Origin of the sequence: Aminobacter sp. AP02, assembly GCF_003148805.1 — a bacterium.
In the GTDB taxonomy this organism is placed as follows: domain Bacteria; phylum Pseudomonadota; class Alphaproteobacteria; order Rhizobiales; family Rhizobiaceae; genus Aminobacter.
In genome coordinates, this window is record NZ_QGGX01000004.1 from 1 (window position 1) to 230,686 (window position 230,686).

Annotated in this window: 199 protein-coding genes, 3 pseudogenes and 1 riboswitch (1 of these 203 cut by a window edge); of the genes and pseudogenes, 130 read left to right on the forward strand and 72 right to left on the reverse strand. The window is 62.0% G+C overall.

The window, feature by feature from the left end; genetic code table 11:
* Positions 1 to 231: 231 nt before the first annotated feature.
* The 7 genes from C8K44_RS05790 to C8K44_RS05820 all read right to left on the reverse strand — a co-directional run bounded on the left by C8K44_RS05790 (position 232) and on the right by C8K44_RS05820 (position 8,324).
* Positions 232 to 1,122: a LysR family transcriptional regulator gene (locus C8K44_RS05790; RefSeq protein WP_109574829.1), complete on the reverse strand. Its 891-nt coding sequence runs from the start codon at positions 1,120 to 1,122 to the stop codon at positions 232 to 234.
* A 169-nt stretch (positions 1,123 to 1,291) separates the two neighbouring features.
* Positions 1,292 to 2,278: an ATP-binding cassette domain-containing protein gene (locus C8K44_RS05795; protein ID WP_109574830.1), complete on the reverse strand. Its 987-nt coding sequence runs from the start codon at positions 2,276 to 2,278 to the stop codon at positions 1,292 to 1,294.
* A gap of 2 nt (positions 2,279 to 2,280) precedes the next feature.
* Complete coding sequence (locus tag C8K44_RS05800; protein WP_109574831.1) at positions 2,281 to 3,210, reverse strand: ABC transporter ATP-binding protein; 930 nt, start codon at positions 3,208 to 3,210, stop codon at positions 2,281 to 2,283.
* Positions 3,207 to 4,028, reverse strand: coding sequence for an ABC transporter permease (locus C8K44_RS05805; RefSeq protein WP_109574832.1), 822 nt, complete (start codon positions 4,026 to 4,028; stop codon positions 3,207 to 3,209). Before C8K44_RS05805 ends, C8K44_RS05800 begins: the two co-directional genes overlap by 4 nt.
* A gap of 3 nt (positions 4,029 to 4,031) precedes the next feature.
* Positions 4,032 to 4,967, reverse strand: coding sequence for an ABC transporter permease (locus C8K44_RS05810; RefSeq protein WP_109574833.1), 936 nt, complete (start codon positions 4,965 to 4,967; stop codon positions 4,032 to 4,034).
* Between the two features lie 69 nt (positions 4,968 to 5,036).
* The gene (locus C8K44_RS05815) at positions 5,037 to 6,623 is read right to left on the reverse strand and encodes an ABC transporter substrate-binding protein (RefSeq protein WP_109574834.1); all 1,587 of its coding nucleotides are present in this window, start codon (positions 6,621 to 6,623) and stop codon (positions 5,037 to 5,039) included.
* 66 nt (positions 6,624 to 6,689) lie between these two features.
* On the reverse strand, positions 6,690 to 8,324 hold the full coding sequence (locus tag C8K44_RS05820; RefSeq protein WP_109574835.1) for an amidohydrolase: 1,635 nt from the start codon (positions 8,322 to 8,324) through the stop codon (positions 6,690 to 6,692).
* A gap of 307 nt (positions 8,325 to 8,631) precedes the next feature.
* Between C8K44_RS05820 and C8K44_RS05825 the strand changes: the two genes are divergently transcribed.
* The 8 genes from C8K44_RS05825 (at position 8,632) to C8K44_RS05860 (ending at position 14,730) form a co-directional block, all read left to right on the forward strand.
* Entirely contained in the window at positions 8,632 to 9,501 is an 870-nt protein-coding gene (locus tag C8K44_RS05825) for a D-amino-acid transaminase (protein ID WP_109574836.1), read from the forward strand.
* A 294-nt stretch (positions 9,502 to 9,795) separates the two neighbouring features.
* Positions 9,796 to 9,987 (forward strand): periplasmic nitrate reductase, NapE protein, encoded by a 192-nt coding sequence (napE, locus tag C8K44_RS05830; RefSeq protein WP_109575083.1) that lies wholly within the window; start codon positions 9,796 to 9,798, stop codon positions 9,985 to 9,987.
* A gap of 4 nt (positions 9,988 to 9,991) precedes the next feature.
* Positions 9,992 to 10,495: a ferredoxin-type protein NapF gene (locus tag C8K44_RS05835; protein WP_109574837.1), complete on the forward strand. Its 504-nt coding sequence runs from the start codon at positions 9,992 to 9,994 to the stop codon at positions 10,493 to 10,495.
* Positions 10,488 to 10,751 carry a chaperone NapD gene (locus C8K44_RS05840; protein WP_109574838.1) on the forward strand — a complete coding sequence of 88 codons (264 nt, stop codon included), beginning with the start codon at positions 10,488 to 10,490 and terminating at the stop codon, positions 10,749 to 10,751. The genes C8K44_RS05835 and C8K44_RS05840 overlap by 8 nt, the downstream gene beginning before the upstream one ends.
* On the forward strand, positions 10,751 to 13,255 hold the full coding sequence (gene napA, locus C8K44_RS05845) for a periplasmic nitrate reductase subunit alpha (protein WP_109574839.1): 2,505 nt from the start codon (positions 10,751 to 10,753) through the stop codon (positions 13,253 to 13,255). The genes C8K44_RS05840 and napA overlap by 1 nt, the downstream gene beginning before the upstream one ends.
* Positions 13,225 to 13,722 (forward strand): nitrate reductase cytochrome c-type subunit, encoded by a 498-nt coding sequence (locus C8K44_RS05850; protein WP_109574840.1) that lies wholly within the window; start codon positions 13,225 to 13,227, stop codon positions 13,720 to 13,722. Before napA ends, C8K44_RS05850 begins: the two co-directional genes overlap by 31 nt.
* On the forward strand, positions 13,722 to 14,438 hold the full coding sequence (locus tag C8K44_RS05855) for a NapC/NirT family cytochrome c (protein WP_109575084.1): 717 nt from the start codon (positions 13,722 to 13,724) through the stop codon (positions 14,436 to 14,438). Before C8K44_RS05850 ends, C8K44_RS05855 begins: the two co-directional genes overlap by 1 nt.
* A gap of 91 nt (positions 14,439 to 14,529) precedes the next feature.
* Positions 14,530 to 14,730, forward strand: a complete 201-nt coding sequence (locus tag C8K44_RS05860; protein ID WP_109574841.1) for a DUF1858 domain-containing protein — start codon at positions 14,530 to 14,532, stop codon at positions 14,728 to 14,730.
* A 14-nt stretch (positions 14,731 to 14,744) separates the two neighbouring features.
* On the opposite strand, the gene C8K44_RS05865 is transcribed toward C8K44_RS05860, so the two are convergent.
* Positions 14,745 to 15,449 carry a Crp/Fnr family transcriptional regulator gene (locus C8K44_RS05865; RefSeq protein ID WP_109574842.1) on the reverse strand — a complete coding sequence of 235 codons (705 nt, stop codon included), beginning with the start codon at positions 15,447 to 15,449 and terminating at the stop codon, positions 14,745 to 14,747.
* A gap of 148 nt (positions 15,450 to 15,597) precedes the next feature.
* On the opposite strand from C8K44_RS05865, the gene C8K44_RS05870 reads away from it, so the two are divergent.
* Both C8K44_RS05870 and C8K44_RS05875 read left to right on the forward strand, forming a co-directional pair.
* A complete protein-coding gene (locus C8K44_RS05870) occupies positions 15,598 to 16,041 on the forward strand; it encodes a pseudoazurin (protein WP_109574843.1) in 444 nt (147 codons plus the stop codon).
* 83 nt (positions 16,042 to 16,124) lie between these two features.
* The gene (locus tag C8K44_RS05875; protein ID WP_109574844.1) at positions 16,125 to 17,330 is read left to right on the forward strand and encodes an NnrS family protein; all 1,206 of its coding nucleotides are present in this window, start codon (positions 16,125 to 16,127) and stop codon (positions 17,328 to 17,330) included.
* Positions 17,331 to 17,423: 93 nt separating this feature from the next.
* Here the strand turns inward: C8K44_RS05875 and C8K44_RS05880 are convergent, their stop codons facing one another.
* The 4 genes from C8K44_RS05880 to C8K44_RS05895 form a co-directional block, all read right to left on the reverse strand.
* Entirely contained in the window at positions 17,424 to 18,302 is an 879-nt protein-coding gene (locus C8K44_RS05880; RefSeq protein WP_109574845.1) for an SUMF1/EgtB/PvdO family nonheme iron enzyme, read from the reverse strand.
* Between the two features lie 78 nt (positions 18,303 to 18,380).
* On the reverse strand, positions 18,381 to 19,499 hold the full coding sequence (gene nirK, locus C8K44_RS05885) for a copper-containing nitrite reductase (RefSeq protein WP_109574846.1): 1,119 nt from the start codon (positions 19,497 to 19,499) through the stop codon (positions 18,381 to 18,383).
* Between the two features lie 207 nt (positions 19,500 to 19,706).
* Positions 19,707 to 20,150 carry a hemerythrin domain-containing protein gene (locus tag C8K44_RS05890; protein ID WP_109574847.1) on the reverse strand — a complete coding sequence of 148 codons (444 nt, stop codon included), beginning with the start codon at positions 20,148 to 20,150 and terminating at the stop codon, positions 19,707 to 19,709.
* Between the two features lie 20 nt (positions 20,151 to 20,170).
* The gene (locus C8K44_RS05895) at positions 20,171 to 20,326 is read right to left on the reverse strand and encodes a hypothetical protein (RefSeq protein WP_109575085.1); all 156 of its coding nucleotides are present in this window, start codon (positions 20,324 to 20,326) and stop codon (positions 20,171 to 20,173) included.
* A gap of 108 nt (positions 20,327 to 20,434) precedes the next feature.
* Between C8K44_RS05895 and C8K44_RS05900 the strand changes: the two genes are divergently transcribed.
* From C8K44_RS05900 to C8K44_RS05925, 6 genes are all read left to right on the forward strand, one after another.
* Positions 20,435 to 20,992 carry a cytochrome c oxidase subunit 3 gene (locus tag C8K44_RS05900; RefSeq protein ID WP_245417377.1) on the forward strand — a complete coding sequence of 186 codons (558 nt, stop codon included), beginning with the start codon at positions 20,435 to 20,437 and terminating at the stop codon, positions 20,990 to 20,992.
* Between the two features lie 4 nt (positions 20,993 to 20,996).
* Positions 20,997 to 21,269, forward strand: a complete 273-nt coding sequence (locus C8K44_RS05905) for a cytochrome C oxidase subunit IV family protein (protein ID WP_109574849.1) — start codon at positions 20,997 to 20,999, stop codon at positions 21,267 to 21,269.
* Between the two features lie 159 nt (positions 21,270 to 21,428).
* Positions 21,429 to 21,881 carry a cytochrome c gene (locus C8K44_RS05910; protein WP_109574850.1) on the forward strand — a complete coding sequence of 151 codons (453 nt, stop codon included), beginning with the start codon at positions 21,429 to 21,431 and terminating at the stop codon, positions 21,879 to 21,881.
* 18 nt (positions 21,882 to 21,899) lie between these two features.
* Positions 21,900 to 23,246: a cbb3-type cytochrome c oxidase subunit I gene (locus tag C8K44_RS05915; RefSeq protein WP_109574851.1), complete on the forward strand. Its 1,347-nt coding sequence runs from the start codon at positions 21,900 to 21,902 to the stop codon at positions 23,244 to 23,246.
* A gap of 76 nt (positions 23,247 to 23,322) precedes the next feature.
* On the forward strand, positions 23,323 to 24,135 hold the full coding sequence (locus C8K44_RS05920) for a CbbQ/NirQ/NorQ/GpvN family protein (RefSeq protein WP_109574852.1): 813 nt from the start codon (positions 23,323 to 23,325) through the stop codon (positions 24,133 to 24,135).
* 10 nt (positions 24,136 to 24,145) lie between these two features.
* Positions 24,146 to 26,047 (forward strand): nitric oxide reductase activation protein NorD, encoded by a 1,902-nt coding sequence (locus C8K44_RS05925; RefSeq protein ID WP_109574853.1) that lies wholly within the window; start codon positions 24,146 to 24,148, stop codon positions 26,045 to 26,047.
* A gap of 74 nt (positions 26,048 to 26,121) precedes the next feature.
* Here C8K44_RS05925 and hemN read toward each other — a convergent pair whose 3' ends face one another.
* Together hemN and C8K44_RS05935 are read right to left on the reverse strand one after the other, a co-directional pair.
* A complete protein-coding gene (gene hemN / locus C8K44_RS05930; RefSeq protein ID WP_109575086.1) occupies positions 26,122 to 27,474 on the reverse strand; it encodes an oxygen-independent coproporphyrinogen III oxidase in 1,353 nt (450 codons plus the stop codon).
* Positions 27,475 to 27,691: 217 nt separating this feature from the next.
* A complete protein-coding gene (locus tag C8K44_RS05935; RefSeq protein ID WP_146203909.1) occupies positions 27,692 to 28,003 on the reverse strand; it encodes a hypothetical protein in 312 nt (103 codons plus the stop codon).
* A 435-nt stretch (positions 28,004 to 28,438) separates the two neighbouring features.
* Here C8K44_RS05935 and C8K44_RS05940 point away from each other — a divergent pair, with 435 nt between their 5' ends.
* The 4 genes from C8K44_RS05940 (at position 28,439) to C8K44_RS05955 (ending at position 33,191) form a co-directional block, all read left to right on the forward strand.
* Positions 28,439 to 29,632, forward strand: coding sequence for a YcaO-like family protein (locus C8K44_RS05940; RefSeq protein WP_199227024.1), 1,194 nt, complete (start codon positions 28,439 to 28,441; stop codon positions 29,630 to 29,632).
* An 83-nt stretch (positions 29,633 to 29,715) separates the two neighbouring features.
* A complete protein-coding gene (locus tag C8K44_RS05945) occupies positions 29,716 to 30,972 on the forward strand; it encodes a TfuA domain-containing protein (RefSeq protein ID WP_281062984.1) in 1,257 nt (418 codons plus the stop codon).
* Positions 30,973 to 31,024: 52 nt separating this feature from the next.
* Positions 31,025 to 32,380 carry a hypothetical protein gene (locus C8K44_RS05950; RefSeq protein WP_199227025.1) on the forward strand — a complete coding sequence of 452 codons (1,356 nt, stop codon included), beginning with the start codon at positions 31,025 to 31,027 and terminating at the stop codon, positions 32,378 to 32,380.
* Between the two features lie 181 nt (positions 32,381 to 32,561).
* Positions 32,562 to 33,191, forward strand: coding sequence for a hypothetical protein (locus C8K44_RS05955; protein ID WP_146203910.1), 630 nt, complete (start codon positions 32,562 to 32,564; stop codon positions 33,189 to 33,191).
* A gap of 43 nt (positions 33,192 to 33,234) precedes the next feature.
* On the opposite strand, the gene C8K44_RS05960 is transcribed toward C8K44_RS05955, so the two are convergent.
* The 3 genes from C8K44_RS05960 to C8K44_RS27260 form a co-directional block, all read right to left on the reverse strand.
* Positions 33,235 to 33,711, reverse strand: a complete 477-nt coding sequence (locus tag C8K44_RS05960) for a GNAT family N-acetyltransferase (protein ID WP_109574858.1) — start codon at positions 33,709 to 33,711, stop codon at positions 33,235 to 33,237.
* The gene (locus C8K44_RS05965; RefSeq protein ID WP_109574859.1) at positions 33,708 to 35,555 is read right to left on the reverse strand and encodes a tetratricopeptide repeat protein; all 1,848 of its coding nucleotides are present in this window, start codon (positions 35,553 to 35,555) and stop codon (positions 33,708 to 33,710) included. Before C8K44_RS05965 ends, C8K44_RS05960 begins: the two co-directional genes overlap by 4 nt.
* Before the next feature lie 278 nt (positions 35,556 to 35,833).
* The gene (locus tag C8K44_RS27260) at positions 35,834 to 36,145 is read right to left on the reverse strand and encodes a hypothetical protein (RefSeq protein WP_146203911.1); all 312 of its coding nucleotides are present in this window, start codon (positions 36,143 to 36,145) and stop codon (positions 35,834 to 35,836) included.
* A 666-nt stretch (positions 36,146 to 36,811) separates the two neighbouring features.
* Here C8K44_RS27260 and C8K44_RS05975 point away from each other — a divergent pair.
* On the forward strand, positions 36,812 to 37,957 hold the full coding sequence (locus tag C8K44_RS05975) for an efflux RND transporter periplasmic adaptor subunit (RefSeq protein ID WP_109574861.1): 1,146 nt from the start codon (positions 36,812 to 36,814) through the stop codon (positions 37,955 to 37,957).
* Positions 37,958 to 37,960: 3 nt separating this feature from the next.
* Positions 37,961 to 41,119, forward strand: coding sequence for a multidrug efflux RND transporter permease subunit (locus tag C8K44_RS05980; protein WP_109574862.1), 3,159 nt, complete (start codon positions 37,961 to 37,963; stop codon positions 41,117 to 41,119).
* 47 nt (positions 41,120 to 41,166) lie between these two features.
* Here the strand turns inward: C8K44_RS05980 and C8K44_RS05985 are convergent, their stop codons facing one another.
* Positions 41,167 to 41,844 carry a GAP family protein gene (locus tag C8K44_RS05985; protein ID WP_109574863.1) on the reverse strand — a complete coding sequence of 226 codons (678 nt, stop codon included), beginning with the start codon at positions 41,842 to 41,844 and terminating at the stop codon, positions 41,167 to 41,169.
* A 266-nt stretch (positions 41,845 to 42,110) separates the two neighbouring features.
* Here C8K44_RS05985 and C8K44_RS05990 point away from each other — a divergent pair, with 266 nt between their 5' ends.
* The 12 genes from C8K44_RS05990 to C8K44_RS06045 all read left to right on the forward strand — a co-directional run bounded on the left by C8K44_RS05990 (position 42,111) and on the right by C8K44_RS06045 (position 56,663).
* A complete protein-coding gene (locus tag C8K44_RS05990) occupies positions 42,111 to 43,349 on the forward strand; it encodes an MHYT domain-containing protein (protein ID WP_109575087.1) in 1,239 nt (412 codons plus the stop codon).
* 186 nt (positions 43,350 to 43,535) lie between these two features.
* Positions 43,536 to 44,399 carry a xanthine dehydrogenase family protein subunit M gene (locus C8K44_RS05995; protein WP_109575088.1) on the forward strand — a complete coding sequence of 288 codons (864 nt, stop codon included), beginning with the start codon at positions 43,536 to 43,538 and terminating at the stop codon, positions 44,397 to 44,399.
* Between the two features lie 12 nt (positions 44,400 to 44,411).
* Positions 44,412 to 44,912, forward strand: coding sequence for a (2Fe-2S)-binding protein (locus C8K44_RS06000; protein WP_109575089.1), 501 nt, complete (start codon positions 44,412 to 44,414; stop codon positions 44,910 to 44,912).
* Positions 44,909 to 47,326, forward strand: coding sequence for an aerobic carbon-monoxide dehydrogenase large subunit (locus tag C8K44_RS06005; protein ID WP_109574864.1), 2,418 nt, complete (start codon positions 44,909 to 44,911; stop codon positions 47,324 to 47,326). The genes C8K44_RS06000 and C8K44_RS06005 overlap by 4 nt, the downstream gene beginning before the upstream one ends.
* Before the next feature lie 184 nt (positions 47,327 to 47,510).
* Positions 47,511 to 48,407 carry a MoxR family ATPase gene (locus C8K44_RS06010; RefSeq protein ID WP_109574865.1) on the forward strand — a complete coding sequence of 299 codons (897 nt, stop codon included), beginning with the start codon at positions 47,511 to 47,513 and terminating at the stop codon, positions 48,405 to 48,407.
* Positions 48,404 to 49,609 carry a VWA domain-containing protein gene (locus C8K44_RS06015; protein WP_109574866.1) on the forward strand — a complete coding sequence of 402 codons (1,206 nt, stop codon included), beginning with the start codon at positions 48,404 to 48,406 and terminating at the stop codon, positions 49,607 to 49,609. Before C8K44_RS06010 ends, C8K44_RS06015 begins: the two co-directional genes overlap by 4 nt.
* 16 nt (positions 49,610 to 49,625) lie before the next feature.
* On the forward strand, positions 49,626 to 50,450 hold the full coding sequence (locus tag C8K44_RS06020; RefSeq protein WP_109574867.1) for an XdhC/CoxI family protein: 825 nt from the start codon (positions 49,626 to 49,628) through the stop codon (positions 50,448 to 50,450).
* Between the two features lie 267 nt (positions 50,451 to 50,717).
* A riboswitch (cobalamin riboswitch) is annotated at positions 50,718 to 50,919 on the forward strand.
* A 270-nt stretch (positions 50,920 to 51,189) separates the two neighbouring features.
* The gene (locus C8K44_RS06025; protein WP_245417399.1) at positions 51,190 to 52,959 is read left to right on the forward strand and encodes a TonB-dependent receptor; all 1,770 of its coding nucleotides are present in this window, start codon (positions 51,190 to 51,192) and stop codon (positions 52,957 to 52,959) included.
* Positions 52,960 to 52,970: 11 nt separating this feature from the next.
* A complete protein-coding gene (locus C8K44_RS06030; RefSeq protein WP_245417379.1) occupies positions 52,971 to 53,852 on the forward strand; it encodes an ABC transporter substrate-binding protein in 882 nt (293 codons plus the stop codon).
* The gene (locus C8K44_RS06035; RefSeq protein WP_109574870.1) at positions 53,849 to 54,850 is read left to right on the forward strand and encodes an iron ABC transporter permease; all 1,002 of its coding nucleotides are present in this window, start codon (positions 53,849 to 53,851) and stop codon (positions 54,848 to 54,850) included. The genes C8K44_RS06030 and C8K44_RS06035 overlap by 4 nt, the downstream gene beginning before the upstream one ends.
* A complete protein-coding gene (locus tag C8K44_RS06040) occupies positions 54,847 to 55,641 on the forward strand; it encodes an ABC transporter ATP-binding protein (protein ID WP_199227039.1) in 795 nt (264 codons plus the stop codon). The genes C8K44_RS06035 and C8K44_RS06040 overlap by 4 nt, the downstream gene beginning before the upstream one ends.
* Positions 55,638 to 56,663, forward strand: a complete 1,026-nt coding sequence (locus C8K44_RS06045; RefSeq protein ID WP_109574872.1) for a hypothetical protein — start codon at positions 55,638 to 55,640, stop codon at positions 56,661 to 56,663. The genes C8K44_RS06040 and C8K44_RS06045 overlap by 4 nt, the downstream gene beginning before the upstream one ends.
* A 97-nt stretch (positions 56,664 to 56,760) precedes the next feature.
* Here C8K44_RS06045 and araD read toward each other — a convergent pair whose 3' ends face one another.
* The 6 genes from araD to ytfQ all read right to left on the reverse strand — a co-directional run bounded on the left by araD (position 56,761) and on the right by ytfQ (position 63,847).
* Positions 56,761 to 58,530 (reverse strand): L-arabinonate dehydratase, encoded by a 1,770-nt coding sequence (gene araD, locus C8K44_RS06050; RefSeq protein ID WP_109574873.1) that lies wholly within the window; start codon positions 58,528 to 58,530, stop codon positions 56,761 to 56,763.
* Positions 58,527 to 59,288, reverse strand: coding sequence for a FadR/GntR family transcriptional regulator (locus C8K44_RS06055; RefSeq protein ID WP_109574874.1), 762 nt, complete (start codon positions 59,286 to 59,288; stop codon positions 58,527 to 58,529). The genes araD and C8K44_RS06055 overlap by 4 nt, the downstream gene beginning before the upstream one ends.
* Positions 59,285 to 60,265: a galactofuranose ABC transporter, permease protein YjfF gene (gene yjfF, locus C8K44_RS06060; protein ID WP_109574875.1), complete on the reverse strand. Its 981-nt coding sequence runs from the start codon at positions 60,263 to 60,265 to the stop codon at positions 59,285 to 59,287. The genes C8K44_RS06055 and yjfF overlap by 4 nt, the downstream gene beginning before the upstream one ends.
* Positions 60,265 to 61,278, reverse strand: coding sequence for an ABC transporter permease (locus C8K44_RS06065; protein WP_109574876.1), 1,014 nt, complete (start codon positions 61,276 to 61,278; stop codon positions 60,265 to 60,267). Before C8K44_RS06065 ends, yjfF begins: the two co-directional genes overlap by 1 nt.
* Positions 61,275 to 62,786, reverse strand: coding sequence for a sugar ABC transporter ATP-binding protein (locus C8K44_RS06070; protein WP_109575090.1), 1,512 nt, complete (start codon positions 62,784 to 62,786; stop codon positions 61,275 to 61,277). Before C8K44_RS06070 ends, C8K44_RS06065 begins: the two co-directional genes overlap by 4 nt.
* Before the next feature lie 95 nt (positions 62,787 to 62,881).
* The gene (gene ytfQ, locus C8K44_RS06075) at positions 62,882 to 63,847 is read right to left on the reverse strand and encodes a galactofuranose ABC transporter, galactofuranose-binding protein YtfQ (RefSeq protein ID WP_109574877.1); all 966 of its coding nucleotides are present in this window, start codon (positions 63,845 to 63,847) and stop codon (positions 62,882 to 62,884) included.
* 326 nt (positions 63,848 to 64,173) lie between these two features.
* Here ytfQ and C8K44_RS06080 point away from each other — a divergent pair, with 326 nt between their 5' ends.
* The 13 genes from C8K44_RS06080 to C8K44_RS06140 all read left to right on the forward strand — a co-directional run bounded on the left by C8K44_RS06080 (position 64,174) and on the right by C8K44_RS06140 (position 77,710).
* Positions 64,174 to 65,016 (forward strand): sugar phosphate isomerase/epimerase, encoded by an 843-nt coding sequence (locus C8K44_RS06080; protein ID WP_281062983.1) that lies wholly within the window; start codon positions 64,174 to 64,176, stop codon positions 65,014 to 65,016.
* A 196-nt stretch (positions 65,017 to 65,212) separates the two neighbouring features.
* Positions 65,213 to 66,091 (forward strand): branched-chain amino acid ABC transporter permease, encoded by an 879-nt coding sequence (locus C8K44_RS06085; protein WP_109574879.1) that lies wholly within the window; start codon positions 65,213 to 65,215, stop codon positions 66,089 to 66,091.
* Positions 66,092 to 66,132: 41 nt separating this feature from the next.
* Positions 66,133 to 67,896: an ATP-binding cassette domain-containing protein gene (locus C8K44_RS06090; RefSeq protein ID WP_109575091.1), complete on the forward strand. Its 1,764-nt coding sequence runs from the start codon at positions 66,133 to 66,135 to the stop codon at positions 67,894 to 67,896.
* Complete coding sequence (locus C8K44_RS06095) at positions 67,889 to 68,593, forward strand: ABC transporter ATP-binding protein (protein ID WP_109574880.1); 705 nt, start codon at positions 67,889 to 67,891, stop codon at positions 68,591 to 68,593. Before C8K44_RS06090 ends, C8K44_RS06095 begins: the two co-directional genes overlap by 8 nt.
* A gap of 6 nt (positions 68,594 to 68,599) precedes the next feature.
* The gene (locus C8K44_RS06100) at positions 68,600 to 69,136 is read left to right on the forward strand and encodes a thioesterase family protein (RefSeq protein ID WP_109574881.1); all 537 of its coding nucleotides are present in this window, start codon (positions 68,600 to 68,602) and stop codon (positions 69,134 to 69,136) included.
* A gap of 2 nt (positions 69,137 to 69,138) precedes the next feature.
* Positions 69,139 to 70,755 (forward strand): GMC family oxidoreductase N-terminal domain-containing protein, encoded by a 1,617-nt coding sequence (locus tag C8K44_RS06105; RefSeq protein ID WP_109574882.1) that lies wholly within the window; start codon positions 69,139 to 69,141, stop codon positions 70,753 to 70,755.
* 55 nt (positions 70,756 to 70,810) lie between these two features.
* Entirely contained in the window at positions 70,811 to 71,755 is a 945-nt protein-coding gene (locus tag C8K44_RS06110; RefSeq protein WP_109574883.1) for an aldo/keto reductase, read from the forward strand.
* Between the two features lie 116 nt (positions 71,756 to 71,871).
* On the forward strand, positions 71,872 to 72,768 hold the full coding sequence (locus C8K44_RS06115; RefSeq protein WP_109574884.1) for an enoyl-CoA hydratase: 897 nt from the start codon (positions 71,872 to 71,874) through the stop codon (positions 72,766 to 72,768).
* A 34-nt stretch (positions 72,769 to 72,802) separates the two neighbouring features.
* Positions 72,803 to 73,966 (forward strand): acyl-CoA dehydrogenase family protein, encoded by a 1,164-nt coding sequence (locus tag C8K44_RS06120; RefSeq protein WP_109574885.1) that lies wholly within the window; start codon positions 72,803 to 72,805, stop codon positions 73,964 to 73,966.
* 13 nt (positions 73,967 to 73,979) lie between these two features.
* Positions 73,980 to 75,044: an acyl-CoA dehydrogenase family protein gene (locus C8K44_RS06125; protein WP_109574886.1), complete on the forward strand. Its 1,065-nt coding sequence runs from the start codon at positions 73,980 to 73,982 to the stop codon at positions 75,042 to 75,044.
* Complete coding sequence (locus C8K44_RS06130) at positions 75,037 to 76,188, forward strand: acetyl-CoA C-acetyltransferase (protein WP_109574887.1); 1,152 nt, start codon at positions 75,037 to 75,039, stop codon at positions 76,186 to 76,188. Before C8K44_RS06125 ends, C8K44_RS06130 begins: the two co-directional genes overlap by 8 nt.
* Before the next feature lie 2 nt (positions 76,189 to 76,190).
* The gene (locus C8K44_RS06135) at positions 76,191 to 76,793 is read left to right on the forward strand and encodes a transferase hexapeptide repeat family protein (protein ID WP_109574888.1); all 603 of its coding nucleotides are present in this window, start codon (positions 76,191 to 76,193) and stop codon (positions 76,791 to 76,793) included.
* 11 nt (positions 76,794 to 76,804) lie between these two features.
* Positions 76,805 to 77,710, forward strand: coding sequence for an SDR family oxidoreductase (locus C8K44_RS06140; protein WP_109574889.1), 906 nt, complete (start codon positions 76,805 to 76,807; stop codon positions 77,708 to 77,710).
* Positions 77,711 to 77,913: 203 nt separating this feature from the next.
* On the opposite strand, the gene C8K44_RS06145 is transcribed toward C8K44_RS06140, so the two are convergent.
* Positions 77,914 to 79,506, reverse strand: a complete 1,593-nt coding sequence (locus C8K44_RS06145) for a FadD3 family acyl-CoA ligase (protein WP_109574890.1) — start codon at positions 79,504 to 79,506, stop codon at positions 77,914 to 77,916.
* Positions 79,507 to 79,707: 201 nt separating this feature from the next.
* Between C8K44_RS06145 and C8K44_RS06150 the strand changes: the two genes are divergently transcribed.
* Both C8K44_RS06150 and C8K44_RS06155 read left to right on the forward strand, forming a co-directional pair.
* Positions 79,708 to 80,508: an SDR family oxidoreductase gene (locus C8K44_RS06150; RefSeq protein ID WP_109575092.1), complete on the forward strand. Its 801-nt coding sequence runs from the start codon at positions 79,708 to 79,710 to the stop codon at positions 80,506 to 80,508.
* A gap of 131 nt (positions 80,509 to 80,639) precedes the next feature.
* Positions 80,640 to 81,845, forward strand: coding sequence for an ABC transporter substrate-binding protein (locus C8K44_RS06155; RefSeq protein ID WP_109574891.1), 1,206 nt, complete (start codon positions 80,640 to 80,642; stop codon positions 81,843 to 81,845).
* Positions 81,846 to 81,945: 100 nt separating this feature from the next.
* Here the strand turns inward: C8K44_RS06155 and C8K44_RS06160 are convergent, their stop codons facing one another.
* Positions 81,946 to 82,545 (reverse strand): NAD(P)H-dependent oxidoreductase, encoded by a 600-nt coding sequence (locus C8K44_RS06160; protein ID WP_109575093.1) that lies wholly within the window; start codon positions 82,543 to 82,545, stop codon positions 81,946 to 81,948.
* A gap of 220 nt (positions 82,546 to 82,765) precedes the next feature.
* Positions 82,766 to 84,376, reverse strand: coding sequence for a GMC family oxidoreductase N-terminal domain-containing protein (locus C8K44_RS06165; protein ID WP_109574892.1), 1,611 nt, complete (start codon positions 84,374 to 84,376; stop codon positions 82,766 to 82,768).
* A gap of 241 nt (positions 84,377 to 84,617) precedes the next feature.
* On the opposite strand from C8K44_RS06165, the gene C8K44_RS06170 reads away from it, so the two are divergent.
* The 8 genes and pseudogenes from C8K44_RS06170 to C8K44_RS06200 all read left to right on the forward strand — a co-directional run bounded on the left by C8K44_RS06170 (position 84,618) and on the right by C8K44_RS06200 (position 91,167).
* Positions 84,618 to 85,817 carry an ABC transporter substrate-binding protein gene (locus C8K44_RS06170; RefSeq protein ID WP_109574893.1) on the forward strand — a complete coding sequence of 400 codons (1,200 nt, stop codon included), beginning with the start codon at positions 84,618 to 84,620 and terminating at the stop codon, positions 85,815 to 85,817.
* A 57-nt stretch (positions 85,818 to 85,874) separates the two neighbouring features.
* Positions 85,875 to 86,159 carry a DUF1330 domain-containing protein gene (locus C8K44_RS06175; protein WP_109574894.1) on the forward strand — a complete coding sequence of 95 codons (285 nt, stop codon included), beginning with the start codon at positions 85,875 to 85,877 and terminating at the stop codon, positions 86,157 to 86,159.
* A 51-nt stretch (positions 86,160 to 86,210) separates the two neighbouring features.
* Complete coding sequence (locus tag C8K44_RS06180) at positions 86,211 to 86,978, forward strand: ABC transporter ATP-binding protein (protein ID WP_109574895.1); 768 nt, start codon at positions 86,211 to 86,213, stop codon at positions 86,976 to 86,978.
* Positions 86,971 to 87,687 (forward strand): ABC transporter ATP-binding protein, encoded by a 717-nt coding sequence (locus tag C8K44_RS06185; RefSeq protein WP_109574896.1) that lies wholly within the window; start codon positions 86,971 to 86,973, stop codon positions 87,685 to 87,687. Before C8K44_RS06180 ends, C8K44_RS06185 begins: the two co-directional genes overlap by 8 nt.
* 5 nt (positions 87,688 to 87,692) lie before the next feature.
* Positions 87,693 to 88,601, forward strand: a pseudogene (locus C8K44_RS27875) (branched-chain amino acid ABC transporter permease); the annotation flags it as partial.
* A 132-nt stretch (positions 88,602 to 88,733) separates the two neighbouring features.
* Positions 88,734 to 89,636, forward strand: coding sequence for a branched-chain amino acid ABC transporter permease (locus C8K44_RS27880; protein WP_245417400.1), 903 nt, complete (start codon positions 88,734 to 88,736; stop codon positions 89,634 to 89,636).
* A complete protein-coding gene (locus C8K44_RS06195; protein ID WP_245417380.1) occupies positions 89,633 to 90,388 on the forward strand; it encodes an SDR family NAD(P)-dependent oxidoreductase in 756 nt (251 codons plus the stop codon). The genes C8K44_RS27880 and C8K44_RS06195 overlap by 4 nt, the downstream gene beginning before the upstream one ends.
* A complete protein-coding gene (locus C8K44_RS06200; RefSeq protein WP_109574897.1) occupies positions 90,385 to 91,167 on the forward strand; it encodes an SDR family oxidoreductase in 783 nt (260 codons plus the stop codon). Before C8K44_RS06195 ends, C8K44_RS06200 begins: the two co-directional genes overlap by 4 nt.
* Before the next feature lie 101 nt (positions 91,168 to 91,268).
* Here C8K44_RS06200 and C8K44_RS06205 read toward each other — a convergent pair whose 3' ends face one another.
* Together C8K44_RS06205 and C8K44_RS06210 are read right to left on the reverse strand one after the other, a co-directional pair.
* The gene (locus tag C8K44_RS06205; protein ID WP_109574898.1) at positions 91,269 to 92,807 is read right to left on the reverse strand and encodes an AMP-binding protein; all 1,539 of its coding nucleotides are present in this window, start codon (positions 92,805 to 92,807) and stop codon (positions 91,269 to 91,271) included.
* Between the two features lie 103 nt (positions 92,808 to 92,910).
* On the reverse strand, positions 92,911 to 93,666 hold the full coding sequence (locus C8K44_RS06210; protein WP_109574899.1) for an SDR family NAD(P)-dependent oxidoreductase: 756 nt from the start codon (positions 93,664 to 93,666) through the stop codon (positions 92,911 to 92,913).
* Between the two features lie 227 nt (positions 93,667 to 93,893).
* On the opposite strand from C8K44_RS06210, the gene C8K44_RS06215 reads away from it, so the two are divergent.
* From C8K44_RS06215 to C8K44_RS06255, 9 genes are all read left to right on the forward strand, one after another.
* Positions 93,894 to 94,904 (forward strand): NADPH:quinone oxidoreductase family protein, encoded by a 1,011-nt coding sequence (locus C8K44_RS06215; RefSeq protein ID WP_109574900.1) that lies wholly within the window; start codon positions 93,894 to 93,896, stop codon positions 94,902 to 94,904.
* A complete protein-coding gene (locus C8K44_RS06220; protein ID WP_109574901.1) occupies positions 94,901 to 96,994 on the forward strand; it encodes a 3-hydroxyacyl-CoA dehydrogenase NAD-binding domain-containing protein in 2,094 nt (697 codons plus the stop codon). Before C8K44_RS06215 ends, C8K44_RS06220 begins: the two co-directional genes overlap by 4 nt.
* A 48-nt stretch (positions 96,995 to 97,042) precedes the next feature.
* Positions 97,043 to 97,921 carry a CoA-transferase gene (locus tag C8K44_RS06225; protein WP_109574902.1) on the forward strand — a complete coding sequence of 293 codons (879 nt, stop codon included), beginning with the start codon at positions 97,043 to 97,045 and terminating at the stop codon, positions 97,919 to 97,921.
* Positions 97,922 to 97,932: 11 nt separating this feature from the next.
* Positions 97,933 to 98,733 (forward strand): ketoacid CoA transferase, encoded by an 801-nt coding sequence (locus tag C8K44_RS06230; RefSeq protein WP_109574903.1) that lies wholly within the window; start codon positions 97,933 to 97,935, stop codon positions 98,731 to 98,733.
* Between the two features lie 68 nt (positions 98,734 to 98,801).
* On the forward strand, positions 98,802 to 100,004 hold the full coding sequence (locus C8K44_RS06235; RefSeq protein ID WP_109574904.1) for an acyl-CoA dehydrogenase family protein: 1,203 nt from the start codon (positions 98,802 to 98,804) through the stop codon (positions 100,002 to 100,004).
* Between the two features lie 16 nt (positions 100,005 to 100,020).
* Positions 100,021 to 101,091, forward strand: coding sequence for a phosphotransferase family protein (locus C8K44_RS06240; RefSeq protein ID WP_109574905.1), 1,071 nt, complete (start codon positions 100,021 to 100,023; stop codon positions 101,089 to 101,091).
* Positions 101,092 to 101,102: 11 nt separating this feature from the next.
* Entirely contained in the window at positions 101,103 to 101,873 is a 771-nt protein-coding gene (locus C8K44_RS06245) for an SDR family oxidoreductase (RefSeq protein ID WP_109574906.1), read from the forward strand.
* 183 nt (positions 101,874 to 102,056) lie between these two features.
* Positions 102,057 to 103,262, forward strand: coding sequence for an acetyl-CoA C-acyltransferase (locus C8K44_RS06250; RefSeq protein WP_109574907.1), 1,206 nt, complete (start codon positions 102,057 to 102,059; stop codon positions 103,260 to 103,262).
* A gap of 23 nt (positions 103,263 to 103,285) precedes the next feature.
* Positions 103,286 to 103,891, forward strand: coding sequence for a VOC family protein (locus C8K44_RS06255; protein ID WP_109574908.1), 606 nt, complete (start codon positions 103,286 to 103,288; stop codon positions 103,889 to 103,891).
* Positions 103,892 to 103,943: 52 nt separating this feature from the next.
* On the opposite strand, the gene C8K44_RS06260 is transcribed toward C8K44_RS06255, so the two are convergent.
* The 3 genes from C8K44_RS06260 to C8K44_RS06270 all read right to left on the reverse strand — a co-directional run bounded on the left by C8K44_RS06260 (position 103,944) and on the right by C8K44_RS06270 (position 106,619).
* Positions 103,944 to 104,681, reverse strand: coding sequence for a TetR/AcrR family transcriptional regulator (locus C8K44_RS06260; RefSeq protein WP_245417381.1), 738 nt, complete (start codon positions 104,679 to 104,681; stop codon positions 103,944 to 103,946).
* A gap of 172 nt (positions 104,682 to 104,853) precedes the next feature.
* Positions 104,854 to 105,744: an SDR family NAD(P)-dependent oxidoreductase gene (locus tag C8K44_RS06265; protein WP_109574910.1), complete on the reverse strand. Its 891-nt coding sequence runs from the start codon at positions 105,742 to 105,744 to the stop codon at positions 104,854 to 104,856.
* On the reverse strand, positions 105,741 to 106,619 hold the full coding sequence (locus C8K44_RS06270; protein ID WP_109574911.1) for an SDR family NAD(P)-dependent oxidoreductase: 879 nt from the start codon (positions 106,617 to 106,619) through the stop codon (positions 105,741 to 105,743). Before C8K44_RS06270 ends, C8K44_RS06265 begins: the two co-directional genes overlap by 4 nt.
* Positions 106,620 to 106,963: 344 nt before the next feature.
* Between C8K44_RS06270 and C8K44_RS06275 the strand changes: the two genes are divergently transcribed.
* The 7 genes from C8K44_RS06275 (at position 106,964) to C8K44_RS06310 (ending at position 114,443) form a co-directional block, all read left to right on the forward strand.
* Positions 106,964 to 107,992 (forward strand): LacI family DNA-binding transcriptional regulator, encoded by a 1,029-nt coding sequence (locus C8K44_RS06275; RefSeq protein ID WP_109575096.1) that lies wholly within the window; start codon positions 106,964 to 106,966, stop codon positions 107,990 to 107,992.
* A 234-nt stretch (positions 107,993 to 108,226) separates the two neighbouring features.
* Positions 108,227 to 109,354: a sugar ABC transporter substrate-binding protein gene (locus tag C8K44_RS06285; RefSeq protein WP_109574913.1), complete on the forward strand. Its 1,128-nt coding sequence runs from the start codon at positions 108,227 to 108,229 to the stop codon at positions 109,352 to 109,354.
* 78 nt (positions 109,355 to 109,432) lie between these two features.
* Entirely contained in the window at positions 109,433 to 110,980 is a 1,548-nt protein-coding gene (locus C8K44_RS06290) for a sugar ABC transporter ATP-binding protein (protein WP_109574914.1), read from the forward strand.
* The gene (locus C8K44_RS06295) at positions 110,977 to 111,957 is read left to right on the forward strand and encodes an ABC transporter permease (RefSeq protein ID WP_109574915.1); all 981 of its coding nucleotides are present in this window, start codon (positions 110,977 to 110,979) and stop codon (positions 111,955 to 111,957) included. Before C8K44_RS06290 ends, C8K44_RS06295 begins: the two co-directional genes overlap by 4 nt.
* Positions 111,954 to 112,940 carry an ABC transporter permease gene (locus C8K44_RS06300; protein WP_109574916.1) on the forward strand — a complete coding sequence of 329 codons (987 nt, stop codon included), beginning with the start codon at positions 111,954 to 111,956 and terminating at the stop codon, positions 112,938 to 112,940. Before C8K44_RS06295 ends, C8K44_RS06300 begins: the two co-directional genes overlap by 4 nt.
* A gap of 4 nt (positions 112,941 to 112,944) precedes the next feature.
* A complete protein-coding gene (locus tag C8K44_RS06305) occupies positions 112,945 to 113,487 on the forward strand; it encodes a gluconokinase (protein WP_348626318.1) in 543 nt (180 codons plus the stop codon).
* 41 nt (positions 113,488 to 113,528) lie between these two features.
* Positions 113,529 to 114,443 carry an SMP-30/gluconolactonase/LRE family protein gene (locus C8K44_RS06310; protein WP_109574917.1) on the forward strand — a complete coding sequence of 305 codons (915 nt, stop codon included), beginning with the start codon at positions 113,529 to 113,531 and terminating at the stop codon, positions 114,441 to 114,443.
* Between the two features lie 106 nt (positions 114,444 to 114,549).
* Here the strand turns inward: C8K44_RS06310 and C8K44_RS06315 are convergent, their stop codons facing one another.
* Complete coding sequence (locus C8K44_RS06315) at positions 114,550 to 115,035, reverse strand: nuclear transport factor 2 family protein (RefSeq protein WP_109574918.1); 486 nt, start codon at positions 115,033 to 115,035, stop codon at positions 114,550 to 114,552.
* Between the two features lie 32 nt (positions 115,036 to 115,067).
* On the reverse strand, positions 115,068 to 115,838 hold the full coding sequence (locus tag C8K44_RS06320; protein ID WP_109574919.1) for an SDR family NAD(P)-dependent oxidoreductase: 771 nt from the start codon (positions 115,836 to 115,838) through the stop codon (positions 115,068 to 115,070).
* 211 nt (positions 115,839 to 116,049) lie between these two features.
* On the opposite strand from C8K44_RS06320, the gene C8K44_RS06325 reads away from it, so the two are divergent.
* The 10 genes from C8K44_RS06325 (at position 116,050) to C8K44_RS06370 (ending at position 124,795) form a co-directional block, all read left to right on the forward strand.
* Positions 116,050 to 117,192, forward strand: a complete 1,143-nt coding sequence (locus tag C8K44_RS06325; protein WP_109574920.1) for an acyl-CoA dehydrogenase family protein — start codon at positions 116,050 to 116,052, stop codon at positions 117,190 to 117,192.
* A complete protein-coding gene (locus C8K44_RS06330) occupies positions 117,189 to 118,364 on the forward strand; it encodes an acyl-CoA dehydrogenase family protein (RefSeq protein WP_109574921.1) in 1,176 nt (391 codons plus the stop codon). The genes C8K44_RS06325 and C8K44_RS06330 overlap by 4 nt, the downstream gene beginning before the upstream one ends.
* A gap of 52 nt (positions 118,365 to 118,416) precedes the next feature.
* Positions 118,417 to 118,953: a nuclear transport factor 2 family protein gene (locus C8K44_RS06335; RefSeq protein ID WP_109574922.1), complete on the forward strand. Its 537-nt coding sequence runs from the start codon at positions 118,417 to 118,419 to the stop codon at positions 118,951 to 118,953.
* A gap of 39 nt (positions 118,954 to 118,992) precedes the next feature.
* Positions 118,993 to 119,757, forward strand: coding sequence for a glucose 1-dehydrogenase (locus tag C8K44_RS06340; protein ID WP_109574923.1), 765 nt, complete (start codon positions 118,993 to 118,995; stop codon positions 119,755 to 119,757).
* A 124-nt stretch (positions 119,758 to 119,881) separates the two neighbouring features.
* On the forward strand, positions 119,882 to 120,949 hold the full coding sequence (locus C8K44_RS06345) for a nitronate monooxygenase (RefSeq protein WP_109574924.1): 1,068 nt from the start codon (positions 119,882 to 119,884) through the stop codon (positions 120,947 to 120,949).
* A gap of 12 nt (positions 120,950 to 120,961) precedes the next feature.
* Positions 120,962 to 121,720 carry an enoyl-CoA hydratase family protein gene (locus tag C8K44_RS06350; protein WP_109574925.1) on the forward strand — a complete coding sequence of 253 codons (759 nt, stop codon included), beginning with the start codon at positions 120,962 to 120,964 and terminating at the stop codon, positions 121,718 to 121,720.
* A gap of 18 nt (positions 121,721 to 121,738) precedes the next feature.
* On the forward strand, positions 121,739 to 122,536 hold the full coding sequence (locus C8K44_RS06355) for an SDR family oxidoreductase (RefSeq protein ID WP_109574926.1): 798 nt from the start codon (positions 121,739 to 121,741) through the stop codon (positions 122,534 to 122,536).
* Positions 122,537 to 122,538: 2 nt separating this feature from the next.
* The gene (locus tag C8K44_RS06360; protein ID WP_109574927.1) at positions 122,539 to 122,997 is read left to right on the forward strand and encodes a MaoC family dehydratase; all 459 of its coding nucleotides are present in this window, start codon (positions 122,539 to 122,541) and stop codon (positions 122,995 to 122,997) included.
* Positions 122,998 to 123,030: 33 nt separating this feature from the next.
* Positions 123,031 to 123,666 carry a nuclear transport factor 2 family protein gene (locus C8K44_RS06365; protein WP_109574928.1) on the forward strand — a complete coding sequence of 212 codons (636 nt, stop codon included), beginning with the start codon at positions 123,031 to 123,033 and terminating at the stop codon, positions 123,664 to 123,666.
* Positions 123,647 to 124,795, forward strand: a complete 1,149-nt coding sequence (locus C8K44_RS06370) for an NADH:flavin oxidoreductase (protein WP_245417401.1) — start codon at positions 123,647 to 123,649, stop codon at positions 124,793 to 124,795. Before C8K44_RS06365 ends, C8K44_RS06370 begins: the two co-directional genes overlap by 20 nt.
* Positions 124,796 to 124,945: 150 nt before the next feature.
* Here C8K44_RS06370 and C8K44_RS06375 read toward each other — a convergent pair whose 3' ends face one another.
* Together C8K44_RS06375 and C8K44_RS06380 are read right to left on the reverse strand one after the other, a co-directional pair.
* Entirely contained in the window at positions 124,946 to 126,013 is a 1,068-nt protein-coding gene (locus C8K44_RS06375) for a helix-turn-helix transcriptional regulator (RefSeq protein WP_109574929.1), read from the reverse strand.
* Between the two features lie 405 nt (positions 126,014 to 126,418).
* Positions 126,419 to 127,636 carry an ABC transporter substrate-binding protein gene (locus C8K44_RS06380; RefSeq protein ID WP_245417382.1) on the reverse strand — a complete coding sequence of 406 codons (1,218 nt, stop codon included), beginning with the start codon at positions 127,634 to 127,636 and terminating at the stop codon, positions 126,419 to 126,421.
* 705 nt (positions 127,637 to 128,341) lie between these two features.
* On the opposite strand from C8K44_RS06380, the gene C8K44_RS06385 reads away from it, so the two are divergent.
* From C8K44_RS06385 to C8K44_RS06425, 8 genes are all read left to right on the forward strand, one after another.
* On the forward strand, positions 128,342 to 129,562 hold the full coding sequence (locus C8K44_RS06385) for a PLP-dependent aminotransferase family protein (RefSeq protein ID WP_109574931.1): 1,221 nt from the start codon (positions 128,342 to 128,344) through the stop codon (positions 129,560 to 129,562).
* Positions 129,559 to 130,410 carry an SMP-30/gluconolactonase/LRE family protein gene (locus tag C8K44_RS06390; protein ID WP_109574932.1) on the forward strand — a complete coding sequence of 284 codons (852 nt, stop codon included), beginning with the start codon at positions 129,559 to 129,561 and terminating at the stop codon, positions 130,408 to 130,410. Before C8K44_RS06385 ends, C8K44_RS06390 begins: the two co-directional genes overlap by 4 nt.
* A complete protein-coding gene (locus C8K44_RS06395) occupies positions 130,407 to 130,820 on the forward strand; it encodes a RidA family protein (protein ID WP_109574933.1) in 414 nt (137 codons plus the stop codon). The genes C8K44_RS06390 and C8K44_RS06395 overlap by 4 nt, the downstream gene beginning before the upstream one ends.
* 368 nt (positions 130,821 to 131,188) lie before the next feature.
* A complete protein-coding gene (locus C8K44_RS06400) occupies positions 131,189 to 131,923 on the forward strand; it encodes a DUF2384 domain-containing protein (protein ID WP_109574934.1) in 735 nt (244 codons plus the stop codon).
* Positions 131,924 to 132,517: 594 nt separating this feature from the next.
* A complete protein-coding gene (locus C8K44_RS06405; protein WP_109574935.1) occupies positions 132,518 to 133,618 on the forward strand; it encodes a porin in 1,101 nt (366 codons plus the stop codon).
* A 307-nt stretch (positions 133,619 to 133,925) separates the two neighbouring features.
* On the forward strand, positions 133,926 to 134,831 hold the full coding sequence (locus C8K44_RS06415) for an NAD-dependent epimerase/dehydratase family protein (protein ID WP_109574937.1): 906 nt from the start codon (positions 133,926 to 133,928) through the stop codon (positions 134,829 to 134,831).
* Between the two features lie 20 nt (positions 134,832 to 134,851).
* The gene (locus C8K44_RS06420; RefSeq protein WP_109574938.1) at positions 134,852 to 135,295 is read left to right on the forward strand and encodes a nuclear transport factor 2 family protein; all 444 of its coding nucleotides are present in this window, start codon (positions 134,852 to 134,854) and stop codon (positions 135,293 to 135,295) included.
* 68 nt (positions 135,296 to 135,363) lie between these two features.
* A complete protein-coding gene (locus C8K44_RS06425; RefSeq protein WP_199227027.1) occupies positions 135,364 to 136,230 on the forward strand; it encodes an SDR family NAD(P)-dependent oxidoreductase in 867 nt (288 codons plus the stop codon).
* Between the two features lie 74 nt (positions 136,231 to 136,304).
* Here the strand turns inward: C8K44_RS06425 and C8K44_RS06430 are convergent, their stop codons facing one another.
* The 6 genes from C8K44_RS06430 to C8K44_RS06455 all read right to left on the reverse strand — a co-directional run bounded on the left by C8K44_RS06430 (position 136,305) and on the right by C8K44_RS06455 (position 141,914).
* Complete coding sequence (locus tag C8K44_RS06430; RefSeq protein ID WP_109574939.1) at positions 136,305 to 136,811, reverse strand: hypothetical protein; 507 nt, start codon at positions 136,809 to 136,811, stop codon at positions 136,305 to 136,307.
* Positions 136,804 to 138,108 carry a hypothetical protein gene (locus tag C8K44_RS06435; protein WP_109574940.1) on the reverse strand — a complete coding sequence of 435 codons (1,305 nt, stop codon included), beginning with the start codon at positions 138,106 to 138,108 and terminating at the stop codon, positions 136,804 to 136,806. Before C8K44_RS06435 ends, C8K44_RS06430 begins: the two co-directional genes overlap by 8 nt.
* Positions 138,105 to 138,863, reverse strand: coding sequence for an ABC transporter ATP-binding protein (locus tag C8K44_RS06440; protein ID WP_109574941.1), 759 nt, complete (start codon positions 138,861 to 138,863; stop codon positions 138,105 to 138,107). Before C8K44_RS06440 ends, C8K44_RS06435 begins: the two co-directional genes overlap by 4 nt.
* Positions 138,860 to 139,912, reverse strand: coding sequence for an iron ABC transporter permease (locus C8K44_RS06445; protein WP_109574942.1), 1,053 nt, complete (start codon positions 139,910 to 139,912; stop codon positions 138,860 to 138,862). The genes C8K44_RS06440 and C8K44_RS06445 overlap by 4 nt, the downstream gene beginning before the upstream one ends.
* Positions 139,912 to 141,000, reverse strand: a complete 1,089-nt coding sequence (locus C8K44_RS06450) for an ABC transporter substrate-binding protein (RefSeq protein WP_109575100.1) — start codon at positions 140,998 to 141,000, stop codon at positions 139,912 to 139,914. Before C8K44_RS06450 ends, C8K44_RS06445 begins: the two co-directional genes overlap by 1 nt.
* Positions 141,001 to 141,212: 212 nt before the next feature.
* Entirely contained in the window at positions 141,213 to 141,914 is a 702-nt protein-coding gene (locus C8K44_RS06455; RefSeq protein ID WP_245417402.1) for a LuxR family transcriptional regulator, read from the reverse strand.
* Positions 141,915 to 142,523: 609 nt separating this feature from the next.
* On the opposite strand from C8K44_RS06455, the gene C8K44_RS06460 reads away from it, so the two are divergent.
* Together C8K44_RS06460 and C8K44_RS06465 are read left to right on the forward strand one after the other, a co-directional pair.
* Complete coding sequence (locus C8K44_RS06460) at positions 142,524 to 150,707, forward strand: SdrD B-like domain-containing protein (protein WP_109574944.1); 8,184 nt, start codon at positions 142,524 to 142,526, stop codon at positions 150,705 to 150,707.
* A complete protein-coding gene (locus tag C8K44_RS06465) occupies positions 150,704 to 154,468 on the forward strand; it encodes a TonB-dependent receptor (protein ID WP_199227028.1) in 3,765 nt (1,254 codons plus the stop codon). Before C8K44_RS06460 ends, C8K44_RS06465 begins: the two co-directional genes overlap by 4 nt.
* Before the next feature lie 403 nt (positions 154,469 to 154,871).
* Here the strand turns inward: C8K44_RS06465 and C8K44_RS06470 are convergent, their stop codons facing one another.
* The 8 genes from C8K44_RS06470 to C8K44_RS06505 all read right to left on the reverse strand — a co-directional run bounded on the left by C8K44_RS06470 (position 154,872) and on the right by C8K44_RS06505 (position 166,313).
* Positions 154,872 to 155,690 carry an ATP-binding cassette domain-containing protein gene (locus tag C8K44_RS06470; protein ID WP_109574945.1) on the reverse strand — a complete coding sequence of 273 codons (819 nt, stop codon included), beginning with the start codon at positions 155,688 to 155,690 and terminating at the stop codon, positions 154,872 to 154,874.
* Entirely contained in the window at positions 155,683 to 156,720 is a 1,038-nt protein-coding gene (locus C8K44_RS06475) for an ABC transporter ATP-binding protein (protein ID WP_109574946.1), read from the reverse strand. Before C8K44_RS06475 ends, C8K44_RS06470 begins: the two co-directional genes overlap by 8 nt.
* Positions 156,720 to 157,616: an ABC transporter permease gene (locus C8K44_RS06480; protein WP_109574947.1), complete on the reverse strand. Its 897-nt coding sequence runs from the start codon at positions 157,614 to 157,616 to the stop codon at positions 156,720 to 156,722. Before C8K44_RS06480 ends, C8K44_RS06475 begins: the two co-directional genes overlap by 1 nt.
* Positions 157,613 to 158,620, reverse strand: coding sequence for an ABC transporter permease (locus tag C8K44_RS06485; RefSeq protein ID WP_109574948.1), 1,008 nt, complete (start codon positions 158,618 to 158,620; stop codon positions 157,613 to 157,615). Before C8K44_RS06485 ends, C8K44_RS06480 begins: the two co-directional genes overlap by 4 nt.
* A 55-nt stretch (positions 158,621 to 158,675) precedes the next feature.
* Positions 158,676 to 160,250 carry an ABC transporter substrate-binding protein gene (locus C8K44_RS06490; RefSeq protein WP_109574949.1) on the reverse strand — a complete coding sequence of 525 codons (1,575 nt, stop codon included), beginning with the start codon at positions 160,248 to 160,250 and terminating at the stop codon, positions 158,676 to 158,678.
* 78 nt (positions 160,251 to 160,328) lie between these two features.
* Complete coding sequence (locus C8K44_RS06495) at positions 160,329 to 164,180, reverse strand: hydantoinase B/oxoprolinase family protein (protein ID WP_109574950.1); 3,852 nt, start codon at positions 164,178 to 164,180, stop codon at positions 160,329 to 160,331.
* A 17-nt stretch (positions 164,181 to 164,197) separates the two neighbouring features.
* Positions 164,198 to 164,956: an IclR family transcriptional regulator gene (locus C8K44_RS06500; RefSeq protein ID WP_348626320.1), complete on the reverse strand. Its 759-nt coding sequence runs from the start codon at positions 164,954 to 164,956 to the stop codon at positions 164,198 to 164,200.
* Positions 164,957 to 165,158: 202 nt separating this feature from the next.
* Positions 165,159 to 166,313: a M20 aminoacylase family protein gene (locus C8K44_RS06505; protein ID WP_109574952.1), complete on the reverse strand. Its 1,155-nt coding sequence runs from the start codon at positions 166,311 to 166,313 to the stop codon at positions 165,159 to 165,161.
* Between the two features lie 166 nt (positions 166,314 to 166,479).
* Between C8K44_RS06505 and C8K44_RS06510 the strand changes: the two genes are divergently transcribed.
* Positions 166,480 to 167,682 carry a M20 aminoacylase family protein gene (locus C8K44_RS06510; protein WP_109574953.1) on the forward strand — a complete coding sequence of 401 codons (1,203 nt, stop codon included), beginning with the start codon at positions 166,480 to 166,482 and terminating at the stop codon, positions 167,680 to 167,682.
* 239 nt (positions 167,683 to 167,921) lie between these two features.
* Here C8K44_RS06510 and C8K44_RS06515 read toward each other — a convergent pair whose 3' ends face one another.
* Complete coding sequence (locus C8K44_RS06515; RefSeq protein ID WP_158282712.1) at positions 167,922 to 168,515, reverse strand: cupin domain-containing protein; 594 nt, start codon at positions 168,513 to 168,515, stop codon at positions 167,922 to 167,924.
* A gap of 223 nt (positions 168,516 to 168,738) precedes the next feature.
* Between C8K44_RS06515 and C8K44_RS06520 the strand changes: the two genes are divergently transcribed.
* The 6 genes from C8K44_RS06520 to C8K44_RS06545 all read left to right on the forward strand — a co-directional run bounded on the left by C8K44_RS06520 (position 168,739) and on the right by C8K44_RS06545 (position 177,366).
* Positions 168,739 to 170,430, forward strand: coding sequence for an ABC transporter substrate-binding protein (locus C8K44_RS06520; protein WP_109574955.1), 1,692 nt, complete (start codon positions 168,739 to 168,741; stop codon positions 170,428 to 170,430).
* 73 nt (positions 170,431 to 170,503) lie between these two features.
* Positions 170,504 to 172,348, forward strand: a complete 1,845-nt coding sequence (locus C8K44_RS06525) for an ABC transporter ATP-binding protein (RefSeq protein ID WP_245417383.1) — start codon at positions 170,504 to 170,506, stop codon at positions 172,346 to 172,348.
* Positions 172,345 to 173,301, forward strand: a complete 957-nt coding sequence (locus C8K44_RS06530) for an ABC transporter permease (protein ID WP_109574957.1) — start codon at positions 172,345 to 172,347, stop codon at positions 173,299 to 173,301. Before C8K44_RS06525 ends, C8K44_RS06530 begins: the two co-directional genes overlap by 4 nt.
* A complete protein-coding gene (locus C8K44_RS06535) occupies positions 173,298 to 174,251 on the forward strand; it encodes an ABC transporter permease (protein WP_109574958.1) in 954 nt (317 codons plus the stop codon). Before C8K44_RS06530 ends, C8K44_RS06535 begins: the two co-directional genes overlap by 4 nt.
* Before the next feature lie 4 nt (positions 174,252 to 174,255).
* On the forward strand, positions 174,256 to 175,548 hold the full coding sequence (locus C8K44_RS06540) for an alpha/beta fold hydrolase (protein ID WP_109574959.1): 1,293 nt from the start codon (positions 174,256 to 174,258) through the stop codon (positions 175,546 to 175,548).
* Positions 175,549 to 175,569: 21 nt separating this feature from the next.
* Entirely contained in the window at positions 175,570 to 177,366 is a 1,797-nt protein-coding gene (locus C8K44_RS06545; RefSeq protein ID WP_109574960.1) for an aminopeptidase P family protein, read from the forward strand.
* 44 nt (positions 177,367 to 177,410) lie between these two features.
* Here the strand turns inward: C8K44_RS06545 and C8K44_RS06550 are convergent, their stop codons facing one another.
* Positions 177,411 to 178,118, reverse strand: a complete 708-nt coding sequence (locus C8K44_RS06550; protein WP_109574961.1) for a Crp/Fnr family transcriptional regulator — start codon at positions 178,116 to 178,118, stop codon at positions 177,411 to 177,413.
* 448 nt (positions 178,119 to 178,566) lie between these two features.
* Between C8K44_RS06550 and C8K44_RS27660 the strand changes: the two genes are divergently transcribed.
* From C8K44_RS27660 to C8K44_RS27670, 3 genes are read left to right on the forward strand one after another with little or no spacing between them, the layout of a single operon-like run.
* Entirely contained in the window at positions 178,567 to 179,304 is a 738-nt protein-coding gene (locus C8K44_RS27660) for a sulfatase-like hydrolase/transferase (RefSeq protein WP_199227029.1), read from the forward strand.
* 18 nt (positions 179,305 to 179,322) lie between these two features.
* Entirely contained in the window at positions 179,323 to 179,901 is a 579-nt protein-coding gene (locus C8K44_RS27665; RefSeq protein WP_199227030.1) for a sulfatase-like hydrolase/transferase, read from the forward strand.
* A gap of 11 nt (positions 179,902 to 179,912) precedes the next feature.
* Positions 179,913 to 180,167, forward strand: coding sequence for a hypothetical protein (locus tag C8K44_RS27670; RefSeq protein ID WP_245417384.1), 255 nt, complete (start codon positions 179,913 to 179,915; stop codon positions 180,165 to 180,167).
* 403 nt (positions 180,168 to 180,570) lie between these two features.
* Here the strand turns inward: C8K44_RS27670 and C8K44_RS06560 are convergent, their stop codons facing one another.
* Positions 180,571 to 180,909 carry a hypothetical protein gene (locus C8K44_RS06560; RefSeq protein WP_109574962.1) on the reverse strand — a complete coding sequence of 113 codons (339 nt, stop codon included), beginning with the start codon at positions 180,907 to 180,909 and terminating at the stop codon, positions 180,571 to 180,573.
* Between the two features lie 288 nt (positions 180,910 to 181,197).
* Complete coding sequence (locus tag C8K44_RS06565; RefSeq protein ID WP_109574963.1) at positions 181,198 to 182,061, reverse strand: MurR/RpiR family transcriptional regulator; 864 nt, start codon at positions 182,059 to 182,061, stop codon at positions 181,198 to 181,200.
* A gap of 136 nt (positions 182,062 to 182,197) precedes the next feature.
* Here C8K44_RS06565 and murA point away from each other — a divergent pair, with 136 nt between their 5' ends.
* The 9 genes from murA to C8K44_RS06610 all read left to right on the forward strand — a co-directional run bounded on the left by murA (position 182,198) and on the right by C8K44_RS06610 (position 192,829).
* Positions 182,198 to 183,454 (forward strand): UDP-N-acetylglucosamine 1-carboxyvinyltransferase, encoded by a 1,257-nt coding sequence (gene murA / locus C8K44_RS06570; RefSeq protein ID WP_109574964.1) that lies wholly within the window; start codon positions 182,198 to 182,200, stop codon positions 183,452 to 183,454.
* Positions 183,451 to 184,359 carry an N-acetylglucosamine kinase gene (locus tag C8K44_RS06575; RefSeq protein WP_109574965.1) on the forward strand — a complete coding sequence of 303 codons (909 nt, stop codon included), beginning with the start codon at positions 183,451 to 183,453 and terminating at the stop codon, positions 184,357 to 184,359. The genes murA and C8K44_RS06575 overlap by 4 nt, the downstream gene beginning before the upstream one ends.
* A 115-nt stretch (positions 184,360 to 184,474) precedes the next feature.
* Entirely contained in the window at positions 184,475 to 185,407 is a 933-nt protein-coding gene (gene murQ, locus C8K44_RS06580) for an N-acetylmuramic acid 6-phosphate etherase (RefSeq protein ID WP_109575101.1), read from the forward strand.
* A 49-nt stretch (positions 185,408 to 185,456) separates the two neighbouring features.
* Positions 185,457 to 186,971, forward strand: coding sequence for an ABC transporter substrate-binding protein (locus tag C8K44_RS06585; protein WP_109574966.1), 1,515 nt, complete (start codon positions 185,457 to 185,459; stop codon positions 186,969 to 186,971).
* 155 nt (positions 186,972 to 187,126) lie between these two features.
* A complete protein-coding gene (locus C8K44_RS06590) occupies positions 187,127 to 188,086 on the forward strand; it encodes an ABC transporter permease (RefSeq protein ID WP_109574967.1) in 960 nt (319 codons plus the stop codon).
* Positions 188,086 to 188,919: an ABC transporter permease gene (locus tag C8K44_RS06595; protein ID WP_109574968.1), complete on the forward strand. Its 834-nt coding sequence runs from the start codon at positions 188,086 to 188,088 to the stop codon at positions 188,917 to 188,919. Before C8K44_RS06590 ends, C8K44_RS06595 begins: the two co-directional genes overlap by 1 nt.
* Positions 188,920 to 188,933: 14 nt before the next feature.
* Positions 188,934 to 190,685 carry an ABC transporter ATP-binding protein gene (locus tag C8K44_RS06600; RefSeq protein WP_109575102.1) on the forward strand — a complete coding sequence of 584 codons (1,752 nt, stop codon included), beginning with the start codon at positions 188,934 to 188,936 and terminating at the stop codon, positions 190,683 to 190,685.
* 9 nt (positions 190,686 to 190,694) lie between these two features.
* Positions 190,695 to 191,708, forward strand: a complete 1,014-nt coding sequence (locus C8K44_RS06605) for a serine hydrolase (RefSeq protein WP_109574969.1) — start codon at positions 190,695 to 190,697, stop codon at positions 191,706 to 191,708.
* Positions 191,709 to 191,710: 2 nt separating this feature from the next.
* On the forward strand, positions 191,711 to 192,829 hold the full coding sequence (locus C8K44_RS06610; protein WP_109574970.1) for an anhydro-N-acetylmuramic acid kinase: 1,119 nt from the start codon (positions 191,711 to 191,713) through the stop codon (positions 192,827 to 192,829).
* A 29-nt stretch (positions 192,830 to 192,858) separates the two neighbouring features.
* Here the strand turns inward: C8K44_RS06610 and C8K44_RS06615 are convergent, their stop codons facing one another.
* The 4 genes and pseudogenes from C8K44_RS06615 to C8K44_RS06630 form a co-directional block, all read right to left on the reverse strand.
* Positions 192,859 to 193,272 (reverse strand): GNAT family N-acetyltransferase, encoded by a 414-nt coding sequence (locus tag C8K44_RS06615; RefSeq protein WP_109574971.1) that lies wholly within the window; start codon positions 193,270 to 193,272, stop codon positions 192,859 to 192,861.
* A gap of 283 nt (positions 193,273 to 193,555) precedes the next feature.
* Positions 193,556 to 193,861, reverse strand: coding sequence for a hypothetical protein (locus tag C8K44_RS06620; protein WP_245417385.1), 306 nt, complete (start codon positions 193,859 to 193,861; stop codon positions 193,556 to 193,558).
* Entirely contained in the window at positions 193,845 to 194,330 is a 486-nt protein-coding gene (locus tag C8K44_RS06625) for an ABC transporter ATP-binding protein (RefSeq protein WP_109574973.1), read from the reverse strand. Before C8K44_RS06625 ends, C8K44_RS06620 begins: the two co-directional genes overlap by 17 nt.
* Positions 194,327 to 194,647: pseudogene (locus C8K44_RS06630) on the reverse strand (iron chelate uptake ABC transporter family permease subunit); the annotation flags it as partial. The gene C8K44_RS06625 and the pseudogene C8K44_RS06630, both read right to left, overlap by 4 nt.
* A gap of 414 nt (positions 194,648 to 195,061) precedes the next feature.
* On the opposite strand from C8K44_RS06630, the gene msuE reads away from it, so the two are divergent.
* The 7 genes from msuE (at position 195,062) to C8K44_RS06665 (ending at position 201,907) form a co-directional block, all read left to right on the forward strand.
* Entirely contained in the window at positions 195,062 to 195,619 is a 558-nt protein-coding gene (gene msuE / locus C8K44_RS06635) for an FMN reductase (protein WP_109574974.1), read from the forward strand.
* Between the two features lie 87 nt (positions 195,620 to 195,706).
* The gene (locus C8K44_RS06640) at positions 195,707 to 197,071 is read left to right on the forward strand and encodes an LLM class flavin-dependent oxidoreductase (RefSeq protein ID WP_109574975.1); all 1,365 of its coding nucleotides are present in this window, start codon (positions 195,707 to 195,709) and stop codon (positions 197,069 to 197,071) included.
* A gap of 25 nt (positions 197,072 to 197,096) precedes the next feature.
* Positions 197,097 to 197,945 (forward strand): ABC transporter permease, encoded by an 849-nt coding sequence (locus C8K44_RS06645; RefSeq protein WP_109574976.1) that lies wholly within the window; start codon positions 197,097 to 197,099, stop codon positions 197,943 to 197,945.
* Positions 197,946 to 198,007: 62 nt separating this feature from the next.
* A complete protein-coding gene (locus tag C8K44_RS06650) occupies positions 198,008 to 199,006 on the forward strand; it encodes an ABC transporter substrate-binding protein (RefSeq protein WP_109574977.1) in 999 nt (332 codons plus the stop codon).
* Positions 199,007 to 199,013: 7 nt separating this feature from the next.
* Positions 199,014 to 199,784: an ABC transporter ATP-binding protein gene (locus C8K44_RS06655; protein ID WP_109574978.1), complete on the forward strand. Its 771-nt coding sequence runs from the start codon at positions 199,014 to 199,016 to the stop codon at positions 199,782 to 199,784.
* Between the two features lie 294 nt (positions 199,785 to 200,078).
* Positions 200,079 to 200,675, forward strand: coding sequence for an ANTAR domain-containing response regulator (locus C8K44_RS06660; protein ID WP_109574979.1), 597 nt, complete (start codon positions 200,079 to 200,081; stop codon positions 200,673 to 200,675).
* Positions 200,672 to 201,907: a CmpA/NrtA family ABC transporter substrate-binding protein gene (locus tag C8K44_RS06665; RefSeq protein ID WP_109574980.1), complete on the forward strand. Its 1,236-nt coding sequence runs from the start codon at positions 200,672 to 200,674 to the stop codon at positions 201,905 to 201,907. Before C8K44_RS06660 ends, C8K44_RS06665 begins: the two co-directional genes overlap by 4 nt.
* On the opposite strand, the gene C8K44_RS27265 is transcribed toward C8K44_RS06665, so the two are convergent.
* Positions 201,874 to 202,254 carry a hypothetical protein gene (locus C8K44_RS27265; protein ID WP_146203912.1) on the reverse strand — a complete coding sequence of 127 codons (381 nt, stop codon included), beginning with the start codon at positions 202,252 to 202,254 and terminating at the stop codon, positions 201,874 to 201,876. The genes C8K44_RS06665 and C8K44_RS27265 overlap by 34 nt on opposite strands.
* Between C8K44_RS27265 and C8K44_RS06670 the strand changes: the two genes are divergently transcribed.
* The 8 genes from C8K44_RS06670 (at position 202,254) to C8K44_RS06705 (ending at position 214,113) form a co-directional block, all read left to right on the forward strand.
* Positions 202,254 to 203,546, forward strand: a complete 1,293-nt coding sequence (locus C8K44_RS06670) for a nitrate/nitrite transporter (protein ID WP_109574981.1) — start codon at positions 202,254 to 202,256, stop codon at positions 203,544 to 203,546. The two genes, C8K44_RS27265 and C8K44_RS06670, sit on opposite strands and share 1 nt — an antisense overlap.
* Before the next feature lie 20 nt (positions 203,547 to 203,566).
* Positions 203,567 to 206,017 carry a nitrite reductase large subunit NirB gene (nirB, locus tag C8K44_RS06675; RefSeq protein WP_109574982.1) on the forward strand — a complete coding sequence of 817 codons (2,451 nt, stop codon included), beginning with the start codon at positions 203,567 to 203,569 and terminating at the stop codon, positions 206,015 to 206,017.
* A 5-nt stretch (positions 206,018 to 206,022) separates the two neighbouring features.
* Positions 206,023 to 206,352: a nitrite reductase small subunit NirD gene (gene nirD / locus C8K44_RS06680; RefSeq protein WP_109575104.1), complete on the forward strand. Its 330-nt coding sequence runs from the start codon at positions 206,023 to 206,025 to the stop codon at positions 206,350 to 206,352.
* Positions 206,353 to 206,354: 2 nt separating this feature from the next.
* Positions 206,355 to 209,027: a nitrate reductase gene (locus C8K44_RS06685; protein WP_109574983.1), complete on the forward strand. Its 2,673-nt coding sequence runs from the start codon at positions 206,355 to 206,357 to the stop codon at positions 209,025 to 209,027.
* Positions 209,028 to 209,313: 286 nt separating this feature from the next.
* Complete coding sequence (locus tag C8K44_RS06690) at positions 209,314 to 210,345, forward strand: amino acid ABC transporter substrate-binding protein (RefSeq protein ID WP_109574984.1); 1,032 nt, start codon at positions 209,314 to 209,316, stop codon at positions 210,343 to 210,345.
* Between the two features lie 111 nt (positions 210,346 to 210,456).
* Complete coding sequence (locus tag C8K44_RS06695; protein ID WP_245417386.1) at positions 210,457 to 211,587, forward strand: ABC transporter permease subunit; 1,131 nt, start codon at positions 210,457 to 210,459, stop codon at positions 211,585 to 211,587.
* On the forward strand, positions 211,584 to 212,678 hold the full coding sequence (locus C8K44_RS06700; protein WP_109574985.1) for an amino acid ABC transporter permease: 1,095 nt from the start codon (positions 211,584 to 211,586) through the stop codon (positions 212,676 to 212,678). The genes C8K44_RS06695 and C8K44_RS06700 overlap by 4 nt, the downstream gene beginning before the upstream one ends.
* Complete coding sequence (locus tag C8K44_RS06705; protein ID WP_109574986.1) at positions 212,671 to 214,113, forward strand: amidohydrolase family protein; 1,443 nt, start codon at positions 212,671 to 212,673, stop codon at positions 214,111 to 214,113. The genes C8K44_RS06700 and C8K44_RS06705 overlap by 8 nt, the downstream gene beginning before the upstream one ends.
* Before the next feature lie 20 nt (positions 214,114 to 214,133).
* Here the strand turns inward: C8K44_RS06705 and C8K44_RS06710 are convergent, their stop codons facing one another.
* Together C8K44_RS06710 and C8K44_RS06715 are read right to left on the reverse strand one after the other, a co-directional pair.
* Positions 214,134 to 215,612 carry an amidohydrolase family protein gene (locus C8K44_RS06710; RefSeq protein ID WP_109574987.1) on the reverse strand — a complete coding sequence of 493 codons (1,479 nt, stop codon included), beginning with the start codon at positions 215,610 to 215,612 and terminating at the stop codon, positions 214,134 to 214,136.
* Positions 215,613 to 215,728: 116 nt separating this feature from the next.
* On the reverse strand, positions 215,729 to 217,297 hold the full coding sequence (locus C8K44_RS06715; RefSeq protein ID WP_109575106.1) for an ABC transporter substrate-binding protein: 1,569 nt from the start codon (positions 217,295 to 217,297) through the stop codon (positions 215,729 to 215,731).
* 192 nt (positions 217,298 to 217,489) lie between these two features.
* On the opposite strand from C8K44_RS06715, the gene C8K44_RS06720 reads away from it, so the two are divergent.
* Positions 217,490 to 218,965, forward strand: a complete 1,476-nt coding sequence (locus C8K44_RS06720; RefSeq protein ID WP_109574988.1) for an amidohydrolase family protein — start codon at positions 217,490 to 217,492, stop codon at positions 218,963 to 218,965.
* 104 nt (positions 218,966 to 219,069) lie between these two features.
* Here C8K44_RS06720 and C8K44_RS06725 read toward each other — a convergent pair whose 3' ends face one another.
* Together C8K44_RS06725 and C8K44_RS06730 are read right to left on the reverse strand one after the other, a co-directional pair.
* Positions 219,070 to 219,819, reverse strand: coding sequence for an aspartate/glutamate racemase family protein (locus C8K44_RS06725; protein WP_109574989.1), 750 nt, complete (start codon positions 219,817 to 219,819; stop codon positions 219,070 to 219,072).
* Positions 219,820 to 219,830: 11 nt separating this feature from the next.
* Positions 219,831 to 220,466 (reverse strand): flavin reductase family protein, encoded by a 636-nt coding sequence (locus tag C8K44_RS06730; protein WP_109574990.1) that lies wholly within the window; start codon positions 220,464 to 220,466, stop codon positions 219,831 to 219,833.
* Positions 220,467 to 220,601: 135 nt separating this feature from the next.
* Here C8K44_RS06730 and C8K44_RS06735 point away from each other — a divergent pair, with 135 nt between their 5' ends.
* On the forward strand, positions 220,602 to 221,279 hold the full coding sequence (locus C8K44_RS06735) for a GntR family transcriptional regulator (RefSeq protein ID WP_109574991.1): 678 nt from the start codon (positions 220,602 to 220,604) through the stop codon (positions 221,277 to 221,279).
* A 17-nt stretch (positions 221,280 to 221,296) separates the two neighbouring features.
* Here C8K44_RS06735 and C8K44_RS06740 read toward each other — a convergent pair whose 3' ends face one another.
* The 9 genes and pseudogenes from C8K44_RS06740 to torT form a co-directional block, all read right to left on the reverse strand.
* Complete coding sequence (locus C8K44_RS06740) at positions 221,297 to 222,277, reverse strand: ABC transporter ATP-binding protein (RefSeq protein WP_199227031.1); 981 nt, start codon at positions 222,275 to 222,277, stop codon at positions 221,297 to 221,299.
* Positions 222,274 to 223,257, reverse strand: coding sequence for an ABC transporter ATP-binding protein (locus C8K44_RS06745; RefSeq protein ID WP_109574992.1), 984 nt, complete (start codon positions 223,255 to 223,257; stop codon positions 222,274 to 222,276). The genes C8K44_RS06740 and C8K44_RS06745 overlap by 4 nt, the downstream gene beginning before the upstream one ends.
* Complete coding sequence (locus tag C8K44_RS06750; RefSeq protein ID WP_109574993.1) at positions 223,250 to 224,746, reverse strand: amidohydrolase family protein; 1,497 nt, start codon at positions 224,744 to 224,746, stop codon at positions 223,250 to 223,252. The genes C8K44_RS06745 and C8K44_RS06750 overlap by 8 nt, the downstream gene beginning before the upstream one ends.
* Entirely contained in the window at positions 224,743 to 225,936 is a 1,194-nt protein-coding gene (locus C8K44_RS06755; RefSeq protein WP_109574994.1) for an amidohydrolase family protein, read from the reverse strand. Before C8K44_RS06755 ends, C8K44_RS06750 begins: the two co-directional genes overlap by 4 nt.
* Before the next feature lie 4 nt (positions 225,937 to 225,940).
* Positions 225,941 to 226,891, reverse strand: a complete 951-nt coding sequence (locus C8K44_RS06760; protein ID WP_109574995.1) for an ABC transporter permease — start codon at positions 226,889 to 226,891, stop codon at positions 225,941 to 225,943.
* Between the two features lie 17 nt (positions 226,892 to 226,908).
* Positions 226,909 to 227,877 carry an ABC transporter permease gene (locus C8K44_RS06765; protein ID WP_109574996.1) on the reverse strand — a complete coding sequence of 323 codons (969 nt, stop codon included), beginning with the start codon at positions 227,875 to 227,877 and terminating at the stop codon, positions 226,909 to 226,911.
* A gap of 695 nt (positions 227,878 to 228,572) precedes the next feature.
* A pseudogene (locus C8K44_RS06770) lies at positions 228,573 to 228,953 on the reverse strand (type II toxin-antitoxin system VapC family toxin).
* On the reverse strand, positions 228,953 to 229,207 hold the full coding sequence (locus C8K44_RS06775; RefSeq protein WP_109575108.1) for a type II toxin-antitoxin system VapB family antitoxin: 255 nt from the start codon (positions 229,205 to 229,207) through the stop codon (positions 228,953 to 228,955). The pseudogene C8K44_RS06770 and the gene C8K44_RS06775 overlap by 1 nt, the downstream one beginning before the upstream one ends.
* A gap of 182 nt (positions 229,208 to 229,389) precedes the next feature.
* Positions 229,390 to 230,478, reverse strand: coding sequence for a TMAO reductase system periplasmic protein TorT (gene torT, locus C8K44_RS06780; protein ID WP_348626319.1), 1,089 nt, complete (start codon positions 230,476 to 230,478; stop codon positions 229,390 to 229,392).
* A 47-nt stretch (positions 230,479 to 230,525) separates the two neighbouring features.
* On the opposite strand from torT, the gene torS reads away from it, so the two are divergent.
* On the forward strand, positions 230,526 to 230,686 hold the beginning of the coding sequence (gene torS / locus C8K44_RS06785; protein WP_109574997.1) for a TMAO reductase system sensor histidine kinase/response regulator TorS. It continues 2,767 nt past the right edge of the window; only the first 161 of its 2,928 coding nucleotides appear in the window; it begins with the start codon at positions 230,526 to 230,528; the stop codon falls past the right edge of the window.

Consider the following 230,686-nt stretch of genomic DNA (forward strand, 5'->3'; position numbering starts at 1 on the left):
GACCGAAGAAATCGTCAAGGCCATGGACCACTGAGCCAGGCCAGACACAGCCTGATTCCAAAAAAGCCCGGCCACAGCGCCGGGCTTTTTCTTTGGGTGCCAGATGCGTGCCCGACAGCGTCAAGACCGGCCAGGCATTGAACAGCACGGCCCGTGGATTATCGCCGATGCGGACGGTGGGCCATGATCACTACGCGCGGTTGGCATAGGCTGTCAGCGGTACCGTTCACATCAGCCGCCGGCGCTGGCCCAGGCACGATTGACGATGGGACGGCGGTTCTGGCGGGAACGGTAGAGGCGGATATCGACCCGGATGTCCCAGGACGCATCGCCTGTTCGAACGAGCGTGCCCTTGTCCAGTTCAGCCCGGACCAGGCTCTCGGGAACCCAGGCGACGCCCCAGCCGGCAAGCGCCATGCCCTTGAGCCCTACCGACATCGAGCCGGTGTGGGCGCGCTTGTGCGCGGCAAGCCTTTCGGACAGAACTTCGCCAAACAGCAGGCCGAAGAACGAGCCTTTCTCATAGCCGACATAGCTTGCCGGGCAGTCCCGGTCGGGATCATGAAGCGGCTTGCCGTCGCTGGACGGAGCAGAGATCGGAATGATCGTCTCCTGGTCGAGGATGCGGTACTCGAACAGCTCGGGATCGAGCACGAGGGATACCGCAGGGTGCGCATAGGTCAGCAGGAAATCGCAGTCGCCATCGACCAGCGAGCTGACATTTTCTTCCATGCTGCCCAGGTCGGGCTTGATGCGCGACAGGAGCGGGCCGACCCTGTCGCTGACAGTGCGCAGCCAGCCGGGGAAATAGGTAAACGACAGCGTGTGCAGTGCGGTGACGGTGATCGTCTGGGCCTCGGCCCCTTCCTGCTCGCGCAGGCTTCGCCTCGCCTGCGTCAGGCTGCGCACGGCCTCGCGCGCGACGGGCACGAACTTTTCGCCAGCAGCGGTGAGGCGCGAGGGATAGGTGGCGCGATCGATCAGGCTTGAGCCGAGCCATATCTCGAGTTGCTTGATGCGACGGCTGAAGGCGGACTGGGTGATGTTCCTTTCTTCCGCAGCCTTGGAGAAACTATTGGTTTCCGCCAAGGCGAGGAAGTCTTCCAGCCACTTGAGTTCCAAGACGCCGCCCCCTGGGCATCGCCGTGCGGCCCAGTGGGCGCGCAAGCGATGCGTAACACTTCGAATTAGTGACCATGGGATGCCGTCGAAGTCGACGTCATGTCAAGGCATGCGGCATCCGGCACGATCAGTGGCCAGATCCGAGCCCTTTGCCTGCCGGGCGACCGGTTCAGGCGGATAGGCGCTGGCAACGCACCTGATGATCCTCGCTGATCGAAATCAGCTCGCTCGGCGCCGGGGCGGCGTAGACGTCGGGATTGGTGATATCTTGCGGATAAAACCGATATCCTTGAGGCGGCGGTGGCGCATTCCGCAAGACTGCCTTGACGCCGGTTTGCAAGATGGCGTCCGGGTCGGGAATGGTGCTGATCAGCTTGCGTGTATAGGGGTGCGTCGGGCTCGAGAAGATCGCGTCCCAATGACCGATCTCGACGATCTGGCCGAAATACATCACCGCAACGCGGTCGCTCATATGCTCGACCACGCCGAGATCATGACTGATCATGATGTAGGACAAAGACAGCTGTTCCTTGAGATCGAGCAACAGGTTGATGATCTGCGCCCTGATCGACACGTCCAGCGCCGATACCGGTTCGTCCAGCATGATGATGTGCGGGTCGAGGATCAGCGCGCGGGCGATGCCGATGCGCTGGCGCTGGCCGCCGGAAAATTCATGTGGGAAGCGGGTTGCCTGTTCCGGCGTCAGGCCGACGCGACGCAGCATCTCCGCGACCCGGTCGTCGATTTCGCTGCGGGACTTGGTGCCATGCAGGCGCAACGGCTCGGCCAGCGAACGATGCACCGTCTGGCGCGGGTTGAGGGAGGCATAGGGATCCTGGAAAACCATCTGTGCGATCCGCGCGCGTTCCATGCGGGGTGGCGCGTTGGCGCCAATGATCGATTTGCCTTCGAAAAGAATATCTCCTGAGGTCGGAGCCTGGAGCCCGATCACCGACAGGGCGGTTGTCGACTTGCCGCAGCCGGATTCACCGACGATGCTCAGGCATTCGCCCTTGTTGAGATGGAGGCTGACCCCGTTGACGGCCCGCAATGCTTGCTTGCGCCGGGAAAAAAGCGCGCCGCTCACCGGGAAATGGACGTGCAGGTCGTTGATTTCGAGCAAGGGAGGTTCGGTCGCCATAGTTTGACCAGACATGCTCAGCGAGCCTCGCTATCGGCACGCGCTGCCATTTGCGGCTTGCGTGGCTCGAAGTAGAATTCTTCGGTCAGCCTGCTCTTGTCGGTGACGATGCTGTCGATGTCGACGAGGCGCTGGCGACCATGGCGTTGTCGCGAACCGAGCCTGGGCAAGGCGCCGAGCAGGCCCTTGGTGTAGGTATGCCGTGGATCGGCAAACAGGTCGTAGGTATCGCGCTCTTCGATGAGCTTGCCGGCATACATCACGCCAACGCGCTGGCACATGTTGGCGATGACGCCAAGATCGTGGCTGATCATCAAGACGGCGGTGTTGCGGGCCGAACAAAGCTCGTGGATGAGCTTCAACACCTCGGCCTGCACAGTCACGTCGAGTGCTGTCGTCGGCTCGTCGGCGATCAGAAGCTCCGGGTCACAGGCGAGTGCGATGGCGATCATGACGCGCTGGCGCATGCCTCCTGACATCTGGTGCGGGTAGTTGTGCACGCGCTGCTCGGGCGCCGGCACCTTGACGCTGGCGAGTGCCTCGACCGCGCGCTGTTCGGCGTCCTTCCAGCTCATGCCGTTGTGCAGGACGAACATCTCCGCAATCTGCCGCCCGACCGTCGCCAGCGGGTTGAGCGCGGTCATCGGCTCCTGGAAGATCATCGCGATGCGATTGCCGCGCAGATCGCGCATATCGCGGGACGACAGGCCGCGCAGATCGGTGCCGTCAAACTGGATCTGGCCGCCGGTCACCGCAAGCGGCTTTTTCATCAGGCCGATGATCGAAAGCGAGGTGATCGTCTTGCCGCAACCTGATTCACCGACTAGGCCGAAGGCCTCGCCACGCATGATGTCGAAGGAGACGTCCTTGACGATGTTCTGCTCGTGCCCGCCGATCTTCAGGCCGATATCGAGGTTTTTGATTTCGAGAAGCGGGATATCCCTCATGCGCGGCGGATCCTCATATGTGGGTCGAGCATGTCGCGCAGGCCATCGCCCAGCAGGTTGAAGCCGAGCACCGACAAGAAGATGGCGAGGCCGGGGAAGATCGCCGCCCAAGGCGCGATGACGATGAGCTCACGGGCATCGGTCAGCATGCTGCCCCAGCTGGGGAAGGGCGGGCGGATGCCAAGCCCGAGGAACGACAGCGCGGCTTCCGACAGCACAGCACCGCCCATGCCCAAGGTTCCGATCACCAGGATCGGGCCCATCATGTTGGGCAAAAGCTGGGTGATCATGATGCGGATATTGCCGTAGCCAAGCGTCTTCGCCGCCTGGACATAGCCGAGACCCTTGAGCGACAGAGTGGAGCTGCGGGCGATACGGCAGGTCCACGACCAGTTGGTGAGACCGAGCGCGATCAGCAGGCTCGGCAATCCCGGCCCGAGGATCGCGATGATGGCAATGGCAAAGATCAGCGAAGGAATGGCCAGCATGACGTTGGTAAGCCCATTGACCAGATCGTCCCACCAGCCGCCGAAATAGCCGGCCGAGATACCCAGCGCGAGACCAATCACCGTGTTGATGAGCTGGGACACGATGCCCACGGTCAGCGAGATCCGGGCCCCATAGAGCACCCGTGTGTAGATATCGCGGCCTTGCGCGTCGGTGCCGAACCAGAAGGTCCAGTCCGGCGGCAATTCGGCGTTCATCAGATCGGCGTCGAGAACCGGGTCAAGATGTGAGAGCCATGGCGCGAACAGCCCCGCCAGGATGACCAAAGCTGTCAGGAAGCCGCCGACGATCAGGTTGAACTGGATACGCATGGCTCAGTCCTGCTTGATGCGTGGATCGATCGCGGCATAGACAACGTCGACGATCGTGTTGATGAGCAAAAACCACAGGACGATGACGAGGATGCTGCCTTGCACGACGGGGATGTCGCGCAGGGCGACACTGTCGACCAGCAATGAACCGAGGCCCGGCCAGGAAAACAGCTTTTCGATCACCACGGCCTGTCCCATCAGCGAACCGAACTGCAGGCCGATGGTCGTGACGATCAGCACCAGCGCGTTGCGCGTCACATGCCAGCGCACGACGCGGCCACTGCTCATGCCTTTGGAATATGCCGTGCGGATGAAGTCGGCATTCATCACTTCGAGCACGCCGGCGCGAGTGGTGCGAGCCAGCAGCGCCAGAGGTGTCAACCCAAGCGTGATCGCCGGCAGGATCAGATAGCGCAGCCCGCCATCGCCGTAACCAAAGCTGGGCAGCCAGCCGAGCTGGAGCGCGAAGAGATACATCAACAACAGGCCGAGCCAGAACTGCGGCAGAGACAAGCCCGAAACCGCGCCGATCATCGTTACGGTATCGAGGATGCTGCCTGGCTTGAGTGCCGCGAGAAACCCGAGCGGCACGCCGAACGCGACCGCAAAGACCATTGCGGCCATTGCCAGTTTCAACGACGGCCAGAGCCGCGCGCCGATCACGTCCGTCACCGGTTCGCGCGTTCGAAACGAGGTGCCGAGATCGAAACGAGCCAGATCGTAGACGTAGGCGGTGAAGCGTTCGGGCAGCGACTTGTCGAGGCCGAATTCCTTGTTCAGCCGCTCGACAAGCATAGGGTCGGAGCCCGATCGTCCGTCGGCGATCAGACTGGACGTGAAGCTTCCCGGAACCACCGAGAAGATCACGAAGATCAATAGCGCGACCGCAATTACGGTCGGGATCGCCTGCAAAATCCGGCGAATGATGAAGCGAAGCATCCGGGCAGGCCCCTCCGGTTATCCCGACCCGCGGGCGGCGGGTCGGGTAACTCTTAATTATGACGGAGGTTACTTCCGCGAAGCGGGCGCGGTCTCGTCGATCCAGATGTCTTCATAGTCCTGAAGCGCAAGCTCGGTGGCGTTCGGCTTCAGGCCGTGCAGCCAGGGCTGATAGGCCATGACCGCCTTGTTGTAGTTGAAGAACCAGACCGGTGCTTCTTCCTGCAGGAAGTTGTTGGCCTTCTTCAGAAGTTCGGTCTTGGCCGCCTCATCGCGCTCAACCTGGGCAGCTTCGAACAGCTTGTCGAATTCCGGGTTCTTGTAGTTGGCGTAGTTGCAGGCGCTTTGCGCGGTCTTCGAATAGAAGCACTGCAGAGCTGCGAGCGCGTCGGGGCCGCTGTTGTTGGACCACATATAGGCCTGGAAATCGCCTGCCGGCACGACTTCGGATAGGACCGATGCTTCGACAGGCTTGGCCTTCACCGTGACGCCGACCTTGGCGAGCATAGGAATGATCGCTTCGACGATCGGAATGCCCCAGCTCTCATTCTGCGTTGCCGTGAGTTCGAACTCGAAACCCTTGTCGAAGCCCGCCTCGGCCAGCAGCGCCTTGGCCTTTTCCGGATCGTAGGCATAAGGCTGGGCCGTGGTGTCGTAAGCTGGGGACGACAATGGCAGCCAGCTTACCGCGCGATAGGCCTTGTTCTTGGCCAGCCGCTCGACGATCAGCTTGGTGTCGATGGCGTAGTTGATCGCCTGGCGCACGCGCTTGTCGGCAAACGGCGCGAAATTGGGGTTGAAGCCGACATTGCGGGTGTAGCCTTCGGCCACTTCCAGGATGTTCTTGGATAGTGCTGCATCGCCCTGATAGGCGACATACTGGGTCGGGCCCAGCACCGTCACGTCGATTTCCTGGTTGCGGAAGGCCACGTCGCGCGCTGCCGAGTCCTCCATGATCACGATGTTGACCTTGTCGAGGTAGGGTTTGCCCTGCTCGTAGAACTTGTCGAACTTCTCGACCACGATGCGCGATCCCGGCACGTGCTCGACGAATTTGAAAGGCCCAAGACCGATCGGATTGGTCGCCGCCTTGTCGCCGATATCGGCCGGATAGATGGCCGCGTTGGTGCGCATCAGGTTGAAGCCGGGATTGATCGGCGCGGTGAAGGTGATTTCGAGCGTAAGATCGTCGATCTTCTTCAGGCCCGAAATCTCGGTCGCCTTGCCGCTGGCGAAGGCATCGGCGCCTGCGATGTCGGCGATGTAGCGGGCGCCGGGGAAGGCGTTGCTCGGCGTCGCAAGGCGCTTGTAGGACCAGATGATGTCATCTGCGCTCAGCTTGCGGCCGTTGTGGAAGAAGGCATTGTCGCGCAGCTTGTAGGTATAGACCTTGCCGTCGTCGGACACCGAGACGCTGGTCGCCAGCTCGAGCGCCGGCTCGTTCTTCAGCGAATCCCAGCTGTAGAGGCTGCGATGGATCGCCATGCCATAGAATTCGTCCTGGGTCTGGGGCGTGGCGTGGATGTCGAGCGTGGCGAAGCTGGCACCGTAAGGTGCTACGAAATTGAGTACGCCGCCCGAGCGCGGTTCTTGCGCAAATGTTGCCGTGGAGACGCCGAGCATCAGCATCGCGGTCAAGGACAAGGTTTTGAACATGCGAGATTCCTCCTATTGGTTGTATATATCTTATTGTTTTTATTATTTTATTTGTAGTTCCCCGCACTAGGCGGCGGTCGAACGGTCATAGACGACTTCGCCTGCAACGATCGTCAGGATGCATTGCGTGTCATGCAGGATTTCTTCGGGTGATGCGTCCAGCAGGTTGCGTGAGAAGACCGCGATGTCAGCCAATTGGCCAGCAACGATGCGGCCCTTGATCGTTTCGGCCTTCTGCGAAAACGCGCCATGTTCGGTGTAGGCCTGAAGCGCTTTGTCCATCGGCACACGCTGGCCTGCGTCCATGACCGTTCCCTTCCATGTCTTGCGGGTCACCATGGAGTAGAGATTGGGGAACGGGTTGGGCAGGCAGACAGGCGAGTCGCTGCCCGTGCCCGGCTTGAAACCGAGATCGACCCAGGTCTTCAGCGGATAGCTGGACAGGGCACGTTCCTCGCCCAGCACCGAAATGTAGCTGTCGCCGAAATCATAAATGAATGCCTGCTGCGGGCAGGGGTAGATGCCGGCTGCGAGCATGCGCTTATGCTGGGCTTCGGTTGAAAAGCCGCAATGCTCGATCCGGTGGCGGCGGTCGGCATCCGGAACGGCTGCCAGCGCCTTTTCATAGGCGGTGATCAGCTGCCCGATGGCGCGGTCGCCGATGGCATGGCAAGCGAGCTGGTAGCCCTGAGCATGATGCTCCGCGACCAGCTTCTCAAGCTTGTCATCGGACAGGATCTGCACCCCGGTGTTGTCTTCGCCGAGATAGGGTTGCGACATCCAGGCGGTGCGCCCGCCGGCCGAGCCGTCAAGGAAGATCTTGACTGCGCCGACGCGCAACCAGTCGTCGCCGGCACCCGAGACCAGCCCGGCGGCATAGGCTTCGTCGACGACCGAATTGCCGGGATCGCCAAGCAATGTCAGCCAGACCCTCACCGGCAGCCGGCCCTCTTTCTTTGCCTTGTTGTAGGCGTGGATTTCGGCGAAGCCGTCGACCTGTCCGACGGCTGCGTCCATGCAGCTGGTGATGCCGTAGGACAAAAGGTACTTGCCGGCCCGTTCAATGGCATCGATCAGGTCGTTTTGGCTTGGGACAGGGATCGCCGCGCGCAGTACGGATTGCGCGTTTTCCGCCACCATGCCGGTCAGGGTTCCGTTGACCGTTTCGATGACGCCGCCGGCTGGTGCCGGTGTCGAGGCGTTGACGTTCGCAAGTTCGAAGGCGCGCGAGTTGAAGATGCTGATATGGCCGCAGGCGCGCACGAGCATCAGCGGATGGCATGAGGTCACCTGGTCGAGTTCGCTCTTGTGCGGATGACGGCCGACATCGAGCTTGACCTGGTCATAGCCGCGCGCCAGCACCCACCCGCCCTTAGGCGTTTCCTGGGCCCGCTTGCGCAGCTTGTCGAGCAGGATGGCAAGCGTCGGCGCCGATTCCGGGCTGGCGTCGACCCATTGCATGGAAAGGCCGGTGGAAATTAGATGCAAATGGTCGTCGTTGAGGCCGGGTGTCGCGAACTGCCCGTTGAGGTCGATGAGATCGGTTTCAGCGCCTTTCAGCGCGAGAATCTCTTCGTCGGATCCGGTTGCCAGCACCGTGCCTTGGCCTATCGCGACAGCCTGCCGGATGCCCTCCGCATAGCCGCACCAGACGATGCCGTTATGCAGGATCATATCCGGGCTACCGGCACTTTTAATCATCGACTTTCCCCACCCTAAAATTCTTTTCCGCGAGTATCCGGATATGAGCCGACAAATGCAAATTCGCAAAAGGGCATGGGTCATGCAGTTCCGGAATAGTGACCGCCAACCTAGCTGCGCGGCTTGCGGCAACGGCATCAAACTATTCCACCTTTGCAATGTATCCGGCCAGCAAACGACATTAAGGATGTCGCATGAAGCATGGCCCTACAGACATTAGCGAGGCGCACGCGGGCCAAAGGCCTCATGGCTACAGCACCTTTCGTGACAAGACGCGCTAGCATTTTCTTGGATCTGGAGACTCTCAATGACGAATGGCGGACAAGACCGAATTGTCTGGCTGAACGGCAGCTTTGTTGCGGCCACTGAAGCGAAGCTGTCGATTTTCGATCGCGGTTTCCTGTTTGCTGACGGCGTCTATGAAGTTACGGCGGTCCTTGGCGGCAAGCTGGTCGACAGTGCGTTGCATATGGCACGGTTGGAACGTTCAGCGCGTGAGCTTGGTCTGCGGCTGCCTGTCACCACGGCCATGATCGAGCAGACCGAGCGAACTTTGATCGAAAGCAATGGGCTTGAAGAAGGTGTCGTCTACCTCCAGCTGACGCGTGGTGCCGAAGAGCGGAACTTCCTGTTTGGCGACCAGTTGGAACCAACGCTTCTGCTGTTCACGCAGCCCAAGGTGCTGGTCGACGTTGCCGCTGCCAAAACCGGCATTGCCGTCAAGACGGTGGCCGACCAGCGCTGGGCCCGGCGCGACATCAAGAGCGTGTCTCTCCTGCCGCAGGTTCTGGCCAAGCGGGACGCACGCGCCGCAGGCTGCGACGAGGCATGGATGGTCGAGGACGGGCATGTCACCGAAGGCGCTTCGTCCACTGCCTACATCATCACTCGTGACGGCAGGATCGTATCACCGGCAAACAGCAGTCGAACGCTGCCCGGCTGCACGCGCCAGGCGATTGTTCAGTTGATGCAAGAGAGCGGTCTGACCCTTGAAGAGCGCCGCTTCACCATCGCCGAAGCCCTGAATGCGGGTGAAGCCTTCATGACCAGCGCCTCGAGCCTGGTTATGCCAGTAACCTGGATTGATGGCGAGCCGGTTGGCGACGGCAGGCCCGGACCGATCGTCACAAGGCTGCGTGAGCTCTACATCGAGCACGCCCGCGCAAACGCCGGTTGATTGACGCAGTGGGCCACGCTCCATGAGCAAGCGCGGTCGACCGACAGCTGAGGATGATCAAACAAGCATATCATTATATTTGTTTAGATATAACGACATCTCGGGCTCCGTAAGTGATGATCGGAACGCGATTGTCGGCGGGAATGTTGAGGATTTTCTTCAGAAAGTATCCCCATTCTGAAATTCTTCCGCAGTGTCAAAGAAGATTTGCAAAGGCAGCCTATTTAGGTAACCTGATCGGAGAAATGAACGCGACTGATTGTTCCGTTCACGTCCAAGGCACATGAGGTGATCATGACCCAGGACCAGGCAGGACCCGCCTCGGTAAAGTCGCCGGTTTCCACGCGCCGCAAAGAACTCCTTACATTCCTTGTTCTTGCATTCGGGATTTGGCCCATCGTCGCGGTTGGCGTGGTCGGCGGCTACGGCTTTTTGGTCTGGATGTGGCAGATCATATTCGGGCCGCCCGGACCTCCCGGGGGCTGAGCCGATGACAAATCCGGCCTCCATCAGCCGCAGGACATTTCTTACAGGCGGCAACGAACAGCCGGTTCAAAGAATTGTGCCGCCCGGGGTGATGGAAGATGGACTTGGCTCCTGCACCGGCTGCGGTGCTTGTGTCGAAGCCTGCCCGACGGCGATCATCGCCATGGTCGCGGGCAAGCCGTCGCTGGATTTCATGGCAGGCGAATGCCTGCTTTGCGGCGACTGCGCCACGGCCTGCCCGGAGCTGGTCTTCGATCGCGCCTCAACGCCGGTTTTTTCACATGTGGTGGCCATTTCCGACGATTGTCTGGCGCGCAATGGTATCTCGTGCATGACCTGCCGCGACGCTTGTCCGCAAGCGGCGATCAGTTTTCGGCCGCGCATCGGCGGACCATTTCTTCCAGAACTGAGGGAGGCGGCCTGCACAGGCTGCGGTGCATGCATTGCGCCATGCCCTGCACGGGCGATTGCCATTGCGCGACAGCTAGCGGAGGCAGCCCATGCCTGACGCACGGCGATATCACCACATTTCAAGCGCTGTCGTCACGGTCATGCCCGGTCGCATGGCGGACGTGTTGGCGGCGATCGCGCGACTGGATGGCCCCGAAATCCGCGCCCACGACGGCAATCGCATCGTTATCGTCATCGAAGGCACGAGCGCCGGCGAACTCGGCGGATTGCTGACCGCGATCGGTGCGCTTTCAGGCGTCGTTGCGGCAAACATGGTGTTCGAGCATATCGAAGAGCTGGAGGGCAGTGAGTGATGACAGCTGAACTGAACCGACGCGAGCTGCTTAAGGCTCAGGCTACGGCGATCGCAGCTGCGACCGCTGGCATCGCGCTACCTGCTTCTGCTCAGCCGATCACCGGTGGCGTAAGCGCACTCGAGATAAAGTGGTCGAAGGCGCCTTGCCGTTTTTGCGGTACGGGCTGCGGCGTGATGGTCGGCGTCAAGGACGGCCAGGTGGTTGCCACCCATGGCGACACGCAGGCCGAAGTCAATCGCGGCCTCAACTGCGTCAAGGGTTATTTCCTGTCCAAGATCATGTATGGCGCCGACCGGCTGAATACCCCTCTGGTGCGCAAGAAAAATGGAGTCTTCGACAAGGAAGGCGAGTTCGAGCCAGTGTCCTGGGACGAGGCCTTCGACCTCATGGCGGAGAAGGCCAAGCAGGTGCTTCGCGACAAGGGCCCCACCGCGCTCGGCATGTTCGGCTCCGGTCAATGGACGATCTTTGAAGGTTACGCCGCGACCAAGCTGATGCGGGCCGGCTTCCGTTCGAACAATCTCGACCCCAATGCCCGCCACTGCATGGCGTCGGCCGCCTACGCCTTCATGCGCACCTTCGGCATGGACGAGCCGATGGGCGTGTATGACGACTTCGAGCATGCCGACGCCTTTGTGCTGTGGGGCTCGAACATGGCCGAAATGCATCCGATCCTGTGGACCCGGATCGCTGACCGCCGGCTTGGCCATCAGCATGTGCGCTGCGCCGTGCTGTCGACCTTCACGCACCGGTCGATGGACCTCGCCGATATCCCCATCGTATTCAAGCCGGGAACAGATCTCGCGATCCTGAATTACATCGCCAACCACATCATCCAGTCCGGCCGCGTCAATGAAGCCTTCGTGCGCGACCATACGACCTTCATGACGGGGCAGACCGACATTGGATACGGTCTGCGACCGGAACATCCGCTCGAGGTGGCGGCGAGCGGGACGGCCGACGCCGCCAAGATGACCCCGAGCAATTTCGAAGCCTTCAAGACGCTCGTCTCCGAATACACGCTGGACAAGGTGTCGAAGCTCACAGGCGTCGAGGCGGGCTTCCTCGAGGAACTGGCGGAGCTTTACGCCGATCCGGCAGTCAAGGTGACATCGCTTTGGACCATGGGCTTCAACCAGCATGTCCGTGGCGTCTGGGCCAACCAGATGGTCTACAACATCCATTTGCTGACAGGGAAAATCTCCGAACCCGGCAACAGCCCGTTCTCGCTGACGGGCCAGCCTTCGGCCTGCGGCACGGCGCGCGAAGTGGGCACTTTCGCACATCGCCTGCCTGCCGACATGGTCGTCACCAATCCAGAACACCGCAAGCATGTCGAGGAGGTTTGGAAGGTGCCAGCTGGGCTGTTGCCCGAAAAGCCCGGGTTCCATGCCGTCGAGCAGGACCGCATGCTGAGGGATGGCAAGCTCAACTGGTACTGGATCCAGGTCAACAATAATCTCCAGGCCGCGCCCAACTCCAGCCAGGAAACGTATCCCGGTTACCGGAATCCGGACAATTTCATTGTCGTCTCGGACGCCTACCCGACGGTCACCGCGCTTGCTGCCGACGTCATCTTGCCGGCCGCAATGTGGGTGGAAAAGGAAGGCGCCTATGGCAATGCCGAACGACGAACCCATGTCTGGCGCCAGTTGGTCAACGCGCCCGGGGAAAGCCGTTCGGACGTCTGGCAACTGGTGGAGTTTTCGAAGCGCTTCACCACCGACGAGGTCTGGCCCAAGGAACTGCTCGACGCGAACCCCGACTTTCGGGGCAAAACCTTGTTCGAGGTCCTATACAAGAACGGCAATGTCGACCGTTTCCCGCTTTCAGACCTCGATCCCGAGTATGAGAACCAGGAAGCGAAGGATTTCGGCTTCTACCTGCAGAAGGGCCTGTTCGAGGAGTACGCAACATTCGGTCGCGGCCATGGCCACGACCTCGCGCCGTTCGACGAATACCACAGGGTGCGTGGTCTGCGCTGGCCCGTGGTCGACGGCAAGGAAACCCTCTGGCGCTACAGGGAGGGGAGCGACCCCTATGTGAAACCGGGAGAGGGTGTGAAGTTCTACGGGCGGCCCGACGGCCGGGCGGTGATCCTCGGAGTGCCCTATGAGCCGCCGGCCGAATCTCCCGACGAGGAATTCGACCTCTGGCTGGTGACCGGACGCGTTTTGGAGCACTGGCATTCCGGGTCGATGACGATGCGGGTTCCCGAGCTTTTCCGGGCATTTCCGGGTGCGCGCTGCTTCATGAACGCCGACGACGCGCGCAAGCGCGGCATCAACCAGGGGGCGGAAGTGCGCATCGTGTCGAGGCGCGGCGAGATCCGCTCACGCATCGACACGCGCGGCCGAAATCGTATGCCGCATGGCGTGATCTTCGTCCCGTGGTTCGACGCGAGCCAGTTGATCAACATGGTCACGCTCGACGCCACCGATCCCATCTCCAAGCAGACGGATTTCAAGAAATGCGCGGTCAAGGTTATTACAGCCGCCTGACGCGGCACAAGACACTCACAGCCGCTGCCATTGCAGCATTTCTGGTGGGAACGGCGGCGCTGGCGCAGATTGCCTCGCAGCCGCCGCAGCTCATCGGGGCGCAGCCGCCGATGCAGGCAATCCCTGCCGCGCCTTTGCCCAAATGGGTCGTCGACGACGTCCGCCAAATGCGCGCGTTTCCCGACCAGCCGCCGCTGATCCCGCATTCGATCGAGGGTTATCAGTTGTCGGTCAACGCGAACCGTTGCCTGACCTGCCACAAGCGCGAGTTCACCCTGGGCTCGGGAGCGCCCATGATCAGTGTCACCCACTACATGACACGCGACGGCCAGATGCTGGCCGACGTGTCTCCGAGACGCTACTTCTGCACCGCATGCCACGTGCCCCAGGCCGACATTCGCCCGCTTGTCGAAAATCGCTTCATCGACATGAGCGAGATGGGCGTCAATCACGTTGGTGACCAATGATGGGCTGGATCAAGCGGATGTTCGCGTGGGGCTGGGACATCCTGACCAAGCCCGCCGTCACGCTCGGTCTGGGCTTCCTGACGCTCGGCGGGTTCGTCGGCGGCGTCATTTTCTGGGGCGCGTTCAATACCGCCCTGGAGGTGACCAACACCGAGGCGTTTTGCACCTCCTGCCATGAGATGAAGGACAACGTTTACGAGGAGCTGACCCGCACCATCCATTTCACCAACCGCTCAGGCGTGCGGGCGTCCTGCCCGGACTGTCACGTACCGCACCAATGGACCGACAAGATCGCCCGCAAGATGCAGGCCTCGAAGGAAGTATGGGGCAAGATCTTCGGTACGATCGACACCCGGCGGAAGTTCCTGGACAAGCGTCTGGAACTTGCCCAGCACGAGTGGGCGCGGCTTAAGGCCAATGACAGCCTCGAGTGCCGCAATTGCCATTCGTCGGTAGCCATGGATCTGACGAGGCAGACCCAGCGAGCCGCCGAGATCCACACGCGCTATCTGCTTTCGGGGAAAGCGACGTGCATCGACTGCCACAAGGGCATCGCTCACGAACTGCCAAACATGAAGGGAGTAGCACCTGGCTGGCAGGTCCCCCCGGAACTGCAGGGCAACCAGTTGCCGCAGTCCTCGGCCGTCGATCAGCTCGATCGCTTTGTCAGGTCGCAACATGCCGGTATTCCGCTCGATGTCATGGCGTTTGACTGACACCCGCATCATTGCCGTTCTGTTTGTCGCCGCGCAATGACCGCGCTGCCGCTTGGGTCCATCATGTTGGCTTCTAAAGCGGACAGCGACGATGAAGCCACGTTTTGACGACGACATGACAATGGACACGATCATGCGCCAATGGCCCGGAACCATACGGGTCATTCTCGGGCATGGCCTGATTTGCGTCGGCTGTCCGATCGCTTCGTTCCATACCGTTTCAGATGCGGCACGTGAACATCGCCTGGATGAGGACGTGCTGGTCCGCGACTTGATGATGGCTATGAAATGAAAGTGCCGGCGCGGTCAGCTCTTGTCAGCACGTCCTTCGGCCAGGACGAAAAGACGGTGCGGCTCGACCACCGTCACCTTTTGACGGCCGCTTTTGACCAAGCCCTTTTCCTCCCATGCGGTGAGCAACCGGCTGACCGTGTGCAACGTCGTCCCCGTCATCTCGGCTATGTCCTGGCGTGAGATCGGGAAGTCGATCAGGATACCCTCATCGGTCTTCTTTCCCGTCTGCTTGACAAGCCGCAGCAGCGCGTGCGCGACACGTTGCTCGACCTGTTCGGTGGCCAATTCGACCACGCGGGCTTGGGTTTCCTGCAGCCTGGCTCCAACTGTCTTGTAGGTGCTGGTGCCGAAGCTCGGAAAGGACTCCGCCAACTCTGGCCAGAGATGTCCGGGCCAGGCGAGCACGACGCAATCGACGGCAGCGACGGCACTGGCGGGATAGGTGGAGCGCCCTAGCGCATGGGCTATGCCCATCAGTTCTCCGGGGCTGATGTAGCGCACGATAACCTGTTGGCCATCTGGGGTGGTCTTGACGACGCGGGCGTGGCCGTCGAGCAAAAGGAAAAACGAGTGCGCCTCTCCTTCCTGTTCGAAGACCGCCTGGTCCTTGGCGATGCGCAGCGAACGTGCCTGCTGGAGCACACGGTCAAGATCCTCCGGGGCCATGCCCTGGAAGACGGGCAAGCCGGCGATTAGCGAGCGGTCAAGACGGCTCATTTCTTTAGCTCCTGCGTATCCCCAATCCTGCACTCCGAAACCACAGTTCATCTCGCTCGGGTTTGCGCTGGATCAAAGTGTCGATGGCAAAAACGCCATAGGCAAGAGCCCAACGGCTGGAGCCGTCGTAAAAGGAAAGAAAAAGATCATGAAATACGCCATCGCTACTGCAGCCGCATTCGCAGCCGTCTTGCTGGCCGGCACCGCTCAGGCTGCCGAGATCGAGATCCAGATGCTCAACAAGGGCGAAAAGGGCTCCATGGTGTTTCAGCCCGACTACGTCGTCGCGGCACCCGGCGATACCATCACCTTCGTTCCGACCGACAAGTCCCACGATGCCGAAAGCATCAAGGACATGATCCCGGAAGGAGCGACGCCCTTCAAGGGCAAGATGAATGAGAAGATTTCCGTCACCCTCGATAAGGAAGGCGTCTACGGCGTCAAGTGCACTCCACACTACGGTATGGGCATGGTTGCGCTGATCGTGGTCGGCAAGCCGACCAATCTCGAACAGGCCAAGGCCGTCAAGCAGGTCGGCAAGGCCAAGAAGACGTTTGAAGCGCTTCTGGCGCAGGTTCCCGCGGGCAACTGAGTGCCGGCGCGAATTACTCAATTCATCTCTAGATCAGCCGGGTGGACAGGCTCCACCCGGCCTTTTCCGTTGAAAGGGATGTCATGGCTATTCCACGCGTTCGGCCGGGCAACTATCCTGCGGTACTCTCCTACGGTTTCCGGCCATTTTTCCTGCTCGGCTCACTATACGCCGGCATCACCATCCTGTTTTGGTTGCCCATGCTCTACGGCCGGCTTGAGACCGCGAGCGCGCTGGTGCCAGTAGATTGGCATATCCACGAGATGCTCTTTGGCTATCTTGCGGCAATCGTCACCGGATTTCTGCTGACGGCAATTCCCAATTGGACCGGCAGGCTGACTGTCCAGGGGCTGCCACTGCTCGCACTGGTCCTGCTGTGGCTGGCTGGGCGCCTGGCCGTGTTCTTTTCGGCCGACATCGGCTGGCTTGCCGCTGCCATGATCGACAGCGCGTTCCTGCTGGCGGTTGCGGTTGCGGCAGCGATCGAAATCATCGCGGGGCGCAATTGGAGGAACTTGAAAGTACTCGCGCCAGTGGCCGTGCTTTTCGCCGCCAACGTCGTGTTCCATCTTGAGGCGCACTATCAGGGCGTAGCCGATGTCGGCCGCAGGCTTGGCATCGGGGCGGGTATCGTGCTCATCATGATCATCGGCGGGCGCATTATCCCGAGCTTTACCCGCAACTGGCTTGTGCGCGAGAACCCGGGGCGATTGCCCATTCCCTTCAGCCGCTTCGATGTGGCGACGATCGGTCTCTCCGGCCTCGCGCTGTTGGCCTGGGTCTGCTTACCCGAGCACCTCATTGCGGCCACGATGCTGCTGGTGGCAGCGCTTTTCAACACCGTGCGGCTTGTGCGGTGGGCGGGCGACCGCACGCTGCGAGACCCGCTGGTGCTCATCTTGCACGTCGCCTACACCTTCGTCCCGCTGGGGCTTGCCCTCGCTGGCCTGGCTGCCTTGCTGCCACAGGCAGTTCCACCGGCGGCCGGGCTTCACGCATTCGGCATCGGCGCAATCGGGGCGATGACGCTTGCCGTCATGGCGCGGGCGACGCTCGGGCATACAGGGCGCGAATTGCATGCCGGTGCTGGGTCTTGCCTGGTCTTTGCCGCGATCGTCGTTTCGGGGCTGATGCGTATTGCGGCGGCCTTTCTTCCCGGCGTGCCCGCGCTGTTGCATGGATCTGCGGCGGCGTGGACAGTCGCATTTGGCGGCTATGCATTGCTGTATGGCGGCATGTTGCTACGTCCGAGGCTTCGGGTACGCCAGCCCAACGCCGCGCCGAGCTGAACTCGCCGCAAAGCAAACCATTGCTAGATGAAAAATGGCCCGGATCGCTTGAACGAGGTCCGGGCCTTTTAGTTGTTGCTTGCCACCGCGGCTTTAGCCGGCGGCGCTGCGCCAGAAGGCTTTGAGCGCTGCGAACAACGAGGGGCGTTCTTTCACCAGCCGGATGCCGAGATTGTCGGGCGCCATGCCGGCGGCGCAGCCGCCGCTTTTGCCGTCGCGAATGAAGAATGACATGTAGCCGCGGTGCTGGCCGCCGGTGACCCTGACACCGCAATTGTCGGTGCTGCTTTCGACGTCGCCTTGATGGTTCACAGAGGCGCGGCGATAGCAGGTCGACGTCCATTCCCAGACATTACCCGCAAGATCATAGACACCTTTTGAATTCGCCCCAAAATGGCCGTGGGGCTTGGGTTCGGGGTCGCGTCCTTTCGCGGCTTCCGCCTCGCTGCGATAGCGCGCGAGCCAGCGTGCGGCGGGGTTGTTGGTCTCTTCGATCCCGAGCGTGTCATCGGTGAACCGTTCGGCTGCTGCGAACGCCCATTCCTCGTCGGTGGGCAGCCGCCATGTTTCGCCGGTGCGACCCGACAGCCAGCTCGCATAGGCAGTCGCGTCGCGGAAACTTACGCCCGTCGCGGGAAGCGCGCCTTTGTTGTCGCTCGCGCCCTCGGCTGCTTCACAGGCGCCGTCGGCAACGCATTGCCCATAGTCGCTGATGCTGACTTGATAGGCCATGATCTCGAACGGGCGACGAAAGCGCACGTCCTCTTTCGGCGCGTCGACCGGGCGCTCGGACTTCAGGAATTCTCCGGGCATCCGATAGGCCAATGTTCCGGGTGTTATGGTGACTGTTCTAGGCGACGCGAACCCCGAAGGAGGAGGTGCAGCAGCGGGCCAGCCGGTCTGGGAGATTACCGCCAGCGCGATGGCTGGGACAGCGATGGCGCTGGTTACGAGAAGGCTGCCGAACTTCATGGAGTTGGTCCTTTTGCAAAGAAAAAACGGCCCGCCGTGGATGCGGCGGGCCGAAAGAAGCAGCGCTGAGGCCCGCCGTCAGTTGGTCGGGATCGGGCCTGGGGCCTGAACCTGCTTCATCAGGTCGTCATTCCACTCGCCCTCGACCATCACATGCGCGGTTGCGCCAAGTTCGGCCGCTTCGATCAGGTTGTGGTTGACGTAGGCATAGACCCCCGGCTGGAGGAAGGTGTAGAGCGCCGCCCCTGCCGAACCGCCACGGATGAACCAGGTCTCGAGGTCCTTGGCAGGTGGGTTGATGAACTTACCCTCTTCCCAGACATGATCGCCATGCCCACCGATCAGGTGGGGCCTGGTGTCCCGGTTTGCCTGGGCATGGACGAACAGGACAGTTTCCCCGACCTTGGCCTTCAGCGCGTTGTCACCTGTCAGCGCTCCAACCTTGCCGTTGAAGACGACGTGGGTCGGGATCAGACCGCGCATCACCTTCAGCGTCTCGTCGTAGCTGTCCCCGAGGCTCTCGTACTTCTTGTACTTGCCATTCTCGTCGCGCGGCACATAGAGATCGTGTTCGCCGACGTAGAAGATGCGGTCGTACTTGAGCGGCTTGCCGGCCTCATCCTTCAGACCGTCGCGGGGCAGCACCATTACAGCGCCGCTCATGCCAGAGACAACGTGCCAGGGGATCATCCCCGTCGGGGCGCAGTGGTAGACGAAGGTGCCGGTGCGCGTGGCCTTCCAGCGCAGCACTGCCTGCTCGCCCGGGTTTACATGGGTCAGCGCACCGCCGCCCAATGCGCCCGTGGCGGCATGGAAGTCAATATTGTGCGGCATCTCGTTGGTCTCGGGATTGACCAGCGTTAGCTCGACATAGTCGCCTTCATGCACGATCATCAATGGCCCGGGCATGGAGCCTTCATAGGTCATGGCCCGCAGCGTGGTGCCCTCGCCATCGATGACCATCGGCTGTTCCTTGATGGTCATCCTGTATTCGATGATCTTCGGACCGCCCTTGGCAACCTGGTCATGGGCATGAGCAAAGGGCGGGGCGACAAGATCGACCTTGACCCGGGGAAGACCGGCGATGTCGGCTACCTTGGCCTGCGCCAGCGCCGGGGTAGCGAGTACCGAGCCCAGGAGCGCGGCCGCTGCCGCACCTGTGGCTGTACCCAAGAGTGCTTCGCGTCGCGTCAACATTTCTAAATCTCCTTCTGGCGTGACGTTGCCTGTTGTTACGATCCGGAGAATAGGAGCCCTGCGACTACCGATCTTTGATGCAGCGCAAACAATTGCTGCGGTGCGCAAATTTATGATCGTCTTGCAGGAAATTGTCGCCTTGACCGATGCGTTGGCTTCGAATGCTTCGCCAAGCAGTACAAAACACGGTCGCGACCGACTGGCGGCTCAGCGTGGATTGGCGGTTATCGAAGCGAGCAAGCTTTGCTCGGATGCCACATGGCGGCGAACGGCCAGAAAATAGGCGCGCAACATGTAGCCGATGGTATTCCAGGAGCGTCGTCCACCACCGCGCGACAGGGTGGCAAGGATGCGCTCGATTTCGTCGGCTGCCGCGCCGTCTTGGACATGTTCTTCGCGGAGACGGTCAATTGTCGTTTGAATGCCTTCGGCATGAAGGCGCTTGAGGGCTTCCGGAAAGAGAACTTTTTCTTCCAGCCTGTTTGCCGCTTCGATAGCCGGCTTGAGCGTGGTGGAAATCTGCCTGCAGCGCTTCCGGTCGGGACGAGGAAGAGAATCTGCGATTTCTTCGAGGCTGTCGCAGATCTGCAGCGTCGCGCGATAGAGGCTGGTCAGTTCGACGAAACCAGCCGTCTGGTCGGGTTCAATCATCGCCGCCGGCCCTGCGACGCCTACTGATTGAAGAACAGCACTGCAGCGATAGCGACAGACGCAAGCACTGCTGATGCCGCCCCGGCGCGCTGGAGCACACCCATCTTGTAAAGAAGCAGCGCAAAGCCGACGATGATCGGCGTGGCGACCGAAAGTCCGATCTGGGCGTTGGTCATGGCGCGGGCTCCATTGGTCGATGCTGATGCCGCGATGTCGCAGATTTTCGCGCCCGCCACCTTGCGCAAACGCAAAGAAGCTCTGCCGCCCCCTGCCGAAGAAGCAGCATGGAGATGACCGTTGCGACGCATGTGCAGGAAGACGAAGCGCCGGATGCCGGCGATTTCCTGCTCTGGATCCTGGTGTGGAGCGAGCTTGCCGCCTTCGGCATCTTGCTTGTCGCCTTCATGGTTGCCGGCGTCGTGCAGGCGGACCAGTTCGCCGCCGGGCGCGTGCATCTCAACACGCCGCTCGCTGCGTTGAACACCGCCGTGCTGCTCACCAGCGGCTGGCAGGCCGCGCGCGCAGCGCGGCCAGGGGCGGTGCGCGGCCAGGCCAGGGGCGCGCTCATCTTAGCCGCACTTTTCGGCCTGCTGTTCGTCGCCATCAAGCTGTTCGAATTCAGCGGCGAGATCGGACATGCCGGAGATGAAGCCTACGGCGTGTTCTTCGAGCTGTATTTCCTGCTGACGGGCTTCCACCTGCTCCACGTCGCCTTCGGCGCGCTGGTGCTGCTGCTGGTCAGCTGGCGGATCAGCCGTGCCAACGTCATCCTCATCACCACGCTGTGGCATATCTTCGATCTGGTCTGGATCGTCATGTTCCCGCTTGTCTATCTGGCGTGAGCGCATGGCAGACGGCACCCCCCGGCGGCTCGCCCGCTCCTGGTTCTTCCTTCTCGCCCTGACCGGGGCGAGCGTGCTGGCCGTGCGCTTTGGCGGCGCGGCGGCAGGTACCGCGCTCGTTCTCGGCCTTGCAATGCTCAAGGCCCGCCTCGTAATTCTGGATTTCATGGGCCTGCGCGGCCAGGCGGCGATGTCGCGTGCGTTGCTGGGCTGGTGCCTGACGATCGTGCTGGGCAGCGCGGCAAAGGCGATCGCTGTGGCGATGGCGATCGGCTGAGCCGTAGGCGACTTGTTTGCCAAAACGCAAAGAAGCTCCTCCCCAAACTCATAGAAGGGTTCCGGTTCGGGTAACCGGAGACCGCCGGGCTGTGCCTGTCGGGAGGGAAAACGATCGGGCCGAACCGCTGGCGCGGCCTCTGTCTGGAAAGGTGTCGTGATGGCAGAACGCCTCACAAAAACGGGGGCTCGAAACGTCTTTTACGGCGGCTCGATCTTCTTCTTCGCAATCTTCGTCGGGCTGACGGCCCACAGCCATTTTTACATTCGCACCACGTCTACGGACGAAAAGACGCTGACGGACTCCGTCGCGCGCGGCAAGCACGTCTGGGAAAAGAACTCCTGCATCAACTGCCACACGATCCTGGGCGAGGGGGCTTATTTCGCTCCCGAACTCGGCAATGTGTGGAAGCGTTACGGCGGCGAAAGCGACCCTGACGGGGCGCGTGAAACGCTCAAGGCCTGGATGGCAGCACAACCCTCGGGGATAGAGGGCCGCCGCCAGATGCCGCAGTTCCACCTCACTGACGGGGAGCTGAACGATCTCGCCGATTTTCTCGAATGGACGAGCCGCATCAACACCCAGAAGTGGCCCCCGAACGAGGCTGGCTGAGGCGCCAAGGAGAGAGATATGAAATACCAAACCCAGAAGGTCGCAATGACCTACTTCTATGGCGCGCTGGTCCTGTTTTTTGCACAGGTCGCCTTCGGCGTGCTTGCCGGCCTCGTCTATGTCGTACCCAACACGCTGTCAGAGCTCCTGCCTTTCAACATCATCCGCATGATCCACACCAATGCGCTGGTGGTCTGGCTGTTGATGGGTTTCATGGGCGCAACCTATTATCTTTTGCCCGAGGAGACCGAGACCGAGCTCTACAGCCCGAAGCTGGCGATCCTCCAGTTCTGGATGTTCTTCGTCGCCGCCGGCATCGCCGTGGTCGGCTACCTGTTCCGCATCCATGAGGGGCGCGAGTTTCTCGAGCAGCCCTTCATCATCAAGGTCGGCATCGTCGTCGTGGTTTTGATGTTCCTGTTCAACATCACCATGACAGCCCTCAAGGGGCGCAAGACGACCATCACCAACATCCTGCTGTTCGGCCTGTGGGCGCTGGCGATCTTCTTCCTGTTTTCGTTCTACAATCCGTCAAACCTCGCACTCGACAAGATGTACTGGTGGTACGTCATTCACCTTTGGGTCGAAGGCGTGTGGGAACTGATCATGGCGTCGGCGCTGGCGTTCCTGATGATCAAGCTCAATGGCGTCGATCGCGAGGTCGTAGAAAAATGGCTCTACATCATCGTTGGCCTGGCGCTGTTTTCCGGCATTCTCGGCACGGGCCACCACTACTACTGGATCGGCGCGCCCGGCTACTGGCAGTGGATCGGCTCGCTGTTTTCAACGCTTGAAGTGGCGCCGTTCTTCTCCATGGTGCTGTTCACCTTCCACATGACCTGGAAGGCAGGCCGCAATCATCCGAACAAGGCAGCGCTGCTTTGGTCCATCGGCTGCTCCGTCATGGCCTTCTTCGGCGCCGGCGTCTGGGGCTTCCTGCACACGCTGTCGTCGGTGAACTACTACACCCACGGCACGCAGATGACGGCGGCGCACGGGCATCTCGCCTTCTTCGGGGCCTATGTGATGCTCAACCTCGCAATGATGGCCTATGCCATTCCCGAGATCAAAGGCCGCGCGCCCTATCGGCAGTGGCTGAACATGGTGAGCTTCTGGATGATGGTCACGGCGATGTCGGTGATGACCTTCGCGCTCACTTTCGCCGGTGTCGTCCAGGTGCATCTCCAGCGCGTTCTGGGCGAAAGTTACATGGACGTCCAGGATCAGCTGGCGCTGTTTTACTGGGTCCGCCTCGGTTCCGGCGTCGTCGTGGTCATCTCAGCGCTGATGTTCATGTGGGCCGTGCTCGTGCCGGGACGCGAGCGTAGCGAGAAGCCGGCGCGCGCCCTGCAGCCCGCCGAATGACACCGTCCCTCCGGCCCCGGTTCGTCCGGGGCCGGACATCCGCACCTGCGACCGCTTCCCCACGGAGTTCCTCCTCATGACAATTGCCCTGCCGAACGTTCGCCCTGTCACCGACCTCCCGGCCTATTACAGCCCCTCGGGCAACGAATGCAGCTTGTTTGAACGCGCTTGGGCGCGCCGTCTGCCGCTGCTTCTCAAGGGGCCGACCGGATGCGGCAAGACCCGGTTCGTCAGCCATATGGCGGCCAAGCTCGGCTTGCCGCTTTCGACCGTCTCCTGCCATGACGATCTGGCGGCGGCCGATCTCACCGGACGCTACCTCCTGAGAGGTGGCGATACTGTCTGGGTCGACGGGCCGCTCACCCGCGCCGTGCGCGAGGGCGGCATCTGCTATCTCGACGAGATCGTCGAGGCCCGCAAGGACGTAGCCGTCGTCCTGCATCCGTTGACCGACGACCGCCGCATCCTGCCGCTGGAACGCACAGGCGAGCAATTGGCTGCGCCGGCGAGCTTCATGCTCGTGGTGTCCTACAATCCTGGCTACCAGAACCTGCTGAAGAGCCTGAAGCCCAGCACCCGCCAGCGTTTCATCGCCATCGAATTCGATTTCTTGCCCAAGGCAGAGGAAATCGCCGTGGTGTCGGCGGAAAGCGGCCTGGCCGAGGCGCAGGTGGCGCCGCTTGTCGAACTCGCCCGGCGCGTCCGCGCCCTCAAGGGCCACGACCTGGAAGAGGGCGCATCGACACGCCTGCTCGTCTACTGCGCAAACCTCATCGATGCCGGCGTGCCGGTGCGCGAAGCAGTGCTTGCCGCAATGATCGAACCGCTGACTGACGAGCCGGATGTGAAGTCGGCATTGCTCGAACTTGTCGATTCCTTGATCCGCTGAGGCGCCTGTCATGTTGGATTTTCTTGAGCTGGAGGAGACGGTCGGCCGTGCCTGGCACCGGCTCATCGGACATGTACAGACCTGGCCGCGCCACCCAGAACATGCGGTGCGCCTTGCCGAGGTGCAGCCGGTTCTGGCTGTCTGTTTCCGCGGATTTGGCGGGGAGGGAGCGGTGCAGATTGCCACTGCGCGCGGCAAAACCTCGGGTCACAGGCTCGGTTGGCGGCAGCGCATGGGGCTCGGCGAGGAAAAGCTGACCCAGCCCGGACGCGACATGTCTTCCCTGATTTTGCCCGGCGTGATCGACCTTTTCCCGGACAAGGATCTCAATCGCGATCTCTACGTCTGGCTGGTCGCCTACATGGCAGTGATGCCGCTCGAGCCTGTGGCCGAGGCTGATCTGCTGCAGCGCGATCTGGCAATGCTTGCGCGCGCGGAAGAGACGGTAGCTCGCTTGCTTGCAAGCTTTCCCGGCTTCGAACGCCGCTACCGGCGTCTTGCTGCGGCAACGCTTGAAGCGCGCCGGCGCGGGCCATTGCCCGCGGTCGAACTTCAGGTCGAAGGCCGGATATCGAGCCTTTTGCGGAAGGGCGCTCACCAGGCCGACGATGCGCTGCCGGTCATCTTCCCGCACCGCGCGCCGCCGGGTTATCTGCCCATGCTTCCCGTACCACTCTGGCCGGATGCGTTGCTGCGCATGGAGACTGCGCCGCGCCGCGGCGAAGACGAGCCGCTTGCTGGCGGCCGTGAGGCGGATGGTGTTGAGACCGAACGTCAGGTCGCCGTCCGCGAAAACGCGGACGCGCGCAAGGACGAGCGCAGCCCGTTCATCCTCAACCGCTTCGAAAAGATCCTCGCCATGGCCGAGATGGTCAATGTTGACCGTCCGTCCGACGACAGCGACGACCAGGATGCCAAGGCTGCGGAAGACCTCGACGACATGACGCTGGGCGAGCGCAAAGGCCGCCCTGCCACGCGCTTTCGCTTCGACCTCGACCTGCCCCCGGAAGCGCTGGACAGGACGCCTTTGACAGCGGAGCGAACCTACCCGGAATGGGATTTCCGCTCCGGCACCTATCTTCCCGATCATTGCCGGGTCCTTGCCGCGCCTGCTTCGGCCCTTGGCGATTGCGCGGTAACGGATGCCGAGACCACACGCCTCATCCGGCGGGTTCGGCGCCAATTCGAGGTGCTGCGTCCGCGCCACGAGGTACTGCGCGCCCAACTCGACGGCGCCGATCTCGACCTCGACGCGGTGGTGCGTGCCCGCACAGACCTGGCAGCAGGCGGACAGGGCAGCGACCGGATCCACCTGATGAGCCGACCGCAGGTGCACGACCTCGCCGTTACCATACTCGTCGACGTGTCGTTGTCGACGGACGCCTGGTTCGACAATCGCCGGGTGCTCGACGTCGAAAAGGAGGCCTTGCTCATCCTGGCCAACGGGCTTTCAGCCTGCGGCGACAATCACTCGATCCTGACATTCACATCGAGAAGGCGCGACTGGGTGCGCATCGAGGCGGTCAAGGCTTTCGACGAACCCATGAGCGCGACGGTCGAGGCGCGCATCGGCGCCCTCAAGCCGGGTTACTATACCCGCATAGGGACGGCTATCCGGCATGCCACGGCCGAACTGGCAAAGCAGCCCAACCGCAAGAAGCTGCTTTTGGTGCTGACCGACGGAAAGCCCAATGACATTGACCACTATGAAGGTCGCTTCGCGCTTGAAGACAGTCGCCGTGCGGTGATCGAGGCGCGACGCATGGGGCTCGGCGTCTTCGGCGTGACAGTCGACCGCGAGGCAAAATCCTACATTCCGGCGCTGTTCGGCCAGAATGGCTACGCGCTGGTTGGCGAAATCAACCGGCTTCCCGCTGCACTTCCCGCAATCTATCGCAGCCTTGCGGGCTAGGGGGACAAGGCTGCGATAGCGAAAGGCCCGGCGCGCCACAGCCGGGCCTTTTTGCTTTCAGTGCTTCCGTCCGTTCACGCCGCCTTGCTGTGCGTACGGTTCGACTGGTCGAGATAGGCGTCGAAGGCAGCCGCGACCGCCCGTATTACAAAACGATGATCCTGGCCGACGCGGATGATGCCGTCTTTCACGTCGAGCACGCCGTCCGCCTCGAGTTCCGCCAGTCTGTCGTTGCCATCGAGAAGCAGTGACGGGTCAAAGTCATGGGCGCCGCAAACTGTGGGAAGGTCGACGGCGAAATCGCACATGAGGCGCTCGATGATTTCAGCCCGCAGCCGGTCCTCTGCCGTCAGGCGATAGCCCTTGGCTGTCGCCAGTTGTCCCGAGGCGATGTGCTGGGCATAAAGCCCGGGCGCAACTTCGTTTTGGACATAGCCGCGGTTCATGCGGCCTATGGCGGATGCGCCGAAGCCAATAAGCGTCTGGCAATTGTCGGTCGTATAACCTTGGAAGTTACGCCGAAGCTTCCCTGCCTCCTGGACCCCAACGAGATCATCGCCCGGCAGCGCGAAATGGTCGAGGCCTATCTGCCGGTAGCCGGCGGCAACCAGCGTCTCGGCAATCGCCTCGGCTTGCGCGTTTCGCGCGGCGCCATCGGGCAGGGCAGCCTCGTCGATCATGCGCTGGTGCTTCTTGAACGAGGGGATGTGCGCATATCCAAACACGGCAAAGCGGTCGGGCAGCATGGCAATAGCCGCATTGGCCGTGTCGATGCAGGATTGCACCGTCTGGTGCGGCAGGCCGTAGATCAGGTCGAAATTGATGCCACGTACGCCGGCGCGGCGGAGATTGTCCGAGGCTTCCGCTGTCTGCTGCTGGGTCTGGATCCGGTTGATCGCCTTCTGCACCACCGGATCGAAACTCTGGACGCCGAGGCTGGCCCTGTTGACGCCTGCCGCGCCAAGCGCCTGCGCCATCTCCGCGGTCAGACGGCGTGGGTCAATCTCCACGGCGATGCCTGATGTGTCTGAGAAATCGTAGTGCTCGCGCAGCAGTGCCGTCAGAGCGAGGAACTCGGCCGGCGAGATGATGGTCGGCGTGCCGCCCCCGAAATGCACTTCGCCAACGGGCAGCCGATGCGGCACGCGTTCTGCAACCATGCGGATCTCGTCGCGCAGAACGCCGAGATAGTCGAGGATCGGTCGGTCTTGCCGCGTGATCGTGGTGTGGCAGCCGCAGTACCAGCACATCGACCGGCAAAACGGGATGTGGAGATAAAGCGAAACGGGATCATTCGCAGGCAATTGTTCCAGCCAGTCGCCATAGGCGCCGGTGCCGATCGAGGGCGAAAAGCGGGGCGCTGTCGGATAGCTGGTGTAGCGAGGCAATCGGGCCTCGCCATATTTCTGCAGGATGGATGCGGGCATGGCTTTTCCAATTCTGTCGCTCTGGCTCGCGCTTTCTAGCCCTTCATCCAGCCCGCCTCTTTGCGAAATGCCAAGCAAGGCGGCCGTGAAGTGGTCTGGCAAATCGATCTGGAGGTGACGAGACTTCTGACGCCGCTCCACGTCTCCTCGATGGTCCGCCTTCAAGCTGCCCGCCTCGACGAAGCTGTCCATTTGTGCGCAACTGGAGCTTCAGCTCTCAATGACAGGTATGCTGGCTGTTTTCGAGGAATCGCGTCAGCCAAACACATATGCTCTTGAGCCGACGTGTTGACGGCGGCCGAAGCATCGGCAGTGGTCGGTGCTGGTTCGATACGCCAAGAATAGGGATGACCAGGAAGGCCGCAAATCGGCTTCGCCCAGCTGTTGTCACAACAAATCTGAGGTCCGGGAAGCGGGATTCGAGTGCTTGGCGCATTTCCTGTTGCTTCCTGGGGTCGTCAAACAAGCTGCCTTGCGGCGGCACCACGAGAAACTCACTGCACTCACCGCTGTAGTATTGCTCAGGCATGATGTCCTCCATGCGTTCGTCAACTTCGCTGGCGATATGGATGTGAGGCATGCGATCGGCGCACCGAGACCGCCTTACAACCGGCAGATTGCCGTTTACGCGTGATCCCAGCGCTTGCCGGGCGTGAAGGCTGTGCCGGTCACGGCGATACATGCATGGTTGTTGTCACGGTCCGGCCTCCCACTCGAAGACATGCCGCAATCACGTCCGAAAACGGGTCGCACGAGAGCAGGGGAAACAAGGGCGCGCCCTGCATCTGCGGCGGCGCCGTTGGTTGCAGTAGCTGTTCGAGAGCCAGTTTCCGTTTGCCAGTCCAATGCTATAGTCGCAACGTGAAGCTGGTTCTCGCGTGCAGACATTCCGAACGCACTGATCGCGCAATTCCTACCGTGGATCCGCATGGTTTCAGATTGTACGTCTCCCGATGCGCCAAAATTGTACCGCCAAGGTACCCATCGCACGGTATCTCCCGCCGAAACCCTTGCGCGGGTTCGCCCCTTTCTCGATGCGATGGGGATAACGCGGGTTGCCAACGTCACCGGCCTCGACCGCATCGGAATTCCGGTGGTGACCGTAGTCCGGCCGAACTCGCGTTCTGTGGCAGTGTCGCAAGGAAAAGGCGCCACACTCGATGCCGCCAAAGCCTCCGGCGTCATGGAGGCCATTGAAGGTTTCCATGCCGAGCGTATTGAAAAGCCGCTCAGGCTTGGCAGCCGAAACGAACTTGCGGCGAGCCTTGATCTGGCCGATCTGGATGGGCTAGCCCGGCTTCACGGCAGTCGCGTTGACGGCGACCTGCCACTTTTGTGGATCGAGGGATTCGACTGGATAGCCAAGCGATCGGTCTGGTTGCCCTATGAGGTGGTTCACAGCAACTACACGCTGCCTTCGGTCGCCCGCAGCGGATGCTTCGTTGAAAGCACCAATGGGCTGGCGTCCGGCAACCATATGCTGGAAGCCGTCGCCCACGGCATTGCCGAAGTCGTGGAGCGTGACGCGACCACCTTGTGGAACAGGCTGCCGGACGCGACGCGACGCAAGACCCGGCTCGATCTCGATTCCGTCGATGACTTGACCTGCTCGAGCTTGATCGGACAGTTGCGCAATGCTGGCATGTCCGTCGGCGTCTGGAACATCACCAGCGATGTCGGGGTGCCTTCCTTTTTCTGCTTGATTGTCGACGATCGGCTCAAGCTGGGCCATTCCGGCGCCGGCGCAGGCTGTCACCCGGCCCGCGAGATCGCATTGTTGCGCGCCTTGACGGAAGCCGTTCAGGTGCGAACCAACTACATCACCGGGGCCCGCGACGACCTTCGGCGCGACGAGTATGAAGCGTCGGGACTTGCTGCGAAACTGGCATGGGCGAGGCGTCTTATGGACGGGCAGACAAGCGTCGATTTCCGCCAAATAGCCTCGACGGATTTTGTTTCGCTTGGCGAAGATATCGACTGGATGTTGGAACGGCTCCAGGGCGTAGGCATTGGCCAGGTGATTTCGGTCGACCTCACGAGGCCGGAATTCGGCGTGCCGGTGGCGCGGGTCGTCATTCCCGGCCTGGAAGGACCCGACGATCACGACCACTATAGCCCGGGGCTGCGGGCGCTTGCACTTGGTGGCAGGCGGCCATGACATTTGTCGTCTTTGCGGGCCCGACGATTTCGGCAGCCGACATCACCTCGGTCATGGACACGGTAGTCCTGCCGCCTGTTTCCATGGGCGATGTCTATCGCTGCGGACGAACCCGCCCGCGCGCGATCGGCATCGTCGACGGCTATTTCGACGGTGTGCCGTCAGTTTGGCACAAGGAGATATTGTGGGCGATCGAGCAAGGCATCGCCGTCTTCGGCGCCGCCAGCATGGGCGCGCTTCGGGCGGCGGAGTTGCGTGCGTTCGGCATGCGCGGGGTCGGCCGCATTTTCGAGGCCTTTCGTGACGGTGTGCTGGAAGATGACGATGAAGTTGCCATCCAGCATGGCCCAGCCGAGATAGGCTATCTCCCCTTGTCGGAACCCATGGTCAATATCCGCGCAACCCTCGACCAAGCAGTGCGGGAAGGCGCGATCGGGCGGCAAGTCGCGGAGCAGCTGTCAGCAATGGCAAAGGCGAGTTTTTATCCCGAACGCCGGTGGCGGCCGCTGCTGGAACGAGCATTGGCCGATGGCCTGGACAAGGAAGCTTTTAAAGTGTTCGAAGCCTGGCTGCCGCAAGGCAAGGTCGATCAGAAGCGGCTGGACGCACTGGCCATGTTCGAGGCCATGAAGGCCTTCCGGCGTGAAGAGACCGGCCCAAGGACAGCCGGGTATCGGCTGGAATGGACGACGATGTGGGCGCAAGCCTTGCGCGACATCGAGGCCACAGAAATGGATCTGGGCTATGGATCGGCGATCATCGATGAACTCAGGCATGATCCGCAACGGTTTCGGGTGGTAAGGCGCAATGCCACCGCAAGACTTCTTGCCGGGCGCGCCGGAAATCAGGGATCGGACACAGCACGCGATGTCGCCCGCGCCTCGACCCGGTTTCGCACCGAACGAAGGCTGTTCACCCAGGCCGCATTCGATGGCTGGCTCATCGACAACGACTTGGACAAGAGTGGTTTCGAACAGATGATTGAAGGTGAGGCTCGGCTGGCGGCGACTGAGGCCGATACCGATCTCCGCCACCACATGCTGGACGAGCTTCGCCTTGGCGACACGTATGGCGAACTGGCAAAAGGCGCGCGGCGAAAGCGCGACCTCCTGCAAGGCCTGGGCATGCCAGACCCTGCGCCTTCCCACACCGGCCTGACTGTCCTAGAACTACGACGGTGGTTTTTCGAGACGCGGCTCAACCGCCGGATGCCGGCTGACCTGACCGATTTCTTTGAGGACGCTGGCTATCCGGACAACGAAACATTCGATCGCGCGATAGCTCGCGAATACATATTCTGGAGCAGGGCCGGCACTGAAAACAATTCGCCGGAGGAATGACTTGGCAGGGAGAGAACCGGCGCAGTAATTTGCCGGGGAGGGATTTTCGGTCATGTTCCGTGTTCCGCATGCAGTCGATCTTCCACAAGGGACGCGCTTCCGCTTGTTTCCGCAACTTCCGACGCGCGAAGAACAAGGAGAGCCCGAAACAGTCTGGGTTTCGCCGCCAGCAGGAACCGTCTTTGCAGGACCGGCCGATGCCCGCATTTACGTCATCCAGCCCATCGGCAAGGAAAAGCCTTATGGCTATTACGAGGAAGCGGGAGGACAAGTTATCCACTACGGGCCGCCATGGATCGGACCGATCGTTCCGCGGGCCGAGCCCGACAGGGAAGGCCATTTCGATCATATCGAATTTGGCACGCCGCAGTTCCTCCAGGCGCATGCATATGGTGCCATACGGTTCACATTGGACATATGGCAGGAGTATTTCGGTCGCGGCATCGGCTGGCATTTCGATGACAGCCGAGAAAAGCTGGAGGTCGTGTTCCTGCCAGGGCTAGACAATGCCTATGCCGGCTACGGCTCGATCGAAATCGGCTCGTTTTTCACACCGGCTGGCAACTGGGTCGAATTTGGATTGAGCTTCGATGTCATCTCGCACGAGACGGGCCACCTGATCATCTATGGCGAAGTGGGCCTTCCAGACTCCGACAACATTCCCGGCGAACATTTCGGGTTCCATGAATCTTCCGCCGACATGGTGTCTTTGATCTCGCTCATGCATTTCGAAACCGCCCTGATCGGGGTGCTAGATGCGAGCCATGGTAATCTTTACAGCTACAACCGGCTCAACCGATTTGCAGAGGTGTCCGACCTCGACCAGCTGCGCCTCGCGTCCAATCCTCTGACGCTCTATGATTTCGTGGACGGATGGGTGAAAGAACATGATCTGGCCCAGCCGCTGACAGGCGCCCTGTTTGACATCTGGGTCGACGTTTTCCACGAAGATCTGCTGAGGCGGGGGCTGATCCCGGCGCAACTTGAAGACCTGTCGGATCAGCTCGAGGGTGATCCGTCTTATCACAACGTCGTCCAGCCCCTGTTCGACGAAGCCTATGGTAAGAACCCGGAAGGCTTTGCGGCATGTCTAGCCGACGCGCGGGACTATATGGGCCGCGCGTTGGCGCAATGCTGGTCAAGTTTGCAGCCGCTTCAACTGGACTATGCCGAAGTTGCGCGGGCATTCCTTGCCGCCGACGACCAACTGAATGACGGACGGTTCCATAGGATCATCACCGGCAATATGGAGCGGCGCGGGATCGGTCTGGTGCGCGCCGGACCAAGATTGCCGTCGTCGGCGAAGGACAGCCACAGTTTTTCGAAGCGCGCCCCCGAACCGGGGATGCAGCAGCACTACCGACATCTTCCTTACCGGACGCGGATCGCGCTCCAGCAACGTGTGTAGAGGGGCTGAGACGCTGTCCGAGGTAACGCTCGCCTATTGCGCGCCGGCACAAGCCGAGGTTGCCTCTATTGAGGCCTAGCGATAACGGCGTCGATCATTTGAATAACGATGAATTCATGTTAGCTTTCGCACAAAGCTGGGTGCGGACGATTTTTTTGTTTATTGGTCAAGGAGAGGTAACGTGGCAGAAACCCTTCTCAGTACCTCCACGATGCTGTTGTTTGGCAGGGTCATGGACGACATGAAGTACAGTCCAGTCGATCCTCGGACACCTGCCGGCCCTCCGGCAGCAGCCGATGCTGGCGACCCGCCGCGATTCGGCGACAATAACGACTTGATCGAACAGTTACTTGCAGACAAGGACAATGATAACAAGAGTGTCAGATTTGCAAGAATATACGGTTTTGCTTTCGAAGGCCAGTATTATGACTTTGCCAGGCCGCAGATATTTCTCGTTCATGGAAGTGGAACCAAGGCTGAGAGCCCTGTTCCCGGAGGTGCCGCCAAGATCCGGGGCAAACGTAGTGCCGACAGGGCCGGCGTAGCTTCAAGCGACGAGTCTTTCGCCGAGGACATCATGGTGTGGTCTTACGACAAGGGCGATTATCTCGTACGTCTGGATCCCTCGGCAGGGCCGCTAGAGCAGATTGTCCTCGATGCAGAGCTGGATGCTGGCGCCACCTACAGCGGTGGAAAAGCCTATAGTGGTGGCAAGGCCTACAGCGGCGGAAAAGCCTATAGTGGTGGCAAGGCCTATAGTGGTGGCAAAGCCTATAGTGGCGGCAAGGCTTACGGCGGCAACAGCGACTAGCGCGGATCGTCTCGAAGCGATGGCGCGCCCGTGGGTTCCTGGCCTACTGGTCGCTCCACCGCATATGCAGTTTGGTGTGGTCGCTGCCATTCAGCTCGAAGCCCAATCTGCGATAGAGGCTGATGGCGCGGTTGCCCCGCAACAGTGACAGCAGCAACGGCTTGCCCATGCTGCGTGCCTCGGCCATCGTCTCACGGATCAGTTTCGTGCCAATGCCTCGCCCCCGGATCTCTTCGTTGAGGTGGATCTGGTCGAGATGGACCTCGCTCGCAGTATGCGAGACCTGTATCCAACCAGCTTTCACCCCGTCGACCAGGACAATCCTGATCTCTTCGGACTTGAAATACTCCTTGAAGGCGTTCTTCACCTTCTTTTCGTCCCAGATGCCGAGCGCCTTTTGCAGTGGGTGCATGGATGAGAGGTAAAGGGCGCGGCAGAAGCCAAAATCGCCTGCAGCGGCAGGGCGCATCGTGAAGGGCGCCAGCGCATCGCGCGCCGCTCCGGGTTCTTGCAGGCTCATTTGATGCCGGCCTCTCTCAAGCCGTCGATCAGCCGTTCCCGTGGTTCCGGGTTGCGATCCGGTGGCACGTTCGTCCAGTGCGCGAGCGTGAATTCGGGATGGGTAAGCAGAAGTTGCCTGGCGTATTGCCGGGCTTCGCTCAGACGCCCGAGCAAGGCATTGCTGGCGGTCAGCATACGATAAGCCTCGGTCTTGTCATGCATCTGGTTGAGCGTACGGATCGCCTGCTCATAGTCTTGCATGTCGAAATAGGCTTCGCCCAGGTGCCAGAGATACCAGTCGGGATAATAAGGATTTAGGCGCATGGCTCGTTTGATCAAGGAAACGGCCCGCTCCGTATCGCCATAGACTGAGACGGAATGCCCCATTTCGGCCAGCACGTCTGCATCGTTGGGATTGGCGCCGAGGGCACGCTCGTAGGCGGCCAGTGAGGCTTCGTGGTCGCGTTTATAGAGGTAGGCGCTGCCCAAGGCGGCATAGCCACGCGCGTCACCCGGATCGAGGCGGATGGCAATCTCGGCTTGCCTGACCGCTTCGTCCAGCGACGGTTCAGGTGGGTCGACCCAGTTGAAGCGCCACGCATCGTTGAGCGTGCGTGATATCCCTACGTAGGATCGGGCATAATTGGGATCGACCTCGGCTGCCTGCTCGAAAAGGCGACGGGCATGCTGGTTGGTTTCGCGCAGCAGCCGCTGGTAGACGTATTTGCCGTGCAAAATGAGGCCGTAGGCCTGCAAGTCTGACGGCGCGCTGAGCGCCATGCGGTGCATTTCCGATGCGCTCACCTCGATCGACAGGCGCGATGCGACTACATTGGTGACTTCGTCCTGAAAGGCGAAAATGTCGTTCATGTCGCCGTCGTAGCGGTCCGACCAGATGGAGCGCTCCGACATCGCATCTATGAGTTGAAACTGGATGCGAACCTTGTTTGCGATCCGCTGGTAGCCGCCATCGACAAGATAGCGAACCCCAAGCCGGGCACCAATCTCGCGAGGCGACAGGTTCATTCCATGGAACACCAAGGACGATCGCTGTGCGATGACGTGAAGGTCATGGAAACGGGTCAGGTTTGAAATGATATCGCCTGTCACGCCGTGACAGATATGAGGCGGCTCCCCAGAGAGATTCTCCAGCTGCATAACCGCGATCGAGCTTACAGGCATCGAATGGAACGCAGCTTCGGACAAGCCGTTCGTTTCGCCGTATTCCGCGCCATTGCCAGAAACGAGAAACAGCCCACTTGCTTCCTTGCGGCCATTGAGCGGTGATGATTCCATCACGGCTTCCACGCGCGCGGTGTCGCTTGGGCTCTCCGCAACATCGATTTGAGGTTTTGCCTTGTTCGTCTGAAGCAGGTGTTGCCGGGCCTGCCACCAATAGTTTCTTTCGGTGGTCAGCCAGTCCTCAAACTCCGGGTCGCGAATATCGATGCCTTCCAGGAAATCGGCATCGATGGAGTCCCGCAGGAGTGCGGCACCTTCCAACTGGGAAGAGCGTCCCTCGGTAAGAGCAAGGAGATCGAGTTCAATCAGATCCAGCCGAATACGGACCGAAGTTCGGTCTGTCTCGATCACGTCGGCGTGGGGTCCCAGGCACTTTCGGATATGGGTCAGTGCCTGTCGCAGGCTCGACGAAGCCTGTTCGGCTTCGCGGTCGCTCCAGAGCTTGTCGCACAGCCAGACCCGGCTTCGCACCCCGTGCTCGGAGGTCGCAACCAAAGCCAGGAGCGCCTGCGCTTTCTGCGCTTTCGGTGTTATGTATTTTCCGTCAGGTCCGATCAGCGCGAATGCTCCAAGCAGGCACATTTGTACGCGCCGCATGGCTACATCTTCACCATTCTTCATCGGGTCCCGCTCTCAATTACGCTACGGCAGGTAACAACAGTTTCCTGTGGAACGCAATGCGATTGCGGCTGGATCTGCCCTAGCTACCTGCGCGGCTAGGGTCAGGATCGGCCGGCGGAAACCGTCAGCATGTTGTCAGCCAGCTTCCGCGTGGCGAAATGCTGGGGTGAAGTGCAGCCCGTTGGCGGTCATGTGGTTTCGAATTAGGTCGGGCGCAGTTCTTCAGCGCGCCGGATACTGTGTTCACTTTCGATCTGGTCAAGCGCATGGCGGCTTGCTCAATGAAGGCTTCGTTTGTTCTCTTCGAGAAATTGGGTCAAAAAAGTGCCGATTCTCTCGAGCAGAGCCAAAGATGGCAGTGGACGTTTAGGTGGCTGCCGGCCCTTGCCAGCGACGCCGCCAATCGGGACAATCAGGAAGGCCGCGAACCGGCGCCGCCCCTCCGTCGTGACCACAAATCTGAGGCTGGGGAAACTGGATTCCAGCGCTTCGCGGATCTCCTGTTGCTTCCAAGGGGCGTCGAATTGGCAGCCATTGGGTGGCACCACGAGAAACTTATTGCACTCGCGATTTTCGAAATCACCGCGCATCAAATCCTCCACACGTCGATCCTGCGCAGGACTGATTGCATGCCCGGCGTGATGCCATCGTATATGGAACGTGAAAAGCTGCATGCGCCGACCTGCGCCGTACAGAATGTGGCTCGGCGCTGGCTATGTCAGGGTGTGTAGGTACAACAAAGGCCTGCTTGGAAGTTTTTCCAAGCAGGCCATTTGCATCGCGCACGGCATTTTGTGCTTGGGGGGCGGGGGGCACCGACGCAATGCTCGGTTAAAGGATGTAAGGCGCCACGCCGGCACTCTGCCCACCAACCCATACCAATCCTGCCCTGCAACCCCGCAGCAAGCAACTACATCAATGGATTGATACGATCGATCTGCTTCGAGCCTGCGGCGATCAGACATGCCAAAAAACGATTGGCCTTCAATCACGACGTGAAGCAGGTTTTGCGAGCGACCAAACCGACTGCGCCGGCAAGAGGGACAAGCGAGGGATCAATTCCGATAACGCTGGCCTAGGTCATCCATGTTCGGCGTTTAAGGGCGCCCGGCCGTCACTCCAAGCAGGTTAACTTACTGCGTCAAACAACTGATAAGTATACTAAATAGATTGATCGAGCAGACGTCGAGCACGGATTGACACCTGCAACGATACAAGGGAGACTTGAACGACTCGGGGTCTGGTGAGGAGGGTCTATGAGAAGGTATTTCCGTCGATCGGTTGCCCTCACTTTGCTCCTTGCCGTGCAGGCTGCCGCAGGTCTTGAAGCGCAGAGCCAAGAAGCCAACAATCCGGCGGGCGCACCGCTACCAGTGACAGTTACAAAAGTCGTATCCAAAGACCTTCGCCCCACCATTTCCTTTACAGGACGCGTCGAGGCAATCGACAAAGTCGGCCTGCGTGCACGCGTCGATGGCTTTCTGGAAAAGAAGCTCTTCACCGAAGGACAGCAGGTCAAGGTTGGCGACCTGCTTTTCGTTCTAGAAAAGGGGCAATATGAAGCCGCGGTGAGCCAGGCGCAGGGCGCACTCGAGTCAGGGCAAGCGGCGCTGGCGCTTGCCAACATCGAGGTGGAACGCCAAAGCATTCTCGTCGCGAAGAACACCGCATCCAAGGCAGCACTGGATTTGGCAAATGCCAAGCAGCAGGAAGCGACCGGGAGCGTGGTTCAGTGTCAGGCATCGCTTGACAAGGCAAAGCTGGACCTTGGGTACACGGAGATCCGCGCCCCAATAACGGGGCGCGTCGGGCGCTCCCAATATTCCGTTGGGACTTTCGTCGGTCCCTCAAGCGATGCGCTGGCTATCATAGTTAGCCAGGACCCCATTTATGTGACGTTCTCGGTATCCCAACGCGAGCTGCTCGCTGTGCGCGAAAAGCTCGGCAATGCGGGGCAACTCGGTGCCGAGGTCGAAGAAGCGATCATCCGCGTCCAGCTTGCCGACGGCAGCACGTATGCCCATTCCGGCAAGGTCAATTTTGTCGACGTAACCGTGGACCAAGGCACTGATACCGTGCCCGTCAGGGCGACATTTCCCAACCCCGAACTGATCTTGATCGACGGCCAACTCGTCAATGTAACTGTCGAGGGCGGCACACCTGAGGCCAGGCTTGTCGTGCCCCAGTCCGCGATCCAGCTAGACCAATCCGGTGCATTCGCACTCGTTGTCAACAAGGATCACAAGATCGAAGTCCGGCGGATTCAGGCCGACCAAACAGCAGGGAGCGACCTTTCCGTGACTAGTGGTCTCAATGTCGGGGACATGGTTGTGACTGAAGGAATACAGAGAGTTCGTCCAGGCCAGGTTGTCGAGCCGGTCGAAGCCAAGTCGGGCTCCTGAACCATGCTGTCGCGGATCTTCATCGACCGGCCACGGCTTGCGGTCGTCATATCGCTCGTCATCACAATCGCCGGTCTCGTTGCCCTCAGCGTGATACCCGTCGCGCAATTTCCGGACATCGTACCGCCGCAGGTATCCGTAACTGTCAGTTACCCCGGTGCGAGTGCTGAAGTCGTCCAACAGTCGGTTGCTCAGCCCATTGAATCGCGTGTCGTGGGCGTCGACAACATGATCTACATGAAGTCGACCAGCGGCAACGACGGAAGCTACACGCTGACCGTGAGTTTTGCCGTAGGCACGGACCCCGACATCAATGCGGTCAACGTCCAAAACCGCGTCAGCCTTGCCGAGGCCCAACTGCCCCAGGAGGCACGCACTCAGGGCATCAGCGTAAAAAAGAAGTCTTCAGCGTTGATGCAACTGATCGCGCTGACGTCGCCAGATGGAAGCCGCGACCAGCTTTTCCTGTCAAACTACGCGACCATCAACATCCTTGACGGCCTGAAGCGCATCCCTGGCGTCGGCGACGTCTCGCTCCTGACACCGTCCGATTACAGCATGCGCGTATGGGTCACGCCGGAACGGCTGACAAGCTACGGCATGACGCCAGACGATATCGTCAATGCGCTGAAGAACCAGAACATTCAGGCCGCGATCGGTCGCATCGGCGCCCAACCGGCGCTGCCCGACCAGCAGTTCCAGCTCACCATTCAAACCAAGGGGCGTCTCACCACCGTAGAAGAATTCGGCAGCGTCGTTCTCCGGGCAGAGGCCAATGGCTCGTTTGTCAGGATCCGCGACGTTGCGCGCGTCGAATTGACGTCGAAGTCGGCGGAGCAAATCGGACGGCAAGACGGCACGGCCGCCGCCGTCATCGGTATCTATCAATCGCCTGGCGGCAATGCGATCGCAACGGCTGAGGCCATCGGGAATCTCCTGGAGAAGCTCAAGGTGTTGTTTCCAGAGGGGGTCGAATACAAGGTCACCTACGACACGACGAAGTTTGTCGCCGAAAGCATCCACGAAGTCGTAAAGACGTTGATCGAGGCCTTCATCCTTGTCGTCATCGTCGTTTACCTGTTTTTGGGAAGCGTGCGCGCGACGCTCATTCCGTTGATCGCCGTTCCGGTTTCGCTCATCGGAACCTTCGCGGTGATGATGGCGTTGGGTTTTTCGGCCAATACCGTTTCGCTGCTTGCGCTGGTGCTTGCGATTGGCATCGTCGTCGATGATGCGATCGTCGTCGTCGAAGCCGTCGAAGCCCACCTCGAGAAGGATCCGAGCATCACAGCAGCCGAGGCGGCCCGGCGCGCAATGCGAGAAATCACCGCTCCGATCGTGGCCATCACGCTCGTTTTGCTCTCCGTATTCGTTCCGGTGGCCTTCATCCCCGGCATATCGGGCGAGCTGTTTCGCCAGTTCGCCGTCGCAGTGTCGGTGTCCATGGTGATTTCGGCCATCAACGCGCTTACTCTGTCACCCGCACTTTGCGGCGTTCTCCTCAAGGCGCATCACGGCCCCAAGCGTGGGCCTATTCGCCATGTACTCAGGGGAATCGACCTGGCCCGCGACGGGTATGCTTCCATCGTCACGCGGCTGGTCCGCTTCGCCGCGATCGGGCTTGTCGTGCTGGCGGCGCTGTTCGTCGGCACCGGGTGGCTGTTCAAGGCAACGCCGACCGGATTCCTGCCTTCCGAGGACCAAGGTGCCATCTTCGGCGAAATCGTCCTGCCAGATGGTGCCTCTGTCAACCGGACCGATGCCGTAACCAAGCAGGTCGAAGACATGATCCGCAAAACGGCGGGCGTTGATGGCGTCATGTCGGTTGTCGGCTACAGTCTGCTCGATGGACAGGTCAAGTCCAACTCCGCATTACTTGCGATTACCCTTAGCCCCTTTGCGGATCGAACCGACCCCGCACTTTCCGCGAACGGACTTATCGCCAAGCTTACTGCTGAGCTGCAGTCGATCCGGGAAGCAAATGTGATCGTCTACAACCTGCCGCCGATCATCGGTTTGGGAACGGGCAGCGGCTTTGAATATCAGCTTCTTAGCCTATCCGGTTCAAGTTCCGCCGAAATAGCACAGGCGGCGCGTGGCCTCGTTTTCGCGGCAAACCAAAACCCTGTTCTGAACCGGGTCTACACGACCTACACGGCCAACACGCCGCAGCTTTACCTCGATATCGATCGCGAGAAGGTCCAGACTCTCGGCATCAACGTCGCGGATGTCTTCAACGTGCTTCAGTCGGTACTTGGGAGCGCTTATGCCAACGACTTCAACCTTTTCGGCCGCACTTGGCAGGTGACGGTGCAGGGCGAGGCGTCCGAGCGGTCCAAGATCGATGACATCTACCGGATCAACGTCAGGAACAACCAGGGTCAGATGGTGCCGATAAGGGCATTCGCCGAGGCACGGCTGATCCTCGGGCCGCAGCTCATCGTGCGCTACAACAACTATGCTAGCGCCACGATCAACGGCGGGCCAGCACCTGGCCGCAGTTCCGGCGAGGCGATTGCCGCGATGGAACAGGTCTCGGCCACCACGCTGCCACAGGGTTACAGCTACGAATGGACTGGGACGGCGCTTCAGGAGATTGAGGCGAGCGGCAAGACAGCGATGATATTGGGTCTTGCCGTGCTGTTTGCGTACCTGTTTCTCGTCGGGCTCTATGAAAGCTGGACCATTCCGATCGCCGTCTTGCTTTCGGTCACGGCCGGCATCGCCGGTTCGATGCTTGCCCTCAAGATCGCCGGGCTCGACAACAACCTCTATGCCCAGATCGGCTTGGTCGTTTTGATCGCGCTGGCCGCGAAGAACGGCATCCTCATCGTCGAATTTGCCATGGAGCGTCGAGCGCAAGGGCTCGGCATTTCGGAAGCTGCAGTGGAAGGTGCGCGCGAACGGTTCCGCGCCGTCATGATGACGAGCTTTGCTTTCATCGCGGGCTTGATTCCGCTTGTGATTGCCGAGGGTGCGGGCATGCTTAGCCGCCGCGGAGTCGGAACAGCCGTGTTCGGCGGCATGTTGGGGGCTGCGGCGGTCGGCATCTTCCTGATCCCGGTGCTGTATGTGAACTTCCAGTGGCTTCGAGAAAAAGCGAAGTCCCTCCGGCGACCCCCAAATGCTCCCGAAGCGGCGCCAGCGGAACTGGAAAACTGACACTGTTCAAACTGATCGTCGGCATAGGGTGGGCCGCGCCGTTTACATCATTGATCTGCTGCCAAACCCGAAATCCCTGTCCCAAGCACGCTCATTCCGATCAGTGTGAATACCACCATCAAGATGACACTGTTGTTCCTAATCATGAATTCCTTGACTGCATCCAGGCCGCCGGCCGCCTTGTCGCCGCCCAAGGCATGACCAGCAACGATCGCGGCCACAGTGGACGAACCGATGGCGACAAGAATTGCGATTTCCAACACCACCAGCTTTGCGCTGATTGGCTCATGCGCAAGTGACGACATTGCCGCCAAGACCAGGCCTATGTTCTTGGGATTTGCTCCACCCAACAAACCGCCCATGCGAAAGGCGCCGGCCGGGTTCATCTCAGAAAAAGCGTCCAGCCACGTCGGCCGCTCCGGCGCCTCGCCAACCCTGGGGCGGCTGCGCCATTTTTGATATGCGGCCCAAAACAATAACAAGGCTACGGTTATCCGCAGCCAATCAAGCAACAAGCGACCGCTCGAACCGGCTTCCGCGACACTGCTGACCAGCAGCGCCGAAGCTGCGGACAGCACCACCAGGCCCACGGCCCAGCCCAAGAGAAACAGCGGACCGGCAACGCGGCCTTTGGGCGAACCAACGACCAGTGTAGCTGCAACGATAGGGAACGGACTCAACGCAATCGCTGCTGCGATTGGGAACGCATTACCGACAGCATCCATTGGCCTGCTCCTGATGGCCGCCCCGAAATCATCAAAAGCTATGGCTGGTTTGTGCGTCCCCTACAACCTGCCGATTGACCGCCGGTCGCCAAGAGGATCGACAAGCAGCCGCTTGATGCTGGGCTTTGCCGATGGCCCTGGTTTTCAGATTCCCGGCAGACCGGCTGAGGCCTGCCCCCACATTGTCAAGGTCGCCCTTGCCCATATAGACTTCCGCGTCAGGGAGGTGGCCCGCTTGCTTGGCGCGTGGCGGTGCCGGTACCAAGATGTTCGCTGGGCACAATCCATATCTGGTCGCGCTCTCGATAGTAGTTGCCGTTTTGGGCGGCTATACCGGCTTTGGCCTGGCGGCTCGGGTGCGAAGTGCTTCCGGCGCCAGTCGCCGCCTGCTGCTGGCGGGGGCGGCCGGCTTTCTGGCCGTGGGCATCTGGACCATGCACTTCATCGGAATGATGGCTGCGCCTATCCACGCGGACGTGGACTATCTCGTCCTGCCGACGATCGTCTCCTTCCTGATCTGCGCGCTTGTTGTTGGCGTGTCACTATTTTTTATCAGTTTCGGCAAACCCTCCAACGCGCGTGTCATGGCGTCGGCCCTTCTTTTGGGCGGCGGCATCGTGTCGATGCACTATGTCGGCATCCACGGGTTGGCCGGTGCGTTCACCATGCATCACGACCATGCGATGGTCGTGCTCGCCATACTTATCTCAGTCGGAGCAGCTTACGGCGGGTTGAGAATATTCCTGGCGCGGCATGGTGGCTTGAGGCTGGCACTTAGTGCCGCAGCCTTCGGTCTGGCCGTCTCGGGGATGCATTACACGGCGATGTACGGGATGCATTTCCAGTCCATGCATGCACCCACCCATGTGGTCGACGGGCTGGCGGCATCGCCCCAGGTGCTCGCATTGGTGGTATCGTTGCTGTGCTTCATTCTTGCTGGCGGTTTTCTGTTGTTTCTTGTTCCGGAGCCGCGACGGCGCAGGCTGCCACGCGATAGCGCTACAGCGGATGAAGAGATGCTTGAGCCGGTGTCGGCCACCGATCTCCTTGTCGACGGCGCCTTCGCATCGTGGACCGATAACATTGTGCACCAGCGACAGAACTTTAGCGCCGCCCCACTCGGTGGCGTAGGCCAGCCGCGCGCGATGCTTGTGTCGCACATCCCGGTCGAAGGCGCGGACGGCACTTACTTCATCGATGTCAGTGTTGTGCGCGGTGTCCGCGCCTACGCGCACTACACCCTCGCGCACGACGGTGCCCGAGAGCACATGTCCGCCTGGTCCATTTCTGAGGCCGAGGCGCGGCTTGATCCCTCCCGGTTCATGCGCGTCCATCGCAGCCACATTATCGCGATTCAACATATCAGCGTTGTCCGGAAAGCAGGCGATGGCGCTATTGTAGAGCTTGCCGGTCCAATGCCACACAAAGTGCCGGTAAGCCGCGCCAAGACTGCCGAACTCAGGTCACGTCTCGGCCTTGGCAGGCACAAGCCGCAACCCTACTGAACGGCGGATGCGTCAGGGGAACTGACGCTGTTGGTGCGCGAAATCGGGTTGTTCGTGTGAATTCCCGTTGCTCATGACATCCCCGCAAACACCGCCTTGCCCGGGCTCGCGACCCGGAACAGGTTTTCTTCAACGTCTGCATTCATGGCCAGATCAACTTGGCCAAGACGACGAATGGAGGAGACCATGATCCCAGGCCCGTTCGGCTATCACAGGCCAGAAACTGTTGCCGATGCCGTCAAGCTCCTCGCTTCTCTCGGCGACGAGGCGCGGCCGCTGGCTGGTGGCCACAGCCTGATACCGATGATGAAACTGCGCCTTGCCACGCCGGGCCATCTGGTCGATCTGCACCGTATTCCCAATCTAAAAGGCATCCGGAACGACGGTGGCAAGGTCACCATTGGCGCTATGACCACGCAGCACGAACTGCTGGCCTCGGACGTGGTCGCAAAGGCTCTGCCCATCCTGATGGAGGCAGCGCTGTTGATTGCCGACCCGCAGGTTCGCTATCGTGGCACGATCGGCGGCAACGTCGCCAACGGTGATCCGGGCAACGACATGCCCGCAATGATGATGACCCTAGGCGCGAGCTATGTGCTGGAAGGTTCTGCTGGCGCCCGCACGGTCGCTGCCACCGACTTCTACCAGGGCGCCTACTTCACCGCGCTCGATCCCGGCGAGATACTGACCGAGATCTCGATCCCCACGCCTGCCACCGGTCACGGCTATGCATATGAGAAGCTGAAGCGGAAGGTTGGCGACTATGCCACTGCTGCCGCGGCCGTGGTCCTGACCATGACGGGCGGCAAGGTCGCAACGTGCTCGATCGGGCTCACCAACCTGTCCGAAACCCCGCTGCTCGCAACTGACGCGGCCAAAGCCGTCATTGGAACCAGCCTCGACGACGGCTCTCTCAAAGCGGCAGCAGCGGCCGCGGAGCAGATCATGTCGCCGGCCGCAGACGCGCGCGGACCGGTCGAATACCGGAAACATGTCGGCGGGATCATGGTGATGCGCGCACTGAAGCGCGCTGCACAGCGCGCGGTTTGAGGAGGCATGAAGATGGCGAAGACCCATGTGACGATGAAGGTCAACGGCAACGAGGTCGAGGGTCTCGTGGAGCCGCGCCTGCTGCTGGTGCATTTTATCCGCGACAACCTGCAACTCACCGGCACCCACATAGGTTGCGAGACGACGCATTGCGGCGCCTGCACCATCGATATCGATGGTATGTCGGTGAAGAGTTGCACCATGTTCGCTGTTCAGGCTGACGGGGCCGATATCCTTACCATAGAAGGTGTTGCCAACGCCGACGGCACGCTGTCGGCCGTTCAGGAGGGGTTCCGCGCAATGCACGGGCTGCAATGCGGCTTCTGCACGCCCGGCATGATCGTGCGTGCGCACCGGCTTCTCCAGGAAAATCCGAGCCCAAGCGAAGAAGACATCCGCATGGGCATTTCCGGCAACCTTTGCCGATGCACCGGCTATCAGAACATCGTCAAAGCCATCCAGTACGCAGCCGCCAAGATCAATGGCACCGAATTCAAGGAGGCTGCGGAATGAACGACATGGCTCCCACGCGCGAACAGCGCGAAGCGAAACTGGAAGGCATGGGTTGCAAGAGAAAACGCGTCGAGGACGCGCGTTTCACCCAAGGCAAGGGCAATTATGTCGACGACCTGAAGCTGCCCGGAATGCTGCACGGCGATTTCGTCCGCTCGCCCTATGCTCACGCGCGGGTCAAGTCGATCAACACGGAGGCGGCGCTGAAGGTGCCAGGCGTGCTGGCGGTGATAACGGCCGAAACATTGAAGACCGTCAATCTCGCCTGGATGCCGACGCTGGCTGGTGATGTGCAGATGGTGCTGGCCGACGGCAAGGTTCTCTTCCAGAATCAGGAAGTGGCTTTCGTTGTGGCGACGGACCGTTACGCGGCCGACGACGGCATCAACGCCGTCGACGTGGAGTATGAGGCACTGCCGGTCGTCATCGATCCGTTCCACGCCATGGACGCGGACGCACCAGTGCTGCGTGAAGATATTGCCGGCAAGATGACTGGCGCGCACGGTCCACGTAAGCATGCCAACCACATCTTTGAATGGAGTGTCGGCGACAAGGACCTGACTGACGTGGCGTTCCGCAAGGCGGACGTGTCGATCAAGGAAATGCTCTCCTACCAGCGCGTCCATCCATGCCCGCTAGAAACATGCCAGTGCGTCGCTTCCTTTGACAAGGTCAGTGGCGATCTGACCATCTGGGGCACTTTCCAGGCACCACATGTCATCCGAACGGTCGTGGCGCTTATCGCCAGCCTACCCGAGCAGAAGATCCACGTCATATCGCCAGATGTCGGCGGCGGCTTTGGCAACAAGGTCGGAGCCTACCCCGGCTACATCTGCGCCGCCGTTGCATCCATCGTCACCGGAAAACCGGTGAAATGGGTCGAGGACCGGATCGAGAACCTGACGTCGACTTCGTTTGCTCGCGACTATCACATGACAACCGAGATCGCCGCGACCAAGGAAGGCAAGGTCACAGGTCTGCGCGTCCATGTGCTTGCGGACCATGGCGCCTTCGACGCCTGCGCTGACCCCTCGAAATGGCCGGCGGGCTTCTTCAATATCGTCACCGGCTCCTACGATTTTCCTACAGCGCATGTGTGCGTCGACGGCATCTATTCCAACAAGGCCCCAGGCGGCGTTGCCTATCGCTGTTCGTTCCGGGTCACTGAGGCGTCTTACTGCATCGAGCGCGGCATGGACATCCTGGCCCAAAAGCTTGGCATGGACCCCGCCGAATTGCGGCTCAAAAATTTCATCAGGCCGGAGCAGTTTCCCTACCAGTCGGCGCTCGGCTGGGAATACGATTCAGGCGACTACGCCACCGCCATGAAGAAGATGATGGAGAGCGTCCAATATGCAGAACTGCGTAAGGAACAGGCGATAAAGCGCGAGGCCTTCAAACTTGGCGAAACGCGCGAGGTCATGGGCATCGGTGTTTCCTTCTTCACCGAGATCGTTGGCGCCGGCCCGTCGAAGAATTGCGACATCCTCGGCATCGCCATGTTCGACAGTTGCGAGATCAGGTTGCACCCGACCGGCGCGGGCATTGCGCGCGTCGGCACCAAAAGCACCGGCCAGGGCCACGAGACGACCTGGGCGCAGATCATAGCAACCGAGATCGGTATTCCGGCCGACAGGATCATGGTTGAGGAGGGCAATACCGATACCGCACCTTATGGTCTTGGTACCTATGGCTCGCGCTCGACGCCGGTTGCAGGTGCTGCGATCGCCACGGCCGCACGAAAGATCAAGGCCAAGGCGCAGATGATCGCCGCCTACAGGCTCGAGGTTCACGAGGACGACCTGGAATGGGACATAGACGGCTTCCGCGTGAAAGGCCTGCCTGAAAAGACTATGTCGATGAAGGACATCTGCTGGGCGGCATATAATTCTGTGCCCCCGGGTATGGAGCCGGGGCTGGAGGCGGTCAGCTACTATGATCCGCCCAACATGACCTATCCGTTCGGCGCCTACATCTGCGTGATGGATATCGACGTCGATACCGGGGTCTACAAGGTGCGTCGCTTCTATGCGCTCGACGATTGCGGCACGCGCATCAACCCGATGATCATCGAGGGGCAGGTGCATGGCGGCCTGACTGAAGCCTTCGCAATCGCGATGGGTCAGGAAATCCGCTACGACGAGACAGGCAATGTCGTGACTGGGTCGTTCATGGATTTCTTCATGCCGACCGCGGTCGAGACGCCGCACTGGGAAACTGACTTCACTGTGACACCCTCGCCGCATCATCCCATCGGCGCGAAGGGCGTCGGCGAAAGCCCCAATGTCGGAGGCGTGCCGGCTTTCTCCAACGCCGTCAACGATGCCTTCGCCTTCCTCGGATCGACGCATATCCAGATGCCGCATGACTACTGGCGGAACTGGCAAGCGGCAAAAACGCTGGGGGTCGTGTAGCGGCTATCTTCATGTCTCGACACGACAATCCGTCTCCCGACAGAAACCGCCTCCGGGTGAACGGTGGCAGTAACGATGCTGGCGCCAACGCCAGTGATCTCCTTGTCTTCTTTGCCGGTCGAAACTGGACTGAAAAAGTGGAGGAACAACGCAAGGTCAAGCCAACTATTGCGGGGGTGGGGCCATGACGCTCTCGCGCGACCAGATCGCCTCTCGCCTCGCCGAAGCAGGCTACATCGCCGATACTGAACTGGCGACCGCCGTCTCGCTTATGCAGTTGCTAAAACGCCCGTTGCTGCTTGAGGGCGAAGCGGGGGTCGGCAAAACGGAGGTCGCAAAGGCACTGGCCTTAGTCCATGGGACGGAGTTGATCCGGTTGCAATGTTACGAAGGCCTGGACCAGTCGGCGGCGCTCTATGAATGGAACTATCAGCGGCAGCTTCTGGCGATCGAGGCGCATAAAACTCGTATTGAGGCCGAAAGAGAACCTAGCGCTTCGGAAATCGAAGACCAGATATTCTCTGAAAAATACCTGATGGAACGGCCGCTGCTTGCCGCAATCCGTCGCGAGACACCTCCTGTGCTGCTGATTGACGAGGTCGACCGCGCCGACGAGGAGTTTGAAGCCTTCCTGTTTGAACTGCTGTCCGACTGGCAAGTCTCGATCCCCGAGCTCGGGACGATCGAGGCGGTGACAGTTCCCCATGTCGTGCTGACATCAAATGGCACACGTGAGCTCTCCGACGCGCTGCGCCGCCGCTGCCTCTACCACTATGTCGATTATCCCGACGTCGACCGTGAGGCGCGCATCATCTCCGCGCACATTCCCGATGCTGGTGCTGGCCTGTCGCTGCAGATCGCCAGGATGGTCGAAAAAATCCGCAAGGAAGATCTACGGAAGGTTCCAGGCGTCGCCGAGACATTGGATTGGGCGGCGGCGTTGGTCGGGCTCGACGTGCGCGATCTCCATGACCAGCCCGAGATGGTCCACGATACGCTGATGTGCCTTCTCAAGACCCGCCAAGACAAGGCACGGTTCAAGCGGGAAGTTACCCAACGCTTGTTGGGGAGGGTGGCATGATCGGCTGTGCTCCTTCCCTGACACCTGAGGAGATGGACGAGGTTGCGCAATTCGTTTCGCATAAACTTGCGGCCTTCCTCACAATCCTGCGCGATAACGCTTTCGCGGTAGGCCTGCGGGAGGGCCAGGACGCGGCAGCCCTGATGGCTTCAAGCTATGCGCAAACCCCCGGGCTCTTGCGATCGGCGTTCAAACACCTGTTTGCGGCGCGGAAGTCCGATTGGGAAAAGTTCGACGGCCTGTTCGATGCGTTCTGGCTGGGCAAACGCATCCGCTCGCGCTCGTTGACCAGCGGTTCAGCAGCGCAGCAGCGCAATCCATTAGTCAAGGCCCTCCAGGACCAGACGGCAAATGCCAACACGCAACTGCCGGACCAGGCTGTTGGTGGCGACGAGCCCGGCGCCGACGACCGCAGTGGCGAGGGCCGCAGGGAAGGGGCTTCGCATGCGGAAAATCTCGCTGAGACGGATTTCCGGAAAATCGCTGACCCGGCTCAGATGGCTGCGGCGCATGACATCGCAGCACGGCTTGCGCGGGCAATGCGCTCCAGGCTTAGCCGCCGCGACCTTGCTCGCCGCCGAGGAACTCGGCTGGATTTGCGCCGCACCATCCACAAGAACATCACTCATGGTGGCGTTCCGGTCAGCTTGGTGAAGCGCTGGCGCAAGGACAAGCCGCTCAGATTGGTGGTCCTGCTCGACGCGTCGGGCTCCATGAGCATGTATACCGCTGTCTTCCTGCGCTTCATTCACGGCGTGCTCGACGAGTTTCGCGAGGCCGAGGCGTTTTTGTTTCACACGCGGCTCGTCCATGTCTCCGATGCGATGAAGGAGCGCGACGCCCAGCGGGCGCTCGATCGGCTGTCCATGATGGCTCAAGGCGCCGGTGGCGGCACAAGGATTGGCGAGAGCCTTGCGAGCTTCAACCGTTGGCATGCAGCACGCACGATCCATTCGCGCACATGCGTGATGATTGTCTCCGATGGCTACGAGACGGGTGACGCTGCCCTGCTCGGCCGCGAGATGGCGCAACTGGGCAGGCGCTGTCGCCGCATCGTCTGGCTCAATCCGATGATGGGGTGGGATGGTTACGCACCCGAGGCTGCGGGCATAAAGGCCGCGCTCCCGCATATCGAACTCTATGCGCCGGCGCATACGCTGCAAAGCCTCGCCGCGCTCGAACCGTATCTCGCAAGGCTCTGACGGAGACGTTTTGGCCATGACCGCTCATGTCGATGTAATGGACCTCGTATCCCGGCTTAAAGCTGCCGAGCAGGCTTTTGTCTTGGCCACCGTCGTGCGGACCGTTTCGGTAACGGCTGCGAAAGCAGGTGCCAAGGCGGTTATCCGGCCGGACGGTGTCATGGTCGCCGGCTGGATCGGCGGCGGTTGTGCAAAAGGGGCTGTGCTGAAGGCCGCGCGCGAGGCGCTGGCCGACGGCAAGTCGCGACTGGTGTCGGTCCAGCCCGAGGACCTTTTGGCCGAACTCGGGGTCAAGCCGGGTGAAAACCGGCAGGGCGTGAACTTCGCCAGGAACATGTGCCCAAGCCAGGGCACGATGGACATTTTCGTCGAGCCAATGCTGCCGCACCCTTCGTTGGTCATATTGGGTGCCAGCCCGGTGGCGCTGGCGCTTGCCGAACAGGCCCGGCCGCTCGGCTACCACGTCACCGTAGCAGTGCCTGCCGCCGATATGTCGACCACGCCCGATGCAGACGTTGTGATCGACGGCTTCGCGCTCGACGAACTTCACGAGGCGCAGCGCTTCGTAGTCGTTTCCACGCAAGGCAAGGGCGACGAAGCCGCGCTCAAGTCCGCGCTGCATGTTCAGGCAGGGTATCGGGCTTTTGTCGGCAGCCGCCGCAAGATGGGGTCGTTGCGCGAAAAACTTCTGCAAGAGGGCATTGAAGCCGCCGCTCTCGACGCCGTCAAAGCCCCAGCCGGTCTCGATCTCGGTGCCATCACTCCCGAAGAAATCGCACTTTCTATCCTCGCAGAAGTGACGGCCGCGCGCCGCCGTGGCCAACGCGGCAACCTGAGCTAAGGAGTATCCATTCGGCACGAGCCCGTTGGCAGGTGCCAAGTATCCAAGTCCTGCCAGGGACTAGTCTTGTTGCCGCTCAATGATGTTAGATGCTTCGGCTAGAAAGGAGTCGGAGAATCTCAAAGCTGACTGTAGCAAGAAATGATGTCTTGTTGGGGGTGAGCGCGCTCATTTGGCAAATGGCGCGCAGGTTTGGAATTCCATTGCGGACAGTCGATTTTCATTTGCTGAATGATGTTCGATTGACAGACCTTCCTCAAACTATCTAGTTTCATACATGGAATCGGTTCCGCCGCGAGGCGGATGAAAAGGGAACGCGGTGAGGGCCTCGGCCAAATCCGCGACTGCCCCCGCAACTGTAACCGTTGAGCCTCTTCCACTATGCCACTGACCGCACAGCGCGGTCGGGAAGGCGGAAAAAGGCTGTGACACGGAAGTCAGGAGACCTGCCCGTTCCAGTCACCCATGCTTGTCCACGGGGTGTGGTCAAGCGCGGTCGCTCGTGGCGGTGACATCGAAAAGTGTTGCCGCATGCGGAAGGCCGCCGGGTCAATCTTGTCCCAAAGTCTGCCTGCCGACCTGTCTTGCCTGCGGTTTGGAAACCGGGTGCGATCCTTGTCGCGCCCACCGAACCATTTTGGGGGCAGAATTGCAGAAACTGATATTTGCCGCCGGCGCTCTCGCGCTGGCCATTCCGACGCAGGCCGAGGCGCAGCAGGCGCCTTCGTCCGACACGACCGTGCTCGACCGTTTGGTTGTTACCACTCCGCTCCGCCGCGAGGCGTCGCTGCTGCGCTCGACCTCCTCGGTTACCGTCATCAACGAGGACGACATCGCCGGCTCTGCCGCGCCCGACCTGCCTTCGCTGCTCAAGCGGTACACTGGCGTGTCGATCATCGGCTATGGCGGCCAAGGTGCTGCTTCCAACGTCTATCTTCGCGGCATGTCGGCAGGCCAGACGCTGGTGCTGGTCAACGGTGTCCGCACAGCTTCGGCAACCAGCGGCACAAGTTCGATCTTTAACATTCCGCTGTCTTCGATCGAGCTGGTCGAGATCGCCAAGGGCCCACATTCGGCCCAGTATGGTGCCGATGCCATAGGCGGCGTCATCAACATCATCACCAGGCAAGGCGGACAGTGCGCGGACGGCCGCAACCGCTGCGCGAACGTCACCACAGGCGTTACCCACCCCTGGGGAGGCTACGTCTCGGGCGATTTGCGCGGACGCACCGCCGATGGCGTGGACTATGCCGTCGGCGGCAGCCTTCTTGGCACGCGCGGCTACGATTTCACCACGCCGCTGGCCTGGGGCCATGAGCCCGACGACGACGGCTTCCTTCAGGGGGCGCTCAATTTCGCCCTGGCAAAAGACTATGGCTGGGGCAGGTTCTATGCCGACGGCCTTTTCGCCCGCGGCCGCACCCAATACGACGCCTCGTTCCCAGGTGCCAACGAAGTCGACACCGACACCTTTGCCGGCAAGATTGGCGGGCTGATCAGACACAGCGACAGCTGGTCATCTACCCTGGAGCTGACGAGCAGCCTCGACAATTCGACCAATTTCCGCAGTGGTGTTGCAGGAGATAGCGAGTTCGATACCAAACGCCACGGTATCTTCGCCTCGACCGAAAAAAACTTCGATACGGGTGATGTCACGCACGTTGTCGTTGGCGGCGCCGAAGCCTACCGCGAAAACGTCGATTCAACGGTCAATTTCGACGTCACATCGCGCAATCTCGCGGCTGTTTTCGGTCAATACTCGGTCGAATATGGCACGCTTACTGTCGATAGCGGCTTGCGCTACGATCACAACGAACAGTTTGGCGATGCGACCACCTATAACATCGGTGCCAGCTACGAGATCGTGCCGGATTTGGTCGCGCGGGTCTCGTATGGCACAGGGTTTCGCGCGCCAACCTTCAACGATCTTTACTACCCCAACTTTTCAAACCCGAACCTGAAACCGGAAAAGTCAAAATCCTACGAAGTTGGGTTCAACTGGCGGCCGACCGAGCAGACCGCAATTGATGCTGCCCTTTATCAAACCTGGCTGACGGACGCGATTGCCTCCAATCCGCCGACATACCTGCCGTTCAATGTCGCCCGGGCCAAGGTGACAGGATTCGAAGCCACCATCGAGCATGCATTCGACCACCGCTGGAGCGGCAAGGCGTCGATCGATTATCGCTCGCCCAAGAATGAGGATACTGGCCGCTACATTCCCTACCGCGACCGGTTCAAGGCCGCAGCCGAAGTGACCTTCGCTGCAACCGAGAGCCTGAACCTGAATGCCAAGCTGCTCTATGGCGCGGCCCGCTTTGCCAATGCCGCCAATACCGTCAAGCTGCCAGAATATGTGACGGTGGATTTTCTGGCCAACTACACCTTTGATGCGCGTTCGAGCCTGAAATTCTCGGTCGAGAACCTGCTTGACGAGCAATATTCGACTGTCACCAACTACCGCGCGCCAGGCCGGACCTTCAATCTGAGCTTCACGCGGGTGTTCTGATGGGGGATGGCGTGCAAATCAATCAGATCCTGTCTCGCTGTGCCCGCCTGCGCGCACTGCTGGTCGCACTGTCAGGTTTTGCGTCTGGGCTCGGCTTGCCTGTGGCGGCTGCCGAGCAACCCCGGCGAGTCGTGTCGATGAACGTCTGCACCGACCAGCTGGCAATGCTCGTAGCTGCCGAAGGCCAGTTGCATTCGGTCTCCTACCTGGCGCGCGATCCCAACACTTCGGTACTGGCTGATAGGACCCATGGCCTGGTCCTAAACCATGGCCTTGCCGAAGAAATATTCCTGATGCGGCCGGACCTGGTGCTCGCTGGCACATACACGACGCGAACAACGGTAGAGTTGCTCCGGCGGCTTGGCATACGGGTTGAAGAATTCGCCCCAGACAGCTCCATTGCCGACATCAGGTTGAACATCCTTCGCATGGGCGAAGTTCTCGGCAGAAACGAGCGGGCGGCCGCGCTGGTCGCCGAGCTCGATCAAGGTGTAGCCGAGTTGGCCGGGGCCAAGGCCTCGCAGCGGACGGTCGCGACCTATTACGCCAACAGCTACACGTCAGGTAGTGGCACGCTTGTCGACGAGATCGTCAAGCTGTCCGGTCTCGTCAATGTCGCCGACACGCTCGGGCTCAGAGGCACAGCGCGGCTGCCGCTGGAGATGCTGGTTCTGGCCAGTCCAGACCTCATTGCCGCCAGCGACGAGAACTATGACGCGCCGGCACTTGCCCAGGCGAACTTTGTCCATCCGGCCTTTCGCGCGATTGCCGAAAATGGCCGCTCCGTGGCGCTGCCATCCCGCTACACGATCTGTGGCGCACCCTTCACGCTCGAGGCGGCACGCCTGCTGCGCGGTGCGGCCAGCAAACTGGACCAGGAAAACGCGAGATGAATGACACCTTCCGCTACAGGCTGGTGCTCGCCGTTCTTGCCCTCGTAGCAGCCATCCTCTTTTTGCTTTCGCTGACGGTTGGTCCGGCGGCACTTGGCTTCACCGACGGCATCGCCGCACTGTTTTCCGCCAAGGCCGGCGCCATCGAACTGATCATGCGCGAGATCCGCCTGCCACGCGCGCTGCTCGGCCTGATGGTCGGTGCGACGCTTGGCCTTTCAGGTGCGGCCCTGCAGGGCTATCTACGCAATCCGCTGGCGGAACCGGGACTGATCGGTGTTAGTGCAGCAGCCTCACTGGGCGCGGTCATCGCCATCTATTCCGGCCTGACCATGGTCATCCCGCTCGCGCTGCCGCTGTCTGCGCTGGCTGCGGCTGTGATTGCGGTGGTGGTCGTTCAGGCGCTCGCTGGCCTGCGCGGCGGCACGCTGACCATAATCCTGGCCGGTGTTGCCGTTTCGAGCTTCGCCGGCGCCCTGACGTCGCTTGCGCTTAATTTGTCGCCCAACCCATTCGCCGCGCTTGAGATCATGTTCTGGATGCTCGGCTCGCTCACCGACCGGTCGATGAGCCATGTCTGGCTCGCCGCGCCTTTCATGCTGGCAGGCTGGTTGATGCTGGCGGCACTCGGCCGCGCACTTGATGCGCTGACGCTCGGCAACGAAACGGCGGCAAGCATGGGCATCGACATGCGCCGCGTGCAGTCGCTGGCCGTGTTCGGAACGGCAGCATCGGTTGGCGCGGCAACGGCGGTGTCGGGCGCCATCGGCTTCGTGGGCCTTATCGTGCCGCATGTGCTTAGACCGCTTGTCGGCGCGCGGCCATCGCGGCTGTTGCCGGCGTCGGCCCTGGGCGGCGCCTGCATGCTGCTTGCCGCAGACATTTTGGTTCGCGTCATCGCGCCGGACAGGGACCTCAAGCTCGGCGTGCTCACCGCCATCGTGGGGGCGCCTTTCTTCCTCTGGCTGGTTTATCGCACGAGAAGGAAACTCGCCTGATGTTGCTCGACGTTCAAAATCTTCAAGCGACACTTGGCGGAAGGTCCGTGCTCAACGGCCTGTCCTTTTCGGTCATGCCGGGCGAATTCATTGGTCTGATCGGACCCAATGGCGCTGGCAAGTCGACCCTGTTGCGGGCTCTTCTGGATCTTACGCCATGTGACGGTGCTGTCGCCCTTGGCGCGCTCGACGCCGCATATGTGGGTCCCAGAGAGCGCGCCCTGCAAATGTCCTATGTCGCGCAGGAGCGCGAGGTCGCCTGGGCCGTACCGGTCGAGATGCTGGTTGCGCTCGGCCGTTCGCCCCATCGACCGGGTTTTGCACCGCTTACCGATGCCGACCGCATTGCCGTCGAACGAGCGATGCAGCGGATGGAGGTCGACAATTTGCGCGACCGCCCGGCAACCGAGCTTTCAGGTGGTGAAAAGGCGCGCGTGCTCATTGCGCGCGCGCTGGCTCAAGAAACGCCGTTGTTGCTCGCCGACGAACCTGCTGCCGGCCTCGACCCGTCTCACCAGATCGCCTTGATGCGCCTGTTCGCCGAACTCGCGGCTAATGGAAAAAGCGTGGTCGCCTCGCTGCACGATCTCGGCCTCGCTGCGCGATGGTGTACCCGGCTTCTCCTCATCGATGCCGGCAGAATTGTCGCCGACGGACCTCCCTCACAGGTGCTGACCCCTCAAACCCTGCGCGACATCTATGGCGTCGAAGCCTTCTTCGGCGAGACGTCAGGCGGACTTGTCGTACAGCCGCTGGATCTCGTTGCCGCCGACACTGGAGCACGATCATGAGTTTTCTGGAACAGTTGTTGCGCCGCCACCTGACAGACTGGCGCAGCGGATGGAGCATGGGCACGTTCGGCGCCATTGCCGAATTTCATCAGGACGACGGCGAGGTGGCGGTGATCGATGACCTTCTTACCCGGGCGACGCGTCGCGGAGGTGTCCGCATCGATCGCAAGATGGTGCATGAACTGGTCCCTGTTGCTTATGAGACGCTGAGCCCCAAGCGGCATCGCTGGAGCCAGACGCTGGCACTATGCCTGCCCGAGGCAAAAGCCAGACGCAGCGGCAACAGTGTCCTGACGGAGATCGGTCCCGACGATCATGCCATTCGCGGGATCGACCGTACCGGCATCCTGTTTGACATGGGGCTGTCGCTGCCGCAATGCGACTTCTGCATCCGGACCAGCGACCCCAAGCTTCTGACGATGCTGAGGGCCAATCTCGGCGGCTCGGTCTTTGACCCGGCCAATGGCGCCATGCCAGCCATCCTGAACACGCATCCGCATCGCGTCGCCCTGACCAATATCGGGCGTGTCGAGGTCTACCAAAAGATTGGCGGGCCCGACACTGGCGGCGTCTCGCCGGCAGGGCCACATACGCACGTTTTGCCAAAGCTGTTGAAGGGTGGGCGCACGCATTCGGCCAACGCGCCTATCCCAGAGGGCCTGCTGCCGCTCGGGGCGCTGCATCCGGGAAATCCCGTCATTGATCCGCTGGGCAACGATCGGTCTTTCGACCTGCATCTGCATGCGGAGTTCCAGGAACTGCTCGGGGTTTTCGGAACGGCGGAATCCCTGGCCGGCAAGAACGCGGTCCATGAAGCCCTCGACGTGGCAATGGGAGCTGAGCAGGCCCTGGTACCTGCGGGACGGTTTGCGCGTTCGGCGGCCCGGATCGCACTACGCCAAAAGGCACGGCTTGCCGAGTATTTTGGCGATCAGGCGCTGATCCGCAAAGTTACCGCATGGCAGGGCCTGCTTGAGCAGTCCGAGCCCGAAAGCGAAGACGACGACGCGCCAGGGCATTGATACGCTAGAAATCACCAGCCTGCGCGCCAATCGGAGAGAGCGCGACCGAACGATACTCAACCAGCACCCCGGATCACGGATCGGTCCCAACCTGCGGTCAGTGCGAGTCCTTGGGCACGTCCTTGCCACGGTAGCCACGAAGGAAGTCGAAATCCGCACCGGTGTCCGCGCCGGTCACGTGTCTATGGTAGAGCTGGGCGTAGCCGCTCTTCGGCTGCTCTACCGGACTGCTCCATGCTGCCAGCCGGCGCTCGATCTCGGCTTGCGGGATATCGAGATGCAGGCGCCGATTGGGCACGTCGAGTTCGATGAAATCGCCATCCTGCACGATCGCAAGCGGGCCGCCAGCGGCGGCCTCGGGACTGGTGTGGAGGATCACAGTGCCGTAGGCAGTACCAGACATGCGCGCGTCCGAGATGCGCACCATGTCGGTAATTCCCTTCTTGAGCACCTTCGACGGCAGGCCCATGTTGCCGACCTCGGCCATGCCGGGATAGCCGCGCGGCCCGCAATTCTTGAGCACCATCACGCAAGTCTCATCGATATCGAGATCAGGGTCGTCGATCTTCCTCTTGTAGTCGCCAATGTCTTCAAAGACCACGGCTCGGCCGCGATGCACCATCAGAGAGGGGGTTGCGGCCGAAGGCTTCAGCACCGCGCCATTTGGGGCCAGATTGCCACGCAGCACTGCAATGCCGCCTTGTGCGGTCAATGCGCTGTTTACCGGGCGGATGACATCGGTGTTCCAGTTGGACGCGTCCTTGACTTCATCCCATAGGGTCTCGCCGGAAACAGTTAGCGTATCCTTGTTGAGCAGGCCGCCTTCGCCCAGGGCCTTAAGAACGACGGGCAAGCCCCCGGCGTAGAAGAATTCTTCCATCAGATATTTGCCGGACGGCATGAGGTTGACGATGGTCGGCACGTCGCGCCCCAGCCGGTCCCAATCGTCGAGCGTCAGATCGACTTCGGTGCGGCCAGACAGCGCCAGAAGGTGGACGACGGCATTTGTCGAACCACCGATGGCGCCATTGCAGCGGATGGCATTCTCAAAGGCAGCCCTCGTCAGCACGTCGGACGGCTTCAAGTCGTCCTTGACCATCTGCACGATGCGGCGGCCGGTCAGCTGGGCCATTACGCGGCGACGGCTATCCACGGCCGGGATGGCGGCATTGCCGGACAGGGCCATACCCAAGGCCTCGGCCATCGAAGCCATGGTCGATGCCGTACCCATCGTGTTGCACGATCCAGGAGAGCGGCTCATGGCCTGTTCGGCCTCGAGGAAATCGGCCTGGCTCATCGTCCCGGCCTTGATCGCCTCCGACATCTGCCACAGCGCGGTGCCTGAGCCGATGCGTTCGTTTCGGAACCAGCCGTTCAGCATCGGCCCGCCGGTGACCACGATCGCTGGAATGTCGACCGAGGCAGCCCCCATCAAGAGCGCGGGCGTGGTCTTGTCGCAGCCGACCATGAGCACCACGCCGTCGAGCGGGTTGGCCCGCAACGCCTCTTCGACATCCATCGAAGCGAGGTTGCGATACATCATTGCAGTTGGACGCAGCGCGCTTTCGCCCGGCGAAAAGACCGGAAATTCCAGCGGCAGGCCGCCGGCTTCGTAAATGCCGTGTTTCACGCGTTCCGCCAGGTCGCGCAAATGCGCGTTGCACGGCGTCAACTCCGACCAGGTATTGCATATACCAATGACTGGCCGACCATCGAACAGATCTGCCGGCAGCCCTTGGTTTTTCATCCATGACCGGTGATAGATATGGTCGCGCGACGTGCCGCCGAACCATTCGGTTGAACGCAGCTTGCGGGGCCATTGAGCCGGCACGAATTTTGTCGGCTGCGGCTTGGTGTGTACTGTCACGCGGTTGGCCCTCCTGGCGGTTGCTTGCCAGTCACTTCCGACACCCTGTCGACGCCTTCCTGGATGACCTTGCGCATGGCATTGCGGGCGGCCTCTGGATTGCGCATTTCGATCGCGACCGCGATCGCACGATGGCGCTCGACAGTGAGCTTGTGCTGTCTGGTGTTGGGGATGGGCGAACTGACCCTGAATGTCGCGGCCAGGGCCACTTCAATCAGCGCACTGATGGCGCGCATGAATGGGTTCTGCGATGCTTCCGCAACTGCCACATGAAACCGCAGATCATATTCGACGAAGTCCTGTCCCGAAACGGTCGGCTCGCCCATGTGATCAACCCAGGAGTAGAGCTCGGCAACCTGCTCGTCCGAGCGTCGCCCTGCAGCAAGTGCGGCGGCCTCCGGCTCGAGCGCGAGGCGCATCTCGGAGAGGCTGAACAGGAATTTGGCGTCGACAGCGCCGACCTCCGCATGCCACTGCAGGATATCAGGATCAAACAGGTTCCAGCCTTGCCGGGACAGAACCCGCGTACCTACCTTCGCCTTTGGTTGCACCATCCCCTTGGCGGCGAGTGTTTTCAGGGCTTCGCGCATGACAGTGCGCGAAACGCCGTAACGATGTTGCAACTCGCTATCGCGTGGCAGGATCGAATTCTCGGGGTAGACCCCTCCCACGATGCTGCGGCCCAGGTCGCCCATGACATGACCGTGGAAGCCTTTGGCGGGAAGCGTGCGGATGATGCCGCCCTGAATCGACTTCATGGAATGGCGCCTCTCAATGACCCCTTGCGGGCCGACAAGACAACCAATAGCCGCTGGAGTGCGATGAAGGCAAAGAGCAACAGGCCGACGACGATCTTCGTCCACCAGCTCGACAAGGTGCCGTCAAAGACGATGTAGGTTTGGATAATCCCCTGGATAATGACCCCGACAAAGGTGCCCGCAACCAGTCCCACACCACCGGTCAGGAGTGTGCCTCCAATGACGACCGCAGCAATCGTGTCGAGTTCGACGCCGACTGCCGACAGCGAATACCCCGCCGAAGTGTAGAGCGAAAAAACAATGCCAGCGAGGCCAGACAGAAAGCCTGACAGGGCGTAGATGGCAATGGTCGTGCGCGCGACCGGCACTCCCATCAGTTCGGCCGACACCTTGTTGCCGCCGATGGCGTAAACATAGGAGCCGAAGCGCGTGAAATGCGCGAGCATGATGCCAGCGACGAAGACCAACACCATCAACCCGCCTATGAACGTGATGCGCCCACCGCCTGGCATGCGCACGAACAGTCCCGATAGGGTCGAATAGAACTCATGCTTGATCGGGATGGATTCGGTGGTGATGACGAAGGCCATGCCGCGGGCCAGGAACATGCCGGCGAGCGTGACGATGAAGGCCGGCACGTCGAGATAGTGGATCACTGCACCCATCACCGCGCCGAATGCCGTGGCAATGACCAGAGCGATGAAAAAGGCGGCCAGCGGGTGAACCCCATACCAACTGATCAGCACGGCGATTAGAACGCCCGTGAAACCGATGACGGATCCAACGGACAGATCGATGCCGCCGGACAGGATGACGAAGGTCATGCCCACCGCCGCAATGCCGAGGAAGGCGTTGTCCGTGAGCAGATTGCCCAGCACGCGCGTCGAGAGCATATTGGGAAACTGAAATACGCACACCGCGTAGGCGAGCACGCAGATCACCACTGTGGCGTAAAAGGGCAGGAGGCGTGAAGACATCATTTCACACCGGCCTTTTTCGGCGCCAGCTCGGCCCTGACCCACCAACCGAAGCCGGATAGCGAGGCGGACTGCGCAAGCAGGATCATGATGATCACGCAAGCCTTTACGATCAAATTGTATTCCGGCGGAAAACCGGAGATCAAAATGCCGGTGTTCATCGACTGTATAATGATGGCTCCAAGCATCGACATCAGGATGGAGAAGCGCCCGCCAAGAAGCGACGTTCCGCCGATGACCACGGCAAGGATCGCGTCGAGCTCCAGCCAAAGACCGGCATTGTTGGCGTCGGCGCCGCGAATATCAGCGGCAACTATGATGCCTGCCAAGGCGGCGCAGAAGCCACTGAACGTGTAGACAAGTATCAGCAGCCCCCGACTGTTGATGCCGGCGTAACTCGACGCTGAGCGGTTGACGCCGATGGACTCGATAAGCAGACCGAGCGCTGTGCGTCGGATGACGAAAGTGCTCAAAAGTACCAAGACAGCCGCAATGATCACCGGCATCGGCAGGCCGAGGAAAGAGCCGCTGCCAAAGAAGATCAGGCCAGGCTCGACGAACGTGACTATCACACCTTCGGTGATCAGCTGGGCAATTCCGCGACCGGCCACCATCAGGATCAGCGTTGCCACGATCGGCTGCAAATCGAGAACCGCTACCAGCAAGCCATTCAGCAAGCCGCAGGCGATGCCGGTGGCAAGTGCTGCGGCAAGCACAACCGGCAATGCGTGGCCATCGACGGTCATCGTGGCAGCTACGGCGCCTGCCATCGCCATCACGGCTCCAACCGAAAGGTCGACGCCTTTCGAGGCAATGACGGGTGTCATGCCGATGGCCAGGATGGCAACCGGGGCGCCGCGGTTCAGAACGTCGACCAGACTGCCAAACAGCCGGCCATCCTGGAGGCGCAGCTCAAAGAAGCCGGGGAATGCCAGCCAGTTGAAAAACAGGATGATCGCCAAGCATATCAGCTGCGGCAACGCCTTGCGCAGGCCAGCTGGGAGTGCGTTCATTGCGCCGCTCCTTCCTGCGCGATGGCGCGCATGATGTTGCCTGTCGAAATGTCGTTGCCGGTCAATTCGCCCACGTGGACGCGGTCGCGGATTACGCGCACCCGCGTCGAATAGGCAACAATCTCTTCAATTTCCGAGGAGATGACGACCAGGGCAAGTCCATCGTCGCAAAGCCGGTTGATCAGTTCAATGATCTCGGCATGTGCGCCTACATCGATCCCGCGTGTCGGTTCATCGAGGATCAGGAACCGCGGCTGGGTTGCCAGCCAGCGCGCGAGGATCACCTTTTGCTGATTGCCGCCGGAAAGCAGTTTCACCGGTTTTTCGATATCGGTGGTGCGGATATCGAGCGCCTTGACGAACCGGGTCGCCAGATCCGTCTGCTCGCGCGTCGACATGCGTTTGAACCAGCCGTGGCGGGCCTGGAGGGCGAGCGCGATGTTTTCGCGAACCGAAAGATCGCCAATGATGCCGTCGGCCTTGCGGTCTTCCGGGCAGAGCCCGAAACCGAAGCGGATCGCAGCGCGCGGCGAAGCAATCCTGACTGGTCTGCCTTCGATCTCGATCGAACCGCTGTCGGGCATGTCGACGCCGAACATCAGCCGCGCGGTTTCAGTGCGCCCAGACCCCAGAAGGCCCGCCACGCCAACCACCTCGCCAGCGCCAATCGTCAAGTCGAAGGGGGCAATTGAACGCGCCCGACCAAATTGCCCAAAGCTGATCTTGCGCTCCGAGGCTGCCGGTGCAAGACGCCGGCCGTGCTCTGTCGCTGCGGCAAGGGTGCGGCCGAGCATCAAGGAGACGAGCTCGACTTTCGACAAAAGCTTGCTTTCATGGGTTCCCATGACCCTACCGTTGCGCAGGACGGTAATCCGGTCGCTCACCGCATACACCTGGTCGAGGAAATGCGTGATGAAGATTATGCCGATGCCGCGCGCTCGCAGCTTTCGCATTACGGCAAAAAGCAATTCGACTTCATGACTGTCGAGGCTGGCGGTTGGCTCATCAAGGACAAGCACGGCGCCCGACATGTCGACCGCCCGGGCGATTGCGATCAACTGCTGCACAGCGACAGAAAAACTGGAGAGCTGCGCACTGACGTCGATAGAGATATCATATTGGGCGAGCAGCGCCCTCGCTTGTCGGCGCATGCTTCTTGCATCCACGAGGCCGAACCGTTTTGGCTGGCGGCCGATGTACAGGTTCTCCGCCACGGTCAGGTTCGGCAGCAGATTGACCTCCTGATAAACGGTACCGATGCCGAGTTGCTGCGCATGCAGCGTGTCTCGTACTGCGACCGGCTCGCCGTTGAGCACGATGACCCCGCTATCGGCTTTCACGACGCCTGTCAGAACCTTGATCAGGGTCGACTTGCCAGCCCCGTTTTCGCCAAGCAACGCGTGGATTTCACCACTTCGGATCGAGAAGTCCACGTTGTCCAAGGCCTTGAAACCCAGGAACGATTTGCAGATACCTTTTGCGACGAGTCGCGGCTCAGGCTCGCTCACGACGTCCTCCACGCAAGTCAAACGGCGTTTGGTCTCCGTCCGATCACTTTGAAAGGCGAGCCGGGCGCTGGCGCGTCCGGCTCGTTGAGGCGACGTCAGTAACCGAGGCCCTTCTTCTCCTCGTAAACCTTCATGGGATCGTCGGCTTGCGTATAGAGCTTCGATTCCGTGATGATCTGCTTGGGGGGTACCGTGCCGTCCTTCTTGAACGCTTCGAGCGCATCAAAGGCCGGGCCTGCCATGTTCGGTGTCAATTCCACCGTCGCGTTGGCTTCCTTGTCCGCCATCGCCTTGAAAATATCAGGCACGGCATCAATCGACACGACCTTGATGTCAGTACCTGGTTTCAGGCCGGCTTCCTTGATCGCCTGGATGGCGCCGACAGCCATGTCGTCATTGTGAGCGTATAGGGCGCAAATGTTCTTGCCGCCGTTTTCGGCCTTCAAGAAGCCCTCCATGACTTCCTTGCCCTTGGCGCGGGTAAAGTCGCCGGTCTGGCTGCGGGTGATCTTGATGTTCGAAGCGCCAGCAATGGCTTCTTCGAAGCCCTTCTTGCGGTTGATGGCAGGCGACGATCCCGTCGTACCTTGCAGTTCAACCACGTTGCAGTCCTTGCCAGCCACATCCTTGACAAGCCATTCGCCGGCGACCTTGCCTTCGAGGACCTGATCAGAGGCCACCATCGTCATGTAAAGATCGGGAGAGCCTTCGATGCCCCGGTCGAGAAGGATGACGGGAATTGACGCATCCTTGGCTTCCTGAAGCACGGTGTCCCACCCTGTCGCCACGACCGGCGCGACCATGATCGCGTCGACGCCCTGCGCGATGAAGCCGCGAATGGCCTTGATCTGGTTTTCCTGCTTTTGCTGCGCATCAGCGAACTTCAGCGCAACCCCGCGCTTTTCGGCCTCTTGTTTCGTGACGCTGGTTTCGGCCGCGCGCCATCCGGATTCTGAACCGATCTGTGAAAAACCAACCGTAAGTCCAGCAGCGTGAACGGCGCCTCCCAGCGCCAATGCAGTGGCCGAACCTAGTAGCAGGGTCTTGAGAATTCTCGTCATTGACACCTCCCAGAAGACACAATCGCAGACCAACCCACGACTGACGCCATATAGTCATATAGTATGATTTTTGGAAACGGAAGATGGGTAAGCAGGAATCGTCGCACGCAGCGGTTCGCAGCTCCTTTCTTGGCTTCCCTGGTCGCTGACCAGCGGCGCTTATCAGGCAGTCTTGCGCCGCGATCACGCAGTTCGTACCAGCAGGGGCCGCACACTTGATCGACCCAACTAGGCAGGCATGGGTAGTCCGAATAGACCTGTGATGGCGCTTAAAGGTCTGCATCTTGCTTGGCAGCGTATGCATGGCCGCTGCAGGAACCCGACCTATGAAGCCTCGCCAATACATCTGCAGTTCCCACACGATCAGTGGCGTCGTGCCAGGCGGGACGGTGGCATCGCGGCATGGTTTCGCTGCACGCGTCCAAGCATGTGCGGCAGTCGGATACGCTGGCATGTGCCTACATTTTCGCGACTATGCCGAGCAGCGGCACGCAGGGATGAGCGATGCCGAGTTGCGCACCGTGCTTAACATAAACGGCATGAAACACGTCTCGATCGAGTTCCTGACCGACTGGTTCATGGACGGCGAGGCTGGCGAGATCGCGCGCCGCAATGAGGCAATCGCCTTCCAGGCGGCGAATGCCTTTGGTGCCAACGTTCTCAACGTCGGGCCGGATCTTGCCGGACGCGACATTCCCATTGAAATCATGCGGGAGCGTTTTGCTGCACTTTGCGGACGTGCAGCAATACACGGTATCGCTATCGCGCTGGAGCTGGTCGCCTGGGGTAATGTCCGCGAAGTCGATACGGCGTTGCTGATGATCGACGGCGTTCCCAATGCGGGCCTGGTGATCGATTCCTGGCACATCTTCCGCGCCAACGTGCCGCTGCACCACCTGAAACGAATTCCCGCCGAGCGCGTATTGTGCGTCCAGGTCAACGACGCCGAAGCGGAACCGGCAGGCATGCTCGCAACAGACACGATGTGTCGCAAATTGTGCGGGCAGGGCGCCTTCGACCTGAGTGCATTTGTCGAGACACTCGATGCCATGGGCGTTCAGCTACCCTTGAGCGTCGAGATCATTTCCCCCGAGCAGTCAAAGCGCGATTTGCCTGAGGCAGCGTCTGTGTCTTTGGCGAGCGCAAGACGCTGCTTCGACCTGCCTTGAATGCTTGCTCCGCGGTAGCTGTGCTTGCTGGGTTTCCTGTTCAAAAATTGCATCTATACGTTAGTCCGTTCGAACGATGTTGCGGCAGCTAGCGCACCGCATAAGCTCGTCCCAAAATACCCCACCTTGATCATGCGTTCGGGCTCGCCCTGCGCGGGCTGGGCGGGTTCATAAGTGTGGTCAGGGAGGCGAGCTTATGCTCAGTGAGATACTGATCATCGTGATACGCGGGATTGCCATAGGCTCGATCTTCGCCACCATCGCGATGAGCTTCAACATCGTCCATGGCGCGACGAACATCTTCAATTTTGCCCAGGGCAATATGTTCATCCTGGGCGGTTTCGCCGCCTATTTCCTGGCTAACCAGGTTGGCCTTGGCCAATGGACACTGATGCTGCTGCTGAGCGGCCTGCTGATTGCGGCTGTAGTGACCATCCAGGGCTACATCACGCTCTTGCCGCTGCGCTCCTCGGTCGAGCAGGACAGCTGGCTGATCTCGACGGTTTCGGTGTCTGTCATCGTTGCTGCGCTGTTGATGATCACCCAGGGGCCATTTGCCTATTCAGTGTCCAGCATCGTGCCGAGCTTCCGCATCCTGGGCACGCGTACGCCTGGCGCCTATGCGCTTGCGATTGTGGCGATGCTGTTCTGGTACTTCGCGCTGCGCTTTTTCCTGCGCAAGACCTTCATTGGGCTGGCCATCAGCGCGCTGTCGCAAGACTTTGACGCTGCCCGGGCCGCCGGTCTTCCTGTGCGTCGGCTGCAGCTGATTTCGTTTGCGATCAGCGGCTTGATGGTTGGCACCGTCGGCTTCCTGGTTGCCCCGGTCATTTCTGTAAGCCCGGACGCCGGCCTGAAATACGTGCTCAACGGTTTCGTCGCCGCCGTGGTTGGCGGCATAGGCTCCAACGCCGGCACGCTTATCGGCGGTCCATTGGTCGGCGTGGTCGCCATGCTGACCGCTTACAAAGTCGGCGGCGCCTACCAGGATTTGGCCTCGCTTCTGGTGCTGGTGCTGATCCTGATGTTCCGGCCGCAGGGTTTGTTCGGGCGCGTCGGCGCAAGGCGGGTCTGATCATGCAGGCCGCCACAAACATACAAACCGGACCCGTTTCCATGGCCGAAACCAAGCCGAAAGGCCGCTTCAATTCTGACCTGACGCAAGTCTGGATCGGCGTAGGGCTCATTGCCATCACAGGCTTTGGCCCGGTGATCGCCGGCAATTCGTACTGGATCCACACGTTCCAACTGGTGAACATCTTTATCGCCGCTGCGATCTTCCAAAACATGCTGTTTGTCGATGCTGGCCAGAAGTCGTTTGGCCAGGGCGCGATTCTCGGACTTGCGGCCTATGTCACGGCGATCCTCTATGGCTTGCATGGCTGGTCGTTTGCTGCTGCCTCTATCGGCGGCATCGTCGCCGCAATGCTCGGCGGCCTGCTTTTCGCCTTGCCAGCGCTTCGCGTGCAAGGGTTCCATCTCGGCTTCGTGACCATGAGTGCGGCGATCGTTTTCCCGCAGCTCTTGGTAACGCTCGACAAGTGGACCAACGGCATCAACGGCATCAGCGTCACCGTCCCGGCCCTGACCAACCCGTTCGTCTTGGGCATGTCGCCTCTGGCGATCGCGGTCGCCGTGTTCCCGATGATCGCGCTGTTCGTTCACTACGGCATCCGCCGCTCGAAGCTCGGCCGCAGCATGTTCGTGGCGGCGCTCAGCCCAGAGGCGGCACGCTCGCTTGGCATCAAGCCGGGTGTGATGCGCTTCGTTGCCTTCGTCATCGCCGCCGTCGGCACCGGCATCTGCGGCATTCTCTACCTGCCGACGGTTGCCTTCGTCAGCCCGCAGGGCTTCAACATCGAGCTGTCCTTCGTCTTCTTCTTTGCCGTGGTCGTCGGCGGGCGTGGACAAATGCTTGGTCCGATCATAGGCATTTGGATCGTCTACATCCTGCCGAACATCCTTTTGGCTGGCTTCGTCGAGTATCGTCTGTTGATGTACGGTTGCCTGACGCTGCTCGCCGTCATGGCGTTCCCTGATGGCATCGTAGGTTCCGTCGAACGCCTGCGCGCCAAACGCAAGCAGACCGGTGGCGGTGAGCAGGCCTTCCGCATCGACGGCTTCCTGGCCGACCTGCAGGCTGGCAAGACCGCTCGTGAGCCGAGCGAGGAGATTGCTGTCGAGGTGCGCAACGGCACCAAGAAGTTCGGCGAAGTGGTTGCCGTCAGCGCTGTCGACCTCAAAGTCCGCAAGGGTGAAGTGCATGGCCTGATCGGCGCCAACGGCTCCGGCAAGACCAGCCTGCTCAACGTGCTGAGCGGCCTTAGCCGCCTGAACTCGGGCTCGTTCATGATCAACGGCGTCGAGGCCACAAACCTGGCCGCCGACCGCATCGCCAATATGAGCCTCGGCCGCACCTTTCAGGCGCCGCGCATCTTCAGCCAGATGTCTTTGTGGGACAATCTGAAGATCGGCATGGACGCTCGCGTCGGGCCGGCAAGCGCGGATATCACTGCACTTGCCAAGGCGATGGAGGAGAGCTTCGGCCAGGATAGCGCCACGCTGCTTTCGCACGGCCAGCGCCGCCTGGTGGAAGTGATGCGCACGGTGCTCAAGGAAGCAACAATCGTTTTGTTCGACGAGCCGGCTGCCGGCCTGTCGCAGAGCGAACGCACCAACTTCGCCAATCTCGTCAAGTTCCTCAGCCGCCAGATGGGCAAGACCGTGATCCTGGTCGAGCACGATCTCGACCTGGTGTGGGGTATTGCCGATACCATCACCGTGCTGGAGCAGGGCCGGGTGGTTTCCTCGGGCAAGCCGGACGTGGTCGCCAAGGACCCGGCGGTGCAGCATATGTTCGTGGGGTCGCGCCATGCTTGAGGTCAAAAATCTGGTTGCGGGCTACGGCACCATCCCGGTGCTGCGCGACGTGTCGCTGACGGCCAAGGCCGGCGAGATCCTGCTCATTGGCGGCGAGAACGGCGCTGGCAAGTCGACGCTGATGCGGGCGATCGCGGGTTTCAACAAGCCCGACAGCGGCGAGATCCTGCTCGACGGCAAGCCTATCGGTGGGACCGCGCCCGAAAAGGTGGCGCAGTCGGGCCTGCGGCTTGTGCTAGACGGGCATCGTGTGTTTCCCGAGCTCAGTGTCTTCGACAATTTGCGCATGGGTGCTGCGGCTCGTCGGGGTGATCGCGCGGGCTTCAACAATGCGGTCGAGGAGATCTACTCGGTCTTCCCGATCCTGAAGGAGAAGCAGAAGCTTTACGCCCGCGATCTCTCAGGTGGGCAGCAGCAGATGCTGGCCCTCGGCCAGGCCTTCATCGCCCAGCCGAAAGTGCTGCTGTGCGACGAGCCGTCGATGGGCCTTGCGCAAGCGCTGCTGCCGCCGATCCTGGCCTTCCTGCGCCGCTGGGCGCAGACGGGCACAGCCGTCGTTATCGTCGAGCAGCATCTCGCGGTGACCGCACCTTACGCCGACCGCGCCATGATCATCGAGCGCGGTCAGGTGAAATTCTCGTGCCTCGCTTCCGACCTTGACGAGAAGCTGAACGCTCCGGCGCATGCGGCGGAGTAAGGGCTGATGAATAACGAGGGCGCGGTCAGGAACGAGTCGTCAGGCGCGAATGCCGGAGACACCGACGACGCACCGCGTCCCTACATCAGCTTCCGCGGCAAGGTCGAGCCGCACTGGCTCGATGTGAACCGGCACATGAACGTGTCTTGGTACGACCATGTTTTCGATATCGCCGAGAGCGATCTGTTCGATGTGTTCGGCATCCATGACGAATACATCCGCCGCACCAGCTACAGCTTCTTCCGGCTGGAAAAGAGCGTTCGCTACGAACGCGAATTGATGCCTGACGCCAGTCTGGAGGCGCGCAGCGTCGTGTTGTGGACCGACCTCAAGCGTGTCCATCATTTCCACGAATTGTGGAATGTTGACCAGAATTACCGCGCGGCGACCGTCGAAGGCCTGTCGATCCACGTAGACCTGCGCTTGCGCAAGGCGGCCAGGATCGTCGAGCGCGACGTGGCCGATCCGCTTAGCGCGCTCGCGGCCCAACACGCGCGACTGCAGTGGCCGGCAGGCGTGGCGCGACGATCCTTCAGGAAATAGACGTGAGCTTCACCGCCGATCTCGAATTCGACTACGTCGTCGTCGGCGCGGGCGCTGCCGGCTGCGTGCTTGCCGCCCGCCTGTCCGAGAACCCGAATGTGCGGGTCGCGGTAATCGAGGCCGGCGGGCTGGACAAGGGCATGCTGATCCGCATTCCCGGCGCCAATGTCGTGACCGGCACACACCCGGCCTACAACTGGAGCTACGAGAGCGAGCCGGTGGAAGCACTGGGTGGGCGCAAGCTCTACTGGGCGCAAGGCAAGATCGTCGGTGGCTCGAGTTCGATCAATGGCATGATGTATATGCGCGGGCATCCGCGCGACTACGACAACTGGAAGGCGCTCGGCTGCGAAGGCTGGGGTTATGACGACGTCTTGCCCTACTTCAAGAAGTCAGAGACCAACGAACGCGGCGCCAGCGACATTCATGGCGGCAGCGGGCCATTGCAGGTTTCGAAGGGCCGAGGCACGGCACCTGTCTGCGACATGTTTCTCGATGCAGCGGCTGAGGAGGGCCTGCCGCTGACCGACGACCTCAACAAGGATGCGCGGGAAGCGTTCGGTCATGTCGACCTGACCATTGGGCGCGGCAAGCGCTCGAGCACTGCCGTGGCCTTCCTGCACCCAGCACTGAAGCGGCCGAACCTGACATTGATCGTCAACGCGCCGGTGCTGCGCGTGGTGATCGAGGCCGGTATGGCGACGGGTGTGGTGTTTGCGCATAAGGGGCGGCCACGCCTGGCGCGAGCGGTGAAGGAAGTGATCCTGAGCGGCGGTGCCGTGAACTCGCCGCAACTGCTGATGCTGTCGGGCGTTGGCGAGGCGGCCAGCCTGCAACGCCTGGGCATAAAGGTAGCCGCGGACCAGACCGAAGTTGGGAAGAACCTCCAAAACCACCCTATGTATCGGATGATGTACACGACGACGATGCCGGTCAGCGCCTACACCCACGTCAGGCCGTGGGGCGCGCTGAAGGCTGGCGCGCAGTATGCGCTGCGCCGCCGGGGCGTGTTGAGCCGCGGACTGTTTCCGACTTCGGGCTATTTCCATGCCATCGAAGGCGATCCTGACAGCGAGATACAGGTCTGCATGGCGCCGGCCACGGTGATACGGCGCGGTCCGGGTGTGCTCGGCATCCTGCCGCGTGAGCACGGCTTCACGCTACTGCTCAACCACGGCTCGCCTTTCAGCCGGGGGCAGGTGACGCTGAAATCGGCCGAACCCTTGGCGCATGCGGCGATCTCGCCCAACTATTTCTCCGATCCGCGCGACTTGCGGATCCTGACCGAGGGAGCCGACCGGACACGCGCCATCGTCAACCAGCCAGCGCTACGTGGCGTGCTCGATAGGGAATTGCTGCCGGCGCGCCCGATCCGTTCGCTCGACGACATCGCCGAGGACATCCTGGCGACGGCGGTAACGCACTATCATGCCGCCGGCACCTGCCGGATGGGCGCGGATGCTGACTCCGTGGTCGATCCGCAATTGCGCGTGCGCGGGGTCGAGAGGCTGCGTGTCGCCGACGCCTCGATCATGCCGGTGCTGATCAACGGCAACACCTATGCCGCCACAATCATGGTCGCGGAAAAGGCGGCCGACATGATCAGGGCGTCTGCGTAGGAAAGTTACCAACGAATATCGATATTTAACTGCAAAACATGATGGAGTAGACGAGATGGAAAAGCGCGTTCTCGGCCGCACGGGCCTCGAGGTTTCGGTGGTCGGTCTCGGCTGCAACAACTTCGGCGGCATGATCAAGTCGCTCGACACAGAGGCCGCCCGCAAGGTGGTTCATGCAGCCATCGACTCCGGCATCACGCTGCTCGACACGTCGGATTCCTACGGCGTCAACGGCGGTTCAGAGATCACGCTGGGCGAAGTCCTTGGCGACCGGCGCAAGGAGGTAGTACTGGCGACCAAGTTCGCCTCTCCGCTGAACCGCGAAAAGAGCAACCGCTACAACGGCTCGCGCGGCTACGTCATGAATGCTGTCGAAGACAGCCTGCGCCGACTCAAGACCGACTACATCGACCTCTACCAGTATCACTTCCCAGATCAGCAGACGCCCATCGAAGAGACGCTACGGGCGCTGGACGATCTCGTGAAGCAGGGCAAGGTACGTTATCTCGGCTGCTCGAACCTGCCGGCATGGATGCTGGTCGATGCAAGCTGGACCTCGCGCCACCACAATCTGCACAGCCTGCAGTCCACACAGGCCGAATACAATCTCATCTCGCGTTCGGCCGAGACGGAGTTGTTTCCGGCGATGCGCCGCACCGGCATGACGCTGCTGCCTTATTTCCCACTGGCGAGTGGCCTGCTTACCGGAAAATACCGCAAGGACCAGCAGATCCCCGAAGACACCCGCATGAGCATGGCCTACTTCAAGTCGGGCCTGACCGACGCCAATCTGGACAAGGTCGAGAAGCTGATCGCCTTCAGCGAAGCACGCGGCCACACCATTCTTGAGCTGGCGTTCTCGTGGCTTGCCTGCCAACCGATCGTTTCGAGCGTGATCGCAGGGGCAACTCGTCCGGATCAGGTGGTCGCCAACGCAGCGGCGGCTTCATGGAAGCTGTCGTCAGAGGAACTCGCCGAGATCGACACGATCTGCAAGTGATTGTGCGTCGCACAATCCTGGTTCGCCGTTAGTCCCTTTGGACGATTGCACCCGTTGTCGGGAAACGTAGTTTTCCCGTCAGCTACCAAGTTGAATTGTCAGCGGAACCCCTTGAAATGACCGATCTGGTTGAGCCGCGCACGGCAGATATCACCTATGAGACGGATGAGCCGGTTCTCTACGAGACCGAGGGTCCGATCGCCTGGGTGACGATGAACCGCCCGACTTTCAACAACGCCCAGAACTCGCAGATGACCTATGCGCTCGATGACGCCTTCAAGCGCGCCGTTGACGACGACGCTGTGAAGGTCATCATCTTGCGCGGCGCGGGCAAGCATTTTTCGGCCGGCCACGATATCGGCACGCCGGGCCGCGACGTCAACAAAACCTTCGACCGACGCCTGATGTGGGCCGACCACACCAACAAGCCGGCGGCCGAGATGCTCTACACCAGGGAGCACGAGGTCTATCTCGGCATGTGCCGACGCTGGCGCGACCTGCCCAAGCCGACGATTGCGCTGGTGCAGGGTGCCTGCGTCGCCGGCGGGCTGATGCTGGCCTGGGTCTGCGACTTCATCGTTGCCACAGACGACGCCTTCTTCCAGGATCCGGTCGTGCGCATGGGCATCCCCGGCGTCGAGTATTTTGCCCACGCCTTCGAACTGCCGCCGAGAGTCGCCAAGGAATTTTTGATGATGGGCGAGCGCATGCCTGCGGCACGCGCCGAGCAGTTCGGCATGGTCAACAAGGTCGTGACCCGCGACGAACTCGAGGGCGCCGGCCGGGCGATGGCCGAGAAGCTGGCGCAATATCCGCGCCTCGGTCTCTGGTTGTCCAAGCAGGCAATCAACCATGTCGAGGACCTGCGCGGCAAGCGCACCGCCATGGACGCGCACTACCACATGCACCATTTCGCCCATGCCCAGAACGACCTGACCACCGGCAATACGCTGGGCGGACAGGACGCTAAGAGCATGGCCGCCGCCAACAAGAAGCAGGCCGGCGAGGCCTGAGCCTGCCGCTGCCGACCAACGGGAATTTCCAAGCGTGGATCTGAACTACACCGACGAGCAGAAGGCCTTCCGCCAGGAAGTGCGCTCCTGGCTCGAAAAACATGTGCCAGCAACGCCGCTGCCATCCTTCGACGCCAGCCGCGAGGGTTTTGAAGCGCATCGCGCTTGGGAGCAGGTGCTGGCCGAGGGCCGCTGGGGGATGGTGACCTGGCCAGAGAACTATGGTGGGCGCGGGCTCGACTTGATCCAGTGGCTGATCTTCGAGGAAGAATACTACCGTTCCGGCGCTCCGCTGCGTGTCAACCAGAACGGTATCTTCCTGCTCGGCCCGACGCTGATGGAATATGGCACCGAAGAGCAGAAGGCGCGCTTCCTGACCTCCATGGCCTCCGGCGACGAGATCTGGGCGCAGGCCTGGTCCGAACCGCAGGCAGGTTCAGACCTTGCCTCGGTTCGCGCGACAGCCGTGCTCGAAGGCGATGAATATGTGCTCAAGGGTCACAAGATCTGGTCGTCGCGTGCCGTCTTCGCCGATTGGGCCTTCGGCTTGTTCCGCACCGATCCTGCCTCGCAGCGCCATAAAGGCCTGTCGCTGATTTTCTTCCCGCTCAACGCTCCGGGCGTGCGGGTGCAAGCGATCCCGCAGATCGATGGCGAGACCGGCTTTGCCGAAATCTTCCTCGAAGACGTGCGGGTGCCCGCCTTCAACCGCCTCGGCGGCGAAGGTGAGGGCTGGAACATTTGCATGGCGACCGCCGGCTTCGAGCGCGGCCTGATGCTGCGCAGCCCGGCGCGCTTCCAGGTGGCGGCGCGCAAGCTGGTCGACCTCTACAAGGCGCATGAGGGCGAGGTCGAGCCGACAGTGCGCGCGGCGGTGCTGCAGTCGTGGATGGACGCCGAGGCTTACGCGCTGTCGATCTACGCGACGGCGTCGCGCCTTGCCGCCGGCGGCCATATCGGCGCCGAGGCCAGCACCAACAAGATCTTCTGGTCGGAAATGGACATCGCCATGCACAAGGCGGCATTGTCGATCCTTGGGGCTCGTGCGGAACTGTTGCGTAGCGCACCCGAGGCCGGCGACATCGGCCGCTGGCTGGACGGCTACTTCTTCTCGCTGGCCGGGCCGATCTACGCCGGCTCGAACGAGATCCAGCGCAACATCATCGCCGAGCGCATGCTCGGGCTGCCGCGCGCATAAGGAGGGACGACAGATGGATTTCCGTTTCTCCGAAGAACAGACGATGACGGCGGACGTCGTTCGCGAACTGCTAACCGACGTCTGCCAGCCGGCGGACCTGCGCCGCCTGATGGGCGAGGGTGCTGCTCGCGACGAGGGCCGCTGGGCCAAGATCGTGGAAATGGGCTTGGCCGGCGCCATGGTGGCTGAAGACAAGGGCGGGCTCGGCTTGTCGGCGATCGACTTCGTGCAGATCGCCGAGGCCTGTGGCTATGCCGGCTTGCCGGAGCCGCTGGTCGAGAACGCCGGGGTGGCGCTGCCATTGCTGGCGGCCTTTTCCGACAATTCTCGCGCCGCTGCCCTGCTGGAACGGGCGCTGGCGGGCGAGGTGACCGTGACCGTCGCCCACCCGGCAAATCCGTTCGTCGCCGATGCCGACACCGCCGAAGCAGTGCTTATCGTTCGCGACGGTGCCGTGCATCTGGTCGAAACTGCCAGCGTGGCGATAGTGGCGCAGCCGAGCGTCGATCCGTTCCGCCGCCTGTTCTCGGTCGCGTTCGAGCCGAGCGCCGAGACGCTGATCGCCAGCGCCGAAGACGCAGCGACCCCACTTGCCGCGGCCTTCGACCGTGGTGCGCTGTACGCGGCCGCGCAGATGCAGGGCATCGCCCAGCGTTGCGTCGATCTCGGCGTCGCCTATGCCAAGGAACGACAGCAGTTCGGCAAGCCAATCGGCTCTTACCAGGCGGTGAAGCATCATCTCGCAACCGCCCAGGTCAAGATCGAGTTCGCCCGGCCGGTGCTGCATGCGGCCGCCGCACAGCTGGAGCAGGGCGACCTCTACAGCCGAGCACGCATCTCGCAGGCCAAGCTCGCTTGTGCCGACGCATCCGACGTCGCTGCCCGTACTTCGATCCAGGTGCATGGCGCCATGGGCTATTCCTGGGAAGTGGACGTCCACTTCTTCCTCAAGCGCGGCATCGCCCTGACCAACTGGTGGGGCGGAAACGCCTTCCATCGCGAGCGCGTCGCGGCACGCGTCTTTGGCGCCGCACTCGGACCCGAACATACCTTTGCCAGAGAGGCCGAAAATGCCTGAAGCCTATATCGTCGATGCCATCCGTACACCGGTCGGCCGCAAGAAGGGCTCGCTCGCCGGCCTCCACTCGGCCGACCTTGGTGCGGAGCCGATCAAGGCGCTTTTGGCGCGCACCGGCATCGACCCGAACGCGGTCGATGACGTCATCTATGGCTGCACCGACACGATCGGCTCGCAGGCCGGTGACATCGCCCGCACCTGCTGGCTGGTTGCAGGCCTGCCCGACCATGTTCCCGGTGTGACCGTCGACCGCCAGTGCGGTTCGGCCCAGCAGGCGGTGCATTTCGCAGCACAGGCCGTGATGAGCGGCACGCAGGACCTGGTGATCGCCGGCGGTGTGCAGAACATGAACATGATCCCGATGGCTTCGGCCATGCTGGTCGGGCCGCAGTTCGGTTTCCCCGATCCGTTCAGCACCTCACCGGGCTGGATTGCTAGATATGGCGAGCAGGAGGTCAGCCAGTTTCGCTCGGCCGAGATGATCGCCGAGAAGTGGCAGTGCAGCCGCGACGAGATGGAGCAGTTTGCGCTCGAAAGCCACCAGAGCGCGATTGCCGCGATCGACGCAGGGAGATTCAACGGCGAGATCGCACCGGTCGGCGACTTCGCCGTCGACGAGACGCCGCGCCGCGACACCTCGCTCGAGAAGATGGCGACGCTCAAGACGCTGATCGAGGGCGGCAGCGTGCATGCCGGCGTCGCCAGTCAGAACGCCGACGCATCGGCAGCACTGCTGATCGCCTCGGAGCAGGCGGTGAAGGACCACAACCTCAAGCCGCGCGCCCGCATCCACCACATCAGCGTGCGTGGCGACGATCCGGTTTGGATGCTGACGGCGCCAATTCCGGCGACGCGCCACGCGCTGGCAAAGACCGGGCTCAGGGTCGAGGACATCGACCTGTTCGAGTGCAACGAGGCCTTTGCCTCGATCCCGCTCGCCTGGATCAAGGATCTCGGCATTCCCCGCGATAGGGTCAACGTCAATGGCGGTGCGATCGCGCTCGGCCATCCTCTGGGCGCCACCGGCGCGCGCATCATGACGACGATGCTGAACGAACTCGAGCGCCGCAATGGCCGCTATGCCCTGCAGACCATGTGCGAGGGCGGCGGCCAGGCCAATGTGACGATCATCGAAAGGCTCTGACCATGCCATGCTATGCCTTCGAAGGCATCGTGCCGGTGGTCGATCCGACCACCTACCTGCATCCGACGGCAGTGCTGATCGGCGACGTGACTATCGGGCCGCGCTGCTACATCGGGCCTGGCGCCTCGCTGCGCGGCGACTTCGGCCGCATTACGGTCGTCGGCGATGCCAGCGTGCAGGATAATTGCACGCTGCACACCGGCTCGGGTTCGGATTGCGTCGTTGGGCGCGGGGCGACTGTTGGCCACGGCGCGATCCTGCATGGCTGCACGGTGGGCGAGAATGCACTGATCGGCATGAATGCCGTGGTGCTCGACGGGGCCGTCATCGGCGACGACAGCTTGGTGGCCGCACTCAGCCTGGTGAAGAACGAGGTGGTGACGCCGCCGCGCAGCCTGATCGCCGGCAATCCAGCCAGGGTGATCAAGGAGATGCCGGAGCAGGCGATCATCTGGCGCAACAACGGCGACGGCGAATACCAGCGCCTCGCCGACCGGTCGCTGGCCGATCTCGTGGAATGCGAACCGCTCCGCACCCCGGAGCCTGACCGCAAGCGCAATGCCGGCCAGGCACGCGCCGTGCGGCTGTCGACCAAGACAAAGTGAGAAGGACTGACATGGCAGGGATCTGCGAAAACAGGGTTGTGATCGTCACCGGCGCCGGCCGAGGCCTGGGCCGCGCCTATGCGCTGGGGCTGGCGGCCGAAGGTGCGAAGGTCGTGGTCAACGATCTCGGCGTCGGTACCCATGGCGACGCGACCACCGAGACGCCGGCACAGCAGGTCGTGGACGAAATCAAGGCGAAGGGCGGCCAGGCTGTCGCCAACTATGACGACGTGACCGACTTCGAAGCCGGTGGCCGCATCGTCAAGGCAGCGCTCGATGCGTTCGGCGACCTGCACGCGGTGGTCAACAATGCCGGCTTCGTGCGCGACCGCATGTTCGTCTCGTGCACGCCCGAAGAGTGGGACGCTGTGCTGCGCGTGCACTTGCGCGGCCATTTCTGCGTCAGCCGCCATGCCGTCGACTACTGGCGCGCCCAGCAGAAGGCGGGCAAGCAGGTCGACGCCCGCATCATCAACACCTCGTCGGGCGCGGGCTTGCAAGGCAGCATTGGCCAGAGCGCCTATTCGGCGGCCAAGGGCGGCATTGCCTCGCTGACACTGGTGCAGGCCGCCGAGCTTCGTCGCTACGGCATCACCGCCAACGGACTTGCGCCCAACGCGCGCACGCGCATGACTGAGACCGCATTCGCGGAGGCGATGCAGGCCAAGGAAGGCGAGTTCGATATCTTCGCGCCTGAGAACACAGCGCCTCTGGTTGCCTGGCTGTGCAGTTCGGCCTCGGCCGACGTGACCGGCCAGGTGTTCGAGCTGATCGGCGGTAAGATTCGCGTTTGTCTCGGCTGGAACGACGGTCCGGAGTTCGACAAGGGCAGCCGCTGGGATGCCTCTGACCTCGGCGACAAGATCAAGGATCTGGTGGCAACGCGTCCTGCCGCTAAGCCGGTCTACGGCTCGTAAGCCAACTTGCAGCGCTGAGATGTATCAAGGGCGTCGGGCAACCGGCGCCCTTTCGCTTTGCCCAGCTGCTTTGCCTCACAGGCCGCCGGGCCGCAGGTATGCGAATGGCAAAACGGGACGGCGCTTTCGCATCGTCCCGTCAGATGTCGTCCGAGAATCGTGGTCGGCTGTGCCGAACCCCAATCCGGGCGCGGACCTGCAAGTCAGGCGGCGTTGCCGGCGGGCACCTCGTCGCGCAGGACGTTCTTCAGCACCTTGCCTTGTGGGCTGGTGGGCAGTGAGGCGCGGATCTCGACGCTGCGCGGGCACTTGTAGTTGGCCATGTTGGCGCGCGACCAGTCGATGATCTCTTTTTCGGTGGCGCTGGTGCCGGGGCGCAGCACCACATAGGCCTTGCCGACCTCGCCGAGGCGTTCGTCTGCTACACCGATGACCGCAACGATGCCGATCGCCGGGTTCTGGCTCAGGATGCGTTCGATCTCGGCCGGATAGCAGTTGAAGCCGCCGGTGATGTACATGTCCTTGAGACGGTCCTCGATGCGCAGGTTGCCGTCAGTGTCGAAATAGCCGACGTCCCCGGTGTGCAGCCAGCCCTCGGGATCGATGGTCTTGGCCGTCGCCTTGGGGTCGTTGAAATAACCCTTCATGACGATGTAGCCACGGATCACCACTTCGCCCGGCTTGCCGTCGGGCAGGAAATGGCCGTCGTCGCCCATGATGCGAACCTCGACGCCGGGCGCCGCCTTGCCGGCGGTGTTGGCGATGACGTCGTCCGGGTCGGTTGCCAGGCACATGGTGCCATAGCCGCCGCATTCGGTGAGGCCATAGCCGTTGACCACGCCGGCGAAGCCAAGCTCCTCGCGCATGCGGCGGATGAGGATGGAGGGTACCACCGCGCCGCCGGTGACACCGAGCCGCAGTGAGCTGGTGTCGAACTTCGCCAGCTCGGGGTGCTGGAGCATGCCCTGGAAGATGGCGGGTGGGCCGGGGATGACGCTGATCTTCTCCTCGGCGACGCGCTTGAGGATTTCGCCGGCGTCGTAGGTGAGATGCGGCATCAGCACCGCGCCGCGCATCAGCGAGACGATTGCGCCGGAGCGATAGCCGAAAGCGTGGAAGAAGGGCGGAATGACGAGGATGCGGTCATGCTCGCGGATGTCGACGCGTGTCGCCCAGGCGTCGATCGCCTGGAGACACTGCTGGTGGCCGTACATGACACCCTTTGGGTAACCCGTCGTACCCGACGTAAACAGCATGTCGCAGAGGTCGTCGGGGCCGACGGAGGCCTCGCGTTCGGCAAGCTCGGCGTCGCTGATTTTGTCGCCTGCCGCGACGAAGCTGTCCCAGTCGCGGTCGCCATTGCGGGGATCGCCGATGATGACCACCTCCCGAAGCAGTTCGCGCGTTTCGGCGCGGAGTTGATCAGGGTAGTAGGTGTTGAGGAACTCGCCCGTGGAAAACAGAACCGAGGTGCCGCTGCGCTTAACCAGTTCGGCGATCTCCGCGCCCTTGAAGCGGGTGCTGGCCGGGATGAGAACCGCGCCTGCCGTGACAAGGCCGAGTGCGGTGGCGAACCATTTCCAGGTGTTGGGTGCCCAGATCATGATGCGGTCGCCCTTCTGGACGCCGGCAGCGATCATCGCCTTGCCGACGCGCTTGCGCATCGCGTCGAGTTCGACAAAGTTCAAGATGACGCCTGCGTCCTCGACAGCCGTGCGCGTGCCATAGACCTCGGCGGCTCGTGCGCAGAGGGCGGGAATGGTGGTGAACTTCCAGTCGGCGTCTTCTGAAATCATGTGTCTACCTGGAGGCAATGGGCCTGTTCGACGGTTTGGCGCGCCGCATGACGGCAGCCGGGCTGGTTTTGCGGGAACATAGGCGTCGGATGGCCGCCAGCATCGTCCGAAGGGACGAATAAACCCTACGGCGACCGACATAAAGGCTGTAGGACTGCGTGCATGACGCATGCGCGCGACAAAGCTGCCTGGAGTTACGACATGAGCAATGCCCCGCAACCAGTTGCAGCGACGTTCCAAGGCAGGGTCGTGATCGTGACCGGCGGCACCAAGGGCATCGGCCGGGCCATTGCCGAAGGTTTCCTTGAGGCGGGCGCCACAGTCGTCGTCTGCGCCCGCACCGAACCGGTCAGCGTGCCGCAGTCGAACGGCCCGAGCGCGATCTTCATGCAGTGCGACGTGCGCACGGCGCAGGCCTGCAAGGAGTTGGTCGACCGTGTCGGCGAAGAGCATGGCCGCATCGACGTGCTGGTCAACAATGCCGGCGGCTCGCCGCACGTGGACGCCGCCACCGTGTCGCCGCGCTTCTCCGACGCCATCGTCAACTTAAACCTGATGGCTCCAGTCTACCTGTCCCAGGCGGTCTACCACTGGATGGCCAAGCTACCGGAGGGTGGCAACATCATCAACATCGCCAGCGTCTCCGGCCGCCGTCCCTCGCCTGGCACGTCGGTCTACGGCGCGGCCAAGGCCGGCCTTCTCAGCCTGACCACCAGCCTGGCTCAGGAATGGGCGCCGAAGGTGCGCGTCAACGCCATCATCGTCGGCCTGATCGAAACAGAGAAGGCTGAAGAGACCTACGGCTCGCGCGAGGCACAGCAGGCGATTGCCGCATCGGTGCCCATGAAACGCATGGGGAGGGGTGACGACATTGCACGGGCAGCACTCTACCTCGCCAGCCCGACAGCGACCTTCGTCACCGGAGCGACGCTCGAGGTGCATGGCGGCGGCGAAACCCCGCTGTTTCTTGATCTCATCAAGCGCCATGCGCCAGATCAATGATGCTGGTCCAGGCCGGGGCAGTTTGATGGGGCAAGTCCTTACATCCAAGATGCAATGGTCCTAATGGACGATGTGCGGCGGCGGCGCCCGGAGGAGAGGCAGGCCGCAGTCCTTCAGGAGTGAAACAAGGCATGACTTCCAGAATTTGCAGCCGGCGCGCGCTCGTCGTGGCCCTTATGTCCTTTACCGCGCTCACAACGGGTGCAGCGCAAGCCGAGGAGACGATCAAGATCGGCGGTATCATGTCGTTGACCGGCGCTGGCGCTTCTATCGGCAAGAATGCCGAGATTGCCTGGAAACGCGCCATCGACGACATCAACGCCGCCGGCGGTATTCTGGGCAAGAAGGTTGAGCTTGTGCTTGCCGACACCATGACCGACCCGACGCACGGGGTGAGTGAAATGCGTCGCCTGATCGAAAGCGAAAAGGTACAGGCCGTTGTTGGGCCGGCTACCAGCCAGGAAACGACGCCTTTGATGCCGATCGGCACCGAAGCCAACATTGCCCAGATTTCGAGCGCGGCTTCGACCCAGCTGACCCCCAAGGTCGGCCCCTATCATTTCTCGACTTCGCCAATCGGCGAAAACCAGATGATCCCCAATATCGCCTACGCGCTCGAAACGCTGAAGCTGACCAAGTTGGCGCTGATCTCGGACAATGGCGGCATGTCGAAAGCCGCGGTTTCCGACATCGTCAATTACATGAAGAGCAAGGGCGTCGAGCCTGTCGCAATTCAGGAATTTGCTTTCCGCACCGAAGACATGACGCCTCAGCTGTTTTCGCTGCGCAACTCGGAGGCAGAGGCGGTGCTGCTGATCAATTCGATCGGGGACGACTCCAGGAAAATGCTCGAGAACCGCTACGATATCGGTTGGGAAGTGCCGGTGCTGGCAAGCCTCACAATGACCAACTATGCAGTTGGCAATGCAGCAACGATTGGGACCGAGCCGTTCGAAGGGGTCTATTCGGTGCAGTTCGAAGGCATGACCTACTGCCAAGGCGATGCTTTGGGTGAAAAGGATTTCGCCAAGTTCGCGGCAAAAGCGAAGGCTGAAATAGCCGACCTCGATCGCATGGGTGGTCCCTCGGCCTTGGTGCCTTACTACATCCAGCCCTTTATCCTGGCTGCCGCGATGAATGGTTCCGGCAAGACGGATGGCAAGTCGATTGCGGCCTGGATCGAGGCAAATGCCGGTACGATCAAGACATTGACTGGCAAGCTGGCTGCGAGCGCCGACAACCACTTCCTGCCTTCGGTAGAGAGCCTGAAAGTGGTCAAGAACCCCTACCTGCTGCGCGAGGACGGGCTGGTCGAGCGGGCCGACTGCGCCCAGTAAGTCCGCGTCTTGGACGAGCAGGCGCTGTCGGCATGGCAGCGCCTGCTTTGCTTTTGTCGCTATCGCCAGAAAGGTCGCAAAGGCGAAACAGGCGTTAGTGTCACGACGCTAGCTCCCACATGTCCCGCGCCATCTTTCCTGCCTGTTCCAACCACGCTTGTCGCTCGTCGCGGGAACTTGTGGCGACGACACCAAATAGCTCGCGGTCCACATGCTTCACGCCGCAAAAGTCGAGAATGCACCGCCGCCAGATGTCATCGAGCGGATCGCCGAAGTGATTCTTCTCGCGTTCAGCCGGCGTGTTGCCCGTGTTCAGGATCAAGGCAGCGCGCGCCCGCAACAGGCCGATCGAATGGTCCCCGTTGTCCTCGCCTTTGGCGAATGTGTAGGCGGCCTCCGGGGCGAACACGCGATCGATCCAGCCCTTCATCATTGCCGGCGGTGCGCCCCAGCAATTGGGGTGAATCACAGCGAGCAGATCACAGGCACGAAGCTCGGCAATATGCGCTGAGACAGTCTTGTCCACGGTAGCCGTGCCCCGAGCTTCGGACGCGGACAGAAGAGGATCAAAACCTTCTGCGTAGAGATCATGAAAGACGACATCACACCCCACGGATGTCCAAGCCGCCCGCACCGCTTCCGCCAGCGCGTGATTGAAACTATCGGCAGCCGGGTGGCAAACCACGACAAGCGCTTTCACAGGCCTCTCCCAAATCTGGTCTTCGTTTAGGAAGTGTACCAAGCTTACCGCTTGGTCCCTAGGATTTCAGTCCCGCGACAACTGCACCGACGAGAGCCGCAAGCCGCCTCCCCATCCATCATACTGGCGAACAACAGGCGATCTCGCTCCAGACGGGGTCAACGCGTAGCTCACCTGCGGCGGTGTCGCAAAGGGCGAAACAAGCATTAGAGTCACAGCACTACGTTGATCGTCTGTCTTTGATTATCAGGTCGGCGGCCCGCCACGCCAAAGCCATGACCGGCCCATTCGTGTTGCCTGATATCGGAGCCGGAATGACCGATGCATCAACGACACGGAGCCCGTCGACACCATGGACGCGCAACCGTTCGTCGACCACGGCATTTGTATCCGTCCCCATGCGGCAAGTGCCGGTGGCATGCAGCCCCGAAACAAAGCTACTGCGAAAAGCCGCAAGCAGCGCATCTTCCGAAACCACTTCGGCACCTGGCCAGATCTCTTCTTTCACATATGGGCGAAGCGAGGGCTGTCCGACGTAGTTTCGCATTGTCCGCATCATCGCAACGGCCGTGCGGCGATCGCCTTCGGTGGCGAGCCAGTTGGGCCTGATCCGAGGCATGTCGCGCATATCAGTGGTACGGATGAAAACTTCGCCCCGGCTCTCGGGCCGCAGCGCGTAGCCGATTATTGTCAGTCCCGGCTTTTCTTCAAGCTTCAGCCTGCCTTGCAACAAACCACGAGCAAAAGTGTAGGGCGACAGCGAAAGCTGAAGATCGGGATATGCAACGTCAGGTGAAGAACGGACGAAGCCACCCATTTCAGAAGCGCCAAAACTCATCAGCCCGGTGCCGCTGAGATAATATCGGATGACCTCCGCAAAAAGGCGCAAGCCACGCAAGCGGCGATTGTGGCCGTGGAGACCGGTTAGCCGGTAGGGCAGTGCAACGACAAGATGTTCGGCCAGGTTCTTGCCCACTGCCGGCAGTTCCGCAACGACATCAACGCCGGCGGCCGAGAGCACGTCGGCTGGGCCGACGCCAGAGACTTGAAGCAACTGGGGCGACTGGATCGCCCCGCAGCAAACGATCACCTCGTGTCGAGCGCGGACGACTTCTTTATGCGCGCCTCTGATTAGTTCGACGCCTGTGGCTCGACCTTCGTTGAAGAGAATGCGCAGAACCTGCGCGCCAGTTTGCACCACGAGGTTCTTGCGTTTCATCGCCGGGCGCAAGAAAGCACGCGCTGCACTCATTCGCCGGCCGTCATGGCCGACAGTGTGGGCATAGGTGCCGATACCTTCGCGGGTTTCGCCATTGAGATCATCAATCCGAGCGAGCCCCAGCGAAGCGCCCGCCTCGAAAGTCGCCTTGCCGAGCGGGCCGGCGAGGGGGCGGACGCTGACCTGCAAGGGACCATCGCCGCCGCGGAGTTCAGTTGCCCCGAGCTGAGGGTTCTCGATTGCGCGGAAGACAGGCGCCATGTCGGACCAGTCCCATCCCCTCACGCCGAACTTGCGCCAGCCGTCGTAGTCTTCAGGCGCTCCACGACAATAGAGCATGCCATTTATCGAGCTTGAGCCACCCAGTCCCCGCCCGCGTGCCCAGGTCTCGCTTTCCGGACGACCTGCTTCACGTTCGACCGGGAAGTTCCACGATCGTCTGGGATGCTTGGTGAGTTTGACCCAGCCACGCGGCATGCGCACCAGCGGATGAAAGTCGCTCGGCCCCGCTTCGAGCAAAAGGACGCGGTGCGTGGGGTCTTCACTCAGCCGGCTGGCCAGCACGCAGCCGGCCGATCCGGCGCCTACGATGATGGTGTCGAATTCGCTCATGCCTCGATGTCTGTAAATCGGCTAGGCGATCGCATCCCACAAACGAACTACGCACCGAGTAGCCGCTACTGAACGCGGCGTGATGGACAACCGGTAGTCCGCATGGACGATGTCGGGGTCGGACGTAGTCTGCGATCTCTTATGCAGAGCCGGCAGGTCCTCTTTGGGTGCCGATCTCGTGTGCATGCCGCCGCACATCCAAGATCAGCGGCAAAAGATTCTGTTTCTCGGGAGGAAACACATGAAGAAGTCCATCATGGCGGCAGCTTTGCTGCTGTCGACCGCGCTGACGGCTGTCGCGCAGGACGCCCCTAGCGTCAAGCTTGGCGTGATCAATGACCAGAGCTCATCGTTTTCAGCGCTTGGCGGCACGGAAGTCACCGAGGCGGTGAAGCTCGCAATTTCGGATTTCGGCGGCGAAGTGCTTGGCAAGCCGATCGAATTGGTTTCGGCCGATCACCAGAACAAGCCGGAAGTCGCGCTATCGATAGCGCGCGAATGGCTGGAGCGCGACAATGTCGACGCGCTGTTCGACGTTGCCAATTCCGCCATCGCGCTCTCCGTTAACACGCTGCTGGGCGAGCAGAAGAAACTCGGGTTCTTCGTATCGCCGATGACCGACAAGATGACGGAAGCTGACTGCAATGGCTACGGCGTGGCCTGGGCCTATGACGCCTATTCGCAGGTGCGTTCGTCGGTCAGCGCACAGTTGAAGGACGGCGGTGAAAGCTGGTTCATCATCTCGCCTGACTACGAGGCGGGCAAGGTTCTCGAGGCAAGCGTCAAAACCGCCGTCGAAGAAGAGGGTGGCAAGATCCTGGGCGCCATCCGCGCACCGCTCGGCACCACAGACTTCTCGTCTTACATCCTGCAGGCCCAGGCCTCAGGCGCAAAGGTTGTGGCCCTGACGGTCAATGGTCCGGAACTGGTCAACGCACTCAAGCAGGTCCAGGAATTCGGTCTTATCGACCAGGGTCAGCGCGTGGCTCTTACCGTGTTGCACCAGTCGGACGCGCGAGCCATTGGTCTGGAAGCGCTGAAGGGCATTCAGTTCGCTTCACCATGGTACTGGAACACCGACGACGCTTCGAAGCGCTTCAAGGAAGAAATGCAAAAGAAGACCGGCAACGCGCCGGGCTGGGTCGCGGCTGGCGCCTATTCGGCTGCGACCAACTACCTGAACGCGGTCAAGGCTGCGGGAACCGACGATCCAACTGCCGTGCTCGCCAAGCTGCGCGAGGGCAAGATCAACGACATGTTCGCCCACAACGCAACACTGTTGCCGAACGGCCGCCTGATCCATGACACCACGCTGCTTGAAGTTCGCGCGCCCGGTGAGACTGCCGATCCGCAGGATGTGTTTAAGGTCGTGACCACCGTTCCGGCCGACGTCGCCTTCCGCTCGATCGACAAAAGCGCCTGCAAGCTGGGCAAGAGCTGAACCGATTGCCGGGCCGTCGACTGACGGCGGCCCGGCAATGCCAATTGGGAGCCGAGCTTGCCTGGTTATCTGATCTTCGAAATCGAGGTCACCGATCAGGCGGCCTATGACCACTATCGTGAAGTGGCCGGGCCGCTGCTGGCTGGCAGCGGCAGCCGTTTCGTCTTGTCGAGCGAGCGCATCGAAAGCCTCGAAGGCGGCTGGCAGCCAGCGTCGATTTCGGTGGTCGAATTTCCAACCGCTGAAGACGCACGGCGCTTCTACCGATCCGATGACTACCAAAAAGTGGTGGCACTCAGGCAGGTCGCATCGCGCGCCAAAGGCATACTCGTCGACGTCTAGCGAGCGACGAGCGCGGCCAAGCCGCATCACATAAGCATTCGGGAGGACAAGGTGCGACAAGGCACTTCGGACGACTATATCATCGAGGCGTCTGGGTTGAGCCGGTACTTCTACGGCTTCGCCGCCGTGAAGGACGTCGACCTCAAGATTCGGCGCAACACCATCCATGCCCTGATAGGCCCCAACGGCGCAGGCAAGACCACTACCTTCAACCTCATCACCAAATTCCTGGCGCCCAGCGAAGGCACGATCCGCTACAACGGGGAAGACATCACCTCGCTGAAACCCGAAGAGGTCGCGCGCAAGGGCATCGTCCGCTCGTTCCAGATCTCGGCGGTGTTCCCACGCATGAGCGTGCGCGAGAATGTTCGCATGGCGTTGCAGCGTCCGCTCGGCACATCCTATCGCTTCTGGCAAAGCGAGCGCACGCTCGGCGTGCTCAATGACCGTATCGACGAGCTGCTAGATGCCGTTGGCATGTTGTCTTATCGCAACCACGTTGCCGTCAATCTGCCTTACGGGCGCAAGCGCGCGCTTGAAATCGCCACTACGCTGGCACTCGATCCGGAAATGCTGCTGCTCGATGAGCCGACCTCCGGCATGGGCCACGAAGATGTCGACCGCATCGCCGAGCTGATCCGCAAGGTCGCCGCCGATCGCACTATCTTGATGGTCGAGCACAATCTTTCTGTCGTGGCCGCTCTTTCCGACACTATCACCGTGCTGGCGCAAGGACGTGTTCTGGCCGAGGGCGACTACGCGACCGTATCGCGCGATGCGCGCGTTATCGAAGCCTATATCGGTGGTGCGGATGACTGAGAGCAACAAACAGGTGGTGCTCGACATCGCCGACCTGCATGCCTGGTACGGCGAAAGCAAAGCCCTCCACGGCATGAACTTCGACATACGTGAAGGCGAACTGGTTACGCTTCTGGGCCGCAATGGTGCAGGCAAGACGACTGCGCTTCGCTGCATCATGGGGCTGGTGCGCAAGAAGACCGGCGCGATCAGCTACAAAGGCGAAAACCTGACGCAGAAGGCTCCAGAAATCGTCGCGCGTCGCGGCATCGCCTACTGCCCGGAAGAACGCGGCATATTTTCCAGCCTTTCCGTCGCCGAAAACCTCGAATTGCCGCCGGTCATCGCACCGGGAGGCATGAGCGTCGACGAAATCCTCGATCTGTTTCCGAACCTCAAGGCGCGATGGTCGAGCCCGGGCACCAAGCTATCAGGCGGCGAGCAGCAGATGCTGGCCATCGGCCGCATCCTGCGGACCGGCGCCAAACTCCTGATCTTCGATGAGCCGACCGAGGGCCTTGCCCCTGTCATTGTCAAGCAGATCGCGGTGGTCCTCGAAAAGCTCAAGGCGAGAGGCTTCACCATCCTGCTTGTCGAACAGAATTTCCGCTTTGCCTCGAAGCTCGCCGACCGGCATTTCGTCGTTGACCACGGCAAGATAGTCGAACGGCTCAGCCGCGACGAACTTGCCGGCAACGAAGCCAAAATCCAAGCCTATCTCGGGGTGTGATTGCCATGATGGATCTGATTGGCGTTCCGCCTGCACTGCTTTTCGGCCAGCTTCTCGTAGGCCTTATCAACGGCTCGTTCTACGCCATGATGAGCCTTGGCGTGGCCATCATCTTCGGCATGCTTCGCATCGGCAACTTCGTGCATGGCGCGCAATACATGCTCGGCGCTTTCGGAGCATGGTACCTGTTGCGCTTGCCCGAACTGTTTCCCGGCCTCGGACTGCCGTCCATTGGCTACTGGTGGGCGCTGGTTATCGTGCCGCTGGTTGTTGCTGTCATCGGCGGACTGATGGAGCGCATATTTATCCGCCGCGTCTACGACCTCGACCACGCCTACGGACTTCTTTTGACAGTTGGTCTCGCCATGGCGATCGAGGGCGCCTTCAACGTCTACTATGGTGCGGCCGGGCAGATGTACGGCGTGCCGGATTCGCTCAAGGGCGGAATTAATCTCGGCTTCATGTTTCTGCCGATATACCGCGCCTGGGTTATCGTTGCCGCCATCGTCGTGTGCTTCGGCACCTGGTATACGGTCGAGCGCACCAAGCTAGGCTCCTACCTGCGTGCTGCGACTGAAAATCCGGACCTGGTGCGCGCCTTCGGCATCAATGTGCCGCGCTTGCTGATGCTGACGTACGCATTCGGCGTCGGCCTCGCCGGCTTCGCCGGCGTCATGGCAGCGCCGATCTACCAGGTCAGCCCGCAAATGGGGCAGGGCATCATCATCACCATCTTCGCGGTCGTGGTGATCGGCGGCATGGGCTCGATCTTCGGCGCCATCGTCTCAGGTCTGATGCTCGGCGTGATCGAAGGCCTGACCAAGGTCTTTTATCCGCAGGCTTCGGCGACCGTGATCTTCGTCATCATGGCCCTGGTGCTGGTGTTCCGCCCTGCGGGCCTGTTCGGCAAGGAAACGACGAGCCATTCGGTCGCCGACGTTTCGTCCGGACGCGCCGGCAGCTTGCTGGAAAACGGCAGGCTTTGGTTCGCCGTCTTTGCAGCCGGCGGCATTGCCTTGCCGTTCCTGATCTACCCCATCATGGGCATGAAGATCCTGGTCCTGGCGCTCTTTGCCTTGGCCTACAATCTGATCTTCGGTTATGTCGGCCTGCTCGCCTTCGGCCATGCCGCCTTCTACGGCACATCGGCCTATGTGACGGCGCATGCCGCCGCCGCCTGGGGGCTGCCGACCGAACTATGCATCCTCATGGGCGTTTGTGCCGCCACGGCAGTCGGTGCGCTGTTTGGCTGGCTGGCGATCCGCCGGCAGGGGCTGTACTTCGCCATGATCACGCTGGCGTTGGCCCAGATCATCTATTTCTACGCGGTCCAAGCACCTTGGACACATGGCGAGGACGGCATCCAGTCGGTTCCGCGTGGCACATTGTTTGGCGTGATCGATCTCTCCAATACGTTCAACATGTATTACGTGACGCTCGCCGTGTTCCTGGCAGGGTTCGCCTTGGTCTACCGGATCATCCACTCTCCTTTCGGCCAGACGCTGAAGTCGATCCGGGAAAACGAACCTCGGGCCATCTCGCTTGGCTACTCGACCGACCGTTTCAAGCTGATTGCATTCACCTTGTCTGCGATGCTTTCTGGCGTGGCGGGCGCCATGAAGGCCATCATATTCCAGCTCGCCTCACTTGCCGACGTCTTCTTCATGACCTCCGCCGACGTGCTCTTGATGACGCTGATCGGTGGCGTCGGCACGCTACTCGGGCCGGTGGTCGGTGCGGCGGTTCTCGTCAGTTTACAGCGCGAGCTTGCGACCTTCGGAGCCTGGGTAGTGGTGATCCAGGGCGTGATCTTCGTTCTTTGCGTGCTGTTCTTGCGCAAGGGCATCGTCGGCACGCTGGAGGAGTTCCTCGCTAACCGCGCCGAGCGGAAGGCGCAAACGGGCGCCGGACAGTCGGAGACCGTCACCAAGACCGAGGTGGCACAATGACTGCGCCGTCGACGATCGTTGTGGGCATGGGGCCTGGCCTTGGCCAGGCCCTTGTGAAGAAGTTCGCCCGCGAAGGCCACAAGGTTGCCTTTGTCGGCCGTCGTCCCGAGGTGATCGCGCGCTACGAAAGGGAGTTGCGCAGCCAGGGGCTCGACGTCGCCGGGTTCGTCGGCGATGCCGGAAATCCAGTCGAAATGGATCGTGTCCATACAGCCATTCGCGAACGTCACGGCGATGCAGAGGCGCTGATCTATAATGCCGCGATCATCGAACCGGCGCGGTTCGTGACACCGTCGCGTATCGGCGAGGTGAAATACGGCACCGCCGATGGCTGGAAGTCACATGGCGCACCGGCAAGCGTCGACTATCTGGTCGATGCCTTCAGGACCAATGTTGCCGGCGCACTGCATTCGGCGCAGGCGGTTGCGCCAAGGATGGTCGAACGTGGCCGCGGCACGATCCTTTTCACCGGCGGCGTGCTCGCCTTCGGTCCATGGATCGAATGGGGCGTGACGTCCCTTGGCAAGGCGGCATTGCGTAGCCTTGGGCATTCGCTGGAAAAGGAACTGTCTCCGTCGGGCATCCATGTCTCGACGGTCGCCATCCACGGCACCATGCAGGCTGGCACACCATACGATCATGATCTCGTCGCCGACGCCTACTGGCACTTGCACCTCCAGCCGCGCGCGCAATGGCAGCCCGATTTCCACTTCCGCCAGGGTGTTCATGACGAAGGCGATCCCGACGCATGAGCCCTTCGATCCGCTTGGACGGCAAGCGGGCGTTGGTCACTGGCGGCGCCAGCGGCATTGGCGAGGCGGCGGCGAAGCTGCTGCGCGATCTCGGCGCCGAGGTGGTCATCGCCGACCTGAATAAAGAGACGTTGGACGAGGCGCAGGCGCGTACGGGTGCCAAGATCATCATGCAAGGCGATGTATCGAGCGAAGCCGACAGCGAGCGAATGGTTGCCGAAGCGACAGTCGCGATGGGCGGCCTCGACCTCGTCTTCAACTCGGCCGGGATCGGCGACGATCTGCTGCCTGTGCATGAGCAATCGGTGGAGCGCTGGCAGCGCATAGTCGACGTCAATCTTCGGGGCACCTATCTGATGTGCCGCGCAGCATCCCGACCGATGCTGGCGCAAAAGCATGGCGCCATCGTCAACGTGTCGTCCATCGTCGGGCTTGGTGGGTTTCCGCGCCGCTCGGCATATGCCGCGGCCAAGGCCGGCATCAACCACCTGACGCACACACTGGCCTGCGAATGGGGTCCGGCAGGTGTCCGCGTCAACGCGATAGCACCCGCCTACACGCGGACGCCTATGGTCGAGGCGCTGCTCGAGCGCAAGGCATTCGATCCGACCATCCTGGAACGGCGCACTCCGCTCGGTCGCCTGGCGCTGCCAGAGGAAATGGCGCAGGCGGCAGTTTTCCTGCTTTCGGACTGGGCCTCATACATCACCGGAACAGTACTGCCGGTCGATGGCGGCTGGGGCGCTTTCGGCGGCGCGGGCGACGTCGCGACTGCCTGAGGCAGCTTCAGTTGACGTTCAGATATCAATCACAACATACTGACATAACAAGAAAAGGGCCGCGCATTGCGCGGCCCTTTTTCTGCTGAAGACGAAGTGTCTCATTTGTTCCTGAAACCGTCGAGACGGTTTTCGCGCAGCGCCAGCACCAATTCTCGCTTGCGGATCTTGGCAGCCTCGACCGGCATGTTGTCGATGAAGTGGACGGCGCGGGGCGCTTTGTACGCGGCGAGGCTTTCGCGGCAGTAGCGGATGATGTCTTCGGCCGTAGCGTCCTGGCCCTCGGCCCTGACGATGACGGCGACGGGGATTTCGCCCTTGCTCTCGTCGGGGGCGCCGACCACGGCGCACATGGCAACCGCCGGGTGCTTGTAGAGCAGCGCCTCGATCTCGAGCGGATAGACATTGTGGCCGCCCGCAATGATGACGTCCTTCTTGCGGTCGACGATGAACAGATAACCATCTTCGTCAACGTAACCGAGGTCGCCTGACTTCCAGCCTCCATTGCCGAACGCTTCGACCGTTGCCTTTTCGTCCTGCCAATAGCCTTGTGCGACACAGTCGCCCGAAATGATGACCTCGCCGATCTCGCCTTGGGGTACGGTATTACCTTCGTCGTCGACGATCGAAATGCGCGAGCTGCCGACCGGCAGGCCTGCCGACCCTGGCTTGCGGATACCTGCCGTGGGCTCCATGACGTTCTGGCCGCTGGTTTCGGTCGAGCCGTAGACCTGGGTGACCCGCGCGCCCGAGAGTTCCTCGAAGCGGCGTATGACCGGCTGAGGCACGGGCGAGCCTCCCGTCGTGCAGATGCGCAGCGACGACAGGTCGTGTTTCACCGGGTCTACCTCGTTGACCATGTAGACATACATGGTCGGCGTGCCGCCGAAATAGGTGGCCTTGTAGCGGCCGATATCGGTCAACACCCGCTGTGTGTCCCACCGCTCGTGGAGCACGATGGTGCCGCCAGTGTAGAGGCAGAGGTTGAGCGTCACCGTCAGTCCGAAATTGGTGAATAGCGGCACGGCGCAGAGATAGGTTTCCTCGGCGAAGCGCGTGCCGTGCGAGACCATCATGTCGCGCAATGTCGAGCACTGGTTGAACTGCGACTGCGCTGCCCCCTTGGGCGCACCGGTGGTGCCCGAGGTGAAGAACAGGGCACAGATATCGTCGATATGGCAGGTCGCGTCCTCAAAGATCGAGGGAGCCGCTGCCATCAACTGGGTGAGATCGTCTGCGCTGCCGTCACCGGACGCGACCAGACAATGGGCGAGGTCGGGGAACTCGGTACGGATTTCGGAGAAGTAGGACCAGGTCGAGCCATCTGCGATCAGCGCCTTCATGCCGGTCTGGGTGACGATCTTGCGTAGCTCGGCGTGGCGGAACATGGCGCTGAGCGGGGCAGGGATCGCGCCGAGCCGCTGGCAGGCCCAGAAGCCGATCGCCATCATAGGCGTGCTCGGCAGATAGAGGCCGACGCGGTCGCCTTTGGCCACGCCACGCGACTTGAGCACGTTGGCCAGCCGGGCCGTCAGTTCGGAGAATTGCGCATAGGTGATCGTTTCCTTGTCGGTGACGATGAAGTTGCGCTCGCCGATCAGCCGTGCGTTTCGCGCCAGCACCTGGCTCAGGATTTCCATACTCGTATTCCTGCAGTCGAAATTGGGATTCCGGGACGACTTCAAGACCCGGCGGTCAATGCGGACATCGTCTGCACAGACTAAGCTAGGCCATGCTCACCGGTCACGAAATCAGAATGCCGCCGTCGATAGGTAGCTGATGTCCGGTCATCTTTCGCGATTCGTCCGATGCCAGGTAGAGCGCAGCATTGGCCACGTCGATCGGTTCGGCGATTCCAAGCAGATAGGCGTCGAACTGCGCCTTGAGATGTGGCTCCCGCTCGAAGAAGCCGAGTACGCGCTCCGTTGCAACGGCGCCCGGTACCAGCACGTTGACGCGGATGTTGTCCTTGGCGAACTCGACCGCCATCGAGCGCGTCAGCGAAATGATGCCGCCCTTGGCCGCCGAATAGGCGTCGCGGTTGGGGATACCCATGGCGCCAACGATGGACGAACAGTTGACGATGGAGCCGCCGCCCGATTTCTGCATCAGCGGAATGGCGTTGCGGCAGCACACCCATGTGCCGAAGAGGTCGAGCTTGATGCAGCGCCAGAACTCCTCGAACGGCGCCACCGTGACAGGGCCGTCGGCCGAGCTCGATCCGCCGGCGTTGTTGTAGAGCACGTCGAGCCGGCCCCAGGCGTCCATGACCGTCTTGAATGACGCCTCGACGCTGTCGGGCTCGGTGACGTCGGTCTCGACATAAAGGGCAGCGCCGCCCGATGCGCTGATGGATGCGGCAATGGCCTCGCCCTTCTCGCGGCTGCGGCCGGCGACGGCAACCTTTGCGCCTTCCTCGGCAAACAGCCTTGCGGCTGCTTCTCCGATGCCTCCGGTTGCCCCGGTGATGAATGCGACCTTGCCTGCCAAACGGGCCATGCTTGTTCTCCTCGAAACTGTATGCGCGAACCTGCGCTTGGGGACGCCGGCAACATCGTCCGAAGAGACTAAGATTGCCGCGCAATTTCGCAGTTTGGGCCTCGAAATGACGGGGAAATTGCGACTAGTCCCATCAGACGATGTTCGCAGTCTGCCCCTGTCCCATTCCTTGCTTCGATTGAAGAAATTGGCAGTGCCGAAATGGCAGCAACAAGCGGCGTTAGGAAATGAAGGCAGTAATCTGCAAGGAGTTCGCCCCGAGGGGTGAACTCAGGATCGAAGAGATCCCCGCACCGGTGGTCAAGCCGGGACAGGTGGCAATACGCGTCGAGGCATGCGGCATCAACTTTTTCGACGGGCTGATGGTCGAAGGCAGATACCAGACCAAGCCCGAACTGCCGTTCACGCCGGGCAGCGAAGCCGCCGGTGTAATCATTGCCGTCGGCGAGGGTGTCGAGCGCCTTGATGTCGGAATGCGCGTTCTGGCCTTCGCCGGTATCGGCGGCTATGGCGAGCAGGTTGCGGTCGACGCATGGAAGGTGTTTCGTATTCCTGACGAGATGAGCTTCGTCGAGGCGGCCGGCTTTCTCATCACCTACGCCACCTCGCACCATGCCCTGAAGGATCGGGCGCAGATAAGACCGGGCGAAACGCTGTTGGTTCTCGGCGCTGCTGGCGGCGTCGGGCTGACGGCCGTCGAACTCGGCAAGCAGATGGGCGCACGCGTCATCGCTGCCGCCTCCAGCGACGAGAAGCTGGCGCTGTGCCGCGAGTACGGGGCAGATGAAACCATCAACTATTCGACCGAGGACCTGCGCCAGCGGCTCAAGGAGCTGACCAATGGGCAAGGCGTCGACGTGGTCTATGATCCGGTCGGCGGCGCAATGACGGAAATAGCTGTGCGCGGGCTCGCGTTGTTTGGCCGGCTGCTGGTCATCGGTTTTGCCGCCGGCGACATCCCCAAGATCGCGCTCAACCTTCTGCTGCTCAAGCAGTCGTCGCTTATCGGCGTATTCTGGGGGGCTTATGCCCGTTCTGCGCCGGAGAAGAACGCCGAAAACATCGCCGAGCTGATGGACTGGTTCGCCAAGGGCAAGCTGAAGCCGCATATCTCGGCGGAATATCCGCTCGACCGCTTCGCCGAGGCGCTCGACGTCGTCATGGAGCGCGCCGTCAAGGGCAAGGTCGTTCTAGTGACGGGCAATTCAGGAAATAGCAGGGAAGGAGTGCCGGCATGACCGAGCTGCTCGCAAAGACCGTTTCTGTCGTCAGGCAAGGCAACATTCTGGTCGCGACCGTCGACAATCCGCCGGTAAACGCACTGTCGCATTCGGTCCGTTCTGGGCTGATCGAAGCCGTCAAGACGCTTGAAAGCGATGCGGACGCGCGCGCCATGGTCATCCTGTGCGAGGGCCGGACCTTCATTGCCGGCGCCGATATACATGAGTTCAAGAAGCCGATGGTTGCCCCACTGCTGGGCGAAGTGATCGACACACTCGACCTAGCGACCAAACCGATCGTCGCCGCCATCCACGGCACGGCACTTGGCGGGGGCCTCGAAGTGGCGCTCGCCTGCAGCTACCGCATCGCGCTCGAGGGCTCGAAAGTCGGCCTGCCCGAAGTCAAGCTGGGCATCCTGCCCGGTTCGGGCGGTACCGTGCGCCTGCCACGCCTCGCCGGTGTCGAAGAGGCGCTGAAAATGATCAGCGAAGGCGGCCAGATCTCGGTGCGCGAAGCCTGCGAAAAGGGCATCGTCGACGAGGTCGTGTCGGGTGACCTCAAGGCGGCAGCCATTGCCTTCGCCGAGAAGGTCGTTGCCGACGGCGCCAAGCTGCGTCGCACCAGCGACCTGCCGGTTCCGACGTTCGATGCCGCCGCGCTCGAAGCGAGCCGTATGGCATTGTCCAAGAAATACAAAGGCTTCAAGGCGCCGCTTGTGGCGGTAGATCTGATCAAGATGGTCACCGAGACCCCTGTCGCCGAGGCGATTGCGCTCGAATACAAGACCTGCAAGGAGCTGCTTGTTTCGCCTCAGTCGAAGGCCCTGCGCCACATCTTCGCCGCCGAGCGCGAGGCACTGAAGATCGATGGCGTCGATGCCGACGTCAAGCCGCGTGACGTGAGCAAGGTCGCCATCGTCGGTCCCGGCACCATGGGGCGCGGCATTGCTGCCTGCTTCCTCAACATCGGCATCCCGGTGACGCTGATCGGCCTGTCGGACGAGGGCCTGGCGGCGGCTGTCAAGGCAATCGGCAAGATCTACGAGGGCAGCATCAAGCGCGGCTCGATGACGTCGCAAGAGATGGAGCGCCGCATGGCGTTGCTGACCTCGACGACCTCCTATGACAGCCTCGGCGATGTCGACCTCGTGATCGAGGCCGTGACCGAGGATATGGCGGTCAAGAAGGACGTGTTCGCCAGGCTCGACGCCGCTCTGCCCGACCACGCGATCATTGCCACCAACACCTCGTTCCTCGACATCGAGGAACTGGCCCAGACGGCGAAGAACCCGGCCCGCGTCGCCGGCATGCATTTCTTCAATCCGGCCAACGTCATGAAGCTGCTCGAAAACGTGAGGGCCGCCAACACAGCGCCGGACGTGCTCGCCACGACCACGGCGCTGGGCAAGCGCCTCGGCAAGGCGCCGGTGATGGTCGGGCGCTCCGAAGGCTTCGTTGCCAACCGCATGCTTTCCAAACGCACGCGCGAGGCTCAGTTCCTGCTCGAGGACGGTGCGACGCCGCAACAGGTCGACCGCGTGCTAACCGCCTTCGGCTTCCCAATCGGCCCGTTCGCGCTGGCCGACCTCGCCGGCATGGACATCATGGCCGCTGCGCGCGCCGCACGTGTCGCTCGCATGTCGCCACGCGAGCAGCAGTGCAACATCGTCGACAGGCTGGTGGCTGCCGGCCGCCTCGGCCAGAAGTCGGGCGCGGGCTACTACGTCTATGACGAAAACCGCAAGGCGTCGCACGACCCCGCAGTCGATGAATTGCTCGACGCGCATCGCAAGGAGCGCGGCTTCACCGCACGCACCATAACCGACGAGGAAATCCTCGAACGCTGCCTGTTTGCCATGGTGAACGAGGCGGCCAAGATCCTCGACGAGGGTGCTGCGGCGCGACCCGGAGACATCGACGTCATCTGGACCAACGGCTTCGGGTTCCCGACCTATCTGGGCGGGCCGATGTTCTATGCCGATCAGGTCGGCCTGCCAAAGGTCAAGGCGGCGCTCGACAAATATGCCGGGCTGGTGGGCGACCAATATTTCAAGCCTGCCGCGTTGATCGAGCGGCTGGTTGCCGAGGGCAGGGGTTTCTACGGCTGAGCCGTATCCCGCCGAACCAAGATTGAAGAACAGACGGACTAGGATGCTATGAACAAGGAAATGGACCTGAAAGCGGTCGTCGCCCAGCTGCGCGACGGCATGACGATCGGCTTCGGCGGCTGGGGCCCTCGGCGCAAGCCGATGGCGCTGGTGCGCGAGATCCTGCGCTCGGACCTCAAGGACCTGACGCTGGTCGCCTATGGCGGGCCGGAAATCGGCATGCTGTGCGCCTCGGGCAAGGTCAAGAAGCTGATCTACGGCTTCGTTTCGCTCGATGCGATGCCGATTGAGCCTTACTTCCGCAAGGCTCGCGAGGCCGGTGCGGTCGAGGTGTCGGAGTTGGACGAGGGCCTTTTGCTGCTCGGCCTGCAGGCCGCCGGCCACAAGCTGCCGTTTGCCGCGACCCGCGTCGGCCTCGGCTCCGACGTAATGAAGTACAATCCTGACTTCAAAACGGTGAAGTCGCCCTATGGCGATGGCGAAGTGCTGCTCGCCATGCCGGCGATCAAGCTCGACGTGGCGCTGATCCACGTGAGTCGTGCCGACCGCCTGGGCAACACCCAGACCGACGGTCCGGACCCGTTCTTCGACGGACTGTTCGCCCGTGCCGCCGACAAGGTGTTCGTCACCACGGAAGTGCTGGTCGACCGCATCGATGCCGAATACTCCGACAAGGCCAAGAGCCAGTTGTTCGAGCGTTGCTTCGTGTCCGGCGTGGTCAAGGCACCGCTCGGCGCGCACCCGACCGCTTCGCATGACGCCTATGGCTGGGACATGGCCCACCTCAAGGACTACGCCGCATCTGCGACCGAAGAGGGCGGCTGGCAGCGCTATTTCGACCAATATGTGAAGGGCGACGAGGCCAGCTACGCCGCGAGCGTTGGCGGCGAAGCCAAGATCCGAGCCCTGCCGCTCCCCATTTTCTGATCGGACACGACATGACGACTGCAAAAGAATTCACTCTTGCCGAACTGATCATCGCTGCCGGCGCACAGGCCTGGGCCAGCGATGGCGAAGTTCTCGCAACCGGCATCGGGCCGCTGCCGCGTCTCGCCGCCGGTCTCGCCAAGCTGACCTGTGCGCCAGGCATCATGATGACCGACGGCGAGGCCTATTTGGTCGAAGAGCCTATCCCGCTTGGACCGCGCGGCGACTACAGGCCGAAGCTTTCCGGCTGGATGCCGTACAGCCGCGTCTTCGACAACGTCTGGAGCGGCCGTCGTCACGCCATGGTGACGCCGGTGCAGGTCGACCGCTACGGCCAGGGCAACATCTCTGCGCTCGGCGGCGAGTTCCAGAAGCCGAAGGTCGCCATGCTTGGCGTTCGCGGCTTCCCGGGCAACTCGATCTGCCACAAGAACTCGATGTTCCTGCCCAACCACTCGAAGCGCACCTTCGTCGAAGGTGAGGTCGATGTGGTGGCAAGCGTCGGCTACAACGCTAAGAACTGGCCGGAAGGCACCAAGCCCGCTGACGTCAAGCTCGGTGTGGTCATCACCGACCTCTGCGTGTTCGACTTCAACGGCCCCGACCATGCGGCTCAGGTGCTGTCGCTGCATCCCGGCGTGACTTTCGAGCAGGTGCAGGACGCAACCGGCTTCCCCCTGCTGCGCGCCGCAGGCATGGCCACCACGGCAGCTCCGACCGAGGAGCAACTGGCGATCATCGCCAAGCTCGACCCGCACAATGTCCGCGCCACGGTGCTGAAGGGCAATCCTTCCGGCGTCCGCGCCGCCTGACGACATCGGCCGCCGGCATCACTTTTTGCCGGCGGCTCCTTCCTGGGAATAGCAGTGGCGGACGCGAGATGAACTTCGAATACAGCGCAAAGACAAAGGACTTGCTCGAACGGCTGAATGCCTTCATGCACGAGCATGTCTATCCCAACGAAGGCCGCTATCACGAAGAGGTCGAGGCCGATCGCTGGGGCCATCCGCCTGTTCTCGAAGAACTCAAGGCCAAGGCCAAGAAGGCAGGCCTGTGGAACCTGTTTCTGCCCGATTCCGAACACGGCGCGGGCCTGACCAACACCGAATACGCACCGCTCTGCGAAGTCATGGGCCGGGTGCATTTCTCGTCGCAGATATTCAACTGCTCGGCGCCTGACACGGGCAACATCGAGACCATCGAGCGCTACGGCACGGAAGAACAGAAGGCACGCTGGCTGCCCGGCATGCTTGACGGCACCGTACGCTCCGCCTTTGCGATGACTGAGCCGGATGTGGCATCCAGCGATGCGACCAACATCCAGAGTTCAATCGTCCGCGACGGAGACGACTACGTCATCAATGGCCGCAAGTGGTGGATTTCGGGCGTCGGCGATCCGCATTGCGAATTGCTGATCTTCATGGGCAAGTCCGATCCAAGCGCCCACAAGCACAAACAGCAGTCGATGATCCTTGTGCCGATGGATACGCCAGGCATCAAGGTGCTCAGGCCGATGTCGGTGTTCGGCTATGACGACGCGCCGCACGGCCATATGGACATGATCTTCGAGAACGTCCGCGTGCCTGCATCAAACATGCTGCTCGGCGAAGGCCGTGGCTTCGAAATCGCACAAGGACGCCTCGGACCTGGCCGCATCCATCATTGCATGCGCCTGATCGGCCTTGCCGAACGTTGCCTGGAACTGATGTGCCGCCGCGTGAAGAGCCGTGTCGCCTTCGGCCGTCCGATCGGCGAACAGTCGGTGACGCTTGAGCGTATCGCCGAATCCCGCATCATGATCGACCAGGCGCGGCTCTTGACGCTGAAGGCTGCCTACATGATGGACACCGTCGGCAACAAGGCGGCACGGGCTGAGATCGGCATGATCAAGGTCGCCGCGCCCAACATGGCCTGCAAGGTCATCGACTGGGCGATCCAGGCGCATGGCGCGGCCGGCGTGTCGCAAGATTTCGTGCTCGCCAACTATTATGCGCATGCCCGTAAGCTGCGCTTCGCCGACGGTCCCGACGAGGTGCACCGCAACCAGATCGGGCGCCTCGAGCTCGCCAAATACGCCGACTGACCGGGGAGGGCGCGCCATGGATGCCAGCCGTTTCGTCGGCACCGAGCCGCTCGCCGCTGACAGCAAGATCGACGTCGCGCGGCTGCACGCCTACCTCAGGGCCAACATAGAGGGCTGTGAGGGCAAGCTTACGGTCGAGCGCTTTCGCGGCGGCCAATCCAACCCGACGATGCTGCTCAGCTTCGACGGTAAGCGCAAGCTGGTGTTGCGCAAGAAGCCCGACGGCAAGCTTCTGCCGTCCGCCCATGCCGTCGATCGCGAATTCCGTGTCATCAGCGCGCTGCGCGAAACCGATGTTCCAGTGGCCGGCGCGCGGCTGCTCTGCGACGACGAGAGCATCGTCGGCGCGATGTTCTACGTCATGGATTTCGTCGAGGGGCGTTCTTTCTGGGCGCCGTCGCTGCCAGATCAGTCGCCAGCCGAGCGCAAGGCGATCTACATGGAGATGAACCGCGTCGCGGCAGCCCTGCACAAGACCGACTACAAGGCGGTGGGCCTCGAGGACTTCGGCAAGCCCGGCGACTACGTCGCCCGGCAGGTGGCGCGCTGGACCAAGCAGTACCGGGCCTCGGAAACCGAGACCATCGAGGCGATGGACCGGCTGATCGAATGGCTGCCAAGCAACATTCCGCCGGGGACCCGCACCTCGCTGATCCATGGCGATTTCCGCATCGACAACATGCTGTTTCATCCGACTGAAACGCGGGTGATGGCCGTGGTCGACTGGGAATTGTCCACGCTGGGCGAACCGATGGCCGATTTCGCCTATCACATGCTGACCTGGCGGCTACCCAACAAGCCCTATCGCGGGCTCGGCGACATCGACATCGGCGAACTCGGTATCCCCGACGAGCGCAGCTACCGCGACGCCTATCTCAAGGCGACGGGGCAGGAGGGCGTCCCGGACCGCCACTGGTACGCCTACCTCGCCTACAGCCTGTTCCGTGTCGCCGGCATCCGACAGGGCATTATGAAGCGCGTGGTCGACGGCAATGCGGCGAGCGCCCATGCCCGCGAGGCCGGCGCCCTGGCGCGGCCGGTCGCCGAGTTCGGCTGGCACTACGCAGAACTGGCGATGAAATCGTAAGGGAGGATGGAATGAGCGGACTGTATCCGGCAGAGGGCGCAGCAATCGTCATCGGCGGTAGCGGTGGCGTCGGGGCCGAAATCTGCCGGGTGCTGGCGCGGGACGGCTGCGACGTGGCGCTGACCTACCACAGCAATCAGGCCAAGGCCGAGTCCGCTGCGGATGCAGTACGCGGCGAGGGGCGCAAGGCGTCCATCCACAAGCTCAATATCGAAGATGTCGACGCGACGCGCGCCTTTATCAACGGCGTGGCGGAAGTCCATGGCGCCGTCCACACGGTGATCTATGCTGCGGGCCCACTGGTGCCGCTGATCCACCTCAGCAAGATCGAGCCCGAACAGATGCGCAAGCACCTGATGCAGGACGCCTTCGGCTTCTTCAACGTCATCCATTACGCCATTCCGCACCTGCGCAAGGCGCGCGGCTCGATCGTTGCATGCCAGAGCTCGGCGCAGTACCGCTTTGCTGCGGCCGACGGCCTGTCTGTGGTGCCGAAATCGGCCGTCCATGCGCTGATGAAGGGTGTGGCCAAGGAAGAGGGCCGCTACGGCATCCGCGCCAATGGCGTGGCGCTCGGCATCATAGAGACCGGCCAGCACACCGAACTCAGCAAGCTTGGTTATATCGACGACAAGTACATGCAGGCAGCTGCCATGGCCACGCCCCTGCGCCGCAACGGCAAGGCCATCGACATCGCCGAGGCCGTCAGCTTCCTGGCATCCAGCCGCGCCGGTTTCATCTCCGGCGAAGTGATCAATGTCGACGGCGGATATCACGTCTGACCGCAAATTTCGTGCGGGCGGAAATGCTTGTAGCTACCGTTAGTCTTTTCAGACGATGTTCAGTGGCCCCACCGCTCCTAGCAAGTAGTTGGAAAACTTCGGTTCCGGACGCTTCGCAGCAGAAATGACCTGCGCATTTGCTGCCCGGGTTCCCGCCGAAATCAACTGTTCTGGAGCAATCCTTTGCGCGAAGCCGTCATCGTTTCCGTCGCCCGCACCCCCATCGGCAAGGCCTTCCGTGGCGCCTTCAACGACACCGAGGCCCCGGCACTGTCCGGCCACGTCGTGCGCGAGGCAGTCAAGCGCGCCGGTATCGCTCTCGACGCCGTCGAGGATGTCGTCATGGGCTGCTCGGCCCAGCAGGGCACGCAGGGCTACAATATCGGTCGCCTGACGGCTGCCGCAGCCGGCCTGCCCGACAGCGTTCCCGGGATGTCGATCGACCGCATGTGCTCGTCGGGCCTGATGGCTGTTTCGATCGCCGCAAAGCAGATCATCGTAGACGGCATGGAAACGGTTGTCGCCGGCGGCGTGGAATCGATCAGCCTGACCCAGAACAAGCACAAGAACAGTTTTCGCGCCCGTTCGCAGGCAGTGACCTCGCAGTGGCCGCATATGTACATGACGATGATCGAGACCGCCGAGATCGTCGCGAAGAAGTACGGCATCAGCCGCGAGGCGCAGGACGAGTTCTCGCTGGCGAGCCAGCTGCGCACAGCCGCCGCCCACCAGGCCGGCCGCTTCGATGACGAGATCGTGCCGATGGCGTCGCGCAAGATGGTGGTCAACAAGGAAACCAACGAGACCAGCTTCCAGGACGTCACGCTGACGCAGGACGAAGGCTTCCGCGCCGACACCAATCTCGAGGGCCTCGCCAAGCTCAAGCCTGTCTTCGCCGATGGCGAAGTGATCAAGACAGGCGAGTACGTCACCGCCGGCAACTCATCGCAGCTGTCGGACGGCGCTGCCGCGCTCGTGGTCATGGAAGCCAGGCGCGCCGAGCAGCTTGGCCTCAAGCCACTGGGTGCCTATCGTGGCATGACCGTTGCCGGCTGTGCCCCCGAGGAGATGGGCATCGGCCCGATCTTCGCAGTGCCGAAGCTGTTGCAGAGGCACGGCCTCAAGGTCGACGACATCGGGCTCTGGGAGCTCAACGAGGCTTTCGCCAGCCAGGCGGTCTACTGCCGCGACACGCTGGGCATCGATCCCGACAAGGTCAACGTCAACGGCGGCGCTATCGCCGTCGGCCACCCCTTCGGCATGACCGGCGCGCGCACGACCGGCCACGTGCTGATCGAAGGGCGTCGCCGCGGCGTGAAATACGGCGTCGTCACCATGTGCGTCGGTGGCGGCATGGGTGCTGCCGGCCTGTTCGAAATCTTCAACTGATCGGGCATTTCAGGGAGGGGACGATGACCACAGCCGAGCTTGGACTTGGACAGGGATTGAAGCCCATATTGGGGCCCGCGACCCAGCTCGGCTTTGTCGTCCGCGACATCGAAAAAGCCATGCACCACTGGATCGACGTGTTCGGCGTCGGTCCCTTCATCTTCATGGAGCGAGGCGTCAGCCAGCCGGTGAGCACCACCTGGCATCGCGGCCAGCCCGTCGAGGTCGAGCTGCGGCTCGCTTTCGGATACATGGGTGATGTGCAGATCGAACTGATCGAGCAAACCAACGACGCCTCGTCGCCCTACAGGGACTTCCTCGCCTCCGGGCGCGAGGGCCTGCAGCACCTGGGCTTCTGGGTGCATGACCATTCCGAAGCGACCGCGCGCGTCGAGGTCGCGGGCTACGAGCGCGACTACGAGATCCGTGTCGCCGGCCAGGACCAGTCGATCCTCTACTACCGTTCGCCCGACCTCTATGGGCCGATGCTGGAGATCGTCCCGCCGATGTGGCGTCGCTCGCGTCAGGCAGTGCTCGACCACATCCGGGCCTACAAAGGCGCGGATCCCATCATCCGCTTTGACACCTACAGCGCCTTCATCCAGCAGGCCGGTGTGAAATTCGACTGATTTCCAGGAAGTTGCCGTCAGATTAAGGCCGTCGGGTATCAGGCGGACTTTGCTATTTGACCAGCTTTTCCAGCTCGTCGATCTGCTGGCGCAGGCCGGAGATGGTCTGGCGCACGGCCTCGGCATCACGCGGCTGGTCGTGATGGGCCCGCAGACCGGCAAGGGCCATGTCCGCGATGATCTCGCCGATCTCCACTGGGGTCTTGGCACCAGAAGGCGAGTACCAGCGAGATGTCCAGTTGGCCATGCCGATCACGGCAAAGGCGGTGACCTTTGGGTCGACTGTCCGAAATTCGCCGCTGACGATACCATCGGAAATGCAGCGAACATAAAAATCATAGATGTGGCGACGGCCCTGATTGTAGATCGGGCCGAGCGCCTCCGGGATCTGGGTTTCGAGGCGCGACAACAAGATGAAGCGCGAGCCCGAAGACAGGCGGCGGACGATGCCGTCTACGATTGCGCGACGCAGCCGCTCGGAAGCCGACAGGCCGGGTTCGGCCATCAGCTCCTGAAGGCGGTGGGACGGCGTCAGGGCTTCCGACTCGACGAGGGCGGCCAACATTTCTTCCTTGTTGCGGAAGTAGTGGTAGACCGCCGAGCGACCGAGGCCGAGCGCCTGGGCGATATCGTTGATGCTGGTCTGGACATAGCCCTTGCTGTCGAACAGCTCGGCGGCGATGTCGATAAGCTGCTCGCGCACCAATTCCTTGCGCGGATTGGTCGACGCGCGGGCCGAGCCATCACGATCGAGATATTCTGCGCCTGCGCCGCCATCCATCTGTGCCATACGCGCTATCCTGCTCAAGGCCGCAACTCCACGCTTCGGATACTCGACGCAACGTTCGACAACCGGCGGTCGAATCGCCCAAAGCCCAGGCTACTGGCCGGATCGAATATAATACGGTTCGCGTTTCTGTAAGCCCGCCGCGATGCAGGATTTTTATCGTCAGGCATTAGTGTCACGTTCTTGTATCAACGGCCTTACCGGCAATCGGCTGATAGAGCGGGGCGCCGAACAGCGGGCGCCGCGACTCGGGCAGCCGCCCGTCCGTATCGGTGACGCCGTAGCGGCTTGCCAGCTCGGTCGAATAGAAGGTGCCGCCGCTGAGCGCCATGGCGTCACCGGCCGCATGGATCGCCGCCAGCACGCGGCCGAGAAAGAATGGCGTCTCGATATGCGGCAGGTTGCCGGCATTGTCGCCAATCACGCCACCCGCAGCGATCCCGGCAAGCGTGCGTTCGGTGCCGATCAGGCCCGGCCACAGCGAGATTGCGGCCACGTCGAAGGGCTTGAGCTCGTGGGCCATGTCGTGGGCCAGCTTGTCTTGTCCGGCCTTTCCGACGCCGTAGGGCAGGCTATGACGATAGACCTTGCCGCCCGGGCCGGAGGTATTGGCAATCAATCCCGAGTGCTGGCGAACCATGATGGGTGCCGCGAAATGGCTGGCCGCATAGCTCGAGCGCAGGCCGACATCGATCATGTCGCGCCACAGCGACAGCGGGCGTTCCCAGAAATTGCCGTCGGGAACGGCCCAGTCGGGCATGGCGAAGGCATTGTTGACGAGCAGGTCGAGCCGACCCTGTTCGGCATCGACGCGTTTGAACAGGGCTTCGGTTTGGCCATCGTCGAGATGATCGCAGATGGCAACGATGCCCTTGCCACCGGCCTGGTCGATCGCCTCGGCGGTGTCGCTAACGGTGCCGCCCCAAGGGCCGATCGCCTTGCGCTCGCTGCGGCCGGTGCAATAGACGGTGAAGCCGGCTTCACCCAGCGCAACGGCAATGCCGCGACCAAGGCCACGGCTGGCGCCGGTGACGACCGCAACGGGCCTGTTTTCATTGCTGCTCAACTCGGCTTCCTCTGGTAGCCTAGGCCGAGCGGCTGCTGATTGCCGGTCAGCGTCTCGGTGAAGGCTGCGCTGACCGCTTCGTAGCTCCAGTCGCCCTCAAGCACCGGATCGGCGATCAGCGGATGCGTGACGAAGGACAGTTGCTTGCCGGCGATGCGCACGACCTGGCCGTTGATCTTCTCGGCTGCGTCGGAGAGCAGGAAGCTGACGACCGGAGCATTGACGTTGGCGTCGGGCAGGGCGGCATAATGCACCTCGCGGCTGGCCGCTTGTTCGGCCATCAACGCCTTGTTCTGGGCTGCCATGGCAGTTTCCGCCAAAGGCGACAGCGCGTTGACACGCACGCCGGTGCCGCGCAGTTCCATGGCCCAGCTGTAGGTGAGGGAGGCGACCCCGCCCTTGGTGGCGCCGTAACCGCCAAGCGCCACGTCACCAGCCTGCGATCCGGACGCGACGTTGATGATCGAGCCGCCCTTGCCTGCGGCCAGCATGCGCCGTGCGGCGTGGCTGGCGCAGGCAGCGGTGCCGATGAGGTTGATCTCTACCATGCGGCGCATATCAGCCTCGGTGAGGTCGAGGATCTTGCCAATACGCAGGATGCCGGCGTTGTTGACGATGCCAGTGATGGCGCCGAACGCATCGATGCAGGTGTCAACCAGCGACTGGGCATAGCTCCAGGACGAGATGTCGCCGGCGTGAGCGACGGCTTTGCCGCCCGAGCCAACGATCGAATCGACACTCGACTGCGCGGCCTCGGCGCTGATGTCGTTGACGACCACCGCTGCACCTAGGCGCGCAGCGTGGCGCGCGTAGGCAGCGCCAAGGCCTGAGCCGGCACCTGTGATGACAACAGCCTTGCCTTCAAGTGATTTCATTGGCGTCCTCCCGGCCAACAAGCATGGCGGCGACAGACACCAAGGGCATCCCACATTTGGACGAGGCGCGGGAAGGATCGGGCGTCTTTCGAAACGGCTGTCACGCGCGAAGCGCTGGTCGAAACAACGGTCACCAACCGTCAAATCGGCCAAAGGATCTCGATTGAGCCGGAGGACCGCACAGCGTGTTCCGATGAATGGATGAAGCGCTTCGACAGGGCGCACCTTGGAGGGGCTCCCACTTAGCGCCACCGAATTGTTCCACTTGGCTTCTCAACCCAACCGGCTTTGTTGCATGATGCCGTGCAAGATTGGACCCTATCGCATCGACGAAGAAGGCGGACTTGGTGGCGCGGAGAAGACGTGGCGGCGGCAAGCCGACGATTGCCGATGTTGCGCGCCGCGCTGGCGTGGGCGCAATTACCGTGTCACGCGCTCTGCGCGAGCCTGATCGCGTTTCGGAGGATCTACGCAACCAGATTGCCACGGCGATCGAGGAACTTGGCTATGTGCCCGACCGCAATGCCCGTGCGCTTGCTTCGGCGCGGGACGATATTGTCGCTGTTTTGGTGCCGTCGCTGACAAACAACGTCTTCGCCGAGGTCGTGCGCGGCCTCTATGACGGTCTGGGCGACAGCCACCTCCAGCTTCACCTTGGCAACACCCACTATTCGGGCATTGAAGAGGAACGCTTGCTGCGTGTTTTCCTGAGCCAGCGACCGTCGGCCCTTGTTGTTTCCGGTATCGACCAGACTCCGGCAGCCCGAGCGATGCTGCAGAAGGCGGGATGTCCCGTGGTCCAGATCATGGAAACGGGCTCCAATCCGGTCGATATGATGATCGGCTTTTCGCATTTCGAAGGCGGGCGCACGGTCACCCGCCACCTTGTGGAGATGGGTTACCGAAGGATCGGTTTCATCGGCGCGCGCATGGACCCTCGGTCGCAGCGCCGCATGGCTGGCTATCGCGCCGTGGTTGAAGAGGCCGGTCTCTATGACCCGCGCTTGGTGACCACGACGCCCACGCCATCCAGCGTCTCGCTCGGTCGCGAACTGTTGCGGCACGCCCTTGCCAAGTCGCCCGACCTTGACGCTGTATTCTGCAACAATGACGACCTGGCCCTGGGGGCGCTGTTCGAATGCAACCGCTCTGCGCTGGCAGTACCAGGACGGATTGGCATTGCAGGCTTCAACGACCTCGACATGATGGAAGTGGCCTTTCCCTCACTTACCTCCGTTCGTACGCATCGCTACGAGATCGGCAGGCGCGCGGTTGCCATGGTTCGTGCTGCGCTATCTGGGACACGTCAACCAGAACACGTCGTTGACGTCGGTTTCGAGCTGAAGATCCGGGAAAGCACAAGCCGCAAATAGTCTCCCATTGCTCGTCACGCTGAAGCGGGGCCGTCTTTACATTCAAGGATGGTAGCGCTACCATCGTCGAATTGCGCCAATTGCCGGGAGGAATGGCCTTGGTGTGCAATGTGGAGGATATTGTCCCGACATTCGCCTGCCGCAGCGGTGACGCTGCCGAGGGAATGTTGTGCCGCCATTCTGGCCGCTTGCGGATCGATCCTCAACGTCATGAAACGAAACGGGAGGATTGACATGTTGAAGTCGCTTGCGGCTGGCATGATCGCGGCCAGCGCGTTTCTCTTGATTGCATCGACGGCAATGGCCGACCCGGAAGTGGTGTCCGGTCCAGCTGCCGACGCGAAATGCTTCGCCCCATGGAATGCGGATACGAAATTCTACAAATATCCAGCAAAGACCGGGCCGTTTCGCGTTGCCCTCGCCAACGGCTATATCGCCAACACTTGGCGCATCCAGATGATCCAGTCGGCCAAGGCCTATGCGGCGCAACCTGAGGTTGCAGCGAAACTCAAGGAGTTCAAGGTCGTCTCGACCGGCGAAGATGTGCCAGCGCAGATCTCGGCCGTCGATAACTTCATTGATTCAGGCTACGACGCCATCATCGTAAACGCACAGAACGCGGCTGCTCTCATTCCGGCGCTGAAGAGAGCGAAGGCCGCAGGTGTCGTGGTGGTTGCCTTCGACGGTACGGTCGATGACTCCGAAGATCTCATCAACGTCAACGTTGACCAGAAAGGTCTTGGTGTCCTTTGGGCCAACTGGCTCGTCAAGCATCTGCCGGAGGGCGGCAAGATCCTTGAGGTGCGTGGCGTAGCCGGTCATCCGGTGGACGGCGCCCGCCACGAGGGTATCCAGGAGACCTTCGCGGCCACTGGCAAGAAATGGGATGTCGTCGAAGTTGTCGGCAAGTGGGACGATGCGGTTGCGCAGAAGGTGACGGCGGATGCCATAGTCGCCAGCGGACCGTTCGATGGCATTACTGGCCAAGGAGGAGACACCGGCATTGTCCAGGCCATGATCGACACCAAACACGCATTTGTACCGTTTGGCGGCGAAACGGAGAACGGATTTCGCAAGTTCTGCGCCAAATTCAGCGGCGATGGATTGAAATGCTCTTCGGCCGGCTCCGGTCCTGCCCAGGTTGCGGTCGCCATCAAGACCGCGCTTGCCGCGCTTGAAGGCAATGTGGTTCCACAATCGATCAAGCTGCCGCTGGCTATCGTCGAGGACCCCAACTTCAAGGAAGGCCAAGATTTTTATCCGGACCAGTCGGACAACTTCTTTGTCGGCAACTCCTTCCCGACCTGCGGTATCGACATCTCCGCTATCGAGATCCTCGGCCAGTCCAAGGAAAACCAGTAGATCTGGGACAACCCAACTCTCTGCCGCGGGGCAATCCCGCGGCAGCCTTGCGCCATCGACTCGCAACAGGAGGTTCGGTTGGACAGCATCCCGCTCTTCCAGATGGAGAAGGTTTCCAAGCGCTATGGCGGTGTCCACGCATTGGAAAAGGCCGACCTGACCGTTGAAGCTGGACGCATTCACGCCATTCTCGGAGAAAACGGCGCCGGCAAATCGACTTTGATCAAGATCATGGCAGGCGTCGTGATGCCTGACGAGGGCAGGATGCTGATGAAAGACCAGGAGATGTCGTTCTCATCTCCGGCGGCGGCTGTCAGGCAAGGGGTGGCTTGCATCTTCCAGGAGCTTTCGCTCATTCCCGACCTCAGCGTCGCCGACAACATCATGATCACCGATCCACCCAAACGGTTCGGCCTGATCGACCGTCGAAAACAGCGGCTGATCGCCATGGATGCGCTGGCGCGGGCCGGAGCGGAAGACATCCACCCCGCAGCCCTGGTCGGAGACCTGCCGCTGTCGCGGCGCCAACTGGTCGAGATCGCCAAGGCGCTTGCGCGGGACCCGAAGATTCTCATCCTGGACGAGGCAACATCCGCGCTCACCGCTGCGGATGTTGAAAAGGTGTTTGCGGTACTGCGGCGCTTACGCAACGAAGGAATGGCGCTGCTGTTCATATCGCACCGCATGAACGAGATCACGGAGCTTGCCGACACCTGCACCGTGTTCAGGAACGGTCGCAACGTCGCCACATATGAAGCGGGGAGCAGATCCGAAAACGAAGTCGTCGAGATGATGATCGGACGACACTATAGCCACGTCTTTCCGCCAAAGCCGCGCGCTGCTGCCATCGCGCGCCGCCCGGCGCTGGAATGTCGCACCTTGTCGTGGGACAATCGGCTGAAGAACATCTCCCTTTCAGTGCGGCCCGGCGAAATCGTTGGTCTTGGTGGCCTTGACGGCCAAGGCCAGCGCGAGCTGCTGCTGGCAATTTTCGGAGTGTTGCGCGGGATGGACGGCGACATCTTCGTCGATGGCCAGCGCGTCTCCATCAACAGCCCCTCGGCGGCCAAGGTCCAGTCCCTGGGAATGGCGCTGATCCCGGAGGATCGCAAGACCGAAGGTCTGATGCTGCCTATGTCGGTACGCGACAACCTTTCTTTCGCGGCGCTCGACATGCTTTCCGTGCGCGGCATCATAGACAGCCAAGCCGAGCGTCAGGCCAATGAGGACATGCTGCGGTTGCTTGCCGTCAAGACCGATGGACTCAATGGTCCGGTCAGCGCGCTGTCGGGCGGCAATCAGCAGAAAGTTGTCATCGCCAAATGGCTGATGCGCAAACCCGGCATCATTTTGCTCAACGATCCGACACGCGGCATCGACGTGGGTACCAAGCAGGAGATCTATCAACTTCTGCGTCGTCTGGCCGAACAGGGCGCGGCGATCCTCTACTACTCGACAGACTATGACGAATTGATCGGCTGCTGTGACCGGGTCCTTGTCCTTTATGACGGCACGATCAAAGGAGAATTCGCGGGCAACGAACTCAATGAGCACGCGCTAGTTGCCAGCGCCCTCAACGTGGATCACGACATGGGGCGCACTCGGATCGAGGGGCCATCATCATGACCGAGTGGCGCTACTGGCTTGCGGAGCAGCGGGGAACACTGATCGCCCTTGGCATCTTCATCTTCATGTTTGCTATCTACATCACCAATCACCCCGCCGGGCTCACGCCGAACGTTGCGCAGACGGCGTCGAACAAGGCCACGCTTCTGGCCCTCGTTGCCATGGCCCAGGCCCTCGTCGTGATCACGGCGGGAATTGACCTTTCCATTGGATCGATCTTCGTGTTGACCAATTGCCTGGCGTCCTGGCTCGTGCAGGGAACACCGGCGGAAACAGCCTTTGGTATCGTTTTGGTGCTTTCAGTCGGCCTGCTTTGCGGGACAGTAAATGGCCTGATCGTGCTGTTTGGAAGGTTGCAGCCGATTGTTGCCACCATCGGAACCGGCGCGGTCTATTTCGGCATTGCACTGATGTTGCGCCCGTTGCCCGGAGGATCCGTAAACGAAACGCTGGCTGATGCGATGACCGGCAAATTGCTCGGCGTTGTGCCAACGAGCTTGGTGTTTCTCCTGGCAATCGTGCTTTTGATCTGGGTACCGTTCAGCCGCTCTGTTGCCGGGCGCGCTGCGTATGCCGCCGGCTCGTCCGAGCAGAGCGCCTACATGTCGGGTGTTCCGATCCGTCGTGGCAAGCTGGCCGCCTATGCCCTTTCAGGCCTGCTTGCCGGCACCGGCGGATTGTTTTTGACCTTCTTCACCTATTCGGGCGAGGCATCGACGGCAAGCGCAAGCACCTATACGCTTTTTTCGATCGCCGCAGTCGTGCTTGGCGGCGTCTCGCTCTACGGCGGCAAGGGCAGCATCATTGGTGCCATCTTCGGCGCCTTTGCCTTCCGAACCATCGGCGACCTCATGTTCGTCTTTGATCTGGATGCCTTGTGGCAGCCCTTGTTTCAGGGAGTAATCTTGCTGGCTGCGATCAGCTTCGGTTCGATTGGCCTTCTGAGGGTGCGCAATCGGCTGGAGTGGTTTCGATGAGCGAAGCCTTGCCCATGCGGACGGTAAAGCGGATACCCAAGTTCCTTCGCCGCGCAGATCCTGCGATCTTGACCGCCTTTGGTTGCATCGTGGCGCTGATCATTGTCGGAAGCGTCTATTCGCCGAGCTTTCTTTCGACCGACTATCTGCTCCAACAGCTGAAGGTTGCGTCCTTCCTTGGCGTGATCGCCACAGGCATGATGCTAGTTATCCTTCTCGGCCAGATAGATCTCTCGGTGCCGTGGGTGGTGGCGGGGGGCGCGATGATGGCCTGTGCCGCGACCGCATACGGACCCGTGGCAGCCGCCCTGGCAATCCCCTTCGGCATATTCTGCGGAACGGCGTTCGGAACGCTGAACGGATTCGGCGTCGCTTATTTGCGCATCCCCTCTATGATCGTCACACTTGCCACCAACGCCGTCGCCCAAGGGCTGATGGTAGTCTATACGGGCGGCTTTGCGCCGCGGGATTCAGCAACAAACGCGATGCGCTACCTGGCCACTGGCGCACTCGTGCCGGGCGTACCCAACGCTGTGGTCGTCTGGGCCCTGGTGGGTGCGGGCATGGTGTTCATGTTGACGAAAACGCGCTTTGGCCGTGCCGTCTACGGTATCGGCAATCGGGAGCGCGCCGCCTATTTGTCGGGCGTCAACACCAGGCGTGTCGTGCTCATTGCCTTTGCAATCTCGGGTGGCTTGAGTGCGCTGGGCGGCGTCCTTCTTGCAGGCTATGCCTCCAAGGCGGCCCAGGCCATGGGCGATGCATATCTGCTGCCGGCAATAGCCGCCGTGGTGCTTGGCGGCACCTCCATCTTGGGCGGGAAGGGATCATATCTGGGGACGGTAGCAGGCGTCATCTTGATTACCCTCCTGCAGTCCATCCTCTCGGTCATTCAGATGCCCGAAGCCGGCCGGCAGATCATCTATGGGGTCGTCATCATCTCCATGCTGCTGCTTTACGGTCGGACCCCATCAAAAGGGTGAAAGCTTGAACAAGCCCGGCATAACGACTCATGGTCTCATACCGCCGCTGATCGTCATGGGCGTTAGCGGCAGTGGCAAGTCGGTGGTCGGGTTGGCGATTGCTGAGGCACTCCATGCGAGCTTCGTCGAAGGCGACATGCTGCATCCGGCGAGAAACATCGCGCGCATGGCCAATGGACAGGCGCTTAACGATTCAGATCGCCAGGGCTGGCTCGACCTGATCGGCCGTGAGATCGCCACGCGCGTTGTGCGAGGGCAGGATGTCGTTGCCGCATGTTCTGCCCTCAAACGCCGCTATCGTGATCAGCTCCGAAAACTCAATCCGTCCTTGCGTTTCGTTCATCTGGTGCTCGATCCAGCCACAGCCCACCGTCGCGTTTTGGAGCGCACCGGCCATTTCATGCCGGCAAGCCTGGTCGACAGCCAGTTCGCAGACCTTGAGCCTCCAGATCTCGACGAGGCCGCGCTTGTCCTTGACGCGCTGTTGCCTGTCGATGTGCTGGCAAAAGCGGCTGCAGATTTCGCGAAAGGTGGCCGGCGGCCATAACGAGAACCGGCTTGGAAGGGAGCATGCACTTGGGAGCAGATATGTCGGACGTCGCGTTTGAAATTCTCGATCCGCGTTTCGCGCCGCTGGTCAACCTTCACGCACGGGTCGAAAAACTGTTCACCGGCTGCCTGTGGGCCGAGGGCCCGGCCTGGTTTGCTGCGGGCCGCTATCTTGTCTGGTCGGACATTCCCAACGACAGGATGCTGCGTTTCGACGAAACAGATGAGCGGGTCAGCACGTTTCGCCAGCCATCGGGAAATTCCAATGGCAACACTGTCGACCGCCAGGGCAGACTTGTGACCTGCGAGCATGGCGGCAGACGTGTGACGCGTACCGAGCATGATGGGAAAATCACGGTCGTCGCCGATAGCTGGCAAGGCAAGCGGCTGAACTCGCCCAACGATGTGGTGGTTCGATCTGACGGCTCGATATGGTTTTCCGATCCGACATACGGCATCGACTCCGACTACGAAGGCAACAAGGCCGAGAGCGAGATCGGTTCATCCCAGGTTTACCGGGTGGATCCGGCTTCGGGCGAGGTCATGGCAGTTATCACTGACATGGTAAAGCCCAACGGGCTCGCCTTCTCCATCGATGAAAGCAAGCTCTACGTGGTGGACACCGGCCGCACGCACGGGAGCGAGTATCCGGCACACATGCGAGTCTACGACGTCAGCGCTGACGGGCGCGCGACCAATGGGCGTGTCTTCGCTGAGTGTACGGCAGGATTGTTCGATGGGTTCCGGCTGGACGTTGCAGGTCGCATATGGGTTGCGGCTCATGACGGCATCCATTGCCACGATCCCGACGGAACATTGATAGGCAAGATCAGGCTGCCCGAGCCGTCCGCCAACTGCGTCTTCGGCGGGGCCAAACTCAATTGTCTTTACATTGCCGGCACGACGTCCCTCTACCGCATTCGGCTGATGGTGAACGGGCATCCGACCTACTAGCGATTGACAGGGCGGCACTGGCTCAAGGCCCGCAGGACCTGGATTGGACCGAACGCCTGGGCTTGCGCCAATGGAGGACTGTCCATCCGCAGGGCGGCTTGCGGTATCACTCCTTGGGTTTGACACCTTGCGACAGCAGCGAGCGAGCCTCCGACTGGCCGTTGAGCAGGCGGTTGATACGGTTGTGCACGCGCCAGCCTTCCGTGGTGCGGACCAGCTCCCACCGGTTGGCTCCGGCGCGCTCGACACGCCAATGGTCGCCCTGATTGAGATAGACGCGCGAATAGCCCGTGGCCACTGCCCGGTCGCCATCGACGCTGACATACGGCATGGAGATGACGTGAGCGCAGCCGTCTGCGACATAGTTGATGTGCGGCTCGATGTTGACCAATGAACCGACGGTTTCAGCACCCTCGAGCGGTGCCGCACCGAAATCGTAGCGGCCATCTTGCGCCCACAGCGAGGCCGTGACGTCGCCTGTGCGGCTGTCGACCGAGGGTCCATATGTCGCGAGCAGCTGGTAGATTGCGAGCTGGTCTTCCAGCCCTTTGATGCGCGCTTCGAGCAAGGCGAGCTGCGTTTCGGTATCCATGAGTTTCTCCGATGATTTGAACGAGCCGGCGCTCAGCCGACCGTCTGGGCGCCGTCGACGACAAGGACACTGCCGGAGACATATGACGCATCGTCCGAAGCGAGATAGGCAAAGGCGCCTGCGATGTCTTCTGGCTCGCCGGTCTCGATCTTGCCCAACAGCTTGGAAGGCCGCACGGAAATCGCTGGGTCCTGGTCATCAATGGGTAGCAGGCCGGTGCCTATCTCGGTGCGGACCCGGCCCGGGCAGATCGCATTGAAGCGGACGCCCTTGGGCGCGTACTCGGTTGCCAGCGACTTGGTCATGGCGATGATGCCCGCCTTGGATGCCGCGTATGCCGCGGCATAAGCGATGCCGTCGACCCCGGCTGTCGAGGCTGTCGACACCACATTGCCACGCGATGCGATCAACGTCGGCAATGCCTGCTGCACGACATGGAACACGCTTTCGAGATTGAGGCGGAACACCAGTGCCCACTCGTCGCCTGTCTGCCTGGCGAAGTGATCGCGACGATAGATGCCGGCATTGTTGATCAGGCTGTCGAGGCAGCCATGCAGCGCAATCGCCGTGTCGACCATGTCGCGGGCCGAGGCAGTGTCGGCCGCATCATAGGCAATCGCGTCGGCGCGGACGCCGAACCTTTCAGTCGCTTCCGCGCAGGCGGCTTGCGCCCCTGCGAGGTTGCGGTCGGCGAGTATCAGGGTTGCGCCTTCGGCGGCGAGGCGGAGCGCGGTCGCCCGGCCAATGCCGGTGGCGGCACCTGTGATCAGCACCACCTTATTGTCGAAACGCCTTAGCCCCATCGTGACCTCCAATGCATGCCAGCCATCAGTGGCCGGCCAGCTCCCGTGGGGAATAGACTAGGCGGGGCAGTTGCCCAGCATCCCACATTTGGACGATGCCGCTGGTGCTTGTCGGTGGCATCCGGCATGAAGTGCATTCGTTGCCGCAGCCACTCCGCTTGGGGCAATGTTCAATGACAAAGCCGTCCCGATACGTGCCTGATGGAATTTGATGATCCTCGAATTCACACCTGACCAGCAGATGATCCGCGAGGAGGCCGAGCGCTTCTTGCGAGAGCAGTCGTCTTCGCAAGCCATACGCCGCGTCGTCGATACAGGCTCAACGCACGATGTCGAGCTGTGGACCAGCATTTCGCGCGATCTCGGCTGGTGTGCCATGGCGATCCCGGAAGAATTCGGCGGATTGGGACTCGGGGCGACTGAAGTCGCCATCTTGATGGAACTTGCTGGTTCACGACTTGCCTGCGTTCCGTTCTGGTCGACGGTGTGCCTGGCGGCACCACTCATCGAGTCGGCTGGAAGCGACGAGGCCAAGGCGACATACCTTGGCGCGATCGCCGCGGGCGAAATGGCCGTGACCGTCGCTTATGCTGATCTTTCTGCGGCCGATCCGTCGGCGACGGTTGCGGTCCAGGCCGCCAGAACCCCCAACGGCTATCGCCTCGACGGCACGGTCGGGCAGGTCGTAGATCTCGCTGTCGCCGACATGGTGATTGTTCCGGCAAGGCTGGAGGACGGTGCGACTGCGCTGTTTGCATTGCCCAGCAGTGGCGGCCAGGTGGTCACATCGCTCAGCGTGATCGACGGTACGCGACCTATCGCATCGCTTGAACTTCCCGGTCTGGAAGTGGCCGCCGAATGCCGCATAGACAGCGGTGCGGTGACGGGAGATCAGTTCGCCAAAGCGCTTAGATTTGCCAATCTCGGACTTGCAGCCGAGCAGATCGGAGCGGCGCAGGGCGCTTTCGACATGACGCTTGCCTACATTTCCGAGCGCGTGCAGTTCGGCCGGACCATCGCTTCGTTTCAGGCCATCAAGCACCGCTGCGCAAAGCTGGCCGTCGACATCGCCGAAGCGCGTTCGCTGGTGTTCGGCGCCGCTGCTGCCATGGGACAGGCTGACGCGGGCGAGAGCGCGCTGGAGATTTGTGGCGCGCGCGTTGTCGCATCCGAGCTACAGTTCCTTGCCGCCGAAGAGGCCATCCAGCTGCATGGCGGCGTCGGCTTCACCTGGGAATACGACCCGCACCTGTACTTCAAGCGCGCGCAGGCAAGTGCCGCGCTGCTGGGATCGTGCGAAGCGCATATGGACAAGATAGCCGCAGCGATGTTTGGCGACGGAGGCCGGCCGTGAGCGACCTGAACGCCTTCCGCGCCGAAGTGCGCGACTGGATGAACGCCAATCTCACCGGCAAGTTCGCTGAACTGAAATTCCGCGGCGGTTCGGGCGAGGGCGACGCGCTTCCCGACCTGCGCAAGGAATGGGAACAAGAGCTGGCTCGCGGTCGCTGGACCTGTCCCGGTTGGCCCGCCGAACATGGTGGACGCGGCCTGTCGGTCGCCGAACAGGTGGTGTTCCAGGAAGAGTACAGCCGCGCCGGTGGCCCCGGCCGCATGGGCCATATCGGCGAAGGACTGATGGGGCCGACGCTGATTGCCTTCGGCACAGAAGATCAAAAGAAGCGCTTCCTGCCGGGCATCCTCAACGGCACCGAATTCTGGTGCCAAGGCTATTCCGAGCCGAGCGCCGGTTCCGATTTCGGCAACATCAAGACCCGCGCCAAGCAGGATCCCGAAACCGGCGACTGGCTGGTTTCGGGCCAGAAGGTCTGGACCTCGCTTGCGCATCTGTCCGACTGGATTTTCGTGGTGGCGCGCTGCGAGGAAGGATCTGTCGGCCGCAACGGCCTGATTTTCCTTTTGATGCAACTCGCCCAGCCGGGCGTCGAAATCCATCCGATCAAGCAGATCGGCGGCGGTTCGGAATTCAATTCCGTGTTCTTCGACGGCGCTCGCGCGAAGGCCGAGGATGTCGTTGGGCAGCCCGGCGATGGCTGGAGGATCGCCATGGCGCTGCTCGGCTTCGAGCGCGGAATTTCTACGCTCGGCCAGCAGATGGGGTTCCAGCAGGAACTCGACCTGATCGTCGAAATCGCCAAGGAAAATGGCGCGGATCGGTCGCCGGCAATCCGGCAGCGGGTTGCGCGTGCGTGGATCGGCTTGCGCGCCATGCGCTATCTGGCCATGCGCGCGTTGAGCGATGAGCCATCGACTGAAACGCGCCGCGAGGGCCTCGCCTACAAATACCACTGGTCGAACTGGCATCGCGACCTCGGCCGGCTGGCGATGGATGTGCTCGGCATGGACGGAAACGTGGTTTCGGAATATCCGCGCCGCGAGCGCTTACAGCAGATGTTTCTGTTTGCGCGCGCCGACACGATCTACGGCGGCACCAACGAAATCCAGCTCAACATCATCGCCGAACAGGGGCTCGGTATGCCGAGGGAGCCACGCGGCAAGCTGTAACGATCTTCACCTGCGCCGTTGCCGGAGGCGGAAAGGTTTTGGGAGGACCTGCATGGGCATTCGTGAGGCGGATCTGAACGAGCTTGCGGCGCGTGATGCGCTGCGCCGTCTGGTGACGGCCTATTCGCGGGCGGTGGACAGGCGCGATTTCGCCTTGCTGCGCAGCCTCTACCACGACGATGCGCACGAAGAGCATGGCGACATGTTCGTCGGCGGGCCGGATGCCTACATGGCCTTCGTCGAAAAGGCGCTGTCGAACTATGCTGCGACTGCGCACTACGTGGTCAACACCAGCTTCGAGATCGATGGCGACCGCGCCGAAGGCGAGGTCTACAAGATCAACTATCACCGCACGCATGGCCCAGACGCACATGAGGTCATCACGGGGAGCCGAAGCCTCGACCGCTACAGGCGCGACAACGGCGAGTGGCGCTTCCTCGGGCGCTCTATCACGCTCGACTGGTCGACCAAGCGCAGGGTCGATGCGGAAGCCTATCGCGACTTTGCCGCCGGCAGCCCACCTGGACGCCCCGGCGCGGACGACCTGTCTTATGAGGTTCTGTCGCTGTTTGGCCGTCACGGCGGCTGAGGCGCATCACCAGATTTGAAGCATCGAGGGAGGAAAGGCATGACTGAGCAGAGACAATTCACCGGCAAGATCGCTGTGGTTACCGGCGCCGGCAATGGCATCGGCCGTGCTGCGGCTATCGCCTACGCGCAAGAGGGCGCCGACGTCGCGATCCTCGACCGCGAAGCAGATGCGCTTGCCGAAACCGCCGAACTCGTGCGCGCGCACAAGGTCAAGGCACTGCCGCTGGTGGGCGACATGACGGACCAGCAGGTCGTCGTCGACAGCTTTACCCGCATCAAGCGCGACTTTGGGTCAGTCGACATTTTGCTCAACAACATCGGCCAGACGGCGCGGGAGAACTATTCCGAATTCTGGCAGGCCAAGCCGGAGACGCTGCAGTTCGTGATCGGCGTGTCGTTGATGACGACGCTGACCTGCACGCGCCAGGTGGTTGAGGACATGCGCGCGCGCCGTTCGGGCAAGATCGTATCCATTTCGTCCGACTCGGCGATGAATGGCGACATCGGTACGGTCGATTACGCCTCGGCAAAGGCGGGCGTGCTCGGCTTTACCCGTGCGCTTGCCCGCGAACTCGGACCGTTCAAGGTCAACGTCAACGCAGTCTGCCCGGGTCCGACCAACACGCGTGCCATGCAGCGCATCCCCAAGGACGCTTACGAGCGTGCCAAGAACATGATCCCGCTCGGCGAATTGAGCGAACCCGAAGACATCGCAAATGCGGTAGTTTTCCTGTCGAGCGACAAGGCTCGTTTCATCACCGGCCAGACGCTGATGGTCAATGGCGGCCGCGTTTTCTACTGATCCGGGCCGTTAGTTCATTCAGACGATGTTCCAGTTTGTGCGGCGCATCATTTGAAAACAGATAGAGCAACCGCCCGCCCAAAAAACGGGCGATTGCCGTAAATCCAGCAAGAGAGAACGCCTCATGTCCCTGCATACCGTCCTGTGCGAACGCCTCGGCAGCCGCTATCCGGTGGTGCAGACTGCGATGGGCTGGGTGGCCGACGCCAATCTGACCGCCGCCACCTGCAATGCCGGCGGCTTCGGCTTCTTTGCAGGGGCGACGACCGAACCGGGTGACGTCGAAAACCAGCTGCTCGCCATAAAGTCGAAGACCGACCGTCCTTTTGGCGTCAATTTTCACATGTTCCAGCCGAACGCCGAAGAGGTGATCGCCGCTGTCATCAAGCATAAGGTGCGCGCGGTAAGCTACGGCCGCGGCCCTGACGCCAAGACGATCAAGCGGCTGAAGGATGCGGGAGTCGTCTGCATGCCGACGGTCGGCGCGGTCAAGCACGCGGTCAAGGCCGTCGAGCTGGGCGCCGACATCATCACCGTTCAGGGCGGCGAGGGCGGTGGCCACACGGGCGCTGTGCCAACGACCATTCTGCTGCCGCAGGTGCTCGACGCCGTGAAGGTTCCTGTCGTGGCCGCTGGTGGCTTCTTTGACGGTCGCGGACTTGCAGCAGCTCTCGGCTACGGTGCGGCCGGCATCGCCATGGGGACGCGATTCCTGATGACCAAAGAATCGCCGGTGCCCCGTTCCGCACTCGACCGCTACCTTGCGACCAAAGATCCGACGCTGATCCGCACCACTACCGCCGTCGACGGCATGCCGCAGCGCTTCATAGAAAACGCCGAGATCAAGCGCCTCGAAAGCATGGGCCTGCCCGCGCGCCTGGCAATGAGCATGAAATATGCTCGCCAGTGGGGCAAGGAGAGCGGGCTTGGCCCGATCGCCATGGCCAAGCTTGGCCTTAAGGTGCTGTCGAGCGGCGAAAACAGCTTTGCCCAGACCGTGATGGCACCGAACCTGCCGACGCTGGTGCAGCGCGGCGTTGTCGAGGGCAACACCGAAACCGGCCTGCTGCCTTCGGGCCAGGCGGCCGCGATGATCGACAAGCTCGAAAGCTGCGAAGAGCTGATCGTGCGCATCGTTGCCGAGGCTGAAGCGCGGCTGAGGGAAATTTCGGCGCTCGTCGCCGCGAAGTAACGGAGAAATTCGATGAGCGAACAGTTCTGGACCAGAATTGAAGAGGGCGTCGCCGAGCTTGTGATCGAAAATGCGCCGGTCAACGCACTGGATAGCATTGGCTGGCGCAAGCTCTCGCAGGAGATCGATGGCCTCAATGCCAATGTTGATGTGCGCGTGATCGTCATCCGCGCCGAAGGCCGCGGCTTCTGCGCCGGCGTCGACATCAAGGAGCTGCAGAAGCATCCCGAGCGTATTCCAGAAGTGAATGCCGGCAACTGGGAGACCTTCCGCGCTATCCACCGCGGCCTGAAGCCGGTGATCGTGGCAGCCCATGGCTACATCCTCGGCGGGGGCATCGGCATCTGCGGTTCGGCCGACATCATCATCTGCTCGCCCGACGCGAGCTTCGGCGTGCCCGAGGTCGACCGTGGCGCGCTGGGTGCGGGTGCGCACCTACAACGACTGTTTCCGGTGCAGAAGGTGCGCCAGATGTACTTCACCGGCGAGCCAATCGATGCCGCCGAGGCCTACCGCCTGGGCGCCGTCGAAAAGGTCGTTCCGCGTGAGGAACTGCGCGACGCCGCGATCAAGCTCGCCAAGACCATTGCCGCCAAGAGCGCGATCATGATCCGTCTCGCCAAGGAAGCGCTCAACGGCATCGAGGATGGCGACCTCGAAAAGAAGTACCGCTGGGAGCAGGGTTTCACCGCCCAGGCATATCTCACCCAGGAATCGCAGGAGGCGCGTGACGCCTTCGTCGGCAAGCGCGACGCCGACTTCAAGAAGTAATTGGAACAGGACGCCCCCATGACCACCAACATCATTCCCGTTCCCGCCTATGTCGAAGGCCACGGCCTGCTCAAGGGTCGCTCGGTGCTCATCACGGCCGCCGCTGGCGTCGGCATCGGCTTTGCCGCGGCCCGCAAGGCGATCGAGGAAGGCTGCCGCGCCATCATGATCTCCGACGTCCATGACCGGCGCCTGGCGGAAGCCGCAGAGAAGCTGCGCGAATTCTCGCCGACGGTCGAAATCTACAGCCAGCTGTGCAACGTTACCGACGAAGAGCAGGTGCAGACGCTAGTCGACGCGGCGGATGAAAAGCTCGGCGGCATCGACGTGCTCATCAATAACGCCGGGCTCGGCGGCCTGAAGCCCGTCGTCGAGATGACCGACGCCGAATGGAACCTGGTGCTCGACGTCACCTTGACCGGGACCATGCGCATGACGCGCGCGGCCCTCAAGAAGATGCAGCCCCGTGGCAAGGGCGCCATCGTCAACAACGCCTCGGTGCTTGGCTGGCGTGCCCAGAAGGGCCAGTCCCACTATGCAGCTGCCAAGGCTGGCGTGATGGCATTCACACGCTGTTCGGCCGTCGAAGCCGCCGAATATGGCATCCGTATCAACGCCGTGTCACCGTCTATCGCCATGCACGACTTCCTCAAGCGATCTGCGCCGCAGGAACAGCTGGACGCCCTGGCAAGCCTTGAAGCCTTCGGCCGTGCCGCCGAAGTCTGGGAAATCGCCAATGTCATGATGTTTTTGGCCAGCGACTATGCCGGCTACATGGTCGGCGAGGTCGTCTCGGTCTCCAGCCAGAGGGCCTGACGATGGGTCTCGTCTTCTCGTTGCCTGAAGAGGCAGTGGCGGCGATTGGCCAGAACCTCGGGTCGAGCGGCTGGCTTTTGATCGACCAAAAGCGCATCGACACCTTTGCGGAGGCGACCGGCGATCACCAGTGGATTCATGTCGATCCGGTGCTCGCCAAGGATGGGCCGTTTGGTACGACGGTCGCCCATGGATGTTTGACCTTTTCGCTGATCAACGGGTTCCTGCCGGAGCTGTTCAAGGCGGAAGGCATGAAGATGGGCATCAACTATGGCTGCGACCGGCTGCGCTTTCCCGCACCGGTCCCCGTCAACTCCAAGGTCCGTGCGGTTGGCGAACTGGTCCATGCCGAGCTCTTGGCCGGCAATGCCGTTCAGACCACCGTGCGGGTGACGATCGAGATCGAGGGCTCAACAAAGCCGGGCTGCGTCGCCGACATGGTCGGCCGCTACTACTTCTGAGGCGTCAAGGCCCATCAGGCATCGGAGAAGACCATGGACAAAACGGACAACGCACAGGCCGAAATCCTGGCGCGGCTGGACAGGCTTGAATCGCGTGACGAGATCCGCCAGCTGATTTCCAAATATTCGTTGGCGCTCGACATGCGCGACATGAACGCGATGGCCTCGCTTTTTGCGCCCGACGTCAAGGTCGGCGGCGGCAAGTCGGGCAGGGCAGCATTGCGCGATTGGCTCGACGATACCATGCGCAAGCAGTTCGACGGCACCTCCCATCACGTCGGCTCGACGATCATCGAGTTTGTCGACGCCGACAATGCAGTGGGCATCGTCTACTCCAAGAACGAGCACGAATGCGGCGCCGAATGGGTCATCATGCAGATGATGTACTACGACCGCTACGAGCGAATTGACGGCCGCTGGTGCTTCCGCCGCCGTCAGCCGCTGTACTGGTATGCGACCGACCTCAACAAGCCGCCAGTCGGCTCGCGCAAGATGCGCTGGCCAGGCCGCGAGCCCTATGAGGGCTCGTTCCACGAGCTGTTCCCGTCCTGGAAGGAATTCTGGGCGCGTTCGGGGCCAGAAGAAGCGCTGCCGGAACCGGCGCCGCTCGAAGCCTTCATCGAAACCATGCGCAAGGGCAATGAAATCCGTGGCAATCGTGTGCGCTGACAATCTGACTACTAACCGGCAGGCTGCTGACGGGCTGATTGCCGAGAAGCTGTTCCAGCCGATCAAGATCGGAGGCCTCGAGCTTTCCAATCGCATCGCCATGGCGCCGATGTCGCGCTATTTCTGCGCCGACGGGACCCCGCATGAGAAAGTCTCGGCCTACTATTCGCGCCGTGCGCTCAACCAGGTTGGCCTGATCATCACCGAGGCGACCTACATCGGTCATCCCACGGCGCCGAGCTACGAGGGCGTGCCCTATTTCGCCGGAGAGGCGGCATTGGCCGGCTGGGCCAAGGTGCGTGCTGCCGTGCATGCCGCTGGCGGCAAGATCATGCCGCAGCTGTGGCATACCGGAAGCTTCCGCAACTCCGCGATGGCGCCGCAACCTGGCGTACCCGGCGTCGGACCATCGGAAAACCTCAATGCCTTCACCGGCCATCCCGAGCCGACCAAGGCGATGACCGATAATGACATCATCGAGGTCATCGAGGCCTATGCCGAGGCTGCGGAAGCAGCACAGCGGCTAGGATTCGACGGGGTGGAGATCCATGGCGCGCATGGCTACCTGATCGACGAGTTCCTCTGGGCAACCTCCAACCGCCGCGCCGACCGCTATGGCGGCAACCGCCGTGAGCGCACGCGCTTTGCCGTCGAGGTCATCGAAGCAATGCGCAGCCGCGTCGGCCCGGATTTCCCGATCTCCTTTCGCTATTCGCAGTGGAAGCAACAAGACTACAAGGCAGTACTTGGCGAAACGCCAGGCGAACTGGCCGAGGTGCTGGAACCGCTGGTTGACGCGGGCGTGAGCATCATGCACTGCTCGACGCGACGCATGTGGGAGCCGGGCTTCGCAGCCGAGAACGACATGACGCTTGCCGGCTGGACCAAGAAGATCACTGGACTACCCGTGATCGCAGTCGGAGGGGTTGGCCTCGACAGGCCGGGCTTGAATGCTGCCGAAGTGGCACCTCTCGACGTGATCGAAAAGCCCCTTGCACGTAACGAATTCGACGTTCTCGCTGTCGGGCGCGCGCTACTGGCCGACCCGGCCTGGGCGATGAAGGTCAAGCAGGGCCGTAGCGATGAAGGCGTCGGCTATTCCAAGGAGCAGCTCAAGTCGCTGTTCTGACAGGGCAGCCAAAACCAGGACGCTTTGTTGGCTCTTCCCCCTGCCGGTTTTTGAGCGGGGACTTCTCTGTTGGATCTAAATGGAAAAGCGCTGGGGACTTTGTCCGCCAGCGCTTTCAGTTTGGGTCAACGTGGAGTTGGAACGCGCCTGTCAGGCGGCCTGGCGCGGGCCGTGGCCGAGGATGACCGCGCTGTTCAGCACCAGTCTTACGAGCTCCGTCTGACGCGTGATGCCGCTCTTGGAGAAGATCGAGCGCAGATGCGCGCGCGCTGTGTTGCGGCTGATGTCGAGCGAGGTCGCAGCATCTTCAAGCGACAGGCCCGCCGTCAGGCGACGGGCCACGGCTGCCTCCGCAGGGGTCAGGTCGAATAACTGGCGCACAAGCTCGCCCTCGACCTCGGGGTTCGTCTCAGGGTCGCGGATGTAGACGGCGACCGCCGAATTGGCAGCGGCAGCGTTGTCTTTGCTGCCGCGGATCGGGCGAACGATGACGCCGAGATTGCGCGAACCGGACTGCTTGGTCAGCGAAAGGCCGCGCGAAGCCGCTGCTTCGTTTGCGCTAGCGCCTTGCATGGCCGCTTTGATCGCATTTTGGAAATCGCGGTCTTCCTTGGCCGAGGTCGCACGAAGACGATTACCCTGGATCTGCAAGCCGTCGCGGGCCTCGAGGAAGCGGGTGGCGGCATCGGAGGCACGGATGATCTTGCCCGAGTGATCGAGGATAACGACGCCGACATAGAGCTTGTCCATAACATCGGAATAAAGCGAGCGTTCGACCTCGGTCGCGCCCATACGCCAGGACATTTCGACGCCACGGGAAAGCTGGGACACCAGGATTTCGCAAACCGACGCTGCTTGGTCGTCGAATTTTGGCCCAGCACGGTCACGGAAAACCCACAGGGTGTAACGGGCGCTATCATCAGCGGCGAGGAGCGTCGCCGACATCGGCTGGCAGCGCTCCGTCAGATATGTCAGCTGAGCCGCCCGCGGAAGCGCAACGCCTGCCGTATCGGTCATGTTCTCATCGATCTCGGTGAACACATGGTAGGTCTCACCGGTGCGCACCCGATCCTCGATTACGAGCACCGCTGCGTATGCGTCGAACTGCTCGCGAACCAGTTCAAGCGAGTTGCGCAACGGCCTGCCGCTCATGAGGCTGTCGGAAACGCGGTTGAGGAAGTGGCCGAATTCGACAATCGATCTGGCGTGAAAGGTCATTGCAGGAGCTCCCAGTATCCGCCGCACGGGGCGTGCGGGACCAGCACCCGACAGCGCGGCTTGCGCGCCAGCAGGTCATGAGTTGGATTTTTGTGTCGAGGGCCGGCAACCGGCCCAGGCATCAGCGGATCAGGATGGAGGGAGGAAACTTCGTCGGGCAAGATGCCGGACGAACGACGACGCAGCTGCCATGCGAATTGTGCTTGAACCGGTCATCGCGCTTCCTCCCGAATGCGAAATGAATAATGTCGACAGTTATGTCATTAAATTGACACGTCGTCAATTCGAAATGCACCACGTAGAATTTTTGACACCGTGTCAGTGGATAAGTATTGGGCAGCATGCAAACAAAACGGGCCGGGTCTTGCGACCCGGCCCGCATGATCAGCAAGTGCCTGATGTGCCTTAGGCGCCGCAGTCGGCCCGTTCGACCAGGCCATCCTCGCGCGGCTTGTAGGGGTTCTTGACCACCTTGATCGACTCGGGCGCGGGCAGGAAGTGGCTCTTGTCGCTGGCCTGGATCGGACCCGTCAGCATCTCGACCTTGGAGGCGTTGGCTTGCAGCCAAGCAGCTATCGAAGGACCATCGGCCTTGCCCGATCCATTGATCGCAGCGGCCAAGACGACTGGCTGGATGTAATAAGGAATCAGCGCCGAGGCGCCACCCATGCGGTCGACGTCGGCAACCTGTTCCTTGGCGCGCTTGACGAACTTGGCGAATGCCTTTTCGCCGACCGGGTCGCTCGGGCAATAGGTCATGCCGACAAACTGGACGCTGTAGACGTCCTTGAATGCTTCTTCGCCGACCACTGCGGCATTGCCGACGGCATAGTTGGTCATCGTCTGGTTGGCCAGCACCGGCACGTCCCAGCCAATGTCGGCACGATTTTCGAGTAGCTTGCGCGAGTCATCGCCAATCGAGTTGATCAAAAGGATCGCCTCGGCGCCCGAGCTGCGCATCTGGAAGAGCTGCGGGGTCATATCTTCGGTGCGGAAAGCGAATTCCTGTACGGCTGTCGGCTCGACGCCGCGCGACTTGAGGTAGTCGACGATCTCGGTGACAGCCGCCTTCGACATACCGCCATTGTCAGATATCAGCGCGAGCTTGGTCAGCTTCAGCTTGTCGAGCGCATAGTCGATGTTCGGCTTCATCTGGTTGAGCCCGGTGACCGAGCCAGAAAAATGGAACGGACCAGCTTCGGGCGTCAGCTGGGTCGATGCCGCTGACGACACCTGGGCGATGCTCTTTTCGGTCGCAACAGGCACAACCGGGATGGTTTCCTGGGAGGTCGCCGGGCCGATCAAAACCTGAACCTTCTCGTTTTCGATCAAGCGACGGACTTCGCTGACCGCATGTGTCGGATCAGTCATCGTATCGCCAAGCACGAGCTCGGCTTTCTTGCCCAGGATGCCGCCCGCAGCGTTGATGTCTTCGATGGCAAGTTTCCAGCCCACCTCCGCCGTCTTGCCGATCGAGGCACCGCCCCCGGTCATGGACATGATGCCGCCGACCTTTATCGTTTCCTGGGCGTGCGAAAAGCCAGCCGAAATTGCCAGTGCAGCCACCGAAACCATTCCGATGGCCGTGCGTCGCGTAATGGAATTGTTCCATTGGAAGTTCATGCGTTTCTCCTCCGCTTGTTCCACTCGCTAGCCATTCACGGACGTTTGATCGCAGCATCGTCCGGTCGGACGATGAGCCGCATTTCGCAAACTTCAGAGTTGGGACCGCCCGGCGTCTGGTACGATCTCGCTGGCATGGACTGGCCGCCCGATCTTGGATCCATCGGCTAGATCGGCAAGAGGCCATGTGTGAACCTCCCTTTGCCAAGACCGTATGAAAACCGCCTTGTCGCGCTGACTGACTGATCAACACCTCTAGTCTTTTCGGACGAGGCCAATGTCGTCTTAGCAATACGTAATATCCCAATCAGATCGCTCAGTCGGCCGGCTGTTGGTCGATCTGCAAGGGGAGGTAGCAATTGACCATGCTCTCATGCGCGGCTCGGGAGGTGTCGCGTCATGGTTCTGCAGAAGCCGTCGCGGCCTGACCCAAATTCTGTACTGCTGTCGCCTAATCCCTGAATGCAATCAGCTGCTTGGGCTGGACGAGATTGAATTTAGCCGTCGAGTCTACCGCTTTTCGAGGTTGAACTCGGTTTGCGAGTGAGATGCGTGGGGCAGGTTGCATTGGCCGCTGGCGCGAACGCCGGGGCGCCATTTTTGGCGCACGCTGGTCAATGCGATCAAAGGGCACGGCCGTCAAAGCGGGTATGCGCCGGACAAGGCGAACACCTGTGAAATACTATCCAAGGGGGGAATGAACTCATGTCAGTAGACCATCTGCGCGCAAAACTTTCCGGCTCCGGTCCGGCGCTTTTTTTCCCGGACCCCGAGGTCCCGGCAATCTTCAACTTCGACCAGGGGCTTGCGGCGCCGGAAACGTTTCCGACCGACGATCTCGTGCGCCTCGCGCGCAAGGCGCTCGACGAACATGGCGCCAAGGTTCTCGACTACTTCGACCCCGCCACCGGTTATGAGGAACTGGTCTTCGGCTTCAAGGGTCTGCGCAAGGAAATCGCCGACCGCATCGAGCGCACCCAGGGCAAGCAACTGGGCACGCTCGGCGTAATCCTGACCTCGGGCTCCGTGCAGGGCATCGCGCTCGCCGCCAATGGCTACGTCAATCCGGGCGATGTCGTCGTCGCCGAGGCCGCGTCCTTCCCCTACGCCTTGCGCTTCATGCAGATGGCCGGCGGCGACCTGCGCACCGTGGCGGTCGACGACCACGGCATGGACATCGACGCGCTGGAAGTCCTGCTGAACAAGGTCAAGGCCGAAGGCAAGAGGGTCAAGATCGTCTACACCATCCCGACCTTCCAGACGCCGACCTGTACCGAAATGTCGGTGCCGCGCCGCAAACAGCTGCTGAAGCTCGCCAAGGAACACGACTTCCTCATAATCGAGGACAACGTCTATGGCGACCTGCGTTTTGCCGGCGAGGAGCTGCCGACCCTGCTCAGCCTCGACACCGACGACCGCGTCATCCAGTGCGGCAGCTTCTCCAAGATCGTGGCGCCGGCGCTGCGTCTCGGCTGGATCGCCGGGCCGGCTGCGGCCATCGAGCCCATCGCCGCCGTCCGTCAGGACCTCGGGGTCAGCCAGTGGTACTCCCGCGTCATGGCCTCGTTCATGGCCGACGGCCTGCTCGAGGGCCACATCGCCGAGGTCAACAAGGTCTACAAGAGCAAGGCCGAGACGGCAGCGCGCGCCGTGCGCGACTATTGCGGCAACTACGTCACCTTCCGCATGCCGCAGGGCTCCTTTTACCTCTGGCTCGAGATCGACGAACGCGTCGACTGGCAGCGCGCGGCCGAGCTTTCGGCCAAGGAAGGCATCTTCTTCCGCCCCGGCGAGCGTTTCATGGGCGAGGCCAATGGTCGCCAGTTCCTGCGCTTGGCCTACAGCCATGTCAGCGAAGACATCATCGAGCGCGGCATCAAGAAGCTCGGCGAGATCCTCAGCGCCTGCGCCAGGGTTCCGGCATGACGCTTTCGGATCGCACGATCGCGGGGGGATTCGTCTATCCCGAATGCCCCCGCTGGCATGACGGCCAGTTGTGGGTCGCCGATCAGCACGACAGCTTCGTCCATGTGCTCGCCGCCGACGGTACCCGCAGTGACAGCTTCGCCGTGCCAGGCGGCCCTTCCGGCATGGGCTGGTTGCCCGATGGTAGTCTGCTTGTCGTGTCGATGGACGACCGAAAGCTGCTCAGGCGCGGACGCGACGGCAAGCTCACGCAGCACGCCGATCTCTCAGGTGTCCACCCCTTCCATTCGAACGACATGGTCGTCGATGCACAAGGTCGCGCCTATGCCGGCAACATCGGCTTCGACTTCTATGCTGGCCAGGCCCCGGCACCTACGGTGCTCGCGATGGTCACGCCCAGCGGCGATGTTGGCGTCGCTGCAGATGGATTGATGTGCCCAAATGGTGCGGTCATTACACCCGATGGCCGAACACTCATCATCGCCGAGTCGATGGGCGCCCGTTTGACTGCCTTCGCAATTGGAGCCGACGGCAGCCTGAGCAATCGACGTATCTTTGCTGGCCTCGAAGGCCACGTGCCGGACGGAATCTGCCTCGACGCGGAGGGGCATGTCTGGGCGGCTTCGCCATATGAAAAGGCGGTGCTCAGGGTGAGCCCGTCGGGCGAAATCGTAGAGCGCGTCGAGATCCCCGACGCCAACCCCTATGCTTGCATGCTCGGCGGCGCCGACGGCCGCGACCTCTTCATCTGCGTTGCCCCGCACCATGACCCCGAAGTCACAGCCAAGCTGAGGGGAGGGCGGATCGATGTCGTTCGAGCCCCCGCACCGGGAGCTGGACGACCATGAGCGACGCCCCAAACGTCGAACGGCTCAATCCGCCCGGAATGTCGTTCCCCGGTATGAGCCAGGCCGTGGGATGCGGCGACTTCGTGCTCGTCTCGGGGCAGGTGGCACTGCGGGATCGGCAGATCGTCTGCGCCGGCGATCCCGCAGGGCAATCCGAGCATGTGTTCCGCAATATCGAGGCGGTATTGGGGGAGGCCGGGCTGACGCTCGGCCATGTCGTGTCGTTGCGCTGCTATCTGACCAGTACAGACGCCTATCAGGCTTATGCTACGGTCAAGAACCGCATCTTCGCCAACAATCCACCGGCCGCCACCGCCATGGTCGTCACGGCGCTAGTCCTGCCCGAGATCATGGTCGAAGTCGAGGCTGTGGCTTGGCGTCACGCACTTGGCAACCCCACCTCGGTCTAGAAAGCTACGCTACCGAACTGCCCGGGCACCGGTTGAGTGCGGCCTGCAGCCCACATTCGAAGACCCGCCAAATCCAACTTTCCGACTTCGCCAATTGCCATGTACGCCATCAAGAATTGCGAACGAGTCCATTGCCAAATCCTGCAATCGCGGAGACGCACACATTCCATTCGTTGCCGTCAGGCGGCTCCCTACTGTCTGGTCGTTGGCGATGAGACGCGAAGGGCGGCGGCTCGCTGCGACAGGCAAGCCCCTAAGCTGCAGCGCCAGCCAATCACTGGGAGCGAACGGTTCGCGATCGACAACGGGAAAAGGTCATGCGGAGGGTTTGGGCAAGCTCGACGCAAAGAGACAATCAAGGTTGCAATATGAACATAGCAGCTGAACACGGGTTCGAGAAAAGCAATGGCGAATTCGCCAGGTTTATCAGCGATGAGATAGATCGCGCCCTGGTGCGATTGGGCAATGAATTCAGCCCGGACCAACTGACCACGGGGAACCGAAGCGATGGGCGTGACACATCATTGATCTCCTTGCTTGCGCCAACCGATGACCCATCCGGCAAGGGTACGCAAAACCACCTGGCCGATTTGGCATCAAGATTTGTCCATGCGATCGCGGCCGAAGCCGTTCGCCGTTTCACATTGAATGACAGTCCGGGGCTTTGGCACTCAGTCGGGTCGGAATCCGATGCGAACGTGTCTGTGCCTCGGGACACACATGCCCCAAGCGGTGAGCTCGATTCAATGTTGATGGAAGATTGGGCCGGGCAGGTTGCGGGGCAGACATATCTGGAGGAAAATCTTCGCATTCCACGATCGACGCTGCATTTGTGGAAGCGACGCAATGAAGTAATTGCGCTGCGGACGGGGCGTCGCAAGCACGTCTTCCCCTTGGCTCAGTTCATCGACGGGCGGCCCGTCTCAGGCATACGAGATGTGCTTGCCATACTCTCGGGCCCACGTGTCAGTTGGTACTGGCTAAGCCGCCCATCTCCTGATCTTGCTGGTTGCACACCGATCGACATGCTCAAGCGCGACCGTGTTGCGGAAGTCATCGCTGCCGCTCGCGCCTTTTCGCTGGGGGGCGAAACGTTCTCGTAGTTTCATTTTTTTGGAACGGCCCACTCGACGAGCGTGATCGGGGGGTGGAACAGGTGAGCGGACATTAGGCCCGCTCCCAAAGGTACCTGAACGCCGCGACCCACGAGTGTCGCACGAAGAGACGTCGGCCCACCTCTCACGAAGCTCCGCTGCTACCAGGATTGGCCTTTTGCACCGCTATCTCGCAAATGTGCCGACCCGCTTGGCGTCGTCGGACATACCTGCAAGGCGCCGCCGACGGCCCCCAACCTCAAGTCCATCCTCGGCGTTGCATCTGTATCAGCCTTATGCCTCGCTATGTTGTTGATGCACAAAATAAACAAAATAAACATTTCTTCTGCACAGATCGAACAAACTGGCCTATGTGAACAGTATTCGTGACTAATGTTGTGCTAGAATTGCCACATATGTCAAACGATTCAAAATTACTCAAATAAATACGTTCAATTGTTGTTGATCGCCTGAGTGATATGATCGATGACGGTTCGTCAAATAACGGCATGGGATCATCCGTCATTTGGACGTGAAAGCAGGAATGGTCGCTGTTTTCCCGAATGTCAGGCCAGTTTCAGAATTGAATTGGGAGAATCAAGAATGAACATTAAGAGCCTTCTTCTCGGCTCTGCTGCGGCGCTGATCGCAGTTTCCGGCGCTCGTGCGGCCGACGCTGTCGTCGTCGCTGAGCCGGAGCCCATGGAATATGTCCGCATCTGCGATGTTTACGGCGCAGGCTTCTATTACATCCCCGGTACCGAGACCTGCCTCAAGATTGGTGGCCTCGTCCGCTACCAGTTCGACTACGCCGAGCACATTCTTGACTCCGGCTGGAGGAAGCAGGCACTCGCTCGTCTGAAGTTCGACGCACGTTCGGAAACCGAATACGGCACGTTCCGCCGTTACATCGAGTTCCAGGCGAGCGTCGGCGGCGGCGGTTGGGTACATAACGATTCGACCGACACCGACACGTGGCGCGGCGTTAAGTCCGAAAGCGGAACGGCTCTCCGTTATGCCTACTTCGAACTCGGCGGCCTGCTCGTCGGTCACAACGACACCTTGTTCGACGGCGGACTTGATGGCGAGTTCGACTCGGGCGGCGGCGACCGCATCAACCAGATCCGCTACACCATTGATGCTGGCAACGGCATTGCCGTGTCGATGGGCCTGGAAGAAGAGTCCGACAACTTCGACTATGTCCCGCTGGTCACCGGCAAGGTTGCCATCAACCAGGGCTGGGGGTCACTCAACCTGTATGGTGGTTACGACAACGCCTACGAAGAGTTCGCCCTCAAGGCGATTGGCAACGTCAAGGCAACCGACGCACTCACATTGCAGTTTCTCGCCGGCTATGAATCTGGCCCGACCTATTGGTCGATCAACCCACTCGGCGCTCTTGAAAACATTGCCGGTTCCTACCAGGGCTACGCCTACACGCTCGCTGCCTACCTGAGGTATCAGGTTAACGAGAAGCTGTCGGTCGGCTTCGGCGGACAGTACTTCGGTGATGCGCACGACGACAATTTCTGGCTCGACAACGACGGTTCCAACGATTACTCGCTCGGTACTGTCATCGACTACAAACTCGTCGAAAATCTCAACGCAAAACTGGCAATCAACTACTTCGACGGCGACACTTTCGACAACTTCGGAAGAGGCGGTGGCTTCAACGGCTTCCTGCGCCTCGACGCTACGTTCTAGTTGATCGATACGTCAGTATAGATGCAGCAACCCGCAGTCGAAGACTGCGGGTTGCTTTTTGCTTCGCCGGCGGAATTTTTTACTGCCGCGCGTCCGGCGCTGGCCGGCTCGCCCCGGAACCGCTTCGATGCCGTCGAACTGCCTGACGACGGGCCACATGCAAAAACTCTTCCAAGCTTCAAGACACCGCCCCTCAATACTGCGACCGAGCTCTCAAAGTTTTCCTTAGTCGATACGGACGATGTCGCTCGGCCTCCGCTGCCTATCGTTGCGCGCAGCTAGATTGAAAATGCCCGGGAGCGTGGTCATGAAAATCCTCATCATTGGCGGTACCGGAATGATCGGCGGCCACACCGCGAGCTATCTCAAGGCACTCGGCAATGAGGTTGTCCTTGCGGCACGCAAACCAGCTCCTGAAGCCACCCCGATGGCTGCCTATCCGACCATCTATGGCGACTACACCACAGGCGACTTCTCGGCGGCCGATCTCGCGCCGTTCGACGGCATCCTGTTTGCCGCAGGCAACGACATTCGTCACCTGCCCAAGGGTGTCGACGAGAACGAGTTCTGGACCAAAATGCAAATTGAGGGCGTTCCAGACTTTGTCGAGCTGGCCCGCAAGTCAGGCGTTAGACGCGTTGTCCATATCGGCAGCTACTATCATCAGGTCATGCCCAATCTGGTAGAAACCAACGCCTATGTGCGCGGTCGCAGCCTCGCAGACGAGGGCGTTCGCGCACTGGCGACTGACGACTTCAACGTCTCGACACTCAATCCGCCTTCCATCATCGGTTATGTGAAGGGCTTGCCGACCAAGCGCTACGAGACCTTGATGGCCTATGCGCGCGGCGAACTGGACCTGCCGATCTTCGCGCCGCCCGGCGGCACCAACTATATGTCGGTGCAGTCATTGGCAGAGGCTATCTGGGGTGCGTTTCAGCACGCCGAAAGTGGCAAGGCCTATCTGGTCGGCGACGAGAATCTGACGTTCCAGCAGTATTTCCAGGCGTTGTTCGATGCCGTCGGCAATCCGCATCAGGTCGAAGAGCGCAACGAGGAACATCCGCTGCTGCCCGACATGTTCATTGTGCCGGGACGTGGCAATATACTTGCCTACGAGCCGGACGCCGAAGAAACCAAACTCCTTGGCTACCGGCGCAACGATACGCAGCGTGCGATCCGCGAAGTGTTCGCGCAGGTCACGGGCAAGTAGTTCGGTCTCAGGAGGGCGGCATGGCGGACGATCAGGCGGCACTGCTGATGGCGATTGCGCTCAGGCGCGTGTCCGAACGCTACGCCTGTGCCGTTGACTGCGGCGACGGAGACTTGCTCGCCGCGCAGTTCACCCCTGACGGCGTCGTTGAGTCCCCGCGTGGCAAATTCGTGGGGCCCGAGCAACTCAGCGGCATCCCTGCCATGGTCGCGAACCGCTATCTCAAGACCTTCCATGCCGTGCTCAACCAGATGGTCGAACCCATCGAAGGCGGGGCCGAGGGCGAGACCTATTGCATCGCAAGACACTATTTCCACGATCCAGCCGGACGTTACCTCTGTTACGAGATGACGATCCGTTACCAGGACCGCTTCGCGCGCACCTCTACCGGCTGGAAGCTCTCACGCCGCGCCCTTACGGTAGTTGGCACCCACACATATGAGGCGCAGGAAACCCCGAACTAGGGGCGTTTCAGGGCGAGGCCGCCCCGACATGCGTCGGCCACTTAAACTTACAGACAGCGGAGTACAGCATGTCGGATGAAATCTCCATCCTTGGCCTGGCAGGCAAGGTGGCACTAATCACAGGCGGCGGCGCGGGTATCGGCCGCGCCACGGCTGAGCTCTATGCCCGTGCCGGCATGAAAGTCGCAGTCGCCGAGATAGAGCCCGCACGCGTCGCATCTGTGCGCGAGGCGCTTGGCGAAGAGCATCTCGTCATCGAGGCCGATGTGCGCAAGTCGGCCGACGTGGCCAAGGTGATAGAGGCGGTCAAGGATCGCTTCGGCAGGCTCGATGTGCTGGTCAACAATGTCGGCGACTATCTCGGCTACAAGACCGAATTCGAGCATTCGACAGAAGAAGAGTGGGAAGCGCTTTATGGCGTCAACCTGCTGCATATGTTCCATGTGAGCAAGGCGGCGATCCCGCTGATACGGGCCAGTGGCCCGGGTGGCAGCATCGTCAACGTGTCGACCATCGAGGCTTTCCGCGGCATTCCGATGACGGTTGTCTATTCGGCGTTCAAGGCGGCGGTCACAGGCTTCACCCAAAGCCTTGCGGTCGAGCTCGGCCAATACGGCATCCGCGTCAATGCGATCGCGCCCGAGACCACTAATTCGGCCCAGATCGTCGCGACGCCACGCGTGCCGCCGGAAAATCGCGACTACCTCAAGCGCTGGTTCCCGATCGGCCGGTTCGGGGAGGGCACGGACTCCGCGGGTGCTGCGCTGTTCCTTGCCTCCGAGCTGCTGTCGGGTTGGGTATCGGGTACGACGATCCATGTCGATGGCGGCGTGCTCGCCGCCGGCGCCTGGTCGCGCCTACCAGGCGACGCAGGATGGACGCATTTGCCCGTCATCGAGTCCGACGGCTACACACCACGCCCCAACGCAAAATAGGGCCAATCGGTTGTCAGCGTCCGCGGCGGTTGCCGGGCGCTGCACCAGAGCGTCCACCCCAAGAATATTTGGCCTCAGCTCGCGATGTCGTAAATGTCGCGGGCCGGAAGTAGTAGAAGTCGATCTGCCATTTCCGCCTTCAGCCATTCAAGCCTGTCGTTTTCTTCGCGTGTCTTGTCCGGTTTGGCGCCAAGGGTTACGAACTCCTCGCGTACATGGCCGGGCTTGATCCTCACTTCGACGGTCTTGCCGCGATAGGTAAAGCGCCAGACATAAGGGCCGGGAGGGGCGGAAATTACGTCCTTTCCGCCGAGGCTCTTGTCGACTGTCAGGCGTCCCTCCGTCAGGGCCCGCGTGACCATCTCTATCGCGTCGCGTCCGCCGGGGCCGCCAAAGGCGGTGACAACGGTGACCTCCCTGCGCTCGAGCGGGGTGTCGGATAGCTCGGGAAAGGCCGCCTGCATGGCCTTGAGCCCGTGGGTGACACCGCCGGGAAATCCGCCACCGTGAAATGTGTTGATCCCGTCGAACGAGAAGGTGAGGTCCTTGCCGCCTTCGCGGACGGTGATCTGATCATACATTGATGTAAGCCTTGATGTTGGGAATGAACCGGTCGAGGAAACGCGTCGTCGCCGGCATGAAGTGCGAACCATGGTGGAACATCGGGTCGAGCGACGAGATGATCATCCGGCCGGGTGTTGATACGTCGTCGACATAGAGAATTGCTCGACCCTCGCCATCGCGGGCAAGAACCTCAGCTCCCGTGGGTGGCACGAACCAGCCATGCAGGTGCCAAGTGACCTCCCTGTCGCCCATGTCTTTCAACAATGGATGGCCCGGCGCGGTCGCACGCACGCCGAGACTGGCGTCGGGGTCGAGCCACCACCACCAGTTCGTCGGCGTCTCAGTAAAATCGATAGCAGGCAGCCAAAGGTCGGAACGGCTTTCGCCGAGCGCGATCACTGTGCCGCCCGCCTGAAGATGGTGTGCAATCACTTGCTTTTGCGCGATCATCCGCTGCACCGGCGTACGGCAGGGCACCCACAGCACGTCTTGTGGCCTGAGGGTGCCGGCAAGGTCTTCCGGCGTGCAGATCACGTCGAAAGTGTCGCCGTAGCGGGAGCCTTCGAGGCTTCGGACGTTGTAGTAGGTGCCAGAAGAAGGAGCGACGACACGACGCGCCGCCTTGGTCGAGGACTTAAGACCGCCATAAGTTTCCGGCTCGGCGAGCGGAAGTATGTCGGCTGGTTTTTTCGGGTTCTGCGGCCAGGGGTCGAAGCAGGGACCGCCATTGGTCCAGGCGAGGATGCGAGCGGTGAGTTCCGGGGCAAGCCCCCATTCCACGCCCATGCTGCCGAGGTCGTTTCCCGCATGGGAAAAGAACCGCCCCCCACTTGGCCGCTGCCAGACCCAGTCGACTGGGACCTGCGCAGTCCCGAGCCCGTTGATTGCGACGGCCCCAACAGGGAGCGGGTTGCAGCCGCGACCATAAAAGCCAGCCACGCCCTTGTTGGCTTCCAGTTTCTTCAACTCGATGCCGTCGTAGAGCGGATGCCGATTGACGGAAGAAAGGTCGAAGTCGGCCCGCCTCGGGGCGGTTATGGGCCGGTATTGAAAAAGGCCCTCGATCATCGGGCGCACCACGTGGCCGTTGAAGAACCAGCGACCGCCATTGTCGAGGAAGGCCTCGAGCGCTGGCCTCAATGCGAGCATCGCGTCCTGGTCGAGTTGCTGGCCGGTGATCAGGCCATCATGGGCCAACAGGAGTTCCGGGGTAAGATCGCACTGCTCTACGACGACCGCCTCGCCGCGCGCTGCCGCTTCGATGATCCCCGGTGACGGTTTGCCGTAAGCGGATTTCAGATAGATGGTGGTCATAGTGCCTCGATCCCGGCGAACGCCGGCAGGATTGCCCGGCGGGCTTCCCCGGCCGCTCCGTTAACGTCGACCCAACGCATCGACACACCGTAGAGCTCGGAAAGCTTGTCAGGCTGTATCATGTCGGCAACCGATCCGTTGACCTCATCGCCACCCGGCATCATCAGCAGGACGTCGTCTGCGGCGGCGAGCGCGTGGTTGGGATCGTGGGTGGTGAAGATGATGGCGAAGTCGCGCCGGAGCCTCAGCCGGTCAAGCAGCTCGAGTGTCCGCGCCTGGTTGCCCAGGTCAAGGGCCGAAGTCGGTTCGTCGAAAACCAGCACTGACGAACCGGTGGCAAGCGCCCGGGCAATCAGTACCATCTGCCGCTGGCCTCCCGACATACGGTCGTAGCGCAGGCCGGCAAGCGAGCAGGCGCCGGCCTGCACAAGTGCCGCTTCCGCAGCCTCCCGGTCTTTTGCCGACGGCTGGCCGAACAGACCTAGCCGCACGGCGCGTCCCATGACGACAACTTCAAGTCCGGTGAGCTTTGCCTGCGAGGCGCCGTGCTGTGGCACATAACCGGCAACTTTGGGCGCATGACGCTTTCCGCTGGCAAGTGGCTGGAATCCGAGCAGCGCGCGCAGCAGCGTTGTCTTGCCGCGGCCGTTTGGCCCAAGGATTGCCATCGACCGGCCGACCGGCACGTCGAAGCTGATGTTCTTGAACAGCGTACGCTGGCCAAAGGCGACCGACGCGTTATCGAGGCCAATCACGGACGGTTCGCCTCCTTGAAATGCCGGCGCAGCAGGACACCGAACACCGGTGCGCCGATCAGCGCGGTCAGCACACCGAGCGGTATTTCCGCCGCAGTCAGGGTACGCGCCAATGTGTCGACAAACGTAAGGTAAGCCGCCCCCATCAAGGCCGAGGCCGGGATCAGCGACCTGTGATCTTCACCGACCAGGATGCGCGCCGCGTGCGGAACAACAAGGCCAATCCAGCCCACGATGCCGGCGACCGCGACCGAGGTTCCGGTCATCAGCGCAATGGCGATGAAGACGACCCAGCGTTCGCGATCAGGATTGACGCCGAGTGATCGGGCTTCGCTGTCTTCCAGCGCAAGCAAGTTCAGCCGATAGCGGAGCAGGTAGATGATGGCCAGCCCGATCGCCATACCCGGTACGGCAAGCCCGAGCCGCGCCCAGGTAGCTGTCGAAAACGATCCCATCAGCCAATAGACGATAGCCGGCAATGAGGTGTTGGGATCTGCGACAAACTGGACGATGGAAACCAGTGCGCCAAACAGCGCCCCGATCACCATGCCGGAAAGAATAACGGTGATGACCTCGGTACGCCCGTTTATGCGGGCAAGCGCGCCGACCAGGATCAGTGCAGAGAGACCGAAGACGAAGGCCATGCCGAGCAGCACTACGCCCGAAAGGCCAAACAGCAGTGCCAGTGCCCCGCCGAAGGCCGCACCCTGGCTGATGCCTAGCACCTGCGGCGATACGAGGGGATTGCGGAAGACGCCCTGCAACGCCGCGCCACCGACGGCGAGGGCGGCGCCGGAAAGAGCGGCAAGCAACACGCGCGGCAAGCGCACGAGCAGCACGATGCGCTCGTCCATAGAGGTTGGCGCCAGGCCGGGGTTTGTCGCCCCGGCCATCAGGATATCGAAGATACGTGGCACGCTGACCGAAAACCGGCCGGCACCGATGGCAAACAGCATGGACATCAGCAACGCGGCGACAAGCGCGCCAAAGACCCCCACCTTAAGCACCGAGAACCCGCGCCGGGCGGGTTCAGCCGCCACGACGCTCATCACTTGGCCTTGAACTGGGCGTAGTTGGTGGCGTCGCCCTGCATGTCAGTCCACAGGATGCCGTTTATTTCGTCATCACCGAGATCATAGTTGTACAGGGTCTTGTAGGCCTTTTTCATCTCGCTCCGTAGATCATAGGAGAAGACGTCGGGATGCAGCAGGTTGGCGAGCCACATCCATGTCAGGGGGCTCTCCTGGCTTGGCGGGTCCCAGCGATAGCCTCCCAATGGCATCTTGTAGACTTTCTTGCCTTGCGCTGCCTTGGTCAGCGAGAGGATCGGGTCGTTGTAGATGCGTTCTATGCCGAGCTTCGGTTCAAAGCTGTTGAGGAGGATCACGTCAGGATCCCATGCCGCAATCTGCTCCGGGCTGATCGTCGTTCCATTGCCCTCGACGTCGCCCGAAGCGTTCACGCCGCCGACGAGATCAATGTACCAGGCGCTGTAGTTGCCCTTGTTCCCGGACGCCGTGAGGTTCTCCATAGCCCGGCCGAGATAGAGCACCTTTGGTCGATTGTCGGCGGCAATGCCCTTGGTCTTGGCGGCCAACTCGGCTGCCACGGTTTCGCGCCAGCCATTGATCTCGGCGGCGCGTTCAGGCCGGCCCATCGCGTCCGCAACCATCTGATGATAGAATTGGGTCTTCGCTTCGGTCCCATATGAGATCAAGATCACATTCAGTCCGGCATTGGTGATTGGATCGACCAGATCGGCGCCGTAGTCAGCCCATTGCACGACCAGCTCCGGATTGGTTGCCGCCAATTCCTCGACGTTCGGTATGAAGTTCGGGGCCGTGACGTCAGAGGGGATGTCCTTTGCTTCGGGGAATATCTTGCCGAGGACGCCTTCCACGATAGCTGTCTTGGACAGTGGGTTCATGCCGACCAGACGAGAAGTGCCGCCGTCAATGGCAATCAAGGTGGATGCCATTGGCATCGGAATCGAGGCGATCCTTTCGGCAGGTTTTGGCAAGGTGACGGTGCGGCCTGCCTGATCGACGATCGTGATGGGATCGGCGAGCGCCATGCCAGCCACGCAACTCGCGACAAGCGCTATGGAGCCACTAAGGCAAACTCGTGAGAGGCGCATGACCGAAACCTTCCTATAGTTGTCAGGATTAATCTCGGCGTCCAATCCCAAAGCTGATCCTTATTGTCAAGTTTTAATGGCGAGCTTGGCAAAAGCTCTCGCCCGATGATGTCGGGCTGATATCTGCTGATCAGGCGCGCGTTCCGGCCCCTGGCCAATCGTCCGCTAATGGGAGGTATTGCGGATAGGCGCTTGCCCCGAGCTGGAGCGAATTATTCGCTCGCGTATATCGCTATCGCCTGCGCGCGGCTGGTGACGCCCAGTTTTCTCAGAATTTCGGACACGTGATAAGCGACCAGGCGTTTCGAACGATTGGTGATCAGGGCTATGTCGCCGTTGGACTTGCCCTGTTTCATCCATTCGAGAATTTCCAGTTGCTGTATCGACAGCGTGGCGAGGCTGGAAGAGTTGGTATTGGTCAATCCCAAGGCGACTGCGCGAAGTGCGGCTGTCTGGCCGATCACGTAAACTGCGGTCGCCGTCTCGGGGGTGAAGTTGCTCTTCGAAAAGGAAAGCGCCGTGATGGCGCTGATAGCGCCCGGCTTGTGCGACAAGGGCGCTGTTACCCCACCTTGGATAGCGAGACTGGCGAGATACTCCGCAAACTCGCCGAACTGATCGCAATTGAGCCAATCCTGGGGCGACCAGATCTTGGGCTTGCCCGGCCTGGCGGTGTAGTCCAGCAGCGGATCGCGTTCGTACCACCGCTCGGAAACGTAGTGAATCAAATCCTCGTCCGACATTGAGGTCAGCGTCGGGTCCGTCATGAACTGTAGAGTGGATTGCTTGCGGCAACTGAGGTTGAAGGTCGCGAAACCCAGGTTCAACAGGCCTGACTGGAGCGCCCCATAAAGCTGTTCACGGTCTTCAGCTTCGCAAATGTGGGCAACCACCCTGGCAACTAGGTTGAGCACGGCCAACTCGATCGGGACGAATCATTTCGGGGCGCGATATTACCCATCACTCCTGCCATTACAACTGTTCAGGCGAACAGTTGTGGCTCGCCTTGAACCTGCCGATACGGAGAGACGTGTCCGAAATAGCGACGCGTGCGCTTGGGTAATTTGAAGGCGTTGTGCTTAGGAGACGGTGGGAGCCGTGTCGGCCGCGCTCTGGAAGACAGGTACTGCAGATGACGCCAGCGCTATGGAGTGCAGAGGATAGGCATTCGCCAGAGGTTTATCCGCGTGTCCCGCGACTACCTGTCCTGCCGGTCCCTGGCGCGGGTGCCTTCTGCGCCCATGGTTGCCGCTGAAGCCGTCTGCCACGCTCCCAATAGATCGCGGCAGACGCAAGCTCGTCCTTTATTGCTCACGAAACGTGACGTCTGACCATTTACCGACGCAGCAAGACTAAAATATCTGGAAGTGAACACCTGATGGCCTAGAAATAGCAACAATGACAATTATTGTCCGTTAGAAATTCGAAGATACTATTTCTAGCTTACTGGCGAGTTTCATCAATTTTGCTCGCACGTTGGAATCTTGACCTAGAGATTCCAACGAATGCTGCAGGTAATTTAAGTGCCATTCATTTCCAAAGTTGTTGCCAACTGCCTCTCCAAGGCAGCGTGCGCGGTTGCGTTCATCTCGCTGTTCGCCATTTCTAATGCCGATGCCCAGACCGACGGCGGCTGGACGCTGAACCTCGACAATACGGGCTACAACCCGATCGCGGCCGGCGGCCTGCTGCCCTATGCGGTCAGAATCGACAACAATGACAATGTGTCGACCCCGGCGACGACAATCAATTTCACGATCCCGGTGTCGACGGTGTTTGTCGGTGTCGATGGCTTGCAGAACTGTACGCCACTGCCCGACCCGAGCGGGGCGGAACTGACCGCGCCGCTCGTCGTAACATGCGACGTCCCCGCTCTGGCGCCGAACGCCGTGCTCAACGCCACCGTCAAGATGCGCCCCATGGACGCCGGCAACGTAACGCTGGCGGCCAAGATCCCCAATCCGGGGCCGAGCTTCAGTCGCATGACGACCGTGGAGCAGGGCGCCGATCTTGCCGTTGCGCTCGAGGTCAATCCTGCGACGGTCCAGGCAGGCTCAAACGCCAGTTTCAGGGCCACGGTAACCAACAACGGTCCCTATCCTGCGCAGGGCGCAGCGCTGACCATTCCACTACCGACCGGCCTGTCATCCAACGTGACCCTTCCCGCCGGCTGTTCCTATGCTGCCCCGAACATCAAGTGCGACATCGCTGGCCCGATCGCGGTCGGCGCGTCGGTCCCCCTCGATTTCGCTGCCCAGGTGACAACCGAAAATGCCTCGACGATTACGGTGGCAGCGGCGGTCATGAGCAGTGGGCCGCGCGATCCGGTCAACACGAACAACGAAGAGTCGGCCGACATCGCGATCCTGCCGGGAACCGATGTCAGCATCGGCAAGACGCGCGCCCCGCAAGGGCTGGTGCTGGTGGGCGATGAAATCGTTTTCACCTTGCAGCCACGCCTTGCCGGCAAGAAGCCGACCCAAGCGACGATCACGGACGTCTTGCCGGCCAATTACGAGTTCCTCGGCGTCAATGCGTCGAGCGGCTGGACCTGTCAAGCAACCGGCCAGACGATAGGTTGTGCGTATGCCGCTGGTGCCGGCACCAACTATGAAGCGCCGATCACGATAACAGTGCGCGCGATTGCCGCTACACCTGCCGGGGTCGGTGTCACCAACGTAGCGACGATCAGTTCGTCCGACGAGAACGCGGACGCTAGCGCCAACAATTCCGGCAATGATGGTGCCGCTTTTATCGCCGAACCGACCATCGATCTGGTTGCGCAGAAGTCCGGACCGCCGCGCGGGCTGGTGACGGTCGGCAATTCGTATGATTTCACCCTGAACACCCGCAATGACGGCAACGCCGGCTTTTTCGGGGAACTGACGATCACCGATCATCTGCCCGCTGGCCTTACGGTGAACAATATTGCCGCGCCGGCAGGCTGGACGTGCCCGGCGGTTCCGATCGTCGGCCCCATGAACGTGGTCTGTACCACCAACAAGTACACACAGGCATCGCCGCTCGGCCCGACGCAGCAGACCGGACCCATCGTGCTGACCACGGAGGTCACGGCGACCGGGTCGATCACCAACGGCATGACTGTTTCATTCCAGGACTACGATCAGGGTGACGATGTTGCTCCCGGCAACAACACAACGACCTCGGGCGTCGAGAGCGCCGATGCCCTGAATTGGGCCGATATCAGCGTCTTGAAGAGGCTTAATCCTATTCCCGGCCAGATCTTCGCCGGCGACCCGGTTACCTTTGAAATCGAGGTGGTGAACGCCGGACCGGCGGCTGCCCCCGACGTGGTGCTAGATGACCGGCTCGCCGACATCGTCGCTGCGGCAGGCGGCGGAGAGCCGGGCCCGGCAGATGTCACCATCAGCATCGCCGAGGGGCTGGCGACGGGCATGAGCTGCAGTACACCGACCAGCAGCGGCTATTCGCGTGACCTGCAGTGCATATTACCGTCGCTACCGGTGTGCGTGGCGGGAAGCGGCGATTGCCCGATCGTGTCCGTGACGGTCCGGGCCGGCAGCCAGGGCGTCAAGCAAAACACCGCCGTCGCGTTTTCGACGACCGTGCCCGACAACGACACCTCCAACAACACCGGCAGCGTCAACTACACCGTTGGTCAGCGCACCGACGTGACGGTGAGCAAGGTCAGCCCTTCGACTGCGGCCGGTGCGGCGGCAGGCCAGGAACTGGTCTACGTGCTGACTGCAAGCGTCCCGCGCAATGGACTGAGCAGCGCGGATAACGTCACGCTCACCGATACGCTCCCCGACGGCCTGCGGTTCATCGACGCCGTTCCAAGCTCCGGCGTGTGCTCGACATCTCCGGCTTCCGGCACCGTAACTGCCGGTGGTGCGAAGCTGGTCTGCAACCTGGGCACCATCAACAACGGATCGCAGCAGACCGTGACTGTCCGCGTCGTTCCCACGATGCCGCTGACCAATACGTCAATAACGAACAACGTCGTCGTCGCGACCAGCACCGGCGAAGTGGATCCGGACAACAACGACGCTGGCCTGACGATCGCAATCCTGCCGCCCCAGCTAGACCTCATCGTCACCAAGACTGACGGCCCCGACCCGGTCCTCATCGGCACCGACACGCGCTACACGGTCGCGGTTTGGAACAGCGGCCCGTCGGATGCGACAAATGTCAAAATTGTCGACACGTTGCCGCTGTCCGGTCTGGCAGAGCCGCGAATTGCGGCATTGCCGGGCGGCGCAACTTGCGTGCTGAACGGTACCAGCTCCACCACGCCCGGTGGGACGGTCACCTGCGACATTCCCCACCTGCCGGCCAACAGCACGGCAACCCTTGCTGTAGACATGAAGGGAATTGCACGGGGCCGACACACCAACAACGTCTCCGTCACATCCGACGAAACGACGCTTGGCTATGAGGCGCCGACCGACAACAACGTGTCCTACGAAGACACCACGGTGCGGGTGAAGGCCGACCTTGCAGTCACCAAGGTTCCGAGCGTCTCAACCGTCGACCTGCGCAAGGAATTCTCCTGGACCATCAGCGTCACCAACAAGTCGGGACCGGGCCTTGATGTCGCCGAGTGGGTAACCCTTGTCGACGTCCTGCCCGACGGCATGGAGCTGACGGCCCTGCCAACCGCATCGGCCGGCACCTGCACGGGCGTCATCGGGCAGCGCAACATCAGCTGCGAGCTCGGCGACATCGCCCAGGGCGCCACGGTGACGGTCACGCTGAAGACGAAGATCACCAAGATGTCGGCGCAGGCCGCAGAGAATTCGGCGACAGCCACCACCTTGTCCTTCGACCAGGACCCCACCGACAACACCGGCACCGGCAAGGTGGATCTTGTCCAGGGCAGCAGCATCAAGGGCACGCTCTATCGCGATTTCAACGCCAACGATGCCAAGGATGCGGTCGATTCCGGAATTGCCAGCGTCACCATCCAGGTGGAAGGTACGGCGCTTCACGACGGCGCATCGATCACGCGCTCTGTGACCACCGACGGGGACGGCAACTACAGCTTCGACGACCTGCCGCCCGGCACCTACAGCGTCTACTACGGCACCATTTCCGAGAAGCATCTGGTCGACGGCAGGGCCTTGGCCGGAACCGGCGCGGGGACGGCTGTCGCCAATGGCGTTGGCCGGATCGACAACATCGTCATCACCAACGCGGTGAACGGCACCAAGCATGACTTCACCCGCGTGCCGACGGCGCGCATCGGTCTTGGCAAGGTGGCTGGAACCCCGGTTGTCCTGGCCGATGGCCGCTACACCATCAACTACTCGCTGACGGTCAGGAACTTCAGCCTCGAACCCATTACGGGCATCGCCGTTTCGGACGTTCTCAATGGGGCATCGCAGAATTTCGGCACCAATAGCGGCACCGCAGCGCCGGCCGAGGGGCAATATCGGGTCAATTCGGTTTCCACGAACTTCGGATCGCTCGCTGCGGGTTTCAATGGGGCAACCGCCACCAACATTGTGACGGGGGGAACACTGGCTGCCGGCGCGACCGGCACGCTGACCTTCAACGTTGAAGTCAACCCTGTGGTCCCGCGCGTGGTTCCTGCGCTTGTCCATACCAACCAGGCAGAGGTTACCGGTACCGGCCAGAATTCGGGCCAGACGCCCGAAGACAAGTCGCACAACAATGCCAACCCCGATCCTGACGGCAATGGCGTCCCCAACGAGCCCGCGAACAACACGCCGACCACTGTCACGCCGGCGGCTTCGGCGGCGGTCACGCTGGCCAAGACCGCCACGCCACGCCGTGTCGCTGGCAACCCTGCGGTGGGCGACATCATCGACTACACGTTTGCGGTCACCAACACCGGCAACACGCCTCTGCACAACGTGACCGTGACCGACCCGCTGAGTGGTCTGACCTGGGTGTCGAACACGCCGATTGCGCGGCTGAATCCTGGTGCGTCCAACGACACGGCTTTCAAGGCCACCTATGCGCTGACCCAGGCCGACATAGATCGCGGCACGCTGCCCAACACGGCAACGGTAACGGGCCAGTGGGGCGTCAATGGCGGGGCCCCCGTCAATGTAACCGATACGGACAGTGCAACCGTTCCCGGACTTAGCTGGCCGGGACTAACCATCCTCAAAACAGTCCACGATGCGACCGGCATCGCCAACCCCACGGTCGTCGGCAACACGATCCGCTACAAGTTCACGGTCACCAATATCGGCAACACCACGATGCGCAACGTCGCGGTGACGGACGCACTCGCGGGCGTCACGCCCGATCCTGTCGGTGCCTTCACCATCGGCACGATGGCTCCGGGCGCGGTCGCTACCGTCTATGCCAACTACGCGGTCAAGCTTGGCGACATCAACGCCGGCAAAGTCGACAACAGCGCCACCGCCAGCGGTGTGCATGGTCCGAACGTCATTTCGATCAGCACGCCCCCGAGCACTGCCTCGGTGCCGCTCCACAGGAACGTGGACCTGACGCTGGTCAAGGTGCTGACCAGCACCATTCCATCCGTGCCGCGCGCGGGTGACACGTTGATCTGGACCGTGACGGCGACAAACACCGGCAACGTCACGCTGACCAATCTCGTCGTCAGCGATCCGTTCCCCGATGCCACGGTGACGCCAGCCAGCGTTGCAAGCCTGACCCCGGGCGCCACAGTCGACTTCACCGTCACGGCGCCGCTGACGCAGGCCAACATCAATGCCGGCGAGGTGACGAACAAGGCGAAGATCGATTTCAACAGCCCGACGGGTCCCGAGATCCCGAGGGATTCCAACGAGGTCATCACTGATCTGCCGGATCATTCGCCCGCGATTGCATTGACCAAGGTGGGCGATACCTCGGGTCTGTCCGCCCCGCCCCAGCCGGGCGAGGAGATCGCCTACACGATCGTCATTCGCAACATCGGCAACGTGCCGCTCGACAACATCACGCTGGTCGATCTGCTGCCGGGCGTGGTGATCGACCCCACCGACGCGGCTACGCTGGTGACCGTCGTGCTGCAGCCGCAGAACAAGGCCGGCAATGCATCGGGCACGGATATCACGGTCAACGCGACCTATCCGCTCAAGCCGGAGGACATCGACGCCGGTTCGGTGATCAACACGGCTGTCACCACGGGCAAGTCGACTATCGACCCGACCCAGACAGTTACCGACCGGGGCGGCACCACGTTTGAAACTGACGATCCCACGACGACGGACCTGGGGCGCGCGCCGCAGATCCGCCTGATCAAGACGATCACCAGTGCTGCGCTGAGCACTCCGCCCGTTCCGGGCGACGTGATCACCTATGCCTTTGCCGTACACAACACCGGCAACGTGACGCTTGACGATATCGAACTGACGGAACTGGTCAGCGGCGTCGTTGTGCAGAACACGTCGGGCTGGACCGGACCGCTCGCGGCTGGTGCAGTCGAGAACGGCGCCTTCACAGCGACCTACACGCTGACGCAGGCCGATATCGACCGTGGCAGCTTCGCCAATACGGCCGAGGTCGCTGGCACTGGCCCCGGCGTCGGCGGCACGCCGACGACGGTGACGGATATCTCCGGTACCGACATCACCAACGACACGCCTGTCGAGCAGCCGCTGACCAAGGCATGGTCGCTGGGCATCGAGAAGTCCTACACCGCCGCGTTGAGCACGCTGCCCGTTCCGGGCGACGTGATCACCTACAGCTTCGTCGTCACCAACACCGGCAATGTGACTTTGACCAATGTCGAAGTCAGCGATCCGCTGGCCGATCTGGTCATGCCGGTGACGACGATCCCGACGCTTTTGCCAGGTGCGGCAAACGCAGTGACGCTGACGGCGACCTACGAGGTCAAGCAATCCGACATCCAGGCAGGCGAAGTGCGCAACACCGCCTCGGTCGAGGGTATCTACATGGATCCGGTCACCGGCACGGATACCTCCGTGCCGCCGGTCAGCTCGAACGAAGTCGTGGTCCCGCTGACCCGGTCGCCCGCGATCGCGCTGGTCAAATCGGCAGTGTCGGGGCTCAACGAGCCCGCCGCGCCGGGCGAGATCATCACCTATACCTTCGAGGTGACCAACACCGGCAACCTCGATCTCACCGATGTCGAGATCGTCGATCCGCTGCCGGGCATCACGCCGTCGTCGTTCACAGTCGGCGATCTGGCCCCGGGTGAAACGCAGAACTTCACGGCGACCTATGCCATCGTGGCGGGCGACATCTCTGCCGAAAAGGTCGAGAACCAGGCGACCGTGACCGCCAACTACAAGGACGGTCCGGTGTCGCAACCGATCGACGACCCGTCGGGGCCGACCATCGATGCGGACGAGCCCGTTGTTGTCCCGGTCATCCCGCCGGCCCCGGCGCTGGCCATCGTCAAGACGGGTGCCTATGAGGACACCGACGGCAGCGGTGATCCGACCGTTGGCGACCGGCTGGTCTACCGCTTCGTCGTCACCAATACCGGCAACATTCCGCTCGACGAAGTCGTGCCAGTTGACGCTGGCCCCACCTTCAACGGCCTGCCTGCCACCAACACCCTGTCGGCGTTGACGCCGACGCCATTGACGCTCGCGCCCGGCACGGATGCCACCTTCACCGCGACCTACGAGTTGAGCCAGGACGACATCGACAATGCCGCCGGCATCGTCGACGGTGTTAACAACACGGCGAAGGCCCAAGGCTATCGCGACGGTGCCGTGGTTCCCTCGAACCTGGTCGAGTCAACTGACAGCCAGGCGTTGATCGCATTGCCGGCCGTTGCGCCTTCCAACATCTCGCTGACTAAGCAGGCGGGCTTGCGCTTCATCCGCATCGGCGAGAAAGCGCCCTACACGATCACGGTAACCAACAATGCCGTGGCACGCGTTAGCGGCCTCACCGTCACCGACGTGGTGCCGGCAGGCTTCCGCTTCGTCGAGGGTTCGGCAACGGTTGACGATGTGGCGGTGACGCCAGGCGTCAGCGGGCGCAACATCGTCTTCGAAAACCTCGCGCTGAAGAGTGGCGGCACGGTAGTCATCCGCCTGCAATTGATGGCGCTGAGCACGGCTGGACCGGGCAAGCACGTCAACACGGCGATCGCAACGGACGAGGACGGCCTCAAGGCCGCACCGGATGCGAGGGCATCCGTCGAGATCCTTGCGGAGCCGGTCTTCGATTGTGGCGAGATCATCGGCAAGGTCTTCGACGACAAGAACCGCGATGGCTACCAGGACAAGGGTGAACCCGGCCTACCGAGTGTCAGGCTCGCCACCGTCAACGGCGTGCTGGTGACAACGGACGCGCATGGCCGCTTTCATGTCGCATGCGCCGACTTGCCGGACCAGCGCATCGGCTCGAACTTCATCATGAAGCTCGACACCCGCACGTTGCCGACAGGCTACCGCCTGACGACGGAGAACCCGCGTGTGGTGCGGCTCACCGCCGGCAAGATGACCAAGCTCAACTTCGGCGCAGCGATCGGCCGCGTCGTTCGTCTGGACCTCACCGACGATGCCTTCGAGGCCGGCGGTGTGGCGCTGCAGCCGCGCTGGTCCAAGGGGATCGACCAGTTGGTCGACGTGCTCCGCCAGGAGGTGTCGGTTCTGCGGCTGAGTTACGTCGACGCGCGCGCCGACCGGGCGCTTGCGAATGAAAGACTCCAACACGTGGGCGACCTCATCAGGAAGCGCTGGCGCGAAAGGAAAGGGCAGTACCGGCTGGAAATCGAGACGCGAGTGGAGGTGGGCCAATGAGCACTCGGGCAAACCCTCTCGAACAAGGCGGAACGGCCATCACGACCTCGCGACATCACTCCCTGCTGTTGGGCAGCGCCCTTGCCTTGGTCATGCTGACCGTGGGCGGGGCGCTGGCTCAGGCCTCTCCCGACGCTGACGTCTGCACTGCCGACGACTGCCGGACGCAAATCCGCGGCAAGGTGCTCGACAACAGTGCATCCAGCATCTTGGTGACGGGCAAGAACACCGAGCGCGAGACCCCCACCGACGCCAGGAGCGTTCCATTCTCCATCAGTGTCGACGGCGAGGCGGTGGAAGAAAGCGCGCGGACCGGTGAATCCAGTCCGCCTACGGCCGATGCGAAGAGGCCGGTCGACGGGCAGCGCAGGACAGACGTTGACCTTGCCGAAGTCGACATTCAGGTCAAGTTCGACGGGCTTGAAGCCAAGCCGCTGCTCAACGTCTCGACAATGCCGGTGCGGCGCAGCTATCGGGCCGGCGACACGGTCGAATTTCTTGCAACATCCAACTATCCGGCCTTCATCGACCGTGCCGAGATCCGCGTCTACCCCGCTGCGAGCATGGACGCCGAAACGCCGGTCGCCGTGGTCCCGGTTGCGGTCAACGACAAGGCGGGATGGACCATGCCGGCCGAGTTCGAGGGCGAGCCGGAGTTCCGCTACGTGCTGCGCGTCTATGACGCCAAGGGCCGCTACGACGAGACGGTTCCGCTGACGATTGTGCGTACGACGCGCGATTTTGCGCCCGATGCGAAGCAAGCGGCGATCGCGCCCGGCATGGGCGAGGACCGCACGGCGTCACGCAACATTCCGTTGAGCGGCGGTGCCGTCACAGTCTACGGCCGCAATGTGCCGGAGGGCCATCGCGTCAGCGCACTCGGCGAGAACGTGCCGCTCGACGGCGACCGCGCGTTTGTCGTTCAGCGCATCCTGCCGCCGGGCGACCACGAGGTCGAAGTCGCGGTCCTGGGCCTGGAGAAGGCGAGCTCGCTCGACTTCAACCGGCAGATCAACATCCCCGACAATGACTGGTTCTACGTCGCGCTCGCTGACCTCACCGTCGGCAAGCGCATGGGCGACGCCAATATCGAGAGCGTGCGACCGGGCGAATATGACGACATCTACACCAACGGCCGCCTCGCCTTTTATGTGAAGGGCAAGATCAAGGGCAAATATCTGCTCACCGCCGCCGCCGACACTGGCGAGGACGAGATCGAAAACTTGTTCCGCGGCCTCGACGCCAAGGATCCGCGTCAGCTGTTGCGCCGGCTCGACCCGGACGACTTCTACCCCGTCTATGGCGACGATTCGACCATGGTCGAGGACGCGCCGACCAACGGCAAATTCTTCGTCCGCCTCGAACGCGGCGACAGCCATGTCATGTGGGGCAATTACAAGACCCGCATCACTGGCACCGAGTTCATGCGTTCCGACCGCGCGCTCTATGGCGCAAGTGCGGTCCACCGCTCGGAGGAGACGACCTCGTTTGGCGAACGCAAGAGCGAGGTTACCCTCTACGCCGCACAGCCCGACACGCTGCCGCAGCGCGACGAGTTTTTGGGAACCGGCGGCTCTGCCTATTTCCTCAAGCGCCAGGACATCAACGTCGGCTCCGAAACAGTGACCGTCGAGATTCGCGACGCCGTCTCGGGTCGCATCATCGAACGCCGCGCCCTTGCCTATGGCGACGACTACAGCTTCGACTACATGCAAGGCGTGATGATCCTGAAGCGGCCGCTGTCGTCCTCGACCGGGACGGACGGCCCGGTGCGCGACGGCGCACTCGGCGGCAACAAGGTCTATCTCGTCGCCCAGTACGAATACACGCCCGTTGCGACCGACGTCGACGGTTACGTCTATGGCGGACGTGGCCAGCAATGGTTCGGCGACAAGGTTCGTGTCGGCGTCACCGGCATGAGCGAAACCACTGGCGAGGCCGACCAGCGCGCCTATGGCGCCGACATCCAGTTGCGCCATTCGGAAAAGACCTTCCTCGAGGCCGAGCTTTCGCATTCCAACGGGCCAGGTTTTGGCACCTCGCGCTCCTACGATGGCGGCCTGACGATCAGCGATGTTGCCAGCAGCGGCCATCGCGACCAGGCTGCGAATGCCTTGCGCGTGCGAGGCCAGGTCGATCTCGAGGATCTTGCCAAGGGCGGGCCCAAGGGGACGGTCGGCGGCTACTACGAGGAAAAGCAGGCCGGCTTCGCTACCCTGTCCGAGCAGATATCGGTCGACCAGCGCATCTGGGGCGCCCATGCCGATCTCGAACTGACTGAGCGCACTGAACTGAAGCTGGTCTATGACGACTTTTCCGACGAAGACGGCAAGAACGAGCGCGAGGGAGCAACCAGCCTGAGCTACCAGTTCGACGAATACTGGAAGGTCTCCTTCGGCGTCAGCTATACCGAGGTGATGTCGCCAAAGGCCATAGCTTCCGGCAAGCGCGGCTATGACGGCTCGCGCCTCGATGCCGGCGTCAAGCTGGAATACAAACCGAACGACGACTGGAACGCCTATGTCTTCGGCCAGGGAACGCTCGGCCGCTCCGGCGATATCAGGCGCAATGACCGCGCCGGTGTCGGCGGTGAAACCAAGCTGACCGACAAGGTCGGCCTGACTGGCGAGGTTTCCTACGGCACTTCAGGCGTCGGCGCATTGGCTGCCGTCACCTACGACCCGACCGCCGACGATCACTATTATGTCGGCTATCGCCTCGATCCCGACCGCGCCTTCGAACTCGACCGCAGCTACGATCTCGTCGGCACCGACAGAGGCGCAATCGTCGGAGGTACCCGGCGCAAGCTCGGCGAGACTGCTTCCGCCTATGCCGAAAACAGCTACGACATGTTCGGCAAGCGCCAGTCGCTGACCCAGACCTACGGCATCGTCTACACACCGGACGCCGTCTGGACCGTGGACACCGGCTTGGAGGTCGGAACCGTCAGCGACGACACCATGGACCCCTCGACTAGCAAGGAAGGGGCGGATTTCGACCGCAAGGCGGTGTCGCTCTCGGTTGGCTACAATGACGAGGAAGCCGGCATCACCACCCGCATTCGCGGCGAGGCACGCTTCGACGATTCTGACGACGGCAGCCGCGACGCGCGCTCCTATCTGTTCGCCACCGGCCTATCGTGGAAGACCAGCCAGAGCTGGCGCATGATCGCCAATGTCGATGCGGTGCTGTCGGATTCCAACGCCGGTGCCTTCCATGACGGCGACTATGTCGAGGCTTCGCTCGGCTACGCCTACCGTCCCGTCGACAACGACAGTCTCAATGCGCTGTTCAAATATACCTGGCTCTACGATCTGCCCGGCGTCGATCAGGTCGGCGTCAACGGCGACCTGTTCGGCCCCAGGCAGCGCAGCCACATCCTGTCGACGGATCTGATCTATGATCTGTTCTCATGGCTGTCGGTGGGCGGCAAATACGGCTTCCGCATCGGCGACGTCCAGCAACGCGTGACCGACGGATCTGAGACCTTTGCCGACTGGCAGCGCTCGTCGGCGCATCTCGGCATCCTCAGGGCCGACCTGCACATCGTGAAGGAGTGGGACCTGCTGCTCGAGGGCCGCATGCTTCACATGCCTTCTGCCGACACCACCGACTTCGGTGTGCTGGCAGCGGTCTATCGTCACGTCGGCGACAACTTCAAGGTCGGCGTCGGCTATAATTTCGGCCGCTTCTCCGACGATTTGCGCGATCTGACGCTGGACGACGAGGGCGCCTTCCTCAATGTCGTCGGGAAGTTCTGAACGGAAGGGGTAGGACCATCGTCCCTGGGAAATAGTCCGCCGCAGGGAAAAGACGTTTGACCGCGTTGGTCAATTTGCAGTGCGAGCAGGCGCGCCGCAAACGATGTTTGAAAGAAGTCGTGAGGTTGTATCGCAAACCGCGGCCAGGCTATGCGGCCACCACCGTGTCAGCCCGCCATCGACGGCGATTGTCTGGCCGGTGATGAAGGTCGCTGCCTCCGTCCCCAGAAACAGAACAAGGCCGACCAGGCAGCAAGGCCTCAAGCGCCGCAGGTTGCCAAGATCAATTGCGGTTTGCCTCGCCGCCGCATGCGCCAATGATCTGGCGTCGCTGGTGGATTAGCCGGGAGCGTTATCAGGCTGATCCGCCAGCTTTTTTGAAACTGCGAAGTGCCTCGCTCAGTCAGATGCTGGCAGGCGCTGGCACCTTCACTTCCGGCATCGCTCCGATCAGCATGCGGGCATATTCGCTCTTCGGGGCGTCGAAAATCTCTGCGCAATCGCCCTGTTCGACGAGTTCGCCGCGATTGATCAATGCGACGCGGTCGCAGAGATAGCGGACGACGGCCAGGTCGTGGCTGATGAAGAAGTAGGTCAGCCCGAGGCGATCCTGGAGTTCGCACAAGAGGTTGAGGACCTGCGCCTGCACCGAAACGTCGAGTGCCGAGGTCGGCTCGTCGAGCAAAAGAAGCTCCGGCCCCGAGGCAAGGGCGCGCGCGATGCAGATGCGCTGGCGCTGGCCGCCGGAGAACTCGTGCGGATAGCGGTGCAGGTGCTGCGGGCCCATGCCGACGAGCGACAGAAGTTCGGCGGCGCGGTCGCTGCGCTGTCGGTTTGTCAGCCCCAGCGTCTCGTGGTGGATGACCAGCGGTTCCGTGATGATGTCGTAGACGGACATGCGCGGATTGAGGGATGCGTAGGGATCCTGGAATACGATCTGCACGCGCGAACGCATGCGCCTGAGCTCTGCATCTGAAAGCTTGCCAAGATCCTGGCCCTGCACGCGGATGGTGCCCGAAGTCGGCGTTTCCAGATGCAGGATGGAACGGGTGAGCGTCGTCTTTCCCGAGCCGCTTTCGCCGACCAGGCCGAAGCTTTCACCCTTGCGCACAGTCAGCGAGACGTTCTTTAAGGCATGGACCTCGGCCGACTTGCCGAAGATGCCGCGACGTCCGGGATAGATCTTCGAGACGTTGTCGATCTCGAGCATGATGTCAGCCATGGACAAGCGTCTCCATCTCGGCCACGCGGATGCAGGCAGCTGAATGATCGTTTCCGACCGGTACGGTCGGCGGTGTCGCTGCGGTGCAGGCGGGCTGGGCGAACTGGCAGCGCGGGGCGAAGCGGCAGCCTGGCGGCGGCGTGATCAGGTTGGGCACCGAGCCGGCCAATCCGCGAAGGGCTCCGCGCCTGGTTTCGCGCGTCGGGATCGCCGACATGAGCGCACGCGTATAAGGGTGGACAGGGTTACCGATCACGGCCGCGACCGGACCGCTTTCGACAATGTTTCCGGCATACATGACCGCGACGTGGCTGCATGTCTGGGCGACGACGCCGAGATTGTGGGTGATGAGCACGACACCCATGTTGAAGTCCCTGACGCTGTTCTTGATCAGCTCGAGGATCTGGGCCTGAACCGACACGTCGAGCGCCGTCGTCGGCTCGTCTGCGATCAGAAGGTCGGGGCGGCCGATCAGCGCCATGGCGATCAGCACGCGCTGGCGCATGCCACCGGAAAACTGATGAGGGTAATCGTCGAGCCGCGCCAGCGCGTTGGGGATGCCGACGCGGGCCAGCATCTCGCCGGCCAGCTTGCGCGCGGCCTTGCGGCGTTCGCGACGGCCGGCGCTGGGCGAGCAGCCGATGACATCGGGATCGCGGTCGGCGGCGGCCAGCGCAACGTCGACGAGCTGCTCGCCAATGCGAAAGGCCGGATTGAGGTTCGTGGTCGGGTCCTGGAAGATCATGCCGATGCGCTTGCCGCGCAGGCGCTGCATCTCTGCCGGGCTAAGCTTGAGCAGGTCCTGGCCCTCGAGCAGGATCTTGCCGGCTGTGTAATGCGCCGGCGGCGTCGGCTGCAGGCGCGAGACCGACAGGCCGGTGAGTGACTTGCCGCAGCCGCTTTCGCCGACGAGACCCCAGATCTCGCTGCGGTTGACGGTCAGGTTGATGCCGTTCAGCACATGCGCCCGGCCGTCGAAGCTCGACATCCGAAGGTGCAGGTCACGGATCGAAAGAAGAGGTTGGGTCATCAGCGCCTCGCCTTCGGATCGAGGATGTCGCGCAGCCCGTCACCGAGCAGGTTGAAGCCGAACACGGCCAGGAACATCGCCATGCCGGGCGCCATCGCCGTCCACCAGTAATCGGGCATGTAGGAGCGCGAAACGGACAAGAGCGTTCCCCATTCCGGCGTCGGCGGGCGCACGCCGATGCCGATGAAGCCGAGACCTGCAACGGTGAGGATGGCAAAGCCCATGTCGAGCGACATCTTGACGATGATCGGCGAGACGACGTTGGGCAGGATGTGGCGGAAGAGGATGCGCTTGGGCGTGGCGCCGAGCGCGCGGGCGGCGGTCACGTAGACCTCCTCGCGCGCTGCAAGCACCTCGCCGCGCACCAGACGCGCATAGCCCGGCCACCATGACAGGGCGATGGCGATCACCATGTTGCCGAAACCGGAGCCGAGGGCGGCGGCGATCGCCATGGCAAGGATCAGGCCGGGAATGGTCAGCGTAAGGTCGGTCAGGCGCATCAACACTTCGTCGACCCAGCCACGGGCAAATCCGGCAACTGCGCCGACCAGCGTGCCGATGACCGAGCCGATGAGCACGACACCGAGGCCGGCAAGCACCGAAACGGTGGTGCCGGCCATGACCAGCGACAGCACGTCCTGGCCGAGTTCGTTGGTGCCGAACGGGTGGGCGGCGGATGGGGCCATGAAGCGGGAGGCGGTGTCGACGCCACCGGCGATGTGCTCGGGGTAGGGGGCGAGCACGGTGCCGAAGACGGTGAAAAAGACCACCACCGCGACGATGGCAGCGCCCAGCATCGACAGCTTGCTCTGCGAAAAGCGGAAGAAGGCGCGGCGCAGCCTGTCGCGGCGCGGCGTGGCGAAGTCGCCCGCTGTATTGTGCTCGGTCGTGGTCATGAATAGCGGACCTTCGGGTTGATGACGCCGTAGAGCAGGTCGATGACGAGATTGGCGAAAACAAAGAGCAGGCCGATCACCAGGGCAACGCCGATCACCGGCATCATGTCCTGCGAAACGATAGCCTTGGTCGCGTAGAGGCCGAGGCCCGGCCAGTCGAACACGGTTTCGACCAGCACCGTGCCGCCGAGCAGCCAGCCAAAATAGAGGCCGATCACTGTCAGCGTGGACGATACGGCATTACGCGCGACGTATTTGGTGATGATCTTTCTCGACGGCAGGCCGAGCGCGCGCGCCGTCATCACATAGTCTTGTTGCATCACCTCGATCGTCGAGGAGCGCATCATGCGCATGATCGTGGCCAGAGGCGAGAGCGACATGGCGATGGCGGGCAATGCGAGGTGGCGCAGTGCCGTGACGAACGTCGACCAGTTGCCCGCAATCAGGGAGTCGATCGTCAGGAACCCGGTCACGCTGCGCGGCGGAATGACAATGATTGGCAGACGCCCGCCGAGAGGAAGCCACATCAGCCACATGGCAAAGCACAGTTGCAGAAGCAGGCCGAGAAAGAAGCGCGGCATGGAGATCGCCCCGATGGCACCTACCTGGGCCAAGTAGTCCGGCCAGCGGTTGCGCCATACGGCGGTGACGAGGCCAAGCGGGATGCCCACCACAACGGCGATGAACATTGCCGCGAACACGAGCTCGAGGGTTGCAGGGAGGTAGGCCTTGATATCGGCAGCGACGGGTCGGCGCGTTAACAGCGACGTGCCAAGGTCGCCGTGAACGAGGCCGGAGACATAGGTGCCGTATTGAACCCAAATCGGCTTATCAAGGCCGTACTCGGCGGCCAGTGCTGCGATTTCGGCTTTCGTGGCATTGGGACCCGCGGCAAGTGCAACCGGATCGCCAGGCAACAGCCGGGCAATGGCAAACATGATGATCGTCAGCCCGACGATGACCGGTATGAGCAGCAGAAGTCGCCGCAGGATGAAACGCAGCATTGCCGATGTCCTCTGTTGAAGCTTGGCGGGCCCGAAGGCCCGCCAAATGTTCGGCTTAGCCGAGCGACAGGCCCCAGGCCTCTATCGCGTTGGAAGCGACTGGCGTGAAGTGGTAGTCCTTCACGGTGTCGCGCATGGCCAGCTTGCGGCGCTCCAATACGCCGAAGACGTCGGGCGCATCCTCGACCACCTTCTTTTGGAATTCGCCATAGATTGCCACGCGCTTGGCCCGGTCGATCTCCTTGCGGCCCGCCTCGATGAGAGCGTCGACTTCCGGGTTCTTGTAGACTGCGTTCTGCCAGGCTCCATTGCGCGAGGAGTGGTAAGCGGCATAGGCGATGTTGTCGGGATCGCCATAGTTCGCGGTCTGGTAGACGGGGAACAGGTCCGGGAAGGTTTCAGGCGACTTGCAGGCGGTCACCATGTCGGGCCAGTTCATCGGGACGATCTCGAGCTCGATGTTGAGCTGCTTGAGGCTGTCGAGCATGATGAGTGCCCAGCGACGCTGCTGTTCAAGACCCGAGACGTGGAACATCCTGAGCTTGAAACCACCTTCGGGCTTCGCCGACTTGGCCATATACTCCTTGGCCTTGGCCATGTCGGTGCCATAGGCGACGAGATTGGGATCGAAGCCGAGGATGCCCATGGGCAGCGGCCCCTTCATCAGGTCGGCATAGCCAGCCGCATCGAGGATGGCCTGGTAGTTCGTTGCGTATGAAATCGCCTTGCGCAGGTTGATGTCGGCGCAGGGGCCGTTCTGCGTGTTCATCTTTATCGAGAAGGTGCGGTATTCCGGCTCAATCACACTGACGACACCGGCAGCATCTTTCAACGCGTCCATGTCCTCACTGGTCAGGTCGGTGGCGATGTGGGCCTCGCCGCGCTGGATCATCAGGCGCTGCGTGGCGGTCTCGCGCACGATCTGCCAGATCACGCCGTCGAGGTTACCACCCCCGGCCTGCCACGCCTCGGGCGCACGGGCCAGCTGGTAGAGGGTGCCGACTTCGAAGCGGGCCACAGAGAACGGGCCGGAGCCTGCGGTGTTGGTCATGAGGTAGGTCTCGCCGGAATCGGCGCCGAGATTGGCCTCGACCACTGCCTTCTCGACGATGAATATCCACGGCAGCACCTGCAGGAAGGGCGCAAAGGGTGCTGTGAGCTTGAACTTCACCGTGCCAGCATCGGCGGCAGAAACACCCTCGGCGGTGACGATGTCGCGGATCATCCACGAATTGCCCTTGGCGAGCTTCAGCGCGCGGGCGAAGGAGTAGACGACGTCGTCGGCAGTGACAGCATTGCCGGAATGGAACTTGGCGGCCTTGTTCAGGACGAAAGTGTACTCCTTGCCGTCAGGGCTGACAGTCCAGCTTTCGGCGATGCCGGGAGCGGGCACGGGCGGATTGCCCGAGATGCGCACCAGCGGGTCATAGACGTTGCGCATGAAGAACGACGCCGAATAGCCGGTTGCGGTGTGCGGATCGAAGTTGGGGATGTCCTGGCCCGCGGCGATGATCAGGACGCCACCCGACTGCGCCAGCAGCTGGCGGGGGAAAACGGTGGTGGCGAGGCCGACGCCGGCGAGGGCCAGCAGGCTGCGCCGCGAAATGTTGAACTGGTCAGAGGCTTTCATTGCATTGCTCCATGTCGATATCTGGTCGTCATTGCGAATGGGCGGCGCAACGTGAGCGCCGCCGAATCTGATTGGCGGTCAGGCCCAGGCCACGTTTTCCTGTGGCGCCACGGTGCCCGGCGTTCCCGGCTCCTTGCGGTAGTTGAGATCCACATGGTCCGGCGTCACGAAGCCGAGCGCGAGGTCGCGGGCAACCGCAGCGGCATCGCGTTCCGCCGAGTGTCCGTAGCCGGAGCCGCCGGCGAGCACGAGTTCAACCACCTGGTCGGTCCTGTGCAGCGACACGAGTTCGCCCGTGCCGCAGTCGCGAAGCACGCGACCTTCGGTCGAGAGCACCCGGCCGCGGGCACCGCCACCGGCCTTGCCGCCGAACAGGCCGTCGATCGGATTGTCGACGCCTTCAGGATAGACCGACACGAGCATCTCCAGCCCGTCTTCCTCGCGCTTGCGGAAACGTACGACCTGGCCCAGCCCGCCACGCTTCTTGCCTGCGCCGCCGCTGTCGGCGAGGAAGGCTTTTTCCAGCACCAGCACCGGCACCCGGCTTTCCATCAGTTCGATCGACGTGTTGGCCGCCGAGGTCGGCCAGAGCAACGAGGAATGACCGTCGCCGCGCTCCGAGCCGCCCTGTCCGCCGCCACAGAAGAGCATGTCCGAATAGAACTGCCCGTCGGTGGTCTTGCCGTAGATGTTCGCAGCGACTGCAAGTCCGGTGAACGACTGGACCATGTCGGGCGAGGCCGATGCGAGTGCCGCAAAGATGTTCGGCGCAAGATACCATCCGGTGCGCGTGCGCAGGTTCACCGCTGCCGGATAGGTCGGGTTGAGGATCGACCCCTCGGGCGCGGTCACCGTGAACGGGCGATAGCACCCGGCATTGCCGCGCACCGCCGGTGTCAGCATGCACTTCAGCGGATAGGTCGCGTGCGCCGCCGTGTAGTTCAGCGTCGAGTTGAGGCCGCCCTGGGGCAGCTGGGGCGGGGCGCCGTCGAAATCGACGGTGATGGCATCGCCTTCGACCTTTACCAGGACCGGGTAGCTGATCTTCTCGCCCAGCGGGTTGTTGGTGATGACCGAGCGGTACTCGCCATCGGGCAGCGCACGAATGGCTTCGCGCATCGCCTTTTCGGACAGGCCCTGGACGACTTCGGCGAGGGCGCCCAGGTCATGCATTCCATAGTCATGCATGAAGGCGTCGAGGCGTTCAGCGCCGAGCTTGTTGGCTGCGACGAAGGAGAAGATGTCGCCCAGCACCTGCTCGCCGTTGCGGACGTTCTGGCGGATGAGCTGGATCAGCGTCTCGTTCGGGCGTCCCTCCTCGAAGATCTTCATCGGCGGGATCTGCAGTCCTTCCTCGTAGATCTCGCGGGCATGAAGCGAGTCCTTGGTGCCCCCGATATCAGAGACGTGGCCGACTGTGCCCATCAGGCCCACCAGCTTGCCATTGCGGAAGGCCGGCGTGACGATGGCGATGTCGAACAGATGTCCGGCGCACAGCCACGGGTCGTTGGTGATCAGCACGTCGCCTGGCTTGAGCGTCTCGGCCGGGTAGCGCTCAAGCAGCGCCTTGACCGCTCGGGGCAGGGTCAGGTTGAAGACCGGCATCGCGCGTGGGCTATGGGCCAGCGTTTCACCGTCCTTGTCGAGGAGCTCGCAAGCAAAGTCCTGCGCCTCGGCGATAACAAGCGAAAACGCGGTCCGGCAGACCGTGAGCCACATTTCCTCGACCACGTTGACGAGGCGTGACCACATGATCTCGAGGCCAATCGGGTCGCCCTTGATGCGGGCGACGGCCTGTGCACGGGTCATGTCGTCGGTGACGAAAGCTTCGGCAGCCTTGAGTGCACCGACCTGCACGCAGAGGTTCTGGCCGGCGTCGATGGTGACGCTGTCGGACGGGCCGACGACGGTGGTGGATTCACGCTCCTCGATGATCGCGGGACCGGGGATGGTATCGCCAGCCCGCAGGGCGTAGCGGTCGTAGACGGCCGTCTCGAACTTGCCTTCATCGAACCAGCAGATGCGGTGACCCTTGACCCGGGCAGCGGTGTCGCCGCCGCCGGTGGCGCCGGTGAGCGAAAGCTGCGGCGTGGGGCCCGCGACGCGAACGCGGAAGTTGACGGATTCGAAGCGCGCGCCTTCGAAAGGCTCGGCATAACGGGCGGAGTAGGCGCGAACGAAAGCTTCGCGAATGGCTGGCAGATCGGCCTCGCCGAGCGTGGTCGCGGGCAGCGGCACGCTGATGTCGTGCATCTGGCCGACGAGGCGCATGTCTGCGCTGCGCTCGACCCCGATATCGCTTGCGGCGATGCCTGAACGGGTAAGTTGGTGCCGTCCCTCATCTTCGAGGGCGCTCAGCACGCCGTTGACCGCTTCGGCATCGAAGCCAGTCTTCAGCTCGACGCGCAGCGACCGCACACCCTCGAAGGAGAGCGGGGCAGCGAGGAAGCCGAGCGCGGATGCCGCGCCCGATGCCGGCGGGATCAGGACGGAGCTGATGCCCATTGCACGCGCCACGTCGACCGCATGGGCCGGGCCGGCGCCGCCGAAACCGACCATGGAGTATTCGCGCGGATCCTTGCCGCGCTCGACGAGGTGCACGCGCGCGGCCGAGGCCATGCTCTCGACGACCACCTTGTGGATGCCAAGCGCAGCTTCCTCGATCGTCAGGTTGAGCGGCTCGGCGACGCGCGCAATGGCGGCACGCGCGGCCTCGAGGTCGAGCTTCATGCGACCGCCGAGGAAGAAGTTGGGATCGTAGTATCCGAGCGTCAGGTTGGCGTCGGTGACGGTCGGCTGCTTGCCGCCCATGCCATAGCATGCCGGCCCCGGATCGGAGCTCGCCGAATGCGGGCCAACCTTCAGGAGACCGACATCGTCGATGGCAGCGATCGAGCCGCCGCCGGCGCCGATCTCGATCATCTCAATGACAGGTGCCTTGATCGGCAGGCCGGAACCCTTGACGAAGCGATGGACGCGCGCTGCCTCCATCATCGGCGAAATCTCGGCACGGCCGTCTTCGATCATGCAGGCCTTGGCGGTCGTGCCGCCCATGTCGAACGATATGACGTCGGAAAGCCCCGCAGCCTGACCGAACAGTGCGGTGGCGAGCCCGCCGCCAGCCGGACCGCTTTCCAGAAGGCGGATCGGAAAATCACGCGCAGTCTCCAGCGACATGAGCCCGCCGGCCGAATGCATGAGCCGCAGCGAGCCTGCGAAGCCTGCGCTGCGCAGGGATTTCTCCAGTTTGGTAAGATAGCGGTGCATCAAAGGTTGCACGAAGGCGTTGGCGCAAGTCGTTACGGTGCGCTGATATTCGCCCATTTCAGCCACAACCTCGCTCGACAGCGAAATCGAAAGTTCTGGGAAGGCGGCCTTGATGATTTTTGCGGCCCGACGCTCATGGGCCGCGTTTGCATAGGAATGGATAAACGCAATCGCGATGGCCTCGCAGCCCTGTGCGACCAGCGACTTTGCAGCCTGCAGGACCTGAGCCTCGTCGAGGGGCGTTTCCACCGCACCGGCAGCGTTCATGCGTTCGTCGACTTCGAGGCGCAGGTCGCGCCTGACAATGGGATCGGGGAACGAAACAAACAGATCGTAGATGTCGTAGCGCTGCTCCGTTCCCATCTCGAGCAGGTCGCGGAAGCCGCGCGTCGTGATGAGGCCGACGGGTGCGCCCTTACGTTCGATGACAGCATTGGTCACCAGCGTCGTGCCGTGAACGATCTCGCAGACATCCGAATGCGCGATGTCTTGCAGCGCAAGCAATTCCTGCAGACCAAGGAGAGCGGCCTGTGACGGGTCATGAGGTGTCGTCAGCCGCTTGTGCAGCGTTACGGACTGGTTCTTGCCGTCATAGAGGACGAAGTCGGTGAACGTTCCACCGATGTCGAACCCCACGCGCCAGCGGTTGGTCAGATCACTCATTACAGATGTCCTTTTCTTCAGATCCGGGGGGCGACGAAAGCGGTGTCGCCCAGGTCCTCGGCAATGCGGGCTGCCCCTTTGGCGAGAGCAGCAATCATCTCGTTGCGGCCGTCAGTCTCCACGAGTGAATGCGGGTAGACGATGCAGAGGCTGACCGCTTCGTCGGTACGGGGGTCGGCGACTGATATGGCGATGGCGTCCACGCCAGGCGTGGCCTCCTGACTCGAATAGGCGAACCCTTGTTGCCGTATTTTCGAGAGCTGCTCAGGCAGGTCTGCGAGCGCACCGTGTCCGGCGTAGAGTGCAAGCACCTCGTCATTGCCAAGCCGTGCCAGCAGCGACCGTCCCGTCGCGCTGAGGTGGGCGGGCAGTCGCCGGCCGATGTTGCTGACGACGCGGAGCGCGTTGGTGCCCTGGAAATCGGCCACGGCGGTCACTTCCTTGCCATCGCGCACGGAAATGTAGCCGGTATGCCCAAAAGTGTTTGAGGCTTCAGCCACCACTTCGCTGGCGCGGCCGATCAGCAGCGACGAGCGACGGTAGGCGGCGGCGAGATCGAGCATCAGGCGGCCCGGGCGGTGTCGGTGTGTGTCACCTATCGTCTCGAGCATGTTGGCTTCGCGCATCGCCTTCAATAGGCGCGACGCGTTGGCTTTCGGCATGCCGAGAAGCCTCACGACATCCGAGACCGTAAGGTCAGGACAGTCGTTGCCGAAGCACCTCAGTACGTCTGCGGCATTCTGAAGGACCGACATTTCTCCTCCGAGTCGTTCCATAAAATGGAACTCGAGTTCCACTTTTCGCAACTAATGCTCTCGTCCGTTCATTCGGTCAAGCTAAAAAATGAGCCGACTTCCCGATGTCAGCGGGCTGTCGGCTTGACGGGACGGCAACGGCAATGCTTCGCCGGCCCCGGCGGCGACGCAGGGTCAAGTGAAGTCCTCAGGTCAAGGAATTGATTTTGCTGGCGCAAGCGCCTCAGGCGGCGCCGCGCACCTCGACGAGCCGGGCCAGCAGGCTGGCGCCGACGGGCAGGATCGTGTCGTCGAAAATGAATCCGGGATTGTGCAGCGGAACGGTCCCGCCATGCCCTAGGTTGAAGAAAGCACCCGGAACGACTCGCAGAAGATCGGCCATATCCTCCGACCCCATTGTCAGTTCGGCATTCGGCTGCGCCTTGTCGCCGACGATCTCTTGCGCAACCTCGATGAGGTTGCCCACGCGCTCCGGATCGTTCGACAGGACGTCGAAGATGTTGCGGATATCGGCAACGATTTCGATCTCATGGGCGAGGGCGAAGCCAGCGCAGAGCTTGCGAATGCGGTTTTCGATCATCACGCCGTCGGCGTCGTCGAAGTAGCGGAACGTACCGCGCAGGACCGCCGTTTCAGGAATGACGTTGTAGGCCGAACCGGCATGGAACTGGGTAACCGATACGACGGCTGGATGCGTTGGGTCGGTGTTGCGAGAGACGATCTCTTGCATTTCTTTCACCAGACCCGAACCGATGGTAATCGGATCGCGGCTTGCCTGGGGCATGGCTCCGTGGCTGCCCCGACCATGCAGCGTGATATCGAAGAAACTCGCACCTGCTTGCGCCTTGCCCGGCCGTATCGTCAGCTGCGAATGTCCCTGGTAGGGAGAATTGTGCATTCCATAGAGTTCGTCGCACGGGAAGCGGTCGAACAGGCCGTCGCGCAGCATGGCCCTGGCGCCACCAAGGCCTTCTTCCGCCGGCTGGAAGATCAGCACGGCCCGGCCTGAGAAATCGCGATTGCCGGCAAGATATCGCGCTGCACCGAGCAGCATGGTGGTGTGCCCATCGTGGCCGCAGCCATGAAACACCCCGGGGTTCTTGGAGGCATAGGGGAGGTTCGTCAGCTCATCCATCGGCAAGGCATCCATGTCTGCCCGCAAGCCGATGCTGCGCCCCGGCCTGGAACCTTCGATGACGCCGACGAGGCCAGTCCCGCCGATCCCCCGCTCGACGGCAACACCCCAACTCGCAAGCAGTTCCGCGACGCACTGTGAGGTGCGATGCTCTTCGAAGCCGAGTTCGGGGTGCTGGTGGAAGTCCCGGCGTATCGCGGTGAGATCCTCGGCGAACTGGGCAATCTGTTCAATCACAGGCATGGCGGTACCGTCAGTCTTGGTTTGGGCCAGTCTGTTGCACTGGCGTCTTGTGGAGGCAAGCGTTTCATTTTAGGGCGTGGGCATACGTTGTACGCGCAAGCGTCGGCCCGGAACGCCTGCAGCTCACCATGTATTCAGCCTTTCCGGCCGACAGAAAGAGGACGAGATGCCGACCACGGACACGATCGAAACCATTGCCGAAGAAGCCGCGGTGTGGCGCCGCCATCTCCACGAAAACCCCGAGCTTCTGTTCGATCTGCCCAAGACGTCTGCCTTCGTCACGGAGAAACTCAGGTCGTTCGGCTGCGACGAGGTCGTCACAGGAATCGCGAAGACAGGCGTTGTCGCCGTGGTAAAGGGCAGGTTGGGCGGGGGACGCACCATCGGCTTGCGCGCGGACATGGATGCCCTGCCGATGAGCGAGCAGACCAACCTGCCGCACGCCTCGAAGACGGAGGGCAGGATGCATGCGTGCGGCCATGACGGCCACACTGCGATGCTGCTTGCTACAGCCCGCCATCTCGTGTCCACGAGAGATTTTGCCGGAACGGTCGTGCTCATCTTCCAGCCTGCGGAGGAGGGCGGCGCCGGCGGACGCGTGATGATCGAGGAGGGGCTCCTGGAACGCTTCGGCATCGAGGAGGTCTTTGGCATGCACAACGAGCCGGGCCTGCCGGTCGGTTCGTTCGCGATCAGGCCCGGCCCGATGCTGGCCGCTGCCGATCGCTTCGTCGTCACCTTGCGCGGCAAGGGCGCCCACGCTGCCTCGCCGCATGAATCGCGCGACCCCGTGCTTATCAGCGCGCATCTGGTGACAGCGCTCCAGTCGATCGCCTCGCGCCACGTCGATCCCTTCGACCCGGTCGTCGTTTCGGTCACCTACATCTCCGGCGGCAATGTGCTGGCGCTGAATGTCATTCCGGAACAGGTCATCGTCGGCGGCACGATCCGCACGGTCGACCCGACCACGCGCAAGGCAATCGAACAACGCTTCAGGGACATCGTGGCCAACACCGCCCGGCTCTTCGAGGCTGAGGCCGATATCGAATGGCGCCCCGGCTACCCGGTTACCGTCAACGATCCGGAGATGACGAAGATCGCGATCGCGGCCGCCTCGCAAGTAACGGGACCGGATAATGTCGACGGCAATTGCCAGTGCACGATGGGCGCGGAGGACTTCTCCTACATGCTCGAGAAGCGTCCAGGCGCGATCATCTGGCTGGGAAACGGCGACTCTGCCGGGCTCCACAACCCGGCTTACGATTTCAATGACGATGCCATTGTCCATGGTATTCGCTACTGGTCCACGCTCGTGGGCGAACGACTAACGCCGCAACGCGCGCCGTCTATTTCGCCGGCTGCAAAGTGACCGCCAGTTCCATGATGTGAATTCAGGTGATGGGTCGAGGCCTGTCGGACCGAGAGGTTTGACAGGCCATCGGGTCGGTGTCGTGGTTAGGGTTTTGGCGCCGACCGCACAAGCGAATGCGGCTATCCGCAGATGGGCCGGCGCGAGCGGCCTCCAGAAACCCACCGCGCCATTTGGTCCGAGTTCAACTTTTTTACCGAACGTGAAAATTGCTCTTTCTGTGCCTGACCCCAACTTGGTCAGATGAAGAATGGCAATGTGCTGACGTAAAGCTCGATGGCGTCTTCATCACCAAGCGTAGCTGTCCGGTGGGGCTTGTCAGTCTTGAAATGTATGGAATCGCCTGGCTTCAAGATGTGCCGTTCGCCGTCGATTTCGTAGAGAACCGTTCCCTTGAGAACGTATGCTATCTCCTCGCCATCGACGCGCATGACCTCCGTCACTTTGCCTGGAGCGCGGTGTACAAGGCACCCGTTCAGCTTTGCACCCGGAAAGCCAATGCCCAGCAACTCATAGGTCCGATTTTCATCGCCCAAATGGAACCGCTCTCGTTCGCCAGACCGGGAAACCACACCTGCCCGTCGCGGCGAGATTACGAACGCATCAACCGGCGAGTCCAGTGCCTGCGCGATGGCGCACAGCGAAGAAAGCGACGGCGTCGATTGCCCGCGTTCGACCTGAGAAAGAAAACCGACCGACAGTTGCACCCGGTCAGCAACTTCCTGAAGTGTCATTTCTATTTCGCGCCGCCGACGCCTGATCTTGGCGCCGATAGCCACTGCGCTGGCATTCGGTTCATTGGTCGGCGCTGTTTTATGCTTCTTCTCTGGCATGCTCATTCATAGCGCAAATCTGCGCGCCATTGCTCCTTGGATGAATCCCTTCTTGCCTACATTAGCGCCACAAACTGGCCTCTGTGAAGCGAGGTAAAAAAATTATAGCCAACCTAAAAAAGACAGTTTAAGAACCGCTGGGAGTACATCTAAGCACAGCAGGGAGGAAGGCGTGCGCTCATCTGGGACTTCTGCGATTCTGGCTGCCTTGGCAGCATCCACGATGATATTTGGCATCGGCGCGGCTTCTGCGCAGGAGGCGGTGAAAGGTGGCGTCTTGCGCATCCTGGCCACCGGCGAGCCCGACCACATCGACCCGATGGCCGGCGCAATGGTCAACACCAACAACCTGGCGCGCGCCATTTCCCGCCAGCTCATCAGCTATGAAGCCTCGAACGATCCTGAGGTCGCCATGCGTGCAGTTGGCGATCTGGCGGTTGAAGTGCCTCAGCCGACCGACAACGGCCTGACCTACACGTTCAAGCTGCGGCCAAACGTGATGTGGAATGCTCCTTCGGGACCGCGGGCAATGGTTGCCGCCGATATGGAACGCGGCATCAAGAAGATGTGCAATCCGCAACTGCAGCCAGCTACGCTGAGCTATTTTACCGGCCTGATCTCGGGCTTCGCCGAGTTCTGTGACGGCTTCGCAAAGGTCGAGCCAACCGCGCCTGCCATCAAGAAGTACATTGAAGAAAACAGCGTTCCCGGCATATCCGCCCCCGACGATCAAACCATCGTCATCAAGCTGAAGGAGCGCGCGGGCGACTTCATCTACATGCTTTCGCTGCAGAATGCCGCGCCGGCGCCTGTCGAGGCGCTGGACTTCGTACCAGACAGCCCGGAGTATCGGGCCAACTACGTCTCGGTCGGACCTTACACGATTGGCGAATACACCCCGGACACGCTGCTTCGGCTTGTGCGCAACCCGGCTTGGAACGCCGAATCCGATCCGCTTCGCAAGGCTTATGTAGACGAGATCGAGATTACGATGGGTCTGCAGGCCGATGCCATCATGCAGCAGCTGCAGTCTGGTGACGCCGATATCGCATACGACATCAACGTGCCGACGGCTATTCTCTCCACGCTGGCCGCTCAGGGCGATGAAAAGCTCACGGCGCTTTCGGCTGGCAATACCAACTTCATCACCATCAATACCCAGTCGAACAACAACAATGGTGCGCTGAAGGACCTGCGCGTACGCCAAGCGCTGCAGTATGCCGTCGACAAGTCTGCGATCGTCCAGCAGTGGGGCGGGTCTACGGTGGCAGAACCGGTGCACGGCATATTCGGCGTCGGACTTCTCGGCCACCACAAGTTCGACCTCTACCCCTCGACGGACTCCAAGGGCGATCCGGAAAAGGCAAAGGCGCTGCTGGCGGAAGCAGGCTTCCCGGACGGCATCACGCTGAAGATGCCCTATCGCAACAAGGACCTCGAAGTCGCGACCGCAGCGACCATTCAGGCCAGCATGGCGCGCGCCGGCATCAAGCTGGAGCTGACCCCGGTAACCGCGGCCGACTACTACTCGAAGTACCTGACCAGCGAAGCCAACATCAAGGATGGCACCTGGGACATCGCCCCGGTGGGTTGGACGCCGGATTGGGTTGGTGGCGCGGCACGCTCCGTCTTCCAGCCGCAGTTCATGTTCGACGGAACGCATCAGAAGTACAACTACGCCGACTACAACAACCCGAAGGCCAATGAAGTGGCCGCCCAGGCGATCAACGCGACCACACCAGAAGAAACTGCCAAGCTCTGGGCACAGGTCGACGAGATCGTGATGGGCGACGCACCTGTGGTGCCACTCATTGCCAACAAGAACCCCCGCTATCGCAGCGAGGCGGTCAAGAACTACCAGACTTACGCGCTCGGCGTTGAAGGTGACTGGACCAACGTCTGGCTTGAACGCTAAGCCCATTGCAGTAACTGCCGCGCCGCGCTTGCGGCGCGGCAGTTGATTCCGGCAAATCCGCGCGAGGCCCATTTTGGCTGTTCTGGAAGTACGCAATCTCCGGGTCGAAATCCCGACCGAAGATGGCGTTGTGCAGGCCGTGCGCAACGTATCGTTCTCTGTGCGGCCGGGAACGCTGTTCGGCATCGCCGGGGAATCCGGCTCCGGCAAAAGCGTGCTGACCCAGTCCATCATGGGGCTGACGCCCGCTGCCGAAGTGAGCGGAGAAGCCCTTTTCGAAGGCCGCAACCTCGTCGGCATGCCGCAGTCGGAAATGCGCAAATTGCGTGGCGGCAAGATCGCCATGGTCTTCCAGGACCCGTTGTCCAGCCTGCATCCCTATTTTACCATCGGCGCGCAGATCGCCGAGGCGCTTCATTTCCACGAGAAGATTTCACCAGCGCAAGCACGCGCCCGCGTGATTGAAATGCTCAGCAAGGTCGGCATTCCCGACCCGGCTGCGCGGGTTGACGACTATCCGCACCAGTTCTCTGGCGGCATGCGCCAGCGTGTCATGATCGCCATGGCCCTGGTCCTGAAGCCGGCGCTTGTCATCGCAGACGAGCCTACCACGGCGCTTGATGTCACCGTGCAGGCGCAGATCATCGAATTGCTCGACAGCATGCGCCGGGAGTTGGGGACGACGATCATCCTGATCACGCACGACCTTGGCCTGTTGTCCAACGTCGCCGACGACGTCATGATCATGTATGCCGGCAACAGAATGGAATACGGGCCGGCAGATCGGATCCTGCGGTCGCCTGCGCATCCCTACACGACCGGGCTTTGCCGCTCCTCGCCCGCCAACTACGAACCCGGTGCAAAGCTGGCGCCCATCAAGGGCCGGCCGCCGAGCCTGCTGGCAACGCCGCGCGGATGTGTATTTGCGCCCCGCTGCAGCGAGGCAACGCCGCAATGTGCTTCCGCCCCGCCGCCGCTGCGCGTCTTTGATGACGGCGTGGAGTCGCTGTGCTGGCTCGAAGCCGCGCCGGCCGGTGCCAAACCTGTGAACGCTGCGCCGGATTTCGCGGCCAAAGCAAAGCCAGAAAAGGTGGCCGAGGTAAGGAACCTGCACCTGACTTACGATGTCGGCGGGTTCTTCGGCGAGCGACGCAAGCTCGACGTCCTCAAAGGCATCGACCTCACAGTGTGGCGTGGGGAAACGCTCGGCCTTGTCGGCGAAAGCGGTTGCGGCAAGTCTACGCTGGCCCGCGCCATCGCCGGCCTGACGCCGACGACCAGCGGGTCAATCGAGCTTCTTGGGCGGGACGTCGGCGCGCTGACCCCGTCCGAATGGCGCGCAATGCGTCGTCAGGTGCAGGTGGTGTTCCAGGATCCCTACGGCTCGCTCAATCCGCGCCGCCGGGTGGGCTCGATCATCGGCGATCCGTTTCGCCTGCATGGTGTCGCCAGTGGCGAAGAGCGCAAGGCGAGGGTCCGCACGCTCATGGAGATGGTCGGGCTGAACCCCGAGCACTACAATCGCTTCCCGGCGGAATTTTCTGGCGGTCAGCGGCAGCGCATCGGCATTGCCAGGGCCCTCGCGCTCAACCCGTCGCTGATCATCTGCGACGAGCCTGTTTCGGCGCTTGACGTTTCGATACAGGCCCAGGTGCTGAACCTTCTGCGCGAACTGCAGCAAGAACTGGGACTGACCTATCTCTTCATCTCGCACGACCTCTCGGTGGTCCGGCATCTGTGCGACCGCATCGCCGTCATGCAGGCGGGACGCATCGTGGAACTGGCCGAGAGCGAGGCGCTCTTCCGCAACCCGGCGAATGACTACACCCGCGTTTTGCTCAACGCATCGCATGTGCCGCCAAAGCTGAGCCCCGCAGTCGGCCGCAAGCTGCTGGAAACACGCGAGATTACGCGATGAGCGAAACAGCCGTCGAAGAGACCGATGTCGTCCAGCGTGGAGCGTTGGACCTGACGCTGCGACGACTGCGGCGCGACCGCGCCAGCATGATGGCACTCGGCATTATTGTCTGTGTCATCCTGCTTGCGGTTCTTGCGCCATGGATAGCTACCCTGACGGGCCATTCACCGATCGAGCAGTTCCGCGAGACGGGCATGACTCCGGCCGGCATTCCGGTCGGCCCAAACGCTGAGTTCTGGCTTGGCACCGACCAGCTCGGCCGCGATGTTCTGGTGCGCCTTGCCTATGGGGCGCGTATCTCCCTTCTGGTCGGCGTTCTCGCCTCATTGGCGGCGTCGCTGGTCGCAATTGTCGTTGGCTTGACCGCCGGCTACTTCGGGGGACTGGTCGACATCATATTGAGCCGCGTCATCGATCTGGTAATGAGCGTACCTTTCCTGTTGTGTGCGCTGGCGCTTGTTTCTGCCTTGGGACCAAGCATCCTGCTCAGCGTTGCGGTGATCGTATTCTTCAGCTGGGCCCCGATGGCCCGCGTCATCCGCGGCCAGGTGATCAGTCTCAGTCGTCAGGAATTCGTCCAGGCAAGCCGCGCATTGGGCGCGGGGCCGCTTTCCATCATGGTCGTCGACATCCTGCCCAATCTTGCAGTGCCGATCATCGTCTACACCACGATGCAGATCCCGAGCTCCATCGTCTTCGAAGCGACCCTGTCATTTCTGGGGATGGGCATCGTGCCTCCGACACCGAGCTGGGGCGGCATGCTGGCGGACGCCTCGTCCAATTCGCTCTACCTGATCGCATGGTGGATGGTGTTCGTTCCCGGCCTCGCGCTGCTCATGACGACACTCGCCTTCAACATTCTTGGCGACGGCCTGCGTGACGCGCTCGATCCCAAGAGTTCGAGAATGGCGAGAAACCTCAAGAGGCAAAAGAAGGCGGCGAGCAAACCGTGATCAAGTTCCTCCTACGCCGCATCAGCTTTGGCGTCGGCGTCTTGCTGGCGCTCAGCCTTTTCGTATTCTTCCTCTTCTTCGTTGCCCCGGGTGATCCGGCCGCCATGATCGGCGGTGAGAAGGCGAGCGAAACGCAGCTGACGCAAATCCGCAAGAACCTTGGGCTCGACCGGCCCTTGCCCGAGCAGTATGTGCGCTTTCTCGGCAAGGCCGTGACCGGCGATCTGGGCTTCTCCTACAGGAACCAGCAGCCGGTGACGAAAATCATCATGCGGCGGGTGCCGGCAACGCTTTCCCTGGTCATCGGCGCGGTCGTGCTTTGGTTGGCCATCGGCATTCCCATCGGCGTCATGTCGGCCCGTCATCCGGGAACGCTGCGCGACCGGCTCGGCCAGGCCTTCATCCTCGTTGGCTTAAGCTTCCCGACTTTCGTGCTCGGAATGATGGCTCTCTACTGCCTCTACTTCCTGCCGCGTCAGGCTGGCTTCACGCTGTTTCCAGCCGGCGGATACAAGGCGTTCACCAGCGATCCGTTGATCTGGGCATGGCATCTGGCATTGCCCTGGATGACGCTCGCCCTAACGATCGCGGCAGTCTATGCGCGCCTCACGCGGGGACAGATGCTGGAGGTAATGGGCGAGGACTACATCCGCACCGCGCGCGCCAAGGGCGCTACCGAACGCACGGTGGTCTGGAAGCATGGGATGCGCGCGGCGTTGACGCCGCTGGTCACGCAGCTTGGCTCGGACATTGCACTGCTTCTCGGCGGCGCCATCGTCATCGAGCAGGTGTTCGGGCTCCAGGGAGTCGGCGCACTGGCGGTACAGGCGGTCAACAACCAGGATCGCCCCATCATCATTGGCGTCGTTCTACTCGGCGGCCTCTTCATCGTCGTCGCCAATATCATTGTCGACGTCCTCTATGTCCTGCTGGACCCACGCGTGCGTTGAACCCATGATCGTCTCTGAATACACCATCCCCGGAATGCACATTCGCGACCATGTGGTTGTCGTACCACTTGATTGGTCAAAGCCAGAGGGGCTGACCATCGAGCTGTTCGCCCGCGAGGTGGTCGACCCCACACGCAAGTCGGAAGACCTTCCGCTGCTCTGCTTTTTGCAAGGCGGGCCCGGGGGGAAGTCGCCACGTCCTGCCGGCGGCTCGCCAGGCTGGCTTCGCGAGGCGTTGAAGACGCATCGCGTCGTCCTGCCAGACCAGCGCGGCACGGGACGATCAACCCCCGTAACGTCGAACGCCATAAACCGGTTTGCCGATGGCGAGGCGGCCGCCGACTATCTCCAGCTGTTTCTGGCCGATGCGATCGTCGCGGATCTCGAACATCTGCGGAAAACCGGTTTTGGCGGCAAGCGTTGGCAGACGCTCGGCCAGAGTTATGGCGGTTTCCTGACCTTGACCTATCTCAGCCACGCGCCGGAGGCGCTGACGGCCTGTTACATCACCGGCGGTCTGCCGGGACTTGGCGCCACCGCCGCCGACATCTATCAGCGCACCTATCCGCGCGTTGCCGCAAAGACTGCAGCTTTCTACAAGCGCTATCCCCAACATGTCGCGCGTGTGGCCGATATTGCCGATCGCCTGGAGGAGACAATACCCACGCTGCCTGGAGATGACAGGCTCACAGTCCGACGGTTCCAGATGCTCGGCCTCGACTTCGGCATGAAGCCCGGCTTCGAAAACGTTCACTGGCTCTTGGACGAAGCGTTCGACGATTGCGCGCCATCCGGCCTGTCGGAGGTCTTCATCCGCAGCGTCTGCGATGCGACCTCCTGTGCCGACAATCCGCTTTTCGCCATCCTCCAGGAGGCGATCTACACCGGAGCCGAGCCGACGGCTTGGGCCGCCGAACGACAGAGACCGTTGGCCTTTCACCCAAATGCGCGGCCGATGCTGTTCACCGGGGAGATGATGTTTCCGTGGATGTTCGACGACATCGCTGCCTTGCGGCCCTTCAAGGCCGGTGCCGAGGCATTGGCGCAGCGCAAGCCCGAACGCCAATTCTACGACCTTTCCAGGCTGGCATCCAACGCCGTACCGGTGGCGGCGGCAATCTACCATGACGACATGTATGTCGACGCTGAGCTTTCGCTCGAAACGGCGCGCAGCGTTGGCAACCTGGACCATTGGATTACCAACGAGTTCGAGCATGACGGCCTTCGCCAGTCGGGTTCCGTGCTCGCGCGACTGTTGGACATGGTCAGGGACCAGGGCGGTCCGCTTCAGGCCTGATGGATCGAGAGGAGCAACAACATGGCCTCAACAAGCGAAGCTGGGATGCGCGTGGAGCGTCTCCGCGCCTGGATGCGACGAGAAGGTTTGCACGGCATGATCGTGCCGCGCACCGACGCCCATCAAAGTGAAGATACAGCAGAATACGACAACTGCTTGAAATACATAACTGGATTCACCGGGTCGGCAGGGATGGCGCTCATCCTGGAGGACAGCGCCCTCATTTTTGTAGATGGACGTTACCAGGTGCAGGTCGTGGACGAGGTCGACCTCGACCTATTTGAAATACGCCATCTGCACGAAGAGCCATTGCCGGAATGGCTGCGAGAGAACGCGAGGCACGACTGGCGCATAGGCCTCAATCCCATGCTGGTCAATGTCGCGCTTTTCGATCGCCTCGATGCGGCTGTTGCGGAAAGGGGTGCGGTACTCATCGAACAGGATCAGCACGCGTTTGACGAAATCTGGATCGGGCGTCCGGAACGCCCGGTCGGGCCTGTCCGATCGATGAACGTGGCCATCGCCGGCAAAAGCTCCATCGACAAACGCAAGCTGGTCGCGGCGGATCTGCAGAAAGCGGGCGCAACTGTGCTTGTCGAAACACTGCCGGACAATATCGCCTGGCTGTTGAACGTGCGCGGTTCAGACGTCGCCATGAACCCCGTTCCGCATTCTTTTCTGACATTGGACGCGGATGGCCGCGCCAATTGGTTTGTCGATCGTCGCAAACTGGGAAACAGGCTTTCGGATTTCGAGCTCGACGACACTGCGATTTCCGATCCGGAGCTGTTTCTCGGGCACCTGGCCGCTCGTGCACCGTCGGCGCGAGCGCTGGTGGACTTAGACTTTGCGCCAAAATCCGTTCATGCGACGATCGCCGGAAACGGTGGGGCGATCATTGCCGCCACAAGCCCGCTGACTATCGCGAAGGCGCGCAAAAACGCGACCGAACTTCAGGGCTTTCGTGAGTGTCACCTCGAGGATGGCGCAGCACTGACCAACTTCCTGGCATGGGTGTCACGCGAGCTGGACACCCGCGAGAAGTCCGGCGTGCCCTTGACCGAGATGGAGGCACAGGAACGCCTGCTTGAATTTCGTGCGGCGCGAAGAGGCTTCCTGGAAGAGAGCTTTATGACCATTTCGGCGGCAGGTTCGAATGCAGCCATGTGCCACTATCACTCCCGGCCGGAAACCAATGCCGCCATCACGCGAGCCGCGCCATATCTGGTTGACTCAGGCGGTCAGTATGAAAACGGCACGACCGACGTGACCCGGACGCTAATGTTTGGAGTGCCGACCCCACGGATGAAGAGCGCCTACACGGCTGTCCTGAAGGGGTTCATTGCCCTGATGTCGGCAAAGTTCCCCGTGGGGACTTTCGGTCATCAGCTCGACGCCTTGGCAAGGTTGCCGCTTTGGGAAATCGAACTCGACTATGACCATGGAACCGGCCACGGCGTGGGCCACAACCTGTTGATCCATGAGTATCCGCATCGCTTCGCAAAGAAGCCAAACCTGTACGGGCTGGAGCCCGGAAACATCATGACGATCGAGCCGGGCTACTACGAAGCCGGCGCCTTTGGGATGCGGGTCGAAAACCAGGTTGAGGTGGTGGAGGCAGGTTCAGGATTTTGCCGATTTGAAACACTGACGCTGGCGCCGATCGATCTGACCATGGTCAATATGGCCGACCTGACCAAGCGCGAACGCAGCTGGATCGATGACTACCATGCAACGGTCTTTGACAAGCTTGCCGGACTGGTGGCGGACCAGACCATGCCGATGCTCACCGAATGGACGCGCAGGCGCGAACCATGAGCCGGGGCTTCCGGGCGGCGAACCAGTGACTGCCGGGGCGCGGCTCAGCCATGGTCGCGCTCATGCTTCCGCACGCGACCGACGAGTATCTCCGGCTTGAGAAGCTTCAGCCGCTTGTAGGAGATCTCGATGAGGTGCGCCTTCTGCAGCTCGCGAAGAATCGTACCGGTTGCGTTTCGCGACAGGTTTGCGAGATGCGCCAGGTCCTCCTGTGTGAGCTCAATCTCGGGCTGCTCCTCGCGCTGGCAATCCGAATAACGGTATCCAGTCAACCGAAGCAGCACGGCGAGGCAACGCGTCGTGGAATCGCGTATCATGAGATCGCGGGCAATGCCGACCGCAACGTCAGAATTGTCAACAATGATGCCGACAAATTGACGCCACCCGTCGTTGCGCAGGGCCGTGACAGCGGTGACGCGCACCCGGCGCGGTTCCCGAGCGAGAATAGCAGCCGCCCCGAACCATTGCCCCGGCCGCAATAGGTGGGACAGTTTCGGCTGCCCGTCCCGCGATACGGTCGACAGCGAAACGTACCCTCCGACCACAGCCATTATCGGCCCGGGTGGGTCACCGACCTCGTAGACGACTTTCCCGGCTGGAATGACATTGACGCTACCTCGGGCCAGCACGGCATTCTGAAACGCCGGCGATGTCCTGCTCAGCCAGCCGTGCGATCTCAGCAATTCCTTGTCGTTGCCCCTGGCCGCTGACGGCATCTTGTCCTTCATGTTCGCCGCATCGGTCGCCTTCATCAGAGCTTGCCAGGCAACCTGACAAAACCGATCAACCTACGATTGCCCATTTCTGGGCAAACTGGAACCGAAATCGAGTCTAGCGTGACTACAGCGGTGGTCATGAAATCCAGGTATGGCGCTTGAGATCGACAACAGCTCCAGACAAGGCGGCCGCAGACAGGCAAAAGCCTGCCGGAACAGGCCTGCCAACTCGTCCACTTCCGTGCCGGATCGTGAAGTCTGGCAAGCTGAGCATCGGACGTGCCGAAACTGGCCGCAACGTACTTGCCGAACGGTACCGTTGCCGAGAGCATTGGCACGGCTGGCGCAGGCGGCGCGTCGACATTGCGAGCGGGGCGGCAGGCCAAGTGGCAGGGCGCAATAATCAAGTGCCCGATTTCCAGCCTGCGAACTGCAGGCCGATGTGCCTGACCTCAGCGCAAAAGCGCACTTCATGGAGGATCGAATGACGGTGGCGAGATTTGCTGTCGGCGCGTTGGCCGCTTGTCTGTTGATGTCGAGCGCACCCGTTGCATGGGCCCAATCAGTGCTCAGTAAAGCCGAACGCGCCAGCGAGAGCATGGAACCTGCGCTCGTCCATGCCGATCAGGCGAAGGCCGCGCAGGCCAAACTTGACGCGTTGCAGGCCAGCATGGGCAAGCGCCCGAACATAGTCTGGCTGGTCGTCGACGACATGGGATACGGCGATCCCGGCGCCTTTGGCGGCGGCGCCATGATCGGGGCGGCCACGCCCAACATGGACCGGCTGGCTCAGGACGGCCTGAAACTCACCTCCACATACTCGCAAGCGACCTGCACGCCGACCCGCTCGGTGATCCTCACTGGCCGTCTGCCGGTACGCACCGGCCTGACGCGGCCCATTCTCGCCGGCGACAAGATCACCATGAATCCGTGGGCAGATGAGATTTCGTTGCCGACGCTGCTCGGCCAGGCCGGCTACAAAACCGTGCTGTCGGGCAAATGGCATGTCGGCGAAAGCGCCGGCATGCGCCCGCAGGACGTCGGCTTCGATGAGTTCTACGGTTTCTACGAGGCCGAAAAGGAGATCAGCCAGGGCGTCGACAAGCGCCGATATCCCGATCTCGTGCTCAACCCCGAGCGTCTCGCCATGCTGCGCGCCACCGGCTCCAGCACGGCGCTGGTCCACGGTTTCAAGGGCGGCGAGACGAAAGACGTCGAATAGATCGACAGCATCGAGAAGATGGCCGAGGGCGACCGGCTGCTGAAGGAGTTCAGCGTCAAGAAGATCAAGGAACTGGCCGAGGGCGGCGCCCCGTTCTTCCTCGAACACGCTTTCATGAAGGTGCACGCCGACAATTTTGCCTCGAAGGCGTTCGAAGGCAAGAGCGGCAGCAAATATCCCTATAAGGACGACGTTGTTGAGGTCGACGCCTATATAGGCGAGATCGTCGACGCGCTCGACAAGGCCGGCGTGCTCGCTAACACCTTTGTCTTCGTTACCTCCGACAACGGACCGCAGCTCGATAGCTCGCCCGACGCCGGCTACACGCCGTTCCGCGGCGCCAAGGGCTCGGCGTGGGAGGGCGGCGTGCGTGTCCCGGTCATCGCCTACTGGCGTGGCATGATCAAGCCTGGTCGCCAGAGCGATGAGCTGTTCGACCTGATGGACCTATTCAATACTTCGCTGCATCTTGCTGGGATTGCTAATAAAAACCGACGGATCGTTACATCGATGGCATCGACCAGACCTCGTTCCTGCTCGCCGACGACGGAAAATCCAACCGCGAGAAGGTCTTCATCTGGAACGAGAAAGACCTGATGGCAATGCGGATGTATGAATACAAGATCCACATCAAGGTGGTTGAGACCAAGGCGCAGTGGCTGAACATCGACATGACCACGGTCAGCGATGTCGGCCTCGCCCCGTGGCTGTTCAACCTCTACATCGACCCCAAGGAAGAATACCCCCGTCGGGCACCGCATGAACGCCTTCCTCGCCTCCATGGCAGCAGAACTCAAGGCTCATGCTGCGACGTTCAAGAAGTTTCCGCCCAAGAACATCGGGCTGTAGGCGTGTGCGACTGAGGCCCAAATAGCTCCATAGGTGAATCGACGGACCGACTGGTCGAAAGAAAACAAAGGTTGGAGGAAGACATGGGCATGAAGTTCACTCTGCGGGCGAGTGCGGCGATCGTTGCGATTGCGCTTGGTGCCGCGCCTGTTCTGGCCCAGGACAACACGGCAGCGAAAAGTCCTTCGCCTTCGACGGCAAGATCGAGCAGGTAAAGGTGGCGCAGTAGCTTGCCATCAAAACCACCATCGTGCCGGTAGCGACCGGATCGGCTTGCGGCCTTGCGAACAGTCGTCGTTCGCAGGATTGGGCCTCATTCGCGCCGATACAATGCAATCGGCGGGGAGGTCAGGACGCAGCCAGTGGGCAACGCGCATGATGTTGGCTGTCAGTCCGCCTTTGCTCAAACGGATCTAGCTAATCGGCAGTGGAATTGATCTGCAAATTTTCTGGGACGGGCAGGCTCGAGCATCGCATATGCATATCGTGGTTGAGTTGCTTTCTTTTCTTCTCCTGATGCTCTTTGCCAGCCAGCGCGATCCCAAGCCCGTAAGGGCCAAGCAGCATGCCGGCCGGTATGCTCAATGGCTTCTTTTCTCCAGCCTCGTAATTCAGGGCCGCCTGGCGAACTTGTTCGCACTGTGGCGACCGCCATTTCGGGTCTTGAGCCGAGAGGGTGGCTGCGTACTCGGCTGGAGGCGTTGTGCATCCCGCGACTGCAAGCATTACCATAGTGGCTAGGGGACGAATGATCATGGGGTGGCGAACCTGACTATCCTTGGGGCACTCTCAAGCTTTTCCTTCATCGCGGCCACACAGGGTTGACTGGGCGAGCGCAGGTCGGGTTCGGCTCCATTGAAGCGGCCTAGCCTCTTGAGCATTTCCCCCTGTATCCGAATGCGCGAGATTTGTCTGTGGTGCTGGCATCGCCCGGCCCGATGACATTACATGCTCGCAACGCCACCAAATTGGACGATTCATCGTCAGGGCGATTGGCGTGAATTGCCCCGGCGAGGTCAGGCGGGTGGGTGGGAGGTCTGCCGGTCAGCGCAATCTGCCATCCAGCTTGAGAGCCGCGACGGCGGCCTCGCTCTTGCGGATGTGATCACCGGCGTCGGCCTGCCTCTGGACCAGCAGGATGAACAACAGGTCGGTCAGGGCCAGTTGCGCGTCGCGGACAGTGATCGAGGACGATCTCACATCGTCCTCGTCGCTTGCCGTATGGAGCACGATGGCGGCGATCGCGCTCAGCGGATTGTCTCGGAGGGAGGCGACGGCAACGACGGTTGCGCCGCTTTCGCTCGCAAGTTCGGCTATGCGCAGCGTCTCGATGCTCGTGCCCGAGTGTGAGAACGCCAGCATCACGTCGCGTGGCCCAAGCGATGCAGCGCTTGCGAGTTGAACATGGCTGTCGCTGTCATGCAGCACGTTGCGGCCGAGCTTCATCAACTTGATCGCGAAATCACGCGCCACCCACGAAGAAGAGCTGACCCCGGCAAGGTGGATCCGCTCGGCCTGGTCTAGCAGGTCGAGAACCCGTGCAACCGTCTGCTCGCTGTTGACCGACATTGTTTGCTGCATAGCCGCGAGCTTGCCGGCCACGAGCTTTTGCTGGACAGCGACGTAGCCGTCGGCGCGATCGATGCTGCCGTGAACCATGCCAGGCGGTGCCTGCCATTGCTGGACCTTGGCCTCGCTCACCGCGAGCTTCAGCTGCTGGTAGCTCGGATAACCCAGCTTCTGCGCGAACTTCACCACACTGGACTGGCTGCGGCCTGTCTGCTCGCCGAGCGCCACAGACGAAAGGCGCAACATCTCGTCTGGGTTGTCGACGATGAACTGGCCAATCTGGCGGTCAGCCGGCGCCATGGTGTCAAGCGTCGCAATGATTTTCGTGAGAACCGACATGTAGCTCCTCGGGCCTCGTGTCTGGCGAAGATCAGGGAATAGATTATTCCACGCGAGGTTGACAGGAAAGAATAATCCGATCAACTCTCTCTTCAATTTGGCTGGTTTCGACCAGTTGATGACTGGATTCTTGTGCATGGATAAGTTGCGAATTGTCGGCGGGCAGAGGCTGCAAGGGGCAGTCGCCATATCAGGTGCCAAGAACGCGGCTTTGCCGCAGATCGCGGCCTCCCTGCTCAGCCCAGAACCGCTCGAGCTGACTAACCTGCCCGCAGTGAGTGACGTCGAAAACATGCTTGGCGTCATTGCGCAACATGGCGCCGCTATCAGCCGCCAGGGTCGCACCGTGCGCATCGACGCGAGCCGTGCCTCGTCCCGCGAAACCAGCTACGACACCGTTCGCAAGATGCGCGCCACGGTGCTGGTGCTCGGTCCGCTGCTTGCCCGTTTCGGCAAGGCCCAGGTGTCGCTGCCCGGCGGCTGCGCTATCGGTGCGCGGCCTGTCGACATGCACATCAAGGCACTCGGGCAGTTGGGCGCCGACGTTGGTATCCAGGGTGGCTCGATCGTTGCCGCCGCGCCCCTAGGTCTCACCGGCACGCGCATCGTGCTGGGCTCACCCTCGGTGGGAGCGACGGAAACAGCGATGATGGCGGCAACTACGGCAAAGGGCGAGACGGAAATCGTCAACGCCGCGCGCGAGCCCGAGGTCATGGATCTCGCCGCCTGCCTCAACGCCATGGGGGCAAACATCGAAGGCGCGGGCACACACCGTATCCTGATCCAGGGTCGCACGTCCTGGCGCGCGGCCGCCCACCATACGATTCCGGACCGGATCGAGGCCGGAACCTATGCCATTGCAGCTGCCATCACCGGGGGGCAGCTGGAACTGACCAACGCGCGGCTCGAACACATGGCGTCCGTTGTCCAGGTTCTGGAAGCGGCAGGCGTCAGCGTGTGGCCCGGCGATCGCGGTCTGATCGTCTCGCGCAATGGCCCGTTGGCGCCGGTCGATCTCACCACAGAACCTTACCCCGGCTTTCCGACCGATCTTCAAGCGCAGTTCATGGCTCTGATGTGCTGCGCGCCTGGCGCGTCGCTGTTGCGCGAGACCGTCTTCGAAAACCGCTTCATGCATGTGCCCGAGCTGGTTCGCCTCGGTGCCAACATCACGTTGCAAGGCACGACGGCCCTGGTGCGCGGGGGTGTGCCGCTGCGCGGTGCACAGGTCATGGCCACCGATCTCAGGGCGTCGGTGTCGCTTGTGCTCGCCGCGCTGGTCGCCGAAGGCGAGAGCATCGTCAATCGCGTCTATCACCTGGATCGAGGCTATGAGAGCCTCGATCGCAAGCTCCAGATGTGCGGGGCGACCATCGAGCGGATAGCGGGATGACGAGCGCCGCCGTGCCTCGCTTTTTTCTCGGCGTCGATGGCGGCGGTACGGGCTGCCGTGCCCGCATCGTCGATGCGGCCGGCAATGTGCTCGGTCAGGGCCTGTCGGGTCCTGCAACAACGAGGTTCGGCATCGACATTGCCTGGGCGTCGATCGCGCGTGCATTTGGTGCTGCAGCAGAAGAGGCCGGCTTCGGCCCCGCCGAACTCTCGCGCACCTTCGCTGGCATCGGACTTGCCGGCATAGGCCGCAAAGGCGCACTGGAGGCGCTGCAGGCGATAACTCATCCATTTGCCGCCACCGGCTTCACCAGCGACGGTATGGGGGCATGTCTCGGCGCCCATTCAGGCAAGGACGGAGCGATCGTCATCGCCGGCACCGGATCGATAGGACTGGGCTTCGTCGAGGGGCGGGACCTCCGGGTCGGTGGCTACGGCTTCCCGATTTCGGACGAGGGCAGTGGCGCAGACCTCGGCTTGAGGGCCGTGCAACTCGCGCTGCGCGCCCATGACGGCAGGCACGACCGCTCGGCGCTACTGACTGAGGTCATGCAGCGTTTCCACGACGACCCGATGGAAACAGTGGCCTGGATGGACCGGGCGACGGCGACCGACTACGCGGCTTTGGCGCCGACGGTCATGCGCCACGCCGACCAGGGCGACGCGGCCGGTCGCCGCATCGTTCAGGCCGCGGCCGAGCAGATCGACACCATCGTCCGCACGCTGTTCGACAAGGGCGCGCCGCGCGTTACCTTGCTCGGTGGTCTGGCAAGCCCACTGGAACCCTGGCTCGCACCAGATGTTCGTCGTCGCCTCAAGCCGGCCGATGGCGACGCGGTTTCGGGGGCGATCATCCTGGCCAGGCGACTGGACCATGCGGCGGACGTGCCAAATGCCAAGGAATAATCCATTCCAACTATGATTGACACGAGGAATATTGCATTCTAGGACGTCTATGAGAGCCTTAGGGATCCGGCCCGGCGAGGCTGCCGCAACTTCAAGATCCGGCCAGGTGGCGAGCGTGTCAGAACAAGCCTTGATTTCGGAACTTGGGCGTCTGGTTTCCGAGGAGCGGAACCCGCGCACCATGGATATCGACCTGTTGCCGACGGTCGATGTCCTCAGGAAGATCAACGACGAAGACAAGCTTGTCGCGCACGCGGTCGAGAAGGTTATTCCCGAGATTGCGGCTGCCGTCGACCGCACTATCGCTGCCTTCCGGCAAGGCGGGCGCCTGATCTATATGGGCGCCGGAACGAGCGGCCGGATCGGCGTCCTCGACGCTTCCGAATGCCCTCCGACTTTCCGTGTTCCGCCGACCATGGTGGTTGGCCTCATTGCCGGCGGCTACAGCGCCCTGCTGAAGGCGACGGAAGGTGCCGAAGACAGCCAGGCCAGGGGTGCCGAGGCGCTGGCCGAAATCGATCTGACGGCCAAGGACGTCGTCGTAGGTATCGCGGCGAGCGGCCGTACGCCCTACGTCATCGGCGGCCTGAATTATGCAAAAAAGGTTGGCGCCACGGCAGTGGCGCTGTCGTGCAATCCCCACTCCGCCATCGCTGCCATCGCCGACATTGCCATTTCGCCCGTCGTCGGCCCCGAAGCCTTGACGGGTTCAACGCGCATGAAGTCGGGCACGGCCGAAAAGCTCGTGCTCAACATGCTGACCACCGCCAGCATGATTGGCATCGGCAAGACCTACGAAAACCTGATGGTCGACCTGAAGGCTTCGAACAAGAAGCTCGTGGCCCGCGCCGCCCGCATCGTCATGCAGGCGAGCGAGTGCACGCTGGAGGAAGCGCAGGCGGCGCTGGCCCAGACCGACAATGACGTGAAACTGGCAATCCTCATCGTTATGACGGGGATGGACATCGCCGAAGCAAGATCTCAGCTGGATGGTTCAAACGGCTTCTTGCGGCAAGCAATCCAGGATGCGAAGCAGGCATCCAAGTGATCCGGGTGGCCATTCGGCCGCTAGGGGAAAGAGTAACAGGGAGGAAGAAATGACCAGCAAGTTCAAACATTTCCTTGGGGCGACGACAGCCGTAATGATCGGCTTGTCGGCTGCTACAGGGCATGCCGATGCAGCCACGCTTCGCATGGCCTGGGCGCAGGACGCCACCGGCCTCGACCCGCACAAGCAGGCGGCGTTCTCGTCGCTGCGCCTGCTCGAGCTGATCTATGAGCCGCTCGTGCGCCTCGATGCCGACCTCAAGATCATTCCCGGCATCGCCACGTCGTGGGAGTTCTCAGCCGACGGCAAGCAGCTCACCTTCAAGCTCGACCCCAAGGCCAAGTTCCAGAACGGTGCCGCGGTGACCTCGGCCGATGTCAAGGCAACGTTCGAGCGCATCCTCGACGAGGCGACCGGTGCGGTCAATCGCGCCAACTACCTGTCCATCGAGGCGATCGAAGCGCCTGATTCCGGCACCGTCGTCTTCAAGCTGAAGCAGCCCGACGCGCCGATCCTGACCGCCATGACCGACACCAACTCGTCGATCGTCTCGGCAAGCGAGATCGCGGCCGGCACCATCGGCACCAAGGCAGTCGGCTCGGGTCCGTTCAAGCTGGAGAAGTGGGATCCCAACTCCAAGGCGGCGCTCGTCGCCAACAAGGACTGGGCTGGTGGTGCTACCGGCGTTGACGGCATCGAGATCAGCGTTCTTCCCGACGAAACCGCGATCCTCGCTGCCATGCGCACCGGCCAGGTCGATTTCGCCCTGCTCAACGATCCGCTGATCGCGACGCTGGTGCCCAATGAGCCCAAGCTGCAGCTCAACCGCGCGCCGCTGCTCGCCTACCACGTGCTTCAGCTCAACCCGGCGCGCAAGCCGATGAACGAACTCGCCGTGCGCCAGGCCATCTCCTGCGCGGTCGACCGCCAGGCGGTGCTCGACACCGCATCCCTAGGTGAAGGCAAGGTGACCGGGCCGATTACCGCACCGTTCTTCGCGTCCGATCCGAATTCGCTTTTCTGCTACAAGCAGGACATCGAGAAGGCCAAGAAGCTGATGGCCGATGCCGGCTTTGCAGATGGCTTCAGCGCCACCGTGATCGCTGCCACCGGCGAGCCGCCTACCGCCGCTGCCGAAGCCCAGGTGCTGCAGTCGCAACTCGCCGAGATCGGCGTCAAGCTCGACATCAAGATGATGGAGCTCAACGTCTATGTCGACACCTGGCTGAAGGGCGACTTCGACATGGCGGTGGCGCTGAATGGCGGTCGCCCGGATCCCTATACCATGTACAACCGCTACTGGACCAAGAACGGCAACCTGCAGAAGGTTTCCAACTTCGCCGACGACACGCTGGACAAGCTGCTGCAGGACGGCCGCGCCGAGACTGATCCGGAAAAGCGCAAGGTGATCTTCGCCGAGTTCGACAAGCAGCTCGCCGAGAAGGCGCCGTGGATCTGGCTCTACACCGGCTACGGCTACACCGCGCAGCAGAAGAACGTGCAGGGCTTCGTGCCGATGCCGACCGGCTCGCTGGTCAGCCTTGGCAAGGTGACCGTGCAGTAACAAACTTGCTTTTGGGCGGCGGGCACTCTCCCTGACTGCCGCCCGTAGGCGGTCGCCGTTGAGCCGATGGCGACCGCCAGCGCCGCGAAAGCCGCGCTTTGGCCAATCCCTTCCAGAACCGATGCGGTTCCTCAACCCGAGATGGGGCGCATGACATGAATTACGTGATACGTCGCCTCCAGGCCTTCCCATTGGTCCTGATCGGGGTTTCGGTCGTCGTCTTCATTGCCATACGGCTGGTGCCGGGCGACTCCATCACTGCCATGCTTGGAACCGAGGCTGGCCTTCTTACGCCTCAGCAACGCGACTCGCTCGCGATCTATTTCGGCATCGACCAACCTTGGCCAGTCCAGTACTGGCGCTGGTTCACCGGTCTGTTCCGTGGCGACCTCGGCATTTCGGTCACCTATGGCAAGCCGGTCTTGGCGGTCATACTCGAGCGCTTTCCCTTGACGCTCGAGCTTGCGCTGCTGTCGATGCTGATCGCGCTGTCGATCGGTGTCCCCGCAGGCGTGTACGCGGCCACCCGCAACGAGCGTCCAGCCGATCTCGGCGTCCGTATCGCGGCCATGATCGGCCAGTCGACGCCAAGTTTCGTGGTCGGCCTCGTACTCATCTACATCCTCTCGGCCGGCTTCGGCGTGCTGCCGACCATGGGCATCTTCACCCCGTTCTGGCAGGACCCGCTCCAAAACCTCAGCCAGATGATCCTGCCGGCGATCACGCTGGGTTGTGCCTTCGCCGCGTCGGTGACACGCGTGTCACGCTCGGCCATGCTCGACGTTTTGAGCGACGACTATGTGCGCACCGCCCGGAGCAAGGGCGCCTCCGAGCGCAGCGTTATCTGGCGCCACGCGCTGCCCAATGCGCTTGTACCGGTCGTCACCCTGAGCGGTATCGAATTCGGCTATCTGCTCGGCGGCGCCGTCATCGTCGAACAAATCTACGCCCTGCCTGGCCTCGGGCGCATGGTGCTGGAGGCGATCCTCCAGCGCGATTACGCGCTCGTGCAGGGTGCGGTGTTGTTCATTGCCCTCAACTTCATGATCGTCAATTTGCTCGTCGACCTCGCCTATGCCGCGCTCGACCCCCGTATTCGCCTGGAGGGCCGTTGATGCGTGTCGTGAAGGCCATCTTTTCGCATCCGAGCGGCCGCATCGGTGGCGCCATAGTGCTGGTCTACCTGCTGGTCGCCTTGCTGGGAGCCGTAGGCCTGACGCCGCACGACCCGCTGATGCAGTACCGCATCGACCGCCTGCATGCGCCCACGTCCTCCTACTGGATGGGCACCGACCTGTTCGGCCGCGACGTGATGAGCCGCCTGATGAAGGGTGTCGGCCAGTCCTTCACCGTGGCCTTCTTTTCCGTAGCGCTCGCAACGCTCGCCGGCACCGTGCTTGGCCTCACCGCCGCGTGGTATGGCAAGCGCTGGGACACGGTCATGATGCGCATGATGGACGTGCTGCTGGCGTTTCCGGCAATCCTGCTGGCATTGCTGATCGTCACCATCGTCGGCCCCGGCACCTGGACCAGCGTGGCAGCCATCAGCATCGTCTACACACCGATCTTCACCCGCGTCGTACGCGGCCCGGCGCTGTCGCTGAAGGCGCGCGATTTCGTCGATGCCGCCCGCACCTTCGGGTCAAGCCGCTCGTACATCCTGACCCGGCACCTGCTGCTCAACCTCGTGGCACCGCTCACCGTTCAGGTGACGCTGGCGCTGGCCTGGGCGCTACTCACCGAGGCCGGCCTCAGCTTCCTCGGCCTCGGCACCCAGCCCCCGGCCTCGTCGCTCGGCCTGATGCTGAGCGACAGCCGCAACCTGATGGAGCAGGCGCCATGGCTGCTGGCGTTCCCGGCCGTTGCCATCATGCTGTCGATCCTCGGCTTCAACCTTCTCGGCGATGCGCTGCGCGACATCCTCGACCCCAAGACGAGGAGGGCGTGACGATGGCATATGAGATGACGAAGCCGATCCTTTCGGTCCATGACCTCCACGTCAGCTTCGGCCCGCCAGCAAGCGCAAAGGAAGTGGTGCATGGGGTCAGCTTCGATGTCGGCGTCGGCGAGGTGCTGGCTATCGTCGGCGAGAGCGGGTCGGGCAAGTCGGTCACCGCGCTCTCCAGCAATCGCCTGATCGACTATGCCGGCGGCCGCATCACCAGCGGCAAGATCGAGCTTCTACGCGCCGACGGCAGCGTCTTGGACATCACCAGCGCCGCCAAGCAGGAGCTGACGGGCATTCGCGGCGCTGAAATCGGCGTCATCTTCCAGGAGCCGATGACTTCGCTCAATCCGGTGCTGACCATCGGCACCCAGATCGAAGAGTCGTTCCGGCTGCATCGCGGCCTGACCGGTGCGCAGGCGCGGGCAGCGGCCCGCGAGGCGCTCGAGCGGGTGCGCATCCCCGACGCCGAACGGCGACTGAAGGCGACCCCGAACGAACTGTCCGGCGGCATGCTGCAGCGTGTGATGATCGCCATGGCATTGGCCTGCAATCCGCGCCTCCTGATCGCCGACGAGCCGACGACGGCACTCGATGTCACCGTGCAGGCACAGATCATGGCGCTGCTGGCTGAACTGCGGCGCGAGACGGGCATGTCGATGATCTTCATCAGCCACGACATCGGCCTTGTCGCGGGCATCGCCGACCGCGTGATGGTGATGCAGGACGGCAAAGTCGTCGAGCAAGGCGAGCTGAGCCAGATCCTCGACGCCCCGCAGCATCCCTACACCAAACACCTGCTGCATGCCGTCCCGCATTTCTCCAGCGGCGTTGCGGCGAGAGAGGACGGAGTGCGCGCGACAGCGCCCCTGCCCAGGCCTACGCTGGAAGTCGATGACCTCGTCGTGCGGTATCCGCTGAAAGGGGGCTGGTTCAGCAAGCCGGTTGGCGCGGTGCACGCCGTCGATGGCGTCGGCTTCGACCTGTTGCCGGGAGAAACGCTGGCGATCGTCGGCGAGAGCGGCTCGGGCAAGTCGACTACGGCGCGAGCCGTGCTCGGTCTCGTCGCGCCGACGCGGGGCGCATTTTCGGTGGAGGCCCAGGCGGCCCGGCCCGGCCAGAGCCGGTTGCCGGTGCAGATGGTGTTCCAGAACCCCTACGCCTCGCTCAACCCGCGCCTCAATGTCGAGCAGATCTTGGCCGAGCCGGTGGTCGCCACGGGTGCGCCCGTCGACGCAGCGGTTCGCGACAGGATGGTCGCGCTGCTCAAGCGCGTCGGCCTGCCCGAGGACAGCCTGGCGCGTTACCCGCACCAGTTCTCCGGCGGCCAGCGGCAGCGCCTGTGCATTGCGCGCTCGCTGATGCTCAACCCTTCCGTCGTCGTGCTCGACGAGGCGGTCTCTGCACTCGACGTATCGGTCCAGGCCCGCGTTCTGGAGCTCCTGGTCGACCTGCAGCGTGAATACGGTCTCGCCTATCTTTTCATCTCGCATGATATGGCGGTGGTCGAGCGTATCGCGCACCGCGTCGCGGTGATGTATGCCGGGCAGATTGTCGAGATCGGCGACGCGAAGTCGGTTCTCGCCGACCCGCAGCATCCCTATACAAAAAAGCTTATCGCCGCCGTGCCCACCATCGACCGCCGCAAACAGCATTTCGAGCTCGACACCCGCCAGGTTCCCTCGCTGGTGCGCCCCATCGGCTACGAGCCGCCGGTGGCGAATTGGCTCGAGGTCGGCGGCGACCACAAGGTTCGGGCGGAGGCCTGAGGGACGAAGATGGCAACCAACGAGCTGCCCCACCGTTTCGGCCCCGCTTTCGCCGTGCTGGCGCAGTCCGTCGAGACGGGGCGTATCCCCGGCGGGGTGCTCGGCATCGTCGACAAGGGCGGCGGGCGCATCACCAGGTCGATCGGCCTTGCACAGCGCGTTCCCCACGAACGGGCGATGCGTGACGACACCTGGTTCGACCTGGCGTCGCTGACCAAGGTGATCTTCACCACGCCGCGCATCCTGGCGTTGGCAGAGGCTGGCACAATCCACCTCGACGCGCCGCTGACTTCGGTGCTTGCCGATCTGCGCCAGTACGACCCCAATGCCTGGGAGCGGCAGGTCACGTTCCGTCAGTGCCTCGGTCACCAGACGCCATTCCCTGCGGTCGAACCTGTCTACACGTACGGCCGCGACCCCGACCTGCTGCGCACTTTCGTGCTGCAGCGCGAGTGGAGAAAGCTCGCACAACCCGTCTATTCCGACATCAATTTCATCCTGCTCGGCCTTGCCATGGAGCGCCTGTCCGGCCGGTCGATCCGCGACATGGATGCCGGTGCGGGCTTTGCCTTTTCGGCCGATCCCGATCGGTCGGCTGCGACCGAAGACTGCACCTGGCGCCACCGGGTGCTGTCGGGCGAGGTTCACGACGACAATTGTTCGGCCCTTCAAGGAGCAGGCCATGCCGGACTGTTCGGCACGGCGGCTTCAGTTCTTGATTTTGCGCAGGGCCTGCTCGACGGCAGCGGCGCCTCGCGGGAAACCATCAAGCTTATCCGCACGCCGCTGTCGGACAAGCGCACCCACGGCTGGGAACATGCCTACAACGGCTGGTCCGGCGGCGATCACTGCAGTCCTGAAACGATTGGCCACACCGGCTTCACCGGTACGGGTCTCTGGATCGATTTCGAAAGCGGACGCGCCTGGACCCTGCTCACCAACCGCATTCACCCGACCCGCCATTTCGACAGCGGGATTGTCGATCTTCGTCGCCAGACCGGCGACATCATCAACGGAGCTTGAACATGAACCCCATCTGGTCGGTCGGGCTGATGACCGGAACCGTGCTCGACGGCAACATCGACGTCGCGCTGCTCAAGACCGACGGCGAGCGAATCGAGGCGTTCGGGCCCTTTGCGCTCGTACCTTACGAGGCGTCCGTGCGGCCGATGCTGGAAAAGGCACAGGCCGAAGCCCGCGTGTGGAATTTCGAGGGCCCCGAGCCGGCGATCTTTGCCGAGGCGGAGGAAGCGCTGACCCGCGCCCAGTCTGCCGCCGTCAGACAGGTCGTCGAGGGCGCTGGCATGACGATGGCCGACATCGGCGTCGTCGGCTTCCACGGCCAGACCGTGTTGCATCGCGGGCCCCAGAAGGGCGGCCCGCGAGGCGAGACCCGCCAGCTGGGTGACGGTGAACTGATGCAGTCGCTGCTCGGCACCAAGGTGGTTTACGACTTCCGCAGTGCCGACATCCGCGCCGGCGGGCAGGGCGCACCTCTCGCGGCAGCCTATCACGCAGCACTTCTCGGGACGGCCGGGGCGAGCGGCGACAGCGCAATCCTCAATCTCGGCGGCGTCGGCAACATCACCTGGTGGGACGGCAAGTCTGATCTCGTCGCCTTCGACACGGGCCCCGCCAATGCGCCGATCAACGACTTCGTCAAGGCGAGGGGCCTGGGCGAAATGGACAAGGGCGGCGCGCTGGCCGCCGCCGGCTCCGTCGACGAGGCAAGGCTCGCGCGGCTGCTTGAGCATCCGTATCTGACGGCTCCGTATCCGAAATCGCTCGATCGATTCGATTTCACGGCTTCGATGGCTGACGGGCTCAGCGATGAAGATGGCGCAGCAACACTGACCGCTTTCAGCGCCTCGTGCGTCGGCAAAGCGCTCGACCTCCTGCCGCAGCGCCCGACAAAACTCTTCGTGTCAGGCGGCGGTCGTCACAACCCGACCTTCATGGAGATGATGCGCGAGCGCGCCGGCGTCGAGGCGGTTTCTGCAGACACGATCGGCTGGCGTGGCGACGCGGTCGAAGCAGAGTGCTTTGCGTTTCTGGCTGTGCGTGTGCTTCGTGGGATGCCGGTCAGCTTCCCGAGCACGACCGGCGTGCCGCAGCCGATGACGGGTGGCCGCATCGCTGGCTGACCATCTCGCGCTACGCCGCGACGCTTAGACTAGAGCGGTTTTGACAGGAAGGTTCGCGTGCGGCCCTTCGGAAAATCCGGCAATTCACCGAACGGCTTGTAGCCCTGGCGCTGGTAGACCTTCAGCGCTGTCGGGTTGAAGGTGTCGATGTAGGCGCCATGGCAGCCTCGTGCCGCGGCCTCGCCTTCGGCTGCCTGCAGCATGCGTGAGGCCGCGTTCTGCCCCCGCAGGCTGTCGTCCACCCACAGCCACTGGACATAGAGCCACCCCCAGGCCGTATAGCCGGAAATGCCGGCGACGACCGAACCACCCTCGCCACGTACGAACACTGCCAGTGGGCGCTTTTCCGCCGGCCCGACGTCGGTCGCGTTGAAGGCGGTCAGGTGATCACCTACCGTGCTCAGGTCCTCGGGTGAGGGGCTGTCGGTGACTTCAATGTCCATAAGTTGCCTCGGTCAGCCTAGCGCGAAAGGCCGGGTGTTGTCCGCACAGGGGCTAAAGACCGACGCCCATTTTGGCAAGGGGGCGCTGTTGCAACGGCTACATGGGAGCGCGTAGAGTGCCGGACATACGGCCAATCACGCGGCAAGGATTTCGACCTGCTCGGCCAGGGATCGTGGTTTCATTCCTCCGCCTAAGCCCCCTTTCGTTTCATCATCACTAGCGACACACATGTCACTGCCGAATGGGACCTTTCCACGTCGCCCTTGTTGCTAGTCAGGTCTTCTAATCCTCGACCAGACCTGCGTTGACCATCAGGTCACCCTTGGCATTCCGCCCGATCTCCAACTTCACGCCATAGACATGCCCGATGATCGCATCCCGCAGGACATCTTCTGGCGGGCCGTCGGCGGCAATGCTGCCCTTATGCATGAGGACGAAGCGATCGGCGAAGCGACTTGCCAGAGCCAGATCGTGCAGCGCCGCGAAAGTGATGATTTTTCGTTCGCGTGTGACCTTGCGGACGAGGTTCAGGACTTCCAGTTGACGCCTAAGATCAAGCGCGCTGGTAGGTTCATCGAGCAACAGCACCTGTGGATCTCGCACCAAGGCTTGCGACAAAGCGACAAGCTGCTGCTGGCCGCCGCTGTTCGGAAACGAAGCGGTCGGACAGATGTTCGATGTCGAGAAGGTTCAGTATCTCCTCGACATGCGAGATGTCCGCGTCAGTCGCCTTGCCGCCGCGCCAGCCACGCTTGGCCAGCATTACGACGTCGAATACGGCGAGCGCAGCACGCATGGCGGTGTGCTGGGTAAGCAAGAAGATACTTTCAGCGCGACGCCGCTCGGGCAGGCGACCGGTGTCTCGGCCATCCAGGCTGATCTTTCCAGCGGCGGGCTTCAGCAATCCGGCAACGAGCCGAAACAGCGACGACTTGCCAACACCGTTCGGCCCGATCAGCGCTGTTATCTCGCCGCGCTGGAAAGGCTGGGCGTCGAGCGCGCTGAAGACAACGTTGGAGCCATAAGCGAAGCGCAGTCCGCTGATCTCGAGGCTCATCGCCAGGTCTCCCGCCGGACGGAAAGCACCAGGCTGAGGAAGAACGGTACCCCGACCAGCGCAGTAATGATGCCGATGGGATAGATCACCCCCGGTGTGATGGCCTTCGACAAGGTCGAGGCGATGGAGAGAATGCCTGCACCCGCTGCGGCCGAAACCGGGATGAAATATCGCTGGTCCTCGCCCACGAGCATGCGGGCAATATGCGGACCGATCAGGCCGACAAAACCGATCGTGCCTACGAAAGCGGTTGCCGTGGCTGCAAGAAGCGAGATGCAGGCGAGCATCTCAAGACGCATGCGAGCGACCGGAATCCCAAGGGGCAGGATGTCAAACCGCTTCCTTCGCATGGTGCCAACCACAGGGGGCCGTTCAACAGGAGCTTATCCAATTTCGACCCCTAGTGACGTGTGTTGCCGGCGACTATGGCGGCCTTCGGTCACATGGCAAGGCGGGGTAGGTGCCCGCATTACCGGCAACTTTGCGGTCGATTTGTGCTCGGGTACAACGGAGACGTTCGTGTTCCGCTGTTTCGAATGGAGGAACTCGCCGCATACTGCGGCTTCGCTATAAACCGGGGTCGACGCAGAGGATCAGTCTACGAGGGTTCCGCCAACTGATCCACATTTAGAAACCTAATCCCCATCTCAATGGCAGTAAGCAATCAGCTGGCTCTCTTAATTCTACAAAGTTTGTAGATTTTTGGAGAGACGTTAATCAAGGAGCAGGGGATGCCAGCGAAGCTCGTATTGGGAATCTCAGGCAACATCATACGGCCGTCCAAGACCCTGACGTTCGTTGACCATATCGCTGGGCAGATTGCGTTCCGATCCGGTGGGGTTTCTCGGACCTTCGACATTCAGGATCTCGGAACTTCTCTGGGACAGGCCCGGCAGCTCAATGAGCTCGAGCCATCTGCGCGCGATCTAGTTGAGCTGATTGCTGCCGCCGACGTACTGGTCGTCGGCTCGCCCACATACAAAGGCAGCTATACAGGCCTGTTCAAGCATTTCTTGGATCTGCTCGACCCCGCTGCGCTTCGCGGAAAACCAGTGATCCTTGCCGCAACCGGGGGCGGCGAACGTCATTCGCTTATCGTGGAGCACCAGCTTAGGCCGCTCTTTGGATTCTTCGAAGCGCTGACCATGCCCACCGCCATCTATGCGACGGCTAAGGACTTCGCCGAAGGCGTGCTCGTTTCCGAAACAATCCAGGCCCGGGCGCAACAGGCTGTCATCGAAGCGTGTCGTGCCATCGGCGCTACTGAAAATGTGAGCCTGGCCGCTTAGCCAGCCCTGCAAAGACCGACCGTTTGCCCAGAACGCGTTGTGAGGCGCGGATCGGCAACGCTCGCCCAAAAAAGCCAGGAGATTTCAATGACCAGTCATCGCAAGTCGAGACAGATCAAGCTTGGTGCATTTCTGCCCGGTGGCGGCCAACACATTGCCGCCTGGCGCCATCCCGACGCGCCCGCAGACGGGGCGACGAACTTCGCGTTTCACAAGCGCTTGGCCGAGACGGCCGAGCGCGGCCTGTTCGATGCGTACTTCCTGGCCGACAATCTGTCCGTTGGGCTCGGCGGACGGGAGGGTGGTAACGCCAAGATTGCTGGTTTCGAGCCGGTAACATTGTTTGCGGCACTAGCTCCACTGACCAGCCACATTGGCTTCATAGCTACTGCCTCCACCACATATGAAGAGCCCTATACACTGGCACGCAAGTTCGCGTCACTCGACTTGCTCACAGGCGGTCGCGCGGGCTGGAACGTCGTGACTTCCGCCGGCGACGAGACAGCGAAAAACTTCAATCGCGACAGGCAGCCCGACCATGCGGACCGCTACGAGCGAGCGCATGAGCATGTCGAGGTGGTCAAGGCGCTGTGGGACAGCTGGGAGGACGATGCCTTCATCCGTGACAAGGCCAGCGGCCGCTTCTATGACGCTGCCAAGGTTCACGACATCGACCACCGCGGCAAGCACTTCAGCGTCAAGGGCCCGCTCAACGTGCCACGGCCACCCCAGGGCCATCCGGTCGTGGTGCAGGCCGGGCAGTCGGAGGACGGGCGAGGGCTTGCTGCCCAGTCGGCGGAGGTCATCTTCACCGCGCACCAGAACCTCGCATCGGCACAGGAATTCTATCGCGATATCAAGAAGCGCGTGCGTGCCGCCGGTCGCAACCCCGACCATGTCCTGGTCATGCCTGGTGTTGCGCCGTTTGTCGGCCGCACTGAGGCGGAAGCCAAGGCGAAATACCAGGAACTGACCGACCTTATCCTGCCGGACGACGGCGTCGGGCTTCTTAACGGGTTGGCTGGCCAGACCCTCGACATTCGCGGCTATCCGCTTGATGGCCCGCTGCCCCCGAGCAAGGAAACCGAGGGCATGAAGAGCCGGCAGGCGCTGATCCGCCAGATCGCCGAAGAGCACAATTTCACGATCCGTCAGCTCTACCAGTGGATCGCCACCGCCCGCGGCCACCATACGGTGGTTGGCAGCGCAGAACAGGTCGCAGACCAGTTGGAAGAGTGGTTCCGCAACGAGGCGGCCGACGGTTTTAACATCCTGCCCCCTTGGCTACCTGGTGGGCTGGACGACTTCGTCGAGTTGGTGATCCCGGAATTGCAGCGGCGCGGCCTGTTCCGCACAGCCTACGAGGGTCGCTCGCTGCGCGAAAATCTCGGGCTGCCACGCCCCGAAAACCCATGGGCGGCCGCACGAGCGCTCGCGCCAGCCGCCGAATGATCCGCCACAAGCAAAGGATAAGGCAATGAGTTTGCAGCAGATCGAGCGGCCGTTTTTCGTCGGCCACGAACCTCGCAGACAGAAATCCGTCGCCGGATTGCTCCGACAGGCATCTGAAGCAGCCGACGGTTTCCTCGCGCGCTACGGTATGCTTTTCAGCTTCCTGACCCTTTGGCAGGTCGCCAGCAGCCTTGGCTGGATCAACGCCGCCGTGTTCCCGCCGCTGAACGCGATTGTCACCGCCCTGTGGGACGGCCTTGTCGGCGGGGCGCTGCTCGATGATATCGCAATCAGTCTGCAGCGCTCAGGAACGGCGTTCGTAGCGGCTGTTTTGGTCGCGATCCCGGTTGGATTGATCATGGGCCAGGTCCGTGCGGTTGAACGTGCATTGGACCCGATCCTGCAGGTGTTCCGTCAGACCTCAGCGCTGGCGCTCTATCCAGTCTTCATCCTGCTACTAGGCCTCGGCGAGGCCTCGAAGATATTTGTCATCTTCTGGGCGACCCTGTTCCCTCTGCTCTTGAACACCATTGGCGGTGTCAAGGAGGTCGACAAGAAGCTGATCGAGATGGCGCGCGTTTATGGCGCGTCACGCCTGACCGTCTTCCGGCGTGTCGTCCTCCCTGGCGCCGTACCGTCCATCTTCGTCGGCCTCAGGCTCTCGGCCACCACCGCACTACTTCTGCTCATCGCTTCGGAGATGATCGGCGCCAACAAGGGGGTCGGCTTCCAGGTCATGAATGCTCAGTACAACTTCCAGATCCCACTGATGTTTGCCGCAATCCTGCTGCTCGCCGCGCTCGGTCTGATCGCCAACTTCGCACTAGTCGCGCTGCAGCGGCGACTGTGTCGCTGGAGCGAGGTCATCGGCTGATCGCAGCCAATGCCAGATCCTGCCTTCTTCTGACAACAATCCGCAATTCAAGGAGCAACCAAATGTCGTTGTCAGTCCGTTTCTCGAAGATTGGAGCCGTCGTTGCCGCCGGCCTTCTCGCATCCGTCTACAACAGCATCCCGGCTGCTGCTGACCCGGTCACTTTCCGCTACCTGGCGAGTCAGGGCGGCATCTCCCCGCACGAACTTGCCAACGAGCTTGGCTACTTCAAGGACAACGGCATCAAGATTGAAAATGTCGGCTATGCCCAGGGTGGCCCCGCCTCGCTATTTGCGCTAGCTGCGGGAAGCGTCGGCCTTGGTTCAGCGGCAACTTCGGCCGTCATCAACTCCATCGCCGGCGGCAACGATTTCGTCGCGGCCTACGCCTCCAACGGCATCAACGATCAGGTTCAGAGCACCTTCTATGTGCTGGAGGAAAGCCCTGTCAAATCGATCAAGGACATCGCCGGCAAGTCAATCTCGGTCAACACACTGGGTGCACATCTCGACTACACAGTACGTGAGGCGCTACACCAGAACGGACTGCCGCTGCATGCCGCCAACCTCGTCGTGGTGCCCGGCCCACAACTTGAGCAGACGCTACGCTCCGGTCAGGTCGACATCGCGGGCGTAGGCTACTGGCAATCCACCTTCGAGGGCGTATTAAAAGAGCATGGGGGCGTGCGTGCCGTCTTCGACGACACCGACGTGCTTGGCGAGATTGCGGGCGGCTTCGTTGTGCTGCGTCGTGATTTTATCGAAGCTCATCCCGAAGCCGCCCGCAACTTCGTGCAGCAATCGATCCGCGCCGCTGACTGGTCACGGGAGCATCCGGACGAGGCACGTGCGGTGTTGGCCAAGATCCTGAAAGATCGAGGTGAGAACGCCGACCTGGCGAAGCATTGGCGCGGTTTTGGCCTGCGACCTGGCGCTCAGGCGGTGCCGCGCGACCTGGAGTTCTGGGTTGCCGCGCTGGAACGCGAAGGCAAACTGTCCCAGGGCAAGCTGAAGGCCGCCGATATCCTTTTTGATCCCAACGCCCAGGCGAAATCGAACTGAGGTCGAAATGACGATTGCGCAACCTGCCCAACGCGGGGAGGTCTCGATCAGAGACCTCTCCAAGTCCTTCACCATCAACGGCCGCTCGCTCAATGTGCTCAAGGGCTTGGACCTCGACGTCAAGCCGGGCGAGTGCCTGGTTATCGTCGGTGCTAGCGGCTCGGGCAAAACAACCCTGCTTCGCGTGCTAGCCGGACTGGAGCAGGCCGACGGCGGCAGGGTAATGATCGATGGCGCGCCTGTCAGCGGCGTCGGTGCCGAACGCGCGGTGATTTTCCAAGAACCACGCCTATTACCGTGGCTCAACGTGCTCGGCAACGTGACCTTTGGCCTCGAAGTACGTGGCGTCGCGCGGGCCGAGGCAGAAGAACGCGCTCGTGGCTACATCCGCCTAGTCGGCCTTAGCGATTTCGAAGATGCCTATCCACGCCAGCTTTCCGGCGGCATGGCCCAGCGCGTTGGCATCGCCCGAGCGCTCACCGTCCAGCCAGAACTCCTCTTGCTCGACGAGCCCCTTGGTGCGCTCGACGCCATGACCAAGATAACAATGCAGGAAGAACTTTTCCGCATCTGGCGGGAAGAGAACGTCACCATGATCGTGGTCACCCACGACCTGGAGGAAGCGGTCTACCTCGCCGATCGCGTGCTAATCCTGCCGAAGGAAAAGGGCGATACGACGCGACTGATCGACGTCGATCTGCCGCGTCCTCGCGACCGTAGCGAAGTCCGATTCGTGCGCCATCGCGAGGCGCTGCTACGCGAGTTTGGGCTGCATTAGATAACAACTTCGACGACGGTTTGGTGACTTCGCGCCACGGGCGGCAGCTTGGGTCCACGAACAAATCATTGCCTGCGACGGCAACCATCAAATTGCAGGATAGATGATGCGAAACGACAGGCAAGGTAAGCCTACAATCCCGCACCAACCCTTGCCGAGCAGTTCTGCGAACGGCGGTACCGTTTAAGCTTCAAGCGCATGAAAAACCGCCGTCCCGCGGACTTGGATTAGCAATGTCCACCGCCATCGCCGATTGCCGCATTGCACAATCGGAGATGGCGCGCAAAATAGAGCATGGCCGCGAAACCACTCGCCGTACTCGTGATTGACGAAAACCGCATCCGCGCCTCGATCATCGAGGCGGGCCTGCGCGAGGCCGGGCATGAGGACGTCACGCTGGTCTACGACGTGGCGGGCATCGGCCGGCGCATCGCCGAGACCAATCCCGACGTCATCGTCATCGATCTCGAAAACCCCAACCGCGACATGCTGGAAAACATGTTCCAGCTTTCGCGCGCGGTGAAGCGACCGATCGCCATGTTCGTCGACCGCTCCGACAGCGCCTCGATCGAGGCGGCCGTCGACGCCGGCGTCTCCGCCTATGTCGTCGACGGGCTGAAGCGCGAGCGGGTCAAGCCGATCCTCGACATGGCGGTGAGCCGCTTCAACGCGTTTTCGCGGCTGGCGCGCGAACTGGAGGAGGCGCGCAGCGAACTCGAGGACCGCAAGGTGATCGGCCGCGCCAAGGGCATCCTAATGAAGTCGCGCACCATCTCCGAGGCCGAGGCCTATGCGCTGATGCGCAAGGCGGCGATGAACCAGAACCGCAAGCTGTCGGAGATCGCGCAAAGCCTCGTCACCGCCGCCGGCCTGTTGGGAGACGACGCATGAGCGATATCCGCTTCGAGATCTCAGCCGGTTTCCTGCCCTTGCTCGACAGCGCGCTTCTGGTTGCCGCCAAGGAGAAGGACTTTGCCGCGGCCGAAGGCATCGAACTCACTCTGGTCCGCGAGACCTCATGGGCCAACATCCGCGACCGGCTCGCCGTCGGACACTTCCAGGTGGCGCACATGCTGGCGCCGATGCCGATCGCCTGCAATCTCGGCCTGACCTCGCTGGCGGCAACCACCGTCGTGCCGATGGCGCTCGGCCTCGGCGGCAACGCCGTCACCGTCTCGAATGCGCTGTGGCGCGACATGGCCGCCCATGGCGCGAGCGGCGATCTTTCGCCACGCGTAACTGGCGACGCGCTCAGGGCCGTGGTGGCCGAACGCGCCAGCCGCAATGCTGCGCCGCTGCGCCTCGGCGTAGTTCATCCGCATTCGGGTCACAACTACGAACTGCGTTACTGGTTGGCTGCCTGCGGCATCGACCCCGATCGCGACGTCGAGATCGTGATTCTGCCGCCACCGTTGATGGCCGACGCTTTGGGCTCGGGCTCGCTCGACGGCTTCTGCGCTGGCGAGCCCTGGAATACCGCCGCCGTTTTGCTCGGCCATGGCCGCATTGCTACGGTGAAGGCCACGATCTGGCGATCCAGCCCGGAAAAGGTGCTGGGCGCCGACGCGCGCTGGAGCGACGCCAATCCCGAGGCGCTGTCGGCGTTGCTTCGCGCCATCCACCATGCCGCGCAGTGGTGCGCTGGACCGGCCAATCACGCCGAGCTGGCCGGCATCATGGCCGGCCCTGCCTATGTCGGGCGGCCGCCCGAATGGATGCTGCCAGCATTGTCGGGCCGTCTCGGCACGGCAGTGGACAACGTTGTCGACGTCGACGACTTCTTCGTGCCCCAGGCAAAGGCCGCGACCTTCCCGTGGAAGAGCCATGCCTTGTGGTTCTACAGCCAGATGGTGCGCTGGGGCCAGGTAGAGCATTCCGCCGCCAATGCCGCGATTGCTCGTGAAACCTACCGGCCCGATCTCTACCGTAGCGCGCTCAAGCCATTGGGCGCTGCCTTGCCCGGCGCCAACGCCAAGGTCGAGGGTGCATTGCCGGCGCCGACACCGGTCGGCTCCGCCGGCGCCAGCCTGGTGCTCGGGCCGGATGGGTTCTTCGACGGCGGGCTGTTCGATCCCGATGATCTCGACGGCTACATTGCCGCCCAGCGGTATATGCCGGGCTGATCGGTCGTAAATTTTTGTGCACTGCACATCAAATAGGCAGGTACCCGGGCGCGATGGCTAGTGATTGATCGCTGGCTTTCCGGCAGCCAACGCGCCCGTTTTTGCATAAACATCTGAAAATAAAAGAAAACACTCTGCCCTGCAAAACTGGCACGGTTTGTGCGTCGCAATAGGCGAGGCCGAAAGGCCAGACATATCGGCGTCCAATGGCGGGCGCCCCAGGCGAAGCTGCCGACCAGATGACCGCGATCCCGGATGTACGGACGCGCGACCCTGGCCGGCAGCTTTTTTGTTTTCGCGATCCAGATCAGCGCGGCGCCTCCCATGCCGCCCAACGGAGCCGACAATGACCACCCACCTCCCAGCCGCGCCCAGCCAGGACAATGCTCCGGTCAGGGCGCTTGCCATTTCCACCATCGCCTTCACTGTCTGCTTTGCCGTGTGGACTATCTTTTCGATCATCGGCGTGCGCATCAAGCAGGAGCTCGGCCTCTCCGAGACCCAGTTCGGGCTGCTGATTGGCACGCCGATCCTGACCGGCTCGCTGGTGCGCATCGTGCTCGGCGTCTGGACCGACCGTTTCGGCGGGCGTCTCGTCTACACCGCAACCATGCTGGCGGCGGCCATCGCCACTTTCCTGCTTGCCTTTGCCCAGACCTACACCCAGATGCTGATCGCCGCGCTCGGCGTCGGCCTTGCCGGCGGCTCATTCGCCGTCGGCGTCGCCTATGTCTCGCGCTTCTTCCCGGCCGCAAAGCAGGGCACGGCGCTCGGCATCTTCGGCGTCGGCAATGTCGGCGCCGCCGTCACCAAGTTCCTGGCACCCTTCGTGCTGCTCGCCGGCGGCTGGCAGGAAGTGGCGCTGATCTGGGCTGCCTGCCTCGGCTTCATGGCCTTCATCTTCTGGTTCGGCAGCGAGGATGATCCCGTCATCCGCCAGCGCCGCGTCCATGGCGGACAGGCAAAAAGCTTCTCGGCCGCGTTCGCGCCCCTCCGCAACGTGCAGGTCTGGCGCTTCGGTCTCTACTACTTCTTTTCCTTCGGCGCTTTCGTGGCCCTTGCATTGTGGTTGCCGCGCTACCTGATCGGCGTCTACGGCTTCGACATCGTCACCGCCGGCATGATCGGTGCCGCCTATTCCATCCCGGCCAGTATCTTCCGCGCCTATGGCGGTATGCTGTCCGACCGCATCGGCGCGCGCACGGTGATGTACTGGACCTTAGGCGTCTCGGCGATCACCACGCTGATCCTGTCTTTGCCAACGGCCGACTACGTCGTGCGCGGCATCAGTGGGCCGATGTCCTTCCATTTCGAGGTCGGCCCGATCGCCTTCATGGCCGTCGCCTTCGTGCTCGGCTTTTTCATGAGCCTGGGCAAGGCCGCCGTCTACAAGCACATCCCGGCCTACTATCCTGAAAATGTCGGCGCCGTCGGCGGTCTCGTCGGCATGATCGGCGGCCTTGGCGGCTTCATCCTGCCCATAGCCTTCGGCGCGCTCAACGATCTCACCGGCCTGTGGTCGAGCTGCTTTATGCTGCTGTTTGCCATCGTCTTGGCATCGCTGGTCTGGATGCATCTGTCGATCCGCAGCATGTCGCGCGAAAGCGCCGGCGAGCCGCTGACCTTGGCCGCCCAGTGACATTGTCGAGGAGCCCCGCAATGACCGAGAGACTTGTCATCATCGGCAACGGCATGGCCCCCGGGCGCATGCTGGAGCATCTGCTGGAGGCAGCACCCAGCCGCTACCAGGTCACCATCTTCAACGCCGAGCCGCGCGTGAACTACGACCGCATCATGCTGTCGCCGGTCCTGTCGGGCGAGAAGGGTTATGAAGAGATCATCATCCATGGCGACGGCTGGTACATCAAGCACGGCATCACTCTGTACAAGGGCCACACGATCGTCGCCATCGACCGCGCGGCGAAGACCGTCACGTCGGACCATGGGGTGACGGAGACATACGACAAGCTGGTCATCGCCACCGGCTCGGTGCCGTTTATCATCCCGGTGCCGGGCAACGACATGGCCGGCGTGCTGAGCTACCGCGATCTCGACGACGTCAACGCCATGTTGCTTGCCGCCCAGTCGCGGGCCAAGGCCGTCGTCATCGGCGGTGGCCTGCTCGGCCTCGAAGCTGCCGCCGGGCTGCAGGCGCGCGGCATGGACGTCACCGTTTTGCATGTCATGCCGACGCTGATGGAGCGCCAGCTCGACCCGGCTGCCGGCTACCTGCTGCAAAGGGCGGTCGAGGCACGCGGAATCAAGGTCATGACCAAGGCCAACACCAAGGCCATCGTCGGCAATGGCAAGGTCGAGGGCGTTGAACTCGCCGATGGCAGCGTCGTGCCGGCAACGCTGGTGGTGATGGCCGTCGGCATCCGGCCGAATGCTTCGATCGCCAGGGACGCCGGTATCGAGACCAATCGCGGTATCGTCGTCGACAACGGCATGCGCACCTCCGATCCCGACATATTGGCGCTCGGCGAATGCGCCGAGGTCGGCGGCCAGGTCTACGGGCTTGTCGCGCCGCTCTACGAGATGGCACGCGTTGCAGCTGCCCATCTCGCCGGCGACCAGACGGCCGGTTTCGTCCACTCCGACACGCCGACCAAGCTCAAGGTCACCGGCATCGACCTCTATTCGCTCGGCGATTTCGCCGACGGCGACGACCGCGAGGAGATCGTGCTGCGCGACGCCGCGGCCGGCATCTACAAGCGGCTGGTGCTCAAGGACAACCGCGTCATTGGCACCGTGCTCTATGGTGAGACCGGCGACGGCGCCTGGTTCAACGACCTCAAGAAGAAGCAGACCGACATTTCGGAGATGCGCGACACGCTGATCTTCGGCCAGGCCTACCAGGGAGGATCGCCGCTGGACCCTATGGCGGCCGTTGCGGCACTGGCGGATGATGCGGAAATCTGCGGCTGCAACGGCGTCTGCAAGGGCAAGATCACCGGCACCATTACCGAAAAGGGGCTGACCTCGCTCGATGACGTCAGGGCCCATACCAAGGCATCGGCTTCCTGCGGCTCCTGCACCGGGCTTGTCGAGCAGCTGATGTCGCTGACTTTGGGCGACAGCTACAACCCGGCCGCCGTGCAGCCGATGTGCAAATGCACAGACCTCGGTCACGACGACGTCCGCCGGCTGATCAAGGCCAAGGGTCTGAAGACGATACCGGAAGTCATGCAGGAGCTGCAGTGGAAGTCCTCCTGCGGCTGCGCCAAGTGCCGGCCGGCGCTCAACTACTATCTCGTCTGCGACTGGCCGGATGAATATGCCGATGACTACCAGTCGCGCTTTATCAACGAGCGCGTCCACGCCAACATCCAGAAGGACGGCACCTATTCGGTGGTGCCGCGCATGTGGGGCGGGGTGACCAATTCAAGTGAACTGCGCGCCATCGCCGATGTCGTCGACAAGTTCGAGATCCCGATGGTCAAGGTCACCGGCGGCCAGCGCATCGACATGCTGGGTATCAGGAAGGAGGACTTGCCGGCGGTCTGGTCTGATCTCGGCAAGGCAGGCTTCGTCTCGGGCCACGCCTATGCCAAGGGCCTGCGCACGGTGAAGACCTGCGTCGGATCGGACTGGTGTCGTTTCGGCACCCAGGATTCGACCGGGCTTGGCATACGCATCGAGAAATTCATGTGGGGTTCGTGGACGCCGGCCAAGGTTAAGATGGCGGTGTCGGGCTGCCCGCGCAACTGCGCCGAGGCGACCTGCAAGGACATCGGCGTCATTTGCGTCGACAGCGGTTTCGAGATCCACTTCGCCGGTGCCGCCGGCCTCGACATCAAGGGCACCGAGGTGCTCGGCCTGGTGAAGACGGAGGATGAGGCGCTCGAGGTGATCGTCGCGCTGACGCAGATGTACCGCGAGCAGGGCCGTTATCTCGAGCGCATCTACAAATGGGCCAAGCGTGTCGGCATAGCCGAGATCAAGCGCCAGATTCTCGACGATGCCGACATGCGCACGGCCTATTATGAGCGTTTCGTCTTCTCCCAGAAATTCGCCCAGGTCGATCCGTGGTCGGAGCGTGTCTCCGGCATGGACAAGCACGAGTTCCACCCGATGGCTTCGGTCGGCTTCGCGGAGGCAGCGGAATGAGCGAGATGGACTGGATCGCGATTGGAACGATCGCCGACATACCGTTGCGCGGCGCGCGCTGCGTTAACACGCCTGAGGGCAAGATCGGCGTGTTCCGCACCGCCGAGGACCAGATCTTCGCCATCGAGGACCACTGCCCGCACAAGGGCGGGCCGCTGAGCCAGGGCATCGTGCATGGCGCCTCGGTGACCTGTCCGTTGCACAACTGGGTGTTTTCGCTGGAAACCGGCAAGGCACAGGGCGCCGACGAAGGTTCGGTCAGGACCATCCCGCTCAAGGTCGAGGACGGGCGGCTGTTCATCGCGCTTGAGCTTCGTGCATCGAAGGCTGCCTGATCATGACGGATGCACGCGAGGTGAGGACCACCTGTCCCTATTGCGGGGTGGGTTGCGGCGTGCAGGCGCGTGTCGCCGCGGACGGCACGACGTCCGTGCGCGGCGCCCCCGGCCATCCCGCCAATTTGGGCAAGCTCTGTTCCAAGGGCTCCGCGCTTGGCGAAACACTCGGCCTCGACGGGCGCGTGCTCCACCCCGAGATCGGCGGCCGCCGCGCCTCCTGGGGTACAGCGCTCGACCTGGTGGCAGGCCGCTTCTCCGAGACCATCGCCCGGCACGGACCGGATGCGGTTGCCTTCTATGTCTCGGGGCAATTGCTGACCGAGGACTATTACGTCGCCAACAAGCTGATGAAGGGCTTCATCGGCTCGGCCAATATCGACACCAATTCGCGGCTGTGCATGGCCTCGTCGGTCGCCGGCCACAAGCGCGCCTTCGGCGAAGACATCGTGCCCGGCGTCTATGCCGATTTCGAGCAGGCCGACCTTGTCGTGCTGGTCGGTTCCAACACCGCCTGGTGCCATCCGATCCTCTATCAGCGCCTGCTCGCCGCGCGCGCCGAACGCGGAACGAAGATCGTTGTCGTCGATCCGCGCCGCACGGCAACCGCAGCGGAATGCGACCTGCACCTGCAGCTCAGGCCGGGCACCGACGTGGCGCTGTTCAACGGCCTTCTGGCGCATCTTGCGGGCAGCAGCGCCGTCGACCGGGACTATGTGGCCGCCCACACTTCGGGCTTTGATGCGGCGCTCAGCCTCGCTTGCGCCGATGCGCCGACGCCGCGGCGCGTCGCCGAGAACTGCGATCTCGATGCTGCCGACGTGTCGGCCTTCTATGACTGGTTCGCGACCACGGAGCGCACCGTCACCGTCTACAGCCAGGGCGTCAACCAGTCGGCGCATGGCACCGACAAGGTCAACGCCATTCTCAACTGCCATCTCGCGACGGGGCGCATCGGCAGGCCGGGCATGGGGCCGTTTTCGGTCACCGGCCAGCCCAACGCCATGGGCGGCCGGGAGGTCGGCGGTTTGGCCAACCAGCTTGCCGCGCATATGGGCTTCGACGATCCTGCCGCCCCTGAAAGGGTCGGCCGCTTCTGGCGCACGGCTGGTGTCGCCCGCAAGCCAGGCCTCAAGGCGGTCGACATGTTCGAGGCGGCCGGCGACGGCCGCATCAAGGCGCTCTGGGTGATGGGCACCAACCCGGCCGTCAGCATGCCGGATGCCGGCAAGGTGCGCGCTGCCCTGAAGGCCTGCGAATTCGTCGTCGTCTCGGATGTCACGCGCACTGACACCAGCCGTTTCGCCGACGTGCTACTGCCTGCCGCCGCCTGGGGCGAGAAGGACGGCACGGTGACCAATTCCGAGCGCCTGATATCGCGCCAGAAATCGTTCCTGCCGATGCCGGGTGATATCAGGCCCGACTGGTGGATCGTCTCGGAGGTCGCCCGGCGCATGGGCTTTGCTGAGGCTTTCAACCATCCGGGACCGGCGGCGATCTTTCGCGAGCATGCGGCACTGTCCGCCTTCGAGAACGGCGGCGAACGGCTGTTCGACATTGGGGGTCTCGCCGATATCGAGGACGGCGCCTACGATGCGCTTGCGCCGCTGCACTGGCCTTTTTCCGCCGGTGCCTCAGCCGGGACCCAACGGTTGCTTGGCGATGGCCGCTTTCCCACCGCAGATGGCCGCGCCCGTTTCGTGGCCGTGCGCCAGGAAGGTGCGGCGCTGCCAGTCGATGCCGCTTTTCCTGTTGTTCTCAACACCGGCCGGCTGCGCGACCAGTGGCACACCATGACCCGCACTGGGCGAGTGCCGCGACTGATGGCCAATGCGCCGGAGCCGGCGATCGAACTCAACGCTGCCGACGCTGCCGCGCTGGGGATAGCCGACGGCGATCTCGTCCGCATCGAAAGCCGCTATGGCGGCGGCCGGGCCAAGGCGGCTGTCAGTGCCGGCCAGCGGCGGGGCGAGGCCTTTCTGCCGATGCATTGGAGCGGGCGCTTTGCCGCCAATGCAGCCGCCGGGTCATTGTCGGCGCCGATCACTGATCCTTTTTCCGGCCAACCGGAACTCAAGCACGTGCCAGTGCGGATCTCGCGCGAGCCGGTCGCATGGGCCGGCGTACTGATGACCCGCCGCGACATCAGGCCGACGGGCTTCGTTCATTGGAGCCGTGCGGCGGTGGCAGGCGGCTGGGTCTACGAATTGTCCGGCACCGAACCGCCCGAACAGGGCATCCTGCTCGCCCGCCGGCTGGTCGACGTGGTGCCGGCCGACCAACTGCTCGAATACACCGACCGGCGGAGCTCGACCTTCCGTGCCGCTGCAACTGACGGCGAGGGCAGGCTCAGCGAGGCGCTGCTGGTCGCACCGCACCGCCATCTGCCCGAACGCGATTGGCTGTTGTCGCTGCTCGCCTCAGTCGAACCGCTGTCGCCGCTCGACCGCCGCGCGCTGCTGTCGGGGCGGGCGCCGGTGCCTGTGCCGTTTGTCGGCCGCATCGTCTGCTCCTGCTTCAATATCGGGGTGAACCAACTCTCACAGGCCGTCGCTGGCGGCTGCGTTAGTGTCGAACAGATTGGCGAACGCCTGCGCGCGGGGACCAACTGTGGCGCTTGCCGCGCCGAGATCAGGACATTTCTAGATGCAGCCCGTCTCGCCGCAGCCGAGTGAAAACGCCAGGCCGCGCGCTCAACGTTGTTCATGTTTTCCTCGATCAATTGTGTCAGGTCGATCATGCCTACCCGGCACAAAAAACCTCTCAAGAAGAATCCAAGCCGTCGCCACCCGGGGAAACTCCTCCGCACCGGAGCGATCCTTCCGGTCCAGCCGCATGCAGATTGAGCACAATTATTGTCGATTATTCTATTGAAGAATTGTCGGCAATTTGATTGGATCAAGCTGTTGTAGAGGGAGCGGTCGGCGGTGCACCCGCTGGAACCGTAATGGGAGGATAAAAATGGTAACGTTCCGTAGGGCATGCCGCATGGCCGCGGCTGCCGCCTTGCTACTGGGCTCTTCCGCCGTAGCGGCGCAGGCAGCGTCCACATTGGAGACGGTCAAGGCGCGCGGCAAACTGATTTGCGGCGTTTCGATGGGCACGACCGGCTTCGCCCTTGCCGACGCGCAGGGCAAGTTCGCCGGTTTCGACGTAGACGTCTGCCGCGCCATCGCGACGGCCGTGTTCGGCGACCCGAACAAGGTCGACTTCGTGATGACCAACATCAACACGCGTTTCCAGGTGCTGCAGTCGGGCGAGATCGACGTTCTGTCGCGCCAGACGACCATGACCTACTCGCGCGAAGCCTCGCTCGGTATCGATTTCGGCCCCACCGTATTTTATGACGGCCAAGGCCTGATGGTCGCCAAGAGCCTCGGCATCAACAGCGCCAAGGAACTCGACGGTGCGGCCGTCTGCACCTTGCCCGGCACGACGACGGCCCAGAACCTCGCCGACTTCTTCCGCGCCACCGGCAAGAAGTTCGAGCTGGTGGTGTTCGAGAACCCCGACGAGAACAACAACGCCTTCTTCTCCGGCCGCTGCGACGCGGTCTCGTCTGACCGTTCGGACCTCGCCTCCATTCGCGCCGCCTCCAAGAGCCCCGGCGACTACGTGATCCTGCCAGAAACCATCTCCAAGGAACCGCTGGCGCCTGCCGTACGCCAAAACGATTCTAACTGGCGCGACATCGTCTCGTGGTCGGCGTGGATGTTGATGGCCGCCGAGGAAAAGGGCATCACCCAGGCAAACGTCGACGAGCAGCTCAAGAGCCAGGATCCTGAGATCCAGCGCATGCTCGGCGTCACTGACGAGCTTGGCCCGATGCTCGGCCTGGACAAGAACTGGGGCTACAACATCATCAAGCAGGTCGGCAATTATGCCGAGGTCTTCGACCGCAATCTCGGTGAAAAGACGGCGCTCGGCCTGAGCCGTGGCCCCAACAGCCTTTGGAACACCGGCGGCCTGCTCTACCCGCCGCCCGTCCGCTAAGGTGCCAAGAGAATACGGCGCGTGTCGGCCCGACATGCGCCGTTGTCTTTTCATCAGACCTCCATGAGGACCGACGGCGTGTCGCCCATTGTTCTGTTACGAAATCGGCGCGTGCGCGAACTTGCCTATCAAGTTCTGTGCGTTGCGGCGGTCGTCGGCTGCGGCTGGTATCTGCTCAACAACGCGCTCGCCAATCTGGCAAAGCAAGACATCGCCACCGGCTTTGATTACCTCGGACGCGAGGCGGCTTTCATCATCAGCGAAACGCCGATCGCCTATGAACCCTCGGACAGCTATGGCCGGGCATTGCTCGTCGGCTTGCTCAACACGGTCAAGGTCGCTGTACTTGCGATCGTGTTCAGCACCATCATCGGCACGATCGTCGGCATCGCCCGCCTGTCTTCCAACCCGCTTCTGTCGCGGCTGATGCTTGCCTATGTCGAAGCGCTGCGCAACGTCCCGCTGCTGCTTTACCTTTTCCTGTGGTACTCGGCCATCATCTTCACACTGCCACCGGTCAAGCAGGCCATCACGTTGCTGCCGGGCGTTTATGTATCAAATAGCGGCCTGGTCGTGCCCGCTTTCGTCTGGAACTCCGGCTTCTGGGCAGTCGCGACCGCCGCCATCATCGGCATCGCAGCCGCGATCTTATGGCAGCGATGGGCGGGTCGCCGGCGTATTCTGACAGGCAAGATAGTGCCTGGCTGGCCGGTTGCCACAGCCCTGTTCGTGCTGCCTGTTGCGGCAGCCGTCCTGTTTTTCGACGTCAGCGGCGAGGTCGACTGGCCCGTGCTGGGCAAGTTCCGCCTGACCGGCGGCGCCCATCTCAAACCGGAGTTCGTGGCGCTGCTGCTCGGCCTGACGCTTGGCGCATCAGCGACCGTGGCAGAGATCGTGCGCAGCGGTATCCTGGCAATCCGCAAGGGTCAGCGCGAAGCAGCCAAGGCGCTTGGCATGTCGGACCGGCAGACGATGCGGCTGGTCATCTTGCCCCAGGCGCTCAGGGTCATCGTGCCGCCGCTGACCAATGTCTATGTGACGACCTTCAAGAACAGCTCGCTGGCAATCGCGATCGGTTATCCCGACCTGGTGATGGTCTCCAATACGATCATGAACCAGACAGGCCAGGCGATCGAGCCTATCGCCCTGTTCATGTTCGTCTATTTGCTGCTTTCGCTCGCAACCTCGGCGTTGATGAACTGGTACAACGGGCATGTCGCCCTGAAGGGGCGTCAGCCGTGAGCGACCAATCGACAACGATGGCCGAAGGCCGCTCGGCGCCGCGACGGCCCGCCCGCCGCAACGAAACCTTCAAGGCTTATTTCGGCACTCCCGGCAACACGGTGGTAACGCTGATCTGCCTTGTCCTGCTCGGGCTCGCCGCCAAGGCGGCGGCTTCCTGGCTGCTGATCAATGCGGTGTTCGACGGAGCGCCCGAAGATTGCAAGGCAGCGTCGGGTGCCTGCTGGCCCTATGTCGCCGCCAAGCTGCGCTACATGCTGTTCGGCATATACCCCTTTGACGAGCAATGGCGGCCGCTGTCGGCAACCTTGTTGTTCATCGCAGCCATGGCCGTTTCAGGCATTCCACGCCTGTGGGGGCGATCCCTGATCGTCGCCTGGGCGGTGTTGCTGCCTGTCCTGTTCCTGCTGATGGCCGGTGGTGCGTTCGGATTGACCGAGGTTGCCACCTCGCAATGGGGCGGCCTGCCGCTGTCTTTCATGTTGACCTTCATCGGTCTCGTCTGCGCGCTGCCGCTGGGCATCCTGCTTGCGTTGGCGCGGCTGTCGAAACTGCCGGCCATCCGCATTCTTGCGGTCACCTTCATTGAACTGGTGCGCGGCGTTCCGCTCATCAGCATCCTGTTCATGGCATCGGTGATGTTGCCGCTGTTCATGCCCGAAGGGGTGACCATCGACAAACTTCTGAGGGCACAGGTTGCCATCATCCTGTTTGCAGCGGCCTACATAGCCGAAATCGTGCGTGCGGGTCTGCAGGCCCTGCCTGCCGGACAGACCGAGGCTGCCAAGGCGCTGGGGCTGCACTACTGGCAATGCACCTTCCTCATCACCGTCCCGCAGGCGCTGAAAACAGTCATCCCACCATTGGTGTCGCTGTTCATCGGCTTTTTCCAGGACACGACGCTGGTCACGATCGTTGGCCTGCTGGACTTTCTGAACACCGTCCGCACGGCACTTCGCGATCCAAACTGGCAAGGCATCGCGGTGCTCGAAGGTTATGTATTCGCAGCCGTCGTCTACTTCGTGTTCAGCGCGCTCATGGGCGCGTACAGCCGCTTTCTCGAGAAACGATTCAGGGTAGGTCATGACTGAAATCACGGTCATTCGCGACGTCGAAACCATTGTTGCCTATGACCCGGATGGCGACCGACAGGTCTACCTGCACGGAGGTGATGTCGCCTTCGACGAGACCGGGCTGATCTGTGTTGGCACACGCTTTGAAGGGCAGGCAACGACCGAGCTGTCGGGCAAGGCGCGCATGGTGATGCCCGGCCTGATCGACATCCACTGCCACTCGCATGACGAACCGATGGCCAAGAGCATCTTCGAGGATGTTGGCACCGCCGCCCTCTGGGGCCAGGCCATGTATGAATATTCAGGCGTGATCGACGGCGGCGAGGATGCCCGCGCCGCTTGCCTCACCGTCATGCTGGGCGACCTGATGCGATCTGGCGCTACCACCATCCTCGACATTGCCGGCGCCAACGATATCTGGCTCGACATCGCCGCCCAAAGCGGTGCGCGGGCCTATCTCGCGCCCGGCTTCCGCCAGGCCGACTGGGTGGTCAGTGACAGCCACCGGCTCGATTTCGAATGGAACGACAAGGCAGGCCGCGATGCCTTTGCGCGTGCACTGGACTTCGCCGAGCGGGCGAGGGCGCATCCGAGCGGACGGCTTGACGGCGTCATCTCGCCATCACAGGTCGAGACCTGCCGGCCCGACCTTCTGGTCGATGCGGCCGAAGAGGCGCGCAACCGCAGCATGCTGATCACGGTCCACACCGCCCAGACCATGGCCGAGCATGAAGAGCTTCTGCGCCGCACCGGGCTGACGGGCGTGCAATATCTCGAGCAACTCGGGGTGCTCGGACCCGACGTCATACTGGGCCATTGCATCTTCGCCGACCACCACTCCTGGACCAGGCAACGAACGCGCAACGACCTCGTCACGCTCGCCGACCGCGGCACGACCGTTGCCCACTGCCCCGTTACCTTCGCGCGCAGCGGCATGGCGCTCGAAACCCTTGGCGCATACCGCCGCGCCGGCGTGAATGTCGCCATCGGCACCGACAGCTATCCGTTCAACATGCTCGAGGAGATGCGCCAGGCGCTGATCTGCTCGCGGCTTGGCGGCAAGAGCGTCTTTGACATCAACACCGCCGACATTTTTGACGCCGCCACCCTTGCCGGCGCGAAGGCGCTCGGCCGCGACGATATCGGCAGGCTGAGCGTTGGCGCCAAGGCCGACCTTTTGGTGATCGATCTCGACGCACCGACGATGCGCCCCGTCTACGACCCGCTGCGAAGCCTGCTTCATTGCGCCGCTGAGCGTGCCGTCGAGAGGGTCTATGTCGATGGACGGTTGACGGTGAATCAGGGCAAGCCGACGCAACTGGACTACGACGGGGCGGTGCGCGAAATGCAGGCCCTTCAAGACTGGGCCTGTTCTCGCGCCGGCACCTACGACCCACGAGGCCGCAACATCGACGAGTTGGCTCCGAAGTCGTTGCCGGTGCTCGAAAGGTGAGCGCCGTTCCGAGCTAGCCTTCAGGGCAGGATGGGATAGCTCGGAGCAAAAATCGCGGACACCGGCGGGTGCTGCCAGCTTCTATCTGGGTATTTGGCGATCAGCCCCTCGAACTGCCGCTGCGCTTGCTCGCGCGCGGCCCGGATGTCAAAGCCGGCTAGATTCCCGTCGAGCATCGACAGTCGCCCGTCGACGAACACCGCTTGCGTGACCTTGCCCGATCCGCCAAGCACCAGCGTGGTGATCGGATCGACTGTCGGCGTCATGTAAGGATCGTCCAGGCGAAACACTGCGACATCCGCCCTGGCTCCGGCTGCCAGACGCCCGATGTCGGAGCGACCCAGCGCCTTGGCTCCGCCCAGCGTCGCCGCGTCGAAGAAGTCTTTGCTCAGCGCCGCGTCCGAAGCCTTTTCGCTGATGCGACAGGCGACAAGCCCCATGAGCAGGTTCATCAGCATGTCGGGCGGTGACGTATCGGTCGCCATGCCGATGTTGATGCCTAGCTTCCTGCAGGAGGCGAAGGAGTTCAGCGTGCTGCCCATGCGCGCCGACACCAAGGGCGAATGCGCAATCGAGACGCCGGCGGCGGCATAGTGCTTCAAGTCTTCTGCCGAAGCATGGGTGCCGTGCGGCGTGATCAGCCGCTCGCTCAGCAGGCCGTGATCGGCCATCCAACGCGGGCCGGAAACGCCGTGAAGCTTGTGCATCGTGTCAAGCTCGAGCTTGCCCTGGGCCATGTGCAGTCGCACCCGGCAGTCGAGGTCGCGCGCCGCATTCATCGTCCGCTGCAACACGTTGAGCGTGCAGGTCTCTACCCGGTCGGGTGCGAGCATGCCATTGACCAACCCGCCATGGCGGCCGTGCTGGCGTTCGATGAAGGCGATCGCGTCATCGAGCCCCGCGAGACCCCTTGCCTCATCAAAGTCGGGCACTATCTTGCCAGGCGCCTCCAGGACCATGCCGCCCGAGCGATAGGCCGGGCTGAGGAAGACACGCAGGCCGAGCTCACCGGCGGCATCTGCCGCCGCGTCGAACTCGGCGACCGTCTCGCCCCATTCACGGTAATAGAGCGAAGCGATGGGAGCCGCAGTGCTGACCCCATTCAGCAACGACAAGCCGAAGGCGAACTTCTTCTGGAAGGCTAGCTCTTCGGGGGAGTACATCTCATAGGGGCCGCGCTCGACATAGGAACGCGGCCAGATCCGGCCCTTGGCCCATCCGGGCTGGTTGTCGGTGACCAGCACATAGGTGTCGATGTCAGAGAGCGCGTCGAGGTCGACGAGGCCCGGGCTGATCAACGCGTTGCCGAAGTCGATGCGCCGGGCAACCTCACCGTCAAAGTGGCGTCCTGCAAAGATGATTTCGCCAGCCTGGATCACCAGTTCGCCGCGCGGCACCAGGCAGTGCCCCTCACCGTGATAGGCAAGCAGCCAGTCGGCGGTCATCAAGGTGCGGCCAGCCGGCCGTTGGCCGAGGGTCAGCTCTTCGGGACGTGTCATGACAGCTCATTCCATTCTGAAATCACCGCGACTGGCCGGAAGCCGACACGGTCAAAGAAAGGGCGCTTCACCGGATGATGAAGCGCCCAGGTCTTGGGAGATGCTATTGGCCGGGCTTAGTCGCCGGCCATCTGCGTCAGCCAGTGGCGCGGCTTGTTGTCGGAGCGGAAGTCGACGCTCTTGACCGTGCCCTGCATTGCCCAGGCAATCGGCTGCTGGTGCAGCGGGATCAGGATCGTGTCGTCCTTGGCGATCTTGAGGGCCGCTTCTTCGAGCTGCAGGCGCTTGGCGCTGTCAGGCTCCAGCACCGACTGGGCAACCAGCTTGTCCAACTCCGGATACGACCATCCGCCGTAGTTCGACACACCCACCTTGTCGTTCTTGGTGGAGAGCACCTGGGCCAGGATCGAATAGGCGTCGAGCGTAGGCTCGTTGGCCCAGCTCAGGTTGAACATGTCGGCCTTGCCCTGCGTGCGCTTGGGCGACTGGACGGCGCGCGGCGCAATGTCGATCGAGACGTCGAAGCCGGCGCGCTTCAGCATGTTGGCGATGCCGGCGCAGAAGTCCTCCTCGTTGATGCTCTCGTCGTTGGAGCACATATAGGTGAACTTCAGCCCTTCCTGGCCAGCCTCGGCGAGCAGCTTCTTGGCGCGTTCCGGATCGGCCTTGCCGTAGGTGTCGAGCGACTTGGCGTAGCCGGCGATCTCAGGAGCGATCAGCGAGCCGGACGGACGGGCCAGCCCGCGCATCACCTTGGCGTTGATCAGGTCACGGTCGATCGCAGCTTCCACCGCTTCACGAACACGCACGTCGTTGAACGGATTGGCGCGGCCGTCTTCCAGCTTTTCCTTGCGGTTGAAGCCCAGGAAGACCGTGCGGAACTCCTGCTTTTTCATGACCGACAGGCCCGGCGAACTTTCGAGGCGGGGCAGGTCCTGGATCGGAGCGGAATCGACCAGATCGACTTCACCCGACAAGAGCGCCGCGACACGCGTCGCAGCCGAGGCGATCGGCATGTACTCGATGCGGTCGAGATTGTGCTTCTTTTCATCCCACCAGGCGTCGTTGACCAGCAGCACGGTCTTGCTGTCGGCCACGCGGCTCTCCAGCTTGAAGGGGCCAGTGCCGTTAGTGTTGTGGGTCGCATAGCCCTCGGTCTTGGTGTCGACGGCGGTCGGCTTTTCGGTGTTGTTGTCCTTCAGCCACTTGGCGCTGAACATGAAGATGTTGGTCATGTCATTGAGGAACAGCGATGTTGGCGCCGAGACCTCGACGTCGACGGTGTAGTCGTCGACCTTCTTGCTGCTGACGTAGAGCGGGATGTTGCCGCGCAGCGGCGAATCCGGGTCGGTGACGCGGTTGAGCGAGGCGATCACGTCGTCGGCAGTGAAGTCCGCGCCGTTGTGGAACTTGACGCCCTGCCGCAGGGTGAAGCGCCAGACCTTGTTGTCGATCAACTCCCACTTGGTCGCCAGAGCCGGCTCGACCTTGAAGTTCGCGTCGTAGCGGACCAGACCCTCATAGATGTGGTTGAGGAACGACAGGTTGAACGTCGATGCGATCGAGTCCGGATCGAGCGAATAGATGTCGGCCCGACCACCCCAACGCAGGGTTTCGGCACTGGCCGGAGCGGCGATGGCGATGGCGGCGACGGCACCGAGAATGAGTTTCTTAAAGCGAGACATTTTACCTCCCAGGATCATGCTTCCTGCCCGTACCATCGTAACGAATGCAAAGATTGTCAACAATATTGTTGACGTAAATTGCCGATATCGGTAGCAAAATTACCTGGCGGCATCCCTTTGGCGGCGCTCGACGCAATCGCCATGAAACGGCCGCGCAAAGCCTAACAGCTTGACTGTATTGGAGGAAAAGACTTGACCGACATGCTTTTGGTGCACGCAACGATCGTCACCGTCGATCCTGAAAGACGCATCATAGAAGACGGCGCAATTGCGATATCGGGCGACAGGATTGTCGACATTGGATCGAGCGGCGATCTCCAGGCGAGGCACCAAGGCAAGAAGGTCTTGGATTGTCGCGGCAAGCTCGTCATTCCCGGGTTGATCGACGCACACGGTCATGCCGGGCACGTGCTTATCCGCAGCATCGCCGCGGATACCAACTCGATGTGGATGAAGATCGTCACCCCCACCTACCATCACTATACGACCCGCGACTACTGGTATGCGGACGGACTCGTTTCGGGTCTCGAGCGCCTGCGCGCAGGCGTCACCACCGGCGTCAGCATCATCTCGTCGATGCCGAGAAGCGACGATCCGGTCTTTGCCAGCAATCACGCCAAGGCCTATGGCGAGATCGGCTTGAGGGAAATCATCTGCGTCGGACCCGCCGGGCTGCCATGGCCCCATGCGGTGACACGGTGGGAAACCGGAAGCCCGGTACGGCGGCACGTTTCGTTCGAAGAAATGATCGAGGGTGCCGAGGCGACGATCCAGGAACTGGACGGCAGCGCCGATGGCCGTATCAAGGTATTCATCACGCCCTTCACCATCGTGCCATCGCTAGACCCGTCCAACATGTCATCGCCCGATCAGGCGGTTAAGCTCACCGACAATGATCGCATGCAGGCCCGCAGGGTCCGCGAAACGGCGCGCAAATGGGGCGTGCGCATCCACTCCGATGCCTTTGCCGGGCAGATCCGCATGGCTTTCCAGGACAAGGAAAATGCGATCCTTGGCCCGGACGTGCACCTGCAGCATTGCTGGGGCATTTCACACCAGGAAATCGACATCCTGGCCGAGACCGGCACCTTCGTCACCCATGCCCCTCCCGGTCGTTCCACGCCCATTCTCAACATGATCGCCAGGGGCGTTCCGGTGGCAATCACCACCGACGGGGTGTCGCCAAGCCGCCATTTCGACATGTTCCAGACGGCGCGCCTGGCGCAGTACACCCAGCATCTGCTGGCAAATCACGACCGTTACCTGCTGCCTCCCGGCAAGCTTTTCGAGATGATCACTATCGATGCAGCCAAGGCGCTCGGCATGGCGCATGAGATCGGTTCGCTGGAAGTTGGCAAGAAGGCGGACATCGCCATCATCAACATGCGCCAGCCGCACCTGACGCCAAACTGGATGGTGATCCACCGGCTCGCGCATCAGGTGCTCGGCAGCGATGTAGAGACCGTCATCGTCGATGGCAAGATTTTGATGGAGGGCGGCAAGGTGCTGACTGCTGACGTCGAGCAGGCGCTCGATTTCGGCGAGCGCGAGGCCCAGGCTCTGGTCGAACGGGCGGGCCTTCAAGCACATATGCACAACCCGGGATGGGGGCAGCTCTACCGTACTTTCGAGGAGCCCGTAGTTCCGCCGGCGCCTCCAGCAGTCTGACCCTTCGGAAAACAATCCGTCCGCCGAAGATAATCCTTCGGCGGACCTTTTTTTGGCCGAGACTGGTGCGAAAAGGCGGACCCACCACAGATGGGCCGCAGTTCTCAGCCGTTCATTGCCAGACGCTGTGGCGCAAGGCTGCCAGCATTACCCGCTTGTTTCTGGCGGGGATAATTGTAGGCGTTGACCTTGGAGGTGGAGTAGCCAGCGCCGACGAGGGCCTCGGCGATCTTGAGCGCGGCCGTTACGCCATCGATCACAGGAACGCCGGTCGCTTGGGCGAGCCGCTCGCACAGGCTCGACATTCCAGCGCAGCCCAGGATGATGGCTTCCGCGCGATCTTCGATCTTGGAGCGTTCGATCACGTCGATCAGCAGCCGTTCGGCGGTTTCGGGATCCTCCTCAAGGCCGAGCACCGGCAGGTCGATCGCATGAACGGCGCGGCAATGATGTCCGGCACCATAGGCCTGGACGATGTCTTCGATGATCGGAACCGATCGCGGCAACGTGGTAACGACCGAAAAGCGGCGGCTGATCGTCATCGCAACCTGGACTGCGGCCTGGCAGATTCCGATGACTGGCCCTTTGGCCATCTCGCGCGCCGCATGCAGTCCTGGGTCATCGAAGCAGGCAATCACATAGGCATCGACGCCCAGCTCTTCGCCCTTCTTTATCTCGGACAACATGTCCGGAACCGCCACCGCCTCGTCTACACTGCCTTCGATGCTGACAGGCGACCTCGTCGGATTCACTGCGCTAACATGCGTTCCCGCACTGGCCACGCGGAGCGCGCTCTCCAGCACCTGATTGGTCATGGAAACAGTCGAATTTGGATTGATCAGACGAATATGCACGTTGGTTAATCCTATTCGCCGCTCTCGCTGGCCTTCAAGACGTCCGCGATCGCAGGTGCCTTGAGCACGAACTGGCGATCGGATGTGATGTAATTGTCCGCATGCAGCCGCGCGATCGGCTGGTAGACTTCCGGATTGACGTAGCGTCCAGCCTCATCGAGGCAGTCTCGGCGGACATGCATGTGGACGACTTCTCCGAGCACGAGCACACGGCGTGGGAACTCGATCAGCCGCTCGACCCGGCACTCAAAGGAGCAAGGCGCGCTGGTGATGTAGTCGACATCGATCTGGGTGCCCTTGGCTGTCGGCAGCCCGGCCATTTCGAGTTCATCGACGCCGCTGTCGAAGCCAAGTCCGCAGACAAGCATCTGCTGTGACAGCGCCATGTCGACCATCGCAACCGTAAACTCTCCGGTACGTCTGATGTTTGCGACCGTGTCTTTTTCCTCCCCCGACAGGCGAGGCTGGATGCCAAGCACCACGATGGGCGGCTCGTGCGAAAAGACGTTGAAGAAACTCATTGGCGCGGCATTGCTGCGCCCGCTGGGCGAGCGGGTGGTAACGAGTGCGATCGGCCGCGGACCAATGAAATTGGTAAGCAGGCGATAGCGGCTGTCCATCTCCAGCTTTGTAAAATCGAACTCCATTCGGCCTCTCAGTCCTGCTTCATTGGTACACAATTTGATAGATAATTGTCAGCAATGAGCGATTCAGGTAATCTCTGTACATGTTGACTTTTTGTTGCGCATGTCGAATGTCGGCCTTGGTGGGGGCATAGTTTCATGACCGAGCAAGCAAGCGTTTCGACCCAGCAGATTGTCGAAAAAGTATGGCTTTCGATTGCTGAACGACGACTGCGTCCTGGCGTCCAGCTGAAGGAGGGTCAACTGGCGGCGATTTTCGACGTCAGCCGGGCTCGAATCCGCCAGGCACTCACCGCGCTGGAACGCGAAGGGCTGGTAACCATCATCCCAAATCGTGGCGCTTTTGTCTGCCATCCCTCTGTTGACGAGGCCAGGGACGTATTCGCCGTGCGACGCTCCGTCGAAGCCTGCGTCGTCGAACGGATCGGCACCTCGATCACCAAGGCCGACGTTACGCGGCTGCGCAACCACGTCGCCCAGGAACGCATCGCCAGCGCCAAGGACATCACCACCGACATCATCAAGCTGTCGGGTGGCTTTCATCTTCTGCTGGCCGAGATCTCCGGCTCCGATTTCTTGTTTGGGATGATGCGCGACCTGATTTCGCGCACCTCGCTGATTACCGCCGTCTACCGCAACACGGCCCGCTTCAACTGCGGCCCTGACGAGCACGACGAAATCGTCGAGGAGATTGCCAAGGGCAATTTCAAGAGAGCGGCAGCACTGATGGAACATCATCTCGAGCACGTCGAAACGGAGCTCGACCTGAGGGAAGTGCGCGACATCTCCCACGACTTGCGGGCCGCACTGGCGTAGTTCAGCCCGCAGCGACATCATGCGTCTTGCACCAGATGGCAGGCCACGCGCGTTCCGCTGGCGAGCGTGCGCACTGCGGGAAGCTCGCGTGCGCACTGGGCCGTCGCCATCGGGCAACGCGGATGGAAGGTGCAGCCGGATGGCGGCTTGAGCGGGCTCGGCACCTCGCCTGCGGCCACTACCCGGTCCCGGTGAGGCTTTTCAATGTTCGGGATCGTCTGCAACAGCATCTGCGTATAGGGATGCCGCGGCTTGGCGAACAGCTCCTCGGTCTCGCCTTCCTCGACGATGCGCCCGAGATACATCACCGCGATGCGGTCCGACATGTGGCGTACAACGCTCATGTCGTGGCTGATGAACAGGTAGGTCAGCCCGAACTCATCCTGCAGGCGACGCATCAGGTTGAGCACTTGCGCCTGCACCGACACGTCGAGTGCCGAGGTCGGCTCGTCGCAGACCAGGAAGCGCGGCTCGCTGGCGAGAGCGCGGGCGATCGAAATGCGCTGGCGCTGGCCGCCTGAAAATTCATGCGGGAACTTGTCGCCATCGGAGGCCGATAGTCCGACGGTCTTCAACAGTTCCGCCACGCGCTCGTCGATCTCCGCCGCGGTATTCCTGAGCTTCAGCTCGCGGATCGGCTCGGCGATGATGTTCTTCACCCGCCAGCGTGGGTTAAGCGAGGCGTAGGGGTCCTGGAAGATCATCTGGGCCGACAGCGGCTTGCCGTCTTCGCCAGGCGCAAAGCGCATCTCGCCACTGTTTGCCCGGTACAACCCGGTCACCAGGCGCGCGACGGTCGACTTGCCGCAACCACTTTCGCCGACGAGGCTGAGACAACCGCCGAGCGGCACCTCGAAACTGATGTCGTTGACGGCCTGCAGATATTGCCGCGGCTTGCGCTCGACCACGCGGTTGAGCCACGGGGCCGAAACGTCGAACGTCTTGACGAGCCCGTCGACGCTGAGCGCCGAGGTCTTGTGTGCAGTCATCGCGGTCATGCGGTTCCTCCTGCATTGATCCAGCACGCACTAGCTCCCGCACCCGCCGGCGTCAGGCTCGGCCGGTCGCGCGAACAGCGCGGTCCGGCGTCCCTGCAGCGCGGATTGAAGGCGCAACCGTTTGGAATGGCATCGAGCCTCGGCATCGAGCCGTCGATCTGGTTGAGCCGCTCGACACGCGCACCAAGTGCGGGGATCGAAGCCATCAGCCCGCGCGTATAGGGATGCTTTGGCGCATGCAGCACCTCGGCGACAGGCCCGATCTCGACGAGGCGGCCTGCATACATTACCGCGATGCGGTCGGCGGTTTCGGCGATGACGCCCATGTCGTGGGTCACCAGCATCACCGCCGTCTGCTTCTCCTTGCACAGTTTGCGCAATAACGAGGTGATCTGCGCCTGGATCGACACGTCGAGCGCCGTAGTCGGTTCGTCGGCTATGATCAGCTTCGGCGATGCGGCCAGTGCCAGCGCGATGACCACGCGCTGACGCATGCCGCCGGAAAACTGGTGCGGGTACTGGTTGAAGCGGTCTTCCGGCGATGGAATGCCGACATCCTTGAGCAGCGAAATCGCCCGCGCCCTGGCTTCCGCCCGGCCCATGTCGAGATGCTGCCGGATGGTCTCGGTGAGTTGCGCGCCAACCGTGAACAGCGGGTTGAGCGAGGTCAGCGGGTCCTGGAAAATCGCGCCGATCTCGCGGCCGCGGATCGTCTCCATCTCGCGGTCGCTAAGCTGGTCGATGCGACGATCACCGAGCCAGATCTCGCCATCGGCGATGCGGCCCGGCCGCTCGAGCAGGCCCTGGATCGCCAGCCCCGTCATCGACTTGCCGGCACCGGATTCGCCGACCACGCCCAGGATCTCGCCAGGGCGGATCGACAGGCTCACTTCGGAAAGAGCGGTCGCCACCCCGCGGCGGCCAGGGAACTCGACCTTGAGGTTACGTACTTCAAGCACTGCCTTCTCGGTGTCAGCCATTATCGTTGACCTCTATCGGGTAGCTGGGCGGGAAGATCTCCGAAACCGGCGGGTTGGCCCAGCTGCGTTCCGGATACTTGGCGATGAGACCGTCGAACTGGCGCTGGGCCTGCTGGCGTGCCGCCTTCATGTCGATGCCGGCAACCTCGCCGAAGCGCATCGACAGACGCCCGTCGACGAACACGGCCTGCGTTACCTTGCCCGAGCCGCCTGTCACCAGCGTGGTGATCGGATCGATGGATGGCGCCATGACCGCGTCATCCACGCCGAACACTGCAATGTCGGCACGCGCGCCTGGAACAAGCTTGCCCAGGTCGTCGCGGCCAAGCGCCTTGGCGCCGCCAAGCGTTGCGGCATCGAACAGGTCGGCGCTGCGGACACGATCAGGGGCACCGTCGTTGATGCGGCAGGCGATCAGGCCAACGAGCAGGTTCATAAGCATGTCGGCAGGTGTCGTGTCGGTGCCCATCGCGATGTTGATGCCGCGCGCCTTGCACTTCGAGAACGAGTTGAGCGTGCTGCCACCACGTGCCGAGACCAGCGGGCAATGCACGATCGACACGCCGTTGTCGGCATAGAGCCCGAGGTCTTCGTCGGTGGCGTTGGTGGCGTGCGGGGCGATCAGCCGCTCGTTGAGCAGGCCGGCACGCGCCAGCCACACGGGCGCGGTCGTGCCATGCAGCTTGCGGACGGTTTCGACCTCCATCGAGCCCTGCGCCATGTGCAGGCGGATCTTGCAGCCAAGCTCTTCAGCCGCAGCCTGGGTCTGGCGCAGAAGCTCTTCCGTGCAGGTCTCGACGCGATCAGGCACCAGCATGCCACGCACCAGGTCGCCATGACGGCCGGTCTGACGGCCGATATAGTCGACCGCGTCGCGCAGGCCGGCGAGGCCGCGCGCCTCATTGAACACGGCCTCCATCCGACCCGGCGCCTCAAGCACCATGCCACCGGCGCGATAGGCCGGGCTGAGGTAGACACGTAGGCCGAGATCGCCGGCCGCGTCGGCTGCCGCGTCGAACTCGGCGACCGTCTCGCCCCACTCACGATAAAACAGCGAGGCGATGGGGGCTGCGGTGGTGATGCCGTTCAAAAGGAGCTGGCCGAAGGCAAAGCGCTTCTGGAAGGCAAGCTCTTCTTGCGAATACATCTCGTAGGGACCGGCCTCGACATAGTGGCGCGGCCATACGCGGCCCTTGGCCCAGCCCGGGTGATGGTCGATGCCCAAAATGGTGGTGTCGAGATCCGACAGCGCGTCGAGGTCGATGAGGCCAGGGCTGACGAGTGCGGCGCCGAAATCGATGCGGCGAGCGACCTCACCGGTGAAATCGGTGCCGACATAGACAACCTCGCCGCCCTCGACGACGACCTGGCCATTGGGGATCAGCCGGTGGCTGCCATCGCGGTGTCCGAGCACCCAGGCGGCTGTGATCAGCGTACGCCCATCGGGGCGCTTGCCGAGTTCAAGTGTTTCGAGAACCTGCCTGGTCATGGCATTTCCACCGTAGCCTGGCCGTTGCGCGCGGTGACGCGGCCGCCCTTGACGACCAGCGGACGTGGCGCGACATCGACTACCGCATGGGCAAGCGTCTCGCCTGTCAGCAGCGTCAGATCGGCCTTGCAGCCTTCCGCGATGCCGTAGCCCTCGAGACGCATGACATCGGCGCCGCCCTGCGAGACCATGTGCAGCAGATGCGCCAGCTCGATATCCGAACGCAGGCCGTTCTTCATGCCGACGATCTTGGCGCGGTCGAGCATGTCTGGCTGGCCCCAGGGGCCCCAGGTGTCGCGGATGCCGTCGCAGCCGGCGCCGACGCGCACGCCTGCCTGCTTGAGGCGCATGATCGACGGTACCGTTGCCGACGGCGCTCCCGTCGTCAGGATCGCAACGTCCAGTTCGGCGATCTGCTCGATGAGTTGGCCGACGCGCAGATAATCGTTCATGCCGAGCGCAAAGGCGTGGCTGATGGCAACCTTGCCCTGCATGCCGTTGGCGCGGATGCGCTCGAACATCAGTTCCATGGTGAAGGCGCCGAGATCGCCCGCCTCATGCAGGTGGATGTCGATAGGGCACTGGTGCTTAAGAGCCAGCGCAAAGATGGCGTCCAACTGGCCCTTGGGGTCGCGGTCGATGCCGCAAGGATCGATACCGCCGAGAACCTCGCAGCCCTGGCCTAGCGCCTCGTCGAGCAATTCCAGCGTGCCGGGCATGACCATGACGCCCGACTGCGGGAAGGCGACGATCTCGATGTCGATGATGCCCTTGAGCTTTTCGCGCGTCTCCATCACGCCTTCGACGATCAACAGGCCATGCGTCGGGTCGATGTCGACATGGCTGCGGATATGGGTGGCGCCATGCGCGGCAAGGCCGATGGCGTGCCGCATCGACTGGCGATGCGGGTCGATGCCAATCTCGATGCGGTTCTCGCGCTCGAAGTCGATGCGCTCGCGCAGCACGGCGCGGCGATTGTTTTCGTGCCAGGGCATGCCCCAGGTTGTCTTGTCCAGGTGGGTATGCGCGTCGATCAGGCCGGGAACGGCGATCGCGCCCTTGCCGTCCTCGACAGGCATGCCGGGGTCCGCCTCGAAGCGGCCGACACCGACGATCCGTCCGTTGCGGATCAGCAGGTCGGAGTTCGCGCCGCCATAGGGACGAACATTGCGCAGCAACAGACTAGTCATGCACTTACCTCAGTTTCGGATTAAGCACGTCACGCAGCCAGTCGCCGAGGATGTTGACGACGACGACGAGCAGGCAGAGCTGGATCACCGGGAACAGCACGATCCACCACGAGCCGGAAAACAGGAACTGGTTGCCGATGCGGATCAGCGTTCCGAGCGAAGGCTGGTCGGGCGGCATGCCGATGCCCAGGAACGACAAGGTCGCCTCTGTCAGGATCGCCATGCCGAAGTTCAGCGTGGCGGCGACCAGCACCGGCGTCAGCGTGTTAGGCAGAATGTGATAGGCCAGGATACGGCGCGGCGGCACCTTGAGCAGCCTTGCCGCCTGCACATATTCCTTGTTGCGCTCGACGATTGTCTGGGCGCGCACCGTGCGGGCATATTGCACCCACGCCGACAGCGAGATCGCCAGCACAAGCACGGCCGCAGCACCAATCTCACGCAGGTTGTCCGGCAGCAATTGCCGCGCAACGGTCGACACCAGGATGGCGATCAGGATTGTCGGGATCGACAGGGTGATGTCGCCGAAGCGCATCAGGAGATTGTCGGCGAAGCCGCCGAAGAAGCCGGCACACAGGCCTGCGGTCATGCCGATCAGCAACGACAGCGCCACCGAGCCGAGGCCGATGAAAATGGAGATGCGCGTGCCGTAGAGGATGGCCGAAAGCATGTCGCGGCCTTGCGTGTCGGTGCCGAGCAGGTAGGGCCATTCGCCCGTCGGCTCCCAGATCGGCGGCAGCTCGGCCTTCCACATGTCGAGCTGGGCCGCATCGTAGGGGTTCTGCGGCGCGATCAGCGGTGCGAACACCGCAGCAAGCACCAGGATGGCCAGCACAAGGGCAGCGATCATCGCCGACTTGCTGTGGGTGAAGGACCACCAGACATCGCTGTTGCGGATGCGTTTCAGCATGGTGGGACGCGCCACGGCGCCCGGTTTGGTAACGTCGGTTGTCATCGACTAGCCTCCCGCTGTCAGTGCGAGCTACGCAGGCGCGGATCGATCACCGCATAGGTGATGTCGACCAGCGTGTTCAGCGCGACGAAGATGAATGAAATGATGCAGAGATAGGCGGCCATGACAGGGATATCGAGGAAGGTCACCGCCTGGATGAACAGCATGCCCATTCCAGGCCACTGGAAGACTGTCTCCGTGATCAGCGCAAATGCGATCAGCGAACCGATGTTCATCGCTGTCATGGTGACGACCGGCATCAGGCAGTTGCGCAGAGCATGGCGGAAATAGATGCGCCAGCGCGGAATGCCTCGGGCCCGGGCGAATTTCACAAAATCGGAACGCAGCACTTCGAGCATCTCGGCGCGCACGAGGCGCATGATCAGCGTGATCTGGTAGAGCGACAGTGCGATGGCTGGAAGGATCAACGCCGCACGTCCCGAAGGCGTGAGCAGGCCCGTCGACCACCAGCCGACCTGTACCACCTCACCGCGACCGAAGGACGGCGACCAACCTAGAATGACCGAAAACACCAAGATGAGCAGGATGCCGACGACGAAACTTGGAAGCGAAACGCCGATGATCGACAGGAACTGCAGCGTTTCGGTGTACCATCGCCCTCGCTTGATTGCGGTGAGCACGCCGAGAGGCAGGCCGGCGAACAACGAGATCAAGGTCGCCACCAGCACCAGTTCAAGCGTCGCTGGGAAGCGTTCGCCGATCAGCGTCAGCACGTCCTGGCCGTTTCGGTAGGAAATGCCGAAATCGCCCCGCGCCGCATTGCCGACAAAGTGCACGAACTGCGTGACGACACTGTCATTGAGACCCAGCCGCTCACGCAGGGCGTCACGGTCGGCCTGCGTCGTCTGCTCGGTGACCATGAGTTCGACTGGGTCGCCGGCAAGGCGAAAGATCAGGAAAGCGAGCATGGCAACCGCGAGCATGACCATGACGGCATTGCCAATGCGGCTGATAATGAAAACCAGCATTTGAAGCCTCGTCAGTTAGGCAGGGAGCGGAGTTTGCTCCGCTTGCAAGCGGACTGATGCGCCGAGCGGCCAAAGGCAACAATTTCGCCGCTGGTTCTCCCAACACGGACGTCGGCAGCGCGGCCTACCAGTGACGGTCGCTGCCAGAGCAAGGTCTTGAACATCCTCTATCCTCCCACTTGAGGTGGCGCCTTCGTTTTCGAAGGTCATTATTCTCAAGCCGACGCGACGCGGGCCGACGTCCACCATCTGGCGGAGCGAGCTTCCCAACTCCGGCGGCCGCTGTCTTCGCTGACCGCTCGACGGAGCAATCACTCAGTACGGCATACCTATCGTGCTGCCATATTCGTAAGCCGCCGCAGATTGTCAACTACTTTGTCGACAATCTGCGGCCAATTAGGCGACTATTGTGGCGACAGGCCTGTGCCGGTCGTTATCGAGACTGCCTGTTAGTGTCGAGCGTACGCGAGCGCTGCCAGCTCGCTCCGGCAAAAGTCCAACGAGTCCTGTGTCGGATTTGCCTATCGCTTACGCTACCGTCGACGACGACGCGGCTGGGCCGTCGATGACGTGCCAGCGCGCATCGTTGGAGATTTTCTTGGGCGAGGGCAGATCACGCTGCTCGCTGAACCGGAATTGAGCGTTTCTATCGCCTAGACTGTCGATAGCGCCACTCGCCGTGAAACCTTGATGGCTCATTTCCCTCGCATCGCCGCTCGGACGTCGGTTTGCGAAAAATCGTTGCCTTTGAAGAGGAGGGTTCATCGGCCAGCCTGGCGAGCGCGTAGGAGAAACAATCCCCATAATTCAGTCCTTGCCGTAGCGTCGCCACGCGCGCCGGGCCTGATCGGCGTGCTCAGCGTCGACCCCGACGATCTCGACACCCAACCTTGCCAGCCACAGATCGAGTTCGGCCCCGCCCGGTTCGCCGAAGCGCGTCTCAAGCACCATGGCCGCTTCAAACACCTGGCAGCCGAGATGAGGCGCACGGAATCCTCCGCGATCAACTCTTCGAAGGTCACCGCTTCAGCTTGGTTCTGGGCGATCGCCACAATTGCCGATGTATCAATGACCATCAGCTTGGCAGCCCGCTTTCGTCGTAGCCAACTATGTCGTCGGCGCTACGGCTGTCGAGAACGGGCATGGCACCCCAGCGCCGCCGACTGGCAGCAAGATCCTCCAGCAGCGCGGCCTTGCGCGTGTCGGATCCGAGCCTACGTATTCTCTCCTCGAGAGCGCGGCGGGTGGCGACGGTAATTGTTTCGCCTGTTCGTTCCGCAAGGCTGCAGGCAAGGCGCTCGGTCTGGGGATCCTTGATGCTCAGCGCCATTGGGGTCTCCATCTACCTAAGTGTCTATATTCTACCTAAATGGTCTGCCGTGCACCGAACTGCAATTGGAAATGGAAATGGAATGCTGACGTTGGCGCAAGCATGATAGAAATCTATTTGACGGCCGGACACAGCGAGCCAAGGGATTTGCGGCTCAAGCAGCCGCGACACTGGCGCGGTTTTTACTGAACTTCGAAGGTCGGCTTGAACCAGGCCGGGGCGAGGCTGCGCTCCAGGTCAAGTGACTGGACATTGGTCCGATCGATCACTTCGACCGGCGGTCCGACATGGCGGTAGCGCAGCGTGCCCTCGATCGCCCGGATGGCCTGGTCGATAGCGATGCGTCCTTGCAGTGGCGGCGAGTCCGTAGGTGCTGCCACCACCTTGCCCCTGATGATCTCCCTGTAGGTGCCGTGCGTGAAGTAGTCGGCCAGGATCTGGACATGGTTCGCCCTGCCTTGCGCCCTCAAAATGCTGACCGCAGCGTCGGCGGTTGGGGCGCTGCCGACGATGTAGTCGATGTCGGGTTCGGCCTCGAGCAGTTCTTCGATCAGCAGCAGCTGTATCTCGACGCCGGTGTCGCCCCATTTGACGGCAGCGATGTTTGCAGAACTCTGCTTCAGTGCGCGTTGGAAACCGGTTTCCACGAACTTGACCCAGCCTGCGCCCTTGGGTCCCGGGAACCATGCCACCTTGACCGGCATCGATCCGGTCGGGTGGAGGCGAGCGAGATAGGCGCCGATCGACTGGCCCATCTCTTCCCACGAAACGCCGGTCTTCGCCGCAATGCCAGCGTCATCGATATCGTTCACTGTAGCGATCACCGGGATGCGCTGGGCGATTTCCTTGATTGTCGGCGTCAGGCCTTCATAAGAAACCGTGCCGACAATGAGCGCATCGGCGTTGGCGCTGCAGGTGCGAATCTGCTCGATCTGGCGATCGACATTCGGATATCCGCCTGCCTCGACGACGGTCAGCTTGACGCCCGCCGAGCGCGCCTGCTCAACCATGCCGTAGTTGACGCTGACCCAGTACGAATCCTTGAGATGCGGGTAGGAGGCACAAATGCGCCAGGACTTGGCGGCCTTGCCAACAGGTTCGTAGTCAATGGTGGTTGGTTGCCGCGAATAGTCGAAAGGCGGTTCCCAGGCATTCAGTTTCCAGGTCACCGCCGTGTCCGCAGCCGTGGCATCATGGCAGGCGAGGGGCGCCAGAAAGGCAGCGGAAAACAGGCCCAGCCATAGGCTACTAACGCGAGATTTCATCGCCATACGCTAGACAGCTTACGTTGGCAGCGCAAACCATGGTTTAATGAACCATGCTTCATAGGTTCGGCATCGGCGGGAGGCTGTTCCTCGCCTTCCTGTGCATCACTGGCTTGTCTGTGACATCCGGCGTCGTGAGCTGGCTGATCCTGCGCAACATTGCCGATGCCCAGGCCGTGGTGAACGCACAGGCGCTGCCGGCCGTCGCCGCCAC

What these genes read in the sequence shown, in the direction of transcription:
- C8K44_RS05795 (WP_109574830.1), bottom strand. Translation starts at nt 2,278, where the DNA reads ATGTCTGGTCAAACTATGGCGACCGAACCTCCCTTGCTCGAAATCAAC.
- C8K44_RS05800 (WP_109574831.1), bottom strand. Translation starts at nt 3,210, where the DNA reads ATGAGGGATATCCCGCTTCTCGAAATCAAAAACCTCGATATCGGCCTG.
- C8K44_RS05805 (WP_109574832.1), bottom strand. Translation starts at nt 4,028, where the DNA reads ATGCGTATCCAGTTCAACCTGATCGTCGGCGGCTTCCTGACAGCTTTG.
- C8K44_RS05810 (WP_109574833.1), bottom strand. Translation starts at nt 4,967, where the DNA reads ATGCTTCGCTTCATCATTCGCCGGATTTTGCAGGCGATCCCGACCGTA.
- C8K44_RS05815 (WP_109574834.1), bottom strand. Translation starts at nt 6,623, where the DNA reads ATGTTCAAAACCTTGTCCTTGACCGCGATGCTGATGCTCGGCGTCTCC.
- C8K44_RS05820 (WP_109574835.1), bottom strand. Translation starts at nt 8,324, where the DNA reads ATGATTAAAAGTGCCGGTAGCCCGGATATGATCCTGCATAACGGCATC.
- C8K44_RS05825 (WP_109574836.1), top strand. Translation starts at nt 8,632, where the DNA reads ATGACGAATGGCGGACAAGACCGAATTGTCTGGCTGAACGGCAGCTTT.
- napE (WP_109575083.1), top strand. Translation starts at nt 9,796, where the DNA reads ATGACCCAGGACCAGGCAGGACCCGCCTCGGTAAAGTCGCCGGTTTCC.
- C8K44_RS05835 (WP_109574837.1), top strand. Translation starts at nt 9,992, where the DNA reads ATGACAAATCCGGCCTCCATCAGCCGCAGGACATTTCTTACAGGCGGC.
- C8K44_RS05840 (WP_109574838.1), top strand. Translation starts at nt 10,488, where the DNA reads ATGCCTGACGCACGGCGATATCACCACATTTCAAGCGCTGTCGTCACG.
- napA (WP_109574839.1), top strand. Translation starts at nt 10,751, where the DNA reads ATGACAGCTGAACTGAACCGACGCGAGCTGCTTAAGGCTCAGGCTACG.
- C8K44_RS05850 (WP_109574840.1), top strand. Translation starts at nt 13,225, where the DNA reads ATGCGCGGTCAAGGTTATTACAGCCGCCTGACGCGGCACAAGACACTC.
- C8K44_RS05855 (WP_109575084.1), top strand. Translation starts at nt 13,722, where the DNA reads ATGGGCTGGATCAAGCGGATGTTCGCGTGGGGCTGGGACATCCTGACC.
- C8K44_RS05860 (WP_109574841.1), top strand. Translation starts at nt 14,530, where the DNA reads ATGAAGCCACGTTTTGACGACGACATGACAATGGACACGATCATGCGC.
- C8K44_RS05865 (WP_109574842.1), bottom strand. Translation starts at nt 15,449, where the DNA reads ATGAGCCGTCTTGACCGCTCGCTAATCGCCGGCTTGCCCGTCTTCCAG.
- C8K44_RS05870 (WP_109574843.1), top strand. Translation starts at nt 15,598, where the DNA reads ATGAAATACGCCATCGCTACTGCAGCCGCATTCGCAGCCGTCTTGCTG.
- C8K44_RS05875 (WP_109574844.1), top strand. Translation starts at nt 16,125, where the DNA reads ATGGCTATTCCACGCGTTCGGCCGGGCAACTATCCTGCGGTACTCTCC.
- C8K44_RS05880 (WP_109574845.1), bottom strand. Translation starts at nt 18,302, where the DNA reads ATGAAGTTCGGCAGCCTTCTCGTAACCAGCGCCATCGCTGTCCCAGCC.
- nirK (WP_109574846.1), bottom strand. Translation starts at nt 19,499, where the DNA reads ATGTTGACGCGACGCGAAGCACTCTTGGGTACAGCCACAGGTGCGGCA.
- C8K44_RS05890 (WP_109574847.1), bottom strand. Translation starts at nt 20,150, where the DNA reads ATGATTGAACCCGACCAGACGGCTGGTTTCGTCGAACTGACCAGCCTC.
- C8K44_RS05895 (WP_109575085.1), bottom strand. Translation starts at nt 20,326, where the DNA reads ATGACCAACGCCCAGATCGGACTTTCGGTCGCCACGCCGATCATCGTC.
- C8K44_RS05900 (WP_245417377.1), top strand. Translation starts at nt 20,435, where the DNA reads ATGGAGATGACCGTTGCGACGCATGTGCAGGAAGACGAAGCGCCGGAT.
- C8K44_RS05905 (WP_109574849.1), top strand. Translation starts at nt 20,997, where the DNA reads ATGGCAGACGGCACCCCCCGGCGGCTCGCCCGCTCCTGGTTCTTCCTT.
- C8K44_RS05910 (WP_109574850.1), top strand. Translation starts at nt 21,429, where the DNA reads ATGGCAGAACGCCTCACAAAAACGGGGGCTCGAAACGTCTTTTACGGC.
- C8K44_RS05915 (WP_109574851.1), top strand. Translation starts at nt 21,900, where the DNA reads ATGAAATACCAAACCCAGAAGGTCGCAATGACCTACTTCTATGGCGCG.
- C8K44_RS05920 (WP_109574852.1), top strand. Translation starts at nt 23,323, where the DNA reads ATGACAATTGCCCTGCCGAACGTTCGCCCTGTCACCGACCTCCCGGCC.
- C8K44_RS05925 (WP_109574853.1), top strand. Translation starts at nt 24,146, where the DNA reads ATGTTGGATTTTCTTGAGCTGGAGGAGACGGTCGGCCGTGCCTGGCAC.
- hemN (WP_109575086.1), bottom strand. Translation starts at nt 27,474, where the DNA reads ATGCCCGCATCCATCCTGCAGAAATATGGCGAGGCCCGATTGCCTCGC.
- C8K44_RS05935 (WP_146203909.1), bottom strand. Translation starts at nt 28,003, where the DNA reads ATGCCTGAGCAATACTACAGCGGTGAGTGCAGTGAGTTTCTCGTGGTG.
- C8K44_RS05945 (WP_281062984.1), top strand. Translation starts at nt 29,716, where the DNA reads ATGGGCGATGTCTATCGCTGCGGACGAACCCGCCCGCGCGCGATCGGC.
- C8K44_RS05950 (WP_199227025.1), top strand. Translation starts at nt 31,025, where the DNA reads ATGTTCCGTGTTCCGCATGCAGTCGATCTTCCACAAGGGACGCGCTTC.
- C8K44_RS05960 (WP_109574858.1), bottom strand. Translation starts at nt 33,711, where the DNA reads ATGAGCCTGCAAGAACCCGGAGCGGCGCGCGATGCGCTGGCGCCCTTC.
- C8K44_RS05965 (WP_109574859.1), bottom strand. Translation starts at nt 35,555, where the DNA reads ATGAAGAATGGTGAAGATGTAGCCATGCGGCGCGTACAAATGTGCCTG.
- C8K44_RS27260 (WP_146203911.1), bottom strand. Translation starts at nt 36,145, where the DNA reads ATGCGCGGTGATTTCGAAAATCGCGAGTGCAATAAGTTTCTCGTGGTG.
- C8K44_RS05975 (WP_109574861.1), top strand. Translation starts at nt 36,812, where the DNA reads ATGAGAAGGTATTTCCGTCGATCGGTTGCCCTCACTTTGCTCCTTGCC.
- C8K44_RS05980 (WP_109574862.1), top strand. Translation starts at nt 37,961, where the DNA reads ATGCTGTCGCGGATCTTCATCGACCGGCCACGGCTTGCGGTCGTCATA.
- C8K44_RS05985 (WP_109574863.1), bottom strand. Translation starts at nt 41,844, where the DNA reads ATGGATGCTGTCGGTAATGCGTTCCCAATCGCAGCAGCGATTGCGTTG.
- C8K44_RS05990 (WP_109575087.1), top strand. Translation starts at nt 42,111, where the DNA reads ATGTTCGCTGGGCACAATCCATATCTGGTCGCGCTCTCGATAGTAGTT.
- C8K44_RS05995 (WP_109575088.1), top strand. Translation starts at nt 43,536, where the DNA reads ATGATCCCAGGCCCGTTCGGCTATCACAGGCCAGAAACTGTTGCCGAT.
- C8K44_RS06000 (WP_109575089.1), top strand. Translation starts at nt 44,412, where the DNA reads ATGGCGAAGACCCATGTGACGATGAAGGTCAACGGCAACGAGGTCGAG.
- C8K44_RS06005 (WP_109574864.1), top strand. Translation starts at nt 44,909, where the DNA reads ATGAACGACATGGCTCCCACGCGCGAACAGCGCGAAGCGAAACTGGAA.
- C8K44_RS06010 (WP_109574865.1), top strand. Translation starts at nt 47,511, where the DNA reads ATGACGCTCTCGCGCGACCAGATCGCCTCTCGCCTCGCCGAAGCAGGC.
- C8K44_RS06015 (WP_109574866.1), top strand. Translation starts at nt 48,404, where the DNA reads ATGATCGGCTGTGCTCCTTCCCTGACACCTGAGGAGATGGACGAGGTT.
- C8K44_RS06020 (WP_109574867.1), top strand. Translation starts at nt 49,626, where the DNA reads ATGACCGCTCATGTCGATGTAATGGACCTCGTATCCCGGCTTAAAGCT.
- C8K44_RS06035 (WP_109574870.1), top strand. Translation starts at nt 53,849, where the DNA reads ATGAATGACACCTTCCGCTACAGGCTGGTGCTCGCCGTTCTTGCCCTC.
- C8K44_RS06045 (WP_109574872.1), top strand. Translation starts at nt 55,638, where the DNA reads ATGAGTTTTCTGGAACAGTTGTTGCGCCGCCACCTGACAGACTGGCGC.
- C8K44_RS06055 (WP_109574874.1), bottom strand. Translation starts at nt 59,288, where the DNA reads ATGAAGTCGATTCAGGGCGGCATCATCCGCACGCTTCCCGCCAAAGGC.
- yjfF (WP_109574875.1), bottom strand. Translation starts at nt 60,265, where the DNA reads ATGTCTTCACGCCTCCTGCCCTTTTACGCCACAGTGGTGATCTGCGTG.
- C8K44_RS06065 (WP_109574876.1), bottom strand. Translation starts at nt 61,278, where the DNA reads ATGAACGCACTCCCAGCTGGCCTGCGCAAGGCGTTGCCGCAGCTGATA.
- ytfQ (WP_109574877.1), bottom strand. Translation starts at nt 63,847, where the DNA reads ATGACGAGAATTCTCAAGACCCTGCTACTAGGTTCGGCCACTGCATTG.
- C8K44_RS06080 (WP_281062983.1), top strand. Translation starts at nt 64,174, where the DNA reads ATGAAGCCTCGCCAATACATCTGCAGTTCCCACACGATCAGTGGCGTC.
- C8K44_RS06085 (WP_109574879.1), top strand. Translation starts at nt 65,213, where the DNA reads ATGCTCAGTGAGATACTGATCATCGTGATACGCGGGATTGCCATAGGC.
- C8K44_RS06090 (WP_109575091.1), top strand. Translation starts at nt 66,133, where the DNA reads ATGGCCGAAACCAAGCCGAAAGGCCGCTTCAATTCTGACCTGACGCAA.
- C8K44_RS06095 (WP_109574880.1), top strand. Translation starts at nt 67,889, where the DNA reads ATGCTTGAGGTCAAAAATCTGGTTGCGGGCTACGGCACCATCCCGGTG.
- C8K44_RS06100 (WP_109574881.1), top strand. Translation starts at nt 68,600, where the DNA reads ATGAATAACGAGGGCGCGGTCAGGAACGAGTCGTCAGGCGCGAATGCC.
- C8K44_RS06110 (WP_109574883.1), top strand. Translation starts at nt 70,811, where the DNA reads ATGGAAAAGCGCGTTCTCGGCCGCACGGGCCTCGAGGTTTCGGTGGTC.
- C8K44_RS06115 (WP_109574884.1), top strand. Translation starts at nt 71,872, where the DNA reads ATGACCGATCTGGTTGAGCCGCGCACGGCAGATATCACCTATGAGACG.
- C8K44_RS06125 (WP_109574886.1), top strand. Translation starts at nt 73,980, where the DNA reads ATGGATTTCCGTTTCTCCGAAGAACAGACGATGACGGCGGACGTCGTT.
- C8K44_RS06130 (WP_109574887.1), top strand. Translation starts at nt 75,037, where the DNA reads ATGCCTGAAGCCTATATCGTCGATGCCATCCGTACACCGGTCGGCCGC.
- C8K44_RS06135 (WP_109574888.1), top strand. Translation starts at nt 76,191, where the DNA reads ATGCCATGCTATGCCTTCGAAGGCATCGTGCCGGTGGTCGATCCGACC.
- C8K44_RS06140 (WP_109574889.1), top strand. Translation starts at nt 76,805, where the DNA reads ATGGCAGGGATCTGCGAAAACAGGGTTGTGATCGTCACCGGCGCCGGC.
- C8K44_RS06145 (WP_109574890.1), bottom strand. Translation starts at nt 79,506, where the DNA reads ATGATTTCAGAAGACGCCGACTGGAAGTTCACCACCATTCCCGCCCTC.
- C8K44_RS06150 (WP_109575092.1), top strand. Translation starts at nt 79,708, where the DNA reads ATGAGCAATGCCCCGCAACCAGTTGCAGCGACGTTCCAAGGCAGGGTC.
- C8K44_RS06155 (WP_109574891.1), top strand. Translation starts at nt 80,640, where the DNA reads ATGACTTCCAGAATTTGCAGCCGGCGCGCGCTCGTCGTGGCCCTTATG.
- C8K44_RS06165 (WP_109574892.1), bottom strand. Translation starts at nt 84,376, where the DNA reads ATGAGCGAATTCGACACCATCATCGTAGGCGCCGGATCGGCCGGCTGC.
- C8K44_RS06170 (WP_109574893.1), top strand. Translation starts at nt 84,618, where the DNA reads ATGAAGAAGTCCATCATGGCGGCAGCTTTGCTGCTGTCGACCGCGCTG.
- C8K44_RS06185 (WP_109574896.1), top strand. Translation starts at nt 86,971, where the DNA reads ATGACTGAGAGCAACAAACAGGTGGTGCTCGACATCGCCGACCTGCAT.
- C8K44_RS27880 (WP_245417400.1), top strand. Translation starts at nt 88,734, where the DNA reads ATGAAGATCCTGGTCCTGGCGCTCTTTGCCTTGGCCTACAATCTGATC.
- C8K44_RS06195 (WP_245417380.1), top strand. Translation starts at nt 89,633, where the DNA reads ATGACTGCGCCGTCGACGATCGTTGTGGGCATGGGGCCTGGCCTTGGC.
- C8K44_RS06200 (WP_109574897.1), top strand. Translation starts at nt 90,385, where the DNA reads ATGAGCCCTTCGATCCGCTTGGACGGCAAGCGGGCGTTGGTCACTGGC.
- C8K44_RS06205 (WP_109574898.1), bottom strand. Translation starts at nt 92,807, where the DNA reads ATGGAAATCCTGAGCCAGGTGCTGGCGCGAAACGCACGGCTGATCGGC.
- C8K44_RS06210 (WP_109574899.1), bottom strand. Translation starts at nt 93,666, where the DNA reads ATGGCCCGTTTGGCAGGCAAGGTCGCATTCATCACCGGGGCAACCGGA.
- C8K44_RS06215 (WP_109574900.1), top strand. Translation starts at nt 93,894, where the DNA reads ATGAAGGCAGTAATCTGCAAGGAGTTCGCCCCGAGGGGTGAACTCAGG.
- C8K44_RS06220 (WP_109574901.1), top strand. Translation starts at nt 94,901, where the DNA reads ATGACCGAGCTGCTCGCAAAGACCGTTTCTGTCGTCAGGCAAGGCAAC.
- C8K44_RS06225 (WP_109574902.1), top strand. Translation starts at nt 97,043, where the DNA reads ATGAACAAGGAAATGGACCTGAAAGCGGTCGTCGCCCAGCTGCGCGAC.
- C8K44_RS06230 (WP_109574903.1), top strand. Translation starts at nt 97,933, where the DNA reads ATGACGACTGCAAAAGAATTCACTCTTGCCGAACTGATCATCGCTGCC.
- C8K44_RS06235 (WP_109574904.1), top strand. Translation starts at nt 98,802, where the DNA reads ATGAACTTCGAATACAGCGCAAAGACAAAGGACTTGCTCGAACGGCTG.
- C8K44_RS06240 (WP_109574905.1), top strand. Translation starts at nt 100,021, where the DNA reads ATGGATGCCAGCCGTTTCGTCGGCACCGAGCCGCTCGCCGCTGACAGC.
- C8K44_RS06245 (WP_109574906.1), top strand. Translation starts at nt 101,103, where the DNA reads ATGAGCGGACTGTATCCGGCAGAGGGCGCAGCAATCGTCATCGGCGGT.
- C8K44_RS06255 (WP_109574908.1), top strand. Translation starts at nt 103,286, where the DNA reads ATGACCACAGCCGAGCTTGGACTTGGACAGGGATTGAAGCCCATATTG.
- C8K44_RS06260 (WP_245417381.1), bottom strand. Translation starts at nt 104,681, where the DNA reads ATGGCACAGATGGATGGCGGCGCAGGCGCAGAATATCTCGATCGTGAT.
- C8K44_RS06270 (WP_109574911.1), bottom strand. Translation starts at nt 106,619, where the DNA reads ATGAAATCACTTGAAGGCAAGGCTGTTGTCATCACAGGTGCCGGCTCA.
- C8K44_RS06285 (WP_109574913.1), top strand. Translation starts at nt 108,227, where the DNA reads ATGTTGAAGTCGCTTGCGGCTGGCATGATCGCGGCCAGCGCGTTTCTC.
- C8K44_RS06295 (WP_109574915.1), top strand. Translation starts at nt 110,977, where the DNA reads ATGACCGAGTGGCGCTACTGGCTTGCGGAGCAGCGGGGAACACTGATC.
- C8K44_RS06300 (WP_109574916.1), top strand. Translation starts at nt 111,954, where the DNA reads ATGAGCGAAGCCTTGCCCATGCGGACGGTAAAGCGGATACCCAAGTTC.
- C8K44_RS06310 (WP_109574917.1), top strand. Translation starts at nt 113,529, where the DNA reads ATGTCGGACGTCGCGTTTGAAATTCTCGATCCGCGTTTCGCGCCGCTG.
- C8K44_RS06315 (WP_109574918.1), bottom strand. Translation starts at nt 115,035, where the DNA reads ATGGATACCGAAACGCAGCTCGCCTTGCTCGAAGCGCGCATCAAAGGG.
- C8K44_RS06320 (WP_109574919.1), bottom strand. Translation starts at nt 115,838, where the DNA reads ATGGGGCTAAGGCGTTTCGACAATAAGGTGGTGCTGATCACAGGTGCC.
- C8K44_RS06325 (WP_109574920.1), top strand. Translation starts at nt 116,050, where the DNA reads ATGATCCTCGAATTCACACCTGACCAGCAGATGATCCGCGAGGAGGCC.
- C8K44_RS06335 (WP_109574922.1), top strand. Translation starts at nt 118,417, where the DNA reads ATGGGCATTCGTGAGGCGGATCTGAACGAGCTTGCGGCGCGTGATGCG.
- C8K44_RS06340 (WP_109574923.1), top strand. Translation starts at nt 118,993, where the DNA reads ATGACTGAGCAGAGACAATTCACCGGCAAGATCGCTGTGGTTACCGGC.
- C8K44_RS06345 (WP_109574924.1), top strand. Translation starts at nt 119,882, where the DNA reads ATGTCCCTGCATACCGTCCTGTGCGAACGCCTCGGCAGCCGCTATCCG.
- C8K44_RS06350 (WP_109574925.1), top strand. Translation starts at nt 120,962, where the DNA reads ATGAGCGAACAGTTCTGGACCAGAATTGAAGAGGGCGTCGCCGAGCTT.
- C8K44_RS06355 (WP_109574926.1), top strand. Translation starts at nt 121,739, where the DNA reads ATGACCACCAACATCATTCCCGTTCCCGCCTATGTCGAAGGCCACGGC.
- C8K44_RS06360 (WP_109574927.1), top strand. Translation starts at nt 122,539, where the DNA reads ATGGGTCTCGTCTTCTCGTTGCCTGAAGAGGCAGTGGCGGCGATTGGC.
- C8K44_RS06365 (WP_109574928.1), top strand. Translation starts at nt 123,031, where the DNA reads ATGGACAAAACGGACAACGCACAGGCCGAAATCCTGGCGCGGCTGGAC.
- C8K44_RS06375 (WP_109574929.1), bottom strand. Translation starts at nt 126,013, where the DNA reads ATGACCTTTCACGCCAGATCGATTGTCGAATTCGGCCACTTCCTCAAC.
- C8K44_RS06380 (WP_245417382.1), bottom strand. Translation starts at nt 127,636, where the DNA reads ATGAACTTCCAATGGAACAATTCCATTACGCGACGCACGGCCATCGGA.
- C8K44_RS06385 (WP_109574931.1), top strand. Translation starts at nt 128,342, where the DNA reads ATGTCAGTAGACCATCTGCGCGCAAAACTTTCCGGCTCCGGTCCGGCG.
- C8K44_RS06390 (WP_109574932.1), top strand. Translation starts at nt 129,559, where the DNA reads ATGACGCTTTCGGATCGCACGATCGCGGGGGGATTCGTCTATCCCGAA.
- C8K44_RS06395 (WP_109574933.1), top strand. Translation starts at nt 130,407, where the DNA reads ATGAGCGACGCCCCAAACGTCGAACGGCTCAATCCGCCCGGAATGTCG.
- C8K44_RS06400 (WP_109574934.1), top strand. Translation starts at nt 131,189, where the DNA reads ATGAACATAGCAGCTGAACACGGGTTCGAGAAAAGCAATGGCGAATTC.
- C8K44_RS06405 (WP_109574935.1), top strand. Translation starts at nt 132,518, where the DNA reads ATGAACATTAAGAGCCTTCTTCTCGGCTCTGCTGCGGCGCTGATCGCA.
- C8K44_RS06415 (WP_109574937.1), top strand. Translation starts at nt 133,926, where the DNA reads ATGAAAATCCTCATCATTGGCGGTACCGGAATGATCGGCGGCCACACC.
- C8K44_RS06420 (WP_109574938.1), top strand. Translation starts at nt 134,852, where the DNA reads ATGGCGGACGATCAGGCGGCACTGCTGATGGCGATTGCGCTCAGGCGC.
- C8K44_RS06425 (WP_199227027.1), top strand. Translation starts at nt 135,364, where the DNA reads ATGTCGGATGAAATCTCCATCCTTGGCCTGGCAGGCAAGGTGGCACTA.
- C8K44_RS06430 (WP_109574939.1), bottom strand. Translation starts at nt 136,811, where the DNA reads ATGTATGATCAGATCACCGTCCGCGAAGGCGGCAAGGACCTCACCTTC.
- C8K44_RS06435 (WP_109574940.1), bottom strand. Translation starts at nt 138,108, where the DNA reads ATGACCACCATCTATCTGAAATCCGCTTACGGCAAACCGTCACCGGGG.
- C8K44_RS06445 (WP_109574942.1), bottom strand. Translation starts at nt 139,912, where the DNA reads ATGAGCGTCGTGGCGGCTGAACCCGCCCGGCGCGGGTTCTCGGTGCTT.
- C8K44_RS06450 (WP_109575100.1), bottom strand. Translation starts at nt 141,000, where the DNA reads ATGCGCCTCTCACGAGTTTGCCTTAGTGGCTCCATAGCGCTTGTCGCG.
- C8K44_RS06465 (WP_199227028.1), top strand. Translation starts at nt 150,704, where the DNA reads ATGAGCACTCGGGCAAACCCTCTCGAACAAGGCGGAACGGCCATCACG.
- C8K44_RS06470 (WP_109574945.1), bottom strand. Translation starts at nt 155,690, where the DNA reads ATGGCTGACATCATGCTCGAGATCGACAACGTCTCGAAGATCTATCCC.
- C8K44_RS06475 (WP_109574946.1), bottom strand. Translation starts at nt 156,720, where the DNA reads ATGACCCAACCTCTTCTTTCGATCCGTGACCTGCACCTTCGGATGTCG.
- C8K44_RS06480 (WP_109574947.1), bottom strand. Translation starts at nt 157,616, where the DNA reads ATGACCACGACCGAGCACAATACAGCGGGCGACTTCGCCACGCCGCGC.
- C8K44_RS06485 (WP_109574948.1), bottom strand. Translation starts at nt 158,620, where the DNA reads ATGCTGCGTTTCATCCTGCGGCGACTTCTGCTGCTCATACCGGTCATC.
- C8K44_RS06490 (WP_109574949.1), bottom strand. Translation starts at nt 160,250, where the DNA reads ATGAAAGCCTCTGACCAGTTCAACATTTCGCGGCGCAGCCTGCTGGCC.
- C8K44_RS06495 (WP_109574950.1), bottom strand. Translation starts at nt 164,180, where the DNA reads ATGAGTGATCTGACCAACCGCTGGCGCGTGGGGTTCGACATCGGTGGA.
- C8K44_RS06500 (WP_348626320.1), bottom strand. Translation starts at nt 164,956, where the DNA reads ATGGAACGACTCGGAGGAGAAATGTCGGTCCTTCAGAATGCCGCAGAC.
- C8K44_RS06505 (WP_109574952.1), bottom strand. Translation starts at nt 166,313, where the DNA reads ATGCCTGTGATTGAACAGATTGCCCAGTTCGCCGAGGATCTCACCGCG.
- C8K44_RS06510 (WP_109574953.1), top strand. Translation starts at nt 166,480, where the DNA reads ATGCCGACCACGGACACGATCGAAACCATTGCCGAAGAAGCCGCGGTG.
- C8K44_RS06515 (WP_158282712.1), bottom strand. Translation starts at nt 168,515, where the DNA reads ATGCCAGAGAAGAAGCATAAAACAGCGCCGACCAATGAACCGAATGCC.
- C8K44_RS06520 (WP_109574955.1), top strand. Translation starts at nt 168,739, where the DNA reads ATGATATTTGGCATCGGCGCGGCTTCTGCGCAGGAGGCGGTGAAAGGT.
- C8K44_RS06530 (WP_109574957.1), top strand. Translation starts at nt 172,345, where the DNA reads ATGAGCGAAACAGCCGTCGAAGAGACCGATGTCGTCCAGCGTGGAGCG.
- C8K44_RS06540 (WP_109574959.1), top strand. Translation starts at nt 174,256, where the DNA reads ATGATCGTCTCTGAATACACCATCCCCGGAATGCACATTCGCGACCAT.
- C8K44_RS06545 (WP_109574960.1), top strand. Translation starts at nt 175,570, where the DNA reads ATGGCCTCAACAAGCGAAGCTGGGATGCGCGTGGAGCGTCTCCGCGCC.
- C8K44_RS06550 (WP_109574961.1), bottom strand. Translation starts at nt 178,118, where the DNA reads ATGAAGGCGACCGATGCGGCGAACATGAAGGACAAGATGCCGTCAGCG.
- C8K44_RS27660 (WP_199227029.1), top strand. Translation starts at nt 178,567, where the DNA reads ATGACGGTGGCGAGATTTGCTGTCGGCGCGTTGGCCGCTTGTCTGTTG.
- C8K44_RS27665 (WP_199227030.1), top strand. Translation starts at nt 179,323, where the DNA reads ATGGCCGAGGGCGACCGGCTGCTGAAGGAGTTCAGCGTCAAGAAGATC.
- C8K44_RS27670 (WP_245417384.1), top strand. Translation starts at nt 179,913, where the DNA reads ATGTATGAATACAAGATCCACATCAAGGTGGTTGAGACCAAGGCGCAG.
- C8K44_RS06560 (WP_109574962.1), bottom strand. Translation starts at nt 180,909, where the DNA reads ATGATCATTCGTCCCCTAGCCACTATGGTAATGCTTGCAGTCGCGGGA.
- C8K44_RS06565 (WP_109574963.1), bottom strand. Translation starts at nt 182,061, where the DNA reads ATGTCGGTTCTCACGAAAATCATTGCGACGCTTGACACCATGGCGCCG.
- murA (WP_109574964.1), top strand. Translation starts at nt 182,198, where the DNA reads ATGGATAAGTTGCGAATTGTCGGCGGGCAGAGGCTGCAAGGGGCAGTC.
- C8K44_RS06575 (WP_109574965.1), top strand. Translation starts at nt 183,451, where the DNA reads ATGACGAGCGCCGCCGTGCCTCGCTTTTTTCTCGGCGTCGATGGCGGC.
- C8K44_RS06585 (WP_109574966.1), top strand. Translation starts at nt 185,457, where the DNA reads ATGACCAGCAAGTTCAAACATTTCCTTGGGGCGACGACAGCCGTAATG.
- C8K44_RS06590 (WP_109574967.1), top strand. Translation starts at nt 187,127, where the DNA reads ATGAATTACGTGATACGTCGCCTCCAGGCCTTCCCATTGGTCCTGATC.
- C8K44_RS06595 (WP_109574968.1), top strand. Translation starts at nt 188,086, where the DNA reads ATGCGTGTCGTGAAGGCCATCTTTTCGCATCCGAGCGGCCGCATCGGT.
- C8K44_RS06600 (WP_109575102.1), top strand. Translation starts at nt 188,934, where the DNA reads ATGACGAAGCCGATCCTTTCGGTCCATGACCTCCACGTCAGCTTCGGC.
- C8K44_RS06605 (WP_109574969.1), top strand. Translation starts at nt 190,695, where the DNA reads ATGGCAACCAACGAGCTGCCCCACCGTTTCGGCCCCGCTTTCGCCGTG.
- C8K44_RS06610 (WP_109574970.1), top strand. Translation starts at nt 191,711, where the DNA reads ATGAACCCCATCTGGTCGGTCGGGCTGATGACCGGAACCGTGCTCGAC.
- C8K44_RS06615 (WP_109574971.1), bottom strand. Translation starts at nt 193,272, where the DNA reads ATGGACATTGAAGTCACCGACAGCCCCTCACCCGAGGACCTGAGCACG.
- C8K44_RS06625 (WP_109574973.1), bottom strand. Translation starts at nt 194,330, where the DNA reads ATGAGCCTCGAGATCAGCGGACTGCGCTTCGCTTATGGCTCCAACGTT.
- msuE (WP_109574974.1), top strand. Translation starts at nt 195,062, where the DNA reads ATGCCAGCGAAGCTCGTATTGGGAATCTCAGGCAACATCATACGGCCG.
- C8K44_RS06640 (WP_109574975.1), top strand. Translation starts at nt 195,707, where the DNA reads ATGACCAGTCATCGCAAGTCGAGACAGATCAAGCTTGGTGCATTTCTG.
- C8K44_RS06645 (WP_109574976.1), top strand. Translation starts at nt 197,097, where the DNA reads ATGAGTTTGCAGCAGATCGAGCGGCCGTTTTTCGTCGGCCACGAACCT.
- C8K44_RS06650 (WP_109574977.1), top strand. Translation starts at nt 198,008, where the DNA reads ATGTCGTTGTCAGTCCGTTTCTCGAAGATTGGAGCCGTCGTTGCCGCC.
- C8K44_RS06655 (WP_109574978.1), top strand. Translation starts at nt 199,014, where the DNA reads ATGACGATTGCGCAACCTGCCCAACGCGGGGAGGTCTCGATCAGAGAC.
- C8K44_RS06660 (WP_109574979.1), top strand. Translation starts at nt 200,079, where the DNA reads ATGGCCGCGAAACCACTCGCCGTACTCGTGATTGACGAAAACCGCATC.
- C8K44_RS06665 (WP_109574980.1), top strand. Translation starts at nt 200,672, where the DNA reads ATGAGCGATATCCGCTTCGAGATCTCAGCCGGTTTCCTGCCCTTGCTC.
- C8K44_RS06670 (WP_109574981.1), top strand. Translation starts at nt 202,254, where the DNA reads ATGACCACCCACCTCCCAGCCGCGCCCAGCCAGGACAATGCTCCGGTC.
- nirB (WP_109574982.1), top strand. Translation starts at nt 203,567, where the DNA reads ATGACCGAGAGACTTGTCATCATCGGCAACGGCATGGCCCCCGGGCGC.
- nirD (WP_109575104.1), top strand. Translation starts at nt 206,023, where the DNA reads ATGGACTGGATCGCGATTGGAACGATCGCCGACATACCGTTGCGCGGC.
- C8K44_RS06685 (WP_109574983.1), top strand. Translation starts at nt 206,355, where the DNA reads ATGACGGATGCACGCGAGGTGAGGACCACCTGTCCCTATTGCGGGGTG.
- C8K44_RS06690 (WP_109574984.1), top strand. Translation starts at nt 209,314, where the DNA reads ATGGTAACGTTCCGTAGGGCATGCCGCATGGCCGCGGCTGCCGCCTTG.
- C8K44_RS06705 (WP_109574986.1), top strand. Translation starts at nt 212,671, where the DNA reads ATGACTGAAATCACGGTCATTCGCGACGTCGAAACCATTGTTGCCTAT.
- C8K44_RS06710 (WP_109574987.1), bottom strand. Translation starts at nt 215,612, where the DNA reads ATGACACGTCCCGAAGAGCTGACCCTCGGCCAACGGCCGGCTGGCCGC.
- C8K44_RS06715 (WP_109575106.1), bottom strand. Translation starts at nt 217,297, where the DNA reads ATGTCTCGCTTTAAGAAACTCATTCTCGGTGCCGTCGCCGCCATCGCC.
- C8K44_RS06730 (WP_109574990.1), bottom strand. Translation starts at nt 220,466, where the DNA reads ATGGAGTTCGATTTTACAAAGCTGGAGATGGACAGCCGCTATCGCCTG.
- C8K44_RS06735 (WP_109574991.1), top strand. Translation starts at nt 220,602, where the DNA reads ATGACCGAGCAAGCAAGCGTTTCGACCCAGCAGATTGTCGAAAAAGTA.
- C8K44_RS06740 (WP_199227031.1), bottom strand. Translation starts at nt 222,277, where the DNA reads ATGACCGCGATGACTGCACACAAGACCTCGGCGCTCAGCGTCGACGGG.
- C8K44_RS06745 (WP_109574992.1), bottom strand. Translation starts at nt 223,257, where the DNA reads ATGGCTGACACCGAGAAGGCAGTGCTTGAAGTACGTAACCTCAAGGTC.
- C8K44_RS06750 (WP_109574993.1), bottom strand. Translation starts at nt 224,746, where the DNA reads ATGACCAGGCAGGTTCTCGAAACACTTGAACTCGGCAAGCGCCCCGAT.
- C8K44_RS06755 (WP_109574994.1), bottom strand. Translation starts at nt 225,936, where the DNA reads ATGACTAGTCTGTTGCTGCGCAATGTTCGTCCCTATGGCGGCGCGAAC.
- C8K44_RS06760 (WP_109574995.1), bottom strand. Translation starts at nt 226,891, where the DNA reads ATGACAACCGACGTTACCAAACCGGGCGCCGTGGCGCGTCCCACCATG.
- C8K44_RS06765 (WP_109574996.1), bottom strand. Translation starts at nt 227,877, where the DNA reads ATGCTGGTTTTCATTATCAGCCGCATTGGCAATGCCGTCATGGTCATG.
- C8K44_RS06775 (WP_109575108.1), bottom strand. Translation starts at nt 229,207, where the DNA reads ATGGCGCTGAGCATCAAGGATCCCCAGACCGAGCGCCTTGCCTGCAGC.
- torT (WP_348626319.1), bottom strand. Translation starts at nt 230,478, where the DNA reads ATGGCGATGAAATCTCGCGTTAGTAGCCTATGGCTGGGCCTGTTTTCC.